Origin of the sequence: Chryseobacterium sp. Chry.R1, from assembly GCF_039645525.1 — a bacterium.
GTDB classification, from domain to species: domain Bacteria; phylum Bacteroidota; class Bacteroidia; order Flavobacteriales; family Weeksellaceae; genus Chryseobacterium; species Chryseobacterium proteolyticum.
On sequence record NZ_CP151793.1, the window covers coordinates 2306862 to 2537547 of the forward strand.

198 protein-coding genes and 1 riboswitch (2 of these 199 only partly in view) are annotated in these 230686 nt (G+C 37.1%); of the genes, 115 read left to right on the top strand and 83 right to left on the bottom strand.

The features are described from left to right. Nucleotides 1-511, bottom strand: partial view of a YpdA family putative bacillithiol disulfide reductase gene (locus AAEU33_RS10610; protein ID WP_345992572.1) — the 5' portion only. 461 nt of this gene lie to the left of the window's left edge; only the first 511 of its 972 coding nucleotides appear in the window; it begins with the start codon at nt 509-511; its stop codon lies beyond the left edge, outside the window. A gap of 65 nt (nt 512-576) precedes the next feature. Here AAEU33_RS10610 and AAEU33_RS10615 point away from each other — a divergent pair, with 65 nt between their 5' ends. Beyond that, nucleotides 577-1221: a hypothetical protein gene (locus AAEU33_RS10615; protein ID WP_345992574.1), complete on the top strand. Its 645-nt coding sequence runs from the start codon at nt 577-579 to the stop codon at nt 1219-1221. On the opposite strand, the gene AAEU33_RS10620 is transcribed toward AAEU33_RS10615, so the two are convergent. The 7 genes from AAEU33_RS10620 to AAEU33_RS10650 form a co-directional block, all read right to left on the bottom strand. Next, nucleotides 1206-2543: a glycosyl transferase family 1 gene (locus tag AAEU33_RS10620; RefSeq protein WP_345992576.1), complete on the bottom strand. Its 1338-nt coding sequence runs from the start codon at nt 2541-2543 to the stop codon at nt 1206-1208. The two genes, AAEU33_RS10615 and AAEU33_RS10620, sit on opposite strands and share 16 nt — an antisense overlap. An 84-nt stretch (nt 2544-2627) precedes the next feature. Then, complete coding sequence (locus AAEU33_RS10625; protein WP_345992578.1) at nt 2628-5171, bottom strand: YfhO family protein; 2544 nt, start codon at nt 5169-5171, stop codon at nt 2628-2630. 32 nt (nt 5172-5203) lie between these two features. Continuing rightward, nucleotides 5204-5425, bottom strand: coding sequence for a hypothetical protein (locus AAEU33_RS10630; RefSeq protein WP_172279565.1), 222 nt, complete (start codon nt 5423-5425; stop codon nt 5204-5206). A 24-nt stretch (nt 5426-5449) separates the two neighbouring features. Further along, nucleotides 5450-6496, bottom strand: coding sequence for a DUF6263 family protein (locus AAEU33_RS10635; RefSeq protein WP_345992581.1), 1047 nt, complete (start codon nt 6494-6496; stop codon nt 5450-5452). 281 nt (nt 6497-6777) lie between these two features. Next, nucleotides 6778-7536, bottom strand: a complete 759-nt coding sequence (gene rlmB, locus AAEU33_RS10640; RefSeq protein WP_172279559.1) for a 23S rRNA (guanosine(2251)-2'-O)-methyltransferase RlmB — start codon at nt 7534-7536, stop codon at nt 6778-6780. Nucleotide 7537: 1 nt separating this feature from the next. Then, on the bottom strand, nt 7538-8008 hold the full coding sequence (locus tag AAEU33_RS10645; RefSeq protein WP_172279557.1) for a DinB family protein: 471 nt from the start codon (nt 8006-8008) through the stop codon (nt 7538-7540). A gap of 196 nt (nt 8009-8204) precedes the next feature. Further along, complete coding sequence (locus AAEU33_RS10650) at nt 8205-9542, bottom strand: peptide-N-glycosidase F-related protein (RefSeq protein ID WP_345992583.1); 1338 nt, start codon at nt 9540-9542, stop codon at nt 8205-8207. 116 nt (nt 9543-9658) lie between these two features. On the opposite strand from AAEU33_RS10650, the gene AAEU33_RS10655 reads away from it, so the two are divergent. The 11 genes from AAEU33_RS10655 to AAEU33_RS10705 all read left to right on the top strand — a co-directional run bounded on the left by AAEU33_RS10655 (nt 9659) and on the right by AAEU33_RS10705 (nt 19965). Beyond that, nucleotides 9659-10954, top strand: a complete 1296-nt coding sequence (locus tag AAEU33_RS10655; RefSeq protein ID WP_345992585.1) for a hypothetical protein — start codon at nt 9659-9661, stop codon at nt 10952-10954. A 236-nt stretch (nt 10955-11190) separates the two neighbouring features. Then, complete coding sequence (locus AAEU33_RS10660) at nt 11191-12195, top strand: MoxR family ATPase (protein ID WP_172279551.1); 1005 nt, start codon at nt 11191-11193, stop codon at nt 12193-12195. A gap of 5 nt (nt 12196-12200) precedes the next feature. Then, nucleotides 12201-12692: a GNAT family N-acetyltransferase gene (locus tag AAEU33_RS10665; RefSeq protein ID WP_345992588.1), complete on the top strand. Its 492-nt coding sequence runs from the start codon at nt 12201-12203 to the stop codon at nt 12690-12692. 57 nt (nt 12693-12749) lie between these two features. After that, nucleotides 12750-13613, top strand: coding sequence for a DUF58 domain-containing protein (locus AAEU33_RS10670; RefSeq protein WP_273648649.1), 864 nt, complete (start codon nt 12750-12752; stop codon nt 13611-13613). 32 nt (nt 13614-13645) lie between these two features. Then, entirely contained in the window at nt 13646-14548 is a 903-nt protein-coding gene (locus AAEU33_RS10675) for a hypothetical protein (RefSeq protein ID WP_172279545.1), read from the top strand. Next, entirely contained in the window at nt 14541-15533 is a 993-nt protein-coding gene (locus tag AAEU33_RS10680) for a VWA domain-containing protein (RefSeq protein ID WP_172279543.1), read from the top strand. The genes AAEU33_RS10675 and AAEU33_RS10680 overlap by 8 nt, the downstream gene beginning before the upstream one ends. Further along, a complete protein-coding gene (locus AAEU33_RS10685; protein WP_345992590.1) occupies nt 15533-16540 on the top strand; it encodes a VWA domain-containing protein in 1008 nt (335 codons plus the stop codon). Before AAEU33_RS10680 ends, AAEU33_RS10685 begins: the two co-directional genes overlap by 1 nt. A gap of 96 nt (nt 16541-16636) precedes the next feature. Continuing rightward, a complete protein-coding gene (locus tag AAEU33_RS10690) occupies nt 16637-17386 on the top strand; it encodes a tetratricopeptide repeat protein (RefSeq protein ID WP_345992592.1) in 750 nt (249 codons plus the stop codon). 32 nt (nt 17387-17418) lie between these two features. Further along, nucleotides 17419-19119, top strand: a complete 1701-nt coding sequence (locus tag AAEU33_RS10695; protein WP_228456972.1) for a BatD family protein — start codon at nt 17419-17421, stop codon at nt 19117-19119. A gap of 43 nt (nt 19120-19162) precedes the next feature. Next, nucleotides 19163-19765 (top strand): MarC family protein, encoded by a 603-nt coding sequence (locus AAEU33_RS10700; protein WP_172279537.1) that lies wholly within the window; start codon nt 19163-19165, stop codon nt 19763-19765. A 5-nt stretch (nt 19766-19770) separates the two neighbouring features. Continuing rightward, nucleotides 19771-19965: a hypothetical protein gene (locus tag AAEU33_RS10705; protein WP_172279535.1), complete on the top strand. Its 195-nt coding sequence runs from the start codon at nt 19771-19773 to the stop codon at nt 19963-19965. Nucleotides 19966-20078: 113 nt separating this feature from the next. On the opposite strand, the gene AAEU33_RS10710 is transcribed toward AAEU33_RS10705, so the two are convergent. The 5 genes from AAEU33_RS10710 to AAEU33_RS10730 all read right to left on the bottom strand — a co-directional run bounded on the left by AAEU33_RS10710 (nt 20079) and on the right by AAEU33_RS10730 (nt 24646). After that, on the bottom strand, nt 20079-21053 hold the full coding sequence (locus AAEU33_RS10710) for a chorismate-binding protein (protein ID WP_345992595.1): 975 nt from the start codon (nt 21051-21053) through the stop codon (nt 20079-20081). A gap of 185 nt (nt 21054-21238) precedes the next feature. Next, nucleotides 21239-21667, bottom strand: coding sequence for a hotdog fold thioesterase (locus tag AAEU33_RS10715; protein ID WP_172279531.1), 429 nt, complete (start codon nt 21665-21667; stop codon nt 21239-21241). A gap of 15 nt (nt 21668-21682) precedes the next feature. Next, complete coding sequence (locus AAEU33_RS10720) at nt 21683-22279, bottom strand: 1-acyl-sn-glycerol-3-phosphate acyltransferase (protein ID WP_306613777.1); 597 nt, start codon at nt 22277-22279, stop codon at nt 21683-21685. Between the two features lie 310 nt (nt 22280-22589). Further along, the gene (locus AAEU33_RS10725) at nt 22590-24305 is read right to left on the bottom strand and encodes a PspC domain-containing protein (RefSeq protein ID WP_345992597.1); all 1716 of its coding nucleotides are present in this window, start codon (nt 24303-24305) and stop codon (nt 22590-22592) included. An 11-nt stretch (nt 24306-24316) separates the two neighbouring features. Next, nucleotides 24317-24646, bottom strand: coding sequence for a PadR family transcriptional regulator (locus tag AAEU33_RS10730; RefSeq protein WP_089027279.1), 330 nt, complete (start codon nt 24644-24646; stop codon nt 24317-24319). 293 nt (nt 24647-24939) lie between these two features. On the opposite strand from AAEU33_RS10730, the gene AAEU33_RS10735 reads away from it, so the two are divergent. Beyond that, nucleotides 24940-25626, top strand: a complete 687-nt coding sequence (locus AAEU33_RS10735) for an FG-GAP repeat protein (RefSeq protein WP_345992600.1) — start codon at nt 24940-24942, stop codon at nt 25624-25626. Between the two features lie 5 nt (nt 25627-25631). Next, on the top strand, nt 25632-26222 hold the full coding sequence (locus tag AAEU33_RS10740) for an HD domain-containing protein (protein WP_345992602.1): 591 nt from the start codon (nt 25632-25634) through the stop codon (nt 26220-26222). A gap of 36 nt (nt 26223-26258) precedes the next feature. Here AAEU33_RS10740 and AAEU33_RS10745 read toward each other — a convergent pair whose 3' ends face one another. From AAEU33_RS10745 to AAEU33_RS10755, 3 genes are all read right to left on the bottom strand, one after another. Continuing rightward, nucleotides 26259-26642: an acyl-CoA thioesterase gene (locus AAEU33_RS10745; RefSeq protein ID WP_089027276.1), complete on the bottom strand. Its 384-nt coding sequence runs from the start codon at nt 26640-26642 to the stop codon at nt 26259-26261. A gap of 112 nt (nt 26643-26754) precedes the next feature. Further along, nucleotides 26755-26933, bottom strand: a riboswitch (cobalamin riboswitch). A gap of 55 nt (nt 26934-26988) precedes the next feature. Continuing rightward, nucleotides 26989-27789 (bottom strand): hypothetical protein, encoded by an 801-nt coding sequence (locus AAEU33_RS10750; RefSeq protein ID WP_273648638.1) that lies wholly within the window; start codon nt 27787-27789, stop codon nt 26989-26991. A gap of 242 nt (nt 27790-28031) precedes the next feature. Then, nucleotides 28032-30179: a DNA mismatch repair protein MutS gene (locus tag AAEU33_RS10755; protein ID WP_345992604.1), complete on the bottom strand. Its 2148-nt coding sequence runs from the start codon at nt 30177-30179 to the stop codon at nt 28032-28034. A gap of 116 nt (nt 30180-30295) precedes the next feature. Here AAEU33_RS10755 and AAEU33_RS10760 point away from each other — a divergent pair, with 116 nt between their 5' ends. After that, nucleotides 30296-30799, top strand: coding sequence for a GNAT family N-acetyltransferase (locus AAEU33_RS10760; RefSeq protein ID WP_273648635.1), 504 nt, complete (start codon nt 30296-30298; stop codon nt 30797-30799). 78 nt (nt 30800-30877) lie between these two features. Next, nucleotides 30878-31519: a uracil-DNA glycosylase gene (locus AAEU33_RS10765; RefSeq protein ID WP_172279513.1), complete on the top strand. Its 642-nt coding sequence runs from the start codon at nt 30878-30880 to the stop codon at nt 31517-31519. On the opposite strand, the gene AAEU33_RS10770 is transcribed toward AAEU33_RS10765, so the two are convergent. The 3 genes from AAEU33_RS10770 to AAEU33_RS10780 all read right to left on the bottom strand — a co-directional run bounded on the left by AAEU33_RS10770 (nt 31506) and on the right by AAEU33_RS10780 (nt 33756). Further along, a complete protein-coding gene (locus tag AAEU33_RS10770; protein WP_172279511.1) occupies nt 31506-31991 on the bottom strand; it encodes a hypothetical protein in 486 nt (161 codons plus the stop codon). The genes AAEU33_RS10765 and AAEU33_RS10770 overlap by 14 nt on opposite strands. Before the next feature lie 12 nt (nt 31992-32003). Further along, nucleotides 32004-32495 carry a DUF456 domain-containing protein gene (locus AAEU33_RS10775; protein ID WP_172279509.1) on the bottom strand — a complete coding sequence of 164 codons (492 nt, stop codon included), beginning with the start codon at nt 32493-32495 and terminating at the stop codon, nt 32004-32006. Nucleotides 32496-32568: 73 nt separating this feature from the next. Beyond that, a complete protein-coding gene (locus AAEU33_RS10780; protein ID WP_345992607.1) occupies nt 32569-33756 on the bottom strand; it encodes a carboxypeptidase-like regulatory domain-containing protein in 1188 nt (395 codons plus the stop codon). Between the two features lie 298 nt (nt 33757-34054). On the opposite strand from AAEU33_RS10780, the gene AAEU33_RS10785 reads away from it, so the two are divergent. The 11 genes from AAEU33_RS10785 to AAEU33_RS10835 all read left to right on the top strand — a co-directional run bounded on the left by AAEU33_RS10785 (nt 34055) and on the right by AAEU33_RS10835 (nt 44311). Continuing rightward, nucleotides 34055-34384 (top strand): hypothetical protein, encoded by a 330-nt coding sequence (locus AAEU33_RS10785; protein ID WP_345992609.1) that lies wholly within the window; start codon nt 34055-34057, stop codon nt 34382-34384. 284 nt (nt 34385-34668) lie between these two features. Continuing rightward, nucleotides 34669-35712 (top strand): mechanosensitive ion channel domain-containing protein, encoded by a 1044-nt coding sequence (locus AAEU33_RS10790; protein ID WP_345992611.1) that lies wholly within the window; start codon nt 34669-34671, stop codon nt 35710-35712. Between the two features lie 87 nt (nt 35713-35799). Continuing rightward, entirely contained in the window at nt 35800-36519 is a 720-nt protein-coding gene (locus AAEU33_RS10795) for a pyridoxine 5'-phosphate synthase (protein WP_172279506.1), read from the top strand. Nucleotides 36520-36598: 79 nt separating this feature from the next. After that, nucleotides 36599-37378, top strand: a complete 780-nt coding sequence (locus AAEU33_RS10800) for an alpha/beta fold hydrolase (RefSeq protein WP_345992614.1) — start codon at nt 36599-36601, stop codon at nt 37376-37378. 113 nt (nt 37379-37491) lie between these two features. After that, the gene (locus AAEU33_RS10805) at nt 37492-37743 is read left to right on the top strand and encodes a microviridin/marinostatin family tricyclic proteinase inhibitor (RefSeq protein ID WP_172279504.1); all 252 of its coding nucleotides are present in this window, start codon (nt 37492-37494) and stop codon (nt 37741-37743) included. 75 nt (nt 37744-37818) lie between these two features. Then, a complete protein-coding gene (locus tag AAEU33_RS10810; protein ID WP_273648630.1) occupies nt 37819-38022 on the top strand; it encodes a microviridin/marinostatin family tricyclic proteinase inhibitor in 204 nt (67 codons plus the stop codon). 89 nt (nt 38023-38111) lie between these two features. Then, nucleotides 38112-39068 (top strand): MvdC/MvdD family ATP grasp protein, encoded by a 957-nt coding sequence (locus AAEU33_RS10815; RefSeq protein ID WP_345992616.1) that lies wholly within the window; start codon nt 38112-38114, stop codon nt 39066-39068. After that, entirely contained in the window at nt 39061-40068 is a 1008-nt protein-coding gene (locus AAEU33_RS10820) for an MvdC/MvdD family ATP grasp protein (protein ID WP_172279501.1), read from the top strand. Before AAEU33_RS10815 ends, AAEU33_RS10820 begins: the two co-directional genes overlap by 8 nt. 313 nt (nt 40069-40381) lie before the next feature. Further along, on the top strand, nt 40382-41395 hold the full coding sequence (locus AAEU33_RS10825) for an NAD-dependent epimerase/dehydratase family protein (protein WP_345992619.1): 1014 nt from the start codon (nt 40382-40384) through the stop codon (nt 41393-41395). Beyond that, nucleotides 41396-43159 (top strand): long-chain fatty acid--CoA ligase, encoded by a 1764-nt coding sequence (locus AAEU33_RS10830; RefSeq protein ID WP_345992621.1) that lies wholly within the window; start codon nt 41396-41398, stop codon nt 43157-43159. It abuts the gene before it with no gap. 93 nt (nt 43160-43252) lie between these two features. Beyond that, nucleotides 43253-44311, top strand: coding sequence for a diphosphomevalonate decarboxylase (locus AAEU33_RS10835; RefSeq protein ID WP_345992623.1), 1059 nt, complete (start codon nt 43253-43255; stop codon nt 44309-44311). A gap of 73 nt (nt 44312-44384) precedes the next feature. Here the strand turns inward: AAEU33_RS10835 and pruA are convergent, their stop codons facing one another. Further along, entirely contained in the window at nt 44385-46010 is a 1626-nt protein-coding gene (gene pruA / locus AAEU33_RS10840; protein WP_172279497.1) for an L-glutamate gamma-semialdehyde dehydrogenase, read from the bottom strand. 343 nt (nt 46011-46353) lie between these two features. On the opposite strand from pruA, the gene AAEU33_RS10845 reads away from it, so the two are divergent. Beyond that, the gene (locus AAEU33_RS10845) at nt 46354-46839 is read left to right on the top strand and encodes a hypothetical protein (RefSeq protein WP_345992625.1); all 486 of its coding nucleotides are present in this window, start codon (nt 46354-46356) and stop codon (nt 46837-46839) included. Between the two features lie 4 nt (nt 46840-46843). On the opposite strand, the gene AAEU33_RS10850 is transcribed toward AAEU33_RS10845, so the two are convergent. After that, complete coding sequence (locus AAEU33_RS10850) at nt 46844-47947, bottom strand: DNA topoisomerase IB (protein WP_172279495.1); 1104 nt, start codon at nt 47945-47947, stop codon at nt 46844-46846. Nucleotides 47948-48149: 202 nt separating this feature from the next. Next, nucleotides 48150-48587: a DUF6526 family protein gene (locus AAEU33_RS10855; RefSeq protein WP_345992627.1), complete on the bottom strand. Its 438-nt coding sequence runs from the start codon at nt 48585-48587 to the stop codon at nt 48150-48152. 328 nt (nt 48588-48915) lie between these two features. Here AAEU33_RS10855 and AAEU33_RS10860 point away from each other — a divergent pair, with 328 nt between their 5' ends. From AAEU33_RS10860 to mnmE, 6 genes are all read left to right on the top strand, one after another. Further along, complete coding sequence (locus AAEU33_RS10860) at nt 48916-50685, top strand: aminopeptidase P family protein (RefSeq protein WP_172279494.1); 1770 nt, start codon at nt 48916-48918, stop codon at nt 50683-50685. A gap of 640 nt (nt 50686-51325) precedes the next feature. Next, on the top strand, nt 51326-51892 hold the full coding sequence (locus AAEU33_RS10865) for a Crp/Fnr family transcriptional regulator (protein ID WP_345992629.1): 567 nt from the start codon (nt 51326-51328) through the stop codon (nt 51890-51892). A 57-nt stretch (nt 51893-51949) separates the two neighbouring features. Next, nucleotides 51950-52969 carry a saccharopine dehydrogenase gene (locus AAEU33_RS10870; protein WP_345992631.1) on the top strand — a complete coding sequence of 340 codons (1020 nt, stop codon included), beginning with the start codon at nt 51950-51952 and terminating at the stop codon, nt 52967-52969. Further along, nucleotides 52966-53544 carry an NAD(P)H-dependent oxidoreductase gene (locus AAEU33_RS10875; RefSeq protein ID WP_345992633.1) on the top strand — a complete coding sequence of 193 codons (579 nt, stop codon included), beginning with the start codon at nt 52966-52968 and terminating at the stop codon, nt 53542-53544. Before AAEU33_RS10870 ends, AAEU33_RS10875 begins: the two co-directional genes overlap by 4 nt. Nucleotides 53545-53677: 133 nt before the next feature. Then, entirely contained in the window at nt 53678-54604 is a 927-nt protein-coding gene (locus AAEU33_RS10880) for a DUF4421 family protein (RefSeq protein ID WP_345992635.1), read from the top strand. 100 nt (nt 54605-54704) lie between these two features. Beyond that, nucleotides 54705-56090, top strand: a complete 1386-nt coding sequence (gene mnmE / locus AAEU33_RS10885; protein WP_345992637.1) for a tRNA uridine-5-carboxymethylaminomethyl(34) synthesis GTPase MnmE — start codon at nt 54705-54707, stop codon at nt 56088-56090. A gap of 529 nt (nt 56091-56619) precedes the next feature. Here mnmE and AAEU33_RS10890 read toward each other — a convergent pair. Further along, on the bottom strand, nt 56620-57117 hold the full coding sequence (locus AAEU33_RS10890) for a cupin domain-containing protein (RefSeq protein ID WP_345992639.1): 498 nt from the start codon (nt 57115-57117) through the stop codon (nt 56620-56622). Between the two features lie 92 nt (nt 57118-57209). On the opposite strand from AAEU33_RS10890, the gene AAEU33_RS10895 reads away from it, so the two are divergent. The 4 genes from AAEU33_RS10895 to AAEU33_RS10910 are packed head-to-tail and all read left to right on the top strand — an operon-like array spanning nt 57210 to nt 60906. Next, a complete protein-coding gene (locus tag AAEU33_RS10895; protein ID WP_345992641.1) occupies nt 57210-59357 on the top strand; it encodes a TonB-dependent receptor in 2148 nt (715 codons plus the stop codon). A gap of 18 nt (nt 59358-59375) precedes the next feature. Continuing rightward, the gene (locus tag AAEU33_RS10900; protein ID WP_345992643.1) at nt 59376-60020 is read left to right on the top strand and encodes a hypothetical protein; all 645 of its coding nucleotides are present in this window, start codon (nt 59376-59378) and stop codon (nt 60018-60020) included. A gap of 3 nt (nt 60021-60023) precedes the next feature. Then, nucleotides 60024-60617, top strand: a complete 594-nt coding sequence (locus AAEU33_RS10905) for a hypothetical protein (protein WP_345992645.1) — start codon at nt 60024-60026, stop codon at nt 60615-60617. Then, nucleotides 60610-60906 carry a transcriptional regulator gene (locus AAEU33_RS10910; RefSeq protein WP_345992647.1) on the top strand — a complete coding sequence of 99 codons (297 nt, stop codon included), beginning with the start codon at nt 60610-60612 and terminating at the stop codon, nt 60904-60906. The genes AAEU33_RS10905 and AAEU33_RS10910 overlap by 8 nt, the downstream gene beginning before the upstream one ends. A 978-nt stretch (nt 60907-61884) precedes the next feature. Here the strand turns inward: AAEU33_RS10910 and AAEU33_RS10915 are convergent. Next, complete coding sequence (locus AAEU33_RS10915; protein ID WP_345992649.1) at nt 61885-63195, bottom strand: hypothetical protein; 1311 nt, start codon at nt 63193-63195, stop codon at nt 61885-61887. Between the two features lie 301 nt (nt 63196-63496). Between AAEU33_RS10915 and panB the strand changes: the two genes are divergently transcribed. After that, nucleotides 63497-64315 carry a 3-methyl-2-oxobutanoate hydroxymethyltransferase gene (panB, locus tag AAEU33_RS10920; protein ID WP_345992651.1) on the top strand — a complete coding sequence of 273 codons (819 nt, stop codon included), beginning with the start codon at nt 63497-63499 and terminating at the stop codon, nt 64313-64315. A gap of 123 nt (nt 64316-64438) precedes the next feature. After that, complete coding sequence (locus AAEU33_RS10925) at nt 64439-64840, top strand: thioredoxin family protein (protein ID WP_345992653.1); 402 nt, start codon at nt 64439-64441, stop codon at nt 64838-64840. A gap of 345 nt (nt 64841-65185) precedes the next feature. Here the strand turns inward: AAEU33_RS10925 and AAEU33_RS10930 are convergent, their stop codons facing one another. After that, a complete protein-coding gene (locus tag AAEU33_RS10930) occupies nt 65186-66139 on the bottom strand; it encodes an AraC family transcriptional regulator (RefSeq protein ID WP_345992654.1) in 954 nt (317 codons plus the stop codon). 101 nt (nt 66140-66240) lie between these two features. On the opposite strand from AAEU33_RS10930, the gene AAEU33_RS10935 reads away from it, so the two are divergent. Then, nucleotides 66241-67359, top strand: a complete 1119-nt coding sequence (locus tag AAEU33_RS10935; RefSeq protein WP_345992657.1) for an FAD-dependent monooxygenase — start codon at nt 66241-66243, stop codon at nt 67357-67359. 126 nt (nt 67360-67485) lie between these two features. On the opposite strand, the gene AAEU33_RS10940 is transcribed toward AAEU33_RS10935, so the two are convergent. The 3 genes from AAEU33_RS10940 to AAEU33_RS10950 all read right to left on the bottom strand — a co-directional run bounded on the left by AAEU33_RS10940 (nt 67486) and on the right by AAEU33_RS10950 (nt 69349). After that, nucleotides 67486-67953, bottom strand: coding sequence for a cupin domain-containing protein (locus tag AAEU33_RS10940; protein WP_306614823.1), 468 nt, complete (start codon nt 67951-67953; stop codon nt 67486-67488). Between the two features lie 131 nt (nt 67954-68084). Then, a complete protein-coding gene (locus AAEU33_RS10945; RefSeq protein WP_345992659.1) occupies nt 68085-68783 on the bottom strand; it encodes a DUF1826 domain-containing protein in 699 nt (232 codons plus the stop codon). Nucleotides 68784-68932: 149 nt separating this feature from the next. Continuing rightward, nucleotides 68933-69349 carry a thioesterase family protein gene (locus AAEU33_RS10950; RefSeq protein ID WP_345992661.1) on the bottom strand — a complete coding sequence of 139 codons (417 nt, stop codon included), beginning with the start codon at nt 69347-69349 and terminating at the stop codon, nt 68933-68935. Between the two features lie 297 nt (nt 69350-69646). Between AAEU33_RS10950 and AAEU33_RS10955 the strand changes: the two genes are divergently transcribed. The 3 genes from AAEU33_RS10955 to AAEU33_RS10965 all read left to right on the top strand — a co-directional run bounded on the left by AAEU33_RS10955 (nt 69647) and on the right by AAEU33_RS10965 (nt 73912). Beyond that, nucleotides 69647-70264 (top strand): tyrosine-protein phosphatase, encoded by a 618-nt coding sequence (locus AAEU33_RS10955; protein ID WP_345992663.1) that lies wholly within the window; start codon nt 69647-69649, stop codon nt 70262-70264. A gap of 183 nt (nt 70265-70447) precedes the next feature. Beyond that, complete coding sequence (locus tag AAEU33_RS10960) at nt 70448-73321, top strand: glycosyl hydrolase (protein ID WP_345992665.1); 2874 nt, start codon at nt 70448-70450, stop codon at nt 73319-73321. A gap of 138 nt (nt 73322-73459) precedes the next feature. After that, nucleotides 73460-73912 (top strand): nuclear transport factor 2 family protein, encoded by a 453-nt coding sequence (locus tag AAEU33_RS10965; RefSeq protein WP_345992667.1) that lies wholly within the window; start codon nt 73460-73462, stop codon nt 73910-73912. 70 nt (nt 73913-73982) lie between these two features. Here the strand turns inward: AAEU33_RS10965 and AAEU33_RS10970 are convergent, their stop codons facing one another. Beyond that, the gene (locus tag AAEU33_RS10970; RefSeq protein ID WP_345992669.1) at nt 73983-75437 is read right to left on the bottom strand and encodes a sigma 54-interacting transcriptional regulator; all 1455 of its coding nucleotides are present in this window, start codon (nt 75435-75437) and stop codon (nt 73983-73985) included. Nucleotides 75438-75546: 109 nt separating this feature from the next. Beyond that, entirely contained in the window at nt 75547-76689 is a 1143-nt protein-coding gene (locus AAEU33_RS10975; protein ID WP_345992671.1) for a VWA domain-containing protein, read from the bottom strand. A 417-nt stretch (nt 76690-77106) separates the two neighbouring features. On the opposite strand from AAEU33_RS10975, the gene AAEU33_RS10980 reads away from it, so the two are divergent. The 11 genes from AAEU33_RS10980 (at nt 77107) to AAEU33_RS11030 (ending at nt 88705) form a co-directional block, all read left to right on the top strand. Continuing rightward, a complete protein-coding gene (locus AAEU33_RS10980) occupies nt 77107-77937 on the top strand; it encodes an AraC family transcriptional regulator (RefSeq protein ID WP_172279429.1) in 831 nt (276 codons plus the stop codon). A gap of 79 nt (nt 77938-78016) precedes the next feature. Next, nucleotides 78017-78436, top strand: coding sequence for a hypothetical protein (locus tag AAEU33_RS10985; RefSeq protein WP_172279427.1), 420 nt, complete (start codon nt 78017-78019; stop codon nt 78434-78436). Between the two features lie 307 nt (nt 78437-78743). After that, complete coding sequence (locus AAEU33_RS10990) at nt 78744-79268, top strand: hypothetical protein (RefSeq protein WP_172279425.1); 525 nt, start codon at nt 78744-78746, stop codon at nt 79266-79268. Between the two features lie 77 nt (nt 79269-79345). Beyond that, complete coding sequence (locus tag AAEU33_RS10995; protein ID WP_172279423.1) at nt 79346-80152, top strand: molecular chaperone; 807 nt, start codon at nt 79346-79348, stop codon at nt 80150-80152. After that, nucleotides 80142-81170: a hypothetical protein gene (locus tag AAEU33_RS11000; RefSeq protein WP_345992674.1), complete on the top strand. Its 1029-nt coding sequence runs from the start codon at nt 80142-80144 to the stop codon at nt 81168-81170. The genes AAEU33_RS10995 and AAEU33_RS11000 overlap by 11 nt, the downstream gene beginning before the upstream one ends. Nucleotides 81171-81172: 2 nt before the next feature. Further along, nucleotides 81173-83968, top strand: coding sequence for a hypothetical protein (locus tag AAEU33_RS11005; RefSeq protein WP_345992676.1), 2796 nt, complete (start codon nt 81173-81175; stop codon nt 83966-83968). Between the two features lie 148 nt (nt 83969-84116). Then, nucleotides 84117-85010 carry an AraC family transcriptional regulator gene (locus AAEU33_RS11010; protein ID WP_345992678.1) on the top strand — a complete coding sequence of 298 codons (894 nt, stop codon included), beginning with the start codon at nt 84117-84119 and terminating at the stop codon, nt 85008-85010. A 63-nt stretch (nt 85011-85073) separates the two neighbouring features. Then, entirely contained in the window at nt 85074-85904 is an 831-nt protein-coding gene (locus AAEU33_RS11015; RefSeq protein WP_345992680.1) for an ester cyclase, read from the top strand. 138 nt (nt 85905-86042) lie between these two features. Beyond that, on the top strand, nt 86043-86588 hold the full coding sequence (locus AAEU33_RS11020) for a hypothetical protein (RefSeq protein ID WP_172279417.1): 546 nt from the start codon (nt 86043-86045) through the stop codon (nt 86586-86588). A 13-nt stretch (nt 86589-86601) separates the two neighbouring features. Further along, on the top strand, nt 86602-87615 hold the full coding sequence (glsA, locus tag AAEU33_RS11025) for a glutaminase A (RefSeq protein WP_345992682.1): 1014 nt from the start codon (nt 86602-86604) through the stop codon (nt 87613-87615). A gap of 187 nt (nt 87616-87802) precedes the next feature. After that, nucleotides 87803-88705, top strand: a complete 903-nt coding sequence (locus AAEU33_RS11030; RefSeq protein WP_345992684.1) for a type II CAAX endopeptidase family protein — start codon at nt 87803-87805, stop codon at nt 88703-88705. 84 nt (nt 88706-88789) lie between these two features. Here AAEU33_RS11030 and AAEU33_RS11035 read toward each other — a convergent pair whose 3' ends face one another. The 7 genes from AAEU33_RS11035 to AAEU33_RS11065 form a co-directional block, all read right to left on the bottom strand. Then, nucleotides 88790-89812, bottom strand: a complete 1023-nt coding sequence (locus AAEU33_RS11035; protein WP_273648584.1) for a hypothetical protein — start codon at nt 89810-89812, stop codon at nt 88790-88792. A 100-nt stretch (nt 89813-89912) separates the two neighbouring features. Further along, nucleotides 89913-91190 (bottom strand): hypothetical protein, encoded by a 1278-nt coding sequence (locus AAEU33_RS11040; protein WP_345992687.1) that lies wholly within the window; start codon nt 91188-91190, stop codon nt 89913-89915. A gap of 1036 nt (nt 91191-92226) precedes the next feature. Further along, nucleotides 92227-92625, bottom strand: a complete 399-nt coding sequence (locus AAEU33_RS11045) for a hypothetical protein (protein WP_345992689.1) — start codon at nt 92623-92625, stop codon at nt 92227-92229. Nucleotides 92626-93007: 382 nt separating this feature from the next. Then, nucleotides 93008-93847, bottom strand: coding sequence for a helix-turn-helix domain-containing protein (locus tag AAEU33_RS11050; protein ID WP_345992691.1), 840 nt, complete (start codon nt 93845-93847; stop codon nt 93008-93010). Nucleotides 93848-93910: 63 nt separating this feature from the next. Beyond that, on the bottom strand, nt 93911-94372 hold the full coding sequence (locus AAEU33_RS11055) for a thioredoxin fold domain-containing protein (RefSeq protein ID WP_345992693.1): 462 nt from the start codon (nt 94370-94372) through the stop codon (nt 93911-93913). A gap of 2 nt (nt 94373-94374) precedes the next feature. After that, complete coding sequence (locus tag AAEU33_RS11060) at nt 94375-95061, bottom strand: peroxiredoxin-like family protein (protein WP_345992695.1); 687 nt, start codon at nt 95059-95061, stop codon at nt 94375-94377. Nucleotides 95062-95145: 84 nt separating this feature from the next. Then, the gene (locus tag AAEU33_RS11065; protein ID WP_345992697.1) at nt 95146-96450 is read right to left on the bottom strand and encodes a spondin domain-containing protein; all 1305 of its coding nucleotides are present in this window, start codon (nt 96448-96450) and stop codon (nt 95146-95148) included. Nucleotides 96451-97000: 550 nt separating this feature from the next. On the opposite strand from AAEU33_RS11065, the gene AAEU33_RS11070 reads away from it, so the two are divergent. From AAEU33_RS11070 to AAEU33_RS11125, 12 genes are all read left to right on the top strand, one after another. After that, entirely contained in the window at nt 97001-97216 is a 216-nt protein-coding gene (locus tag AAEU33_RS11070; protein WP_034684366.1) for a RebB family R body protein, read from the top strand. A gap of 17 nt (nt 97217-97233) precedes the next feature. Beyond that, nucleotides 97234-97761, top strand: coding sequence for a hypothetical protein (locus AAEU33_RS11075; protein WP_345992699.1), 528 nt, complete (start codon nt 97234-97236; stop codon nt 97759-97761). Nucleotides 97762-97802: 41 nt separating this feature from the next. Next, on the top strand, nt 97803-98006 hold the full coding sequence (locus AAEU33_RS11080; protein ID WP_172279393.1) for a hypothetical protein: 204 nt from the start codon (nt 97803-97805) through the stop codon (nt 98004-98006). Continuing rightward, entirely contained in the window at nt 97990-98799 is an 810-nt protein-coding gene (locus AAEU33_RS11085) for a hypothetical protein (RefSeq protein ID WP_273648573.1), read from the top strand. The genes AAEU33_RS11080 and AAEU33_RS11085 overlap by 17 nt, the downstream gene beginning before the upstream one ends. A 54-nt stretch (nt 98800-98853) precedes the next feature. Next, the gene (locus AAEU33_RS11090; protein WP_345992702.1) at nt 98854-99285 is read left to right on the top strand and encodes a hypothetical protein; all 432 of its coding nucleotides are present in this window, start codon (nt 98854-98856) and stop codon (nt 99283-99285) included. 24 nt (nt 99286-99309) lie between these two features. Next, nucleotides 99310-99552: a RebB family R body protein gene (locus AAEU33_RS11095; RefSeq protein WP_172279387.1), complete on the top strand. Its 243-nt coding sequence runs from the start codon at nt 99310-99312 to the stop codon at nt 99550-99552. Between the two features lie 614 nt (nt 99553-100166). After that, the gene (locus tag AAEU33_RS11100) at nt 100167-100436 is read left to right on the top strand and encodes a RebB family R body protein (protein ID WP_034684380.1); all 270 of its coding nucleotides are present in this window, start codon (nt 100167-100169) and stop codon (nt 100434-100436) included. Between the two features lie 83 nt (nt 100437-100519). Then, complete coding sequence (locus AAEU33_RS11105) at nt 100520-100786, top strand: RebB family R body protein (RefSeq protein ID WP_172279385.1); 267 nt, start codon at nt 100520-100522, stop codon at nt 100784-100786. Between the two features lie 86 nt (nt 100787-100872). After that, entirely contained in the window at nt 100873-101142 is a 270-nt protein-coding gene (locus AAEU33_RS11110) for a RebB family R body protein (protein WP_172279382.1), read from the top strand. 63 nt (nt 101143-101205) lie between these two features. Continuing rightward, on the top strand, nt 101206-101475 hold the full coding sequence (locus tag AAEU33_RS11115; protein WP_089027138.1) for a RebB family R body protein: 270 nt from the start codon (nt 101206-101208) through the stop codon (nt 101473-101475). Nucleotides 101476-101558: 83 nt separating this feature from the next. After that, nucleotides 101559-101825 (top strand): RebB family R body protein, encoded by a 267-nt coding sequence (locus tag AAEU33_RS11120; protein ID WP_034684388.1) that lies wholly within the window; start codon nt 101559-101561, stop codon nt 101823-101825. Between the two features lie 104 nt (nt 101826-101929). After that, nucleotides 101930-102616, top strand: a complete 687-nt coding sequence (locus tag AAEU33_RS11125) for a hypothetical protein (RefSeq protein WP_345992705.1) — start codon at nt 101930-101932, stop codon at nt 102614-102616. Nucleotides 102617-102815: 199 nt separating this feature from the next. On the opposite strand, the gene AAEU33_RS11130 is transcribed toward AAEU33_RS11125, so the two are convergent. From AAEU33_RS11130 to AAEU33_RS11160, 7 genes are all read right to left on the bottom strand, one after another. Continuing rightward, nucleotides 102816-103496 (bottom strand): response regulator transcription factor, encoded by a 681-nt coding sequence (locus AAEU33_RS11130; protein WP_172279378.1) that lies wholly within the window; start codon nt 103494-103496, stop codon nt 102816-102818. Between the two features lie 227 nt (nt 103497-103723). Next, complete coding sequence (locus AAEU33_RS11135; protein ID WP_345992707.1) at nt 103724-104473, bottom strand: ATP-binding protein; 750 nt, start codon at nt 104471-104473, stop codon at nt 103724-103726. Further along, nucleotides 104443-105087, bottom strand: coding sequence for a hypothetical protein (locus AAEU33_RS11140; protein ID WP_345992709.1), 645 nt, complete (start codon nt 105085-105087; stop codon nt 104443-104445). The genes AAEU33_RS11135 and AAEU33_RS11140 overlap by 31 nt, the downstream gene beginning before the upstream one ends. Continuing rightward, entirely contained in the window at nt 105074-105778 is a 705-nt protein-coding gene (locus AAEU33_RS11145) for a hypothetical protein (RefSeq protein ID WP_345992711.1), read from the bottom strand. Before AAEU33_RS11145 ends, AAEU33_RS11140 begins: the two co-directional genes overlap by 14 nt. A 660-nt stretch (nt 105779-106438) precedes the next feature. Beyond that, entirely contained in the window at nt 106439-109462 is a 3024-nt protein-coding gene (locus AAEU33_RS11150) for a DEAD/DEAH box helicase family protein (RefSeq protein WP_345992713.1), read from the bottom strand. 36 nt (nt 109463-109498) lie between these two features. After that, entirely contained in the window at nt 109499-110803 is a 1305-nt protein-coding gene (locus AAEU33_RS11155; RefSeq protein WP_345992715.1) for a restriction endonuclease subunit S, read from the bottom strand. A 3-nt stretch (nt 110804-110806) separates the two neighbouring features. After that, nucleotides 110807-113155, bottom strand: a complete 2349-nt coding sequence (locus AAEU33_RS11160) for an N-6 DNA methylase (RefSeq protein WP_345992717.1) — start codon at nt 113153-113155, stop codon at nt 110807-110809. A gap of 172 nt (nt 113156-113327) precedes the next feature. On the opposite strand from AAEU33_RS11160, the gene AAEU33_RS11165 reads away from it, so the two are divergent. From AAEU33_RS11165 to AAEU33_RS11190, 6 genes are all read left to right on the top strand, one after another. Further along, nucleotides 113328-113699: a helix-turn-helix transcriptional regulator gene (locus AAEU33_RS11165; RefSeq protein WP_172279364.1), complete on the top strand. Its 372-nt coding sequence runs from the start codon at nt 113328-113330 to the stop codon at nt 113697-113699. Between the two features lie 96 nt (nt 113700-113795). Next, nucleotides 113796-114116: a hypothetical protein gene (locus AAEU33_RS11170; RefSeq protein ID WP_345987495.1), complete on the top strand. Its 321-nt coding sequence runs from the start codon at nt 113796-113798 to the stop codon at nt 114114-114116. A gap of 75 nt (nt 114117-114191) precedes the next feature. Next, nucleotides 114192-115046 carry a helix-turn-helix domain-containing protein gene (locus AAEU33_RS11175; RefSeq protein WP_345987497.1) on the top strand — a complete coding sequence of 285 codons (855 nt, stop codon included), beginning with the start codon at nt 114192-114194 and terminating at the stop codon, nt 115044-115046. A gap of 67 nt (nt 115047-115113) precedes the next feature. Then, nucleotides 115114-116337, top strand: a complete 1224-nt coding sequence (locus AAEU33_RS11180; protein WP_345987499.1) for an NAD(P)/FAD-dependent oxidoreductase — start codon at nt 115114-115116, stop codon at nt 116335-116337. A 137-nt stretch (nt 116338-116474) separates the two neighbouring features. Next, nucleotides 116475-116909, top strand: coding sequence for a MarR family transcriptional regulator (locus AAEU33_RS11185; protein ID WP_345987501.1), 435 nt, complete (start codon nt 116475-116477; stop codon nt 116907-116909). Between the two features lie 44 nt (nt 116910-116953). Beyond that, nucleotides 116954-119167 (top strand): DPP IV N-terminal domain-containing protein, encoded by a 2214-nt coding sequence (locus tag AAEU33_RS11190; RefSeq protein ID WP_345987503.1) that lies wholly within the window; start codon nt 116954-116956, stop codon nt 119165-119167. 63 nt (nt 119168-119230) lie between these two features. Here AAEU33_RS11190 and AAEU33_RS11195 read toward each other — a convergent pair whose 3' ends face one another. The 5 genes from AAEU33_RS11195 to AAEU33_RS11215 form a co-directional block, all read right to left on the bottom strand. Then, complete coding sequence (locus tag AAEU33_RS11195) at nt 119231-120403, bottom strand: T9SS type A sorting domain-containing protein (RefSeq protein ID WP_345987505.1); 1173 nt, start codon at nt 120401-120403, stop codon at nt 119231-119233. Nucleotides 120404-120694: 291 nt separating this feature from the next. Then, nucleotides 120695-121036 (bottom strand): hypothetical protein, encoded by a 342-nt coding sequence (locus tag AAEU33_RS11200; protein ID WP_273648555.1) that lies wholly within the window; start codon nt 121034-121036, stop codon nt 120695-120697. A 237-nt stretch (nt 121037-121273) separates the two neighbouring features. Next, nucleotides 121274-121747, bottom strand: coding sequence for a GNAT family N-acetyltransferase (locus AAEU33_RS11205; RefSeq protein ID WP_273648554.1), 474 nt, complete (start codon nt 121745-121747; stop codon nt 121274-121276). Then, the gene (locus AAEU33_RS11210; protein WP_345987508.1) at nt 121731-122498 is read right to left on the bottom strand and encodes a methyltransferase domain-containing protein; all 768 of its coding nucleotides are present in this window, start codon (nt 122496-122498) and stop codon (nt 121731-121733) included. The genes AAEU33_RS11205 and AAEU33_RS11210 overlap by 17 nt, the downstream gene beginning before the upstream one ends. Nucleotides 122499-122776: 278 nt before the next feature. Next, nucleotides 122777-123247: an Lrp/AsnC family transcriptional regulator gene (locus AAEU33_RS11215; protein ID WP_172279344.1), complete on the bottom strand. Its 471-nt coding sequence runs from the start codon at nt 123245-123247 to the stop codon at nt 122777-122779. Between the two features lie 142 nt (nt 123248-123389). On the opposite strand from AAEU33_RS11215, the gene AAEU33_RS11220 reads away from it, so the two are divergent. Next, nucleotides 123390-124778, top strand: a complete 1389-nt coding sequence (locus AAEU33_RS11220) for an MFS transporter (protein WP_345987510.1) — start codon at nt 123390-123392, stop codon at nt 124776-124778. Between the two features lie 41 nt (nt 124779-124819). Further along, the gene (locus tag AAEU33_RS11225) at nt 124820-125404 is read left to right on the top strand and encodes a TIGR00730 family Rossman fold protein (protein WP_345987512.1); all 585 of its coding nucleotides are present in this window, start codon (nt 124820-124822) and stop codon (nt 125402-125404) included. On the opposite strand, the gene AAEU33_RS11230 is transcribed toward AAEU33_RS11225, so the two are convergent. Beyond that, complete coding sequence (locus AAEU33_RS11230) at nt 125405-126154, bottom strand: AraC family transcriptional regulator (protein ID WP_345987514.1); 750 nt, start codon at nt 126152-126154, stop codon at nt 125405-125407. Nucleotides 126155-126268: 114 nt separating this feature from the next. Between AAEU33_RS11230 and AAEU33_RS11235 the strand changes: the two genes are divergently transcribed. Then, nucleotides 126269-127471 (top strand): MFS transporter, encoded by a 1203-nt coding sequence (locus AAEU33_RS11235; protein ID WP_345987516.1) that lies wholly within the window; start codon nt 126269-126271, stop codon nt 127469-127471. Between the two features lie 60 nt (nt 127472-127531). On the opposite strand, the gene AAEU33_RS11240 is transcribed toward AAEU33_RS11235, so the two are convergent. After that, nucleotides 127532-128167, bottom strand: a complete 636-nt coding sequence (locus tag AAEU33_RS11240) for an alpha/beta hydrolase (protein ID WP_345987518.1) — start codon at nt 128165-128167, stop codon at nt 127532-127534. A gap of 95 nt (nt 128168-128262) precedes the next feature. Between AAEU33_RS11240 and AAEU33_RS11245 the strand changes: the two genes are divergently transcribed. Together AAEU33_RS11245 and AAEU33_RS11250 are read left to right on the top strand one after the other, a co-directional pair. Next, nucleotides 128263-129009: a metallophosphoesterase gene (locus AAEU33_RS11245; protein WP_345987520.1), complete on the top strand. Its 747-nt coding sequence runs from the start codon at nt 128263-128265 to the stop codon at nt 129007-129009. A 203-nt stretch (nt 129010-129212) separates the two neighbouring features. After that, nucleotides 129213-129773, top strand: a complete 561-nt coding sequence (locus AAEU33_RS11250; protein ID WP_345987522.1) for a DUF2652 domain-containing protein — start codon at nt 129213-129215, stop codon at nt 129771-129773. A 177-nt stretch (nt 129774-129950) separates the two neighbouring features. Here AAEU33_RS11250 and AAEU33_RS11255 read toward each other — a convergent pair whose 3' ends face one another. The 5 genes from AAEU33_RS11255 to AAEU33_RS11275 all read right to left on the bottom strand — a co-directional run bounded on the left by AAEU33_RS11255 (nt 129951) and on the right by AAEU33_RS11275 (nt 136228). After that, complete coding sequence (locus AAEU33_RS11255) at nt 129951-132212, bottom strand: glycoside hydrolase family 3 C-terminal domain-containing protein (RefSeq protein WP_345987524.1); 2262 nt, start codon at nt 132210-132212, stop codon at nt 129951-129953. Nucleotides 132213-132495: 283 nt separating this feature from the next. Beyond that, nucleotides 132496-133305, bottom strand: a complete 810-nt coding sequence (gene metQ / locus AAEU33_RS11260) for a methionine ABC transporter substrate-binding lipoprotein MetQ (RefSeq protein WP_345987526.1) — start codon at nt 133303-133305, stop codon at nt 132496-132498. 217 nt (nt 133306-133522) lie between these two features. Beyond that, nucleotides 133523-134179, bottom strand: coding sequence for a methionine ABC transporter permease MetI (gene metI / locus AAEU33_RS11265; RefSeq protein WP_345987528.1), 657 nt, complete (start codon nt 134177-134179; stop codon nt 133523-133525). After that, complete coding sequence (locus AAEU33_RS11270; RefSeq protein ID WP_345987530.1) at nt 134172-135200, bottom strand: ATP-binding cassette domain-containing protein; 1029 nt, start codon at nt 135198-135200, stop codon at nt 134172-134174. Before AAEU33_RS11270 ends, metI begins: the two co-directional genes overlap by 8 nt. A gap of 23 nt (nt 135201-135223) precedes the next feature. Beyond that, entirely contained in the window at nt 135224-136228 is a 1005-nt protein-coding gene (locus AAEU33_RS11275; protein WP_345987532.1) for an EamA family transporter, read from the bottom strand. 512 nt (nt 136229-136740) lie between these two features. Here AAEU33_RS11275 and AAEU33_RS11280 point away from each other — a divergent pair. From AAEU33_RS11280 to AAEU33_RS11340, 13 genes are all read left to right on the top strand, one after another. Continuing rightward, entirely contained in the window at nt 136741-138135 is a 1395-nt protein-coding gene (locus AAEU33_RS11280; protein ID WP_345987534.1) for a hypothetical protein, read from the top strand. 299 nt (nt 138136-138434) lie between these two features. Next, a complete protein-coding gene (locus AAEU33_RS11285; RefSeq protein ID WP_345987536.1) occupies nt 138435-138941 on the top strand; it encodes a M15 family metallopeptidase in 507 nt (168 codons plus the stop codon). 316 nt (nt 138942-139257) lie between these two features. Further along, nucleotides 139258-141447 (top strand): hypothetical protein, encoded by a 2190-nt coding sequence (locus AAEU33_RS11290; RefSeq protein WP_345987538.1) that lies wholly within the window; start codon nt 139258-139260, stop codon nt 141445-141447. Between the two features lie 3 nt (nt 141448-141450). Further along, nucleotides 141451-144489, top strand: coding sequence for a hypothetical protein (locus AAEU33_RS11295; RefSeq protein ID WP_345987540.1), 3039 nt, complete (start codon nt 141451-141453; stop codon nt 144487-144489). An 11-nt stretch (nt 144490-144500) separates the two neighbouring features. Beyond that, nucleotides 144501-144875, top strand: a complete 375-nt coding sequence (locus tag AAEU33_RS11300) for a hypothetical protein (protein WP_345987542.1) — start codon at nt 144501-144503, stop codon at nt 144873-144875. A 212-nt stretch (nt 144876-145087) separates the two neighbouring features. After that, a complete protein-coding gene (locus AAEU33_RS11305) occupies nt 145088-151969 on the top strand; it encodes a hypothetical protein (protein ID WP_345987544.1) in 6882 nt (2293 codons plus the stop codon). A gap of 11 nt (nt 151970-151980) precedes the next feature. Continuing rightward, nucleotides 151981-158163 carry a hypothetical protein gene (locus AAEU33_RS11310; protein WP_345987546.1) on the top strand — a complete coding sequence of 2061 codons (6183 nt, stop codon included), beginning with the start codon at nt 151981-151983 and terminating at the stop codon, nt 158161-158163. Nucleotides 158164-158250: 87 nt separating this feature from the next. Beyond that, nucleotides 158251-159711 carry a hypothetical protein gene (locus AAEU33_RS11315; RefSeq protein WP_345987548.1) on the top strand — a complete coding sequence of 487 codons (1461 nt, stop codon included), beginning with the start codon at nt 158251-158253 and terminating at the stop codon, nt 159709-159711. 2 nt (nt 159712-159713) lie between these two features. Further along, nucleotides 159714-161162: a hypothetical protein gene (locus AAEU33_RS11320; RefSeq protein WP_345987550.1), complete on the top strand. Its 1449-nt coding sequence runs from the start codon at nt 159714-159716 to the stop codon at nt 161160-161162. 2 nt (nt 161163-161164) lie between these two features. Further along, nucleotides 161165-162727, top strand: coding sequence for a hypothetical protein (locus AAEU33_RS11325; protein WP_172279287.1), 1563 nt, complete (start codon nt 161165-161167; stop codon nt 162725-162727). A gap of 268 nt (nt 162728-162995) precedes the next feature. After that, entirely contained in the window at nt 162996-163289 is a 294-nt protein-coding gene (locus AAEU33_RS11330) for a GNAT family N-acetyltransferase (RefSeq protein ID WP_172279285.1), read from the top strand. Between the two features lie 158 nt (nt 163290-163447). Then, nucleotides 163448-165568: a DNA topoisomerase 3 gene (locus tag AAEU33_RS11335; protein WP_345987553.1), complete on the top strand. Its 2121-nt coding sequence runs from the start codon at nt 163448-163450 to the stop codon at nt 165566-165568. A gap of 165 nt (nt 165569-165733) precedes the next feature. Next, nucleotides 165734-166156: a PaaI family thioesterase gene (locus AAEU33_RS11340; protein ID WP_172279721.1), complete on the top strand. Its 423-nt coding sequence runs from the start codon at nt 165734-165736 to the stop codon at nt 166154-166156. A 3-nt stretch (nt 166157-166159) separates the two neighbouring features. Here the strand turns inward: AAEU33_RS11340 and AAEU33_RS11345 are convergent, their stop codons facing one another. From AAEU33_RS11345 to AAEU33_RS11355, 3 genes are all read right to left on the bottom strand, one after another. Beyond that, nucleotides 166160-166894: a hypothetical protein gene (locus AAEU33_RS11345; RefSeq protein WP_345987555.1), complete on the bottom strand. Its 735-nt coding sequence runs from the start codon at nt 166892-166894 to the stop codon at nt 166160-166162. A gap of 83 nt (nt 166895-166977) precedes the next feature. Further along, complete coding sequence (locus tag AAEU33_RS11350) at nt 166978-168324, bottom strand: MFS transporter (RefSeq protein WP_345987557.1); 1347 nt, start codon at nt 168322-168324, stop codon at nt 166978-166980. Nucleotides 168325-168330: 6 nt separating this feature from the next. Then, nucleotides 168331-169767: a mannitol dehydrogenase family protein gene (locus AAEU33_RS11355; protein WP_345987559.1), complete on the bottom strand. Its 1437-nt coding sequence runs from the start codon at nt 169765-169767 to the stop codon at nt 168331-168333. Between the two features lie 164 nt (nt 169768-169931). Between AAEU33_RS11355 and AAEU33_RS11360 the strand changes: the two genes are divergently transcribed. Next, on the top strand, nt 169932-170942 hold the full coding sequence (locus tag AAEU33_RS11360) for a LacI family DNA-binding transcriptional regulator (RefSeq protein WP_345987562.1): 1011 nt from the start codon (nt 169932-169934) through the stop codon (nt 170940-170942). 285 nt (nt 170943-171227) lie between these two features. Here AAEU33_RS11360 and AAEU33_RS11365 read toward each other — a convergent pair whose 3' ends face one another. After that, nucleotides 171228-171479, bottom strand: coding sequence for a hypothetical protein (locus AAEU33_RS11365; protein ID WP_345987564.1), 252 nt, complete (start codon nt 171477-171479; stop codon nt 171228-171230). Between the two features lie 224 nt (nt 171480-171703). On the opposite strand from AAEU33_RS11365, the gene AAEU33_RS11370 reads away from it, so the two are divergent. From AAEU33_RS11370 to AAEU33_RS11380, 3 genes are all read left to right on the top strand, one after another. Next, the gene (locus AAEU33_RS11370) at nt 171704-172048 is read left to right on the top strand and encodes a phage holin family protein (RefSeq protein WP_172279273.1); all 345 of its coding nucleotides are present in this window, start codon (nt 171704-171706) and stop codon (nt 172046-172048) included. Between the two features lie 238 nt (nt 172049-172286). Beyond that, the gene (locus AAEU33_RS11375; RefSeq protein WP_345987566.1) at nt 172287-174281 is read left to right on the top strand and encodes a S9 family peptidase; all 1995 of its coding nucleotides are present in this window, start codon (nt 172287-172289) and stop codon (nt 174279-174281) included. A 53-nt stretch (nt 174282-174334) separates the two neighbouring features. Continuing rightward, on the top strand, nt 174335-174826 hold the full coding sequence (locus AAEU33_RS11380) for a DNA-deoxyinosine glycosylase (protein WP_345987568.1): 492 nt from the start codon (nt 174335-174337) through the stop codon (nt 174824-174826). A gap of 53 nt (nt 174827-174879) precedes the next feature. Here AAEU33_RS11380 and AAEU33_RS11385 read toward each other — a convergent pair whose 3' ends face one another. The 6 genes from AAEU33_RS11385 to AAEU33_RS11410 form a co-directional block, all read right to left on the bottom strand. Next, on the bottom strand, nt 174880-175914 hold the full coding sequence (locus AAEU33_RS11385) for an aminoglycoside phosphotransferase family protein (RefSeq protein ID WP_273648519.1): 1035 nt from the start codon (nt 175912-175914) through the stop codon (nt 174880-174882). Continuing rightward, the gene (locus tag AAEU33_RS11390) at nt 175905-176816 is read right to left on the bottom strand and encodes a sugar phosphate nucleotidyltransferase (protein WP_273648518.1); all 912 of its coding nucleotides are present in this window, start codon (nt 176814-176816) and stop codon (nt 175905-175907) included. Before AAEU33_RS11390 ends, AAEU33_RS11385 begins: the two co-directional genes overlap by 10 nt. Next, on the bottom strand, nt 176806-178197 hold the full coding sequence (locus tag AAEU33_RS11395; protein WP_172279263.1) for a Gfo/Idh/MocA family oxidoreductase: 1392 nt from the start codon (nt 178195-178197) through the stop codon (nt 176806-176808). The genes AAEU33_RS11390 and AAEU33_RS11395 overlap by 11 nt, the downstream gene beginning before the upstream one ends. A 99-nt stretch (nt 178198-178296) precedes the next feature. Further along, nucleotides 178297-179370 (bottom strand): serine hydrolase domain-containing protein, encoded by a 1074-nt coding sequence (locus AAEU33_RS11400; protein WP_345987570.1) that lies wholly within the window; start codon nt 179368-179370, stop codon nt 178297-178299. Between the two features lie 91 nt (nt 179371-179461). Beyond that, nucleotides 179462-180997, bottom strand: a complete 1536-nt coding sequence (locus AAEU33_RS11405) for a hypothetical protein (protein WP_345987572.1) — start codon at nt 180995-180997, stop codon at nt 179462-179464. A 69-nt stretch (nt 180998-181066) separates the two neighbouring features. Next, a complete protein-coding gene (locus AAEU33_RS11410) occupies nt 181067-181759 on the bottom strand; it encodes an AIM24 family protein (RefSeq protein WP_172279256.1) in 693 nt (230 codons plus the stop codon). 178 nt (nt 181760-181937) lie between these two features. Here AAEU33_RS11410 and queA point away from each other — a divergent pair, with 178 nt between their 5' ends. The 5 genes from queA (at nt 181938) to AAEU33_RS11435 (ending at nt 187185) form a co-directional block, all read left to right on the top strand. Then, nucleotides 181938-182987, top strand: a complete 1050-nt coding sequence (queA, locus tag AAEU33_RS11415; RefSeq protein WP_172279254.1) for a tRNA preQ1(34) S-adenosylmethionine ribosyltransferase-isomerase QueA — start codon at nt 181938-181940, stop codon at nt 182985-182987. 100 nt (nt 182988-183087) lie between these two features. Continuing rightward, a complete protein-coding gene (gene rlmN / locus AAEU33_RS11420) occupies nt 183088-184122 on the top strand; it encodes a 23S rRNA (adenine(2503)-C(2))-methyltransferase RlmN (protein ID WP_172279252.1) in 1035 nt (344 codons plus the stop codon). Between the two features lie 75 nt (nt 184123-184197). Then, complete coding sequence (locus tag AAEU33_RS11425) at nt 184198-185124, top strand: sterol desaturase family protein (protein ID WP_172279250.1); 927 nt, start codon at nt 184198-184200, stop codon at nt 185122-185124. Between the two features lie 130 nt (nt 185125-185254). Continuing rightward, nucleotides 185255-186133 carry a hypothetical protein gene (locus AAEU33_RS11430; protein ID WP_345987575.1) on the top strand — a complete coding sequence of 293 codons (879 nt, stop codon included), beginning with the start codon at nt 185255-185257 and terminating at the stop codon, nt 186131-186133. A 74-nt stretch (nt 186134-186207) separates the two neighbouring features. Continuing rightward, nucleotides 186208-187185, top strand: coding sequence for a polyprenyl synthetase family protein (locus AAEU33_RS11435; protein ID WP_172279246.1), 978 nt, complete (start codon nt 186208-186210; stop codon nt 187183-187185). Nucleotides 187186-187397: 212 nt separating this feature from the next. On the opposite strand, the gene AAEU33_RS11440 is transcribed toward AAEU33_RS11435, so the two are convergent. After that, the gene (locus AAEU33_RS11440; protein WP_172279244.1) at nt 187398-187691 is read right to left on the bottom strand and encodes a hypothetical protein; all 294 of its coding nucleotides are present in this window, start codon (nt 187689-187691) and stop codon (nt 187398-187400) included. Nucleotides 187692-187828: 137 nt separating this feature from the next. Here AAEU33_RS11440 and AAEU33_RS11445 point away from each other — a divergent pair, with 137 nt between their 5' ends. Beyond that, nucleotides 187829-190261, top strand: a complete 2433-nt coding sequence (locus AAEU33_RS11445; protein ID WP_273648512.1) for a thiamine pyrophosphate-dependent enzyme — start codon at nt 187829-187831, stop codon at nt 190259-190261. 138 nt (nt 190262-190399) lie between these two features. Here the strand turns inward: AAEU33_RS11445 and AAEU33_RS11450 are convergent, their stop codons facing one another. Next, nucleotides 190400-190561 carry a hypothetical protein gene (locus AAEU33_RS11450; RefSeq protein ID WP_172279240.1) on the bottom strand — a complete coding sequence of 54 codons (162 nt, stop codon included), beginning with the start codon at nt 190559-190561 and terminating at the stop codon, nt 190400-190402. Between the two features lie 179 nt (nt 190562-190740). Next, the gene (locus tag AAEU33_RS11455; protein ID WP_273648510.1) at nt 190741-191943 is read right to left on the bottom strand and encodes a C1 family peptidase; all 1203 of its coding nucleotides are present in this window, start codon (nt 191941-191943) and stop codon (nt 190741-190743) included. A gap of 210 nt (nt 191944-192153) precedes the next feature. On the opposite strand from AAEU33_RS11455, the gene AAEU33_RS11460 reads away from it, so the two are divergent. The 8 genes from AAEU33_RS11460 (at nt 192154) to AAEU33_RS11495 (ending at nt 200338) form a co-directional block, all read left to right on the top strand. Beyond that, entirely contained in the window at nt 192154-192657 is a 504-nt protein-coding gene (locus AAEU33_RS11460; protein ID WP_172279236.1) for a helix-turn-helix domain-containing protein, read from the top strand. A gap of 142 nt (nt 192658-192799) precedes the next feature. Continuing rightward, entirely contained in the window at nt 192800-193612 is an 813-nt protein-coding gene (locus tag AAEU33_RS11465; protein WP_345987579.1) for a DCC1-like thiol-disulfide oxidoreductase family protein, read from the top strand. Next, nucleotides 193605-194054, top strand: a complete 450-nt coding sequence (locus AAEU33_RS11470) for an SRPBCC family protein (RefSeq protein ID WP_345987581.1) — start codon at nt 193605-193607, stop codon at nt 194052-194054. The genes AAEU33_RS11465 and AAEU33_RS11470 overlap by 8 nt, the downstream gene beginning before the upstream one ends. Further along, entirely contained in the window at nt 194051-194755 is a 705-nt protein-coding gene (locus tag AAEU33_RS11475; protein ID WP_345987583.1) for a DUF2071 domain-containing protein, read from the top strand. The genes AAEU33_RS11470 and AAEU33_RS11475 overlap by 4 nt, the downstream gene beginning before the upstream one ends. A 41-nt stretch (nt 194756-194796) precedes the next feature. Continuing rightward, nucleotides 194797-195690: a TIGR01777 family oxidoreductase gene (locus AAEU33_RS11480; RefSeq protein ID WP_345987585.1), complete on the top strand. Its 894-nt coding sequence runs from the start codon at nt 194797-194799 to the stop codon at nt 195688-195690. 84 nt (nt 195691-195774) lie between these two features. Then, a complete protein-coding gene (locus AAEU33_RS11485; RefSeq protein ID WP_345987587.1) occupies nt 195775-197316 on the top strand; it encodes an alpha-L-fucosidase in 1542 nt (513 codons plus the stop codon). After that, nucleotides 197316-199976 (top strand): glycoside hydrolase family 3 N-terminal domain-containing protein, encoded by a 2661-nt coding sequence (locus AAEU33_RS11490; protein WP_345987589.1) that lies wholly within the window; start codon nt 197316-197318, stop codon nt 199974-199976. The genes AAEU33_RS11485 and AAEU33_RS11490 overlap by 1 nt, the downstream gene beginning before the upstream one ends. Nucleotides 199977-200077: 101 nt before the next feature. Continuing rightward, on the top strand, nt 200078-200338 hold the full coding sequence (locus tag AAEU33_RS11495; RefSeq protein WP_345987591.1) for a hypothetical protein: 261 nt from the start codon (nt 200078-200080) through the stop codon (nt 200336-200338). A gap of 94 nt (nt 200339-200432) precedes the next feature. Here AAEU33_RS11495 and AAEU33_RS11500 read toward each other — a convergent pair whose 3' ends face one another. Continuing rightward, entirely contained in the window at nt 200433-200804 is a 372-nt protein-coding gene (locus AAEU33_RS11500; RefSeq protein ID WP_345987593.1) for a hypothetical protein, read from the bottom strand. A gap of 411 nt (nt 200805-201215) precedes the next feature. On the opposite strand from AAEU33_RS11500, the gene lpdA reads away from it, so the two are divergent. Then, nucleotides 201216-202604, top strand: coding sequence for a dihydrolipoyl dehydrogenase (lpdA, locus tag AAEU33_RS11505; protein ID WP_345987595.1), 1389 nt, complete (start codon nt 201216-201218; stop codon nt 202602-202604). Nucleotides 202605-202752: 148 nt separating this feature from the next. Then, the gene (locus tag AAEU33_RS11510) at nt 202753-203553 is read left to right on the top strand and encodes a patatin-like phospholipase family protein (protein ID WP_172279220.1); all 801 of its coding nucleotides are present in this window, start codon (nt 202753-202755) and stop codon (nt 203551-203553) included. Nucleotides 203554-203590: 37 nt separating this feature from the next. Here the strand turns inward: AAEU33_RS11510 and AAEU33_RS11515 are convergent, their stop codons facing one another. The 12 genes from AAEU33_RS11515 to AAEU33_RS11570 all read right to left on the bottom strand — a co-directional run bounded on the left by AAEU33_RS11515 (nt 203591) and on the right by AAEU33_RS11570 (nt 225230). Then, nucleotides 203591-204031, bottom strand: coding sequence for a hypothetical protein (locus tag AAEU33_RS11515; protein WP_273648505.1), 441 nt, complete (start codon nt 204029-204031; stop codon nt 203591-203593). 76 nt (nt 204032-204107) lie between these two features. Beyond that, a complete protein-coding gene (locus AAEU33_RS11520; RefSeq protein ID WP_345987597.1) occupies nt 204108-204803 on the bottom strand; it encodes an ATP-binding cassette domain-containing protein in 696 nt (231 codons plus the stop codon). A gap of 82 nt (nt 204804-204885) precedes the next feature. Then, on the bottom strand, nt 204886-205440 hold the full coding sequence (locus AAEU33_RS11525; protein ID WP_172279214.1) for a hypothetical protein: 555 nt from the start codon (nt 205438-205440) through the stop codon (nt 204886-204888). A gap of 457 nt (nt 205441-205897) precedes the next feature. Further along, nucleotides 205898-206431 (bottom strand): hypothetical protein, encoded by a 534-nt coding sequence (locus AAEU33_RS11530; RefSeq protein WP_345987599.1) that lies wholly within the window; start codon nt 206429-206431, stop codon nt 205898-205900. 2 nt (nt 206432-206433) lie between these two features. Further along, the gene (locus AAEU33_RS11535; protein WP_345987601.1) at nt 206434-207693 is read right to left on the bottom strand and encodes a condensation domain-containing protein; all 1260 of its coding nucleotides are present in this window, start codon (nt 207691-207693) and stop codon (nt 206434-206436) included. Next, the gene (locus AAEU33_RS11540) at nt 207690-208961 is read right to left on the bottom strand and encodes a condensation domain-containing protein (protein ID WP_345987603.1); all 1272 of its coding nucleotides are present in this window, start codon (nt 208959-208961) and stop codon (nt 207690-207692) included. Before AAEU33_RS11540 ends, AAEU33_RS11535 begins: the two co-directional genes overlap by 4 nt. 207 nt (nt 208962-209168) lie before the next feature. Next, nucleotides 209169-210440, bottom strand: a complete 1272-nt coding sequence (locus tag AAEU33_RS11545; RefSeq protein WP_345987605.1) for a condensation domain-containing protein — start codon at nt 210438-210440, stop codon at nt 209169-209171. A 3-nt stretch (nt 210441-210443) separates the two neighbouring features. Continuing rightward, nucleotides 210444-212849 carry a nucleotide disphospho-sugar-binding domain-containing protein gene (locus AAEU33_RS11550; RefSeq protein WP_345987607.1) on the bottom strand — a complete coding sequence of 802 codons (2406 nt, stop codon included), beginning with the start codon at nt 212847-212849 and terminating at the stop codon, nt 210444-210446. Beyond that, a complete protein-coding gene (locus tag AAEU33_RS11555; RefSeq protein WP_345987609.1) occupies nt 212842-213642 on the bottom strand; it encodes an alpha/beta hydrolase in 801 nt (266 codons plus the stop codon). The genes AAEU33_RS11550 and AAEU33_RS11555 overlap by 8 nt, the downstream gene beginning before the upstream one ends. Beyond that, nucleotides 213633-213905, bottom strand: coding sequence for a phosphopantetheine-binding protein (locus AAEU33_RS11560; RefSeq protein ID WP_228456966.1), 273 nt, complete (start codon nt 213903-213905; stop codon nt 213633-213635). Before AAEU33_RS11560 ends, AAEU33_RS11555 begins: the two co-directional genes overlap by 10 nt. A 14-nt stretch (nt 213906-213919) precedes the next feature. Then, nucleotides 213920-218158 carry a beta-ketoacyl synthase N-terminal-like domain-containing protein gene (locus tag AAEU33_RS11565; RefSeq protein WP_345987611.1) on the bottom strand — a complete coding sequence of 1413 codons (4239 nt, stop codon included), beginning with the start codon at nt 218156-218158 and terminating at the stop codon, nt 213920-213922. A 19-nt stretch (nt 218159-218177) separates the two neighbouring features. Then, nucleotides 218178-225230, bottom strand: a complete 7053-nt coding sequence (locus tag AAEU33_RS11570) for an SDR family NAD(P)-dependent oxidoreductase (RefSeq protein WP_345987613.1) — start codon at nt 225228-225230, stop codon at nt 218178-218180. Nucleotides 225231-226386: 1156 nt separating this feature from the next. Between AAEU33_RS11570 and AAEU33_RS11575 the strand changes: the two genes are divergently transcribed. The 3 genes from AAEU33_RS11575 (at nt 226387) to AAEU33_RS11585 (ending at nt 228956) form a co-directional block, all read left to right on the top strand. Next, nucleotides 226387-227724: a retropepsin-like aspartic protease gene (locus tag AAEU33_RS11575; RefSeq protein WP_345987615.1), complete on the top strand. Its 1338-nt coding sequence runs from the start codon at nt 226387-226389 to the stop codon at nt 227722-227724. Between the two features lie 124 nt (nt 227725-227848). Further along, nucleotides 227849-228349, top strand: coding sequence for an RNA polymerase sigma factor (locus AAEU33_RS11580; protein WP_345987617.1), 501 nt, complete (start codon nt 227849-227851; stop codon nt 228347-228349). Nucleotide 228350: 1 nt separating this feature from the next. Next, nucleotides 228351-228956 (top strand): hypothetical protein, encoded by a 606-nt coding sequence (locus AAEU33_RS11585; RefSeq protein WP_345987619.1) that lies wholly within the window; start codon nt 228351-228353, stop codon nt 228954-228956. A 126-nt stretch (nt 228957-229082) separates the two neighbouring features. On the opposite strand, the gene AAEU33_RS11590 is transcribed toward AAEU33_RS11585, so the two are convergent. Continuing rightward, on the bottom strand, nt 229083-229724 hold the full coding sequence (locus tag AAEU33_RS11590; protein WP_345987621.1) for a FadR/GntR family transcriptional regulator: 642 nt from the start codon (nt 229722-229724) through the stop codon (nt 229083-229085). Between the two features lie 236 nt (nt 229725-229960). Between AAEU33_RS11590 and AAEU33_RS11595 the strand changes: the two genes are divergently transcribed. Further along, nucleotides 229961-230686, top strand: the 5' portion of a protein-coding gene (locus tag AAEU33_RS11595; protein WP_345987623.1) for a cupin domain-containing protein. It continues 441 nt past the right edge of the window; only the first 726 of its 1167 coding nucleotides appear in the window; its start codon is at nt 229961-229963; its stop codon lies off the right edge, out of view.

Genomic DNA, 230686 nt, shown 5'->3' on the forward strand with positions numbered 1-230686 from the left:
CATCTACAGCTGAATTGCTTGAACCTACAACAACAATCTTTTGCTTGGCATACGGATAAGGTTCGGAATAGTAATGTCTGACTTTCTGTAAGTCTTCCCCGGGAATATTCATCAGGTTAGGGATGTCGTAAAATCCGGTTGAAATGATCACATTCCTCGCATAGTATATGGATTTGGAAGATTCAATCTCAAAAATCTCATTTTTTTTAGAAACTCTGATTACTTTTTCATAAAGACGAATGTTGAGGTTCTTTTGTCTTGTGATTCCCTGGTAATATTCCAGAGCTTCCTGCCTGCCTGGTTTAGGGGCTGCTGATATAAACGGAATTTCGGCAATTTCCAGTTTTTCAGCTGTAGAAAAAAAACGCATATACAAAGGATAATTGTACAGGGAGTTGACAATTGTCCCTTTTTCGATAATAATGTAAGAGAGATTATTTTTTTGCGCCTCTAAGGCACAATTCAATCCGATAGGTCCTCCTCCGATAATGAGGATATCTAAAACTTCCATATAACAAATTTACTTATTTTTCTGGCATTAGTTTTGGTGATTTTCTGTAATTAACATTAAAAAAGATGAAGAAGTTATTCATTCCACTATTATTGATCATAAGCCTTGTAGCTTGTAAAAAGAATACAGTAAATCCTACCATAAATACAACAGACTCTGCTGGCCACGTGAAAACTGACACTGTTGCTGTTCCGAAAATGAGTGAGGCAGAAAAGAAAGATATCATAAAGAAAACAAATGATGAAATTCTGCAAGCCTTAAAAAACAAGGATTATCAGAAATTTTCAGAGTTCATCCATCCCCAGAAAGGGATTCGTTTTTCTATGTATGCTTTTGTAGATCTCAAAGATGATAAACATTTTTCCAAAGCCGACTTTGAAAAGTATGTTCAAACGAAAACGCAGTTTACCTGGGGATCTCATGATGGATCAGGAGAACTGTATAAAGAAACTATAAAGGATTACCTTGAAAAATGGGTTTTCTCAAAAGATTTTACACATTCCACTTATTCTTTTAATGAATTTCAGGGTGGAGGAAATTCTCTTAATAATTTAAAAGAAATTTACCCCGGTCATGATTTCACAGAGAATTATATTAAAGGAACAGAAAAATACGGGGAAATGGACTGGAAGACTCTTCGTTTTGTATATGAAGAGTTTGAAGGAAAATATTATATAATAGCTGTAATTAATGATCAGTGGACTGTCTGATCCAATATTTCAGATAAATTTTTAGCAAGATTTCTTCTTGAGAACTGTTCAATATTTTGAGTGTTTTCGAGAAGATTTCCTTTTTTCCACAACTTGTATTTTTCAAGTATAAAGTCCTTTATGTTGTCCAAATCCTGATAACTGAAGTGCTTTCCTGCATTTGTATCATCCAATATTTTTGATACATCAGCATCGGCAGGACCAAACGAAATGATCTGTTTGCCGGTAGCCAGGTATTCAAATATTTTTCCGGGAATAATTCCTTTGGAAGATTCGTTAGGAAAATTTGTGATTAAAAGCATGTCTGAAGATTTCATTTCTTCAATGGCTTTTTCATGAGAAAGGTATCCCAAATCATGAATGTGTTTTTTTAAACTGGAATTGTTTAAGGTTTCAAGAATCCTGTCATCGATTCTTCCTGCGAATTTTAATATAAAATGTTGGGCAAATGATGAATCTGTTTCTATAAGATGATCCAGGACCGTCCATAAATTTTCAGGGTTGCGAAGCTGTTCCAGAACACCAATGTAGCTCAAGGTGAAATGTGTTTGATTATCCTCGGTCTTAGTATTCTGTGATTGTGGAATTTCGAGATTTTGTTCAACAGATACAGCATCACTTTCATCGAATCCATTTGTAATGCAAACTGCATTAGCACCCTTTTTTCGGAAATTTTCAGCATCTGTATAACTGGTTGCAAGGGTAATGTCTGCATTTCTGAAAACTTCACTTTCCAGTTTTCTGTGTTTCTGATCAGATCTTTTGGTAAGTTTGAGATGCTTATAATAGGAGATTTCTGTCCATGGATCCCTGAAATCTGCAATCCATTTTAGTGTGGAAAGTTTCTTTTTAAGTTGTAAGCCTATAAGATGTAAAGAGTGGGGAGGACCTGAAGTTACAATGAAATCAATTTTGTTTTCTTTTATATAATGTTCCAGGAATTTAACCGATGGTTTTACCCAAAAAACTCTTGCATCAGGAATGAAAAAGTTTCCCCTTACCCAAATGGAAAGCTTAGATTTCCAGCTTTGGTTTTTGCCTACATCAAATTGGCCGGCCTTAAACTTCTTATTACTTTTATTTAGTTTTTCAGCAAGCTGGTAAGGTTCCCAGATTGTTGTTTTTACAATTTTCAGGTCTCTTGGAACTTCTTTCAGCAAGCTTTCATCCAATAAAGGGTAACTCGGATTTTCCGGAGTGTAAATAATAGGTTTCCACCCAAAATCAGGTAAATATTTTGCGAACTTCAGCCACCTCTGAACACCAGGACCTCCTGCGGGAGGCCAGTAATAAGTAATAATAAGGACTTTCTTCTCTTCCATGGATGGAAATATTGCAGAGATAAATGCCGGTCATCTTAATATGTTTTTTAACCAGCGATTAAGATGACCGGGTATAAGAATAATTTAAACTTTTTCCTCGGTTAGGGCTTCCTTCTTCTTTTTATTCATCCAGAAAATCCCAAAGGCACTTAATGCGATAAATAATCCGAAGCAAAATAAAGAAATCCATTTTCCTTTTTCGATCACTTCAGGTTCAAAGACCATTCTGATATGATGTTCCCCTGCGGGAACCTGAACCGCACGAAGAAGATAATCTGCCTTGATATAAGGGACTTCTTTTTCGTCGATAAACATTTTCCATCCGTGAGGATAGTAAATTTCTGAGAATACCGCCAATTGTGGTGTTTTAGATTTAGATTTAAACTCTAATTCGTTAGGCTGATATTTGGTTAGATTAATAAATGCTGTAGAATCGGGTAGGATAAATTTATCTCTTTCTAAAAAAGGTTTACCGTCTTCTTTTCCTACAATTGCAATTTTTTTAGTGTCAACCTCTCCGATCAGCTTTAGTTCTTCGTTCGGAGTATTGGCCACTTTAACTTCTGATACGAACCATGCATTTCCATTAGCTTTTGTATTAGGAATGACCTGAGGTTTTTCCGGTCCCCCTACAACCCAGTATTTTGCATTTAAAAGGTTGAGCATATTAGGAACTTTTACAGAATCCATAATCTGGAAATATTCATTGATCACATCATCGTATCTTCTTAGTTTTACCGCATGATAACCACCAATTGAAGATTTGAAATAAGAAGTATTCGTTTCACTGAAAGTTCCAAGAATATTATTGAAAATCCTGTAGTGTGTTTTGTCTTTTTCAGCAATGGTTTCCAATGTTTTGTTGACATTCACATTGGCCAGAATAGAACCAAGATTTGGATTTGCCTGTACTTTTTCAGCAAGAAGATCCGAGCTTTCCGTCTGAAAAGGATTTTCTGCAAATACTTTATCTACATAATTGTCGTCATTCAGATAGCGTTTGTTTACAGTCCATAGATCAAATAAGCTTACAACACCTATAATGACCAATGCGATATTCTGATTTAGCTTTTTCTTCATCGTGAGGAATAAAGCCACAGCAGCTATTGCTACATAGATAAATGCTTTTAATGCATCAACTTTAAATAATTTGAATCTTTCATCTACCAGATAGTCTAATAGGAAAGGAGGGAAATACAATTTTTCATTGTCCGTAGCAAAGCCAAGAATGCTCTTTCCAAAAATTAAAAGAATTAATAGCAAACCTAATGTCCCGCCACTCACATAAAAAAGAATTTTCTTTTTATATTCTTCTGTCAATTTTTCATCTGTAAAGAATTTATACAAACCAATAATTGCAATTAACGGGAATAAGAGCTCAACAATAACAAGAATGGAAGAGGGTGCTCTGAATTTATTGTAAAACGGAACGTAGTCTATAAAGAAGTCCGACAATGGCATAAAGTTGCTTCCCCATACCAGCAGAATAGTCAGTATAGAAGCCCCTAAAATCCAGTAGCGGTATTTTTTTCCGGCAAAAAAGAATCCTAAAATAGCTAAAAAACAAACAATAGCTCCCTGATAGGCAGGTCCCGAAGTTCCCGGCTGGTCACCCCAGTAGGTAACACTTGCAAATCCTTTGGAAATCCTGTCCATTTCTGCCTGAGAAGAAACATTTTCCTGAATCATCTCCTGAATGTGGTTCATTATCTCTTTAGCTTCAGGTTCCTGGCTTCCTCCACCCATTAGTCTTGGAATAAAAAGGTTTAGTGTTTCCAGTCTTCCGTAGCTCCACATTAGCATACTTTCTTTATCCATTCCGGATTTTCCGGCAGTATGACTTTCTGTATTTAAGATTTGTTTGCCGCGTACAGTTTCTTTAATATACTCGGAATTGGCCATGATCCTTTGCGAATTCATTCCCACACCAATGATACATGAAACTGCTATAATAGCCGAGGAAACGATAAAGTGCTTCATCGGGGTTTTCTTTTTGATAACCCGTACCAATTCAGATATAAAGAGGAATCCTAATGCAAGGAACAGATAGTAGGTCATCTGCGGATGGTTGGCAGCAATCTGAAGTCCCATAAACAGGGTGGTTACGATAAATCCAGTAATATACTTTTTTCTGATGTACACCAGTAATATACCTGCTAAAAGAGGCGCAAAATACTCAATCGTATTTACTTTACCATTATGTCCTGCTGCAATGATAATATAAAAATAAGTTGAGAGACCAAAAAAAGTAGCCCCCAGCAGAGCGTACTTCCAGTTTCTCACCACCACCATTCCCAAAAGGAAAAATCCTGCAAAAAGTAAAAAAAGATAATTAACAGGTCTTGGCAGGAAATTCAGATTACTGTCTATTTTTTTTATGATATCCCCCTTAAACTGGCTACCCATCTGGTAGGTAGGCATTCCCCCAAACATGGAATCACTCCAGTAAGTTTCTTTATCATTATTAGCTCTGTAATCAAGAAGTTCTTTTGCTCCTCCCCGGTACTGAACAATGTCATGCTGGAAAAGTTGCTTTCCCGTAAAAACAGGAGTGGAATATAAAAATGCTAAAACTATAAATACAACTAATGAAATTGCAATATAAATTAAGTTTTTATTTTTCGCCATGCTGGTTATTATCTTTTATTTTCTTGGAATTTTTACCTTTTATCCTTCGTTTCTTTTACTTCCTCGTAGTCCACAGTTTCTGCGTCCCAATTGATCTTTGCATTCTTTTTTGAGTTTTGTATATCCTGCTGCTGTTTATTATTGTTATTGTTGAAACGGTAACTGTAAAAAGTCTTAAAAAAAAGCCTTCTAAGGATATTCCAGACAAAGAAAAGAATAATAGCTGTAAGTACTAGCTCAAGAATCCACTTCATATTTTTTTATTTTATAAGCCTCAATTATTTAGCAGATGGATTTACCATTACAGAAGAATTGGAAACGCTTTTCATGGATTGAGATTGTTTTCCATCCGAAATGGTTTCTATCTGCGTTGTTTTTACTGTAATATTCTGGTTGTTGATCCATCCTGTATTTTCATCAAACTTTATAGTACCGTTCTGTACCAGCTCACTGCTGATGCTGTGAGTCATTGCTCCCTGGGCCTGTTTATCGGTCTTTTTAGGAATTCCACCTGTTACGCCAATCTCAGCAACCCCATTTCCAACACTTTTTAATACATAATTTGAAGTCACTTTAATCTTACCGTTAGGATCAGCATTTTCAGTATTGGTCCATTTTTCACCTATTTTAACACCCTTTTTAGGTATAATTGTAAGGTTTTTGCTGAACTGGTCTTTCAATACTTTTTCGTTAAAACTTTCCTTCAGACTTGCTACAACACTGGCTTTCTGATTGGCATCCTTTACGATAGTACCTACTGCATTGGAAACTTTTGTATAAACTGGTTCAAAACCGGTAATGGAAATTACATTTCCTTTTGTATCCATTTTCATGTTCAGTTTATTGCTTGTCAATGCCCTGTTGATGTTCCAGATCATTTTAAGGTCGTCTTCTTTAGGAATAGGCTGTTTAGTATCTACTACAATAGTTTTTCCTTCTGCAGTCTGAGAATTTCTTTTGGAAATAAGATTAAGTGTAATGTCGTAAATATTGTTTTTAACGTCATTTACAGTAAAACTCATCTCATCTGTGGATTCACTTGTTCCGTTCAATGTTTTCCCCTGAGGATCTGTCATTGTTTTTACATCCCTCTGATATGTTGTTAAAGGATAGGTTTTTCCTTTTTCAAGTTTAAAAGTCTGGGTATAAATTCCTGCAGAATCTTTAATTGCAGCATTTTCTGCAACTTTTGCAAGTGAATCAGCCGGAACTTCCACTGTAACGGTCTTTCCTGTTTTGGGATCTACTTTTGTAATTTTTGTTGTTTCCTTTTTACACGAAACCAATGCTATGGATATTAGCGCTATTGCTGCTATGTTTTTCATTTAATTTATTTTAATTTTTACTACTGTTTTTATTTATTTTGTCTGCAATATCCTTACAGTTACTCCTGGTATAGATATTATCATCCATTTTTCGTTATAGCCGGTTAATAAGTCAGCAGAGTTCGTGCCAACTATCGATTGCTTTATATTTAACGGACCGGTAATATATTCTGAAAAAAGATTTTCATAGTTTTTACGGTAAATCTTTTCGAATATTGCCGACAAATTGTTTCCCTCGCATTAGATTATCTGTACGCTGTTTCCGGAATTGTTTTCATGGATTAAAGATTTGGAGAGACAGCCATTTTCTGTCTTACCGCTTCATATAAAATCGCACCACAGGCAACAGAAACATTTAAAGATTGGGTTTTTCCTTCTATAGGTAATTTTATTTTTTCATCGGAATGGTGTAATACTTCCTTGGAAATTCCAGTTTCCTCGTTCCCCATTACAATAGCACAAGGCTCTGTAAAGCTTACATCATAGATAAGCTTTTGTGCCTTTTCTGTTGCTGAATATACAGCAATTCCGCTTTGCTGAAGAAAGTCTACAGTATGAGCAAGATTGGCCTCTTTACAAATTTTCACATTATAAATAGCACCTGCTGAAGTTTTAATGGCATCAGAATTAATAGGGGATGCACCTTTTTCCGGAATGATCACAGCGTCAATTCCTACGCATTCTGCTGTTCTGCATATAGCACCAAAATTTCTTACATCAGTTAATCGATCCAGGATTAACAGAAAAGGAGTTTTTCCCTCTTCAAATAATTGGGGTACTATGTCTTCTACTTTATGGAACGGAACATCTGAAATAAAAGCGACAACACCCTGGTGGTTTTTTCTTGTAAAGCGGTTAAGCTTTTCAATCGGAACGTAATTGGGACGTATTTTATTTTGAGCTAAAATTGTTTTCAGTTCAGCATAAATAGGGCCTTGCAATGCATTCTGCAAAAAGATTTTGTCAATAGTTTTTCCCGCTTCAATAGCTTCAATTACCGGACGCAGTCCGAAAATAAAATCGTCTTTCTTATCTGTCATTTTAATATTTTTCTCCTAAAATTGCTCTTTTTTGTGCCAAAAGGTAACCATAATGCAGGCTTTCATGCATATTATTAAAAATAATTGCATCCTGAATGCTCTTCAGATCCATTCCAAAACTTGTGGTATAAGGTGTATAGTCCGAAAAGAAATCACTGTCATAATCCTTCATTAAAATCTTTGAAGTTTCAGTTAATAGAAACTCTAAATCTTCAACTTCCGACTTTTGAACGTTCAGGTTAGGCAGCGTTCCTTTTTTATATGTTTCAATCCAGTATTTATCAATCCTGAAAGGGTTGCCACTCAGATAATAATGCAAAAGCTGCTGGGTAGCAACGGTATGTGCAATATTCCAATACATATTATTGTTGAAACCGTCCGGAATCAGCAAAAGATCTTCATGAGAGGTGTTTTGCAGTATATCCAAAAGGTTTCTCCTTACCTGTCTGTGAGCCTGAAAATGATAATTCATTTTACAAAAATTTTAATCTCCAAAAATAGTTTAATAAACTGGAAATGACAATTTTTTGGTCGGAGGATTAAAGCAAAAGTTTTTAAAACCTATTGAATATGGAGTTTATTATTTTCTACTTTAGAAAAAATCCTCCTTTAAAATGAATAAAGGAGGATTTTATTTTTTATTTTTATCTTTTTATCTTTTTATCTTTTTATCTTTTGACAATCTTATGGGTAAAGGCTGTTCCATCTTTCAAAGTGATATGTAAGAAATAAGCGCCGGATATAAGCCCGGAGAGATTGATCTTATTTTCTTCGTAAGCTTCTGATACCTTTTCACCATCAATACTGAAAACTTTTACTGAACTCACTCCAGATACTGATTTTATAATAACGAAATCAGCTGTAGGGTTTGGGTAAATGGTTACGTCTGTTGTTTTTACATCATTAATGTTTAAAGTGGTGTTGCTTTTTCCCTGAACGTACACGGAAAGATACACATCTCCTTGCTGCTGATTGAAAACGGCTGTGGGAATGCTATGTTTAAGCGTATGATTTCCTGCAGTTATATTTGGAACTGTAAACCCTCTTACAGGAACTGAATTGCCCGGACACCAGTTGTTCCAAGAAGTCCAGTCGGCAAAAGTTTTAGGAGTAGATCCATAGATTCCGTTGCCTTGTGTATTATATACTCTGTAAGGTTCACATGAAATTCCCCCCGGAGTGTAAGTGAGCATTTGTACATTATCCAGATAGGTATAATTTTGCCTTCTTACATATTCCTCGCCACCGCTATTGGCTCCATGAGGTGTAGAAATTATAAAGAACCGTGCATCACTAATTGGAGCTGGCAGATTAAAATTGACCAACCTAACCGTTTCACCAACCACATCGGTGCTGTTGTAGTTATTAAGTCTGCTATATGTCAATAGTGGTACCAGACTATTGTAATCAGAAGGAGTAGCTCCTGTATTTGTTGAGAAAAAAGTCAATGTGCCTGAGAAAACATCAATTCTACCTGCGCACCCTGCAACCTGGGTTTGAGCTGCATAAGGAACTCCAAATACATCCAGTTCCATATACATATCGTACATGTTGCGCAGAGAATCGTCATGAAATACACTGTACATATTACTTAAATCGTAAGTGTAAGGAACTTCCAGAGGAGAACGGTTTTTATTCATGAACGGAGTAATATATCTGCCCACTTCAATTCTTTTTACGTTGGTGTCATTTACCGTATAGGTCGGCTGATTTTTAGGAACCATGGCTAAATAAACACTTCCCAAACGATCATAGTTGTCGCATAAAGCACCTATGGTTACGCGCATTGCAATTTTGGCCTTAAAAGAATTAAGCTCGGTATCCGTAAGCTTTCTAGCGTATCGGGTATTGGATAATCTTATAAGTCCGGTAGGTACGGGATTGGATACAGGTGCAGCATAACCATCATAATAAACGGCCTGTGAAATCACATTGGTTACCGTTGTTGTTTGTGATTTAAGAAGACCCGCAAAAAGTAGGCTTAAAAAAAATAGTTTTTTGTGCATATGATTGGTGTTTACTACAAATATATTAAGATGTAAGGTTAAATAATCACATTTATTGGAAAAATTAAAACTTTAATGTTAAATTAGCAATAAATACCAGATTAACTTTATTAAATATGAAGAAAACTTTACTTTTCCCTTTGTTATTGGCAGTGTTGCTGTTTAATGCTCAGATAAATTTAAATATAGGAAGTACCAATGTGGGAACTGCACCAATAAGTAGTTTTTTTTCTTATTCGTATGTGCAGCAGCTTTACCCCAAACAGGAAATAAATGCCAATTCTGCAGGTAACATCACAGGGCTTGCTTTTTATTTAGACTCGTCAGCAACTATTGGAGATTCTTCGAACTGGACAGTCTATCTTGGGCATACGACAAAATCTGCATTCATATCTGGTACGGATTGGATTCCTGCTTCACAGCTAACTCAGGTTTTCGCAGGTACTGTAACTAATAATAATGGTAAGGTTGAAATCTCTTTTACTACACCATTTGCTTATAATAATGTTGATAATTTAGTTATTGCTGCAAAAGAGAATTCTCAGAGTATTGACATTAATAATTTTGATGAAGTTTTTCATGTTTATGACCATATTCCAAACTCAACCCTTTATTATAAAGGGGACCAGATGGTTATAGACCCTGTATCTCCACAAGGAGGAATAAGAGCAAATTACAAATCGGCAATAACAATTTTAGGATTAACATCCAGTACTACGCCTGCTTGCCCTTTTGTTGTATATCCGATAAATAATGCCCAATCCATTCCTTTGTCTCCGGCTATTAAATGGTTTCCTGTTTCCGGAGCAGATTCTTATAGAGTGTCAATAGGGACTACTCCTGGAGGTGTGGATGTTATTAATCAACAAGTGGTAACGACTACTGATTTTTCTCCATCAATACCGCTTAATCCAGGTATAAATTATTATTTAAGAGTGACCTCTGTTTCGGCCGGTGTAAACTCATCTGCTTGTACTGATATAGCTTTTAAAACAGTTCCTCCGATACCAGTAAACGATGCCTGTTCTGGTGCTTTATTGGCTTCTTCTTTTCCTTATACCTATACACAGAATGACGCTGTATCTGCAACTAACAATGCCGGTAATATAAATGTATGTTCTGATGCAATGAATGATGGAACCTGGTTTAAGTTTATAGGAGATGGAAGTCAGTATACAATTAAGGCAACAATGCCTTCGGGTAGTACTTTCGACCCTCAGATTGGAGTTTATAATGGAAACCGCAATAATCTTGTTTGCGTAAATACAGTTGATAATGGAGGTGGTGGTACTGCAGAAACAATTACGATCCCCACAGTCGCAGGAACAGATTATTATATAAACATAGGATCTTATGAAGAAACGATAGATGCACCTGAAGATATTTTTACCATTACGATTACCAAACTTTAGCACATAAAGATATTCTTTGGCAATGAATTAGATCAGAATTTGTAAGCTTGTATTGATGATTATTTTTCGTTATTTGTTTTAATTCTTTTTATGTAAAGTAAACATAGTTTGCAATTATTCTGAATGTCCCGTTAAATCCCGAAAATATTTAACAAACTTTAACTCAAAAATGGCATTCATTATGTTGATTAATGCAAGTATTTATTAGAAATTTACCAACTATTTTAAATTAAGCTATGTCAGATACATACCAGGCAGAAGATATTCGCCAGCTCACGGAGAAAGTAAAGGAAAAGAATTATTTGTTTACGCTTCTGAGACAGGAAATCAATAAAGTTATTATTGGACAGGGATACATGATAGACCGGCTTTTGGTGGGTCTTTTAGGAAATGGGCATGTCTTGTTGGAAGGTGTTCCTGGATTGGCTAAAACTTTAGCGATAAAAACTTTGGCTGATGCCGTTCACGGTGATTTTTCAAGGATTCAGTTTACTCCGGATCTGCTTCCTGCGGATGTGGTAGGAACCATGATTTTTAATATCAAAGACAATGACTTTTCTATAAAAAAAGGTCCGGTATTCGCCAACTTTGTGCTTGCGGATGAGATCAACCGAGCTCCGGCCAAAGTGCAGTCTGCTCTTTTGGAGGTAATGCAGGAGAAACAGGTGACGATAGGAGATGAAACGATGAAGCTTCCGAAGCCGTTTTTGGTATTGGCTACCCAGAACCCTATTGACCAGGAGGGAACTTATTTATTACCTGAAGCACAGAGCGACCGTTTTATGCTGAAATGTAAAATTGATTATCCTGAATTTGAAGATGAAAGAAAGGTGATGAGAATGGTTTCCACCTCTCACCAACCATCTGTTCAGCCTGTCATTTCACTGCAGGATATCGTAGATGCTAAAGAACTGATCAACCAGATTTATCTGGATGAAAAAATCGAAAAATATATTCTTGATATGGTTTTTGCCACCCGTTATCCTGAAAATTACGGTCTTGCGGATCTTAAAAACTATATTAGCTTCGGAGCCTCTCCAAGGGCTTCCATTAACTTAGCAATTGCTTCCAGAGCATATGCTTTTCTGAAAGGAAGGGCTTTTGTGATTCCTGAAGATGTAAAAGAATTGGCCAAAGATGTTTTAAGACATAGAATTGGTTTAACATTCGAAGCAGAAGCAGAAGAGATATCATCGGAAGAAATTGTTAACAGGATTTTAGCAAAAATTCAGGCACCTTAATATTTATGAATGATGTTGTGATCAGAAAGGCTGTCCTTGAAGATTGTGTTCCTATGTTGGAGCTGATCAGGGAACTTGCCGAATATGAAAAGGCTTTGCATGAAGTTACGGTAACTCTGGAAGAATTTATTGATGCCGGATTTGGAGATACACCTGTTTGGGGAGCTTTTGTAGCAGAGGTAAATGCTGAAATTGTCGGAATATCCTTATACTATAATAGATATTCAACATGGAAGGGAAGAAGATTGTATCTGGAAGATCTTGTGGTTACAGAAAGGATGAGAGGTAAACAGATCGGTAAAAAATTATTTGATGCAACCGTGGAATTTGGAAAATCCAATAATTACAGTGGAATGATGTTTCAGGTATTGTATTGGAATGAGCCTGCCATTAATTTCTATAAAAAATACCATCCTAAATTTGATAATGAGTGGCTGAATGTCTCGATTGATTTCAAAGACGGAAGCTGGAATAAGGAACAGGAAGTTGAAAATTAAATGCTGAAAATTTTATATTTTCTTCCAGGCCTTGAACGTTAAATTTTCTAGTATTGTATGCAGATAAAAGATATTGTAAAAAAAGTAAAACAAATAGAGATCCGTACCCGAAAGAAGACGGAGGCTACTTTGATGGGACAATATCACAGTGCTTTTAAAGGGCAGGGGATGACCTTTTCGGAAGTCCGGCCTTATCAGTTTGGAGATGAGATCAGAAGAATTGACTGGAATAAAACAGCCCGTTTCCGTGAGCCTTTTGTAAAAGTGATGGAAGAGGAGCGGGAACTTACTATGATGATTTTGGTCGATATTTCAGCTTCCATGGATTATGGGACAAAAACCCAGTTAAAGAGAGAATATGTGGCGGAAATCGCTGCCAGTCTGGGTTTCTCAGCGGCCGGAAATAATGATAAGGTAGGCCTGATCCTGTTTGCTGATAAAGTATACAAAGTCATTCCGCCGCAAAAAGGAAGAAAGCATATCCTTTCTATTATCAGTAATATTTTAACCGCAGATTATGTTCCTGCAGTTTCGAAAATAGATAAAGCTCTGGAATATATGATGGGCATTTTCAAGAGGAAATCCTTAGTGTTTCTTTTTTCTGATTTTGAAGATGCTTATGATTCTAAAATGCTTAGGGTGACCTCTAAAAAACACCAGTTGTTAGGAATGAGGATTTATGATGAAAAAGATAACGAGATTCCGGATGTAGGCTATGCATTATTTTATGATTCTGAAACAGGGAAGCAGGTTTGGGCCAATACTTCAAATGCAAGATGGAGATATACTTTTGCTGAAGCCCAGAAACAGAAAGTAAGGGCCATAGAAGAGGATTTTGCCAATAGTTCTGCCAGTTTTATGAATGTAGCTGCAGGTGAGGATTATTCAAAACTATTGTATAATTATTTTCAGAAGAAATAATTGAATTAAAGGGGCTCACAGCCAAAATTGAATTGAAATTGAAAAAAATACTTTTTATATTATGTTCTCTCATCTGTGTTAATGCTTTTTCACAGATACTTTCTTCGCACCTCGAAAAACAGACACTGGCTTTGGGAGAGGTTAATCACTTTGTGATCAAAATTGATAATCTCAATAATCAGCCGGTAGGTGCAGCTCCTAAAAATGAGCTCCTGCCTTTTCATTTTGAAGAGGTGAAGGACAGCATCGGAACGAATGCAAATACTTATGAAAGAAAGATCGAATTTGCGGTTTTTGAAGAGGGAAAATTTACTATTCCGGTATTGGAATTTAAAGTGGGAGATAAAATCCTAAAGACCATTCCCTATGAAATAGATGTTATTAATACGGCTCAAAAAGGAGATCAGATTAATGATATCATGAAGAATAAGGAAGTAAAACTGGAAACCAGGGATTACTGGGAGCTCTATAAATGGTATATACTGGCTGCTTTGGCATTAATTGCATTGATTATTGCGATTATTATGTACCTTAAATGGGGCAGGAAGTCAAAAAGTGAGCCGGTTGTAGCAACAAACCAAACATTGAAAGAGCTGGATTCACTTAAAAAGAAAAAATATATCGAAGAAGGCAATTACCGTTCTTTTTATGTAGAACTTATTGATATTTCCAGGAAGTTTATTACCAAACAATATCATTTACCAGCTGATGTATTACTTACGGATGATCTGGTGAATCTTATGAAACAGAATAATACCATATCTCTGGAAAATGAAAAGATAGTGGAAGAGGTATTTTTCAGAGGAGATCTGGTGAAATTTGCTAAAACATTCCCCGATCAGAAAACCATGGAAAGGGATCTTGCAGATATCAGAGAATTTGTAAAAAGATCTTCCAAAGATCTTGAATTTGAAAACTTAAGAAAGGATGTTTAATTTCGAGTTTTATAGTCCGTGGTTTTTGCTGCTTTTCCTGTTGTTTATTCCCCTTTTATTCAGGGATGTGAGCAAACAGAAGAAAAAAGGTATAAAAGTACCTACTGTAAAAAATATGGATAACAGCGGTGGTATTCTTGCTGTGCTTTTTTTACTTAAGATTTCAAAATATATCATACTTTCGGCACTTATTATTGCGATGGCAAGGCCAAGGACCTTTACGATTTCACAGGATAGAGATGATACAAAGGGAATTGATATTATGATGTCCGTAGATGTGTCTTTAAGTATGCTTGCTAAAGATTTAACTCCCGACCGTCTAACGGCACTGAAAGATATTGCTGTAAAATTTGTTGAAAAAAGGCCTAATGACAGATTAGGGCTGGTTACCTATTCGGGAGAGGCATTTACTAAGGTTCCTGTAACTTCTGATCATCAGGTGGTCATCGATGAATTGAAAAATCTCAATCCATTGGAGCTTCAACCCGGAACTGCTATCGGTGAAGGGCTTTCCGTAGCGGTGAATCACTTAAAAAACAGTAAGGCAAAGAGTAAGATTATTATTCTTATGACAGATGGTGTGAATACGATCGAAAATGCTATGCCTACACAAGTTGGTGCTGAACTGGCTAAGAATAATAACATCAAAGTCTATTGTATAGGAATTGGAACGAATGGATATGCACTGATGCCTACCCAAACCGATATTTTCGGAGATCTTGTATTTACCGAAACTGAGGTGAAGATAGATGAACCTGTTTTAAGGGAAATTGCTCAGACTACGGGAGGAAAATATTTCAGGGCTACATCAAACAGCAGTCTTGAAGAAGTGTATGATGAAATCAACCAATTGGAAAAATCTGATGTAAAGGTTTCCAAGCTGTATAATTACCAGGAGTATTTTAAAATATTTCTTTGGATCGCTTTGGGAATGCTTGTTATGGATGCATTGTTAAGATGGGTGTTTTATAAATTTTTGAGCTGATGGATTGGTATTTAGGAAATTATTGGTTTTTGTTGTTGCTGTTGCTTTTGCCGCTGCTCGGATTTTTATTGGTTCGTTATCTTAAATGGAAGAATAAAAGGAAAATCATCTTTGCAGACAATAAGTTTCATGAGGAGCTTTTCGAAAAAAAATCAGGCTTTACAAAGATTTTCCCGACGCTGTACCTATTAGGAACATTATTTTTAATCTTTGCGATCATCGATTTATTAAATGGTTCTGAGGAAATCAAGACCAATCAGAAATTGAATAATGTCATTTTTGTTTTGGATGTTTCCAATTCGATGAATGCGGAAGACATTAATCCTAACCGCTTGACTGAAGCAAAAAACCTCATGATCAATACCATGCAAAAAATGAGAAGCGATAAAGTGGGGATTGTAATTTTTGCAGGCGAAGCTACTTCCATTATGCCTCTGACCACAGATTATACTTCTGCTGAAACCTATATTAACGCTATTGAAACGAGTTCTATGCAAATCCAGGGAACGGATTTCATGAAAGCTATGCAGGCAGCCGTGAATAAGTTTAAAAATGTAAGTAAGGGAGCCCGTAAGATTGTTTTACTAAGTGACGGTGAAGACAACGAAGGAAATGATAACGCTGCGATAAAGCTTGCCAATAAGGAAGGGATTATGGTAACATCCGTGGGGATCGGATCCGACGAAGGCGCTCCTGTTCCGGAATATGTTTTCGGACAATTGATGGGGTATAAATCCGACAGGACCGGAGAAACTGTTATTTCAAAAAGACAGACCGGCGCTTTGAAAAAAATGGCTGAATCTACCGGTGGATCATATATTGACGGAAATAACGTTAATGAAGCTCCGGACAGGATTATTGATGCGCTGAATAAAAAAATGTCATCATCAGAAACCCTTGTGAAATCGCAAAACGCCAATCACTACTATCAGTACTTTTTAGGGGTATCTATATTGTTTTTTTTCTTAATTTACATTTTTAATCCAAAGAGAGATTTTAATGTTTAATTTTCTCCATTTTTTCCAGTATTTTTAAAAGATACTTTAACCGAATTTTAACAAATAAAAGCCTGTTTATTAACATATAAAGGAATAATTTTGCATATGATGAATACTAAAATCATTTTTTTATCGTTTATAATTGCTTTTCTCACATCAAATTCTCTGTTTGCTCAGGAAAATTACAGAACATTGGTGTATGAGGGCAATCAGAAATTCAACGGTAAAAATTATGATGGAGCATCTTCTAAATACATGGAGGCTATAAAATCCAATGATAAAGATTTTACGGCCCATTATAATTTAGGCAATGCGTTGTATAAAAGTAAAAAATATGAAGAGGCAAGGGTTGAATTTGAAAAAGCACAAAAGCTCTCTCAAACCCTGCCGGATAAAGCAGCGGCTCTTTATAATTTAGGGAACACTTATATGCAGACAAACCAGCCGGATAAGGCAGCAGATTTGTATAAGCAATCCTTAAAACAGGACCCCTATAACGAAGCTACTCGAAAAAATTATGAAATTGCGAAGTTGAAGGAAAAAGAAAGCCAGGAAAAGAAGAATCAACAGAATAAATCTGGAAAAGGCGGTGGCGGCAAAGACCAACAACAAAATGATGATCAGAAAGGTAATCCAAAAGATCAAAAGCAAGACCAAGGTAAAGGCCAGCAAAATCAGGGAGAAAGCCAGCAGGGAAATAACCCTGACCAGAAGAAGAATAATGAAGGCAAAATGCCCAAAAATCTTGAAAACGCAATATTAAATAAAGTAAGCGAAAAAGAAAAAGAAACCGCCAGAAGAATTTTAAATAAAGATTCTTATTCGATGCCCGAAAGCAACGAGAAAGATTGGTGATGCAACATAAACTGATTTACATAATACTTCTATTGACTTCCGTAATTTCTTACGGACAGGTTAATATTTCCGTAACTCCTGATAAAACGGATTATAGCAGCAAGGATATTGTAAATCTCACCATCGTTCTTGAATTGAACGGGAGTGAATATAACCAGCAGACTCCACTGCGTTTACCCGACTTATCCAAATTCAATATGGTGGGGAGCGGATCTGTTAGCAGTGGCTATATGGATCCCGAAACCAATACGGTTATTACACAATACGTTACAAGGGTAGCTTTGGAGCCTAAACAAAAAGGGAAAGTAAAAATCGGTTCCGTACTGGTTACCATCAACAATAAAATCTATAAAACCGAACCGTTCGATATTTTTGTAAGGGATGTTGAGAAAAAGTCCGTAGCCAGCGCTTCAAATGACGTATATCTTAATATGGAAATTGAAGACAGGGAAGTATATCAGGATCAGCCCACCATTGCTGTATTAAAGGTTTATTCCAGAAATATTGATAATTTCAGAAGGGTAAAAAATATTCGTCTTCCCAACCAGGGAAACATCAATGTTCACGCAATTAATTTCAACAGATCTGAAATTGATCCTTCTGACTATGGAAATATGGCTTCACAGGTTTTAGCCATGTTTATGATATTCCCTAATGAAGCAGGATATGTGGAAGTTCCTTCTGTTTCAGCCTCATTAAGCAGCTATGCCAATAAAAATAAAATACTTTCCAATAAAGTAAAACTTAATGTAAAAAGATTACCTGAAGGCTCACCGGAATGCTTTAAAAATGCAGTAGGAAACTTTAACGTGAGTGTTTTTAATGCAACTAAAGAAAAAGTTGAAGTTAAAAAACCGTTGAATGTGATCATAAAGGTTTCAGGAGAAGGGAATTTAACGGATATGAGTTTACCTACGATTGCAGAATCTCCGGACTATGAAGTTTTTAAGCCTAAGATTACAACTAAGGTAGTTCCCGGATTAGCAGGGATTAAAGGTGAAATTCTGGCAAATTATGTTGTTATTCCTAAGAAAGCAGGACCCATTTCAATTAAAACGGAACAGTTTGCATTCTTTAATCCAACAAGTAAAGAATATGTAGACCTGGGACAGGAAACATTATCGGTAAACGCTTTCTCCCATGACCAGATCATGGAAGCCCGATCTACGGTTGAAAGAGTAAATGAGTACACAAACAGTCTTTTAGAAACGGTAAATACACCAGTTCTTAAGACGACAACGTTTAAAGTTAAAGAAAAGAATAAGTTTCACTGGAACATTCTTTTAACGAACATTGCTATTCTTCTTACTTTGTTTGTTCTATATCTGTTATTCAAGACTTGGCAAAAAAAGCGTAAATTGATTAAAGAAACTGTAGCTGTAAAACCTCTGGGATCTGTAGCGGAAACAGAAAAGGAGATACGGCAAAGGCTTAAAACTGATGTTAATGATTATTTCAGTTATCTGGAAAATCTTAAAGACAGTGAAGACTACCAGAAATTCTTTCAGACGGTTGATGAACTGGATGCAGAAGTAAGGAAAGAGTATTTCCAGGGCTCTTCAAAAGATTTTGTAAGTTTCCTTGAAAGCTATAAAGGGGTGGCTGTTGCTGAAGAATACAGAACTTTATCACAAAAGATTCAGATAGAAAAGTTCTCTCCTGTGAAATCATCAGAAGGAATGGATGAGCTGTTGATCGCTATTGTTAATTTGTATTCAAAGATTAGCAAATAGTTATTTATTTTTCATATTTTTGCGAAATTATTAAATACGAAAGATGGAAATTTTTGATCAGTTTTCTTTGAAAGAAGTTCTAACCTGTTTTATGGTTCTTTTTGCTGTTATTGATATTATCGGGTCTGTTCCTATTGTTGTAAGTCTTCAACAGAAATTCGGACAGATTGAAGCGGGAAGGGCATCAATTACAGCAGGGATTATCATGATGGTTTTTTTATTTGTAGGAAATAAAATCCTCAAATTCATTGGAGTGGATGTTAACTCCTTTGCCATTGCCGGGGCATTTGTCATTTTCATTATTGCTATAGAAATGATCCTGGGAATTGAAATCAATAAAACAACGGAGGCCAAGTCAGCATCTATTGTTCCTATCGCTTTTCCTCTTGTTGCAGGAGCAGGAACATTAACGACGACTTTATCCTTGAGAGCTGAATTTCATGATATTAATATTATCTGTGGAATTATTCTCAATACAATTTTCGTATATTTGGTGCTGAAATCAGCTAAGTGGCTGGAGAAGAAAATGGGAGAAGCTACATTAGCTGTTCTACAGAAAGTTTTCGGTATTATCCTTTTAGCTATTTCAATTAAATTATTTACCGCTAACTTTGCCCAATTGGTGCAAAACTATTTTAATTTTTAAGAATTATGCAGAAGTTTTATAAAGTATTTTTAATACTATTTATCGTTTTCATCGCAATTAATCTTTACGCGTTGGACTGGCAGTCAGAAGTTTTATCTGAAGATAACCTGAAGTTTGTTTTTTCAATTGCTTCCGCGGTGATCGGACTCATTTTACTTTTCGTATTGAATACCTGGAGTAAGATAGGAGTAAAGAAATAATCTTTATCATTACAAAAAATATAAACCTCTTGGATTTCTGAAGAGGTTTTTTTATTGCTGTAAATGGAGTTCAATCAGGATTATATTTTTCTTTAAAAACACCGGGTTATCTATTAAGAGAAGACCAGGTTTTTAAGTACTGCCTCAGACTTTAGTTCCGTTTCCTGCCATTCTTTTTCAGGATTGCTTTGTGCCGTAATTCCACCCCCTACAAATAAATGCACTGAGTTACTATAAAGTTTCGCACATCTTAAATTCACAAAATACTGTATGGTTTCTTCAGTCTCGATTTTGATATACCCGGCATAAAATTCACGGGGGAATTTTTCATATTCTTCGATCTTTTCCCTGCAGAAGTCTTTAGGGATTCCACAAACGGCAGGAGTAGGATGCAGCTCTTTAATGATATGGTCTACATCTTCAGGTTTGATCTTTGCTTTAAAATCCGTTCTGAGATGTTTAATATTTCCTGAAATATGATCATATGTTGCAGATCTTTCTATATGACCCAATATAGCATACTTCTCAAAAATATCCTGAATATAGTTTGAAACCGGTTTTTGTTCCTCAATTTCTTTTTCGGACCAGCTTTCAGACACCGGTAGTGTGCCTGCCAGGCTCATGGTTTCAAAAGTATGGGTAGTTTTATCAAACTTTCCTAATATCTCTGAAAAAGCTCCCATCCAGGAAGTCTCTCCATTCACAAAAACATATCTGAAAGCATTGGGATAAGCATTGCATAGATTTTTAAAACTTTCCTTTACATTGATTTCAGAAAAGTTTTTAATAATTTTTCTTCTCGAAAGAACAATTTTTGGGAGATTGTTTTCTCTGATTACTTTAATGACTTTGTCCAGTTTATCCAGATACTCATCTTTAGTTTCGCCGGTATAACCATCGGGATCGCGGGGTAAAGAAAATTCTGTTATTCTACGATTATGAAAATCTTCTGCTTTGACTTCGATGATATCACCTATAAAACGGAGATGGCCTAAGTTATGAAATGGATAAACGGTTACTGAATTCTTTAAAGATTCTTTATTGGTGGTATATAGCTTTTCGTTGAAAGGAAATTTGAAGTAAATCATGAGTCTGCTGCTTTTAGAAAAATGCCTAGGAAAAATAAAAACGCTAAGCCGCTTTTCCTTTATGCAAAGGTATTGTTAGTCTGAGAAACGTCAAAATCAATTGGATTGTTTTTTGAAATTCTTGCGCTATATCATAAAAAAGACTCAAATATACTTGAGCCTTTGTATTTTTATTGGTAATGAAATTACCGGTTGATGATGTTATTGGTCATTGTGGTGTGGTTGATCAGTTGTCCTTTTTCGTCACGGATCTCAATTTCAGAAACATGCATTGTTTTTCCTTTTCTTATGAAACGTGCCGTGCCGGTAATAATTCCATCTTTTTTGCTTCTTAAGTGGTTGGAGTTGATGTTGGTACCGACACCATAGTATTTCTCACCATCGATAAAAATATTGGACAGGCTTGAACCCAACGTTTCCGCTAATACACAACTTGCTCCGCCGTGGAGAATTCCAAATGGCTGATGTACTCTGGGTAAAACCGGCATTGTTGCCGTAAGGACTTCGTTTTCCTGATCAATATCGATAAATTTTATTTCAAGTGCTTTTGCTAAGGTTTCTTCACCCCAGTTGTTAAGAAAGTTCAATAACTCCTCTTTGGTCATATCTTTCATATAGCGGTAATTATTTTATGATTGTGCTCCATTTTCTGTTCCCATGATATTGGGATTCCAGTTGGCAGGAACTTTCGGGACAATATCATTTTTTATATAATAATTCTGGATCTCATCCATAATTTCTGAAAAAGGAGCCGAAGCAATTCTTTCATAAGGGATCGTATATCCGAGATAAATAATCTTCCTTTTAAAATCCCCGGCAGCCAGAACAATAGGAACTTTTGCAGCTAAAGCCATATGGTAAAAACCTTTTCTCCATTTCGGAACCCAACTTCTGGTTCCCTCGGGAGTAATAACCAAACTGAAATCTTCCTTTGCAAATTGCTTGGCAACAAAATTAACAAGATCATTTTTCTGACTTCTGTCGATACCAATTCCTCCCAGACCTTTCACGATTCCGCCATACCATCCTTTGGTATGAGCATCTTTAATGATTATCTTCAATGGCTTTTCCAAAGACCAATAAGCAAAATTCCCTAAAATGTATTCCATGTTATGGGTATGAGGTGCTACTACAAGAATACACCTGTTAAGGCTGTTGACGTCGCCCTGAAGCACGACTTTCCAACCCATCAGTTTCAACATTATTTTGCCAATTAGTTTTTTCATAGATTTCGTATTAAAACAGAAAAAGTATAACCAAAAGGTTATACTTTACAAATATATTGAAATATTATCGCTCTTAAAATAAACCGCTGATTAAATCTACGATTTTCATTATAATTTCTAATGCTACTTGTACCATGGTTGAGGTTTTTTTAATTGATTTGGTTATGAATTAAATAACTATACGAAGGTATGACAATTTTTTAACATAAAGAACTAATAAATAATATTTTTTGTCACTTTTGAGAGAAGAAGAGTGTGAATTTCAAACTGTTGTCTTCCATTCACACCTTCTGCCACTCTCTGCAGTTTATTATTTGGTTTTTATGGAAATTTCGTCTTTTCCATCCTTGATCTGGATGTCTACTTTACCTTTTTTCTTGATGTCAGATTTTACGGAATCCATTATCTTTTCTGCTTTTGAGTTTGGAACTTTTTTTCCGTTGATAATGATGCTATCCTTATCATTGGAGTTGTACTCTATAGTAGAACCATTAACGGAGATCTTATTTTTCTCGATTCTGATATTTGCCTGATCATCATCAGAATTTTCATCATCGTCATCTATTCCGTCACCGTTCAGGTCCCCGTCGAAATTAATTCCGTCTTTTTTGATTGGAAGTACCACTACATTCTGTGGAACCACAAGTTCATAATCTACATTATAATCTCTGAAACGATGTTCGTATGGATATTTAATATAATTAGGCAGTATTACCTTATTATTTATTACTTCTACAGGAACACTCACATTTAATGGAATATTATATCCCTTTGCTTCTTTTTTAATGATTAAATAAGGTGTTTTTATATCCGCTTTTCTTGTTACGTCAACGTGGATCCAGTCTTTTTGGAAAACGTTTACTTTATCTGAATAAAGGTCATCATCATATCCCAGGAAGTTTTGTGGAATAACGATTTGCTTCATATCTACATAAACACTGTCTGATGTTGTATTGATAGATACCTCTTCTGTGTCTTCTTTGTGGCCTTTTAGAAACATGTCTTTTCTTGCCATGCTCACTCCGAAATAAGTAGATAATGCGATCAATCCAAGGAATAATGCTCCCAAAACCCAACCCGTATTTCTTAATTTTGTTTTAGGCGAAATTAATTTGATACTTAATAAGGCAAATAACAGGGCAGGAATTAAACTTCCTAAAATGATCATGGCCATAATGGTATATTTCATTCCGTCATTATCGAAATAGAAATTCATTTCGTTAATAGGAGGGAAATCATTAGTTCCCATAAATCCGAAGACTACAAATACTCCGATCAGACAAGAAAAAGAGATCAGTGCGAAGATTCCTCCGAGAACATATCTCACTACGTTCCATATCCCGCTTCCTGCATTATTAATGTAAGGTTTGTTTTCGATGTATATTTCTCCGACTCTTTGAGTAGATTCGTTGGCAAATTGTACCAGCTTATTCGATTCATTTTTAAGATTGTCGAAGTTCATAGGCTTTCCCTTCATTTTCAAAAAATCTGCAGCAGTTTCTGCTTTGGGAAGTACGATCCACAGAATAATATAAAGTAGTGCAATAAGTGAAGAGGATATAGCAGCTGTAAATATACCCAGGATAAATACTCCAAGCCAGATTGCTCTCATGGCAGTAATATCCATTCCTACATAATGGGCCAGACCTGCACACACACCGGCGATCTTTTGTCTTTCAGGATCACGGAATAATTGTCTTTTGTCTGAATATTCTGCGCCTGAGTGGCCTGTTCTTTTAGAGTTTTTCTCTGAATAATATGCTTCTTCCTGTTCTTCGATTTTTTCTGGTGTTCCGATTTGTGCAATTACTCCTTCTACATCAGTATCGTTGATAACTTCTCTTTTTCCTAATGAATCTCTGAAGATTTCAACCATTCTTATTTCTATGTCATGCATTACCTCATCTGCTTCTGAAGCATCCAGAGAGCTTCTTAGGGCATTAAGGTAATCGCTTAGCTTTATGTATGCGTGTTCCTCTATTGTAAAAGAAAAACCTGCGAGTCCTATTGAGAGTGTCTTGTTCATAGCTTTGTTTTTTAATTTTTTTGAGTGATTTGGTTTACTGAATCTGTTAATTCGTTCCAGGTATTGAGAAGTTCACCTAAAAACAACTTTCCTTTTTCTGTAATCTGGTAGTATTTTCTCGGTGGGCCTCCTGTTGATTCTTCCCATCTGTAAGAGAGAAACTCACCATTTTTTAATCTTGTTAAAAGAGGGTAGAGTGTGCCTTCTACTACATCCAGTTTTCCTTTTTTTAGTTCATCTATAAGGTCGGAAACATACATTTCACGATGATTGATAAGACTTAAAATACAGAATTCCAGAATCCCTTTTCGCATTTGCGCTTTGGTATTTTCAGTATTCATCTTAATAAGGTTTTAATTAGTTATATTTAGAATCCGGTTCCTAGCTAGTTGAACCTATTCTTATTTTACATTACAAAGATATGTAATTAAAATGGTATTATGCAATACAAAGTAGTGAAATTTTTATTTATTTTTATTTAATTAACTGATTTTCAATCAAATAAATTTCATCTATTTTTTTAAGAAAATCAAAATCAATTAAAATAGAAGATAAATGATGGTCATTCTGAACGCTATTCTTATTTTTGTTATGGAAATTTCAGTCACCTGTATACTGAGCAAAAAAGTTAATTTTGAATAGTTCTGTAATCTTGATCATCTTTATTGTTTTAGGATCTTTTTGCTCCGGTCAGCAGCATTTTGAAATTAAAGATGGATCCTTATTGTATAATGCAGAAATCACTGTTCAGGATTGCGATGCTGATAAATGTAGTGGAAATGGTACAATTGTACTGAAAGATAAAAGGACCTCGCGGACTTTACAGGAGTTCACGTCTGATGATCTTTATTTTTACCTTGGTAAGAATCAACAACCTAGTGTTAATGTTATTCAGCTTTATGATGAACAGAGCCCGCTGATATTTAGAGATTTTAATTTTGACGGTTTTGAAGATATTGCTATCCGAAATGGTAATGAAAGCAGCTATGGTGGTCCTTCCTATGATGTATATGTCTATAATACGACAAGAAAGCAATTCGTGATCAATGAGGAATTAACTGATCTTGCCCGCGAAAATCTGGGAATGTTTCAGACAGATCCAAAAAGGAAAAGACTCATAACATTTTCTAAATCCGGTTGTTGCTGGCATTTAACCACAGAATACAGGGTGCTGCCCGGAAAAGGGCTTGATAAGATCTTTGAACTGGAAGAAGATGCCATGAATGGTGAATCTGTAAAAGTAACCCGACGCGAAAAGATTAAAAATAAATGGATCATAAAAACAAAGAGATATCCAATCAAAGAATATTATAAAGAATAGGAAACATGAAAATACAAAAGGAAATTGATTTTATTCTTGCTGTAGATGCATTAAAAAATGTACAGAGAAGGAATTATAATGCGGATGATTCAAGAAGAGAAAATACTGCTGAACACTCATGGCAGATCATTATTTTAGCACAGGTACTTTTCCCCTATGCTAAAAACAGGGCTGATATCGATCTGTTAAGGGTGATACGGATGCTTTCTATCCACGATCTGGTAGAAATAGAAGCTGGAGATACATTTTTATTTGACGAAAAAGCCATGGCGGGCAAATTTGAAAGAGAAAAATTGTCTGCCCAGAAGATTTTCGGGATTCTGGATGAACCTTTGCGTTCGGAATTCTTTAATTTATGGCTGGAATTTGAAGAAGAACAGACCCCTGATGCTATTTTTGCCTGTGCAATAGACAGGATCATGCCGTTTATCCTGAATTCGCATACTTCAGGAAAAAGCTGGACAGAAGCTAAGGTAACAGAAAGCCAGATCAGGAATATGCTGGAAAATGCCATCAGCCGGGCTTCTGATGAAATGGGAGAAGCATTCCAGCTTTTACTAAGTAAAAGTCTAGAAACAGAAAAAGTTTTAAGATAAATAAAAACGCAAGCCGAAGGCTTGCGTTTTTTCTGATTATAGTATCTGTACAGGCTTTTTAAATTCGTCTATAGCTACGAAAGTGAAATCTCCTACAATAGCTCTTTCTCTTTCATACGAATACATCTGTTCTGTATAAATTTCTACGTTTACCTTCATACTGGTAGTCCCGACATGGGAAACTGTTCCTATCAATTCTACAATAGTTCCTGCAGGAATAGGCTTTTTAAAATCAATTTTGTCGCTGCTTACGGTTACCACTCGTTTTCTTGCAAAGCGGGTAGCGGTAATAAATGCCACTTCATCCATCAATTGCATCGCTGTACCACCAAAAAGGGTATCGTAATGATTGGTTGTGTTGGGGAAAACCGCTTTAAAGATTCTGGTTTCAGATGCTTGAATTCTTTCTTCTGTAGTCATATTTCATTATTAAATTAAAGCGGGATGAAATTATTGAAATAAACAGAATAATCCAGGAATTAGTATATTCCTGAAAACATCCATCAGATCAATAAACTTCAGGCCGCGAAAGTTTCTTGTTCGAAGAAAAGGCAGGTCTCCTGACTTGTAACATCTTTAATCCCTTCCCATGCATGGCACAGTGGATCCTACATAAAGACTTTTGTTACTTACAGTTGCGCGACAGCTCGTGATTTTCACACGATTCCCTTTTAATCTGCGTTAGGCAGAACCCATTCCTGTGATGAATAAGTGGTAAGACTTTTTCAGGTGCAAAAATAAGGATAATACAGAGAAGTAAGGTGAATTATTCCGGATTTTTAAAAATAATCTGATGAGCCACCCGGCCCTGTTTGATTGTCCAGAGTGTGGTATACCTGTTTTCACCTGATCCGTTCACCATATAAAGGAAAATATTATCATTATCAATAGCAGCTACACTGATGTTATTGAAATCCATAGTAGGCTGGAACATATTTTTGATGGCTTCTCTCACAAAAACAGAGCCACGCCCCACCTGCTGTACCCGGATCGATTTGATTTCGGTCATCCCTTCCGGAAGTTCTTTGCTTATTCCCCAGGGTTTAACTTTATCAATGGTTAATATCGTTCCATCCGTATCTTTTTCCTGTTTACGGTAGCTGGCATTAGAAGGATAAATATCGATGATTACTTTACTCCTTTGAGCGGTAGGTATTTTGGGGTTGTTATTATCTGTGAAAATGAGTGATCTTCCGTTTTTGGATTTGGAAGGTGTGTATTGAGGCAACTGATCAATAAAGGCTACACGGTCTTTATTCACCATACCTTCCTTATCAAGATTTTCATATCTCACAAAAGGCTTTTCAGTATCCTGCTTATCGGGATATTTGATCCATAGCCATTCTGTTTCTCCGGGAGCCGGTTTTACATAAAGAAAAACATCCCCTTTACGCATTCTGATTTTGTCTACAATTTTTCTGTAATTATCCTTTGCCACCCGTACATTGGCATAGCCTTCTTCTGCTTTTACAACTCCAAAAGGAATTTTTTGCTGCCCTTTTAGGAAGGCTAATGAAAATAAACTGAAGGCAGATAAATAGAATGCTTTGTTTACAGAAATCATCATGAAAAATTTTTGATACTTCAAATATATAAATTAAAAGTATTTCGGAACATAATTATAGCTTCCTAAAATCTTCTTTATTTGCTAAAGAAAGTTTTTACAAAAGAAATTTATTCTATTAGGTTGGAGGGGATAGAAATTCGGTAAGGCGAAATTTTTTGGGAAGAAGGAAAGGGCAAGAGTAAAGAATAAAGAATAAAGAATAAGAGAGTGCTTTTAGCACTCTCCTTTATTATTATTAATTTTTAAATTCTTTCAAGCTCATCGGCATCAATGGTTGTTTTAAAGGTTCCATAATTGACAATCACTTTATTTCTTGAAATTTTTTCAATCGTGCCGACACTGGTACTTCCTGTAATACGCACCCGTTGTCCCACTTTCATCCAGATCTCACGATCGGTTTTGCGTTTTTCCTCTATTTTTTCGTTGGTTTCTGCGATTTTTTCAATAACCTCTTCTTTTTTCAGCTGCTGGGTGATCTTTCTTTTTACAATCTGAAGACGTTTGGTTTCATCTTTATCAGCACCTATTTTTCTGAATTTTTCCTGTTCTAAAATCTTCACGAAATCTTTTACCACATCCTTCCTGGATTTTCCCTTAACGTAGCTTTCGATAAAAGATTCTATTTTGTTCCCGAACTGAAGCTTCCGATGTTCTTCTTCATAGAGCTTTTGAAAATTGAATAATTTTTGCTGAAGTTGTTCATTCAGCTTTTGAAGGTTATCCCGTTTATCTTCTACCGATTCCTTTCTTTCAGCCAGATCTGTTTTAAGCTTTTCAACTTCAAATTTTTCCTGCTGTAGCTTAACAATGGTTTTATCAAGGTTTACAATATCGTGTTCTACCTTTTTCTTTGCAGAATGGATAATGAATCTCGGAATTTTATTCTTTTCGGCAACTTCAAAAGTAAAGGAACTTCCTGCCTGGCCTACTTCCAGCTTGTACATCGGTTCCAGAGTTTCTTCATTGAATAGCATCGCCGCATTTTCAGCATTAGGGAGTTGTTCTATCACCAGTTTGATATTGGTATAGTGTGTGGTGATAATCGCGAAACTTTTTTTGTCGTAGAAAAATTCAAGGAAACTTTCTGCCAGGGCACCTCCCAGTTCCGGATCGGAACCTGTTCCAAACTCATCAATTAACAGGAGCGTATTGGCGTCTGATTCCCTGATGATTCCAGACATTTTCTTTAATCTCGAAGAATATGTCGAAAGATGGTTTTCTATAGACTGATTGTCTCCAATATCAGTCATGATTTTGTCAAAGAAAAACATTTCGGATTTCGGGTGAGTGGGAACAAGGATTCCACTTTGGATCATCAGCTGTAGTAATCCTACCGTTTTTAAGGTTATTGATTTTCCCCCTGCATTGGGACCGGAGATACAGATGATCCTGTTATGTTCCGTCAGACTCAATGTTTGTGGGTGGATCGTTTTGTTCTCTGCTTTATTCCTTAGCCATAACAATGGATGAAAAGCTTCTCTTAATCTCAGGGTTTTATGGCGGTTGATTTTAGGCAGTACTCCATGGATTAATTCTGCAAATTTGGCTTTTGCCCTCGTTAAATCAAGATCAAAAATGTATTTTTGATACCTCCAGAGCTGAGGTTGAAATTCGGCTAATTCAGCTGTAAGTTTCCTCAGGATCTTATCAATTTCTTTCTTTTCCTCCTCTTCAGCTTCCTTCAATTTAAAATAGTGGCTGACTACGCTGTTCGGCTGTATATAGGTAATGGATCCGGTTTTTGAAAGTCCCAAGACTCTTCCGGAAACCCTTTTTTTATACGCAGATTTTACTGCTAAAACTCTTTGGTCCTCTATAATACTCTCACGGATGTCATCCAGAAAATCACTTTGCCCATAATTGAACAAGGCCCGGTTGAAATTTTCCTGAATTGCTTTTTTGGCATGCTGAATTTCTGTCCGTAATGTTTTTAGAACGGGTGAAGCTTCGCTTTTTACCTCTCCAAAACGGTTGAAGACTTTATCAACCTTATCAATGATCTCTTTTTTAAATTCAAGAACTGAAACATTTTCCAGAAGATTGGGAAAAGTATCCGGCATGGTGGGAAAGAACTTTTGTAGCTTTCCGATTTGTTCCGTGAGTGTTTTTATCTTGATGAATGCGCTGTTTTCCAGTCGATAGTTCTCAATCAGCATTAATTTCAGTTCCGCTTCAATATCTTCATATTCATCAAATGGGATAGCATTTGAACTTTCAAAACTTGAAAGATATTCCGAAGTTTTTTTCAAAGAAAGCTCTGCTTCGTCGATTTCCATAGGACGAAGTTGAAGAATTTTTTCTCTCGTTTTCGGAGAATACGCAAAAGGAGAAATTTCCGCGAGCAATTGCGGAAATTCTAATTCGTCTAAATCTTCTTTATTTATATACACAATGCAAATTTAGTGAGAAATTGTGAATTTGATGAGATGATAATTTGAAAATGAGATATTTTGAAAATTTTATGGTCCTGATCTTTTTTAAATGAATGTTTTAGTACATTTGAAATATGAGAATAGAAACCAATCGTTTGATTTTAAGAAATATTGAAGAAACCGATGTTGAAGACATTCTTAGGATCCGTAGCAATGAAGAAATCAACAGATACATCTTGCGTAATTCACCAAAAACGAATTATGATGCACTGGATTTTATTTTAACGATAAAAAGAAATACCCAAAATAACGAAACTGTATATTTGGGTATTTCATATAAAGATCAACCCAACCTTATCGGAACGATATGTTTGTGGAATTTTTCTGAAGACAGAAAGATAGCAGAAGTAGGCTATGAGCTCTTGCCGGACTATCACAGACAGGGAATTATGTCTGAAGCATTGGATGCTGTTTTACATTTTGGTTTTAATGAATTAAATTTGCAGGAGATTATAGCTACTACCCATCAAGATAATAATAGTTCAAAAACCCTGCTTTTAAAATATAATTTTGTTTTAGAACAGGATAAAAAAGATGAAGATTTTCCTGAGGGAATTATTTTTAGCTTAAAGAAATAATTGACCTGTAGCGGAGTAATTAGCCAATAGGCATCTAATCAATAAATTAACCCATTTTCAAATTATTGAATTGAAACAATGACCTGGACAGAAGTTTTAGCACCTATAAAAAGTACTGAATATTTTAAAAACCTTTGGGAGAAGGTAAAACAAGAATATGCAACCACTAAAGTATTTCCCCCAAAAAATCAAATTTTCAGAGCACTGGAAATTACACCTTTTGATGATATTGAAGTGGTGATTATCGGGCAGGACCCTTATCATAATGATTACCAGGCTAACGGATTGTGCTTTTCTGTTTCAGAGCAGGTGGCAGCTCCACCTTCTCTAAAGAACATTTTTATTGAATTGAAAGATGATCTTGGAGTAGTAAGGACTTCTAAAGAGCTGGATGATTGGGGAAAACAGGGAGTACTGTTGCTAAATGCAACATTAACAGTACGTGCTCATTCTCCCAACTCCCATAAAGATTTGGGATGGGAAAAATTTACAGACTTTATCATTAAGGAGATTTCAGATAAAAAAGAAAATGTAGTCTTTGTGCTTTGGGGAGCTTTTGCACAAAAAAAAGCCGAACTTATTGATCCGGCCAAGCACTTTATTTTGAAATCTGCGCATCCTTCACCTTTTTCCGTATACAGGGGTTTTTTTGGAAGCAAGCCTTTCTCAAAAATTAATGAATATCTTATCTCAAAAGGGAAGAAACCTATTTCGTGGTAGTTTTTTCGCCTGTTTTTTTGATGGTAATTCCAATTTTGTATTTTCCCGGAAGTCCTTTTGTTCCTTCCTGTGCAGTCGGGTAGGGGGTAACATCTTTTAATGAGATGGTATATCCATTAAATTCTGCAGATTGTACATAGTTTCTTCCCGGATTATCCATTGTGGCTAATGTTAAGGTTACAGGTCTCGTTGTAGTCCCCATAACCAGTACATTGGCCACCGCGACACCTGCCCAAATGCAATTAACGCCTTCCGGACAACGGCTGTCTTCGGAAATATTGGTAAAAGTAACATTCATCTGATATTCTTTGAGGAATCTGTTTTCTCCCTCATTGAAGTAAATAATGTCTCCTTCCTTATTCATTGTTTTTTCTTTTGTGTTGGTTGCTGCGGATGGTTTAGACCCCTTTTGTGCATTACAATTGGTAAGCACAAGCATTCCTAAACTGAGTACAATGGTTTTGTATATCATGGTATTTCTTTTTTAAATATAATCAAGCATATTCAATATTACTACCAAAAACATTGCCACACCTACCACAAAACTGAATCCCGTACCGTATATGAATCCAATAAAGGCTCCTTTTGTGGATTTCAGGGCCTTATCCATGTCCTTACTGTCGTGAAGAAGTTCTCCAATAAATACTCCTGCAAACATACCGATCAGAAATCCTAAAGGGATGGGAATAAACATACCTGCAATAGTTCCGACTACTGAACCGATGCTTCCCCATTTTGTGCCGCCATATTTTTTATTGGTTCTGGCCGGGATCACATAATTTAGAACAGCAGAAGCTGCGGTAAGAATCCCGAAAACCCAGATATACAACATCGGTAGATCCGCATCTGTACCGAATTTGTAAATCAACAATCCGCAAAGGCTGAGTAGCAGTCCAGGCAGCACCGGGAGAAAGGTGCCCAGTATACCCAGGACAAGTAAAATAAGACAAAGAATATTAATTAATGTAGTATCCATTCTTTAAAAATATAATGCAATATAAAAAAAGTGGCCTTAAAAAAGCCACCTTTTCATATAAGTTGAGAATTTTCTATAAGTTTAAGATTACATATTGCAGAATCACACCTGCGTTGCCGATGTTTCCTGAAGCATGATTATGGAAAGTGGTATAATAAATATACCCGCTGGTTGAAGACCCCGAGCAAGGCCCTACTGTGGCCCCTAACGCTACCAAATAAGGAACCAGTACCTGAGGAACTGAAATACTGATCTGAATGTTGCCTGGTAAAGTAATACAAACCGTTACAAATGTTGAATTGGGAGCGTTTCCTATTGGCGTGGTAGGAATACCTGTTGCGGAGAAATGATTGGTTCTGATCATCAGGGCATCGTTTGATGAGGTTTCTTTAACCAACACTTCCCAGTAAGCCGGATCGTAATTAATTATTTTTTGCCATGACCCTAAATCATAGTTGATGTTAAGTGTATTAAATCCTAAAGCCGTTGTAAGTCCGGCATTGTTTACCGTAGCATCCAGGGTACCTGTGCTTCCGATGTTTTTAGAACATAACTTGGTATCAGGAACAAACCCTCCGGTCATTGAACAGTTACTCGTATTGCTTGTTCCACCTACCAGATAGGAAACATCCCAATCCGAAGCATAGATACTCCCACCATTAGCAACAAAAGTGGCTAGATTAGCATCAATTACAGTATAGAGTCCAGGATTTGAAGAGTAATTATTTCTTGAACCACAGTTGAGAAATATAATGTCATATTGTGCAATAGCAGTTAAGTTGGCAAGATCGGCATTGGTAATTTCGGTGGCATTATAGCCTAAAGTCTGAATGATATCCTCAATTTTATCATACGCTCCCTTTACATAAGCTATTTTTGCAACCTGATTGAGCTTGGTTTGGCTGACATCGAGATTTAAGGTTTCATGATCTTTTACAGTTGCAGCAATTTCCGTACGGAAATTACTACCATTACCCGTCTGAATATGGATAGTCCGATTTCCAGCCGGAGCATCCAATGTAAAGTTACCGTTGGCATCTGAAGTGGTATGATAAATTTTATACTGATCGTCAAATGTAAAAACTGAAGCACCTCCAATAGGTTTAGTGCCATTTTGTGACATCACTTTACCGGTAAGTTTTCCTGTCTTTATAGCAGTTGGGCCAACGTTTTCGGAAGGTGTTGCAGAATCATCTCCTCCGGAGCAGTTGATAAACAGTGTGAATACACACAATAAAATAAATAAGTAGTGTTTTCTCATATCTGATTGATTTTTATGGGGTTAGTTTGAATCAAATTTAATAAATAATTAAATATAAAATAATGTAATATGATAAATTTTGAGTATTATTTTTATTATAAATATTATTTTATATTTATTTTTTTAATTATTTGTATTTATTTTATAGTAATTAATAAATGTTACAATGTTTATAATTTATTAAAAATAAAAAAGCAGAATTTAGATTTGTTTTTTTGTAGTCAATCTTTAACTTTGATGAACAAATCTAAAATATTATACTATAAAAAATTTGTTATTAAGCCTAATGGCTTTTACTATGATGTCATCTTTTATTTATGCTAATACAGGGTATGGCAAAAATAAAATTGAAAATTCCGGAAAAAAAGAAATTAAAAAAGAACCGAGAGTAGATAGCTTTAAAATCGTAGGAGAAAATTTTGATGATGTAAATAAAGAATGTAGTATTACTGTTAATTACTATAGTCTAGGACAATATGTTGGACAACAAACTTATTCTGGAAATACAGCAGCTCTATGTGGAGTTAAAACATGTGGACAATGGCGCGATACAATGATAAGCGCAATAAATTCATGGGTAAATACTAATGAAGCCATGTATCCCAGCTGTAATGATTGTGCCTGTTAATATTCAAAATATCTCAAAAATGCAGTTTATATTTAAACTGCATTTTTGTATTTTTGCTTTCAATGAAAAATGAAATACAGGATACTAAAAGTTTTTTACAAGAGATAAGTGAGCAACTATATATCTACATTAGTCGCATATCTCCCCCTGGGCTTGATTGGGTACTCCATATTATTGTAAAGCTGGCTTTATTAATTGCTATTTTCTTAGTAATTGATTTCATTTTAAAATTTGTAATTAATTATAGCTTTCGTATTTTTCATAATCAGGAAAAATATCCTATTATGAATTCTATTAAGAATTCAAAGATTACAAATTCTCTTGCACATTTTGTTGCGTTGACTATTGTGGGAGGACTACATGAGTCCATATTTGCAGGTGCTTTGCCACAAACCACAATTTTTATTATCAGGTCTGTTAATTTGGGACTGGTATTAATTTTAGCCGGAATGTTTTATAGATCCCTAACTGCATTCAGAAATTATTTTGTTATCAAACAGGATTTTTATAATATAATGGCACTTAATGCGATCTCTGAAACGGTTAAGATTCTGGGAATTTTTATTTTTTCAGTCGTGGGAATTTGTGTTATTTTTGGCATCAAAGGAACAACAATTGTTGGAAGCTTAGGAGCAATAACTGCTGTTTTAGTCCTTGTTTTTAGAGATACTATTTTAGGATTTGTAACCGGCATTCACGTAGCAACTTCTAAAAGTCTGAAAGTGGGAGACTGGGTGAGTATTCCTAAATACAGTATCGAAGGTAATATAGCAGATATCAGTCTTCTAACCACAAAAATCAACAATTTTGATAAAACGGTTTCTACGATTCCTACTTACGATCTGCTGACTACCGAGATCAAGAATCTTCAGATCATGTCCGAATCGAATACCCGAAGGATAAAAAAATCAATTTATTTTAATATCAATTCTTTTAAGTTTTTAAACGATGAAGAAATCAATCGTCTAAAGGATATCAATCTCATCTCCGAATACCTGGAAGGAAAAAGTATAGAAATCAGAAAGGAAAAAGAATCATTGGCTCATAATGATAAAATTGTGAACGGACGACAATTGACCAATATCGGAGTCTTCAGGTATTACGCCCAAAAATATATAGAAAATGACCCGGATATTGATCAAAAAGGAGTGGTAATGGTTCGTCAGCTGGATATTACTCCGCATGGGCTGCCCTTGGAAATATACTGCTTTGCCAACGACTCCAAATGGGAGCGTTTTGAGCAAATCCAGGCAGATATTTTTGACCATCTGTTGGTTGCTTCAAAAGAATTTGACCTGCAGGTAATGCAGGTTGCAGTGAAAGTTTAATAAATAAGAGATTAGACCTTACATGTTGGATATTCAATGGATTTTATCTGACATACAGGATCTAAGCTCTAATATCTACTTATAAAAATGACAAAACTAAGTGTAAACATTAATAAAATTGCAACTTTAAGAAATGCAAGAGGAGGCGAATTGCCAAGTGTAACAGAAGCTGCAATTAAAATTCAGGAATTCGGAGGACAGGGGATTACCATCCATCCTCGACCTGATGAAAGACACATTACCAGAAAAGATGTTTATGATCTGAAACCTTTGGTAACTACGGAGTTCAATATTGAAGGGAATCCACACCGTGCCTTCATCGATATGGTCCTTGAAGTGAAACCCGAGCAGGTAACATTGGTTCCTGACGCAGATGATGCCATTACTTCTAATGCCGGCTGGGATACAAAAAAACACTTAGATTTTCTTACTGATGTTATTGCCGAATTTAAAAATGCAGGAATCCGTACTTCAATCTTTCTTGATCCTAATCCTGGATTAGTAGAATACGCTGCAAAAACCGGAACTGACAGGATAGAATTGTATACGGAAGCTTATGCAAAAGATTATGTTGCGAATAAAGAACAGGCAATAAAGCCATATCTTGAAACGGCTTTAGCTGCCGGCGAATTCGGCCTGGGAGTTAACGCGGGGCATGATCTTAGTCTTGATAATTTAAAATACTTTGCGGATACGATACCAAATTTGCTGGAAGTTTCCATAGGACATGCATTAGTTTCGGAAGCTTTGTATATGGGTATGGAAAATACGATTCAGGCTTATTTGAAGAGATTGGCTAAGTGGTAAGATTTCCTGTGTTTTGGGAATTAATAGAATATTCATCATTTCACATTGCAATTACCACCTAATATCTAATATAAAAATTATGGAAATTTTACATTCAAAAATATTTGGCGAGGATAAATCGTCTACTCCTTTATTGGTCTTTCACGGATTGTTCGGAATGCTTGACAACTGGGGAAGCTTTGGAAAAGATTTAGGGGAATATCTTCCTGTTCATTTACTGGACCTCAGAAATCATGGAAGAAGTTTTCATTCGGAGAGTATGTCACATGATGATCTGGCTGATGATATTGCGCATTATATGGATCATTACGGAATAGAGAAAGCTCATGTTCTGGGACATTCTTTAGGCGGAAAAGCAGTAATGCAATTTGCGATAAGGTATCCGGAAAAGGTAGAAAAGCTTATTGTAGTTGACATTTCTCCAAAAGCATATCCTCCGCACCATCAGGGAATTATTAAAGCATTGGAAACGGTGGATTTCAATAATGTAGGCTCGAGAAATGAGGTGGAAGCAGTTCTTAGTCAGTATATTCCTGAGAAATCGACCATTCAGTTTTTAACAAAGAACTTATATTGGGACGATAACAAAAAACTAAACTGGAGGTTTAACCTTAAGACTTTATCCGAAAAATATAATGAGTTTGTATCCAATGCAATAAAATTTGGAGTGTTTGAGGGTGAAACTTTATTTATTTCCGGGGAAAAATCCAATTATATTCTCCGACAGGATGAATTTGCCATTAAACAACAGTTTCCTAAGGCTAAAATTGTCGTTGTTAAAAATGCAGCTCATTGGGTACAGGCTGACAACCCTACAGAGTTTAGTCATGTAGTGAAGAATTTTTTGGGTTTGGATTGATTTGATTCTCTGTTTGTTGTATTGTTAAAATTTTCTTAAAAGAGTGATATATTTTTTTGCATAAGGGAAATTTTGTACTTTAGATTTATCAAAAAAGTTAAAAATATTTACTTATGAAACCAAAAAAACTAAAAAAACCATTCTTTGCTTCTTTTTTGGAGAAGCAAATTCAAGAGCCTGAGAAAGTAACCGGAGGTGGGGAAGTTATTACTTCACCCAATTCAGACAATATTACGATTCCTTCCAAGGATAATATCACTTCCGTTTTGGTTGACAATGTTACCACAGTAAGAAATGATAATGTAACCTTGAAATATCCTTCTGATAGTGATGAAGGTGGACCTTTAGATCATATAGAATTATAGATCAGATCCATTTATATCAATCGATCATTTTTAATAATTTCAACAAAATACTAAGTTAAACCAAATTAAAACATTATGAAAAACAAGAGTTCAAAGAAAAAACCATTTTTCGCAGCATTCCTTGAAAAACAACTGAAAGATCCTCAATCTGTAACAGGAGGTGGACCAGATATCACAATTCCTGAAAGAGATGTTGTTACTAAGCCAACTTTGGATATGGCTCATACATTGAAATATCCATCAGATGGAGATGATGATTCACCAACAGTGCCATTATAGTGAATTGTTTTAAAGAAAAATAAAACATACTAAAATCATAAGAAAGGAAACTTACACTCTAAGTTTCCTTTTTTAATAAAAAGCAAAAAATGATTCTTTGTATCACGCACTCCAATGACTTTTATACTATAGATATTTTCTTTGAATATCTTACTTCTAAAAATATTCCCTACTTCAGGTTAAATTCAGACCACCTGAATTACCTTCAGAAAATTAGTATTACTGACCATTCGTTTGAATTGACTGACGAGTTTGGAAATACGTTCCGTTCCAGCGATATCAAGGCAGTGTGGCATAGAAAAGGATGGCGTATCAGTATTCCTGAAGAGCTTGATGATGACTATGTGAAAATTTTCATCAATGAATATGGAAATCTTCGTTATAATCTCTACACGGCTCTTGAAGATGTTCCCTGGATCAATCCTTTTGAAGCTGAAAAGAAAACGGATGGAAACAAATTATATCAACTGAAAATTGCTAAAAAAAATAAATTAACGATACCGAAAACACTTTTCTCAAACGATGAAGAAGAGATTACAGCCTTCTTTCATACATATTGTAATGGAAAAGCTGTGGCAAAGCTGCATGGAGTTATTGCCAAATCTATGGGAGGTGAAAATATGCTCTCCACAACGATTATAAGAGAAGATAATTTAGAATCACTGGCAGATATTGCATATTGTCCTATGATTTTTCAGCCGTATATAGAAAAAGAATATGAACTAAGGATCATGTATGTTGATGGTGAGTTTTTTACGGGTAAAATTAATAATAGTGAACATGCCGACTGGCGTGTTAATCAGGGAAATTATACATGGTCAGCTTACGAATTGCCGGAATATATTAAGTCTTCTCTTACATTAATGATGAAAGAAATGGGGCTCTATATGGGAGCGATCGATATGATCAAAGGAAGAGATGAAAATTACTATTTTCTTGAAGTTAATCCACAAGGAGAGTGGGGAATGTTACAAAAAGAACTTAACTTTCCCATTGCGGAAAGAATTGCCGATAACCTTATCAAAAGAATGAAAACCAATGAATAACAAAATTTTAATCATCACCCATACCGGGGACAATTTTTCAATACAAAAAGTAACGGAGTATATTATTAAAAATAATTTTGAGGTCATCCGCTTTGATGTCGATTTATATCCCTTACAAAATAAACTGTCGACTACTTTCCAAGATGGAAAATGGATCAGTATTCTCGAAACTCCGGATGCTAAACATCGTTTAGATGATATTGCTGCGGTGTGGTACAGAAGAGCTTACAATATGGGAGATGGACTAAAGGAAGAGTTAGATGCCAAATTCTATGGTGCTGCGATGGGTGAAATACGAACAACCCTTTTTGGATTTTTAGAATCCATAGATGTGTATGCTCTGGGTAAGCCAAGTGTTTACAGAAGATTAGACAGTAAAGAGGAGCAGTTAAAAATTGCGGATAAGATAGGATTTAAAATTCCGGAAACCTGTATTACCAATAATCCTGAAGAAGCCAGAAATTTTATCCTGAAACATCAGAATGTTATCGGAAAGATGCAATCGGGTTTTGCTATTTATGAAGATGGGGTAGAAAGTGTTGTATTTACCAACGTGATTAAAGAGGACAAGCTGGATGATCTGGATTCGCTGTTGTATTGCCCTATGCAATTCCAAAAGAAAATTGAAAAGAAAAGAGAGTTAAGAGTAACCGCAGTAGGGCAGGATGTATATGCGTTCGAAATTGATTCGCAACAGTTTGAAGATGCAAAAGTAGACTGGAGAAAGGATGGTGTAAACCTGATCGATAAATGGGTAAGAACAGATCTTCCCAAAGATATTGAAGCTAAAGTTTTAGAGCTTCTGGATGTATATAATGTTGATTACGGAGCAATGGATATCATTGTTTCTCCTGAAGATGAATATTATTTTATTGAAATTAATGGTGCCGGAGAATTTTTCTGGCTGGATAATCTTACGGAAGAAAATCTTATTTCGAAGAGCATTGCTGATGTTTTATGTGATAAAGCACCACGAAGAAATAATATGGTCTTAGCTTAGAATATGTGATTACTAATGTAATCACTATTTATCAATTTGTCATCACATGTTAATTCATTATATAAAAAACGGGCTAAAGCCCGTTTTTATCATTTTAATCAAACAATTGGCTTTATCCAAAACCTGAAAAAGAGTATTTTTCAATAACCTTATTATGTTTGAGTGTAATTAAATAACAAACTAAAGTAAAATTGTCCTTTAAAAATCGCAAATTTGCATTATATGATTTTACATGATTTTTCAATACATTGAAGAATTGCTGAATCAAAAATATTATTATAATTTAGTCAACAACCAAGTAGGAATATAATTGATGGTTTTTGTAACGGGAGCAACCGGAATTTTGGGTCGTGTAATTATTTTGGAACTTTTAAAAAAAGGAAAAAAAGTACGCGCTGCCAAAAGGAGAACAAGTAATTTAAACGAAGTAAAGCATTCATATCAGTTTTATACAGAAAACTCTGATGATTTTTTTAATAAAATTGAATGGGTAGATGTAGATTTTGATGATATGAATTCTTTAGAAGATGCCCTGAAAGGCGTAGAAGAAGTGTATCATTGTGCTGCAAAAGTAAGCTTTCATCCACAAGATGAGAAAGAAATGTACCATACGAATATCAAGGGTACAGAAAATCTTTTATTTGCTTGTGAAGGTTCGTCTGTTACTAAATTTCTTCATGTGAGTTCTGTGGCTGTTTTAGACGGTTATAATGAAAAAGGGGAACTTGACGAAGAATCTGATTTTAATCCGAAGATTGACCATCCTGCGTATGCCATTTCAAAACATTTATCTGAAATGGAAGTATGGAGAGCTTCAGCCGAGGGCCTGAAAACCATTATCATCAATCCTGCAATTATCATAGGAAGTGGAAACTGGAACCAAAGCAGTGGTGAACTTTTTTCGACTTTTGAAAAAAATAATTTTACCTTTTCCGGGGGATCGTCTTACGTGGATGTCCGGGATGTTGCCCGGATTTCTGTAGAGCTGATGGAAAATAATATTTTTGGAGAACGCTTTATTCTGGTCTCGGAGAATAAACGATATGCCGAAACAGGGAATTATATTCGTAAAAAACTGGGATTGAAAAATGCCAGAATATTGTCTAAAGCAGAACTTAATGCCGGAAGAATAGCCAATATCCTTTTCGGGTGGCTGATTCCACAATTAAAGCTGGTTACAAAATCTAATATTGAATCCATCACATCCTTTAATACCATTTCCAACGAAAAAATTAAGCAAAAGCTGAATTATCACTTCATTCCTATTGAGGAAAGTATTGATTTTCATCTCAATAATTATATTAACGACAAAAAGGGGAATAAATAAATGAATCTTGCAGAGGCTATTATCAGTAAAAATATAGAAAAACACCCGTTAAAGTCAGCGATTGGTTTTAAAACGAAAGAGGTTTGGAAAGAGTTGAGCTGGAAGAAATTCAGTGAGATGATCTTTAAAACAGCAAATGCACTCAAAGAGGCGGGAATTCAGGAGGGTGACAGGGTCGCTATTTATTCCGATAATTCTGCAGAATGGATGGTCTTTGATCTTGCCTCCCTGTCGATCGGAGCTATTACTGTTCCTATTTATTCTACCAATAATGCTGAGCAGGCAGAATACATCATCAATGATTCTCATTCTAAAATTGTTTTAGTAGGGAATCAGGCTCAATATGATGCATGTTTTGAACTTCTAAACAAAGAGGGCAGTAGCCTTCAGGGTATTGTGGTTTCTAAAAAGTCAGTGTGGATTAAAAAAGAAGATGCTTCTTATCTGGAAGATTTTATTGCGAAAGCTGCTGCAAAGCCGGAGTTCTGTAAAAAAGAATATGAAGATGTTGCCACACTGATCTACACTTCGGGAACAACGGGAACGCCCAAAGGAGTTATGCTTACCCATGGGAATTTTATAAAAGCTTTTGATGCCCATTTTGAGTTTTTCAGGTTTAAAAACTTTGAAGAGGAATTGTCATTAGCCTTTTTGCCGTTGAGTCATGTTTTTGAAAGAAGCTGGAGCTTACTCTCATTATATGGTGGCGCCAGAGTATATTTTCTGGAGGATCCGAAAAATATAGCAAAAGCCTTGATTGAAGTAAAGCCGACTATGATGTGTGCGGTCCCAAGGTTTTTTCAGAAGATCTATGCGGGAGTGAATGATATGGTTACAGAAAGCTCTTCACTAAAGAAAAAGATCTTTAACTGGGCTTTGGAAACCGGTAAGCAGACTGCCGAATTAAGGAGAAATGATCAGCCTGCACCATTAGGACTTAAAATAAAAGAATCTATTGCCAATATGCTTGTTTTTAGTAAAATCAAAGAGAAGATGGGTGGCAGATTATGGTTTTTACCTTGTGGAGGAGCCTCGCTTTCTCCGGAAGTAACACGCTTTTTTGAGTCTGTAGGAATTCATGTAACGGTTGGTTACGGGCTTACTGAAACGACTGCTACTCTGACGCTGTTTCCTTTAACGCATTTTGAGCACGCAACAAGCGGAAGACCTTTACCGGGTGTTCAGATCCGCATTGGGGAAAATGATGAGATCCAGGCAACAGGAAACGGAATTATGAAAGGGTATTACAATAAACCGGATGAAACCAGAGCTGTATTTACATCAGATGGATGGTTCAAAACAGGAGATGCCGGAAAGATTGACGATAAAGGGAATCTGATCATTACCGACAGAATCAAGGATCTGATGAAAACCTCAAACGGAAAATATATTGCCCCGCAGCAAATTGAAAATCTTCTGACCAATAACAATTATATCCAGCAGATTATATTAATTGCTGAGGGAAGACAGTTTGTCTCCGCTTTGATTGTTCCAAACTTCGAATTTTTGGAAGATTATATCAAGAAAAACAATATTCCTTTTACCAGCTGGGAGGACATTGTAAAAAGAGAAGAAATTATCAGTCTCTATAAAGATAAAATTAAAGAATTACAGGAGCCGCTTGCGGACTTTGAGAAAGTGAAAAAGTTTACTTTAATGCCGTCTGAATTCGATATCAATACCGGTGAAATTACTCCGACATTGAAAATTAAAAGGAATGTGGTTTTAAAGAAATACGAGGATATTATTGAAAAAATGTACTAGATGAAATTTGATCCTATGAAGTTTTAATACTCAAATTGATCTTAGAACTTTTTCGTAGGGAATAAATCAGGCTTCATCATTTTGAATTAAATTATGACAACACAGGAATTTCTAGGAAAAGAAAATTATACAGTTACTTCACAAACGGTTTCGGAAAGCTGTCCGTCAAATATTGCTTTGATTAAATATTGGGGGAAATATGCAGATCAGATTCCAGCCAACCCAAGTATCAGCTATACCCTTAACCATTGTAAAACAAATACAATATTAGAGTTCTTAGCGGATCAGCCCTTTTCAGTTCAAACTTTTCTGTCAGGAAATGAAGAGGTAAAATTCGGAGAAAAAATAGAAAAGTATTTTAAAAATATAGAACAATACTTACCTTGGATTTTAAGAGGAAAGTATATTATTAAAACAGAAAATACTTTTCCACACAGTTCAGGGATTGCAAGCTCGGCTTCGGGTTTTGGAGCCATTGCAAAATGTCTTATGGCGCTCGATGAACTTTTTTCAGGGAAAGGATCGGAAGAAGAATCTTTAAGGAAAGCGTCATTTCTGGCCAGACTGGGAAGTGGAAGTGCATGCAGAAGTCTGTATAACGGATTGGTCGTATGGGGAAGTTCTGATGTGGTTGAGGGAAGTTCCGATTTGTTTGCAGTCCGATACACTGATGAAGATATTCATGCTATTTTCAAAGATTTTAATGACTGGGTCCTGCTGATTCATGAAGGACAGAAAAGTGTTTCTTCTACAGTAGGTCATGGTTTGATGAATACAAATCCTTATGCAGAAAGAAGATTTCAGGAAGCAAGAGAAAACTTTATTCCGATGAGAGAGATTCTTAAAAACGGGGATATGGAAAGGTTTATTACATTGGTTGAACATGAGGCCCTTACCCTTCATGCAATGATGATGATGAGCGATCCTGCATTTATCTTGATGAAAACAGGAACTCTGGAAGTCATCAATAAAATATGGGATTTCAGAAAGGAGACGGGGTTACCTTTATTTTTTACTTTGGACGCAGGAGCAAATGTTCATCTGTTATTTCCGAATAATGGTGCTGAAGAAAAGATCAAGACCTTTATTGAATCTGAACTATTGCCACATACCCAAAAGAACGGAGTGGTAAAAGATGTGATGAAGTTTTAAAATATATCATACAAAAAATGCCCGGAAGTAAAACTTCCGGGCATTTTTTATATATTAATGATTACTCATTTTTTTATCCTAAATATGGATATTTGTAATCTTTAGGAGAAACAAAAGTTTCTTTGATACTTCTTACGGAAGTCCATCTCAGAAGATTCATTTTAGAACCTGCTTTATCATTGGTTCCTGAAGCTCTACCTCCTCCGAAAGGCTGTTGTCCTACTACAGCTCCTGTTGGTTTATCATTGATGTAGAAGTTACCTGAAGCATTTTCTAAAGCTTTGAAAGCTTCATTTACCGCATAACGGTCTTGAGCAAAAACAGAACCTGTTAATGAATATGGAGATGAAGAATCCACCAGCTGTAAAGTTTCTTTCCAGTCTTTATCTTCGTAAACATAGATACTTAAGATAGGGCCAAAGATTTCTTCAACCATACTTTCGTATTGAGGATTTGTAGTTTCAATAACGGTTGGATTTACAAACCATCCTTTTGAATCATCACATTTTCCTCCGATCACTACATTAGCTTCATTAGAGTTTTGAGCTCTCTCGATATATCCTTTACATTTTTCGAAAGAATTTTTATCGATAACAGCATTGACAAAGTTTGAAGGATCTTCCGGAGAACCGATCTTAATTGTACTCATCTGAGCTTCCATTACTTTTTTTACATCTGCCCAAAGAGATTTTGGAATATATGCTCTTGAAGCCGCAGAACATTTCTGTCCCTGATATTCGAAAGCTCCTCTTACTAAAGCTGTAGCTACTGCTTCAACGTTAGCAGATGGGTGAGCGATAACAAAGTCTTTACCTCCAGTTTCTCCAACGATTCTTGGATAGGTTCTGTAGTTATGGATATTATCTCCGATCATTTTCCACATTCCCTGGAAAACTTTTGTAGAACCTGTAAAATGAAGTCCTGCAAAATCACGGTGTGCCAATACTTTCTCAGCAGTTTCTTTACCGTCTGTAAAGATCATGTTGATTACCCCTGCAGGAAGACCTGCCTCCGTTAATACATCCATGATTACTTTTGCAGAATACACCTGCTTATCTGAAGGTTTCCAAACCACTACGTTTCCAAGCATAGCCATACAAGTAGGAAGGTTTCCTGAGATTGCAGTAAAGTTGAACGGAGTTACTGCAAAGCAGAATCCTTCTAATGGTCTGTACTCTACACGGTTCCAGATCCCACTGTCAGAGATAGGCTGCTCAGAATACATTTCCGTCATAAATTCAACATTGAATCTTAAGAAATCTATGAATTCACAAGCTGAGTCAATTTCAGCCTGGTGTACATTTTTAGATTGTCCGATCATGGTTGCTGCATTGATCACGTCTCTGTATGGTCCTGCCAACAGATCAGCAGCCTTTAAGAAGATTGCAGCACGCTGCTCCCATCCAAGCTCGTTCCATTCTTTTTTTGCAGCTAATGCAGCATTGATCGCATCATCCACATGTTGCATTGTTCCTTTGTAGTAAAATCCAAAATCGTGAGCATGATCCTGTGGAGACTGAAGCTGAACCTTCTCGTCGGTTTTTACTTCCTTTCCATTGATGACCATTGGGATTTCTATCTTTTCAGCCCACATTTTTTTGTATGTGGCAATAAGGCTTTTTACTTCAGCTGAACCTGGTACATAAGAGTTTACAGGCTCATTTACTGCAAGTGGAACTTGCGAAATTGCTTTTGACATATATTTTAATTGTTTTAATTAAGTCTGTACTACAAATTTACGATAATTCAGACAAAGAAAAAATAAACCATAGTTTTTATAAATTATCCTTTACATTCATATACTCTATAATAAATGCGGTATTTTACCAGCGAAAATAAATCGTTTTGTGGTGTTTTTGTTTCGATTTTATAATGAGTGAAGGATCTGTATCTCATTTGAATATTAATTAATATTGCCCGGATACAGCTTATACCAGTTTGAAATAATGCAGAATCCTATGATTGAATTCAGTTTTTACAAAAAGATAAACCCGTATAAGAGAAAGAATAAGTATATTTAATGTGTTTTAAGGCAGTAACTTATGAAAATAATATTCTTTATCGTTTTATGCTTTTCCCAGGTTGTTTTTGCTCAGCAAATCAAGAAAAATGTAAAACAGTCTGGCACTTCATCTTCAACAGACGAACTTCTGAATAATGTTCTTAAAAAGTCAAAATGGAATTTTGATTTAAAGGATCTTGATAATTCTCACATCCTGTTGGATCAAGATAAGATGAAGCCTGATGTTTTATACTTTGTTGATGCTAAGAATTTCCAAATGAATATCAATCAGAAAGACTGTAAAAGTATCGTAAAAGGGACTTATCAGATTCTCAGGAAAACTGAAGAGATAGCAGTCACCTTTGGTCATCGTCCGTTTGTAGTAAATTCCCAAACAAATCAGAAATGCATGGAAAGCCTGATCACCTTCCTAGAAAGTAATCTGGATGTTCTATATGATGAAAAAGAGTCTGTTATTGAAATTAAAGAGTATGATTACCCGCCGAGTACTTCTGTTTCTCAATAGCGGATTACATTTTTTCGTTCTCAAGAATTTTCAGCACTAATTTTTCTTCTTGTGTTAAATCCGCCTTGCCATCATTTACTTCAATGTCTTCCAGCTCGTCAAGGTATTTTTTAATCGTATTATTTTCGTAAAGGTTGATCACCAGTGGATGAACATAGTATTTTCTGCACACCGTGCTGGTGTTGCCCAGGTGTGAAGCTACAATATCCAATGCCTCCTTTACTTTTCTTTTGTATTCCGTATTGCTTTCCGCATAGCCTATTTCTTTGAATGCGATTAAAGCACTGACGGTCCCTGACCAGGTTCTGAAGTCCTTAGCCGTAAAATCTTCGCCGCTGATCTCTTTAATATAATCATTCACCATTCCGGAATCAATGGAATGTCTGTTGCCCTCATCATCATAATACTGGAAAAGTTCTTTCCCCGGAATATCTTTACATTTCTGAACAAGTCTTGCCAGCCTTTTACTTTTCAGATCGACATTGTGCATTACCCCTTTTTTTCCTTTGAAAGAAAAGGTCATTTTCTGCCCGTTGATCTTTACGTGTTTATCTTTTAAGGTGGTTAAGCCGAATGATCCATATAGTTTCTCATATGCATTATTACCAATCCTGATATTTGTACGTTGCATAAGGCTTACGATCAGAGCCAGGATTTTTCTTTTTTCAAAATTTCTCAGTGCCAGATCTTTTTCCACATGCAGGCGGATTTCAGGTAAGGCATATCCAAACTGAAGCATCCTGTAAAATTTGGTGTGGTTCCTTAAGGCACTCCATAAAGAATGGTATTTATACTGTTTTCGTTTCTTAATATCAAATCCTGTAGCCTGCAGATGTCCATTGTCCAGGGCACAGATCCAAACATTTTCCCACGCAGGAGGAATTACCAGTTTATTGATCCTGGTGATCTCATCTTTGTCTTTAATGCGTTCACCGTCTTTAAAGTACGAATACTTTTTTCCCCTTCTTTTACGAATAATTCCGGCGGTTTCTGTATCGGAGGTGTAAATAAGATTTACTGCCTTTGCAGAAGCCACCGGATCTTTCATGATCTTAACAATCTTAGAAGGTTTAAGGTGGGAGATCAATTCAAAGTCGTCATTATCCATAATAAAGCATGGTTAAGAGTTTTTACCCTTCGAAAAAATTAATAATAGAATAACGACAACCGCTACAACGAGCAAAATTCCCCACCACATTCCAGCCTTAAAGATAGTCTCGACGGCTTCACAACTTGTTAGTAACAATAAACTGAATATTGCAATACTGTATAAGGGTAATTTTTTCATATTGATTTTTTTAGTGTTTGATTTAAATTCTATGGTGATCAGGTCTCCAGTTTTTGATAGACTTCTTGATCTGATCTCCGGAAATATTTTCATTCAGAGCCTTATACAAAAGCTCTTTAAATTCATCGTCATCAGCGAACCTCAAAGCGGCGATCTGGTCGAAACTTAATTTTTCATAAGCCTCATCGGATCTTTTATTAAAAATTTCAAAGTACCGTTGTCTGAATTCAAGTCTTACAATACGGTTTTGATTGCCGAGTGCATAGTGCTGCCGCAGCATAACGGCTAAATAGAGAATCAGAAAAATGACTATAGAAAATAGGATCCAGGTAAGTTTGTTCTCACCATCATTCCAGATATTATAAATTCCTACGCATTCCAATATAAACAGCAGAGGAAGATAAATGAAGTGATGTGGAGGATAAAATTTTCTGTGGTTTTTATAATTCTGCTTTCCCATAGGATATGATGTAGCAAGAATCTTTCCAAAATAGAATATTTTTAATAATAATTGTTGTTTTCATGCTTTAAAGTATTTGTTTTTGGCTTAAATGATTTATTTTTTATGTATTCATTAAATTCTTTTTTTTCTTACATAAATTTTTTTAGCAGTGAATCATTCAGATGTAGACGGGACATTGAAATTTTTATGTCTAGCGAATGAGAATCTCTCAGTTTTATGATCAGTGAAAAAATAAAAAATAACCTTTAATTCGGGAAAAAACGGTTAATAATTTGAATCCGGAAGCTCAAATTTTTTGTAACTTTCGGTTTTAAAAAATTAAAAAATGACTTCAAGGGAAAAAGTAGCTGCGCTTCGTGAAGAAATGCAGAAAAATAATGTTGATGCATTTATAGTATATTCTGCAGATCCGCATATGAGTGAATATTTACCGGAAGAATGGCAGGAGAGAGCATGGCTCTCAGGATTTCTCGGGTCAGCAGGTTTTGTGGTGGTTACCCAAAACAAAGCCGGACTTTGGACGGACGGACGGTATTTTACCCAGGCTGCAATAGAACTTCAGGACTCGGGGATTGATCTTTTTAAAGATGGAATTGAAGGGACGCCTAACTATATCGACTGGATTATTTCCGAAATTCCTGCGGGCGGGAAAGTAGCTGTTAATGCAGTAGCCACATCCAACGCCAATTGGGAACTCCTTTCTCAAAAATTAAAAAATAAAAATATCGTTCTTGCAGACGCTCCTTTACTGAAGGAAGTATGGAAGGACAGGGGAACACCTTCAAAAAATCCGATTTATACTCAACCGGTAGAAAGATCGGGAAAATCCGTGACTGATAAGCTTTCCGCCATCCGTCAGAAAATGGAAGAACAGGAAGTTACCTATCATATTATTTCCAGCCTTGATGACGTAGCATGGACGCTTAATCTGAGAGGAAGTGATGTACAAAGCAATCCGGTATTTTTAGGCTATATCATCATTACAAAAAATGATGCGATCCTGTTTACCGATCTTGAAAAATTGGAGGTAGAAGCGAGAAAACAACTGGACGATTCTTTCGTAAAAATGATGCCTTATGAAGAGTTTTATAACTACCTTACAACAGTTAAGAACGAAAAAATCCTGGTATCTCCAAACAGCAACCAGTCTATTTTTGAAACACTAAAAGCAGATAATCAGTTTGTAAAAGCTCCTGTTCCTGGTAATTTAATGAAGGCTCAGAAAAATGAAACCGAACTGGAAGGTTTCAGAAAGGTGATGGTAAGAGATGGAGTCGCAATGGTGAAATTCCTTTACTGGCTCACTCATAACGCAGGAAAAGAAGCAATGACAGAATATTCTATCGGTGAAAAACTCCTAGGGTTCCGTGCAGAAGGAGAAAATTTTGTCGGAGAAAGTTTCGGAAGCATTGTCGGGTACAAAGATAATGGAGCCATCATGCACTATTCTGCAAAAAGTGAAGGAAGTAAAGAAGTAACGAATGATGCCAGTATCCTGGTTGATTCCGGAGGTCAGTACCTTGAAGGAACAACTGATATTACAAGAACTTTTGCCTTAGGAAATGTTTCTGAGGAATTTAAGAGAAATTCAACTTTAGTACTACAGGGAATGATCCGTTTATCCATGGTAAAGTTTCCAAAGGGAACTAAAGGCGTACAGCTGGATGCCATTGCAAGACTTCCGCTATGGATGGAGGGAAAAGATTTTAATCATGGAACCGGACATGGGGTTGGAAGTTTTATGAATGTACACGAAGGACCGCAAAATATCAGAAAGGACCTTAATCCGCAGGAACTTCTTCCGGGGATGGTTTGCTCTAATGAACCGGGATATTATCTGGAAGGAGAGTACGGAATCCGTCATGAAAACCTTATTGCAGTAAAAGAAGCTGAAAAGACGGGATCAGGAACTTTCTATGATTTTGAAACCCTTACATTCTGTCCTTTCTTCAAAGATACGATCGTAAAAGAAATTCTTTCTGAAAAAGAGATTGAATGGCTTAATCAATATCACAGCACATGTGAACAAAAACTGTCTCCTTATTTAGAAGGTGACGTTAAAGAGTGGTTTTTACAATTGGTAAGCCCGCTTTAAAAATTGTTAGATCAACTGAAAAGCCCTGTGAATATTATTTACGGGGCTTTTTTATAATTATTTATCCCGGTCTTATTACCTCCCGTTGTAAATCCTGTCAGTAATCTCAAAAAGCTTCTCCGTATTTTTACGGGTGCATTTCTAGGGATTACCCTGAAAATTAGAAATGCCATCCCGTCTATTTTTGTATCAATTAAAACAGACACCACTTCATTTTATATATTTTCAGAACACAAACAGTTGAATCATCTCGTTCCTGAGATGATTTTTTTATGACCGTTGAGATTTAAAAACCCTTCCGCCAACAGCAATCGTAGCCAAATAACCCGTCAATGGCCGGATATTTACCATGTATCAATTTTGCTTTTCAAGGATTTTCCGGAAATATAAAATAATATCTGAATTACACCACCGTATTTTTACGGATATATTTCTAGGGATTCCCCTGATGATTTTCGAAATGATGAAAACTATCTTTGAAATAACAAAAAGAGACACCATTTTCATATCTTCATATATACATTTAATAAATTTAAACGGTAAATCATCTCAGTCATGAGATGATTTTTTTTGTTGAGTATAGGAATAATCAGGTTTTCATTACCTTTGAGCTGTAATTGTAATGACCAGATAATCAAAAATGATACAGGAATATTTTCGAAGCTTTAATTTATTTACCGAGCTTGAAATTGAAGGCATTTTGCAGCTTTTTGAAGTGAGAAGGCTCAATAAAAATGATTATTTTGTTTATGAGGGAGATCAATGCAAGGAAATAGCTTTTATAGAATCCGGTATTTTCAGGTCTTATTATACTTCAAGTGAGGGAAAAGACAATACATACTGCTTCAGGTTTCCTAATGTGTGGATCGCTTCTTATTCTTCATTTATTTCGGGAAATCCGGGCGTTGAAAGTATGCAGGCTATTTCAGAGGCTCATCTTTTAGTTTTGAAAAAAGAGAAGATAGAAAAATTAGTTAACGGGAATCCGAAATGGGTCTTATTCCTAAAAATGATTGCTGAACAGGAATACCTGGAGCTGGAAAAACGTTTTTTCGAACTGCAAAGGGATAATGCTAAACAAAGGTATCTTTCTCTGCTGAAGAACCATCCTAATTATATCCAGGATATTCCTCTTCAATATTTATCTTCTTATCTTGGAATTACACAAAGGCATTTAAGCCGTATCCGAAAAGAAATTTCTTTTTAGACATTTGTCCTGTTAAATGATCCTCCAGCTCTCTAGTTTTGTCAAAAAAAATCAGAGATGCAGTCAAATATTTTAATTATCGGCGGGAATGGAACAGTAGGGAAAACCATTGCCCGTATTTTCAAATCCAGAAATCCTCACCATCAAGTTTTTATAGGAGGCCGAAGAACAGGAAAATCCGCAAATGATTTATTGGTGGATGTTACCAAGCCCGATACTTTTCAAACGATTCTGGATCATCAGATCCATTTGATCATTCTTTCCGTGAATGACCAGGAGGATTATATTCTCCGGTTTGCTATAGAAAATAAAATTGATTACCTGGATATTACCAAACCTACACCGGACCTTATGAATGCCTATGAACTGGCGAAAAAACAAAAGATCAACAGTCGGATCGTTTTTAGTTCAGGCTGGATGGGAGGTATAGTCAGTGGATTAACCAATACATTTTCAGGTCAGATAAACAAGGTGCAGCTTTTCGTTTATTACTCTATAAAAGATCTTGCCGGAGAGAGTTCAGCCCATTTTATGGCTGAAAATGTGGCTAAACCCTTTTTTATGTATAAAAATAACCAACCTTTTTCTGTCAAACATTTTTTAAACTCCGAATTGTTTGAGTATTCTTTTGGAATAGGGAAAAGAACTGCCTACAATTTTGACGTGCCGGATTTGTATATTTTAAATAAAATTGAGAAAATACCGGATGTAACGGTTAAAATGACCTATAACTCAAAGTTTGTTACCTGGCTGTTGGGTGCTTTTCAATCTATGAGGATCTTCAGTATTTTATCGTTGAAAGAACGCAGGATGATCTTTGGATCAAGCGGAAAGGGAGATCAATCTGTTTTCGATATCGTAATCTCAGGCCATACGGGTAATAAAATAATCAGCCTGAAAAGCACAAACGGCCAGGCAGAATTAACGGCATTATCTGCGGTTCTCCATGCTGAAAAATTGCTAGGAAGTGAAAAACATGATAACAGGATTTACTTTAGTCACCAGCTGCATGAACCCCATGATTTAATGAACTCATTAAATGCTTACGAAAGTATCCATATACAAACAATCGGATGAAAAAAATAGTAATTATCAACGGGCATCCTCACATGAGTTCATTTTGTTTTGCACTTTCAAGTGCTTATAAAAAAGGAGCTGTTAATTCAGGAGCCGCAATTAAAGAAATTGTTATTTCAGATCTGGAGTTTAATCCTAATCTTACATTCGGTTATCAGAAAAGAATGGAACTGGAACCGGATCTGCTGAAAGCATGGGAGGCGATACAATGGGCGGATCATCTGGTTTGGATTCATCCCGTCTGGTGGGGAGGTCTGCCAGCTATTACAAAAGGGTTCATTGATCGGCTTTTTCTTCCGGGTATGGCTTTTAAATACAGAGAAAATTCGCTGTGGTGGGATCAGCTTTTGAAAGGAAAGACGGCACACATTATTACCACTTTAGATCAACCGGGCTGGTATTACCGGTTGATGTATGGTCGTCCCAGTGTGAATCAGCTCAGAAAATCAACATTGAAGTTTTGTGGAATAAAACCTGTTAGAGTGAGCTATGTCGGAATCATCAAGACCTCTGATGAAAAGCAGCGTGCCCAATGGCTGAAAAAAATACAAAAGGCAGGACAAAGGCAAAAGTAGCATGTATATTAAATATTTATAATAAAGCTTAAATGATTCTGATAGGTTAAAAACTGAAAATTATACTTAAATTGCTGTCCGTTAAAGAAAAATGATAGCAAAAACAGTAGAATATAATGGAATCATTTAATGTATGCGTCTTAAGAAGTTTTTAACCGGATTAACAGCTGTTTTTTCCGTTTCATATATCCATGCCCAGGAGATCGATTCATCGTACATCAAGTCCTATCCACAGAAATACAGGATATCCGGATATCTTTCTACCAGTTCTTTAGAAGTAGACGATACGGATAGGCATTATACTCCTAATTATCCATTGAATACAGGCATCGGTTTCGCGATTAAAAATACGATCGTAGGAATTCAGCTGGGATATGGTTTTATTCCTTTAACGGATAAAAAGAAATACGGAAAAACGAAAACGCGTGATTTCCAGATCCATCACTATGGCAGGAAGATGATATTCGATATATTCTTCCAGGACTACAGGGGATTTTATGTGGAGAAAGACAAAGACGAGAATCCCGATATCTATCAGCAAATGTCCGTAAAGCAGATCGGTATGGAAGCGACCTACCTTTTTAATGGGAAACGCTTCTCATCCAAGGCTGCTTTTGACCTGGACGAAATACAGCGGCATTCTGCCGGAAGCTGGCTGGTAGGAGGCGGTGGTTATTATTATCAGTTGAAAGGAATGGAAAGAAGCGGCTCTGAAGGAACGTACGGATTAGAAAATTTTCAATTGGGAATTAATGGAGGATATGCTTATTCCTGGGTCATGAGTGAGAGTTGGATGATGACAGGAACTATTCAGGCAGGGGCTAATTTTGGGAATGCCCTTAAATCATTGAAAAAAGGCAGGGTTGAAGTGTATCCTACTGCATTTGCCCGGATTGCCAGAAATTATCATAAAAATAACTGGGGTATTTCTTTTGCGATCCTCATTAACAATAAAACCGTCTATCCCGTAAAAAAAGAAGAGCTAAGCCTTACTGCCATTACCATGCAGCTTTCCTATGTTAAACATCTGGATCATATTTTTAAATCCAAAAACAAATAAAATCTTTGCTGTTTATGGCCGTGGTTTCAAATCGTTATTATAGACAATCCGTATAAGCATTTAGCATAAAGATTTCCATTAAAAAACGTAAATTTGCAGCATGAATAACGATACCATTTGTGCGTTGGCTACGGCCAATGGAGTAGGAGCTTTAGGCATTATCAGAGTTTCGGGTAACGATGCTTTATCTGTGGTACAGAAGTCTTTTCCCGGGAAAAATCTTGGGAAGCAAAAATCGCATACCATTCATTACGGATATTTTATGGATGGGGAAGAGGCTATTGATGAGGTGATGTTATCTATTTTCCTGGCACCCAAAAGTTTTACAACTGAAAACTCTGTGGAAATAGCATTTCACGGATCTCCGCATATTGGAAAACGTATTCTTGAAACCCTTACCAAAAACGGAGCAAGAATGGCAAAAGCTGGAGAATTTACACTTCGTGCTTTTATCAACGGAAGAATCGATCTTTCCCAGGCAGAAGCTATTGCAGATGTTATTGCTTCTGAGAACGAAGCATCCCGGAAAGTGGCCATCAACCAGCTGAAAGGAGGAATTACCAACGAGATATCAATTCTGAGAACTGATTTGCTGAATTTCGTTTCGTTGATCGAGCTGGAATTGGATTTCGCAGAAGAAGATGTGGAATTTGCAGACCGGTCAGCCCTCAATCAGCTCTTAAGCAAAATTGAATTAAAATTAAACTCCCTCATCGAAAGCTTTCAGTACGGAAATGCTATTAAAAACGGGACTGCTGTTGCCATCATTGGTAAGCCGAATGCAGGTAAATCCACATTATTGAATGCCCTCCTGAAAGAAGAAAGAGCGATCGTCAGCAGTATTGCAGGGACCACCAGAGATACAATCGAGGAGGTTTTACATATTAAGGGACATGCATTCCGTCTGATCGATACCGCAGGATTACGTGAAACCGCGGACGAAATTGAAGCAATAGGCGTTAAAAAAGCCAAAGAGAAAGTTGAAAATGCCAATATTCTCGTTTATCTTGCAGATGCCGCTACAGAAGATTTTACAGAAGATATTGAAATGATCCGTTCTTTGATAAGAGAAGATTTAAAGTTGATTATTTGTGCCACTAAAATTGATGAGGTTATTCCTACAAAATATGAAAATGTGGAAAATGTTTTCAGAAAGGAAATCAACCATGAATTTGATTTCATCAAAATCTCAGCAGTAGAGAATCAGAATATCCAGGACCTGAAAAATGAATTGTCATCCTATGTTGAACAATTGAAATCCCTCGAAAATAATGTGGTGATCACCAACCAGCGTCACTTCGAATCGTTACACAAATCTTTAAGTGCAGTACACAAAGTAAATGAAGCAATCACTTTCCGGATTTCCACAGAGCTATTGGCGTATGAACTTCGTAATGCATTGGAACATTTAGGAGAGATCTCCGGAGAGGTTACCAATGATGAAGTGCTGGGGAATATTTTTTCTAAGTTTTGTATTGGAAAGTAAATTCATTTTCTTTTAATTCCGTCCCTTGTCTTTTATTTGATTTTCAGTAATTTACGTAAAATGTATTTTCTCTTTTTGGAGTTTGTTATTATATTGGTACATCTGATGTACGCCTCAATATAAATTATGAAATAACTTTAAAACAGAAAAACTTAGCTGATGGAAGGATTAGTCTTTTCATCTAATATCACAAAGGTTCCTCCACTAATAATCAAAAGAAAAGAATACATCCGCGAGATTTTGAATATCTAAAAGTGTATTTACATCCAGAGCCGAACTCTGCTAAAGAAGTTAATTGCATAATCATTAAAATGAGAAAGCTGAAATACATTGATATTTATTATGTGGTTTAAAGGATTGTTTAGTATATTGTTAAAGAGATCTCCCATAAAAGATGAGAGTTTGATTGCTATTTGGTTATTTTTTGCTCCCTGTCTAAGAGAAAATACACTTTAGGAATAAAGAGCTAAGCCCCCCTGTTTTCTAAATTGAATAATAGCTATTTCTGAGCTTGGGACGCTCTTAACGTTTATTCCAAAAAATTTTCTTTGTAAATTTTCTGCCCATATTTTTTACTTACAAACTCTATTCTTTTCTGATATTCGGAATTGCTCTCTTCTATGGAAATAAACTCACCTTCATTAACAGGAGTTCCTATTTCTTTAAAAAATTCTTCAAAACCAGCGGGAAAAACTGTACAAATTACGTGTGCGTTACATTCAGACATATTTTTAAAGCAATGGATTGCTCCCCCTGTTGGTACCTCTACAAAATCACCAGCAGTTACAATTACTTTTCCTGATTCTGTTTTATATAGGAGCTCACCGCTTATAATAAAAAATGTTTCTGTAAATTTTGGATGAGAATGTGGCATTGGTCCTCCACCCGGAGGAATTATCATATCAATAACTGCATATTTTCCTTCTGTCTCTTTACCTGATATTACGACACGATAATTATCGCCTGCTAATGCGAAATATTCTTTAGAAGCATTTTGTTTCTTTATATTGATATTTTTTTTATTCATATTTTATAATTTGTTTCAATATGACTTATCTCATTTTTTACAAATATAAGCACTTTTACAAATAAAAGTATTTATATTTGTAAAAAAAAACAATGAAATTTTTGTTTCGAATAATCATTATTATTATAAGTTTTATGATTTCCTCTAATATTTGTGCCCAAACTTTAATTAAAGGGAGAGTATTAGATGAAAGTGGAAAGAGACTTGAGGGAGTTAATATATTTGTGAAGGGTACAGTTGATGGGACATTTACTAATAGTAATGGCGATTTTGTAATTAACACCACATCTAAAGATATAATTACTATTGTATTGAAACATGAATTAATGGATGAACTACAACAGGAAGTCAATATTGATACTAACTCAGGTTTCCTTCAGTTAATAATGAAGAAAAAGGATAAAGAAATAGAGGAGGTCGTTATAATGGCTGGAAATTTTGGAGTGGGAGATAAAAATAAATCCTCTGTTCTTAGTTCAATGGATGTTGAAACCACGGCAGGTACTGATGGTGATATTACAGGTTCTTTACGTACACTTCCTGGTACACAGCAAATTGGTGAAAGCGGAGCGTTGTTTGTAAGAGGAGGAAGTGGTGATGAGACCAAGGTAATGATTGATGAACTAAATATCTTTAATCCTTTTTTAGCAGGTGTGCCAGATATAGCACAAAGAAACAGATTTAGTCCACATCTTTTTAAAGGTATAATTTTTAACACAGGAGGTTATTCATCTAAGTATGGAGATGCTCTTTCCTCGGTATTAACTTTGGAAACAAAAAGTCATCCTCTGAAGTCATCTTCAGTTATAGCACTTTTACCATATGGTGGTCAGCTGGGACATAACTTTTTAAATAAAAAAAAGGATATGTCTGTAAATATTGATTTAGGGTATTCAAATTTCAATTCTTACTATAAAATGATTCCTCAAAAAGTTGAATGGTTAAAAGCACCGGAAAGCGGTACTTTAAATGTTAATTTTCGTAAGAGTACAAAAGGAAATGGTATGATCAAATGGTATGGCTATGGAAATTGGATTGACCAGTCAATAAATTATACGGATATAGAAAATCCGGAAAATAAATTTCCTTATCAAGCTAAAAATATTAATACTATATCTTTATTAACCTACACCAGAGACATTACAGATAAATGGAAAGTTTATATGGGGTATGGGCTTAATTTTGATAATAGTCAGATTACTGAACAAAATTTACGGCTCAAAACTAAAACGGTTCAGCATCAACTTAGATTTTCGCTAATTGGCAATCCAAATAAATGGATGAAACTCTACTTAGGAGCAGAAGGCTTTAATACTAATATTGATACTGATACTCTAAAAAATAAAAAACAACTAAGATTCAGAGATCAGGAGATTGCTTTATGGTTGGAATTAGATATTAAGTTTAGTAATAATTTTATAATTAGACCAGGTCTCAGAACTGAATATAATGAGTTCCTTAAAAGATCAGTATACTTACCAAGATTATCCTTGGCTTATAAAACAAGCCAATATACTCAATTGAATGTATCTGTAGGGGAGTATGCTCAAAAACCACAGAGTCAACTTTTAATCAATAATTCCGACTTAAATTTTATGAGATCAACTCATTATATTATTGATTTCCAGTATATGAAGGCTAAACAAATTTTCAGATTAGAAAGTTATTATAAAAATTATGATAAACTCCTAATAACATCTCCGAAAACTGAAAATAGTGGAAAGGGGTATGCTACGGGAATAGATATTTTTTGGCGAGATAGTAAAACAATAAAAGGACTTGATTATTGGATATCATATTCGTGGCTTAATACAAAAAGATATTTTATGGATTATCCAATATCAACGAGACCTACATTTGCGTCACCTCATACAGCACATATTGTTACAAAGTATTTTTTAGAAAATATAGGACTTTTCATAGGAGGGACTTATTCTGTCGCTGCGGGAAGAACTTATTACAATCCTAATAACCCTGTCTTTTTAGGAGATAAAACTCCTTCTTATCATAACCTTAATTTTAATATAGCTTTATTACGTAAATGGGGGTTAACATTTAACACATTTGTCCTTGCTGTTAATAATGTTCTGGGTAATAATCAGATTTTTAACTATCGTTTTTCTCGAAATGGAAAATATAATCAAGCGATAGAGTTGCCCTATAAAAGAAGTTTTATGATCGGATGGTTTATTAGTATTGGCGAAAATCGGTCAAAAGAAGTATTAGAACAGCTACCTTAAACTCAAAAAAAATATATTATGATACTAGTTAGAAAAGTTTTTTTTTCGTTTATTTTACTTGGTAACGTAACGACATTTTATTCTCAAACTAAAAACGATACTCTTATTATTGCAAGCATTACTAAATTAAATGAATGTGATACAAAGCAAGATTTTAAAACAATTGCTGGTGATTTTGAACGAATTATTTATATTGACGAAAAAAATTGGTTGCCATATTACTATACAGCATACTCCAAGGTAAAGCTTGCATATTTGTCTAAAGGAGAAGATATTGACAGATATTGTGATGAAGCGGCAAATTATCTGAAAATGGCAGAAAAAATAAATCCACAAAATTCCGAGATTTATGCACTTTATGCATACCTTTACAGTGTAAAAGTTAATGTTGATCCCAGAATAAGAGGAGAGGTTATGGGTAGAAAGAGTGCTGATTATATCAATTTATCTATAAAAGCTGATCCTACAAATCCACGGCCATATTTAATACGTGCAGTGGGAATTTATTACACACCTAAAGTATTTGGTGGCGGTGAAGAAAAAGCACTGCCATATTTGCAAAAAGCTCTTGAAAAATTTAATACATTTGTACCTCGGTATGAAGCGATGCCTAGTTGGGGTAAAATACAGGCGGAGCAGTTATTAAATAATTATAAGAAATAAATAATGAATAAACTTCGCGAGAAAATAGAGTGTGAAGGAAAGATAGATTATATATATCACACATTAAAACATATTGGTCAAATTGAGAAAAATAGTGGATTCCACTATATGGTTTGGGGAACAGCAATTGCCTTAGCTATGATAGTACATTTTATACTTCTTTTAAATTCTGTACCAGATATTGCCATTTATGGCTGGATAAGTATAACTATTGTAGCATCTATTATGTCTGTTATTTATTTTTTGAGTGAACGAAAGAAAAATAAAATAAGAAGTTACGAAACAGACCATAGCCGCTCAATTTCTCTTGTATTTCATCTCTTTCTTTTTTTACTTTTATTTTTTATAGGCCAAGACAAAGAATATTCTATACCTATCATATATATGGTATACGGTGCATGGCTTTTAATAACTGGAAGTATAATGAAATTCAGGCCTTTTGTTTTAGGTGGAATTCTTAACTGGATATTGGCATTAATTTTTATTTATGCTTCTTTGTCGTTATCAAATCAATTATTATTAGGAGCTATAGTATGCTTATTAAGCTATACCTTACCAGGATATCTTTTAAATAAGAGAACTATTGAAAATGCTTAAAGAATTGGACCCATTGTTACATAATTCCCAATTACGGTTAGGAATTATGTCAATACTTGTTGTTGCTAAGCAAGCTGAATTTTCTTTTATTTGTAAGCAGACCAATGCAAGTGATGGAAATTTAAGTATTCAATTAAAAAAATTAAAGGAAGCAGGTTATATCGAAATTATTAAAGGTTATAAAGGTAATTTTCCGCTTACAACATGTAAAATAACACAAGTTGGTATTGAAAAGTTTGGACTTTATATAGAAGCTCTAAAAAGTTACATTAATTTTGGAAATAATTAGAATTTAATAAATTTGTAATCTATTCAATGGTCAGATATAGTTATTTGATTGGTTTTTCTTTTTTTAACAGCAGTACTAAATCCTATTTTTTATACAAAAATGAGTAATGAATTTGTGCAAAAATTCAGAACAATTGTCTGCTCTTATATTTTTGAACGTCCATATGATTATCCACAACATGGAGTAAAATAGTTCATTTACTGATGAATTTACTTCACAAATATAATTTTAAGTGACCCTTGGTAACTCTAAATCCATCACATTAGTCAAAATATAGTTTCATAAATCAATCTAAAAGATTTCTTTTTGTTAGAGATTATGATCTTTAATTAATCCCTGAAGAAATGTTGAGTTTGCGTTTTATTCTTAACTTTAATTAATATTCAAAATGGACTCAAAATACCTTTTTATGTTTAAGAAAAGATTAATTAGATCTTTTATAAATTTTTAATACTAATTTTTGCTTAAAAATAGGGTTTGTTGGTGGATAGTGTGAAAAGATAGAATTTTATGTACCGTATTGAAGATAGGTATGGAAAAGTAATGACTCAATTATTTTGAGACCGAATGTGTGCCGAATGAAGAGGTTGTGAAGTAGAAAAAAACTGATTCAATATTTGAGAAATTTACATAATTGATACTAAGTATAAATTTTCAGTGAAAGTCAATATGATTAAAGAACTCGGGCTAGCAATTCAGTGCGTAGTAACATAATTATCCTATATTTTTTAGATCAATTTTTTTTTACACTGTGTGGCTATACTCACATTACTCTGATAAACCATACAAATTGTATTTACTTAATTTTTCTTTTTCATATAATCCGATTTGTAATTCAATTAAAAATAATATCTTTTTGCAATTTATATTTGAATAAAATAAATATTGCTAAGTAATTGAATTTTTTTTGTTCATAATTGACTAAATAAAAATGCCGGAATTTTAAATTCCAGCATTTTTAAAATACAAAAGTGATTTCTATAGCAAACGCGTTTTATATATTACCAATTCCTTATCAAGCAATGGATAGCTTCCTTCGTATCTTAGAGGAGAAATACCAAATCCGTAGAACATATCTGCTTGAAGTTTTGCTTTTAACTCAAATGGTATACTTCTATTAGGTATCAACTCTAATTTAAGAGATGGCATCGCGGAAACACGTCCTCTAAGACCAGAATTAGCTATTGAAGCTGTTAAAAATTGTAAGCCAACAGCTCCTTTTATCTCAAAGCCTGCTTCTGTAAATACATCACCTTCTATTTTAGTGATTTGTGGACCTTTAATCAATTGAAAATCTAAATTTAAATCAGGCTTCAAACCTACCTTGAAGTTTGCTTTTCCAGTAATTGCAAATAAATTTATTTGTGCTATTCCTGTAGAGCTTGCTGCGACAAAAGGGCCAGCAGCTACTGATGGACTTATAATAAGTCCTGTTGGTCCCAATACAATCGGTACTATTGGAATGTTAAGATAATCGGTTACACTTAGTGTGTATCCAAGTTTTCCTTGAACATTTGCAAGTGTTTGTAAGCTTATATCATCCATAATAAAATCAATATAATAACTAGATAAATGTCCAAAAGAAAATGAAATATTGTATTTAATTTTTGGAGTAAATCCACCCTTTAAATTAAAAGAAGCTGCTGCTGTAACCGGACCAACTTGTTGTGAAGGTAAATTAATGGTCTTATCAAAGCTAAAATGGCTGAAGCTAATAGTGTTAGTCGCTTTTTTTCTTGTAATTTCTAAATTATTTATTTTTGTATTAGTTGCCTGAGAAATAAATCCTTTGATAGGTATATAGCTTGCAGTTCTACCATTCACCTGAAATGAAGATTCTTTAGTGGGATCATATATCCCACTAATATTCCCACTAAAAATAACTTCTTCTAGCTTTGCACTTTCTGTTTTGTAGACAATATGATTATTCATTTTAGATACTGCGACAACCTTTGCTAGTATATTTCTGATTTTTTCATTTTCTACTTTAGTTCCTACTATAACAGTTCCTTCTTTTATACTATCAATTTGAGGTGTTACAGAATTGAATGTTATTTGCTGGTTATCTTCCTTAATAAATTGTATAGATTCATCATTCAGGATAATTACATTTTTCTGTAAAAGTAAATCACCTGCCATTTTATAACTGCTGTTATTTGTTGTGTTTTCAGGAAGGTCATTTTCCGCTAAATCATCTTTCGAGCAAGAGGTTAATGCAAATGATAGGAATAAAGAAAACAATACAAACTTGTATGATTTTCTAATAATTAAAAACTGTTTTTTTTTCATAGATTATAATTTAGTTGACAATTTACTATCTGCAAGACATAAACGTCTGCTCTTAAAATTTTTTAAATAAATTAACTTTTACAAATATAAATAAAAATATAAATCAAAATTAATTTAACTGTAAAAAATATTATATATATAAAAATACTTATATTTGTAAAAGTAAATTGAAAAGTAATATTATGATTCATTTTATTGATGTCAGTCAAAAAAGAGAATTGAAAACATTATATACTCATCAACGGATCGATGACATTTTTTGGATTCTTAGCAGTTAATAATTTTAATAACTTATAATAAAATGTCGGTACACAAGGAAATCAAAAAGAAAGTGACCACTCTTCAACTAAAAAAAATGAAAAAAAGTGGGGAAAAAATAAGTGCACTAACTGCTTATGATTTTACGATGGCGAAAATAATAGATGAAGCTGGAATAGATATGATAATTGTTGGTGATTCTGCTTCAAATACAATGATTGGGAATCAAACGACATTATCAATTTCTTTACAGCAAATGATGAATTTTGCACGTGCAGTAGTTAATGGTGTAAAAAGGGCATTGGTTGTAGCTGATATGCCTTTTGGCACGGTGTCAGGTAATCCATTCAATTCTTTGGATGCTGCAATTGTTATGATGCGAGAAACAGGCGTTGATGCAATTAAAATTGAAGGAGGTGCTGAAATTGTGGATGATGTTAAGAAAATAATTGATGCAGGAATTCCTGTTATGGTACATTTGGGCTTAATGCCACAATCCATTAATAAGTATGGCAGTTATGGAGTTCGCGGAAAGGAGGAAGAGGAAGCTAATAAATTAATCTTGGACTGTAAGTTAATGGAAAAAATAGGAGCGTTCGCTTTAGTGCTTGAAAAAATTCCTTCTGAACTAACAGCAAAAATTTCAAAGGAGGTTTCAATTCCTATCATTGGTATTGGAGCTGGTGTCGAAGCAGATGGTCAAGTATTGGTTATTCAGGATGCTATGGGTATGAATAAAGATTTTTCGCCAAAATTCTTACGACGATATGCTGATTTATATGCTATAATGACCAATGCCACAAAAAATTATATCAATGATGTAAAACTGTTAAAGTTTCCTAATGAATCTGAATCATATTGATATATTCAGATTCTAAGATCTGTTATCGGTCAATTTTAATAGTTTATTAAGGTTAATTTAAAAGATAGATAATAAAACTGAGTCATTAACAAAATGACTGTTTCTAATCCTAATAGAAAAATTATGAAAGATGTTCAAATATATGATATCTATGCTGATGCAGAAAAAGATATTGAAGGACTTATTGCTCAAGCAAAGGTTGAGAAAAAAAACATTATGATACAAGCTGGTGGTAATTGGTGTATTTGGTGTATACGTTTTACAGAGTTTTTAAATAATTCAATGGAATTGAAAGAAATAATTGACAAAAACTATATTTACTATCACCTTAACTTTTCGCCTGAAAATGAAAAAATTTTTTCACGGTATGATAATCCTGATTATTTTGGATTTCCTGTAATTATTATTCTAAATGAAAATGGTGAAAAAATTCATATTCAACGGACAGATGTCTTAGAGCAGAACGATGGATACAATAGGGAGATGGTTATGAAATTTTTAATGTCTTGGATTAAATATAGTTAACAAGGAAATATTATAACCTTTTTTGGTAGGGATTTAAAATGTTAAAAAGCCAATACGAACACTAGCAAGAAATGCTTTATTAATGCTGTTATAAGAGGACGAAGATTGTGGAATCTTTCTGAAAAGATGTTGCAGTTTTTTAAGACTGTACTATTTTTGTCCATCTTGACCTATGCCAAACCTAATTAATAAGGACTTGTTTAGATTCTGTATCGGGAAGTAAAAGTTTATAACATACTTGATTATTCTAATAATGGATTTAGGTTGCTTGATTTATGTTTTTAACCACACGAACGAATTAATACACTAGCAAGCGCACAAGTATTAAACTACTAATATCTTCCTCTATTTCATATCATGACTATATTTTTTCGGTTTTTTACCCATATGCTTTTCAAATACCCTTGAAAAGTGACTTAGGTTTTCAAACCCCATTTGATAGCCTGTTTCTGATACCGACAGTTTTTCATCCCGCAAAAGCCGGGCAGCTTCTTTCATACGTAGGTGCTGATAGTAATCGTAAATTCCCATACCAAAGACCTGCTTGAATATCCGGCGGAGCTTAAGCTCGTTCATTCCGGCCATTTGTTTCAGTTCTGCAATACTGGTTGGCCGGCTTAATGAGGAAACAATTTTGTCGCGTACCTGATAAATAGATTGTATTTCCTTCCGACTTAGTTTTTGGTGGGTAGAATTTTCCCGCTTTCGTAAACTCTCAAATAAATAAAACAGTAGCTCCATAGCCTTGATTTTATAGTAATAGCTTCTCATTGTGGCCGGAGTTTCTTTTTTTACAATATCATTTACGGTGCGCAAAATGTCATCGGTCATCAATTCTTCAACCAGAAAGCTGTTGGTATTATCGAAAAGAAACTGAAAATATTCGGATTCTTCTTTTAAAAAACTCTTCAAATACTCGGCACTGATGCTAATTGAAACATAGGTAGCCTGTGTATTTTCTGTGAAATGAATTTTTTGCGGTATCGTAAATGGGAATATACGTACAAATGTAGTATCTGAAGGCGGTTTGATTGTACCGGACGTATTTTGATTATGATCTTCAAAGATGTTGTAAAATAAAAAACCGATACTGTCTTTAATCACGGATGTTGCAGTTTGTCGTGTAAAATTCTTTTTAGCGATTAGTGAACCAAAATGCAGCGCCATATCGGGTAAAAAAATAAAGGCTTTAAATAGTTTGACCTCGAAATGCTGTAGCTCATCTTTTGTCGTCAGTCCTACCTTGCTTGCATACTCAAGAATTCTGCTGTCTATAGCTTTATGACCTTCGTCTTTCATATTTTTACGACTATTTTTAGTAGTTATTGAGGTATTTTAATCGTAAAGTTACCGGTAATTTTGATATAACAAATGTTACAGAACAATTAAATTCTTAAGTTATGAAAAAACAAGTTTTGATATCAGGTGCAAGTTTCGCCGGATTAACTTTGGCTTATTGGTTAAATAAATATGGTTATGAGGTAACTGTCGTAGAAATAGGTAAAGGTCTTCGGAAAGGAGGTTCACCTATCGATGTCCGGGGTAAAGCACTGGATGTGGTAAAAAAAATGGGAATATTACAAAAAATTAAAGACCGTGAATTTATCCATACTGACGAGATTGTAGATGCGAAAGGGCAAACATTGAGTCGTTTTTCAATAAATGCAATGGAAGAATATCTTGGTGATATTGAAATCCACCGCAGTGACCTGATAGAAATTATTTTTGATATTGTCCCTAAGAAGGAGGTAGAATTTATTTTCGGAAACAGCATAAAGACATTAGTCCAAAATGAAGATCGTGTTGAGGTATCCTTTGAAAAGGGGGAGAACAGAAGTTTTGATTTTGTATTTGGGGCAGATGGCACCCACTCAATAGTAAGAAAACTGGTATTTGGTGCTGAAGAAAATTTCAAAAAGTTTTTCGGTGTTTACTTTGCTTTTACCAAAGCAGATCATATACAAACAGGCAGGTCAGGAAATACGGGAATCGTATATCGTGAGCTGGGCAAGCAGGCTGTAATATACCATTTCAAAGATGGAGCTAATGCAATACTGATGTTCAGAGCTCCGGAATTGGATTGGAATTACAGAAATACAGAACAACAAAAACAAATTCTGAAAGAATATTTTGGGAATAATACGAATTGGAAAATTCCTGAAATTTTAGATTCCATGCTTTATTCCGACGATTTATATTTTGATGAGGCGAACCAGATCCATATGCCGACCTGGATTAAAGGACGTGTAGCCCTGGTTGGTGATGCTGCGCACGCGCCAAGTTTTTTTACGGGAATGGGGACAAGCCTCGCATTGCAAGGCGCAACTTTGTTAGCAAAGGAGCTTGATGCAAATGATGATTATAAAACTGCTTTCAAAAAATACAATGAAACCTTCAAACCTTTTGCGGAAAGCATTCAGTCTCGCATTACACGGGGTTTAAAAGTTCAGTTACCTGAAACAGAAGAAGAATTACAGGCATCTTTCATGGCGTTTAGTAATGATAAAAAAACACCATAATGGTTATGGTTGAATGTGTTCAAATATGGTCTTTAGGCCAATCCCAAGAGAAAGATTTTTTCTTTTTCGTGGGTATTTGTCCGTTTTCATGATAAGTCATAATTCCGGGAAAATACAGTTTCGTAGTTATGGATTGTTGGTTGTAATAACAAACATGATCAAAGGTTCATCGCCTGTGTTTTCGATGGAATGATAACCTATTGAACTGATGGCTGTAATATCACCTTTCTGAAGTGTTTTTTTACGCTCGGGTCCGTGAGTTCCTGTTCTTTCCCGGTATTCTCCTGTTCCATGAACAACGACATAGAGTTCTTCTTCATTTCTTGCATGGTGGGTATGATATCCGGATTCATCTCCTTTGTTCAGCAAGACCATATAAGCAGCCAGGCGATTATTGGCCAGCTCTTTATCGCCGAACATTTGTAACATATAAACGGTTCCTTTTCCGCCATACATACCTTCACGTTTATCAACGCGGGTAATGGTTCTTTCATCTTTTTGGAATGCCATTACATACAGGTGGATATACTTTGAAACTTCTTGTATAACGTGGTCAAATTCTGCTCCTTCAGATAGTATTACGGTATCGGCCATTGTGAGGTCATGATTAATGGATAAAATAGGATTTCAAGGTACCAAAAATTAAGCAGCATTGCAAGCAATTCAGTATGTATCATTATATGTTCCGGATCATAAAAAGAGATTCGTCAATATCAATAACGTTCTCAGCAAATAAGAAGTAAGCGGTATTCGCCATCTTTTTCAATGGGAGCCCTGTGAACACAAGGAAGAACTTTTTGTTCCGGATGATCTACTGCCAGTCGCCAAAGATGTCCTGATCCAAGACTTACGGGTTCTGCATTAAGCTTTGGCTGATAGTGCAGGTCGAAGAAGTATTCTTTCAGGAACTCTTCAAATTCTGCTTCCGGACCGTCATGTAATTTTCTAAGCTTTTCCCTGATTTCGGGGATCATAATTTTTTGCTCCACCTGGTCATTGGGTATAATTTCACTGGGAGCACCGTGATAAGTACACAAAAAAGTATCGGTACCAATGGGGGAACGGTCTACGTGATATGAATACACATCGGTTGAGATAAAATCCAGCTCCTCGTCCCGATCATAATTTTTAAGCAGATTGAGGGAAGGCAATGCCCCGAAGTCTTCCAATAAACGTAAATCATTGAGAATCGTTTCCCTCGCACTAATTCCTTTTTCTGAAAGTGGTAATGCCAAAAGATCGTCAGTGGAAACTTCCGTAATATGATCTTTTAAATGAAGCTTAGAGACAATTTCTTTAAAGTCTCCGGTTAAATTCCTGTGCCAGCAGATTGCATTCATAGTTCCGTAAAAATCGGTATCGATGAGTTCTGAAAAGGAAGATACCACTTCAATTTGTTTGCTGCTGGAAAATATAGGATTCATGTGATGGAATAAACTATTAAGCCGTTTAATACTTTACAAAAGTAAGGAATTGAAGATAACTCTAAATTGACTTTTCTTCAACAGGGCTGGATATGAAAATTGAAAAGCAGGTTTTTATACCTGCTTTTTATAATGTGATGGAAAAGACACTAGTCTTCCAAAACAGGTGCCTCTTCAATAAGTGCTTTTAAAGATTCAGGAAGAAAAGGCCTGCCACCGGTTGCAGGCACGCAAGTTCCGGTAAAAGTTGCTTTTGTCGTTACCTTACCATTCAGGATAATGGATTGCTTAAAATGAATCTTAGGAGCATCACCTTTATCCCTGAACAGTTCACAGGTTACCGTAAAGGTATCTCCTTTTTTGAGAGACCTGAGAAAACTGATCGTGTATCCTGATAAAACCATATTAACCCCATTTTTTGCTTCATTTTCAAGGTTAAACCCCAAAACCTCATCAATATACTGGTGTCTGCAATATTCCATATAAAACGGATAATATAAACCGTCCATAATTCCCTGTACATCAATGTGCTCTTCTTTAGTCACATATTCTTTTGAATATTTCATAATGATAATTCTATATTTAATACATAAAGCTAATTATAATTGGCGCCAAATCAAAATTGAACGAAGAGATCTTAACCAACACAAAGAAAATTTAATAATATTTTAATGTGTTATATTTCTCTATGTATTGATATATTGTGATTTATTTATACTTTTGTTTCCATTATTTCATCCTGATTGTACCCGCTTATTTCCTGAAATAGATGACAGATCGTTGAAGATTCCTTTACCATTGGAATTCCGGTCACGTCATGATGGTAGCCAATAAACAGATCATTTTAATAATAAAAATAAAACATGAAAAAAGCAATTTTTATCCTGCTGGCATTAAGTACACTGGCTTGTGCTCCTGAAAATTCTGATGATGCACTGGTAAAATCGGGCAATGTTTTCCAAAGTTCCGACTTGTCCGTCACATCCAAAACCTCAAGGCCCCAGACCTGGGCTCAAAAAGTTTCAGGTTCTCCTTTTGATAATCTGTATAAAGTAAATAATGATGTATATAGAAGTGAGCAGCCTGACAATGCGGGCTTTAATTTTCTTGAGCAAAAACATATTGCTTCGATACTTAACCTGAGGGAAGGTCATACAGATCATGTGGGAGGAACTAACTATGCTGGTAACCTGTATAATGTTCCCATGAATGCTTCATCGGTATCAGATGTTGAGATCATTAAAGCTTTGCGGATAATAAGAACCGCCCCGAAACCTATTGATGTGCATTGTGCTCATGGTAGTGACAGAACCGGTGTTACGATGGCGATGTACCGTATTATTTTCCAGAACTGGAGTAAAGAGGATGCCACTGAAGAAATGACAGAAGGGGGCTACCATTTCCATTCCCAATATACCAATCTTATCGATTATATCAGGGATGTGAATGTTGATTACATCAAAGGACAGGTATTTAATTAATATCGATCTATAAAATATAAGGTCCGGTATCGTAAGATAACCGGACCTTATCGTTATGATACTATTTTTCTTCGGAATTGTAATGGTAACAGGAAATCCATTAAATTTGACTATCCTGCTATGATAAACAGGACATAACCAATGTAGTCATTACACCGGCGTAATTTTAATATAAAACGATCCATGGAAAGAAGAGAATTTTTGAAACAGTGTTCAGTTGCTGCATCCGGCTTGGTTCTTGCAAATATACTACCATCCTACGCCAGTGCCATGTTGCGGGAAGAACATTTACGGTCAGGTAAATCACTGTTTGAAGTTTTCAGTAATCCGGAAAATCGGTACCGCCCATTTGTACGTTGGTGGTGGAATGGCAATAAGATTGAAAGATCAGAACTTGCCAGGGAGCTCAGGATTTTAAAGGATGCGGGAATAGGAGGGGTTGAGATCAATCCGATATCATTTCCTTCGCGTACGGATGACATGGGGAAGCAAAGTATTGATTGGCTAAGTGACGAATGGATAGACTTATTGAAATTTACGCTGGAAGAAGCTAAATCTCTGGAGATGACCTGTGATATATTGGTGGGTACGGGTTTTCCCATGGGTGGCGATTTTTTAGAAAAAGAAGAGTGCTCACAAATAGTGGTAATCGCCGTAAAAAAATTAAAGGGTCCTCTCACCACAGAATTTTCTCTTTTTGATCTTTATAAAGAAGCCGATCCGGCGATTACCAGCCCATACAGCGGAAGGACAATGGAAATGCTGGACGTAAAACTTGTGCCGGATCCGCTCAATACGATAGACGAAGTGATCGATCTTTCGAACCAGATTAAAAGCGGAATGATAAAGGTTTCTATACCCAAAGGTGATTATGCGGTTTATGGATTGGTGAAAATAGAACGCTTTATGCGGGTGATCCAAGGAGCCCCAGGTGGGATGGGACCTGTTCTGAATCATTATAATTCTGCTGCCGTGAAAAAATACCTATACAGGATGACTGATACCATTCAGCGGAAAACAGGACCTCTTGCAGGCTATGTCCGCTCTTTCTTTGTGGATAGTCTGGAAATAGAGGGGGCCAACTGGAGTGAGGATATGATGACTGAGTTTAAAAGAAGGAGAGGATACGATATTTATCCTTATTTGCCCTTTGTATTGTTTAAAATTGGAGCAATGGGAAATACCACCGGGCAGAATATCCTATATCCCGTAAAGATGGGCGAGGCGTTCAAAAAAATGACAGACCGTATGCGGTATGATTTTGAGCTTACCAAAGCAGAACTTTTTGAAGAAAGGTTTGTTACTCCCTATGTACACTGGTGCAAAGAGAATAAAATACAATCGAGAGCGCAGGCCTATGGAAGAGGCTATTTTCCATTGGAAGGAAGTTTTGAAATTGATATTCCAGAATGTGAAACCTGGCTGAAATACGGTATCGGGGAAGATATCAGTGAAGAGAAATTCACACAATATCCCTGGCATCTTGGCAGGGGAAACACGATGATCAATAAGTTGGTTTCTTCTGCAGCCCATCTAAAGGGTAAAAAACTGATCAGTTCCGAAGAGCTAACCAATACTGATATGGTGTTCAATGAGTCTCTGGAAATTTTCAAAATAGCGGGGGATCAGAGTACGATATCGGGAGTTACACATCCCGTTTTTCATGGATTTAATTATTCTCCGCCGGAAGCAGCTTTTCCGGGTTGGATTACCTATGGTGGATATTTTAATGAAAAGAACACGATGTGGCCTTATTTTAAACATTACACAGATTATCGTGCCAGGTTATCGGCGGTATTGCAGCAGGCTACCATGTTTGCCGACATTGGGCTGTTAGCTCCCTTTGCTGATCAGTGGTCGGAATACAGTGCCCAGATGGAACCTTTTCCGGTTATCGTATCGCCGGCATATCAGTCTTTGATCTGGGAATCCATTCATCAGAATGGTAACGCTTGTGATTATGTTTCTGAACGCGTGATCCAAGACTCGGAAGTGAAAAAAGGATTCCTTACGTATGGAAGCAGAAAATACCATACTCTTTTTTTAATTGAAGTGCATAGTTTGGATACAGCCACAGCAAGCAAACTGTATGATTTTATAAGGGACGGTGGAAGAGTCTTTTGCATTGAAGCAGTTCCCGAAAGATCAACGGGTTGGAATAATTACGAGAAAAGAGATCAGGAGGTGAAGGAATGGGTGAAAAAGATGGAGGCTTATCCTGACCGTTTCATTGTATTGCATAAACCGACGGCTGACTTTTCAGGGTGGTATAAAACCGTACAGGAGAAATACAGCCTAAAGCCCTATATGAAAATCCGGAAACCTGAGTCCTTTATAACTCAAGTGCGTTATCAGACAACAGATGCAGAGCTGTTCTTACTGACCAATTCGAGCAGCAGGCATAGTGCTTCACTGGATATTCAATTTGATCAGGAGATCATTAAGCGTAAACAGGCGTGGTTATGGGATGCGACAACAGGCAGGAGAAGTAAGCTGGCAGTAGAAGAGGGACTTTTTCATATAAATTTAGGTCCTGCAGACTCAAAACTGATTGTTTTTGATCATCATAGAAAAGGAACCATGTGGAAAGCTCATCCGTTAACAGGAACTCAAGTAAAAGAACTGAGCACTGCATGGGATGTGGAGTTCAGGCATTATGACGGGACCGTCAACAAAGAAAAGCTGGATCGTCTTACTGATCTTAAAGAGCTGCCTTCTTACAGTCATTTTGCCGGAACTGTAGTCTACCGTACTACATTCCAACTTGGAGATCATGATACCAAGGATTTCCTGAATCTTGGAAGTGTATATGGAATCTGTGAAGTAAAGGTGAATGGAACAGAAGCCGGAACCCAATGGTTCGGCCGAAGGGTGTATGCTCTCGATGGCTTGCTCCATATCGGTGAAAATGAAATCGAAATTAAGGTCATTACCGTTATGGTAAACTATATGAAAACGCTTAAAGATAATGAAGTGGCTCAGTACTGGACCAACCAGAAAAAGAAAGACCAGCCCCTGCAATCTTTGGGGCTGGCAGGACCTGTAACGATTTACTGAGACCTAAGGTAAAATAAGTCTGTTCCTTACATTATTGTTAGTATCTTACATTTAGCCTTTCTTATTCATGATCCCGAATCTCTGTTTTACCTTTGTCTGTGATGAGTCAGGAATATCCTGATCTAAAGTAATATAGGCATGAAAATAGTATTTATAACATTATTGATGATGGGATCAACTGATTTTTTATCTGCTGTCCGGTCACCTTATTATTTATCAGAGCATCATTTTAAAAGTAATTTGAATATGGACAATAAAACAGTACTTGAAAAGGCAAATCTAGCTATCGCTAAAGGAGATTATGAAGGTTTTCTTTCCTACTGTACCGATGATACACAGTGGACATTTGTAGGTGAACAGGTTTTGAAAGGAAAGGAAGAAGTGCGAAAATATATGGCAGTTGCTTATACAGAACCACCTGAATTTAAAGTAGAAAAATTAGTAGCCGAAAATGATTATGTGGTGGCTATAGGAACAATAAGCATGAAGAATAAAGAAGGGAGAGCTGTTGATTATTCTTATTGTGATGTTTGGCGATTCCGTGATGGAAAGATGGCAGAATTGAAAGCATTTGTTATCGAAAAGACCTGATCATAAAAAATCCTCCGTTTCGGAGGATTTATTATTGATACGCTTACCTTAAGATGAATAAGCGAAAGCTTTAGTTACGGAAAAAAGGGCTTACCCCTGAAGAATCAAAAGTAAAGGCAGTCTGATTTTCAGATTTGTCCAGTTTTTTGTTAATGGTAAGCGCCCATAAAACAAGCTCCTTACAGAAGTTCTGATCTTCTTCACTTAATTCGGAGGCGTTTTCCTCAACCACCTGCACCAGAGGAGCAATACTGTTAAGCTTGGAATAGAACTCTTCATCCGTATCCGTGTAGTTCAGTTCCAGCTGATTTTTGTTGAACCATTTGATCAGGTCCGTATAAGGAGTTTTGATGCCCTCTTTCTCCAGCTTGGAAATGCGTGGGAAAATCGTTTCAAACTGTACCATCACGGCTCTGTCGATTAATATTTTCGCTACATAATCTGCTCCTTCCTGCTCCCCTTCATACACAAGTTCGATTTTCCCTGTGATCGATGGAATGATGGACATAAAATCAAGCAGGCGAACCGTTGTTTTTTCTGCATCGGTTTCTATTAAGCGCAGTTTTGCGGCAGCCACAAGGTTTTCCATTGCACTGATGGTCAATCGGGCACTTACCCCGCTTTTTTCATCCACATATTCACTGTCACGTGCTGCAAAGGCAACACCTTCCAACAGATCTTTTGCAAGACCCGGAACCTGTATCCTTGATTTGTCTTCAGGTGATATAAGAGCTTCCTGCTCCGTAATTTGACGGGCAAGATCAATGGTTCGGGGATAATGGGTGAAGATCTGCGAACCGATCCTGTCTTTAAGAGGAGTTACAATGCTTCCTCTGTTGGTATAGTCTTCAGGGTTTGCAGTAAATACAAACTGAATATCAAGAGGCATTCTCAACTGAAAACCTCTGATCTGAATATCTCCTTCCTGTAAGATATTAAATAACGAAACCTGGATGCGGGCCTGTAAATCAGGAAGTTCATTGAGAACAAATATCGAACGGTTGGCACGCGGAATCATTCCGTAATGCAGCACGCGTTCGTCAGAATATGGAAGCTTCAGGGTGGCCGCTTTAATGGGATCGATGTCTCCGATTAAGTCGGCAACATTTACATCCGGTGTGGCCAGTTTTTCAAAAAAACGGTCTGAGCGGTGTACCCACGAAATAGGGGTGTCGTCTCGCAACTCATCAATAAGGTCTCTGGCAAATTTCGAGATCGGATGAAATGGACTATCATTAATTTCAGATCCTTTTACAACAGGCATGTATTCATCCAGAAGGTCTACCATGCTTCTCGCAATTCTTGTTTTTGCCTGTCCGCGTAAGCCCAGTAAGTTAATATGATGCCCTGCTAGAATGGCTTTCTTCAATTGAGGGATTACGGTGTCTTCGTAACCCAGTAACCCTTTAAATGCGGGTTCTTTAGCTTTAATCCTGGCAATAAGGTTCGCCTGAATCTCCTGACTAATCGTTTTATGGGTATATCCGGAATCTTTTAACTCTTTGAATGTAATATCGTTTTTCATTGTTTTTTTTAAATAAATAATCTATGTACTGTATAAAAGAATGAGAATCTATATATCTAACCTCTAACCTCTAAATTCTAAGATCTAAAATCTAAAATCTAGCATCAAACTATATTCTCCTTATCCTGTTTTTTTCATAATCTTCAAAAATCATCTGCCCCAAACCAGACAAGCCTGTAAGAAACGCCTTCCCTTTATTCTGTGCTGTAAATACTTCCACAAATTTACGGAGATAGGGATCCTGGGCAATCATAAAGGTTGTAATGGGAATTTTCAGCTTTCGGGCCTGGGCCGCTTTATGCAGGCATTGTGTAACTATTTTTTCGTCAAGACCAACACTATTCATATAGAACTCACCGCTAGGCAGCTGAATGCAGCTCGGTTTTCCGTCGGTGATCATAAAAATCTGTTTATTGGTATTTCTTTTTCTGCGGAGAATATCCATCGCAAGCTCTAGACCTGCCACCGTATTGGTATGATACGGTCCCACTTTTAAATAAGGAAGATCTTTGATCTTAATGGGCCAGGCTTCATTGCCAAACACGATAATGTCAATGGAATCCTTAGGGTATTTTCTATTGATCAGCTCAACTAATGCCATGGCTACTTTTTTGGCAGGAGTGATGCGGTCTTCACCGTATAGAACCATGGAATGGCTGATGTCAATCATCAATACGGTGCTCATTTGAGCTTTATGTTTTGTTTCCTCTACGATGAGGTCATCTTCCGTCATGCGTAAATCAGAAATGCCATTATTGATCTGTGCATTTTTTAAGCTCTCCGTCATATTAACCAAAGATAGTTCGTCTCCATATTGGTAAGATCGGTTCTCACCATCTTTTTCATCACCGATTCCCGTTTTTGAAGTGCGGTGATTTCCGATTCCCGTTTTCTTCAGTTTACCGAAAATCTGGTCCAGTGCATATTCTCTTAATGCAGACTCTAATTTGGCGGTTAATATATTTTTCCCTTTACCGGATCCTGTATTGCCGTCTTTCGGATCATCTTCCTCTTTGATGTACCCGCGCTTTTTCAGATCTTCCTCAAAGTCCTGAAGCGTATATTCATTATTGAAAATGTCATACTCCTTATCGAGAAGATCAAGCCAGTGAAAGGCTTCCTCGATATCTCCGGAAGTGTGGGTGAGCAGATCCTTAAAAACATCAAAGACCCGGTCAAAATCTGATGTTTCTTCCGGAATATGTTTACTGAAAATAAAACCTTTTTGAAAATTTAAATATTTGTTTGTCATAAGACACTGCGGTTTTTCGGTTAACTGCTTTTTTCTGTTTAGTAAAATTGTAATGTAATAAAGGAACCAAGTGATTGTTTCAGTCCTGAATCAAAGCGAAATGTATTTGCAATATTCCTTAATTTTTTATTGAATTTAAAAAACTACAAGTTATGAAAATATCATTTCAACATACCTGTTGGAAAATAGAAAATACTAATGGCTTTGATAAGCAATGAAAATATAATCGGTACAGATATTTTCGTGCTTCCCTTTTGATTTGCAGAAAGTTTTTAATGGATATTGTAATGATATACTAAATTATAATAAATTATTTTTAATAATTTTTCCTTTTATAAAGCCATTTTGGCAAAATTTTTATATCTATATATTCGTTTTATTTAAAAGGAATTTTTCGTTTACAGAATTGGGAGGAATATGTATATAATAACGGATCAGTTAAAAGATAATGGGTTTAGTATCAACCGGTTGGATTATATCATAAAAAGAAATAACAACAAAAGGGAGATGAACACGCTGGAATACTTTTGTATCTATATTGTTTTAGAAGATATTACATTAACGGTGGAAGATGTTGCGTACGGCATTAAAGCCGGTAATATTGCATTTGTAGGTCCCCAGAAGAAAATCGTTTTTGGCAAGACAAAAAGATCCGATGTCTTCGCGATCGTGTTTTCTTCAACCTTTTATGAAAGATCGACAAAAGACAGCCTGTTTATCAATTCCCAGCTTTTCTTTAACTATAATTCAGATGTTTTTGTTGCTCCTTTTATCAATATAGAACAGATGCGTGTGGTATTCATGGAAAGAATGGAAAGCTTTCAGCGTAAAGATAAAAGCTTATATATTTCCGCCGCCCATAATGCCATTGAAAGGCTTATACTGGATGCCTTCTTACATATTCCTACCGAAGAAATAAAAAATGATTTTAAATTCGATTATATGTATTATGTCAATCGGTTTAAAGTGATTTTGCAAAGGGATTATAAAACGGCAAAAAAGGTTTCTTACTATGCCAATGAACTCAGTATATCTTCAAGGAGATTGACGGAGATGACTGAATACATGCTGGGAAAAACTGCAAAACAGGTGATCATTGAAAAACTGGTGAACGAATGTATAAAAGCCCTGAAGTTTTCCAATTGTACGATTTCCGAAGTTTCTTATGAGCTGGGTTTCAGCGATGAAGGGAATTTCAGCAACTTTATCAAAAAACATACCGGTAAAAATCCCTCCGAAATGAAATAATTATCGAATTTATTGTAGGTGGGTATAGAATTTATTGTATATTTACCTATGTAACCGATTGGTGAAAAATCCAGGCAATATGCTTTTTAAATGGTTTTTATTAATTGTTTTATTTTTTGCTTGTGCAAAATCTTTTGCTCAGAACTCTGATGCTTTGAGATTAAATGTACGGTTGTACCCGGCACAGATATTTTCTATCAATAATGATGAAGAAGATTCCGGAGCAACAACGTCTCGATTACCGGAATTTAAATCCGTGACCGTATCGAGTCCCTCAGGTTTTGAAGTAAAAGTACATCATGAGACCTTTAATGAGGATAGTGCAAATCTTAAAAACAATGATAACTGTTACAAAGAACATAATCTGATTGATCGTCAAAAGGGAGTAATTCAGAAAGTTTATAAAATACATGAAAAATTAGAAGCTGTACTAAAAAAATCAGGTTGTGACTCGGGTTTTAAAGCTGATCACGTCGTGCTTACGCTAATTTCTCAGTAAAATTTTAATAAGACTTGTGAAAATTACTACACAATACGTGGTATTTTTTTAAAATACCTTTTTTACCGATATATACGTAAAAGTGAATTATTTGAGATTAAAATAATAGCGCTTTTACGGAATAACGGTTCTATCGTTTTATGATTTGACGCTTTTTATGATTTTTTCATAAAAGGCTATTTCTTTTTGTGAATAATTCACTACATAAAATTACAAGTTATAAGTGTTTTTTCACAAGAATGCAGGCTTTCTTTCTCTATACATTTGCAGCGAATTTTAAAAATTAATACAAACATCATTTTAAACTATGAAGAAATGTGTCTTAGCTTGTTTTGCTTTAGTAGGATTTGCAACATTGAAAGCTCAACAGAATGTAACCCTAAACGTAAGACTGAAGCCTATTCAGACCCTTGTTGTGAATAATGCACAGAAGGTTGTTAACCTAGACTATGTAACCAAAGACGATTATGTAAACGGAGTTTCTTCTGTGAATGCAGATCACCTGAGCATCTACAGCACCGGTGGATTTCAGGTAAAAGTAAAAAGTGCCAATGCTGCTTTACAGAATGCGGGTAAAAATATCCAGGCCAATACCATTCAGATCAAAGCAAGTGCCGGTTCTGAGGCAGTAAACGGAGCTCAATATGCACAAAATGTGCAGCTATCAGCGAATGAAACAACATTGGTAACATCTTCTAACGGAGGAGTGGATAAGAAAATCAATATTGAATACAAAGGTGCCGGAGCTAACGCATATCTTGATAATTATATCGCGGGTCAGGATCCTACAGTATACACTACAGAGCTAACGTATACTATTATTTCCCAATAAGATAATGTAAATACGATTACAGGATAAAGTGCTGCAGGTCTATTGCTGCACTTTATTCTTAATATGAAGTATCTGTAATGAAAAAATTTTCTTTCTTCTTTTGCTCCTTGTTCTGTGGCTTGTTTTCTACAATTTTTGCACAAACAGGAGTCTCTGTATCTCCACCACGACTGTATTTCGAATCTGACCCGGGACATAGCAATACTCAAAAAGTAACTGTAACGAATGTAAGCGCAAAGAACTCTCTGGATCTGGCCATAAGCCTAGGTGACTGGGAGTATGATGAAAAAGGGGAAAATATGACCTATGGAGCCAATACAAGACCTGCATCCTGTGCAAGCTGGGTGTCTGTGAAAAAAGAAGAAAATTATTTTACGCTCGCTCCCGGCGAAAAAAAAGACATTGATGTTACCATTACTGCTCCCACCACCTTATCGGATAATTTAAAAGCTCATACTGCAGTGTTGTATGTCAGTCAAATGAATCCTGTGGATGATGTAGATAGTAAGGGGGCTCATATAAAGGTCAGCATACGATCCGGAATCAAGCTTTTTCATAAGCTGCCATTACCGGGGACTAAAAAAATTGAAATTCAGAATCTTGTCTACGGGAAATTGAGCAACAAGCTGGATCTGTTTTTTGAAAACCAGGGAGATGTGTGGATTGACGGAAAAGTATATACGGATCTTGTGAATGTGGAAAACGGTAAGAAAACGGCACTTGATCCTGTTATCTTTTATACAATGCCGGGAAATAAGAGGGAAATGAATATTTCTTTGCCTTCCACCCTTGAAAAAGGAAAATACACTGCTTCTGTAATGATCGATTATGGAGACAGTAACAATCTTGAACTGGGAGAGCTAAGCTTCACTTATGAAAAGTAAAAAGCTCGTCCTCTTCTTTGTGCTGATTTCTGTGGGTTGTTTTTCGCAAGTAACATATACTTCATGGATAAACAGCTATTTACAGATCAATTCTTATGGTGGTAATACCAACCCGGATGCCTATACTTTTACTTTGGCAGGGAATGGTCAATTCAATATTCCTCATTGGAGGGTATCCATGAGACTAAAGCAACCTATTACTTCCAATGACGGAAAATATGTAATGCCTGCCAATAAAATTTCTTTTCAGCCGGTATCTTCCTCAGGTCAGGCCTATCCCGGACCCGTTCCCACGATTCCCCAGATCGGAATGCCTTTACATGTTTTTCTTCAGGAAGGACAGGAGGTTTTTATAATCCCCCAGTCCAATGCACCATTGAATAATCAGCCTGTACAGCCTAACGGATATTATAATCTTCAGGTGAAATACAGCCTGAATGTAGCGGGAGGATCTTACCTTGGAAATTACCCTTCATGGATCACTTTTACGGCACCTGTACAGTTCACGGCCTATGATCAATACAATAATATCATAGGGAAAATGGATCATAATTTCCAGTTTCAGATCGGTGTTCTTTCAGGAACCCCAACGGAAGTTCCGGAACTTTCACTAAAATTTTCTGCGAATGCAACCAATGGATCGCTGGAGTTTAAAAGTATGGAAGATTACATAAAAGGCGTGAGTGTATTGTATACCAATGCTTTGATTGTAAGCAGTAATACGAATTATCAGATCAGGATGAAGTCTCTTCAGGGGCAGTTTAATTCTCCAACGGGGAATACGATTCCTCTGGCGACCGTTAAAATGGGTCTTACGCCTGTTGCAGATAATAAAGGAAATGTATATCCGGTTACTTTAAGTGCTACACCTCAACTGATCGCAACGGGAGGTTCTACAAAAGGCTCTAATGTTTATTACGATATCAGATATTCCACGAATGCTAATGATGAACGGTTGATTAATGCCAGATCGGAAGAATATACCACCACAATTCAATACGAGATAATTCCTCAATAACCATGCTATATAATCTTTTCAAAAGGACATTTTCTGTTTTTTTGATACTTATTGCTGTTTTGATTCCCGCACAGAATAATGCAGGGGTTATTTTGGAGATCCGTAATGAATCCAGGGCGGATAAAGGGAATATAATAGATCTTATTGTAGTGGTAAAAAATACCGGAAACGATCCATTCAGCGGAAAGGTTGAAATCACCACGCCTTCAGGGTTCAGGAACATCTCACCTGGCAAAACGGAAGTACATATGAAGCCGGGTGAAAATTTATATCTGCCGGTAAAGATCCTGGTGAATAATAATGTTGTTGCCGGAGAATCTCATATTGTATGTAAACTTACGGATGGACAAAATTTTGTGATCGCAAAGCAGGAGATACCCTACGTGGTATCCGAAAATAATATGATGCGGATCACTCCTGAAAACCCGGTTGTTTATATGAATAATGTAAATGATTCTGTAGAAGTGAAAGCAAGGGTTTCTAATCTTGGTAATAAAAGGCAAAACGTCACGCTGGTATTTAAAATTCCGGAAGTTTCCCAGGGAAGTATTTTTATCGAAAAAAGCGGTACCATTGAAGTACAGAAAGATTCAGTATTTGTGTTTCGTTTTTTCCCTTCTAAAGTGTTGATGCGGAGCTCACAATTTACAGTCCAGATTGCAGGCTTCAGAGAGCCGGATAAGGAAATATTCGGAAATACTTCTGTTTCGGTTCAGAATATATCTTCCACCCAACGTTATGAAGACAGGGAAACCGATATTTTCTCAAATTTCAGTAAGAACAGTATTACAGCCAGTTACAGGCGTGTGGGTGAAAACCTGGATATGTACCAGATGATCGGGTCGGGAGGCTTTAATCTTCCGTCGGGATATCTCTACATAAGAGGGAATATCTATGCAATGAACAATCATAGTGATCCCGTTGTGAATAATACTTATATATCGTACCACCGGGAAAATAATGAATTTACCCTGGGTAACATGAGCAAATTACTTGAACTCTCCCTCTTTGGAAGAGGAGCAGAGTATGCATTTACATCTTCTGATAAAGATAAGAAAATAGAGGTAGGTTTTGTAGATCAAAGCTTTAGTCTGATTGAAAGGAATTCATTTTTAAAAAACGGCTATGGTTTTTATACCAGAGGAACCCTGGGAGCACAAAATGCATCGCGAAGCATATCGGGAACTTATATTTTCAGAAACGATCCTTATGACAAAGCAAGGCATCATCTTGCAGGTACAGATGTACAATATGCTTTCAATCAGGACTGGAAAATGAATGCTAAAATGTACAGTGGACTTAGCTTTTATGAAGATATCAATACCACTAAGCCTTCTTTAGCACTGGAATCTCAGTATTCAGGAAGGATAAAGAAGGTGAACCTGAACGGAAATTATTTTTACAGTACCGATTATTATCCTGGAAACAGGAGGGGAATGCTACAGATTCAGCAGAATTTTTCCACCTATATTTTTACCGATCATTATGTGTATGCTAATGTAACGGTGTCTGATTTTTCTCCAAAATTTTATTTTTATAATACAGCCATGCAGTCTGATAATATAAGAGTGGATACCGGAATCAATTTTCCTAAGAAAGGTAATTTTGGGTTAGGGGTAGGATATCAGTATCAGGAAGAAAAGTCCAATTCCTATAATAACTTTTTTAATGTTCCGGGTAACCAGGAATCAAAACAGCTGAAAGCACAGAGGCTTACTGAATACATAACGTGGTTAAGTCCGGATAAAAAGCATTCTTCCATTATTGGGATTGAGACCGGACTTGTTAATTATCCTAATGCAGATCACCTGGATTATCAGATGAAAATTAATGGGAACTACAATTATAAGTGGCTTAATGTAAATTGTACGTACCAATATGGAAGCTATTTTCTTTCAGAATATGCTTTTTCAAAAATGATGAATGTAAATATTCCCTATGAAAAGCTTTCTCTTTCTGCTTTTGTCAATAAAAATCTTTTCCGGGAAAAAGTAAATATAAGTTCAGGAGTATCTTATACCCATGATGTTTTATATGGAAGGTCGCCATCCGGTTTTGTCAACCTGAAATATTCTAAGGAACGCTACGGGCTGTATCTCAACTCTTCATGGTTTAACTATTCTTCTAACCATTTTACCAATAACCTTTTAACGATCGAAGCAGGTGTTACCATAAATTTTCAGACCAGTACACTAAATCCCGGAAAAAAAGGAGAAATAAAAGCATTTGTCTATTATGACCGTAATAATAACAATGTATATGATGGGGAAGATCAGGAGGCAAAGGATTATTTAATTATGCTGAATAATATTTCATTCAAAACAGATCAAGAAGGGAATATCAGGTATCAATCAATTCCTTTTGGAAAGTATGCTTTAAAACAGATTATCCAGCAAGGCTGGTACTATGATGAGGCATCATTTGAGGTGGATAAACACCATTATTCCCTGGAAATTCCCCTTCATCAGAATGGGACTTCGAAAGGAAAAGTTATCTATCAGTTTGATGCAAAAACAGCTTTAGAATTCAGTCCTAAAATCGGAGGGATTATTCTTAATATATTTCATAACGATCAGTTCCTGCAACGGGTAATGACTGATGATAACGGAGAATTTATTTCTTTTCTTGAATCAGGAAATTACAGGATCGAACTTAATGGGAATTCATTGCCCGCCAATACTTATTGTGAAAGCATGACCGCTGATTTTACAGTGGAAGCAGGAAAGATCGTTAGTCTGGAACCGTTCATTATTAAGGTGAAAGAAAAAAACATCAGGGTTAAAAAGTTTGGGAATTAAATTTGTGATCAACTACCCATTGTACGGTTTTCTTCTTTAATTTTAAGCTTATAAAATATTTCCTGAGCAGGAGCTGTGAAAACATTTTGATAATGGGTGCCAATACGCTTGTGGAAATTTTGTAAGACATTAATAATTCGGCAGAAGAATGGAAAAGAAATATACCGATATTACTTTTAAGACCTTTACCCAAACCTTTATCAGGAACTTTTCTGACGGATTTCAGTATCAGGAAACACCTGTTCAGGTTTACACCCTGGAGGAACTGTATTCCAAAAATATCGCAACACCATTACCATTGTTGAAAGCTGATTTTCATTATATTGTTATCCTTAATAATGGCAATTTTGAACAGCAGGTAGGTCTGGAAATAAAAAAAGTGGCTGCAGGACAGGCTCTGTTGGTTGTTCAGGGGGAAGTTTCTGCCCTCTTAAGAAAATCGCAGGATGTACAGGGCTTCTATATAATATTTGAAGACCGTGTTCTGCAACAATTTAAAGAAAACACCTATTTTTTGAAGCTATTTACCACTTCACCGTCCATTCAGCTTGGTCAAAATGAAAAGATGATGGTGAATGATATCAGCAGGCTGATTATACAGGAATTTAAAACAGGAAAAGCCAATGCATCAATTGTTCTGCTTCTTTTGCAATCCTTATTATTGAAACTCCTTCAGTCTTCTGAATCTAAAAAAGGTTTGTCGCGCCAGTTTGATATTGCTGTTTCGTTCAGAACATTAGTGCTGAGGCATCATGGGGAGGAATTAAGTATAGAAGATTATGCAAAGCTGATGAATATTTCGTCCAATTATTTAAACAGATGTGTTAAAGCAGTTTGGGATAAATCAGCAAAGTTTCTTACCCAGGAGATTATTATTATCCAATCTCAGAATCTGCTCGCTGATTTTTCCAAATCCATCTCCGACGTAGCCTATCAGATGAACTTTAATGACCCTTCTTATTATGGAAGGTTATTTAAGAAAATTATTGGTATTAGTCCCCAGGTTTACCGGACCAGGATCATGCACGATTCGTCCGGATGATAGAACCGTCTGTCCGGTTGTTTCTCTTTAAAAGCTGCCAAATTTGTATAAAGTAAAAGTGACATGAAAAATATATTCAACTTTAAAAACAATTTGGCAATGGCTGTCATCATTTCTATGATACTTCCTTTCCTTGTATCTGCACAAAGCATAAATAAATTACAGAATACTATGAAAACAGCTTCATTAAAAAAAACAATCTCAGACATGTATGAAACAGTTCTTAATAAAAAACAATCTGATCAGGCAGGAAAATTTATTGATGAACGGTATATAGTAGAATTCAATAACCAGAATAAACCTTTATTCGATGCATTTCCAGATATACACTTCACTCTAAAAGATATTTTTGAAGAAGGAAATAAAGTGATCACTGTGTATGAGTGGAAAGGAATCCATCTTCATCAATACAAAAATATCGCTGCTACACAAAAAACGGTAACCATTGAAGGGGTAAGTGTTTATGAATTCAGGGATGGAAAAATCGTTAGCAGCACAGCAAGTCCAGATAAACTGTCATTTTATCAGCAATTGGGAGTAGTTCCGGATCTGCTGGTAACGAAGGAGGTGAGCCGGAAAAATGCAATTTACTTTGTTGATGAATTCCAGATTCCTTCCGGAGTATATGATGAATTTAAGAAAAGGCTGGATTACAACAGGAACTATATCAGAAATCTAAAGGGTTTTTTAGGTGATGAGATCATGCAAAATAAAGATTTACAGTCAGGTATTTTTACCATTATTACAATAGCCGTATGGAAAGACCGCGAAAGCCTGAATAACGCAAAAGAATCTGTCCATAAAGAGTATGAAAAAATTGGATTTGATCCTGCTGAGTTTAGCCGAAGACTTAATATAAAAATGAAAAGGGCAGAATATTACCAGGCTGAGTAACATCATGTTTTGATCATAATCCATACTAAAATCCGAAGGTTTTTAAACCTTCGGATTTTTATGTTATATCCTCTTATGAATTTTCCCGGAGGTCTTTTTTCTAAAAATACTATCTTTGTGAACAATAAAAATAGCATGATGAAAAAAGTAATATTTCTGGCTTCAGCGGTTCTTGTACTCAATTCTTGTGTCGTTTCTACTGCGGCAAAAGTGGTGAAGGGAGCTGTAAATGTAAGCTACAAAGCGGTCAAAGGAACAGTAAACGGAATCAGCTGGGCAGTGAGCAAAGCAAAAGGAAAGATTGATGAAGACCGTTTGGATGGTACCTGGAAAGTAGTAGGGGTTTACAAAGGTTCTTTTGAAGACTTTTCAAAAGATCAGAATCCTGAAAGCTCATTTACATCAGAATGTACAGATGGTTTTGATCAGATCATTTTCAAGGCTAAAAAATCTAAGTTTCAGCCGGTACACTGCAGCTCTGAGAAGGAAGACTGGGTGAAGTATTCAATGGAATTCGGGAAAAATCCTGTAACTAAGGAAAAAGAAAATTATATAGAATATAATTCCAATAATTATATCTCAGTTATTGACGTGAATAATAAAACAATGGTTCTGGAAGGAAACCTGATGCCTAAACTGGCATTTACCGGAGCTAAACTATATCTTTTGGAAAAAGTAAAATAAGGTTTTTCAGGATATGAAAATAAATAGTTCTTTAATTCCCGGAAAGGGAATTTTTCTTGCCCTTTTCTTTTCTTTACACATCGGTGTAAATGCCCAGAAAACGGAAGATATTTCCACCATTTCAGAAAAAGATCTCACCCATATTTTAGAAAAGAACAGATCGTTTTATACACAGGGAAAAGTAGCAAACTACATTCCCGAATTGGGAAAAATGGATGCGCAGTCTATTGCTTTATCCATCGTCGGAAAAAACGGAAAAGTATTGAATGTAGGAGATGCAGGCAAGAAATTTACGATGCAGAGTATCTCTAAAATCATAGCATTAATGATTGCAGTTAGTGAAAAGGGAGAAGCTCATGTTTTTGATAAGATGGGATATTTCGGGACAAGTCAGCCCTTTAATTCTTTTTCCAATCTGGAAACATCCGGAAAACCTCTTAATCCTATGATGAATGCAGGAGCCATTCTTACGACTTCTTTAATTTCAGGGGATGGAGAGAAACCTTTTCTTAAGATTTTAGACATGGTTCGGTACATTACCAGAAATCAGACACTGGACTATAACAAATCCGTGTATGAATCGGAAAGATCTACCGGTCACCGTAACCGGGGAATGTTCTATCTGATGAAAAATAACGGGTTGATTTCAGGAAATGAAGATCAGCTTGATAATTACTTCAAACAATGCTCCATCGAACTCACAGCAGAAGATCTTGCCAAAATAGGATATTTCTTTGCGAACGGATGTGTTCGTTTTGATGGTGATTCTCAATATAAAAATGCAGAGATAGCCCAGTTGATAGAATCCCAAATGCTTATTGCAGGGATGTATGAATTCAGTGGGGAATATGCAAGAACCGTAGGTTTGCCAAGTAAATCAGGAGTTGGGGGAGGTATCGCGATAAGTGTTCCCGGAAAAATGGGTATCGGGGTTTTCAGTCCTGCCTTGGATCAGCATGGTAACTCATTGGCGGGTTATCATATGATTTTGGATCTGGTGAGGCAATATCATCTCAGTATATTTTAAAAAAATATTTTATCATGTATTGGATGGACCTTTCATCAATACGTTGATTTGTATTCAACTCTGATTGTATTTATATCAAAAAATATTCATTGGAATATAGAAAATAGGTGTAATTTTATCTAAGTGATTCATCATGAGTATGGTCTATGGTGTGGGAGTCATTTTTTAACCTATTCCCAATTTGTTTATGAAAAATACTTTCACCACCACGTCCTCCATCAAGAAAAACATCCTTACTTATCTTGGATTTACCCTTCTATTCTGTTTGCCGGTTTATTATATGTGCATCCGTACAGGTAAATTAGGCGGAGGAATCATATCTTATGCTACCATTGTTATGTGGTGTCCGGCTATCGCTGCCTTACTTACATGTCGTTTACGTGGTATTCCCATTTCATCACTGGGCTGGAAATGGGGGCTTACAAAATACCAGTTACTGGCGTACGGAGTTCCGTTTTTATATTCGTTTGTGCCCTACGTGATCATCTGGATCAGCGGGGCAGGAGGTTTTTATAATCATCAGTTTATAGAGGAAACAGGAAAAGGGATGGGCTGGGACCTGCCCGATGGAGCGGTTCTCGTCTTGTATATCCTGTTGATGAGCAGTTTTGGGATGGTGCGATCTGTCGGTTCTGCTTTAGGTGAAGAGATCGGATGGAGGGGATTTCTCACTCCTCAGCTGGCAAAAATCAATTCCTATACCGCTACTTCACTCTGGATGGGACTGATCTGGTCATTCTATCACTATCCATTGTTGCTCTTTTCAAACTACAATACGGGAGGGCCTAAATGGTTGGCACTTGTCTGTTTTACCGTTATGATATTTGCAAGCTGCTTTATTTTTACATGGATCCGGTTGAAGTCGGGAAGCCTCTGGACGGCAGCCATTATGCATGCCAGCCATAATCTTTTTATACAATCGATTTTCACACCTCTTACAGTGGATAACGGGAACACCAATTATTATATCGATGAATTTGGTATTGCGGTACCGATTGCGACAGTGGTGGTGGCTTATTTCTTCTGGAGGAAGCGGAACGAGCTGCCAAATCAGGGAAAGGAGAAAATCATTTCATCTGAGATTTCCTGATCATTCCGGGTGAAATTATCAATAGAATAAACAATGCCCTGAAAATAATCAGGGCAAAGTTATTTTTTAATTTAATTTGTTTTGTTAAAAGCTTAAGTCCTGCCATTTACTTAGAATAGCATCTGCAGCAGATGCATAAGTTGGGCTGCCGCTGAGAGTTGCTCCTCCCAGTATGCCAACCAGTTGAGGACTATCTCCTGTAGTAAAAATAGCAGATCCTGAATCTCCCGGTCTTGAAAAGAGTCCTGAATTTCCCTGAATCATCACCAGGTTATTGGCAATCACCTGATCTCCGTTAAAGTCTGTTAGTCTAAGAGAGGTTGTAATACTCGTGACGTTTCCGGTGGTGATATCACTGGTGATCCCACTTTTACGAACTTCCGCTCCTATAAGAAATGCGTCAATCTGTGCAAATCCGCTAATGATTTCCTCTGCTCCAAATACTTTTCCTATCGTGGCATTTCTATCTTTTCCTTTTCTGGCAATGGCACCATCTAACCAAACATTGATCGTTTTGAAGTCTCCGCGTGGTACCAGAACATTTTCATAATAATAATCCTTGAGAGTTGCACAGTTGTGGCAGTAATTTAAAGCGGTTCTCCATTTAGACTGTTGACAAACATCAGAATCCAATTCGGTGCCGACACCCGCAAGAACATGGGCGCATGTCAGCATATATGGATGTTCGTCGGGTCCCTTTTTTACCATTACCCCCAATGTACCACTGCCTGCCATTTTTTTACCGTTTTGTCTGAGTGTCCCATTGGCTGAGATACTGATTCCGCCTATCAGGGGATCGGTTTTTTCATTTCGGGTGGTTACTTCGGTTACTTCATAAGATAAAGGTTCCGGATCTACTTCCAGTTCAATAACATCTGTAGGGCACCCAAAGATGGTCAGGGGAATAGCCTGTGAAACCTCTGACAAAGGGAGTTTATTTTTCACTCCAAAGGTATAGCTCAGTGTTTTGGTAAGGCTGTCGTTAACGGTTTTCAGAGAAACCCCAACCGAGGTTATTTCAGGTCTCTGGAAATATTCTTCAATAAGTTCGGGTAATTTTTCGGCCATTTTATCGTGTAAGGCCACTTCTTCGTTGCTTAATTTCATGATATAGTTATTTAGGTTGTTATATAAATGCTGACGTAAAGTCACCAGGAGGTATACGTATGTGTAATTAATAAATTTACAATCTGGCTTATCTCATTTTCTAGAGTCTTGCGTAGCCATGGCTGCTTGATTTTTGAAGATAATCCTTCAGGTCTTCATAGGAAAATGGCTGACTGTATATTCCCGGTGCGTAATCTTCTGCAGGATCCATGACTTCATGATAGGTATGAATCGGGGTAAGACTTTTAGGATAACCACCATATTCGTTTGGTGCGTTCCAATAAGCGAATATTCCATAGGCTATTGCCTGTATTCTCCTTTTGAAAAGTTTATGTTCTTCTATTGAAGCGTTTGATGCAGGTTTTAAAAGAGAAACCATTTCAAAGAGTCTTGCAGCCGTATGGGAACGGCCTGTTTCAATAGGCATTCTTGCTCTTCTTGCCATTATGGTGTCCGGTGAAGCTTCGTTCCTTGTTCCTGCTCCTAATCTTCCCTGATCCCATTTGATTTCTCCTTTGTGTTTTTTAGGGTCTTTTGAAAAAGGAGTAAGATTCTTTTGGAGTACTGCTACGCGTTCGTAATCAAAATCCTCATTTAATTCCCATCTCATGGGTCTGGGCGGGCTGTTTTTACCCTGGTAAGGATGTGGGATTAAGACAGGATGTGCCGTAGGTAGCGCTCTGCTGTTTCCCCGGGGGCTAAACAGTTCTTTAATATCATGAAGGATAGCAATATTTTCACTCACGGTAAAATCCTTTTCTGAAAAAGCCAGACTGATCCTGTCTGTTTTTATGAACATCATTTCTAATAGTGGTTGTATGCTTCCAATATCATCTATGGTAGGCTCGGTCCGTAATCTTGGATAGGAATTGGCAAGGTTGTAGCTGCCGCCCATATTCGGGAACAGGTTGGCAATAGGGTTTGTGGTCAGGTAATAACTTAGCTTTCCACTAATACTTTCTTTTTTCCATAATTCAGCTGCTATGGCCCTTCGTAATTCATTGAGAACGGCAGCAATTTTCTCATTACTTAAAATTTTTATGGCGAGCTCAGTTTCCTTTTGCTTATTTTTCCGCAAAGAAGGATGTGAATCGTAAATGAGCTGCCTGTAAAAAGATGGCTTGTCCGGAAATGATTTCCAGTAAGCTTTTGGCTGGTCGTCTTCTAATCCGATCGAGGGTTTTACGGAGCCCAGCATGATTCCTGAAGGCAGTTGCCATGGCTCAGACCGTATCCATTCATTAAACGTTTCCTGAAGATAGGTTATATTTAAATCTCTGGGCAGAAGATGCATTACTTTTATCCCATACTCATAAGCCTTTAAAGGTAATATCTCTTTTTTCTCGCCCGGTTCTAATAGTTTCTGGTAATTTAACATTTTGTATAATTTGGTGATGATCTATGATCTTATTTACATCACAAAGTTCGAAGGAATAGTGAGCCTGTAAAAGAGAGTAAATACCCATTTTTAGAAATTGGGGGTATACCCTGATTGATTATATGGATGCATATAATAATGTGTTTAAAACAAAAAAGATGAGCTGTGAAGCTCACCTTACGGGTATAAATGATATGATTGAAAAGGGTATTGATGAAAGAGCATACATGCATAAGAGGAGCATGTATGGATTCTTACCATTTTTGTCTTATTCCGGATGAACAGCTCAAAGTAACAAACAAAAAGAGATGAATTTTAGAGTAGAAATAACCAAATATGACTTTCCGTACAAATACTTACCCCATACTTTGCATGCGATTTACAGAATAGGTAATCTTACCCAATCGATTGGGTATAATAGTACATGAAAAAGCAGGCTTTTTAAAACCTGCCTTTATGTTTGTTAGCTTATTAATGGGATGTTATACTAAGTATATAATTGCTTGAAATATTTCACATGTAAATAAAACGGAATCAGTGATTTGATGGACGCTACATGAATGTTTTTTTCTTTTAAACGTGCAATATCAACGACAGGTCTGTAAATCATGACGTAAACGAAGAGGTAAATTACAAAATAGACAGAATTTAAGCTGTTGATAAAAAGAAGTCCTAACAGAGGCATCAATATAACAATATAATAAACTAATGCATTTTTCATAGTGAACAATTTTTGATGGCACAAGCCGCGGTAACTGCAACAGAGTTCTGTGGAGTTAAGGTTGTTTCAACCCATAACCTTACACTCAGTCAGTCCGTATTCACGCAGGTATCTGCAATACAATGTGTAAGTATTTTTGAATTTTATTAAGGATTGTAATACAAGATTATAGGTATTAGTAATTTTTCTGGATTATTGTGAAGAAATTAAAAGTGTAGTTTTATGCCATATATTGTAGGGTTAAATGCGTTAAAAGATGTATTTGTTATGTTTTTCACATCTCTATTTGTGCAAATTGATAGTCGTTTGGGATATTTATGCAAATGATTTGATCATACGGTGATAATCCTTGTCGCTGATATTGGATGCTTTCACTTTAATGCGAACCGGAGATTCTTTCTGCTGGCTGTTGACTTCGATTACAATCTTTTTTGCCATTAAGGATTCTTCAATTTTAAATGCACGAAGACGGTTGACCGGATAATCAACACTAGGGAATATGACTCCTTTTTTCAGCGGATGATAATATTTAATTGAAAAGACAGCTCCGGTGTTTTCAAAATGAAAGACTCTTAACCTGATGATACTGGTTAATGTCAGCACGAATACAACAAGAGAAGCAGACAGTATTGTCCATAAAATACTTTCTTCTATAAATGATTTTAGGATGTAGCTGCCAATGGCTAAGAATACATCAATTATCAATAAAGCCATCAGAATTCTCATCTTGAAAATGACTTTTTTTCGATTAGTTACGACCATGTTTGTTTTTATTAATTAATCTTAAAAATTTGTTTATTTTGTAAAAATAATAAGATTATTTTATTTACAATATGTTAAATTGTAAAACTTTAATGGAAAATATTTTTTATATGGCGGGCGGTTCGTAACTCTATGTTTTTCAGGTTAAAATAGGCATTATTTTATTTTTAATTCTCTATTTTGTGATATTTTAAAATGAGGATTTTTCCAGTGGGAAAATGATATTCATCCAAAGCATAAAAGTACCGACAAAACTGAATGGCTAGAGATATAAATGATGATTGCCCTGATAGAAGGCATTTCGGGAGATTTGAGAAGAAGAAAAGAATATTTCTTAAGAATTTCTGAACTCGGAAGCATTTTTTCCGGAGTACATTTTAAAAAACCGGCTGAAATGAGCTGAACTTTCAAATCCGAGTTCGTAAGCTATTTCTTTTACGGATTTATCTGAATAATGAAGATAACGTTTAGCTTCCAGGATAATTCTGCTCTGTATAATCTTTGACGGTGCGGGTTGTTTCAGGATAGCAAAGATGTTGCTTAGTGTTTTGGGAGATTTGTGAAGGGCTGCTGCATAAAAATTGACACCATGTTCCTGTTTGAAGTGCGCTTCAAGAACCAGCATGAATTTCCTTACCAAATCCATTTTTTCATCGGGAAACAACTGATAACTTTCAGATTGCTGTTTTGCAATCCGGGTTGTTTTAATAATAAGCTGTTTGAGGAGTGTTCGCAACATTTCCCCCTGGAAGTTATCTGTAGATTCCCATTCTTCCTGAAATAGTTTTTCGAGCTGAAGCATCGCTCTTTTTTCGGAAGAATTCAGCCGGATAAACATCGGATGTTGTATTCCATAAAAAAGAAACCCTACGCAGCCCACCTCAGCATCGTGATCTACAATGCAGTAAAATTCACGGTTGAACTGCCACGCAACGAGCTGATCCGGACGTTCGAAAACAAAATGTAAACTGGCAACCAATGGTAAAATACAACCTTCCGGCAGCGTATATTCTATTTCATCTATGGTCACAGTTTGTGCCTCGCCTTTGTTGTAAACAAATGTGTTGATAGGAACTGGTGAGCCATTTCGCAATCCGATCCCTTTTAATTCCTCATTATTGATATGCATAATAAAACGGGCGAGGGTAGATTTGTCTTCGTATTTCCGGATCATTTTATCTTTACATTATGATGTCAGTATTCTGTTTATATAGGTAATCCTGGTTACTAAAATTAATTATTTTTTTTCTAATGCTTCCTTTCCTAATTCTATAAGGCCTTTACCATCTACATATCCTATTTGCCACAGCACAAGCTTGCCATTAGGATCGAAAAACAGTAATGAAGGATAAGAGTTTACTTTCCAGTCCTTTGCCAGTTCAATACCTTCTCCTTTTTCCATATCAATCGTATAATTGATGAAATTTCTGTTAAAATAGCCGGCTGCCATCTTATCTTTGAAAGTCTTTGATTTTAATAGCTTACAGGGGCCACACCAGCTTGTGTAAGCATCTACAAAAATGGTTTTACCACTTTTCTTTGCTTCGGCACTGACTTCTTTCCAGCTGATGTTTCTGAAATTGATTTCTTCCGGAGAAATGTTGGCTTTGGCTGTTTTTTGTTGAGCCGTACAAAAGTTTACCGTGAATAAGAAGGCCAGAAGGCTGTAGAGTAATTGATATTTTTTATGGATAATCATGTCTATAAATCGTTTATAAGGTGATGGGCTGCTGATCTTAATAGTTCGGGATTAAGCCGCTGTTTAAAGTCGGGATTTATATATTCAAAATGAATAGTTCCTTTTCTGTCTAAAATAAACACGGATGGCACGGGAAGTAGCAGTTCGGTATTCTTTCCACCTGTCGTTTTCGGAAGCATTTCCCAATACCCTTTCGGTGCCTTAAAAGCAATCCCGAACTGTTTGGAAAGCTTCAGGTCTGCATCTGATAATAGGGTATAGCTTAATTTTTCCTTAGTGGCAGACTGCATAAGTCCTTCAGGCTGGTCCGTACTGATCGCTATGATCTGGTATCCGGTTTTTTCAAGATCGGGTGCAATTTCCTGTAATCCTGAAAGCTGCTTGGAGCAATAAGGGCACCAGCCTCCTCTGTAAAATATCAGGACAGTCGGTTTTTGGGATACTGCAGCATTGAGATCGAAACGCTTTCCGTTTGCGTCCGGTAAAGTGGCCACAGGAATTTTTTCTCCATTAAGTAGGGGACTGATATCTTCAGGTTTTTGAGGAATGGTGTAAGAGGATGATTGCATTTCGCTTTCCGTCATTTCCATGTGATTCTGTTGTTTCTGTGCATGGAATGATGAAGGGATAAGAAAGAACAATGAGCCTAATGTTCCTGATATGATCGTGCGCTGTATTAAATTTTTCACGTTGAATTATTTTTTTAATTGGGAAAATTGGACACCTGTAAGTGTCCAATTTTTATTGATTTTTATTTCTTCTAAGAGCTCAATCTATTGCAGGGTTACCTTAATGATATTGGAAATCGATGGTAAGGTTGTAAATGCATTCGGATTAGGTACTTCCTGTATTGGTTTACTTTCCGTAAGTGGAGTACCTGCCAGGTTGAATTGCGTTATACCTGCACCCGGAAACTGGTTGAGGGCTGTTCCATTATCATACAGAGCTATTGAAGATGAAATATCACCTTTTTGCGTAGCATCCACACCACTTCCTTTGGTCGCAAAGAACCAGTCATTAGAGAAGCCGTACATGGTAGCGACTGCAATTTTATCGCCTGGTGATACATTCAGCTGCTGGGAAACTTTCCCGCCTGCTTGTCCACCTATTTTAGGCAATAATACGGTTGAACCGGCTGCTGCTAAAACATAGACTTGTTTAACGCCGGGCACGTTTTTCAGATATCCTGCCAAAATACTTGCATCTCCTTTTTGTGCCAGTTCTTTTAATCCCTGTCCTCTGTCATTTTCTCCGTTTTTGTAGATCGGATTGTCTATACCATTGTAAACGACTACAAGAATAGGGGAAAGAGGAGTGAAAATTCCGGTTTGCCCATTGATGTAATTTCCGAGATCAGTAGGATCACCGGCTTCTGCGATTTTGGTTAGCCCGTTAACGGATGGCATTCCTTTTTTATAAAGGGGCTCCGGATTCAGAAGATTCCCTCCTGCAATGTAAGAGATGGCCCAAACGCCGGGACTGAATGGAGTAGGATTGGTGGTATTTCCGGATGTATTGGCAATTGTTACCGTGAACGTTGAGTTTCCATCGTAATGTAAAGATACTTTCATTAAAGAAGAAGCCGGTGCATAGGTGTGTCCCTGGGCATCTGTTCCTGCTACTTCCGTGATATTTTTGGCGGTCGTCTCTGCCTTTCCCGGATGCATTAGAGTTGCTCCCGGTGTCTGGTTGATTCTTGTTCCGTTATCCCATAATTTGATCTGGGCCGAAACATCCCCTTCTATAGGAGTGCCGTTATCCTGATATAATTTGATTCCTGGATTTTCCGGTGCGAAAAAAAGGTCGTTGGACCAGCCGTACATCGTAGCAAAGCTTAAAGCTTGTCCTTTAGCAGCAGAAAACTGGAAAGAGATAGATTCTCCGGGCATAATAACCGGTGAGGCTCCATTGTTTTTAAACGTTCCGGATTCCACCAAGGGTCTTGAGTCCAGAACATTTTCAACTGTGATCGTTGATGGCATTCCATTTTCCATAGGGCTGTCATCATTGTCATTGCACGAAAGCAGGACCAAAGGTATTGCAGCTAACGTCAGCCAACTGGATTTTAATTTATTCATTTTCATTTGCTTAAGTATTTTTAATTACAAAGCAAAGATATTGGGACATCCGTTCAGAAGTGGTACCTGCATTTCCCGCGGTGTTGACGATATTTCCCGAAGTGTATCTGGTGTCGGTTATTACACATGGAGAACAGGAGGTAAAAAATACAGATGCGTAATTAAGAATCTTCATCCTGAATACCGGTTAATAAATCCTGAAGAAAGAAATTAAATGGATTTTACTATTAAAATTGAAATTTTTTTAATGTTTCCAAAGAACTTTATAATCCTAAAACAGTATCAAAAGGCTTATAGGAAGGGCTTTTTATGCAATGTATTCTGCTTTTAATTTCACCTTTAGGAGAATACCCTCATTTTTAAAAATCAGTTTTTTCCCTGAACGATGACTTCTTTTAGTTTATGAAATTTGTATCAGACAAAAGAGAGAAAGTAACGAAGTACTTACCATTTCAGTCGCAATATAAAACAAAAGACTGAATGGAGATGAGAGAAATCTTATAGAATGTCAAAAAAAACTAAAACTAAAATAACCATTTAAACGAAAAATATGGCAGATACAGTAAACAACCAGACTACAGATGCAGTTACGCAGACGAATGTTACCGTGCTTGGTGAGTCTCCGGCACAGGCCATGAGTATGCTTTATCAGATGGCCACACACGCCAGCGGGATTTCTATCCAGAACTCGGTATCCAATCAGCAGAACCTGAATCAATTAAACCCTGCGATTGTTGCGGATGCCATAAAGATTTTAAAAGGATAACCTAAAACCTTATAACCATGGCTGAGAATGATAAAGATGCAACAAAAAAAGCTGCAAAAGCTGATCCCACCACTCCGGAGGAGAAAGCAGTAGTGTTTGTGAACACAGAAGTTTTATCGCCGCCACCTACCGACCCGATGTTAGGCGCTGCGAAAATAATGATTGATCAGTCGACCGGGATGATGGTGCAGGATTTACAGTCATTTTTAAAAGGATTTGAACAGGTGGGTCTGGTAGCTCTGAGTAAACTGGCTTTCAATTATTTAACTTATGGGAATTACTATCCCGGCGGGAAAAAAAAGAGTCCAAAGGAAGAAGATGATGAAGATATGGAAGTACCGGAATATGATCCGGCAGGAGGAAACGGAAATGCAATGATGAAGGACCTTTTCAAAATAGTAAGTGATTATGCAGAAGCCAAGACAAAGCTCTCCGGGACCATTTACAACAGCAACATTACTCCTTTTTCAAACGGAAACACAGACCTTCCCCCTTTGGCAGATGTAACCGTGGAAAGTGAGGATTCCGAAAAAAAAAACGGGTAACGCTGCCGGCAGCGGAAGAAACCCCGATACCGGAAGATCCTATGAAAAAGAACTTTACCGTGGCTGACGAGCAGGGAGGGGGAGTTGTGCTGAAATCTATAAAATTAACGGAGCCATTAGTAAAACCGGAAATCAAAGAAGCGGTAGTTCCTGTTGAACAACACATCAGTGAACACACCAAAAAAACTATACTAACAAAACTAATCGAAAAACTTAAAAAAATAAGAGATGAATTATTCAATTGAACCAAAACCAGCGAAGGTTTTAAACCTGCGTACCCTCAGGGAGCTGAATGAAAGCCTTTATCTTACCAGAACGGATGACAATGCCTATTTCAGCGTAAAGAAGCCGGAAAATAACAGCGATCGTGATATATTCGGTCTGCAAACCTCCAATGTCACCATTCAGCCTACGGTAAGGCCGGTCATTAGTATGAAAGGCAAAAGAACCAACAACTATCAATCGTTTGTTATCGAACCTAAAGACAAAGCGACCGGAATTGTAGTGGTGATGATTAAACTGGAAGAAAATCAGACTTTTTTCTGTAATATAAGGATCCTTCCTCTGAGCACCCTGGCAGATATTACCGAACCGGAAGTAGATTCCAGGCTTCTTACCATTAATCTTGAAAAATCGAAATGTGTTCTCAAGACCGATATTACGATCACCGCATCCAATACAGGTGAAGCCCTTTATTCAGTGCATGATGTAGATGTGAACGCAATTGCTAACCTGGTGACTCCGGAGGAAATTATAGAATTAAAAAGGGAGCTGGAATTCCAGGGATCAAAACTGATGGCTCATTATTTCCAGGAAATCCTTGATATTATCCTTAATGAAGCTGTTCCCGTGCATGGCAAGCCGCCGGTAATTCCGGACGACTATATCCTGAGCCTTCCCAACGACCAGATCAAAGAAATGATGACAGCGTGTGCGATCACGGGATGTATTGCCCTGGAAATTATCGGAGCCAATGTGATTCTGGACCTTAACAGGGACTGGACGACTGCAGGCGCTTTTCTCGGCTATTTGCTGTAGGAGATCATTCCTGCGCGGCTGTCTCTTTTCATTCACCATCAAAAAATAATACCTATGCGAAGAAGAATCAATCACAGGTCTTCCAAACCTGCGCGTACCCCTGATCCTGCCCCGATTCCGATAGAAACTGAACCTGTAGAAATCATCGAATCTATACAGACCATTGAGCCGGAAATTGTGGAAGAAGACTTAATGCCTTTCGTGATCACGAACGAGGATGAGATCATTAATTACATCAAGGAGAAAGCAACCAAGGAAACGTTGAAATCTTTAGCTCCTTTGCTGGAAAAGCTTGAGGAAGCAGTTAAACAGCAGCAGGCTTATCAGGCTGCAGCGCCGGCCACAGGAAATCCGGTTGCGATGACCTATGAAGAACAGCTGAAAAAACTTCAGGAGGCTTCCACAGGAAAATTAAAAGAGAAAGAACTGAAGATCGCCGAAAGGATGACCAAGCTGCAGGCAAGATTTGCCAATATCCGTAAATAATCAAATAACCAAAAATTAATAGTTATGATACACAATCAAAATGAAATCAATTTGGAAGTTGTAGGAATGGCTCCCACTGTACCTACGGCGATATCTATGCAGGTGAATGCGCACTCTACAGGATTGATGTACGAGCAATCTGTATCGCACCAACAAAGGGATGCCCTGATCGGTTTAAGCAATTCAGTTATGGGAATTAAAAAAATCGGCTCCCGGAAATTAAAAAAAGAGCTGCTGAATTTCAGAAAAGGACGTTTTAATTTCTGATCAGTCTGAATACTCAGATTACGGATGCGGTTTTCTTCCCTGCAGAAATAAAAGCTGGTGACCTCAACATATATATTAGTCAAAATTTTTCATCCTCCCACCCGCTTTTAGAATGTTGCCGATGCCCCCAAAGAGCAAATATCATGTGGAAATGCAATCTCTCGCTCAAAATGTAAACACTGTACAACAGCCTGCAGGAGAAGAATGGTTTCTTTCATATAGAGGTAAGAACCAAAGAAGGGACCGCATCCTTTTTTTAAATAACAATGTATATATACTATCTGCCCCGTCCGCAAGATCCGCGGAAAAAAATAAAAGTAATATAAAAAACACATCAGGTCGTGATAGTTAGTACCCACGTGTTTATCAAACCAACACAGAATTTTAATTTCTGCCGGTTTCGCGGATAATGCAGATAAGATTCATCAAAAATGGTGATTGTAAAGTTCTTGTTGATTCAGCAGGTATAGCAGATAATCAAAAGATCTGCTCCATCTGTCTGATCGGTGAGATATGAAAAAAAGATCGCAAAGATCAAAAGAAACAGAAAACTAGTTTAACAATCAAATAATTATTAACCGGGATTTAAATCTCAAAAAAAACAAATTACAATTATGGCAACAACAGTTAATTCACAAATCACAGATGCGGTTACTCAATCGAATGTAAAAGTAGTAGGAGAAGCTCCTGCAATGGCTTTGGGTAATGTTTATCAGACTGCGGCTCACTCTACGGGAATCATGTTTGAAAATGCGGTGAACACGCAAAACCAACAGAATATTTTAGGACAGGCAGCAACTACTCAGGGAGTAATGCAGATCTATAGCCTGGATACCGTAGCAGATGCGATCTCTATTGCAAGAATGTTGAATCCTAATTCTTAATAACCTGTTTCTGCTTTAGTAGAAAAACGATAACCATAACCGGAATATCAGGTTAAAGAAAACTCTAATCAACAACAATCATTATGGCAACAGTAGTTAATGAACAAATTACGGATGCCGTTACCCAGGCGAATGTGAAAGTAGTGGCGGAATCTCCGGCTATGGCTTTGGGTAATGTGTATCAGACTGCCGCTCACTCGACGGGAATTATGTTTGAAAATGCGGTGAATACGCAAAATCAGCAAAATATTTTAGGACAGGCGGCTAATACGCAGGGCGTAATGAGGATCTATAGCATAGATACCATTGCAGATGCTCTTTCTATTGCAAAGATGCTGAATCCGGCATAAAAGCTCCCACGCGTAAAAGTAAAATATAACCTTGTAACAACCGGATCATCCGGTTGTTATTCAAAATCAAATTAAAAATTAATAATATGGCAACAGTAGTTAACGAACAAATCACGGACGCGGTAACGCAAACGAACGTAAAAGTAGTGGCAGAAGCTCCGGCAATCGCTTTAGGGAATGTATACCAGACAGCGGCGCATTCAACAGGAATCATGTTTGAGAATGCAGTAAATAATCAAAATCAGCAAAATATTTTAGGACAGGCGGCTACTACACAAGGTGTAATGCAGATCTATAGCCTGGATACCGTAGCGGACGCAATCTCTATTGCAAGAATGCTTAATCCGAACTCTTAAAAATCAATAACCATGATCGGATCGACTGATCATTTTTTAAAACTCTAATCAACATCAATCATTATGGCAACAGTAGTTAATGAACAAATTACAGACGCAGTAACCCAGTCCAACGTAAAGGTGGTAGCAGAAGCTCCGGCAATCGCTTTAGGAAATGTATACCAAACGGCGGCGCATTCAACCGGGATCATGTTCGAAAATGCGGTAAATAACCAAAACCAGCAAAATATTTTAGGACAGGCTGCAACAACACAAGGGGTGATGCAGATCTACAGCATGGATACCGTAGCAGATGCAATTTCTATTGCTCAAATGCTTAATGCAGGATCTTAATACTCATTTCTGCAATAGCGGGAAACACAATACAACCACGGCCGGAGAGTCCGGCCGTATAAAATCTAATAACAATTATCATTATGGCAACAGTAGTTAATGAACAAATCACAGATGCTGTAACGCAGTCCAACGTAAAAGTAGTGGCAGAAGCTCCGGCTATCGCTTTAGGGAATGTGTATCAGACAGCAGCGCACTCTACCGGGATCATGTTTGAAAATGCGGTAAATACGCAAAATCAACAGAACATCCTAGGTCAGGCAGCGACTACACAAGGCGTGATGCAGATCTATAGCGTGGATACCGTAGCAGATGCTATTTCTATCGCTAAGATGCTGAATCCATCTTAATCAGAGCGTGTTTTTAGAATTATATTGTTCAGGGAGAATGCTTTATTGATTCTCCCTGATTTTTTTAATAGGATAAAACCTTAATAACCTAAAATAAAATTAATATGGGATTTTTAAAAGATGGAGTGGTGCTGGTAACAAGAGCTATGCGCGTCCGTTGGGATAATGCAACACCGGTTTACAGACACATCTTGCGTTTGTCGCAATTTGCCCCTCAACTTCGTTTTGTTGATCAGATCGTATCACCCGCAGGAAGAATAGGATCACCGTTCATGGAACCTTTCCGTATTCTGGGGAGAGCCCTGAGCTGGAAGATCTGTTACGACGAACATAAATTTAAATTTAAAATACTGGCAGGACCTACGGATTACGATTTGAATGCGCGCTTGCTTTTTGAACATTCAAAGAATTTTGTAGGGCAAACAGTACCAGGTGCGATGAGAGGGGAAGGAGGGGTCTTCATGGGAAGAAGAGGTCAGAACGTAGTCACAACGGCTATGTTCGGCGGACAGGTGAGAATGACTCATGATGATGAAAACATGACCATGAGAAACTATGCTGAACCGGGACACGTTTTCAGTGAAGGGTATTTGGATCTGGCATTTGTAGATGAGAATGACGGGAATACATATGTTATCCTTGAAGGAGGTGGATACAATAATTTTTCTACGATAAATCAAGGTTTTGGAAGCTGGGTATTTCCGAATATGGGAAGAGCCAATATAGAAGCATACAGAGAATACCGTAACCTTCCCCGTATAAAGCATACGGTTGAAGAAATCAGTAATTAGTGCTCCTGCAATATAATTTCAGGGCAAATTTCAAAAATGATCTTTCAAAACAGATAATACTGAAAAAGAATACAAATTGTATAACCGGTAAACATAACCATCACAAATTTGTATTCTATTCAGTATCAATCATCACTCATCAATCATCACTCATCAATTATCACTTATCAACTCTCAACTCTCAACCACCGTTTTCCAGCTATTTATCCAGCAGTACGATCTCATGAGCATTCACAAAATTATTCTGTACCGCATAGATCACCAGCCCGGCCATATTCTTCACACTGGTTTTGATCATCAGGTTGGTTTTGTGGGTCTCCACTGTTTTGGGAGAGATGAATAAATGATCTGCAATTTCTTTGGTGCTGAGCTGCTGGCAAACCAATCGCAACACATCAATTTCCCTTTCCGTAAGATCGTCTTTAGAGTAGGCATGAAACTCAGGAAGTTTGTTGGACAACTGTCCGCGCATCACATCCACCTGTTCATCGGAAAAATAATGACCATGATGATGCACTGCATCAATCACCTTTAAAAGCTCATCAAGCTCAATTTCCTTGGATAAAAAAGCATGGGCTCCCATTTTCAGCATTTGTCCCATAAATGACCGGCGGTAAAAGCTGGAAAGGACAATGATTTTTACCTCCGCTTCCTTTTGTGGCAGGGCGGACATGACTTCAATACCGTCCCCGTTAGCCATTCTGAGGTCCAGTAAAAGGACGTCCGGCAGATCAATGTTCGTTTCATTCAGAAAATGATGACCGCTTGTTGAGGTCATTACCACTTCGTAACGATCATCCTGATCGATATAGTTTTTTAAAAGTTGTACAAACAACAGGTCATCATCTACGATGCCAATTTTAATTTTTAAGTTTTTCATTTTTTCATTTTTATTTAGGAAAATGGCAAATAGGCGAATTTACTTTTTCGTCTTTCATCCATTTTACAATTTTACGATTTCACGTTTCCGCATTTTAGCCCTTCAGCAATTCTGCATTTTCAAAGTTTTCCACTTTCGATTTTCCACTTTTCCTCACTCTCTCACCCGCCCATCTCCAAAACCCTCAAACCCCCAAACTCTCAAACCCTCCAACCTTAGAACTCTCATCACTCTATCACCACACACGCTATAAACTTTGTCCCTTTTTCCGGTTTCGACTTCAGCTTATACGCTGCGCTGATCTTTTGTGCCCTGGACTGGATATTTCTGAGGCCGATCCCGTTGTAATTGTTTTCCTGGCGGAATCCGTTTCCGTTATCTTCAATGGTCAGCATCAGGTATTCCAGTGATATCCTTAGTGATACATCAATCCTGGTGGCATTGGCATGTTTTAAAGTATTGGTGACCAGCTCCTGGACGATCCTGAACATATTTAATTTTACCGGACTGCTGATCGATGCATCGGTAACCCTGTGACGGTAATCGATCTCTATGGTTTTACTGATCTGGTCCAGGTAATCGGCGATCAGATCCGTTAACGTAATCTCCCCCAGATCCGGAGGCGTCAGGTTGTGGGATAATTCCCGGATCAGCTGCATCGATTGTTTCAGATCCAGGTTCAGTTCGTCCCTGTTTTTATGATTGATGTTCAGGCGGATCAGGTTCAGGTTGGAGATTATGTTATCATGAAGTTCTTCTGCAAGACGTTCCCGGTCCTTTTCCTGGATGTGCAGGGTGTTTTCCCAGCATTCCGTCTGAGTATTGCGGACGAGCTGCATTACTTTCTGCCTGTTTTTCCTGATGCTTTTCAGGTAGTTCACCACCAATACGGTGATCAGTATTGTTGTTAAAAGGAATAAACCAATGCCAATCCATATCCATTCAACTACCAGGCCCGGATTTTCCCACTGCAACATCCCAGATTAATAAGAGCAAGATAAAAACACCATAACAGGATCCCTCTGAAAAGCCAGATCGGAGCCACCCATTCCAGGTGATTGCTGATCAGGAAATCAAAAGTAGTGGAGATCAGGCATTCAACAGAAAAAAAAAGAAAAACAGAGATGTTGAGGATCAACACGCTTTTTTCTACGCTTCCTCTTTTCAATACCTTCAGAAAATACGCTGCCGCAAAACTACAGATGATAATACTGCTGATGATGTTGGAATAAAAGGTAGCGGGTGTATGGTCCCGGACATTCACGATATTGATGACCAGGAATACCGCAGCATAGAGGTAGATCACCCACCTGAGCGGTTGGGGAAGCTTGATACAGTATTTGCTGTAGATCTCGGTGAGCATTATAAGGCCAAAAGACTGGCTCAATGCATAGTTGTAGGTGTTCAGTGTGTTTAATTTCAGCAGGCGGTCCACGAGGTCCGTCAGTTCCAGGGCCAGTTCACCCAGCAGGAATAGCAGGATCGCTTCCTTGAAGGTTATCCCCCTTCTTACCAATAGGATCAGCCCGGTGAATAGGGTGAGGTTGATCAGTACCTGTAAACAGAGGGATAGGTCATTATAAGAAAGCACCGCTTTTTTTCAAAAGTTGGTAATTGTCAACAGGGTCAGCAGCAGTAAACGGAGGTCGCGGAGTAGAGTAGTTCTCTGCGGTTTTACTCATTTCGCTGATCGTAAGGTCTTTTACGGTAATGATCTCAACATGATAGGCGAAGACAGAGGCATTCTCAGGATCATCCGTAAGTCCGAAGAAACAGGTGCCGGATTGATCATCATCCAGTCCCAGGCGGTCAAAATCTGCAAACGGAATTGCTACTATCTGGACGAAGTCCTGAACTTTCTGGGCCTTCAGCCAGGTCGTACAATACATATTCCATCTGAAATTGCGGTTGATCGCTGATTCCGAAGTGATCGGCGGATCGATTTCGAGATTGGTGGTGTTTTGTACGGTGACATTGGGGGAATCGCGGGTGAATTCCCTGATGACAATATCATTGAAATCTGCGGTCTTATCGCTTTCGGAATCGATCAGGAAGAACTTAAGCCGGTCCTCTTCAATACCCAGGTACGCATGGATCTTTGGGTCTTCTGAATTTTCAAGATTAATTTTCCATTGGTCAATCTCCTTTCCGGAAACCGAAAAGTGGGTACCCTGGTTAAGATAGCCCAGGATTTCCGCCTCGCTTCCGTCAATTCCGCTCTTGTAAGCGTCAATTAAAGTTTTCCATTTTTTAATGGATTGGTAAATACTTTCAGTTGTCATGGTATTAGTTATTTGTAAATAATAATAAATTATTTTTGAAATTTACAAAAAAAATGGTTTTTAAATCACGCGGGTAAGAAATAGGAGAAATTGTGGCGCAGGATTGTGAATTATCGGTCGAATGAGGTAGCTTTGAGAACGGTGTTGTGTTGATTAATGTGTTGATATGTAGTTGTTTATAAATATTGAGAATTCCAGCTCTAATGTGAATTATTTTTGCTTTTTTAATCGTTTTTCGGCTAAAGAGGTTGTTTTCTTTCTGAAAAAATCAGTTTTTCTACGGATTGCTGTTCCTGTTTTGTTGAGTACATTTGTTGGGAATACCCTGGAGTGAACTGTTGGGGAGTGAAAGTTTGTTGGAAATAAAGCGAGTTTTCATCAATAAAGTTTTCTCAAAACTAAATAAATACCAAAATATAATATGGATAACGAATGTCATTCTCAATCCGGTAAGATCAAAGACATGAGTTCTTTGGAGAAGTTAAAGAGTTATTATTTTTAAGAAAGCAAAAAGATACTTCCTAATATAAGAATGATCTAAATAACAACCATCATTTTGACAAATGCTATATACTGTTTGTCAAAATGTAATTATAGTTCACATTAAAGTTCATTAAAATATTTTCAATTACAAATCTTGTTATTATATATTTCACAATATTAAATACTAACTGCTTGTTTGATCATATTATAAAAAGCCTGATAAAAAGAGGAATCTTGAGCATATAATTTGTAAAGCTCTAGTTCCTGTTTTCTTTGTTGAGACATTACTTCATCAAGAATTTTTTTCAATGCCAGATCTCTATTTTGTTCATCTGTATTTTGGGCAACTTTCATAGTAAAATCAGGATGTGCCTGAACTGATTTACTTAAAGAAATAAATTTGACTCTTTGATCTTCAGGAGTAGCTTCCCAACCCTGAAACCACTTTTCATTGAAGCCATTAATAATACTTTCTAATTCATCTTTCTCAGCTTCCCCATGTGCACCTCTAACGTTTGGATTCTGAGGAGTTAACTCTGTTTCAGAATCGTCCAGAGATATAGAAGTATTCAGTTTTACCCTTTCCAAACCATACGTTGATAAGTCGACAGATTCTAAAAGCTGATCTAGAGCATCCTGCTCCTTATCTTCAATTTTTAATTTTGGAATAAGAAACTTTAAAAACCAAAAAAGTTTTTCCCAAGCAACCATTTCATAAGGAAGAATAGCTGCAATTTGTCCGTAAATCTTTACAAACTGTTTAGCTTTTATTTTATAATCTGCTTTTTGGTTATCATCCAATTCCAGATCTGAAATAAATCTTTGAGCCGCCACATCTATAATAGGACTTAAAAACTGTGCATCAACTTTATTAAAATATTTTTCATTGAAATCCTCTACTTCTGCTTGTTCATAGATTCCCGAATCATCTAAACTGTCTTTTAATTCGTGTAATACATTAATATCAGTTGCACTGTTTAATGTAGTAGAAGTATAAAAAGGATCAAAAGAAGTTTTAATATCTTCTACAGAATTAAAGAAATCCAATACAAAAAGATCTTCTGTTCGCTTATCTAATTTATTGGCAGAGCGATTCAATCTTGATAAAGTTTGAACAGCTAAAACACCTTGCAGTTTTTTGTCTACATACATAGCAGAAAGTTTAGGCTGGTCAAATCCTGTAAGATATTTATTAGCAACCACTAATATTCTATATTCATCTTCATCAAACTTATCTTTAGTTTCGCTTTCTGCAAAACCATTCATTTGAGCTTCGGTATATTCTATACCATCTACTGTTTTAGTTCCAGAAAATGCTATCACAATTTTAAAAGGATTCCCTTTCTTCATTAGCAGTTCAGTTAGCGACTTATAATATCGAATAGCAGATTCTATACTTTGTGTCACTACCATTGCTTTTGCCTTTCCCTTCAGCTTTTTTGTATTTACCACTGAGCTTGTAAAATGATCAAGCATTATTTCTGCTTTCGTACCAATAGTTTGCTTATGTTTTTCTACATAAGCTTTTAATTTTTTTTGAGCTTTTGAAGTATCAAACAACGGATTGTCTTCTATAGATTTTTCTAATTCATAATAACTTTTGTAAGTTGTATAATTAGCTAAGACATCTAAAATAAATCCTTCTTCAATAGCCTGTTTCATTGAGTACAAATGAAAAGGCTTAAAGGATCCATCCTCCTGTTTCTTTCCAAATTTTTCTAAAGTATTGTTTTTAGGTGTTGCCGTAAAAGCAAAATAAGAGGCATTTTTAGTCATTTTCCTGGCTTGCATCGCCTGAAGTATTTTGTCCTGATAGTCTTCATAGTCCTGATCCTCTCCTTTATTTCCAATAGCTTCATTCAATTTATCAGCAGAACTTCCAGATTGCGAACTATGTGCTTCGTCAATTATAACTGCAAATTGTTTATTGCTCATATCAGAAATATCTTTTACGATAACAGGAAATTTCTGTATAGTTGTAACTATAATTCTTTTGCCATTTTCCAATGCAGTTTTTAGGTCAGCAGAACTATACGCAGCCGCTACAATATTCTTAACTTCAGAGAATTCTTTAATATTATCTCTCAACTGCTTATCTAACAAGCGTCTGTCTGTTACTACAATCACAGAATCAAAAATCGGCTGATTGGTTGATTTATTTCCTGCAACCACATCATTCTCAGGATAAGCTTCTATAAGTTGGTATGCCAGCCAAGTAATAGAGTTTGATTTACCTGAACCTGCACTATGCTGAATAAGATAAGTTTCTCCAGCTCCTTTTTGAATAGTATCCTTCATTAATCTTCTAACTACATCCAGTTGATGGTATCTTGGAAAAAATAAGGTCTTTTTGTTTAAAGCATCGTTTTCATTGCCGTCAAATCTGACAAAATGCTGGATAATATTAGCAATACTTTCTCTGCATAAAACATCCTGCCAAAAATAGGAAGTTTTATGACCAAAAGGATTGGGTGGATTTCCTTTCCCAAAATTATTACCTAGATTGAAAGGAAGAAAAAGGGTTTTAGCACCATCTAGTTTGGTGGTCATATACATTTCATCAGTATCTACAGCAAAGTGAACAATGCACCTTCCAAAATTGAGCAAAGGCTGTGTCGTATCACGCTTGTATTTATACTGATCAACCCCGTGCACCTTAGCGTTCTGGCCTGTCCACTGGTTTTTAAGTTCTATTGTAGAAATAGGAATACCATTGATGAAAATCACCATATCTATTTCTTCGAGAGGATTGGCAACTGAGTATCTCAATTGTCGGGTAACACTAAACTGATTACTCTCAAAATTGTCTTTGATGCTTTGACTGCTATTTTGTAAAGGTGCCACATAAAACAGCGTAAACTGTGCATCATCAACTGCCAAACCTTTGCGAAGCAGTCTCAAAATGCCATATTTTTTGACCAACTTATCAAAACGATCAAGAATCTTAATTTTCCAATCCGACTGGCGTTTTAGTTTTTCCAGTTCTTCTTTTTGTGTGGTTTCAAGAAAATCCCAAAAGCGAACTTGATCCAAAGCATACTTTGCATTGAAATCACTTGGATTTCCAATATGGTAACCATTACCATTGTAAGGAGCATTTGAATCTGCTACAATTCCATTTTTTATATCTTCTGTTGAAATACCACAGAGCGCTTTTTCTATAGCAGTTTCGAGTGCTAGTTCGTTAGTTTGTGATGGCATAATTTAAATTATTTTCGGTTATTAGCTTTTCTTTTTTCAACTTACCCGCAACCTCCCCATCACCACATTATTTATAAGTATCATTTTGTATTCTTTCAACTTTTCTATTTCTTGCTGCTTAAGCAAGATGACTTTGGCTATTTTCTCTTCCATTTCTTCTAAATATAATCCAATTTCAATTTGTTCCTTTATTGGTGGCAAAATGACATTTAGCGATTTTAAAAGTTCTTGGCTCAATGAAGCTCTTGTAACAATATTCATTTCTTGTGTAAAAAAAGAGCCAACTAAATCTGTTCTGAAAAAGAATTTTGAATAACTTTTTGCCAATTGATTTTTGTGAGGTCTAAATCTTATCAAAAATCCCGCAAATGTTGCATTTTCAACATCTTGATAACATACTGAAGAAACACCTATATCATCTTTAGTTTCAGATGTTCGGGTAAAAAAAACATCTCCTTCTTTCACAGAATATTGTTTAATTTCATCAATTGTAGACTCCACTAAACCATTTAGTTTTTGTGGGATTTGTGAGTTTTTGTAAACATCTCCATAACTCAAAAAAGGATTTCCTCTTCCGAAAAAATCTCCACCTTTACTTATACCATTTTGAGTTTGTCCTAAATAACGTAACTTTCTTACCTCCCAATGCTCCGGAATCTCACCAATCCATTCCACCTTGCTGTCTTTCATTTTTACAGTATCATCCAAACCTTTGGTAACGGCTTTTTGGATGAGAATTTGGCGGCGTTCTTTAAGGAGCTCTATTTCTTTTTGTTTGATGGCAATAGTTTGGTTAATTTTTGAAGTTTTGTCATTCAAAAAGTTAACTATTTTCGTTTGTATATTAAAACTTGGCAATGGTAAGAGAATTTTTTTAAATTCATCTTTATTTAATGATTCTCGTAATTCCATTATCCCTGTACAATATTTTATTAAAGATTTATAAAATGTTGAATTTGAAAATATATATGAGTAAAAGTTAATATTAATATTTGATGTTTTTGGCTTGTAGACGAGATATACTTGACTGAAAGCTCCAAAATATTTAGACATACCTAAGGAGCCAATAACAACATTCATTTTATTAATAACGAAATCTCCTTTATAAACAACTTTATATCTTTCAATATCATCAGATTTATTATTTCCAATAGCTCCTTTTTCATCATAAGGTATAACACCTCGGTCTTTAGTAACAGATAAAATAAAATCCGTTTTTGGACCAATATTTTTTTCATTTCTTTCATCAAATATAGCCCTGATTGGCAGCATATTCCAGTCCTCTGGAATCTCTTCAATCCAGTCTACACCACTATCTTTATATTTTCCGTATCGCTTCATTGCTTAAAAATTTAAGATTTCAGCCAATAATCCATCACCTTCCTGTTCTAATGCCAGAATATCTTTCGTTACTTCCTCCAAACTTCGTAATGGTACAGGTTGATAAAAATATTTATTGAAGCTCAGTTCATAGCCGATCTTTACAGAGTCCAGCGCAATCCAGCTTTCTTCTGCATAAGGTTTCACTTCTCTCAGAAAATAATCCTGTATATTATCTTTTAAAGGAATGCTTTCACTGTCACGTAGGTCGCTTTCAGTTTCGTAAATTGTATATTCTCCTTTCTTAGTTGTTTGGAAATAGCCATAATAAGGTAGGTCTTTTTCGGTACAACCTAAATAGTCAAGTAAATCAGACAGTTTTTGACTGTTAAATTTTTCTATTTTTTTAATGACTTTATCAGCTTCTTCATCATACCAGCTTACAGTATCAAGAATCTGTTTTTTTTCAGAAGCAGAAAGTTTGGTTTTATCCAGCTTCAGAACTTCATCTACTTTGGTGACAAATTCATTAAAATTGGTATATACTTCTGTTCCTAATACTTCCATCAAACGATTTGCTGTTTGGTAAAGTTGCTCCTGTTTGTTCCAACTTTCTTTTTTTAGATAAACAGTCAGCTGCTTAGCATTGATATTGAGGTCGTGCTTTTCTATGTAGTTTTCGATTTCTTTTTTATATTTCTCTAAACCTTCATAAACTTCCATCGCATATTTATCATAAAGCTCTTTTGAGAATGCCGGTTGGGATTTGTCCCATTTCAATGCTTCAATTTTCTCTGAAGTAAATTGAGATTTCAGTCTTTTTGGTCTTTCTATATTGACTTTATAATATCCAAAGTCAGCATTTTCAAAAACTTTACTGGCTATATTTCCAGTTTCTTTTTTATCAAGTTCTTCTAATTTAAGATAACATTTGACAATTTCCTGAATATACTGTTTAGTGAGTTCACAGTTTTTGTTACCCAGGTTTTTTCTCAATTTCTGATACATTTCACTCGCATCAATCAACTGAACTTTACCTTTACGTTGAGAAGGCTTGTTGTTGCTGAGAACCCAGATATAAGTGGTAATTCCCGTATTGTAAAAAATATTATTGGGAAGCTGAATAATCACATCCAGCAAATCATTTTCAATAATGTATCTACGAATATTGCTTTCTCCACCACCTGCATCTCCTGTAAACAGACTCGATCCATTATGAACAGAAGCAATACGGCTGCCTATATTATTTTTTGAAGTAACGGTTTTCATTTTATCTACCATTTCCATAAGGAAAAGCAATTGTCCATCGCTGCTTCTTGGTACAGCATCAACAACTTCTTCTTCACCCCAGTAATTTTTTAGCTTGATAAGAAAACGGTTGTCTATGACGTCTTTTCCGTCTTTAATATATTTTTGCTCACTGGCCCAGCTTTTTCCATATGGAGGATTAGACAGCATGAAATCGAATTTCGTTCCGGCAAACTCATCTGTAGACAAGGTAGAACCCACTTTGATATATTCAGGATTTTTACCCTTAATCATCATGTCCGATTTGCAGATGGCATAGGTCTCATCATTTACCTCCTTTCCAAAAAGATACACCGAAGTATTAGTAGCTTTAATTTCGCCCTCTCCATCTGTGATAAAGAGTTCAGATTCTGTTAGCATTCCACCCGTTCCGCAGGCTGGGTCGTAAATGGTAATCACTGATGGTATTTTATCCTTAATTGGTTCAAAAACCAAATGCGTCATCAGATCAATGACTTCTCTTGGGGTATAATGTTCTCCGGCTTCTTCATTGTTCTCTTCATTAAATCTTCTGATTAATTCTTCAAAAACATAGCCCATGCCAAGATTGGTCAAAGCAGGTAGTTTTCTTCCCGAAGAATCCAGTTTTTCAAAAGGCGTAAGATTGATGTCTGGTGACGTGAACTTCTCCAACACATCCAGCAACACATCCTTGTTTGCCATATGCTTGATTTGCGCCCGAAGTTTGAACATCTCAATAATTTCCTGCACATTGGCACTGAAACCATTCAGATAATCTTCGAAATTTCCAAGCAGGATCTGCTGGCTGTTAGTTGCTGAAGCATAAAGGCTTTGCAAAGTCCATTCGCTGGTGTTATAAAAAACATATTTAGAAGCGGCAGTCAAGCCTTTATCATCAAAGCCTGAATAATCATTTTCTTTTTGATATTGAGCCTCCTCAAGTACATCAAGTTTAGTTGGCTCCAGCAATGCGTCTAATCTTCTTAAGACTACCATCGGCAAGATAACATCCCTATATTTCCCTCTTACATAAACGTCTCTTAAACAGTCATCTGCAATACTCCAGATAAAAGAGACCAGCTTGTTGTGTACAGCGTGATTCATTCAAAAATTTTAAAAAGCACAATTTACAACTTTTGTGGCTACTGCTAAGTAAGGAAAATCATAAAAAGATAAATATTAAAATTGTTTAAATAGAAGTGCTCTTTTGTTCTTTTTAATGCCAATTGTAAAACCAAATTTTCTCTATATTTGTACAAAGCACAACACAACCACTATGGAAAAGCTAAGAAGTCTAAGAAAGAAAAGAGGATACACACAGGAATATATGTCTAACATCCTATCAACGGATGTTTCCAATTATTGCAGAAAGGAAAGTGGAGATGTAAGAATATTTGACGATGAATGGGAAAAGCTGGCCAAAGCTTTAGATGTTCCAGTGGAAGATATTAAAGAAGAGCGAAAGTCTGGCGGAGTTCATAATGAAAATTTTACTCTTAGCGATAGTGCTACTGCTGGGAACTATTATGAACAATATTATAACATTCCAAATCAAGTAATGGACAACCTACAGGATTACATTAAACTCCTGAAGGAGCAAGTTGAAGCTTTGAAACAGGAGATTGAGAAATTAAAATCAGAAAAGTAATCTTCCTTATGTAAGTATAATAGATCATAAAAGAATAAATACTGCTTCAATGAAGTGGTATTTTTTATGATAAGAAGAATGAATTAAAGAAACCACATGAATCTACAAGAATTAATCAACTACTTCCGCAAGGGAGGATCCTATAAAGACTTTTGTCAGGAACAATCATTGGATCAGACTTCCGAAGCGATCGAAGTCTATATGGAACAACCTTTAGAGCTGAACAATAACCTGGCATTTTTCGAGATTGAGACCACAGAAGGAAGTCTGGAGTTTGTAAAAGATGGGATAAGATATTACAGCTTATTTGGGTTTCCTTATTTTTTGAATGTGCTTAAGGAAATCAGGGATCATCAGGAGCTGAGTGATAAAGAGGTTGCGGAGCTTTTGTTTGATCATGTGATCAGCAAAGAATGATCTGTTGTATTTTCCGTTCATAAAAAACCGGACCTATACGAATAATTACTATCTTTAGTTTCACAACCCGATCCTTTGGAAAAGTACTCCAACATATCGCTTCATCACCGCCAGCTGCAGGATTTTGGAATAAAGCTGATGCCTTTATCGGTTTTATCTGAAAAGGAAACCGGAATTCACCGGGACGATCATTATATGTTTATCCTTCAGCAAAAAGGAGATTTTACGCTTGAAGTAGATTTCAACACCGTAGAATTGAAGGGGGCTTTCCTGTGTTTTGTAGCTCCGGGACAGATTCACCGGTATGTACATCAGCAGGATACGGAAGGTTGGTTTTTGTTTGTTGACATAGGAGCCATTACTCAGCATTACCGGGAAGTTCTGGAAACCTATCAATGGATCCGCCAATCGGTGGAGGTTAATGAAAGGGATGTCGTCTTTGATATTCCGGGAATACTTGAAAAGATTGATGAAACAGATAGCTTGCATACGGTTTCCGTGAAACAGTCTTTGGTGGAATCGGTTATTGGAATGATGGTTTCCCAGATCATGAAATTTCAGGTTTCGGAGCAGACCAGTACCGGACAGAAGTATACCATTACCCGGCAGTTCAAAAAACTGGTGAAAGAAAATTTTAAAAAGATCAAGCAGGTACAGCAATATGCACAATTCCTTGTCATTACGCCTCTTTATCTGAACGAAGCGATCAAAGAAGTAACCGGCTATCCTGCCAGCTACTGGATCCAGCAGGAGGTGTTGCTGGAAGCCCGCCGGCTTTTGTTTTATACGAAAATGAGCGTTAAGCAGATCGCGGTTGAATTAGGCTATGATGATCCTGTTTATTTTTCAAGGTTTTTCAAAAAAGGAACAGGGATGACTGCCCTTCAGTTCAGGTCCCATCACAAAGATTTGTCTCATAAAGACCATTAATCCGCTATAGGAATCCCCTTTATTACCCGATAATTTTGTATCCGTCAATCATCAAAAAACGAGAACGATGAATCATGGATATAGAATGAATACAATACCGGCACAGAAGCAAATACGAATTGCTATTGCAGGTGCAGGATTGGGAGGTTTATGCCTTGCCCAGGGACTGAAAAAGAAAGGAATCCAATGTGTCCTTTTTGAAAAGGACGGAGCAATGGGCACACGCACCCAGGGATACCGGATCAGGATCAATGAGCAGGGCAGGCAGGCACTGGAGGATTGTCTTCCGGAACCGCTGTATCAGCTTTTTATGGAAACTTGTGCTGCCCGTACCAAAGGCCTGAAAGTTTTTACTCCCCATCTTGAAAAAACAGGAAAAGAGCTGGTCGATTCCTGGAGTGACGGCATCCGGGAAGTTCCCGACCTGAAACCCAACCGGCTGACTTTACGGGAAATATTGGTACAGGGTCTGGAAGAGAAGATCCATTTTGGAAAAGCGGTAACAGATTATCGCAGGCTGGAAAGCGGGGAAGTATTGCTTTCTTTTGCTGACGGAAGCTCTTATACTGCTGATCTCGTTATTGCGGCAGATGGCGTAAATTCCCGGATCGGCACTGAATGTTGCAGAGACCAAAAAGTAAATACCGGAAATATAACCATCTACGGAAGGACGTTCCTAACGGATGAAAACCGCGAAGCAATTGCTGCCGAATTGCGGACCGGGACTTCTGTGATTCTTGGAGATCAGTTTTCATTAATTGCCGATGCGATGCAGTTTGATTTTTTGAAATACAATAGCTCATGGGATGCATTAAGTCCGTTGCAGGATTATTTCTATTGGGCCTTTATCGGAAAGCCGGCTGCTTTTGGATGGCCTTTGCAGGATTTTTATACGCTTTCTTCACAGGAGATTTTTAATCATATTCGAAGGGTTACCGATAATTGGCACCCCCAATTAAAAGCCCTCCTGAACTTCGGGGATCAGCAGTCTTTAGTCATGGGCCCGATCAGATCTTCATTGCCTAAAGAAAAATGGGTGTCCGGGAATGTTACGGCTTTAGGGGATGCCGTGCATGCGATGAGCCCCGCCGGCGGAGTAGGAGCCAATACAGCATTCAGGGATGCCGCATTATTGACAACTAATATCAGTGAAGCCGTTTTCGGCAATACAGAGCTTGCTTTAGCGATTGAAAACTATGAAGATGCAATGAGAATATACAGCAACGAAGCCATTATCATGTCTCTTGAGGGTGGAGAAGTATTGTATGGAAACCCGGTGAATGGAGAATAGCTCCGAAAAGGATAATAATAAACCCAGTGTAAAGCCTGCTACTGCAGGCTTTTAAATTTTTATATATTTTTTTACCTGGTATTCATTTTATTTATATATTTGATATATCAATTATATTTATATCAATTAAATAATTAATGATGGCTCAATCGGAACATACTATTTTTTACAGCATAGAGGAATCGATCAAATCTTATCGTCAGTTTGCCCAGAAGCAGATCAATGACAGGGGATTTGACATTACGATCGATCAGGGATTAGTCCTGAGTATAATTAATGAAAATCCAGGAATTGCCCAGAAAGATATTGCGAGGCGGGCTTTTAAGGATCATGCTTCGGTAACCCGGATCATCGAGCTATTAGTGAAAAGGAATTTTTTGAAAAGAGATTCTTTTGAAGAAGACAGACGCCGGTTTAACCTCATCCTTACCGGGGAGGGAAAAGATATTTTAAATGATATTCAGCCCATCGTGAACGCAAACAGGAAAAAAGCAGTTGAAGGCATTTCTCCGGAGGAGATTGAACTGCTGAGAAAGCTTGTTAATAAGATTACAGCTAATTGCAGAAGCTGAAACAGTACAGATGAGTTGTAAGGTTCCACATAAAAATCCATTCCATGAAAATTTCGTGTAAATATGCTATCCTGAAGGTGGGTCTTATGATCGTTTTTCTGGTTTCCTTTGCTCATGCACAGGTGAGTGATACCATAACGAGCAAAGGCCGTTACCGGAATTATCTGAAGTTCCATTCCCTGATCCGGGATACCTACATTATTCCGCATTGGTACAAGGATGGAAGCCGCTTCTGGTTTGCGGTGGGAACTCCTGAAAATACGATGGTGTATGAAGTGGATCCGGAACACAATACAAAGCGTCCTTTTTTTGATCAGGACCGTTTAAGGAAATCACTCACTCCATGGTTAGATAAGGAACCGGAAAATAAGGGGTTACCGTTCAGTGATTTTGTTTTTGTAGAGGATGATAATGCTGCGGAATTTTTTGTTGAACATAAAAAGTTTAGGCTGTACCTGAACGATTACAAGATCTTAAAAATTGACGGAAAGGAAGAAGTAAGACAGCCATTGGCAGGCATTATGTCGCCTGATGGGCAACAATCTGTTATTATGAAAGATCACACTATATGGCTGATTAGCCATTCCGGCCCAAAAGAGCAACAGCTTACTACCGGCGGAACGGATGATTATCCCTGGACCGTCGAGAATGGGTGCTGGTCAAAAGACGGTAAAAGGCTGCTGTTGAAGAGGTCTGATGGAAGGAAGGTTCATCACTTGCCTGTCATAGATTATTCGGAACCTGAGGAATCTGTAACATACACTGTCTATGCAAAGACAGGCGGGGCTATTGAAATTCCAGAACTGTATGTACTGAACATTGATTCCGGAAACAGCATTACCATAAAAGAAGGTTCCGGCACTCCCCAATATGTATTTCCGGTAGGATGGACACAGGAGGGTTCAGAAATTCTTTTTATGCGCCTGGACCGTCTTGGGAAAAAGCTGGAGTTTCTGGCCACGAATCCTGACACCGGAGCAGGCAGGACAATTCTGAGCGAAGAGGCTAAAACCTTTGTATCCGGGTTGAATTTCCTGACCGGCAACTGGAAACGTCAGGTCACCCTTTTGAAGGAGCGCCCTTCTTTTATATGGATGTCGGAACGTGACGGATGGAGACATCTTTACCTGTATAGTATGGATGGAAAACTGGTCCGCCAGCTGACATCAGGAAATTTTCCGGTCACCGGTGTGATCAGAACGAATGAAAAATCAGGACTGATTTACTTTACGGCGAATGCCGAAAAAGAAGTGTATTCTACCAATGTATATCGCGTCGGTCTTAACGGAAAAAATGGTAAAAGATTAACGCCCGCTCCCGGAATCCATACCTATTCCCAGTTTTCACCTTCCGGGAAATATTTCCTGGATACCCATTCCTCTCCGGATACAGCTCCCGCCGTTGAGCTCAGGACAACGGATGGAAAGTGGTTGCAACAGGTTCATCAGGCTGATATCACCAAGCTGCAGAAAATAGGATTCAGGGCTCCTGAAATTTTTAAAGCTAAGGCAGCTGACGGAATTACGGATCTTTATGGAATCATGTACAAGCCTTATGATTTCGATCCATCTAAAAAATATCCTGTCGTAGAAATGGTGTATGCCGGCCCTTTTATCAATATTGTACCGCATCGGTTCGGGCCTACAACATCACTTTCGGTTCAGGCACAGGCATTGGCTCAGCTGGGATATATCACAGTAATGATGGACACAAGAGGAACGGTTGAAAGAAGCAAAGCTTTCCAGGATGCTGTTTACAGGAATATCGGAAGATATGAAATTGCAGATCGTGTGGCTGTTTTCAGGCAGCTTGGGGAAAAATATTCCTATATGGACATGAAGCGTGTTGGTATTTGCGGCCATTCATGGGGTGGCTATTTTGCCATCCGGGCTATGCTGATGGCGCCTGACCTATACAAGGTCGGCATTGCTTCGGCACCGGGTGAACTGACAGAAGGCGCAGAAATTAATGAACCTTATATGGGACTGCCGGAAGATAATAAAGAAGGATACGAATGGGGAACGAATACCCATCATGCCGCAAACCTTAAAGGTAAATTGCTTCTTATACATGGAACAAGCGATATAAATGCCCCGCTTTCAACAACCATCCGGATGATTGATGCGCTAACGAAAGCCGGAAAAAGGTATGACCTCATCCTGGTTCCCGGAAAAGGACATGATATAGAAAATGAAGACTACGTAAATGATGCAATCCGACGGTATTTCGAAGAAAATCTGAAAAACACAGAGAAATAAAAAAACGGTCGTTGAAGGCATGACCTCAGCGACCGCTTTTTTGAAAAAAAATATATCAAGAATTTAATCCTGTATGATAAGCTTTTTGGCATCAGTTACTTTGCCGTCTGCTGTCATTTTATACACATAAATGCCGGACTGAAGTTCTGATCCGGAAAGTCGTATCGTTCCGTTTCCTTTCTCACGAAGAGGAACAGATTTAATAAGCTGTCCGGAAATATTGTAGATGTCCAGTGAAGCGATTTTTATATGGTGAGGTAAAAAATACCGGATACTTGTTTCATTCTTTGCCGGGTTAGGGACATTTTGCCCCAGGAAAGGGGTATCCGAAAGGGAAATATCAGTGATGGTATTTTTGCTTACAAGAAGTTGCTTGAGTTCTTCAACAGTATTTTCAAGGGTTTTGATACGGTCTTCAAGCTTTTGAACAGTTTCATCAGAAGGGGCCGTTCTGGAGAGAATTGAGTTGGATACCATGACGTTACCGTTAGAATCCACAACCAATGCACGTCCGCTTCCTACGGGCAGATCCTGAAGCCTTACGGTTCCTACGGTATGGAAATTAGCTGTAGGGGCGTTGGTCCGTATTCCAACACTCTGATCTTTGATCAGCATTGTTGAATTACCGGACATTCCCAGCATAATAGAATAGGGGATGGTATTGGTAAGCTTGGCTCCGCCGGTTCCTGCTCCGATAACGAATGAACGGTTACCTGTGGCTGCAAGATCGATTCCAAATCCTCCGGAATACTCTTCGGTAAGATCGATTCCCACTCCTAGTGCAAATTCATTATGGTTCCTGATGATGTTCTTCCAACCCAGTGCAACCGATTTGCTGGCATTGTTCAAAACAGCATTATCCTGTCCGCCTACGATATTAGCTCCTCCCGCATTACTAAGGTTATTGGTCCATCCACCAACAATGCTGCTGCCGGCCTGGCCTCCCAAAGTATTGGATATTCCCGCAATAATGCTTCCTTTGGCTTTTGAGGCATTGGTATTATTCGTTGTTTCTACGATAAACGAACCGAATTCATTCAGAAGTGCCTGATTGGGATTTGAAGTGGCGCCGTTTGTTCTCAGATACAGAATTCTGCTGTCTACGGTGCCTACGTAATTGTTGGGTGCAATTCCGCTGTTTCCATTGACCAGCCATTGTTGGGCGCCAGCCATACCCGTTAGAAATACCATAGCCGCTGCTATGCTATTTTTCACGCATAATAGTGATGTTCTCATAAATTTGAGTTTTGATGGTTATTAGTTGTCACTAATTTAGGAAATATTATGGTGTAAATAATATTTTAGTCACTTTTGTGGGATGTATTTTAGAGCTGTAAGTGTTTGGAATATAGTACTGAAAGGGTTGTGTTGGATTATGGTTAATATCTATTCTATTTATTTATGCCATCTAATTATCTGTATATTTACGATGCAGAGCTTATTGGCCTGGATCTGATCATCAAAAAATATCCTTCAAATTTTTTTTGAAGGATATCATGATAGAGAATTATTAAAAAAATGGTTGCTTTATTGTTTAAGCTGTTCAGCCTTGATATATACTTTGCCCTGATCATCTTTCCAGGAAGGGCCTTTTACATAGATCGAATCACCTACTTCATAACGTTTGTAGGTACTGCCGCTTTTCTGAAGGTTCACAATACTGATCGTTGCCACGTATTCTTTCCCGTCAGCATCCTGAATGGTGGCCATATAGCCGTCTTTTCCATTTTCAATTTTCGTGATCTTTCCTTTTGCTTCGATCGTCATATCTTTTTCCTGATCTCCTGACTGTGCGGATGGCTTTGCCGTACAACTGTTCATGTTGAATATTCCTAATGTTAAAATCGCTAATGCTAGTATTTTTTTCATTGTATGATAGCTTTTTGTTGTTATTTTAAGTTTTTAACCTTGTTTTATTATATTGTTTTCTTGTTCAAAGCCCATACCAAAGCAGGTTTCGAAGTAACATCAGTTGGTTTATATCTTAAATCCGGTAATCCGAAAATCTTGCATCTGTTTTAAAATATTTTTGTCTTTTGATTTAATTTATTTTTTAATACGGTGTCCCATAAGCATATACGATAATTATAAAGTTTCGGATTTATTTTAAATTTTCATTTTAAAGCCTTCATGGGAAGCGGTGAACCCAAGCTTTTTATAAAACCTGAGTGCCTCAGTTCTTGTTTTATCCGACATCAGCTGTACGACATCAGCTCCGTTTTCTTTAGCCCGTTGAATCACCAGGTGAAACATTTTTTCACCCAAACCCTTTCCCCGCATCGACGAATGGATACGGACAGATTCGATTAATGCACGTTTACTTCCTTTGTGGTTGAGGTATTGAAGGTACGTGACCTGCAGGGTTCCCAGGATCTCATCATCCCGATTGACCAGAACCAGTAAATCCTGATAAGGGTTTTGTTCGATGCTTCTGAAGGCTGAGATATATTGTTCGTTCAGGGGATCCGAAACTTCTTCTCTGTTTTTTCCCAGTACATCATCAGCCAGCATTTCTATAACCGTCTTTAAATCGCCGAAGGTTACTTTGCGCAGATGAAGCTCTTTATTTTTTTCTTCCATAGAGTAAGATTCTTTTAAATGCATAAATGGCAGGAAGCTTGGGGAAACTTGTAGCAATGCGGGCTTTAAACTCGTGGATAAATTCTTTTTGTTGTTCTTCATCCAGCCTTTCCAGATAGGGTATTAAAGCTGAACCGGAAATAAAATTGAACAAAGTATCATGATCTTCAGCAATGATAGGATACACTTTTTGAAAAAGATTTAATTCTTCAATTCCGTTCTCGAATAAGATCTGAGCATATTCATCTATCGTGAGCACTGCAGAAGGCCGGTTCCATCCCTGTAAATAGCTTTTAAAAGGTTCTTCTCCGGCAAGAGCAGTTAAGATCTTATTCAGGGTGTTTCCCGGTTGGTAAGGCATCTGGATGGCGAGCTGTCCGTTTGTTTTAAGTTTTGAGATCAGCTTGGGGAATAACTGAGGGTGATCATCAGACCATTGAAGGGCTGCATTGCTGAAAATAAGGTCCCAGGTTTCATTACCCGTGAGCATCTCTTCCGTGGTGGACATTCTGAAATGAAGCCGGTCATTTTCCAGGGTTTTGGATTTTTCAAGCATTTCCGGAGAGGAGTCGATTCCGATAAACTCGGCTTGGGGAAATTTTTCTGTGAGAATAGCCGTTTGTTCTCCCGTCCCACAGCCTAAATCTATGGCCTTCATCGGCGTTTCCCCGGTAATGAGTTCCGCAAGGTCGAAAAAAGGTTTGAAACGGATATTTTTAAATTGATTGTAAACGTCAGGATTCCAAGGCATAACAAATGTTTTTAATTGATCACCTGAATTTAGCTATTCCTGATTAAATGGGAGGATAAATTTGATTAAAACTTTCTTAAATTAAAATGGAAAGCGTTGATTATAGTATTTTTTAAAATAGAATTTTTATGTGTAGGTTTTAAAGGTGGTGAAAGATGGCTTTAATTGCGATCTGTATTTTATACAAAAATATTTTTTTCTTTACATGTACCGGTGATTGGAATCTTGTAATTTAAAACCTGACCTTCAAAAAAGAATGTCTTTGGGCTTACAAAACTTTAAATGATCTGAGTGCTTTCTTTAATACTGTTCATCACAAAAATACTTTTTGTCTGCCCGATCCCTTCAATCTCCGAAAGTTTATTCACAAAAAACTCATGAAACTCATCCATATTGGGAGCCAGGATCTTTAGCATAAAATCAAAATCACCACTGATGTTATAAAACTCAACAACTTCTTTTAATTTGCAGACCTCTTCGATGAATTTTGTAGCCATCTTTTTATTATGGGCGTTCAAAGCGATCATACATATGACCATCATCCCTTTATTGACTTTTTTCCGGTCTAAAACAGTAGTGTATTCCTTAATAATTCCTGATTTTTCCATGCGCTTAATCCGTTCATGGGTGGGTGTCGGACTAAGATTGATGCGTGTGGAAATATCCCTTACACTTAGTTTGGCATCTTTTTGCAGTAAACGCAGGATAGAGAGGTCTTTTTCGTCGAGGGTATATTTTTCGGGTTGCATTTGTTCTGTTTTTTTATGGTAATATTATCTTAAAAGAACATTTGTTCTTTTATTTGTCTTGTATAAATATTTTGTTCCAAATTTAAAACTAAATTTTTACATACGTTCTAATAATTTTAATTTTGCAGGAAATTTGAATAGTATGGGAACAAGAAGAAATTTAATATTAATACTCGCATCGATCGGAACGTTCGTGGAGGCTTTGGATATTGCTATCATTAATCTTACCATTCCTGCTATTCAGAAACAGTTCAATATCGGGGCAGAAACTGTTCAGTGGCTTCAGACCTTGTATGTTTTATTTTTCGGAGGCTTTCTGATTATCGGAGGGAAACTGTCTGATCAGATCGGACGTAAAAAAATGTTCTTACTGGGAGCGTTAATTTTTATGCTGACATCATTGGGAGCAGGACTTTCCACTCATTTCGAAATGCTGGCTATATTCAGGGCTTTACAGGGACTTGGAGCGGCATTTATCATGCCGTCAGCATTATCTATCGTTACTCATACTTTTACGGAAAATCAGGAAAGGAATAAAGCATTGGGTGTTTTCAGCTCTTTTGCTGCGATCGGATCTGGAAGCGGCTTGTCAATAGGAGGGATCATCAGTACTTACCTAAGCTGGCATTGGGTATTCCTGATCAATGTACCTATCCTTTTGCTGACGCTTATTTTTGCTTACCAATATCTTCCGGCAGATGAAAAATCGGAAGGTACGCAGAAAACAGATGCCGTTTCAGGAATATTGCTGGTTTTAGGCCTTTTAAGCCTTACCTATGGAACACACGAGCTTATTCTGATTATGGAACAGCCTTTTTTAGTCATCGGATCAATTGTGGTTGCGGTTATACTTTTAGGTTCTGTAATCTACCGTCTCAGAACCATCAAACAGCCGTTGATTGATCTCAAATTATTCCAACACAGATCACTCATGGCTTCTAATATTGCCTTTTTTACACTGGGTGCATTTTTCATTGGATTTTTATTCCTGATCTCTTTGATGCTTCAGAAAGATATGGAATACAGTGCCGCCTCCGCAGGATTGATGTTGGTTCCTTTCAGCGTTATGTCTGCGTTAGTGGCTAAATTTGTATTACCTGCGATTTCCAAAAAGCTGAATCCTGCACAAATGGGAATTTTCGGATGGTCTTTTATGCTGGCAGGAGCTTTATCTTTGTTGGGAGCTATTTATTGGGGACATCCATTAACGATCGTATTATTGGGTGCCGCATGCATATCCGGAATAGGAATGACCTTTTGCTTTACAAGTTTATCCATTCTGGGAATCCGGGATGTGGAGGCATCGCATTATGGGATTGCTTCAAGCTTAACGAGCACCAACTATTTTCTGGGAGCTGGAATCGGTCTGTCATTTATGACTTTAATGGGACAGTTGTTCCCGTCAGATCTGGCAGTTGGCAGTTTAAGTATCATTATTTTATCAGCTTATGCAGTATGTGCACTTGGAATTCTGGTATATTTGATCATCAGGGAGCATAAAGTGAAAAGAGAGCAGGTTGCCGTTTTATAAGAAGTGTTTGTACAGATAATAATTATTAAAAAAGAGAAATCATGATAAAGAGACTAACCGTATTTTGTGGATCAAGTTTTGGAAACGAATCGGTTTATGAAGAACAAGCTTATGCGCTTGGAAAGAAACTTGCGGAAGAGCATATAGGTTTGGTATATGGCGGTGCGATCAGCGGATTGATGGGAACAGTAGCTAACGGGGTTATGGAAAACAAAGGGGAAGCAATAGGGATACTTCCTCATTTTCTGCAGGGGAAAGAAATTGCCCACCTGGGATTAAGTGAACTCATTCTGGTAGAAACGATGCACGAACGTAAAACGAAAATGAACGAATTATCCGATGGGGTTATTGCTCTGCCGGGCGGTTATGGAACACTGGAAGAACTTTTTGAAATGATGACCTGGGCACAGCTTGGGCTGCATCAAAAGCCAATTGCTGTTCTGAATGTCAATGGGTTCTATAATGACCTGTTACAGATGTCTCAGAATATGGTTGATAAAGGTTTTTTAAAAGAAACCAATCAAAAGATGCTGATCGTAGATGACAATATTGATACCCTTTTAATGAAAATGAAGAATTACGAGGCTCCAAATGTTGAAAAATGGATCTCTAAGGATGAGGTCTGATCATAAGTTTTTTATAAAATCACTGGGCCTGTATTGCATGACCGACTGAAAACTGTTGGTGTAGGCTTGCAGGCTTTTATATCCGACCTGAAAAGCGATTTCAGAAATGGTCCATTCATTGGCACTTAGTAATTCCATACTTTTGATGATGCGAAGCATCTGCTGATACTTGATCAGCGTAAGTCCTGTTTCTTTTTTAAAAATTCTTTCCAGGGACCTGAGTGACAATGAAGCAATATCGCTCAGATCTTCCATTTTAAGATCTTCGGTATAATGGGTATTCAGGTAATTGATCGCCTGTGTTAATCTTTTATCCTGAGGAAGGCTGATGTGAAGCTGAATAGAATCGGCCACAAAGTTACGAAGCTCGTTATACAGTGCTTTTAGGAAAATATTTTCATCGTTATTTTCGGTAGTATTCATCGACCATTTTTCAGCGTACCTGATCATTTCTCTCAACACTGCTGGTACTGAAAATACATGAACCTGATGGTAAAAAGGATCTTCTGTATCAACATCAAAAAACATAATCATCAGCCGGATACTTTCAGAATGAGAATTGGTTTTATGCAAAGCCTTCGGTGGAATCCAGGCCGCATGGTTTTGGGGTAAAAGATACATTTTCCCTTCTACTGTAAGATATTGAAATCCGCTTTCCACATAGACAAGCTGTCCTTTTTTCTCATGAATATGAAGAACATCATCATGCCTCCAGTTATCTTCAAACCAGACAAAATATGGTTTTTGCATTTCATCGACATTCAATAAGGGTTTGGAAGAGGTCATGTCGTTTTAGATTAATATTATGGCAAATGTATGCAAATTAACATGATTAATTTTGCTGTAATAATTTTAATCCCCATTATGAAAAACGAAACAAGAAAAGAAGCTTCCTATATTCTGTTGTTAATCAATGTTTTGGTTGTTGTCTTGGTGTCGAGTAACCTAAGGTCACCCATTACTTCTGTAGGACCGGTACTGAACCAGATCAGCCAGTCTTTGCATCTTGATAATTTTCAAAGCAGCCTGCTTACTTCGATACCTTTACTGATGTTTGCCGGTTGTTCTGTTCTGGTAAGCAGGTTTTCACATCGGCTTAGTATCAACAGGTTTCTATTGTACGCGTTGGTTATTCTGAGTTTTGGATTATTCCTGAGGGTTTTCGGATCGGTCTGGACCTTATTTACAGGATCCGTATTGATTGGTTTAGGAATCTGTGTAGGAAATGTGATTACACCCGGCTATATTAAAAATAATTTTCCAAAACAGATCGGGTTAATGACCGGTATCTTTGCTGTAGCCATGAATCTTACTGCCGCTTTGGCTTCGGGATACAGCGTGAGCCTTGGAGAATGGACGGGATATGGATGGCGTGGTTCCCTCGGAATATGGCTGGTGATCGCCCTTTTGGCCTTATTGGTCGTTCTTTTGGAGTTATTATTAAATAAAAACAGCGTACGCCAGGCTGGTAATTCAACGGCGAAGTCGGATTTTAATATGTTTAGATCGGCTCAGGCCTGGAATATCAGTATTTTTATGGGGTTACAGTCTTTGGTATACTATTCTTTAATTTCCTGGTTGCCTGCTGTCCTTAATGATTACGGAATGAATGGGAATGCTCCCGGTTGGGTGTTGTTTGTGATTCAGATTTCTATGATTCCGATTACTTTTGTGGGACCCATCATTGCCAACAAGATGAAAGATCAGCGAATCATGATCATTTTCCTTTGTATCCTTATGTTTGCAAGTATTGTCATGTTTGCCTTACTGAAATCACAATGGATCTATGCGACCGCAATTTTATTAGGTCTGTCGAACGGATTATCATTTAGCTTATCGATCTTATTTTTCTCTTTACGGACAAAATCAAGCGCCAATGCCATTAAAATTTCAGGAATGGCCCAGTCAGTAGGTTATCTGATTGCAGCTTTCGGGCCTGCTGTTTTTGGAAAGCTGCACGATTGGGACGCGTCGTGGCAATACTCATTTGCTTTCCTTGGAATTTCAGTCATTCTGATGTTTTTCTTCGGAATGAGAGCGGCGCAGAGAAAATTTGTTGAAGGTTGAGAGCTGTAAGTTTTTGTTTGTTACCGGATATGACGTAATCTTGTTATCTGGCAACCCGAATCAGAAATTCTTATAAATCCATTCTTTAGTCGGATCAAGCCAGACATCCAAGGCCTTAAATAAAAAGCCATGCTTCATTCCAGTGTTGAGCTCTATTTCTCTAAATGCCCCTAATTTTGAGTTTTGATATCTTTTTTCGGAAGATAAAGGGACATGGCCTTCATCAGATTTTTCCGTGATGGAAAGTATTTTCCCGTACAGTTTGAAACCAGCAATTTTATTTAACGAATCATCCTTGAAGCTCGAGCCGATAATTACAAATTTCAGATCCTGATTTTTAGCGTAATAAGAAACATATTGGGCAATATAGCCACCCTGTGAGGTACCAACTATACTGATATTACGGGAAGAAACTCCTTTTCTCTGCAGGCTGTCAATCTGGGCAATAACCTTTCGGGCATAGACTTCCGGATCGGTCTGATCGGCTCTTTTTTCTGAGATCACTACAGTGTTTTTGCTTTTCAGCTTATTCAGGATCGGAGTATATTCGGCAATACCATATTGCGGGTGCTTTTCGGTCAATGAATGGCCTTCTAGAAACTTGTTATGGAGAAAGAAAATATACTGTTTTTGTTGAGCCTTTAAAAAATTTGCTGTGAGAAGAAAAGCAAAAAGAATGGTTGTAACTGTTTTCATAGAATTCCCTTCATTAAAAGGATAAAGGTAATTATAGTTTTTGATATTGTCGTATTTTTGTTAATCGGAAAATTATTCTATCTCAACTTAAAGGTTTGAAAATACAAATTATCAGCGATCTGCACCAGGAGTTTGGTTCTACTGAATTATCATTTGATAGAGCAGATATTGTTGTATTGGCTGGTGATATTAATTTAGGGACTAAAGGTATTGAATGGATTAAGGGTAAGATTCCTGATAAACCTGTTATTTATGTACTTGGTAACCATGAATATTATAAAGGTTCTTATCCAAAAACATTGAATAAGATAAAACAGGCAGCAGAGGATTCTACAGTTTTTGTGCTTGAAGATTCTTTTGTAGACTTTGAAGGAGTCAGGTTTCATGGATGCACATTGTGGACAGATTTTTCGATCTTTGGAAATCCGGTAAAGTATGGAATGCTTTGTCAGCCAAGAATGAATGATTACCTTAAAATCCGCAGGGATCCTTCCTATTCAAAGTTGAGAACAATTGATACTTTTAAAATTCATCAGCTCTCGAAAATAACATTAAAGGCGAATCTGGAAAATTCAAAGGGATTAAAAAATATTATAGTAACTCATCACGCCCCAAGTATTCAATCAGTTCCTGAAGAATATAAGAATGATCCTTTAACCTCAGCGTATGCTTCCGATCTGGAAGATATGATTAAAGAATATGAACCACTTTATTGGATTCATGGCCATATTCACACGCCTTGCAGATATGTGTTTCAAAAAACTGAAATTATTTGTAATCCGCATGGATATATTGACGAGAAATATAACGGGTATGAAAAAGAGCTGATTATTGAGGTGTAATATTGTAAATGTTGATGTAATACTTAAATAATTTGATAATTTATTTGGAGTTGATTTCACACGAGTAGATAAATTTCAGGTGGAATTGAACCTTGCTTTCTGGTTGTTGCCATTGCCTCACCCCGATCATTATATGGCGGGTGAATAAAGTAAAATGAAACTTGTTACGTCTTTAGATACAACAGGTTTTTAAACTCAACATCATGGATGCAAATATACAAGAGGGTATTATACTGATTCCGGATTTCAATGGATTTACCGAATTTGTATTGAACACGAAATTATACACGGGAGAGTATATTGTACGACAATTATTATCTATTCTGATCGATGTTAATAACAGGTATTTTGAAATTTCTGAAATTGAAGGGGATGCCATTTTATTTTTCAGATATGATAAAAACCCATCTTTTAAAAAAATCTCCAATATGCTTCAGAATATGCAGAATGCATTTAGCAGAAAAGTAGCTGAGCTCAATGAAGCATTAAGCATTTCCATCGATCTATCGTTAAAATTTATTGTTCATTACGGAAAGTTTTCCCAATATAAAATTGGAAATTTCAGAAAGTTGTATGGAGCACCTGTGGTAGAAGCTCATAAGCTGTTGAAAAATGATTTTGCAAAACAACCTTCTTATGCCTTATTCAGCAATTCTTTCCTTGAAAGTACAGAGAGCAGCAGTAATTTTTATACTGATGAGGAACAAAACCTGCCTGATGTTGGAGTGATCCATTATTTTGAAGGAATAGAACAGCATATTTAATTTTTTCCTTGTAAATGCTATAGGTGTGCCCGGATTAGTCTGCGCATTTTATTTTAATATTGATTGTAATAAGTTGATGGTTTTGGAGGGTTTTATTATACAAAATCTTGATTTTATATAAAAAGAAAACCTCCCTTTCGGGAGGTCAAAAAACACAAATGATGAAAAAAAAATTATCTACTTTAGAGTGAATTTCACTTTAGTTTTAATGGCATCTGAAGAATTTCCAATCAGGGCTTCAAAATCTCCCGGTTCAGCTACCCAGTCATGTTTATCGGCATCGAAATAGCTTAGTGCTGTTTTGTCAATGCTAATGCTTACTTCTTTCTGCTCTCCGGGATTTAAAAATACTTTTTCAAAACCTTTGAGCTCTTTTGCCGGACGTGGAACAGAGGATTTAAGGTCACTGATGTACAATTGAACGACCTCAGCACCTGCTTTCTTCCCTGTATTTTTTACCGGTACGGTAAATGTAATTGTATCATCCTGGGATATCGTTGTTTTATCCGCCTTAGCTTTTCCAAACTCGAAAGTCGTGTAGCTTAGTCCGTGTCCGAAGCTGAATAAAGGTTTGATGTTTTTTGTATCATGCCAACGGTATCCTACGAAAATTCCTTCATTATAAGTAATGTTGATCGGATTCTTTTGATCTTTTCCTTTTCCTGCTGCCAGTTGATCTTTTTGGCCCGGATATTCCCCTAATTGGTGCGCAGAATTGTCTTCCAGCCTAACCGGAAAAGTAAATGGCAATTTTCCTGAAGGATTTGCGTCGCCTGCTAAGATAGAAGCGATGGAATTTCCTGCTTCAGAACCCAGATACCAGGATTGAACAATGGTAGGTACTTCTTTAATCCAAGGCATCGCTACTGCATTTCCGGAAACTAAAACAACCGCAAGATTTTTATTGGCTTTTGCCAACGCAGAGATCAGATGATCCTGGTTGTATGGAAGTCCATAGCTTTTACGGTCATTTCCTTCGCTGTCCTGGAAATCACTTTTATTTAATCCTCCAATGAAGATAACAACATCAGATTTTTTAGCCAGCTCTACAGCTTCATTAATTAATTCGGTTTCAGAACGGGTATCTTTCAGGTCCTGTCCGGATTTTACCCCGTTGTATTCTCCGCCGATATCTCCAACATATCCTCTTGCATACTGCACATCAACCTGCTTTCCGAATCTTTTTTTGATTCCGTCTAAGGGTAATGTTTCATATTTTACTTTTAATGATGAAGAACCACCACCAACAGTCATGATCTTAATCGCATTTTCACCGATTACTGCTATTTTTTTAGTTTTGGTGAGATCGATTGGTAATACGTTCCCCTGGTTTTTTAATAAAACAATTCCTTCTTCACCGATTTCCTTGGCTACAGCCTGATGTTCAGCGGAAGCAATATTTCCGAAAGGTTTGTTTCGGTTCATTGTTGTTTTATAAGCCAGGTTTAAAAGTCTGCTCACTTTGTCATCCAGTTCTTTAGTTCCCACTTTTCCGGATTTAATAAGGTCCAGATAAGGTTTAGCTAAATAATAGTTATCGTATGCATTTTTTGTTCCTGCCGATAAACCGTTGGTCCAGCTTCCGAATTCAAGATCCAGTCCGTTATGAATCGCCTGTTCGGTATTGTTTACCGCACCCCAGTCTGAAACGACCACTCCTTTATACTTCCATTCTCCTTTCAGGATATCATTTAAAAGGTATTGGTTCTGGCTGGCATACTGGTTTTTATACATATCATAAGCGCCCATGATCGTCCATGAATCCCCTTCGGTTACTGCTGCTTTAAAAGCCGGTAAATAAATTTCATACAGGGCTCTGTCGTCCACGGTAACATTGCTGGTATGGCGGAACATTTCCTGGTTATTTAAGGCAAAATGTTTTACACTCGTTGCTACTCCGTTCGATTGCACTCCCTGGATATAAGGAACTACCATCTTGGAAGTCAGGTAAGGGTCTTCCCCCATATATTCAAAGTTTCTTCCGTTGAGTGGAGTTCTGTAAATATTAACTCCGGGTCCGAGAAGGATATCTTTTTTTCTGTATCGGGCTTCTTCTCCTAATGCTTTACCGTAATTCCATGACATTTTTTTATTCCATGTAGCGGATAAAGCAGTTAATGCCGGATAAGCAATAATTGAATCATTGGTCCAGCCTGCCTGATTCCATTCATCCCACATAACTTCCGGACGTACCCCATGAGGTCCGTCTGTTGTCCAGAATTCAGGAATTCCCAATCTTGGAACACCTGGTGAACTGAATTTTGATTGTGCGTGAAGCATGGCTACTTTTTCCTCCAGTGTCATTCTGGAAAGAGCATCCTTAACACGTTGTTCAACCGGTTTCGATTCATCTAAATAGATCGGGAGGGTAGTATTCTGAGCCATTGAAGAAATTGAAATAAGAGTGAATAAACTTACTATGGCAGTTTTCTTAAACATAAAACCTTTTTTTGATTCGTAACAAAAATAGGAAATTTATTTATTATCTCAAATTGAGATAATGAAAATTTTTAAGAAATAATCAATTATATCAGGTTCTTATCCAAACGAACAAATCACAAAGCTCCCTGTTGTAAGGGTTTTTGCTACTGAAAAAAGATACATGATTTTTTTTCACCCGGAAAGGATAAAAGCTAAAAATTGTAATGCCATAGTAGCAATTGAAAAATTAGGATGCTATATCATCGTTGCATTGTTCAATTGCTATACTATTAAATCAAAATTACCATCCTTTCACAGCACCCCCTTTAAAGATCTCTGCTGCTTTTTTCACCACTTCATCAGACTGGTAAGCTTTTAAAAAGTTTTTTACCTTTTCCTCATCTTTATTGTCATGTCTTGCAACCACTACATTTACATAAGGTGAATCTTTATCTTCTTTAAAAATTCCGGATTTTGTTTCGTCCAATCCTGCCTGTGCCGCAAAATTATTGTTGATGATTGCGATCACCACTTCTTTATCATCCAGCACTCTTGGTAATTGTGGTGCTTCAATTTCCAGGATTTTCAGCTGCTTTGGATTTTCTGTAATATCAGTGACTTTAGGAAGAAGTCCCACACCTTCTTTTAGTTTTAATAAACCATTTTTCTGTAATAATAGTAATGAACGCCCTCCGTTCGTTGGGTCATTGGGAATTACAATAGTACTTCCATTCTGTAGCTGACTGATATTTCTAATCTTTTTTGAATAGGCAACAATAGGATAGACAAATGTATTTCCTACAACGGCCAGTTTATAGCCTCTTTGTTTGGACTGTTCATTCAGGTATGGAACATGCTGAAAGGCATTGGCATCAATATCACCATTGTTCAAAGCTTCATTTGGAACTACATAGTCATTAAAAGCAACCAGCTCAACTTCAAGGTTGTATTTTTCTTTAGCTACTTTTTTCGCTGTTTCAGCGATCAGTTGCTCTGGTCCTGAGGTAATTCCTACTTTGATGTAATTAGGATCATCTTTTTTAGCTGAATTACATGCATTAAATACCAGCAAACCTGCTGTAAGAAGTCCTAAGATTTTTAATTTCTTCATTATATACTATTTTTTATTTAAAGGCAGAATCGCGAATTGCGGAACTGCAAAATTGTTTAATTGTGGGAGTGGAGTTGTTAGTCGCATTAAATTCCAACACATATTCTCTCCAACTCTTCAGTAAATTTTTAAAGCAAAACTGTTTAATTGTGGGAGTGGAGTTAATGTTGGTCCCATTGAACCCATATACGCTCCAACACAAACACGCTCCAACTCTTTACCGGTGATCAAATCTCTTTGCCAGCTTATCTCCAGAAAACTGAATGATAAAAACCAAAGTGACCAAAAGCCCCAAAACAAGGTTCATGATCACAGCATCATAGCCGATGTATCCATACTGATAACCAATTTGTCCCAATCCACCGGCACCAACAGCTCCTCCCATGGCAGAATAGCCTACTAAAGTGATCAGCGTGATGGTTGCATTGTTGATCAGTGAAGGAAGCGCTTCCGGCAGCAGTACTTTTTTGATGATCTGAAGTGGAGTAGCTCCTAAAGCTCTTGCTGTTTCAATAAGCCCGTAAGGGATTTCGAGAAGACTGTTTTCAACCAATCTGGCAATAAACGGTGCCGCTCCTATGCTCAACGGAACCAATGCAGCATTAACTCCAATAGAGGTTCCCACCAAAGCTCTTGTGAAAGGAATCATCCATACGATCAAAATTATGAATGGAATGGATCTAAAAATATTAACCAGTATGGATAAAATTCTATTATAGATCTTATTTTCAAGGAGCTGTCCTTTCCTCGTAAGAAACAAAAGAATCCCTACCGGAAGACCTAAAACAAAACCAAAAAAACCGGAAACAAATGTCATATATACTGTTTCCCAAATGCCCTTTGATAAAAGGGAAATTACCGAATCACTAAGCATAGCCCTTTACTGTATTTTGAATTTTATTTTGATTAAAATAATAGATCGCCTTTTGATTTTCTTCGGATTCTCCCTGAAGCTGCAGAAGAAGCTTCCCAAAATTGGAATCTCCCAAATATTCTACATCAGCTTTCAACAGCTTATATGGAATTTTATATTCATCATAGATCTTTGAAAGCAGTTTTTCCACTGTAATATGTTCATTAAGCTCTATTTCCACAAGCGGAAACAGACCGTCTTTTGGCTCTTTTTGCAGCTTTTTGTTAAGCTCCTGAGGTATAGTCATGATGCCTGGGTTTATAAATTGTTTAATAACCGGATGTTCTTTATCCGAAATAATTTCCTGCAGGGTTCCTTTGGTAAGGAGTTTTCCTTTATCAATAACAGCGACGTGGTTACAAATCGACTTGATTACATCCATTTCGTGAGTGATCAATAAAATAGTAATTCCTAATCGTTGATTGATATCGCGTAATAATTGTAAGATCGACTGGGTTGTAGCGGGATCTAATGCACTTGTTGCCTCATCACAAAGCAGAAGGTACGGATCATTAGCTAATGCCCTCGCAATGGCTACTCTTTGTTTTTGTCCTCCGGAAAGGCTTTTAGGATACTCATTGGCTTTTTCTTCAAGCCCTACAATTTTCAAAAGTTCGTTGACCTTACTTTGAATTTCTGACCGGTTCACATGATCCAGTTCCAGTGGCAATGCTACATTTTCAAAAACAGTCCTTGAAGAAAGCAGATTGAAATGCTGAAATATCATTCCTATTTTCTTCCGCTCTTTAGCCAGTTCTTTAGATTTTAGCTGAACGAAATCTTTTCCATTGATAATAATCTGTCCCTGGTCGGGCCTTTCCAACAGATTAACAGTTCGTATTAATGTACTTTTTCCGGCTCCTGAAAATCCGATGATTCCGACAATGTCTCCCTGCTCAATACTGAGACTGACATCATCCAGTGCCTTAAAGGCCTGTTTCTTCTTGTGAAAGGTTTTTGAAATGTTCTTGATCTCTATCATTATAGTTTAATTACGTTGAAATTTTATATGGGCTGATACGGCCTGTTGTTCCTTTTTGTAAACCGTAACACCCTTCTGATCTTTACTTTTGATCGTTTTGAAAGCTTGAAATACTTGGTGATATTGGTAAGCAGGACGCCGGCTAATATAATGGTCAGTCCAAACAGCTGGTTTCCATTGATGGTCTGATTAGCGATAATCCATCCGGCCAATACCGTTACAATTGGGTTAATATAAGTATGCGTACTTACCAGAGCCGCAGGTTTTACAGATAATAACCAGATATAGGAAAGATAAGCGATGATTGATCCGAAGAAAATCAGAAATAAAACTCCCAACCAAGCCGATAAAGGAATTGTTGTTAAGGAAAAATTATTCCATTCATTTCTGAAAAATGCAATAACAAAGGAAGCTACTCCTGCGATAATAAGCTGCTGGGCAATATTCATAAAAGTAGACTGACTGGCAGGATTCTTTTTTGAATATAACGATCCTAGAACCCATGCAACCGAACTTAATGCAAGTACAACAAATGCCGTAACCCGAACAGAATCACTGACGGCAGCATGATGAACATTAGCGCTAACGCTTCCTTTTAAAAATAAAATCAGTCCGATGAAGCCTATAATAAGTCCAATAGGTATAAACTTATCTGAGAAATAATATTTCCAGTTCTTTTTATCAATAGCAATAAACCAAAACGGTCCCGTTGCTATCGTGATGGCTGCTTCAGAAGCCGTCACATATTGTTCGCCCCAGGCCACAAGCCCTGTTCCACCGGTAAGGATGAGAATTCCGGTAATGCCGTTTTTTTTCCAGTTACCCAAAGAATTGGCTTTTTCTCCTTTGGCCGACAAATAGCCCAGCATAAGTATTCCGGCAACCAAAAATCTGAAACCTGAAAGGATAAAGGGAGGAAACCCCTGTAATCCGAAAGAAATAGCCAAAAATGTAATCCCCCAGATTACATAAATATTGGTAAACGCTATTGGGATCAACCAATTATTTTTAGAGCTAGTTGTACTCATTGTATGTTTTTTTAATGTTGTTCATGTAAATAAAAAAGGCCTTACAATGTGGTAAGGCCTTATAAAATATGTCATAATAAAAGTAAGGTCAACCACGGCAATGTCGGAACATAGGCATACTGCACTGCATCATTACAGAAGTGATGGCTTGTTTATTTAGCGAATAGGTATGTTTAAATTCCGGTTTCATTTTTTTATTTCCTGAATACGTTTGCAAATATAGAACATAAATTTTTAAAAGTCTACTAAAAAAGTAGACTTTTTGTGAAAAATAATTTTATGCTAATTTTATCTTGTTGATTTATAGAGCTTTATTGTTTGTTGTAGATGGTTTTTATGATGATTATCATCTTGTCTTATCGATAATCTCTTGACGGATTGGCTCAATTGCAGTATTGATGAAAAAATTGTACTTTACGCTGTTTAAACAAAATTAATACCCATATCTTATGAAAACATTTTTATGTTTTATTCTGTTATTTCCCTGTTTTATTTTTTCACAAAAGATTCAGTTGAAGAAAGATAAACTACTGTTTAATGAAAAAGAAGTTGGATTTCTGAAATCTCCTTACAGGGACCACTTTGAATTTTATAGTCTCAATAATGAAAAAGTCTTTGATACAGATTTAAAAGGAGTTGCACTCGCTAAAGATGAGTTTCTTTATTATTTAGATATGAAGTCCACAGATGGAAAAACTACCCAGATACCTTATGAAGTATTGATTACATCGTTTAAACCGGATAGAATTGTTGCCTATCAGTTAGCTGTAAAGTACAATCTTTTCAATGAAAATGGCTTTAATAAACCTGAAATAGAGAAATTCTTTGACACGCCCAGAGAAAATCTGGCAGATAAATATCTTAAGGCTAAAACCAATAGTATAGCTGAAAATAATGAAAAAAAAAGCCAGCTAGACAATATTCGCAGTCTTTATAATCCAAGAATGGGTTCTAATGGAGAGATTCTTATCAATAACGGAAATCATTCTGCAAAAATAATTGGTTATGTCAGAAGCTTTAATTGTATCGGTTTCAACAACAGTGGACCATGTCTTGAGGTAAGTGACCTTGATGGGATCAAAGTGGCATCTATGTTTCAGGCACAGGGTATTAAAACTTATGGTGTAAAGACTTTTGATCATAATGAATTTACCTTTACAGCAACCAGGACTTATGCTCAATCTGATTATGCTTTTGTGAATGAACTGGTCGCTAATCTTTTTGTTCAGGGATATACCCTGGAGCATCAGGCATATTATAAGAACCGGGAATTACAGCAGGCAAAAGTAAATGATGCTATCAACCGTAGTATTAATTTATATGATGTACCGGGATATCTGGTTGAAAAATCAGGAAAGAAAACAGAAGGAATGATAACCATCTGGTTTGAAATGCTGGATACAGAAAGAACCGGCCGGAAACTTCCTGAAGGAGGCGTGGACTTCTTTGGTCAGCGTGTTATCCTTAAAAAACAATTGCCGGGAATGAACAGTATGGCAACCAAAATCTATGATGCAGATTCCGGTGTTCATTTCTGTGTTTCTCTCAATGGAAGTGAAGACTGTTACTATGGATTGGATGTAAAAGGAGAGTTCATGAAAAAATTGCAGAACTATGGAAGCATGCACGGCAATAATTCTTATTTCTACAGGCTTATTGCTAAAGAAAATAAGATTATGCTGCTTCAGGATCCTGTGGAATTACAGAAATATGTTGTCAAAACAGACCTTCAGCCTAAAGGGCAGATGCTTGATAACAGATCAAACGATAAACTTTCAGAAAAGCTGGCTGATTATCTTAAAGATTGTAAAAGCCTTTCTGATCAGCTGAGAAAAGAAAGTCTGAATCTTAAAAACCAGGAAAATCTGATTCAAATTATTTCTGATTACAGTAAATGTAAAAAGTAATTGATAGAAATCTATCAGGGTAAATCCGGCAATAGCTTACGCTGTTGCCGGATTTATTTTATAGGGATTAAATTATTTAAAAAAGAAATTAAAACGTCAAGTTTTGACGTCTTGGACATTTACTTTTGTTTCAGAATAAGAGAGCAAGCTATAATTATGAAGAGAAAGATTACCCATATGAATTTCAAAAATCTTTTACCTTTTTTTCATAATTAATATGACACGTCGGGTTTTGGCGTTATATACCAATAGCTTTGTCCTACAATTAAACACTCAACCACAAAATATTAAGATCAACCATGGACACACCAAGTCAGAATAAAATAAAAAAGCTCCATCCATTGGTAAGGGAAGAAGTCACACAAATCGTAAAAGATTGTGATGAAGCCCTTACCGGGAGAGCAAAAGTAAGAATTACCCAAGGGCTTAGAACCTTCAAAGAACAAGATGTATTATATGCGCAGGGAAGAACAAAAGCCGGAAAAAAAGTCACCAATGCCAAAGCCGGACAGAGTATTCACAATTACGGATTAGCGGTAGATATCTGCCTGATTATCGACGGAAAAGTAGCAAGCTGGGACACTGCGAAAGACTGGGATAATGATGGCGTAGCCGACTGGTACGAATGTGTAAAGATCTTTGCCAAACACGGCTGGAACTGGGGCGGAAACTGGAAAACCTTTAAAGACCTATCACACTTTGAGCGCAGATCTATCTGGAAAGGAGCGCGTAAGATCAACGCCACTTGGAGAAACTTACAAAATTTACCAAAAGATAAAGACGGATATGTAGTTTTCACCAAATAATCCCGGAATTATTTCAGTGTGAAAATCAATAATATGATTATCGAAGATAATCGTACAGGAAGAGGTATGGCTTTACCGGAAAAAACAGACCTATCCTTATTGAAAAGACGTTAAAATCTGAAAATTTGAATGAAAAAGCTATTGAAGCTCCCAAGATACAGGAAGAGAAAATAATACGATTATAAGAAAATGTTCTTTCAAAATTACAAGGCTTACTATTCTTATGGGCTATTAATCCTCATCATTCAGCATCCAGATTTTATTACAGTTACTATTATCACCGTCTTGTCTTTATCTAACACCAAAAATTACAAAAATGCCACAAACTATTCCATCGGGAAGTTTATCAACATCTCCCGACAGCAAAGGGCTTAACGTAAGGCCGGACCTGTTACCGGAATCTTTTTTCTTTGCAGAGAAAAGTGCGGTTCTCAATCAGGAAATGTCCGGAAAATTTGGAGCCAATGGGACTGTATTCAGGACCACCTCTAAAGTAAGCTTTACCGGCAAAATATATACTATTTGCCAGGGACAGGTATTTTTACAACCTTGTGGTACAGATGCCACTAAAGTAAATGCGATCCTGAAGCCTTTTAGTCAGCCGATTAAAGGATTAGCGATCAAATATATTGTATACAGAGGTCTGAACATATCAGATTTCTTTCAAGGTGATTTGATCACATCAGGAACACCAACAGGCTTTGTAGACGTTATCAAAAAAGAGTTTACAGGTCTTTATAATATGCTGGGAATTAGTGTACCTCCGTTTACCGCTCAGCATATCGGGTTTCCGGTAGGGAATTCCCAATTAGAAACGGATCTTATTGATGATTATTTCCTTAAGATTTCTAAAGTTCAAACTACTGGAACAACCACCACTGAAACGGAACCTAAAAAAGCTTTTGAATTGCCAATGATTCCAAGAGGAACTCATCTTGGAAATATTTCGGGAAGCGTGGGTATTGATATTGTATTGAACGAAGGAGACTATACAGTAGCCAATGACCCGAATCCATTTCAGTTGAACCTGGCTTTTGCCCGTAGTGCAGACCATGTTTTAGACCAAGCGATAGGTAATACAGCTTTTAAAAAGAAACTGATTAGAGAAACAGCCACCCAGTTCCTTGATATTGCAGCCTTTTATGGCTTACACACGCAGGGAAAAGGAAAAATTCATATGAGTGACAATTCTGTCCTGCAAACGGTAGAAGAAATTGCCAGTCAGATTTCAGGTTTTAAAACTGCTGAAACAACTTATTTGTATATCCAGGGAAGCAGGCAGAGGTCATATAATTTTTACGGAAATCAAAATCTGGAAGGAAGCACTAATAACATTAGAATTGGAACTACCGTTAACAATATGTCCACAGGGCAATTTGAAGAAGGTTGGCCAGTAAGAGAATTCAATGGGTATCCATCGCTGGTGATCCAGCCGACCACTGATAATAATGACGCCGCTGCTATGTACGTAAAACAAGGTGTTTTACATGCAGATACCCGAAATGAGGATTATTTTATCAGAGGGAAAAACTTACTTCAGGAGGAAGGAAACGGAGCAGATACCAATTTCACAAAACCTATTACTTTCAAATTAGATAAAACAAGTGCCGGTAAAACGGTTGCTTCTTTTATACAGTTGATTTATGAAGGGAAAACAGTGAAAATTACTTCTGAAACTCCTGGTCCGAATCCAGGTGATCCTGTTGTAAGCACAACGTATGATCTGAAAGACATTGATGACATCTTCGGATTAATTAATGTGACTCCGAAAATTCAGTCTAAAGGAGGAAATGAGCTTGTTTATGTAATTGATCAGAATTTATTATTGATCGATTTTGAAAATAAAGCAGGAGGAAAAGATATTGCAACGGTAACTACCAAAAAGGTGGAAGATCTGATCATGAAGAATGATACGGAAAGTTTGAAAAGGGTTACTTATGAGACGTTGTTGAATAATATCCGACAGAATGTAGGTGGTTTTTTTGAAAGTAGAGCTGCTTACCAGGATAATTCTAATAGTGGAACAATTTCCTATAGTGATAAAAGGAATAATTTTTATCAGCCTGAAGAACCCTATTATTTTAAAACGGAACAATATAGTACTCCTGATGGAGTATCTATAATGGCCCTATCATTAGGTTTAAAACAAGGTGAATTATCAAGTAAAAAATTACTTGGAATTACCGATGATGAGAATAAAGAATTGATTAAGGTGATAAAAGACAATCAATTAAACAATCCTAAATTTTATTTTAAAAATGAGCTAGGTGATGAGGCTAATTATTTTGTCTCAACTGAAAATATAGAATACAAAAAATATAATTTGTGCGTGATTGGTGAAGATCAAGAGGGAAAATTAGCAATAAAGTTTCCTTTGATTAATGTTAATGTGACTTCTATTGATAATATGGTATATGTTTCTGACAGCTATGCCAGATGGTTACCTGATTTATCTATGTCTAAAGTATTTGAAATTAACGAAACGTATAAAAAATTAACAGTATAAAATATGAGCAATATAGTAGTTTTAACTCCTCATCTTCCAAGACCTGTCAGAATTAAAACAAATACATATGAGTTAACAGATCAGGTATTTGATATTAATGGTCAATTAAATGGATTTAAGGTAAATAACGTAAAATACATTTTTATTGATAAAACAAAATATTTGAGTGTTGATCAGGTTCCTGGTAATGATGATACTATTGTAACTGGATTTGTAAAATACGATTCATATATCAATTATATGAACGATCCTAATAAAGGGGTATATAATTATACATATATTATTGATCCTGTTCATTGGTTTGATTTAATATTGGAATCATCCCAAAGAGGGGATTTATTTAAAATTAGCAAGCTTGAAACATCTTCTGATAGCAATAAAACAGATAATTATACTAAATATTTTATTTTCTATAATTGTGAATTTAAAATAACAAATCCCAATTTGGTTTTTTCTGATTCAGCAAATTATCCTCCTATCCAATTAAATGATACTCTACCGACTTACTGTAAAATAGACTGGGATGATAGATCGTCCTCTGTTGTAGATAGTAGTAATAGGAATTTTTTTAAAAAGAATTTAGGAAGTAAGGTAGCAACATTTCCAACAACATTTACAAGCCAGGACAAAGAAAAGTTGTATATTGGTATGGTTAAGATTTGTTGGAGAATCAAAAATCTTTTTGAAGATGTATTGGATATGCTGGCAATCAAGAAATTAAGTGAAATTTTAAATATTGTACAAACAGCTAATCCACCTGCTGGTACTGATATTAGATCATATATTTATAATAGCACACCTACTTTATCTGAGATTGATAAGGCGATTGCTATTTTATTAATTGATTGGGGATATAGAAACTATAACGATACATTAGAAATATTTCCTTTGAATTCCTTTGAATATAGTGATTTTGAAAATGATTATTATATGCCTTTTCAAAATTATTACAATACTCTTGTTAATATTTATGTTAATATTGCCTATTCAAAAGAGGAATATTTATTTGGAGTAACCTCTGATCCATCAGGATGGTCACAAGAATTTACGAAAGCACAGAGTAACTTGCGTTTAGAGATGCTGGTAAGTATAATTCCCGATGGTGCTGTAAATTTTCTAACTTTAGATGCAAAAATTAAAATTTTAAGAAAATTTGCTGAGAATAGTATATATGAATCAAGAGAAGATTCTGTAGTAAAGATTGTAAAATCAATACAGGTAAATGATGCGCTTGCATTCTTAAGTAGGTTAGAAACCGAAAAAATATTAATTAACGGTAATCAAAAGACACTTTTCGAGTGTTTATACCAGAGAATTAATGATAGAATAGTTTTCTTTGGGAAGAATAATAGAAGAGAATACATGAACCGTCTCTATTCTCTATGGTATGTTTCCATGTTAAATCCTTATCAATCTTTAGCTATTGGACTGGGGGGAATTGATTACAATACCAGTCAATATTATTTTGAGCAATTTTATAAAAATAAACCAATCATTTTAAATTATAATTCAAAAAAGAATTTTTTAGGTTTTTTTGTCGATAACATGGATTTTGAATTTAATGGAGAGTTTATTACTGTAAAAGAGGAAAAAGTAACAGGTTATACTATTTCTGGGGGAGAACCTATTCCCGATACAAATAAAGTAAAAGTAGGTGATTATGGTTTTTACACTGCTATTTCTTTAATGCATTATGACGAAAAAGATGTAGCCGTAAAATTACCTTCCATAGCCTTGCAACCTAGCGGTAGTGATTTAAGTTACGTGATTCCGTTATTTTATTTAAAGTATTTAGATGATTTTGGAGATAGTGAGGATGTTTGGACAGCCGTAGATTTGACAGCAGACGTAGCTCTTAGTTTTACTGGTATTGGTAATATATCAAAGCTTAGACATTTTAGACATCTATCAAAATTGGGAAGAATTGCTTTAGGTGCTTCAATTACTACTGGTGAACGAATTTTAGCTTTAGAAGCTTTATCAGGTGCAGGAGCATTAATTGAGCTTACTTCAGATGTAGCAAAATCAATTTTGAATTATTATTCTAATGGATGTGAAGTATATATAGATAAAGTTAAGGCAAATATTAATGACTCTACTCCAGATGGAAATATTCCTGATAATCCGGGAGGTAATACTATCCCTAATTATGATTGGTGTAAGAACTTAGATAATTTTTTATTCTGGACCCAAATGGTTTCAAGTGGAGGTGGTTTTGCAGCTGAATATATGATGAGAGATGCAGCCGTAAAACTGATGGCTGTAAACAACAATAATTTTCCTAATGGGTTTCCACAAGCTGCTGCGGATTTTATTAGAGATATTGCAGATTTGGATGCAGCATTAAATAATTTTTATGCTAAAATACAGCCTACTTGTCCAACAGTTGTAAATAAAGTAAAAAGCTTTGTTCATAAAGAAGATAGATATGCGTTTATGCTTGAGTTTAGAGATCATGGGATTCCATATATTCAACAATTACAAAATGAACCAGATTTGATAGATGTTTGGATAAAAATTACGACAAGTGTGAAAAAGCATAGATATAGTATCAATTTATTAAAAGCGAGGAAGTTTTTAAATACTCCTTTAAATACTCCCCGTATGGATCATGTTTTTCATGGTGAGGTTGATACTAGTTTTACACCTCCTAAAGCAAGTGGTTTTCATCATATCTATGGAGTAGGTGTGAACGCTAATGCTTATGGGAAGATTGTGAGGACATTAGCTAAAAATCAAGGATATGCATTAACTAATGTTGAAGTATTTCACAGTGGAACATTTTATCCTAAACAAGCTTGGAATAATGCTGCAGGCACCTACCTTCCTACTCTAAACGATATGTTTAGGCAAGATTGGGATAGGGAGGAAATAATAGATAATATTGCTCTTGCTTATACTACCTTAACTTATTTATCCGGAAATAAATTTGTAGGAGCTATGAGTGATAATAAACATATTATAATTTGCATCCGAGGAGGAAATGACGGACTTGTTGGATTTTTAACTAAAGGTGTGATGACTAGTTGGCCATCTAGATAAATAGAAAAGATATGAGCATTTTAAAAGATTATAAAGTAAACTTTCTTGTAAAAAGAATTAAGAACTCAGATTATAAACTAATGAAATCAATAAGCCCATCATTAGATGAATTATTTTTCGAATTTAGGTATGTAGAAGAGTGTGATATGTTATTGGGGATTATAGATCAACAGCTTAGTAATCTACAGTCAGGAGAGTATTTTTTCCCAACTCAAGGATTACAGCTTATAAAGGTCACTCATTCCATGACCAGTATTTATAATGATGTTTATGAATATAAAGCAAATCCTAATATGACACCAAATTATAAACTTCCAACAGCAGATTTAAAGGAAATTACAATATCTTGGAAAAAATTTGTAAATGGAAATAATTTGCTATTATAGATCTGAGGTCAATAATAACTTTTATATTTCCGTAACAGATTTAAAAACAAATCTATTGATATGCAGATTAAATATTAGTAGTATATAAGAATATCTTAATATTTAAAAACATTGCGTCACCACGAGAAATTAAGTTAAGTAAACCCTACTTAATAAGGCTTTTGTTTGCCTAAACGAAAGCCTTCCACTCACCCAAACACAAAATTATTTTTATGTCAAATCAAACACCGGTAACACACAGGTATTACCCGAGGTTATCCTCTGTGGTTACAAAAGACGACATCCCGGACCTTCTGGGATTCTTAAAACCGGGGATTACGAACCTCCTCGATAAAATCTATTATAAAGATTTACAGTATAGTAAAGGACCGAAAGGGGATTCGGCTTTTTACAGCTTATCTGTCGTTTCCAAGAGAATCGATATTGAAATTCCGGGAACGGGGATTTCATTGGTTCTGAACGGAACAGATGACTCCGCTATCTCCGCATTTCCCATTACCGTTGAATACCAATGGAAGATCCTGGCGTATTTACGCTATTTCAGTTTAGGAAATTTTTCCTTTGAGCCTCAGCAGATCTTCGAGGTGGCATTGAGAGTGCTCAACGTAACGGAAGAACAGGCCATTGCACACTTTGTGAATACATTTGTCACTCCAGCTAATCAGAATACCACACCTCTGATGCAGTTTGCGACTGATATTAATGCTAAGCATAATTTAGGACTGGTAGTAAACGAAGCAACTACAATAACAAAAATTGTAGAAGATATCTACCAGAACTCAAATCAAAAATACGCATCCCTTGTTGCTTTTGCAACTTATTTACTTTCAAACGATCTTCAGGATACCGCAGAAAAGGTCAAAACTTTCTTCAAAGCATTAATGCCGCAGGATATTGATGAGTTCATCAAAGAGGTGGCCATTCCGAAATTTAAGGCAACCTTAATGTTGTCGGCAGCGATTGAGTTTCCGAGAAGTATTTTAAAACCGGTAAACCCATTAAAACACCCTACTGCTCCCTTAGAGGTCATTGAAGATGAAACTAAAAAAGTAACCCTCAGCTTTGGGGAAGCTTTATTCTATGCGGATACTGAAAAAGGTTTCGGATACAATATGGATCTGGTCCTGAATATGAGTAATCCTGCTCAGATTGGAAACACAGGTTTTATCATCGATATTCACAATCTGAAAATAGACCTGAGCAAAACGGAAAATATTGCTGAAGCCGACGCAGACGGAAGACCTAAGGAATTTATGGGAGTCTACATGGAATACACCGAAATTTTCCTTCCTAAAAAATGGTTTAAAAAGAAAAATCCTGAAGGAAATACCCAACAAACCATAGGTATTTCAGCCAATCATATGCTGATCGGAACCGGAGGACTCTCGGGAAATATTGCCATTAGACCTACTTACGCCGTAAAAACAGTAGGAACAGAAACAAAAGTCGTTGATTATTTCAGCAAGTTTTTTACGCTGGATTATAATAATCTGAAAGTGAAATCCATGAGCAGTTCTAATGAAACAGATATTCATAGCATGGATGAACTGATGACTTTCATGAACGGTTTGGCATCCCCTTCTGAACTTAAGTTCGTTTATCCAATGGGATTAAGAACCGTTGCAGGAGATTACAGGGAATTCCAGAAAGAAGAGGACTATTATAAGTTTCTGGCAAGTCTGTCTGTGGATAGTCTTGATGATGCTAACCGTACCCTATGGTTTAATCTTGGGAAAGATACCGAGAAATCATGGGAATTAGGATTCAGCAAATTTGATATTGATTTCCACCAGGGACAGGTAGTGCATTCCTCATTACATGCCGGACTGAAAATCAAAAAATTCAAAGATTATAACGGCCTGGATATGGTCATTGACGTTGTAGGAGAATGGGAAAGTAAAGAAAATTTCAAACTTTCTGCTGCCATTCTGCCTTTTGGTCTGAAAATGAATCTTTTTAACATCCTTACCTTTTATTTGCAAAGAATAGAAATCGGGAAGAAAAATGATAACTTCTATGTAGAAGCGGATACTAAGATCACCTTCCCTGAAGATTCATTTGGAGAAAGATTGTTAGGAAAAGAAGGAATTGATCTGCCGGCTATCCGTTATTATGCTAACGGTAAATTTGAAATTGCAGGCGGAAGTTCTATCATTCCAACCAATCTTCACCTGAATTTAGGTCCGGTCCGTATGGCGGTTACAGCCATCCATATGGGAACCATACAGCGAATGTATAAAGGGAATATGCGGACCTATAATTATATCGGATTTGATGGTGGGATCAATATCAATCCACTAGGTCTTGATGTAAGAGGTAATGGGGTAAAATACTATTATACTGCTGATAACGATGAGTTCGGTGGAACTAAAGATGATTACTTCCATATTTCAACCTTAGAAGTAGACCTGGTAATTCCGGGAACAGCAAGTGCAAGTGCCGCCGTAGCCATTATCAAAGGGGCTCTTACCATTCCGGAGCCGGGAAAATCCACAGAATACAGAGGAAAAGTTTCTCTTCAGTTACCGAAAATGAATATTTCCGGTTCTGCAGAAATGGCTTTTGATCCTAAATATCCGGGATTCCTGGTAGATGCAAGTGTTGAACTGCCGTTCGTGATCCCATTAGGTTCATTTGGTATTTTCGGATTCCGTGGACTCATCGGATACCGATATGTAGCTGAAAAAGAGGCGATCGGAATGACGGAAAATGACACTTGGTACGATTATTATGTGCATCCGCAGCGAGGAATCAATACAGATAAATTTATCGGGCCTCAGTTTACTCAAAAGTATAGTGCACCGTTCTCCTTTGGAGCAGGAGCTTCCCTGGCCACCTTAGATGGGCGTCTTGCCTCATTACGAGCAATGGTATTGCTTTCAGTACCAAGTATGTTTGCGATTGATGCCGGATTAACGATTATCAGTGAACGTCTTGGATTAACAGAAGATGACCCTAAAGTTCCGCCATTCTACGCATTTGTAATTGTAGGTGATAATTCACTGGAAATTGGAGCAGGAGGTAACTTCCAGCTCAACAAAAATAACGGATCATTCATTGATATTAAGGCCGAAGTTCAGATGGGCTTCTTCTTTAAAAACCAAAGACCATGGTATGTTAATTTCGGAACAAGGGATAAACCGATCAGGGCCAGTCTGTTTAAAGATTCGGTGAATATTAAGGCAGAATCTTATCTGATGATTGCCGCTAAGGGAATTGAAGCCGGAGCAAGAGTAGATTTCAACCTGAACCTGATCATTGTAAAAGTGTATGCCGCTATTGAAGTGGGAGCGCATATCAGTTTTGAAAGGCCACAGGTAGGAGGATATATTTATGTGGAAGGAGGAGCAGAGATCAATCTTTTCATTGTAAGTGTTGCTTTGTTTATCTCTATCTATTTCAGAGTAGAGCTTGTATTTCCGTTCCTGATTCTTGCGGAATTTAAATTCGAGCTCAAGATCAAACTGGCCATTTTTAAAATTAAACTTAAAGTACACTTAAGCATCAAATGGGAGAAAAACGATAAGGTAGATACAAGTGCTGTACCGCCTCTTACTTACGAATCAGACCCACCAGAGATTGATTATCCGAAAGAAGAAAGGTTGAAAAATGCGGTGAAAGGAGTTCATATGTTGACCAGTGAGACCTTCGATCTTCCAGTTGTACAGGTTGGCGATGTTCCGTTACCGGCAATTAAAGATCACGAAAAACTGCCTACCATTCCATTGGATACCTATATCGATATCAAAATTGAAAAAGGACTTATTCCAACTTCTACTGCAGGCGAGAAAATCGGAGGACATACCAACGGAGCAAGTGAATTTACAGATCTTATTCCGCCTCAGAAAACCCAGCCTGGAGGTCACGTCCTTCGCCAGGTGAAACACCAGTATTCCATTGAAGATGTTGAGATTAAAATTCTTAATAAGCAGGGAACTGCATGGAATAAATACAATCCTTACAGAGCCGTGCTGACTCAGAATGAAGCAAACAGCATTGCTAATCTGGATAAATTTAAATTAGGATTCTGGCAGAAGACAAATGATAAGTATGATACCATCAGGATTTTGGCATCTACGCCATTTTCATTCTTAGACTCTGCACAACCGGGATGGTTTATTCCTGAGCAATATGGAATTACACCTTCATCATTATTCTGTACCGAATCTGAAGTTGTATGGCATGAGTCTAATGTAAAAGATAAAGCAGTAGGAACTGTATATTATTCACCTGCAGGAGCACCCTATAACTTAATTAATGGAGCGTACTACAATCTTTTAGGAACAGTATCAGATGCTACTGATTACCTTATGGTTTCCAATGCATCCAATCCACATAACTATCCGAGATCATTAAAGATGACCAATGGAAATACGATGGTCGTTTTACTTCCTGAAGCATCAGCAAGGCTACGATTATTACTTTCTACGATGGCAAGCTCGGTGAAGATCAGATATTATAAAGATGTATTCTCGACTGCTATTTATCAGAGTTATGCTTTGATCGATGAAGTCACAAAGACAAAAGCAGAACTGGGAACAGAGCTGATTTATGAAGCGGCTGATTATGCCGGACAATATGTAAGTAAGATAGAAATTATTCCATATAACGCCAATCAACAGGATATTGACAATATCAATGCACAGATTGATCAGATCTGGGCTAATGCGACTGCAAATACAACCGGTGAGGTAATCAGTATAGTTTTATCGCCTGCAGAACAGGCTGAATACGATGCGCTTGTTGAACAGTTGAAAGAACTGAAAAATGGAGGATGTACTACTTCTCAATGCAACGAACTTGATTTCAATGTGATGCATGTAGAAAATGGATACAACGGAATGTTTGGGGTTCTGAATTTTGATATGTCTAATGTGGCGAATGACTGGACAGATTATGATGTACAATATAGAACGATCACAGGAGAAACGACCGTACCATATGTTGATTTTAATACACATTCTGTAATATTCCTGTACCTTCCTCACGGTCCGTTAAGTCAATTCATTAAGCACAATTCTGTGATTACTAAAATCTCAGATAAAGGAACTGGAGTAGATGTTTGTTATTCAAGTGATTATCCTAAGGAGACAATCAATAAAGCAGTTATTATTAAGATTAACAAAATCAATCAAAAGCCTGTTAGTCTGAAATTTACACCGGATTGTGGCTGTAATTCAGAACCGGAACCATGTGATAAAGATACCAGACTTTGTAATTTTCTTACCGAACTGATGTATAATCTTAATCAGTGTATTGTTTATCAGGGAGTTGATGGGGTCACACAGCTAAGATACAGCAGAAAATGCTTTATTACCTTCATGGATACGATCTTTAGTTTTGATAAAGACTTCCCGGAATATAATCTTATTCAGGGGATTGGATATGTAAAAGATCTTATCGGAAAACTGGAAGCCTATCTGAATATGGAGGGAGCTACCATATTCGGTGCATTACAATTAACAAAAGAAATCCATGATGTTATTTTTAATCTTGGAAATTGCGGATGTAATAATGATGGTGATGGAGGCGCAGTGTCGAATTGCTATACATTGTTCCACAAAGTGAATTGGATCACGGCGGAAGAATATGAATATCAGCAGACCATCCCATCACAGGATGCTGTAACAGAAGATATGAAGCTGATGCAGGAGGCAATGAGCAAAGTGGTACAGCCGGTTTGGAGACCAAACAGTGTATACTATATCAATCTTAAATTGAAAGATAATGTAAATGGAGATACGCCCCATATCATTAACTATTACTTCGCATTTAAAACAGCAGGCCCTATCGGACACTTTGAAAAGAAAAAGGAAAGCTATATTGAAAATCTTAAAGATGAACATGGAAATCCAATTCCTAATAAGAAGAAAAATATAGATGAATACCCGATTACTTCCCTGAAATCATATATCGATATGAAAAAATCATATCCTAATGTAGACGGAGACCTTCTGATGGCAAAACCATTATTCTATGGTAATGAGCAGAGTAAAATAGTACTTTCATTTACTAAACCTTACATCTACAATATGCTTAAAACATGGGCTGCTCATAATGTAAATGGCATGGACGTAGGTGAGATCAAAGGAAGTGTTAATATCGTGATTAAAGATCCTGTAACGGGTATCAGTGTTCCGTATCCTTTACCTCAAAACTGGACAAAACATGAAACAATACCGGTAACTAAAGAAAGCTGGGAAGAAGACGATCCGAATTTACCATTGGGAATTCAGCAGATGCTTAACTATGTGAATCACGTTAACCAGGGCAATACAGGCATGGCTTGTACTGTTAATCTGGGACAACCTGTACCACCAAAAGCATATAAATATTCAGTTAAATTGGAGGATCTGACTCCGGAAAAACTGTATACAGCCATTATTTATAATGCTTTTGATGATGACGGGGACGGAAATTATAATCCACAGCCCACACCAACACCGGAAGATCCTTACAAAGTGTATGAAGAAAACCAGAAAATTCATGAGTTCGTATTTAGAACTTCAAGATACAGGGATTTCAAAGAGCAGGTAGAAAGTTATAAGCTGAAAGAATATAATGATAAAAATGAAGTAATAGGACAAAAGGATGCTATTTATGAGATAAAAGCAGATCTTAAACAACAGCAGCTTAATGACCTCTATATTTTAGCTTCGGAAGGCATTGAAAATCCAAACTTAAAAGGGCTTGCCAATACCTATTCAGAGGTATTTGACCGCGCTTTTGAAGGAGTAATGGGATTAAAACCATTAAATCCGCCAACTAATACGGAATTTGTTAAAATAGTCAACTCCAATAATGACGTAGTTGCCTTACTCATAAGGAACCCGGAACCGTTCAATGATCCTAGAATTCCATTGGAAGAGGTGAAAAAATGTCTTGTAATTCCTAATGCCTTAGGAAACCATATTGAAGATTTTCAACTCATTTATGCTAAAGACTATTCTCAGATTTTAGTGGTACATAAGAGCAATAAAATCAAAGATCTGAAATTAAAACTACAGTTTAAGTATAAATCCTGGGATGGATCAGCTTATACTGAATTTCCGGGAAGTGGAGTGACAATCAACGAATTACAAATAAACAATTAATTAAATCTAAAATGAGTTTTTTTAAATATCATAATTATAATACTTCGAACGCTAAAATCAACTTTACCCATAGAGATAATGGTAATGTTTTTCATGCAGGAGATTTAGAAAAGGCGGGAGTAGTTACTGTTCTTAAAGAAAACGGAAAACTTCTGTGGAGTAAAAGTTATTCTAATCCCGACAGAGAAGTAAGCTTTAAAAAAATCATTTCAGTCTCAGGTAACTATGTTATCCTGGGGCTGGAAGATCAAGTGACCCCTTTTCTTTTATGTATCAACATCAAAGGTGATGTGATCTGGTATAGGAACTTTCCTGCAAATCCTACCCAGGAAGATGCCTTATTTGCAGAAGCATACGGAGATCTCACTTATCTTGCTTTTTTTGATCTTAAATATCAGAATAATTATATTATCGCAATAAATGCGACCGGAGATATTGTAATCAGCAGAAATATTGTTGATACTATAGGAGGTGCAAATATTCAGATTTCAGGTCTAGCAATTTATAATGGTAAAATTTATATCTGTGGTAATGAAAATGGACTGGGAACTGTTATTAGTACAAATCCGGACTTTACCACAACTACATCAAGGTATACCTATCATTCGAACGGGGCAACAGTTTCCTTGGACGGAATATACTTTCAGAATAACAAGATCTATGCATCAGGGGTATGGAATAATGGTCCTGCTCTTGTTCTTCCGGACCAAAATATTGGATATTTCTACAAACCTAATACAGGCCTGAAAACGCGTTTTTCATTTGGACAAAATAACTTCTATATATGCAATGAAAAGAGCCAGATTGCATGTTCCAACTATAATCATTCAATTGAATTTATCAAGCAACTGAGTGTAACCACCTCTGTAATAGACAAAGTGGATGGAGACACCCTATTAATTCATGGAAATGCAGATTCACACGAGTATTCAGGTTTTATTCAGGGTGATATTACAAACTGTAAATCATTCCCCATACAATTGTGGCAGCCCGATCTTTACAATATGAATATGAAAGGAGCCAGCTATGGTTTCAAGAATATCTACCTGAGTATGGATACCAGTGACTTGAAAGTTAATACCACCTCCTATACGAATATGAGCATTTGTGATGACGATGGAAGCGGAATTAATTTTGATGAATTTTCAGGACTTCAGACTCCTAATTTTTATCTCCAGGCAGCCGGATCTAAAGGAGATGATAGTACAAAAGGGATTCACCTGAGATGGGGGTTTGGCGGTAAGCTAGGTGAAAATCACCTTCCTAAGGGGAATTTGGCATCATCAGATTACAATTTCAATAAACCTGAAGATTTTGTGAAAATTTATAGGACAGCCTATAAAAAAGCAGTTTTTACATTAGACTTTAATACTCCTCCCCAGCTTGTTGACGATAACCAGAAGATGTGGGTGTATAAATTCAATAACAACAAAAGGATTTTTTATGTCTATTTTAAGAATAAAACAAGATACAATCAGGTAAGACAGTCGGTTGATCCATTGGCAGATCCGCTTAAATTTATAAGTGTATATGGATATGAGCTGATAGAAATTCTTTGTAAAACTGATATTTTCTTTGCTGCAGAGCTTGAGGTAAATAATCAACAGCAAGATTCTGTTATTGATATGGAAGCACTTTCTGTAGCTGAACAAAATAATCCTTCCCAACAGCACCTTTCGTATAGAATTAATTTATATGGAAGTGAAGTTTCTACATCGTATTTTAATGCAGAAAATGCAAAAACACTGAGGTTTAGAGCTGACAAATGTCTTGTTTCCTTGATTAAATTTGAATTTTATTCGGACTTTATTATCAGCAGAAATCAAGCGAATGCCTGGACAGAATTAGGACAGTTTTCCCTGACATCAGAACCGGATGAAGCATTTTCCAGATTAGATCCTCTTCCTCAGGATAACCCGGTTCACGGCGCATGGTTACGATACAACGATGGAGCTTATGTAAATACGGAAAATTACAAAAGAAAATGGGAACATCCGTCTCAAGGACCACTAGACAGGGACATTCAGACTGTTATTAAGAGATACGTAGAGCTTAGCGATAATCAGCCGAATCCAAAAGCGAATGAAACGATTTCGATTAACCTTTCACCTACAGATTCTCAACAGGTTGTTGATATAAGTACCAATCTTCCGGAACAAGGCGATATGGAGGTTTCCAACCTTGATATTCTGAATATTGCAGCCCTTGATTATCATGTGGCCAGAATGCTGGGATTAGGTCATCTTGATATCAATAGTGATGTTTTCGGAAACGAGTATATCTATATTGCAGAATATTATACCAATCAAAATCTGGATATTAATACGTCTGACAAGACCTATCAGTTGCTTTCCATGTCTCTTCCTGTCTCTACAGAAATCGAAAGGCTTTCATTGCCTGTAAAACTACTGAAGCTTAATAAAGGAATGGACTCTGATAATCCGCAATCTGCTGGCTTATATGATAGTGAAGGCTATTCTCATAATGGAAAATATCGTTATGTCAGTATTTATAATATACAGATTCCTGATCTTGAAGTAAACCCGACATTCTTTGGATCCTCTCAAAGATTTGATGCCTCTTCATTCACGTTTCCAGTGTATGCAGGTCTGGAATACCGTTTGGTAGAACCTGAGAAAACAGATGATTTTATCTGGTTCAAACCAGAGTTGTGCCATGATACCAAGTACTCAAACATCGATACGACGGTAAATTCTTTTGAAACGTTGCCGATCCAGATTCCGGACACTTATACTCCATTGTACATGCATAAGCAGGACAAAAGCGGAACTTATTTTTATAAAGGGTATGGGATCAATTGGTTCTCCAGGGCACAAACAGGAGGAGAAGAACTATCAATTGATACCAACATCAAGCCTAACAACAGGCTATTACCTCCAACGGCAACAACAGCTTTCCTTATCCAGAAAGAATATCCTGTGACATTAACTTCTCAGAGTGAGCAGGATCGTAGACAGGCTATTACAGATTCTGATAAAACATTGGTAAGATTGGGCTTTGACCATCATATTTATCAGGACGAAATTGTATACCCTATTTCATTTGATTCCACATTGCCGGATGATTATTATCTGAATCCGGATACCATATTTCCAGATAATAAAGAAGTTATGGCAGATGAAGTAGAGATTTTCTATAGAAATTATACAATGAGAGAGATTTCTGCGAAAGTATCCGGTATCAGTCATCATCCGAATAATCAGCTTTTAGCAGAAATTAAAACGGTAGATTATATCCTTCCAAGTTCAGGAGGAACTATTGCTCCGGGATCAAGTATGCCTGCTCAACCTTCAATTCCTTTACATATTTTAAAATCGGAAATCCCGGCAGGAACAACCATTAATGATTTTATCGGAGGAATTTTCTTGCTGGACGGTGAAAGCTATATCATTAACGGAATCGAGGTGGAATCTTCAGGATTAAAGTTTACAGTATTTAAAAAAGCACCAAGTGCGGCTATTATAGCGGGTACTTCACCGGTAATCGATCAGAGCAGTCTTGTACTTCCTACATTCAGTCCCGGAACTGAAGGATTGTTCAGTGCTACCGAAAATATGCAGAATACACCAACATGGGGACCAAAAAATCCTAACTCATTAAAAGTGAAGATTGGGACTAATGACTGGGGAATCCACAGAGAAGTAATCAGCACACATCAGTCGGATGGATCTGTACAAAGATTTTTAGAAAAGAGCAGAGGTTTTTGGAAAAATGCTCAGGTTCATAGACATTATGAGAAAATTGCAAAATATCAAAACAGTATGGGTGTCGTTACTGACGATCCTGCTCAGGGTAAAGAAGTACATCGCGGCGTTTATAAAATTACCTTCCCTGGTTTTAAACTTGCACAGCATTCACAGTTTTCTGCAACTTCCGACTCTGTAGAGTGGTTCAACGGAATTGTCAGAATGTTTACTTATGAACATTTTGGTGCGGCACCAAGCGATTCACGTTCTATATTCAAAGTTGTACGTACGGAAAATATAGGAACCAATAAAGATCTGGTACTGTATGTTTATGATGAAAATTTTGAAATAAAAGAAGATAGCCAGCATAAGCCAGTATTCGTATTTAACGATGGAAACGACTTTCCAATGAAGTTGTCTGATCCTTTAATGGGGAATGATGTTGAAATTAATTATTATCCTTCTTACAGAATATATTTATATAAGAATGAGGCCAATAATTTGAAAGAAGAAGTTATTCTTCCGCCTGAAGGAGAAGATGTGAGATATTCTATGTTCGGGTTTAAGAGTGTTGACAATGACAATGTGGACATGCAAGGCGCTAAGTACAAATCCAAATTCAGCGTACCGGCTATAATGTTTGCCAATAGAATTGTAGATCCTAAACCACCAAGGAAGCCAAAAGGTTCTATGTATGCAACCAGACCGGATAAATTCGGAAAATCAACCTACAGCTTTATTACGGAGTATGAGCATAAACCATATTCAGTACAGTTCTTCAGAGCGAATAATGCAGTATTGTTAGCTTCTTTATATGAATCGTTAAAAATTGAGGAAATAAAAAATAACCTTAATGCTCTTGGAGGTAATGATGAAGAGTTTTTTACTGATAGGTGGATGAATTTTGTGGATTTTGAAATGCTTCTTAATACAACAAAAACAGAATTTGAAGCATTCCCTCCCGATAGCCCTTTGAAATATGCTCTGCCACTTCCGAACAGTACCGTATTATTTGATGCAATTAATTATTTTATTGTGAATCATAACAAACATTTTGGGCTACAAACAGGACAAAGCGGATATGCTAACTTATTAGATGAAACCAAATGGAAAAATGGTCAATATCCAATTAATTATCGTGTGATTGAGGCTATTCCTGGCCAATCAGATGAATTACGTTTAGGGCACTTTATTAAAGAAGCGATGATTAACTGCTTCCTGCCCCTTACAGAAGTACCGATTATTTATCAGCAGATTCATAATTTTAATTTCAATGATATAACAGGTCACAGACCTAAAAATAAAAAACAGAATATCAGGGATGCTTCAGGATATTTATTGCCTACCAGTCATGCGGATTTTGATATGGCTCCTATGGCAGCTATATACAACCAAGGTCAGGGAGGAGCTGCCCATTCAACTCTGTTTACCGATTTTACGATTGATGGTGCCTCCGATAACTTCTACTTCTATGGAGTAAGAGAATTAGGAAACCAATTGCAGATGGGAGAGTTCAGTAAATTCCAGGGACCTATTAAACTGGTTAATACTAATCCTGCTGAACCACCAAAGATCTTAAGCTTATTACCAATAGTAGATAATGCTACATTAGGAATTCCTGCAAAAGTAAGGATTGAAGTGAACTCTTATACTGATGTACACAAGATCAATGAAATTTCTATTTACAGGGCAACCAATAAGCTGGATGCAGATTCCATATTGAGTATGAAACACATCAAATCTGTAGAAATTGCTGATGTGGAAGTGAATCCTGAAAATGGTTCATGGACGGTGTATGACGAGTTTGAAGATCTGGATGAAAAACCTTACGGTGATCCACTTTTCTATCGTGTAGTTGCTTCCAGAAAAGTAGAGTACAACACAATAGATTATAACGTATCACCACCTGCTAATAAACTGGTACAGGAGCAGGCACCATCATTACCTTCAAAGACAACGGTAACCATGTTAGTGGAAAATTATAATCCACCGGCACCTGTACTGAGATATCATTCTGAACCAGTAGATTCTGATATGATCAACTGGGTGATCTTATCCTGGGATCAGATTTGCTATAAAGGAAAATACCATCTTTATAAAATGAGTCCTCTGGGTAACTGGAAGGAAATTGCAAGAATAGATACGGATGAAAAAGATACTACAAAAGCAAATCTATACGTCTTTGGCAATAATCCGGCAACTAATACTGAAGAATGGTTCTTTAAAGAAACATTCGATATGACCGGAAATGAGTTTTTCCTTCCTGTAGAAAAATTAGGACTAGATCCTATGAAGATTAAAGATGCAGAAGGAAGGGTACTTTATCATCACTTCAAAATGGTGTCTCAGAATACATCGAATATGTTCAGTACCGAAGAAAAAATTCTGACAATCTATAAAGAAGAGACCTGGATGGATATCAGTGGAATTTCTCACGACGGAACAGACGGAATGATCTTACAGGGAACTTTCATTGTGAGACCGTAATTAATCCTTCAATTAATAAAGATTCAACAGTTTCTCCTTACCCGGTAAGATAGGAAAGGGGAAACTGTTTATCAAAAAATAAAAAATATGGCAAAAAAAACAATAGCAGCTTTAAAAGAATATTTTAAAGCAGGAAAGCGGCCGACAGAAAACCAATTCGGGGATTTACTGGATAGCTTTGCCAACTTAGACGATAAAACTATTTTCCCTGATAATTATAAACATAAAGATTTATACTTCGAATTTCCTCATCAGCAAGGTGATATGGCTGTGGATGTTCTTTTAGGAAATAATTATCTGAATGGAAGTATTGAAGTTGAAATTACAGGTACATTTTCACATCAGACAAGTGTTGGTATTATAAAAAAACAATTTGAGGTAGGGCTTAATCCTGATGGAAATGTTTGGTATCCTACTACGGCCAGAGTTACAGAAGCAGCAGGAACTATTTTAGAAAGTATTTACATTGGAGATATTGTATGGGACTCCGCAAGAAATGAATATAAATTCACCATTTATCATACAAGTCCCAATCAAAATCCATATGCTGTAAGAATCAAACAGTTTTCTTATGATAAGGCATTTGTAGATCAGGCAAGGCTTTCTGATATATATGTTAAACCATTAGTTGAGCAAAAAAAGCATTCAGTATATTATAATGGAAACATTGGAATAGGAACTGATAACCCAAAATCTAAACTGGATGTATGGGGTAATGTTCAGGCTGGTAGAAGTGATGCTACAGAAGGGATCAATGCATTTTCCATCCGTTATGAAAATGGATCTGTAAACAATTGGGGATCATTAAGAAGTGGCGCAGAAACTTACATGGGTTATGGCGTTAAAGCTGATAATCAGACGGCTTATGGCTGGCTATCAGGTAATGGATCTTACGCTGGTTATAAGACAGCGGTGACGGTTGGTGGTGAAGGAATTAAATTTTTATCTTCTAACTATGTGCAAGCTGCCCAGGATTCTCCCGTTGCGATGTCAGAACTTATGAGGATAGTCCCGAATGGAAATATAGGAGTTGGCACAGATAACCCACAACAAAAATTAGATGTACGCGGAATTATGGTATCCCAGGTTAGTAGTAATGAAGGCGGTGCTCTTCTCTTACAAAACCCATCCAAAACAGCATCCGGTACAGCTCACCAATGGGCAATTTATAATATGACAGGGGGCTATGGTAATGGATTACAATTCTGGAGCTATTCTACGGATGGATCCTATGGACCAAGGTTGTTCTTATCAGATGCGGGTAATATGGCCTTATATGGTAAAATTGAAGCAAAGGATGTGGTCATTACTGCGACACCCACTGCGGACCATGTATTTGCATCGGATTACCATTTAAGAGAGATCGGTGATCTTGAAAAATTCATCTCCGAAAAAAGTCATCTTCCGGAAATCCCTTCTGCAAAAGAGATGACAGATAATGGACTGTCAGTAGGAGACTTCCAGATCAAATTGCTTCAGAAAATAGAAGAATTAACATTATACATGATCTCAATGAAAAAAGAGATCGATGTTTTAAAAACAAATTAATCATGGCGAAAAAAACAATTACAGAATTAAAAAATTATTTTAAAGCTGGAAAAAGACCTACGGAAGCGCAATTTGGTGACGTCATGGATAGCTTTGCCAACCTGGAAGACCCACAACTGTTTCCTAAGAATTACATTAAAAAAAGGCTGGATCTCAATTTTCCTCATGATGTATCGGATCAGGCTGTGGATATTCTTTTGGGCAACAGGGGCATGTCAGGAGCTCTTGAAATAGAAATTGTAGGAACATGGATGTATGTCAATAGTGTCGGAAATATCAAAAAATTGTTTCAGGTGGGTTTCAATCCGGATAACTCGGTGTGGTATACGCCCACCTCAAGAATCGTGGAGGCGGGAGGTCCTATTATTAATCACATTTATATTGGGGATGTAGTATGGGATGCAAATATTAATCAATATAAAGTAACTATTTATCACACCCATTATGCCGGAAATATATATGATATCAGAATTACTTATCATTGCCCTTTTGATACGCAGGATTTTAGTGAGGTAAAGCTGTCTGATATCTACACTAATCCTCTTGCAGGGCAAAGAATACATTATACCCATTATAATGACAATTTTGGGGTAGGTGTTTCACTACCGGAAGCAAAACTTCACGTAAAGACCCTTCCTGGTCAAGGAGATACTAATTATACTTCAGGCCTGTTTGATCGAAACGATGCTGCAGGAGGAAGCAATAAATTATCCATCAGATATCATTCGACTGCTGATCTTGAAGTTAATTCAGGTTTTACCGGCTCGGGCTTCAGGTTTGGTACATACAGTGACTTTAATATTGTAAATAACGGTTTAAGTGATACATACGGAGCGATTAATTTTGTAACAAATGCAGCTGTAAGGCTATCTGTACAGCCTAATGGAAATGTAGGAATAGGAACCTCAGCTCCACAGGCCAAACTGAATATTGTATCATCTCCAAAGAACCCTGATCAAGAAGGTACTTTGATATTAGGAGATGTTTCTCAGGTGAATATGAGGTTCGGAAGTAATGAGCAGTACAACTGGATACAAAGTCATGCATCATCACCACTATATATTAACCCTCTTGGGAATAATTTGATTCTGAACAGAGACGCCGGTAATGTGGGAATTGGAACCCAGAATCCGGATCAAAAGCTAACTGTAAAAGGAAAAATACATGCAGAAGATGTAATTGTAGATACCAATGTTCCTGCCGACTATGTATTTCAAAAGTATTTTGATGATACTTCTTCCATCAGACCGGATTACCAAATGCTTTCTTTAAACGAACTGGAATCCTTTGTAAAAGAAAATAAACATCTTCCGGAAATTCCATCCGGGGATAATATTCTGAAAGAGGGAGTTACGGTCGGAGACTTCCAAATGAAATTGCTTCAGAAAATTGAAGAACTTACTCTTTATATAATCTCTCTGAAAAAAGAGATTGATTCAAAACTTAATTAATTATGGCAAAAAGAACAATAGCACAATTAAAAAATTATTTTAAAGCAGGAAAAAGACCTACAGAAATCCAATTTAGCGATCTTATGGATAGTTATGCACATTTGGATGACCCTGCAATATTTCCAAATAGCTTTAAATATAAAGACTTCTCTGTTAGATTTCCTAATCAGGAAAGTAATTTGGCGGTAGATATATTATTGGGAACCACCATCAACGGGAATGTAGAAATACATATCGTTGGTGCATGGAATAGTGAAAATACCGTAGGTATTATTAAAAAACAAATTATTGTTGGTGCAAATCCTAGTGGTGGTATCTGGTACCAGCCTGTATCGAGAATCATAGAAGCTTCAGGCCCCATTACAGATCATATTTATCTTAGTGATATTGTATGGGACAGTTCTATAGGGCAATATAAAGTAACGGTATATCATACACGCCAATCAGGAAACGTATATGCGATAAGACTTATCCAGCATTGTAATTCAACGGCTTTAATTGATAAGGCTGTATTGTCCGATATTTATACCAATACACTGACGGGACAAAATAAACATTATGTCAATTATAATGATTATGTGGGAATAGGAACCAAAAAACCACTTGCTCCACTGGATGTTCAGGGGCGGGTTCTATTAAATGCCGGATCCGCTGTCGTAAGTGGTGTAGGAATTGTTGGGTATACGACCCAATGGTCAAGGGGATATCATTTTGTGTCACCTGATAATACACAGCATTTGGGAGGTTTTGGAGCTTTAGGCACCAATAATCAGATTGATCATTATTATATAGGAAAGTATGGAAGCAGTATTGCGAAATTTTCCGTTGGTGATGATCGCGTTTTCCTTAGAGGGAATGTAGGAATCGGAACAGAAGCGCCTGCAACAAAACTGGATGTCGTAGGAGAAATTCAGGCCGGAGCAAAATCTGCCACAGAAGGAGTAAATGCTTTTGCGATAAGATATGAGAACGGATCTTTTAATAACTGGGGGTCATTAAGAAGTGGTGCTGAAACCTATATGAGTTACGGAGCAAAAGCATCACCTACCACAGCTTATGGCTGGGTATCCAGCAATGGTAGTTTTTCAAACTATAAAACGGCTATTACTCTCGGAAACGAGGGAATGAAATTCCTGGGAAGTGCCAGTGCGCAAAGCAGCCTTAATTCACCTGTTGTTATGAATGAATTCATGAGGATCAGCACTAGCGGAAATGTAGGAATAGGAACAAAGAATCCTGATCAAAAGCTAACCGTAAAAGGAAAAATTCATGCTGAAGATGTGATCGTAGATACCAATGTTCCTGCAGACTATGTTTTTCAGAAGTATTTTGATAATAAGTCTTCTATCAGACCAGATTATCAAATGCCTACGATCAATGAGCTGGAATCCTTTGTAAGAGAAAACAAGCACCTTCCTGAAATTCCATCGGGGGATAACATAATAAAAGATGGAGTGAAAATCGGAGATTTCCAGATGAAATTACTTCAAAAAATCGAAGAACTTACGCTCTATATGATTTCCCAGAACAAAGAAATTGAAAATTTAAAAAACATGATCAATTAGTTAATTTTCAAAGAAGTCAATTTGAAGATTTTTTGAATAGATAATTGATGTGAAGTAATTTATTAAACTATAACCTTAATTCTAAATTCTATTAGAAGATAAACCTAATCCCTTTTAAACTTCGGTTTAAAGGGATTTTTGATTTTGTAAACCCATTTGGAATACAATAAATATAAAATACAGAGAAGTTATCATAGGATATGACGTAGTACAAACAATCATTCTATCTTTACTTTATTAAATAGTAAAACAGATAAAAAATATAGAAATGGAAAGAACAGAAGTAATTATTAATACACACAACAGGGGAGAAGTTCAGTTATTTTCTGATGATCAGAAGATAGGAAAAATGGATATCTCAGTTATTGGACAAAAATTAACCGTTTATCATACAGAGGTAGATCCTGAACATGAAGGAAAAGGTTTTGCTAAAATACTATTGGAGAAACTTGTTTCTTATGCCAGGGAAAATAATTTGAAAATAGTTCCTCTATGTCCTTATGTTTTTGCGCAGTTCAAAAGACATCCGGAAGAATATAATGATGTCTGGTTGAAAGAATAAATATAATAATTGATTAAGCTTCCTGTGGGAGCTTTTTTTGTACTTTATAATGATCAGTTACCAATGTTTAATCTTTTCCCGGTATTGATTAGCTATAAGTTTTTTAAAGTCAAAAAAAATCCCGATTTTTGCAACCCTTTCAATAATCCCGAACATTCATGAAACTTTGTATTGCCGAGAAACCCAGTGTTGCCAGAGATATCGCCAAAGTTTTAGGTGCTACTACACCTAAACAGGGCTATATGGAAGGAAACGGCTATTGTGTAACCTGGACATTCGGACATTTATGTACGCTGAAAGAACCGCATGATTATGGTCCGCAGTACAAATCCTGGAATCTGTTTTTATTACCGATCATTCCCAATAACTTTGGAATAAAACTGATTCCGAATAAAGGAGTTGAAAATCAGTTTAAAGTAATTGAAAAACTGGTGGAAGAATGTGATGAGGTCATTAACTGCGGGGATGCCGGACAGGAAGGAGAATTGATCCAGCGTTGGGTATTGCAGAAGGCAAAGTGCAATAAGCCGATTCAACGATTATGGATTTCGTCCCTAACCGAAGATGCGATTAAAGAAGGATTTGCTAACCTGAAACCTGCGGAAGATTACAAAAATCTGTACCTGGCTGGAAATGCCAGAGCTATCGGAGACTGGTTGCTGGGTATTAATGCAACACGCTTATTTACGAAAAAATTCGGAGGGAATAAAGCCGTTCTTTCTATCGGCCGGGTACAAACTCCAACCCTGGCAATGTTGGTTCAGCGTCAGAAAGAAATTGACGCTTTTACCACAGAAGAGTATTGGGAACTTAAAACGAAATACCGCGATGTTATTTTCAATGCTGCGATTGATCGTTTAAAGACACTGGACCGGGCTGAAAAAGGATTGGGATATCTTAAAGTAAATCCCTTTGAAATCGTTTCATTTGAGATCAAAGAAGGAAAAGAAAAGAACCTGAGGCTTTTTGACCTTACGGGACTTCAGGTGGAAGCGAATAAAAAATACGGATATTCAGCCGAAAATACGCTTAATTATATTCAAAGCCTTTATGAAAAAAAGCACGTGACTTATCCGCGTGTGGATACTACGTATCTATCTGAAAATTTATATCCTAAAATAGAAGGAATCCTTCGGAAAATGTACTTTTATCAGGATTTAATTGCTCCGCTATTGGGAGCTCCTATACCGAAATCCAAAGCTGTTTTTGATGATTCGAAGGTAACGGATCACCATGCAATTATTCCCACTGAAGTTCCACCATCCCAGAACCTGAGCAGGGAGGAAAAGCTTATTTATGATCTGATCGCCAAGCGTTTCATCTCTGTTTTTTATCCCGAATGTAAAATTTCCAATACATTGGTAGAAGGAAAAGTGGGAACTATTCCTTTTAAAACAAGCGGAAGACAGGTTTTAGAGCCGGGATGGAGAGCTGTATATGCCAAAGAACCGAAAGAAGAGTCTTCAGATAAGGATAAAGAAAAAGAAGAAGAGCAAACCATTCCTGAATTTACAGTAGGAGAAACGGGGCCGCATGATCCAATAATCCATCAGGGAAAGACATCCCCTCCAAAACCATATACCGAAGCAACGTTGTTAAGGGCAATGGAAACTGCCGGAAAGCAGGTTGATGATGAAGAGCTGCGTGAAATGTTGAAAAACAACGGGATCGGAAGACCTTCTACCCGGGCCAATATCATAGAAACTCTTTTCAAACGAAAATATATTGAGAAGAAAAGAAAAAATCTTATTGCGACGCACACCGGAATTCAACTGATCGATACTATTGAAGATGAATTGTTGAAAAGCCCTGAACTTACGGGAGAGTGGGAGTTAAAGCTTAGGAAAATAGAAAGTGGTGAATATGAAGCCAATCAGTTTAAAGAAGAACTGATCCAGATGGTCTCTGAACTTACAAGAAAAGTAGTGGACGGGAAAGGAAAAGTGATCACTTTACAGGAAGAAGAGAAAGTGGTTGAAAAGAAAAAACGAGAACCTGCTCCTAAAAAGGAACTTCAGTCTTTTGAGGAAACAAAATGTCCGAAATGCAAAGAACACAATCTGATTAAGGGGAAAACCGCAGTTGGATGTTCAGATTTTAAAAATTGTGGTTTTAAAATACCGTTTGAGCTCTTTGGAAAAAAGTTATCAGAAAAACAACTTCTGGATCTTATTCTTAAAGCAAAAACATCTAAATTAAAAGGTTTCAGTACGCATCCGGATGCCCTTACGGAAGGTGTCCTGTCATTATCTGATGATTTTACGGTGCAACTAGGTTAACTCAAATTATCATTGTGAACTAAAGATTGTTGATTAATCACAAGAGGACAAGGTCTTTCTGATCTTTGATTTTTGTGATTTGATATTTTATATGCGTTTACCTTAAAAAGTGCTGATGGGATTTTCAATCCTTTTATTACATTTGTAAGAATCATATTTCAATCCATGACACCTGAGAAAAAACAACTGATCATAGACAGTTTCAACCGCTCCGAAACCTTAAAATTCTACAAAGCGGAGCTTCTTGAAGTAGAAACCGATTTCATATCCATTAAAATCCCAAAGATGGAAATGATGACCCGTAAGGCAGGAATGTTTAATGGGGCAATGATCGCTTCTTTGGTTGATGTTTCTTCGGGATATGCTGCGGTAAGCAATTATAAAGATGATTGTTACGTAGTAACCATAGAACTTAAGGTTAATTATTTAAGGCCTGCAATGGGAGATGCTTTGATTTCAAAATCATACGTAGTAAAAGGAGGTGGGAAGATCAGCGTGATCAGAACTGAAATTTATACAGTGGACGAAAACGGATCATCCGAAACCCATGTTGCTACATCACTGGTGACGATGATGAGACTTAAATAAGATTTAAAAAGAATAAGCCTGAACAGAAAACTGCAGGTAAGCATTATTTCCTACAGGGTTAAACATTCCCCAGATTCCAACCGGAAGCTGATAACCCGCAATGGAAAATGTTTTGGTAATGATCAGACTTATCTCATTAAAACCTGCTTCTTTAGCAAAAAAGTTTCCTTTTTCACCTGTGGGATTATGTAAGGCAAATGAATATCCGATCCTCCCTCGTACCGAGAGGCTTTCTTTTGTATAGAAAGGATATTCTGTTGAAACAAAAGAAGAATATTTATTGTGTGTATTGTCCCTATCCCGGTCCCGGCCAAAGACTACAGTATTCCAGCTTAAGACTAAGGGAAGTTTCTCACTTATTGTATAATATGACCTGAAATCCCAGAAGCGCCCTGTTTCACTTGCATTGTAATTAAAAAATTCTTTGTTGTTATAAGTGGCACCAGGTGAAAAATTATAAATATCCCAGAGTTCCACCATAAGGTGCTTATTTTTGTATCCAATATAATTGTCAAACTCTTTATAGGAGCCATTTGCATTTCCTCCGGCCCAGAATCCTCCGTAAAAATTCTTACCATCTAAATGAACATCACCGGTATAGATGAAACCTGAGGAAACTTCCTGACCTCGCCACAAATGACTGTTTCTGAGCTGCAATGCAGAATGCAGTTTCTGGCCATAAACCAATGAATTTCCAATGATGATGGAAATAATCATCAACTTTTTAATTTTAATCATAATGCTGAGTGTCTTTTTGATTACAACATTCCTGTCCGGTAAATGAATACCGGAAAAAAGGAATGTATAAAAGAAATGAATGGTTAGTTAATAATATCTTTCTCCCGGATCTTAGATCCGAAGAGTGCATAAGAAAGCATAAGCAGTTCACAGATGACCGTTAATATCCAGGTCCATCTCCATGAGCCGAAAAGATCAGCCAGTCCTCCTTGAAGTAAAGTAAATACCGCACCGCCAAATACAGCAGAAATGAATACACCGGATGCTTTTGAGGTATATTTATTAAGACCCTTTATAGAAAGTGTATAAATACAGCTCCACATAGAAGAATGCAAAAGACCGATGGCAACAAGGAACCAAAGGTTCTGGGTGATCATTGAAGTAATCGCCAGGATGGTAGCAAGAACTGTTGTCGTTGCAAGCTGTGTTCTCGCTGAGATCTTACTGAAAAAACTGGAAATAGATCTTCCAACAAGGAAGCCTCCCCAATATAAAGTAGATAATAAGGCATGAATTCCAAGGTCCATTCCGCCGATAATAATATCCGTTTTTCCGAAGAAAGTGATCGGCTTTCCCGATTCCATAAGCTCAAAAGCATTCAGGTTGATATTGGCTCCGATGGCAACTTCGGTTCCTACATAAAAGAAAATGGCAACTACACCCAGGGCAAAATGGCGGAATGACCAGATGCTTCTTTCCAGTTTTTCTCCTGCAACGGCTCTCGTATTTTCAATATCAGGAAGATGCAGTCTCTTGGTGATAGCCATCACCGTAACAATACAGATGATCAGTACAGAAAGAGGTAGTAGCAGCTGTTTTATTTCAATATTTTCAATGGAGATACCACTGAACATCACGATGGTCACAAAGAAAGGTGCTGAGGTCGTACCAATAGAATTGATGGCTGTTAAAATATTCAGTCGTTGTACGGGCTGTGTCCCCTTTAAAGGATAAGAGGCAGCATAAGGATTTACCACCACCTGAATAATTGCTGCAGAAGTTCCCATTAAATAAGATCCGGCTACAAAAATGATAAACCCAAAGGGAATAACGGCATCACCGATCCTGAAATCCACCGAAGGAAACTGATAACCCACCCACGAAGAACATAAATACATCATCAATCCGGAGATCATAAAAAATAAACCTCTTAGGATCGTATTTTTATATCCAAAGGCATTGACCCATTTGCTTCCTAAAGTGCCGTTTAACAAATATCCTAAAAAGAAAAAGAAAGAGATGAGCGTAGTGAAGGTATTTTTCAGACCTCCCGCATGAGCCAGAAAAGTAAATTTTAAAGGAGCCTGCAACTGTTCATTAACAGTTGTCAGAAAACCAACAATAAAATAAATGAAAGTAATAATAGCAAATGGAAGGATACTGCTGTCAGACTTTATTTTCAAAGCTTTTATTTCGGAATTTGTTTGCATAATACTTTAGTTTACAATAGTTTCTAAAACAGGTGCGATCCCCTGATTTTTAATATCATCAACAAAATGTAAGTACAGACCGGTAAATGCATTTACCTCTCTCAAATCGATGCTTTTAAAGGCAGAAAGATTTAAAAAATCAATGGGGTTATCACTTTGGATTAAAATTTCATCTTCCGAAGTCAGCCATGGCTCGCCAATTTCATATGTAAAACCTTTATCGTCTGTTTTGTATTTCAAATAATGCCTGTAAGAAGCTATAAGAAATGCCGGACGCATAAGATCTTTTCCATCACTGATTATTTTTGCGAGATTGGGCATAATATATACCGGAAATTTAGAAACACCGTCAAAGCATAATCTGCTCACCTGGTCACTTACGCTATGATTGGAAAACCTTTCTATCAGTGTACGTTTGTAAAGATCTAAATCAGTATCGGCAGGTGCCGGAACATATGGTGTAATATCTATATTCATAAAATCCCTGATTAGCTTTACAATACTTTGATCCTGCATGGCCTCATCTACCTTGCGGTAGCCTTTTAAGAAAGAAGGGTAGGATAATAGGGTGTGCGAAGCATTCAGGAGACTGAGTTTCATGTTTTCAAAAGCAGTGACGTCATTCGTGAATTCTACGCCGGCTTTTTCCCATTCGGGTCTTCCTGCGATAAATTGATCTTCTATCACCCATTGGATGAAATCTTCACAATAAACGGGGGCTTTATCATTCCAGCCGCTTTTTTCACTAAGCCTTTCAATATCTTTGGCTGTGGTAGCAGGTGTAATTCTGTCCACCATACTGTTCGGAAATGTAACGTGGGATTTGATCCAGTTTCCAAGATCTTTATCCTGAGCTTCTATAAAACTGGTGAATGCCCTTTTAGCGGTATTGCCATTATGCTGAAGATTATCACAAGAAAGGATCGTGATACTTCCGGCTCCATTTTTTTTACGCAATCGCAGACCTTCTGCTATAAATCCAAAAACCGTTTCAGGAGTACCCGGATTCAGTAAATCGTTTTGTACGTGGCTGTCATTCAGATTAAACTCATTCGTTTCTTTATTGAGATTATATCCTCCTTCCGTAATGGTAAGACTGATGATCTTTATCGCCGGATCAGCGATTTTAGCAATTACTGCCTGGGGATCTTCCACTCCCCATATCAACTCTGTGAGTGAACCTATGGTATAGATTTCATCTTTTCCATCCCTTCCACAAACCGTAAGGGTATAGTCCAGATTTTGGGATCTTAAATCACGTACTATTTTTTCATCAGAAGAAAGTAAGGCAATTCCGCAGATTCCCCATTGCTGTTGATTTTTGTCTCCCAGCAGAAGGTGGGTGTAATACTGCTGATGGGCCCTGTGGAAATTTCCAACACCAATATGTACAATGCCGGTTTTAATATTTTCACGGTGATAGGGATAAGAATTGGGAGTCATATATTATAGTTTTTAATTGAATGTTAATCGTTTGCTAAACTTATATTAATAAATCTATTGCCCGGTATTTTTTGTTATGAAATTGATAATGGGAACGTTCCCAGAATTTGGGAACGTTCCCATTTGCTTATTTTTTTGTTATTTTTGATAAAAAAGAGTCCCTGATGAAGCGTGTAACCATTAAAGATTTGTCGAAATTTTTGTCATTATCTACCTCTACCATCTCAAGAGCACTGCTTAATGATAAAAATATCAACCCGGAAACTCAGAAGAGGGTATTGGAAGCAGCAACGAAATTGGGCTATAAACCCAATGCAACAGCTTTGAATTTAAAGTATGGAAAATCCAAAAATATTGGATTGGTGGTACCGGAAATGATCACACCGTTTTCTTCAAAAGTTCTGAAGGGGATTCAGAATATTTTGGATCCGTTAGGGTATCGTGTTATCATAACACAATCGGATGAAAATCCATTGATAGAAAGAGAGAATCTTAAGCTTTTAGAAGAATTCAATGTGGACGGGATCATTATTAATCTTTGTCATGAAAGTCTTAATGAAGAAGTTTACAAAAAGCTGATCAATAATGATATTCCCATGGTATTTTTTGACAGGATACCCGGGAAATCAATACAGGCTTCGCGGGTGATCGTAGATGATCAGATCAAAGCATCATTAGTAGTGGAGCATCTGATTAATACGGGACGAAAAAGGATCGCACACATTATGGGGCCTTTAACGATAAGGAACGTAACTGAAAGAGTGAACGGATACAAACGTATTATGGAGAAATATAGTCTTACTGATCCTGATCTGATTGTTTCTACAGAGGGAATGACTTTTGAAGATGGCAGAAAGGCAGTACAGGAACTATTAAACAGAAACATCCATTTCGACAGTATTTTTGCCTTTTCCGATACATTAGCTATTGGTGCAATGAATTATCTTCATGAGCAGAATATAAAAATTCCTGAAGAAATAGCGATTGCAAGTTTTTCAGGAACAGAACTCGCAACTATTGTGCATCCACAGCTGACAACTGTACAGCAACCATTAGAAAAAATGGGAGAAACCGCTGCCCGTCTCGTGCTGGAAAAAATACAAAATGCGTCATCACCTGATCAGACGGTTATTATGGAAACCGAATTGATTTATAGGGCATCCACCGTTATTTAAATCTACTCGCTTTGGTCAAGCACAAGAATAAGAGATAAAATAAAAACCACGGAAAGAGCACTAATGACCAACAGATTAACCTGCACTATCATTGATATGATTAATAGTAGGATAGAAGCAAGCATAATATATCTGAAATAATGGGTGTATTCTTTTTTCATATAAGATTATTAGCTGTTATAAAATTAAAAAAAAGACACGTAACTTTTACTTCAGCCGTCTTACTTGCCAAAAAAACAAATGCCTAAGGATACCTTAGGCAATTTGTCCATTTAAAAAAATTGATTAATCATAATTCTCTTCAATCCATCTAAGGCATTCCTGGTAATAGCGGTTTTGCTCATCAGATTGTAGATAAGGCGCATTAATAAATGCGTTGTCTGCAATTTTTTGCATAATTTTTTCAAGGCTCCGTCCATTAAAGTCCACTCTTGTTTTTTGAATATTGGAATACTTCAGGTGATCCTTGTGAATGTGCCAGGATGAATCTTTTCCTGCATTAACTCTGGTGAGATTGGTTGTGTGTGTTGCGTCCATGATCATAATTTTTAAGGGGTTTGCAGACTTAAAATTCAGGAATAAAAAGATCATAACGCAAAGGGAAAATACCCATTTTTGAAAAATCAGTGTTTTCCCTTATTGTATTGAAAATATAAACTTTAGCAATTCGTGATGGATAAAGACTTTTATTAATCATTCAAACCGAGATCCGATGGAATGAGTTTTGATACTTGTATACAAACTATTAAAAATATTAACATATGAACTTAATTATCCGTTTACTGATTACTGCGCTTGTTGCGTTTCTTTTAACGAAAATTTTACCTGGAGTACATTTTGAAGGCTTTTCATCTGCGATTATTTTCGCGATTGTTTTGGGACTTTTAAATTTAATTGTAAAACCTGTTTTAAGTCTTTTGGGACTTCCTTTAACGATCATCACCCTAGGATTATTTGCTTTAGTAATTAATGCATTGATCATCCTTCTGGCAGATTATTTCATAGACAGTATGGTTGTAGATGGATTCTGGTGGGCATTCATTTTCAGTATCGCCTTATCATTGATCACTTCATTGGCCAACTCTATGTTCTCAGATGGGGACTAAGCTCACAGAAGTATAGCATAACAATATAAATCCGTCAGTTGAGCTGGCGGATTTTTTATTGGGTCCATCAAAAAGGATATAAATAACATAAATAGCAACTGTACAAGCGTCTTATCATCAAATGTATCACAGGTAAATCAATTCATCACTTTAACAAAAAACAAGATAATTGTTAATTCCTTCGCATATTTTTATTTTAAGTACTAAATTTGGCAATCTTTGAATTAAAAAGCAATTTATGAAACTTAAGTACAGCCTGCTGGCTTTAGCAGCCCCACTTTTAATGAATGCACAACAGTTAATGACGCCTGAAATTCTTTGGACTTTGAAAAAAGTGGGAGTACAGGCAGTTTCACCTGATCAGTCTTCACTTATTTATAAAGTAGGACAAGTAGATCTGAAAACAGAGAAAACGAAAAACGAAAACTATTTCCTTAATGTTATCAATAATCAGTCTTCAAAATTAGACTTAGGTAAAAAAGCTCTTATTCAGTGGGATAAGAATGGAATTTACGCACAGGAAGGAGATAAGATATTCCTTTCTAAAGATAACGGAAAAACCTGGACGGAGTTTTATACCATCGGTGAGGTTGATAATATTGTAATTTCCCCTGATGGAAAGAAAATCGCTTTCAGCAAGCAGGTTTTAGTGGAGAAAGTAATGGGGAAAGATAAATACAGCGATACTCCTAAAACAACAGCACAGGTGTATACTGACTTGAACCACAGACACTGGGATTATTTCAATGAAGGAAAATACAATCATGTTTTTGTAGTAAATACTTCAGATAAAGTGGAATCATCAAAAGACTTACTGGAAGGAAAGACATGGGATTCTCCGCAGAGGCCGTTCGGTGGAGCTGAGGATTTCATCTGGAGTCCTGATTCTTCTCAGCTTTTGTATGTTACCAAGCCTAAAAGCGGGAAAGAGTATGCTACAAGTACAAATACGGATATTTTTGCTTATGATCTGACTTCCGGTGCTACAAAGAACCTTACAGAATCAAATAAAGGTTATGACGTAAATCCAAAGTTCAGTCCGGACGGAAAATCACTGGTATGGCAGAGCATGGAAAGAGATGGCTATGAAGCGGATAAAAATGATGTGAAAATCATGGACTGGAAGTCCGGAAAAACAGAGAACCTAACAAAAGGTTGGGACGAAAGTGTTTCCGGTGATGTTTTCTGGAGTGGTGATTCCAAAACCATCTATTTTACGGCAGCATTCAGAGGAACAAAACAATTGTTTTCCTTAGATCCTAAAAATGCAAAGGTTCAACAGATCACAAAAGGAGATTTTGATGTAAATGAAATCTTTGCTGATAATAAAAACACCTTATTGGTAGGCAGAACCGATGTCAACCATGCTACAGATTTATTTTCTGTAAACATTAAAAACGGTGAAATGAAACAGGTTACGGAAGCCAATAAAGATACTTATTCCAAACTGGCTCAAGGGAAATCTGAACTAAAAATGGTGAAAACATCGGATGGAAAAGAAATGGGAGTATGGTTCCATTATCCGCCGAATTTTGATCCGAATAAAAAATATCCTACTTTGGTATATTGCCAGGGTGGGCCTCAATCTGCATTGACTCAGTTTTTCAGTGTACGATGGAATTTTGCTCTTATGACGGCTAACGGATACATTGTAGTTGCGCCGAACCGTAGAGGAATGCCGGGCTGGGGAACAAAGTGGAATGAAGAAATCTCTAAAGACTGGGGTGGACAACCTATGAGGGATTATCTTGCCGCTACAGATTATGCTAAGACATTACCTTATGTGGACGGACAAAGAGTAGCTGCAGTAGGAGCAAGTTATGGAGGATACAGTGTATTTATGCTTGCGGGGATTCACGATAACAGATTCAAGACCTTTATTGCTCACGACGGGCTATTTGATATGAAATCATGGTATCTGACCACTGAAGAGCTCTGGTTTGCCAACTGGGATTTAGGGTCTCCATGGGAGAAGCCGCTTCCAAAAGCTTATACAGAATTTAACCCTAGCAATTTTGTTGAAAAATGGAATAAGCCGATCATGATTGTCCAAGGAGGAATAGATTACCGTGTGCCTTATGAGCAAGGACAAGAGGCTTTCCAGGCAGCAAAATTAAGAGGCCTTAAAACAAAATTAGTGTATTTCCCGAACGAAAACCACTGGGTGCTTCACCCGCAAAATGGTTTGGTATGGCAAAGAGAATTCTTTGACTGGTTAAAAGAAACTTTATAACAAACAATAAAAACGAAAACGGGCTTTTGGCCCGTTTTTTTTATATTTGAATTATGCAAAACCGTATTTCTTCATTTCCTCCTATTATTGATGTCCATTCCAGAATTTTAATTTTAGGTTCTATTCCCGGGGTCAAATCATTGGAAAAACAACAATATTATGCACATCCTCAAAATAAATTCTGGAAGATTATTTTTGAGCTGCTTCATGAAAAATTTACGGAAGATTATACAGTAAGGATTGAAACATTGAAGAAACACCACATCGCACTTTGGGATGTGATTGATTCCTGTGAGCGAAAAGGAAGTCTTGATTCGGAGATCAGAAATGAAGAAGCCAATCAGATTGAAGAACTTTTAGAACAATATCCGAATATCACTGCCATATTTTGTAATGGAGGAAAATCTTATAAAAACCTACAGAAAGTTTTAGGAAAAAAATATCGGCTTCCTGTGATTCTGCTGCCTTCGACAAGCCCGCTGCATACCATTTCGTTGGAAAAGAAATTAGAAGGATGGTCAAAGATCATGGAATTTCTAAAATAACCTCCTTCCTTATTTCCTTTATGCTCCAGCAACATCATCATAAGATGTGCACTTTAATCTACTTTTAAATAACTGCGTAAACCCCTGAGAAGCTCCAGCTGGTTCTTCGTACGGTCGAGATTATGCTCCGGATAGGTTGTAGAATAATAAGTGCTTCCATTTAAATAATCTGTAAGAAAACGAAGCCCCTGAATGTAGATAGCCACCTGTGCGGAATAATCAAGATTTTCAAACTCGTCTGGAGTCAATAGATCCTTAAGATGAAATAGAAAGCCCTCTTTTACCGATTCGAAAATTTCTGAATTGAAATTATTTTGAGCTGTTCCATCATCTTCATTAGTGGTATTGGTGTATGATTGGATCATGGTTCCAAAATCATAGAGAATAGTAGAAGTCATGATTGTGTCCAGGTCAATTATAGCCATCGGGTCATGGTTCTGATCAAAAAGAATATTACTGATTTTCGCATCTGCATGAACAATTCTTTTAGGAAGTTGGCCATTATTTTGCATTTTGATCCATTGATCAGGTAACCACAACAATTGGTTCATCATTTCTATTTCAGCTTTTGCATTTTCTTTTAAAGAAGATGATCCGCTTTCTAATGAAATTTTATAGTCGGTAAGTCTCTTTTCAAAATTGAGAAAATCGGGTAGTGGATCTTCAATGATGGGAAGACTTTGCGTGTTAATGATGCTAAGAAAATAACCCACAGCTCTTGCTGCCTTGGAAGCTGTTTCTGCTGAAGGAACAGTAAGAAAGGTAATGCTGTTATCAATGAAGCTGGTCATTCGCCATGAATCTCCATTTCCATCCCTGATTAAAAACTCCTCTGAAGACGAAGCAATCGGTTGTGTCATTTTGAAATGATATTGACCCTCTTTAAGAATCTTATTTATTTTCAAATGATTGTTGATAACCTGCTCCGGCCTTTTAAAGACTTGTGTATTAATCTTCTGTAAAATATACTTTTCCCGGTTTTGATTATTTTCTACACAATAGGTAGTATTGATCAAACCGTTATTGATCTGAGTAACTGTACAGTTGTCAGTGCCTATAAATTTTGAGATAATATTCTTCAGCTCCATAGATCTTCAGGGTATCGCTGGTTTTGGATTTCTTTTTCAAGGTAACTTTTTAGAATAATTTTATCATCGGGATAGGTCATTCCCAACCAATGAGATGGCGAGGTTCTGACTGCAATTTTGATTGTATTCTCCTCGTTCATTTTCTGCAGAGCAGTAGGAATATAAAATTCTTCTTTGGGTTGTGGATTGGATGTAATAAAATCCTTAAAATAGATTTCTAATGAATCGAATATAATGGGATGGAAAATAAAATAATTCATAGAAACCAAAGTATCTGGTGCTACTTCTATGTCTTTCCCGTTTTCATCGGTATAGACAATAGTATTATTTTCTTTTCGGATGGAAGTCTGCTCTTCTACTTTTAGCAAAAAATGATCATCATCCACCGTGCAAATACCTCTGGCTACCGTACCATTGTTACTTAACGTGGTAGAAAGCGGATAGGCAATGAGTTCAAATTGGGAATCAGAAACATTTTGATTGTCGATTTCACTCGATGCTAACTGATAAACTTCTTTACCGTAAAAATCGTCTGCATTGATCATTACAAAAGGTTCACTAATATATTCTTTTGCACAAAGTACGGCATGGCCTGTTCCCCAAGGTTTTTCCCGGGACGAATAATCATACCCTGAAGGAATGTATTTATCCATATCCTGATAGACCCATTGCAACTCAAAGTTGTTGGTTTTGGAAATGTTTTCCAGCCTTTCTATATAGCTTTCAGGGATGAAACGATTAATAATAATCACAATTTTATTGAAGCCGACCATTAGAGCATCATAAATAGAATATTCCAGAATAGGAGAGCCATTGCCCAATATTCCATCTACTTGTTTAAGGCCTTTATAGCGGGTGCCTAAGCCTCCGGCTACTATGAGAAGTGTTTTTTTAGAATTCATCTGTCATTCCGAATATAGGTTTACGATTTTTCCATTGTCCTTTTGTGAAATCAGGGATCTCAACAACCTGTCCTCCTTTAGCAATTGATTTTTCGCTGAGCGGTGTGATTGCATACCAGGTGGCAAGATCATATACATCCATAGGGAATTCTATATTACGTTTTATACATTCAATAAAGGTGTTCATAACGAAAAAGTCCATTCCACCATGTCCTGCGCCAGTTGCTTTGCTTTCAAATTTCTTCCACATCGGATGGTCGTAATCTTTGATCCATTTCTCGGTATTATCCCATTTATGGGTGTGATTCATTATCTTTTCAAAATAAATATGTCCCTGATCTGCGCCTCCTGATCCGAAGTCCTGCCAGATTCCGTCAGTTCCCTGCACTCTGAATCCAAGATCATAAGGTCTCTGTAAGCTGGTATCGTGTGTCAGAAGAATAGTTTCTCCGTTAGCACAAGCTATTTGTGTCGTAACGATGTCTCCCTGGTTAAACTTCACTTTGGCATTAGGATGGTTGGGACCTCCTTTCGGATGTTCCACAATATACTGATGCAAGCCGAGGGATTTTGAAGAAAATGAAGATAAGCGTGTTAATCGGTTTCCACGATTAATATCCATCATAACGGAAACCGGACCTAGGCCGTGCGTAGGATAAAGTTCTCCATTTCTTTTTACATAATGTTCCGTTCTCCATTTTGCTTCGCTAAAACCCTTTTCCCCGAATTCGGCTCCGGAATTGTAAGGCGTAACACCGTCATTAAATAAAACCCCGCGAAGATCATGCTGATAGCCTCCTCTTCCGTGGACCAATTCTCCAAACATTCCTTTACGGACCATATTCAGGATAGCCATGATATCTCTACGGTAACATACGTTCTCCATCATAAAAATGGGAACTTTTGTTTCCTCATAAGTTTTTACGAATTCCCAGCAGTCATCCAGTTTAATGGCACCGGATACTTCCATTCCAACAATTTTCTTAGCCTTCATCGCTTCAACTCCCTGTGTAAGGTGCCATTCCCACGGAGTAGCGATAACAACCGCATCGATGTTGCCAAGTTTCAGGAGATTTCTGTAATCATATTCACCATTTGAAAATTCACGGGCCTCCGGTTTACCATTGCTTTTTAAGATTTTCTGGCTGGCAGATAACATAATTGGACTAGGGTCTGCAAAAGCAACGATCTCAACATCGTCCCTTTTAGCCAATAGCTTCACATGCTCCTGTCCCCGTAATCCGACTCCTATAAAACCAACTCTTACTTTTTTATCAGATACAAACCCTTTTGAATAGGCAAATAAAGAATGAGGTAAAACAAGTGCTCCGAATGAAGCTAATGCAGTTGTTTTGATGAAGTCTCTACGTGAATTATCCATAAATGATATTTTTGATTAAATATGTTATTTAAATTTAAAGATATTAAAATATCAATAACCAGTGAATCATTTTACTCTTAAAATTGATTTTATTTTTATTTATTGTCCGTAATATGCACTTATTAGCCTCTCTCTCATTTTGTTGAGGTAGTTGATGTTTTTGGTATTGGACAGAATAATCACCGTCAGGTTTTTTTCAGGTAAATGCACCCAGTTCGCACTATGTCCATAACCTTCACCCTGACGTTCTACAAAAAGGGTGCTCATATTTCCGAATTTTTTAGGATAAACCCAAAAGCTAAAAGCAGTATCCCCAAGCTCCTTATAAGGAGTAAGCATAGTGTCTACAGTTGATTTTTTTAATAAAACATGATTGAAAACGGCCTGGTCAAAGGTTAAAAGATCTTTGGGAGTGGAGTACATGCCCCCGGCCGTATAAAAATTGTCGATATAGGTGTTGGTTGGGGTATGAAGAGCAAACGGGTCCGAATCTGTTTCCGAATATCCGTCATCTATACTCTGGATAATATCATTGTGGTGCAAAAGACCTGTATTATTCATTTTAAGAGGAACCAGGATCTGCTCTTTCAGAACTTCTTCAAAAGATTTACCATATATATTTTCAATAATTTTTCCAAGCAGGATATAATCACCATTGTTATAGCTGAATTTTGTTCCGGGTTTATCGATTAGTTTTTCAGAGAGAAAGGTTTTGATAAAATCATCCAGGTTCCAAATTGTATTGTCATATGCCTCGTGAATGAGTTCCGGAGAACTGATGTCCTTATTAAATCTACCACTGCTATAGGTTAGAAGGTTTCTTACGCTTGCTTTTTTAGCGGCTTCCCCTTTGTAATCCGGAAGATAAGTTGCAATGGGAGCGTCCAGGTTGATTTTACCTCTTTCATATAGCTGCATGATCAGGACGGCAGTAAATGACTTGGTGAGAGAAAATATATGAAATCTGGTTTCGTCCGAAAAGCTGATGTTATAATGTCTGTTGGATAATCCTTTATACGAGAGTAATTCGGTCCTGCCATTTTGGGCAATCAGAACTGCTCCGTTGAAATTATCATTTTTCACACTGGTATCAATTACTTTTTCCACATTTGAAATTTGAGAATAGACCACATTTATTGCTAATAAAAGAAATGTGGTAAAGGTTTTTTTCATAGTAAACAGTTTTAATAAAGAACAATTTTTGAAACTCAATATTTTTAATCCATGAGGAAAAGTATTTTCGGTGAGTTTACCTATATACAGTTTATTGGCCGATCCAGGCTTTTCTTAATGCGATTTGCTTCGGATCAGGATGAGTTAAGGCGGTAATTTTTCCCGTAGTTTCATCATAGGCGAAACCGGCTTTGGTAAGGTATTCTTTTAAGGGAAGTGGTTTTGTTCCTTCTACATAATCCCTGAAAAAATCCCGGATTTCCGGAAAAGTCATTTTTGTAATTTCATCAAATAAATCATTGTCATTGAAATAGCGATCCTCTCCATATTTTTGCATAAGGCGTTGCATCAGATCCTGGGTTCCCGTTTTTCCACCCGAAAGCTCACGCAATCTTATGTCCAGGCATAACCCGATTAATGGGCCTTTCTGATAAACGTTCATGTACTGGTCCTGTTTTTCCATAGCGTTTTTACTCAGATCGGTAAAGGACAAATGAGGATCAAACTCCTTCATACCGGCTATCTTTTCTTCCAGCTTTTTTTCGAATTCAGGAATACCGATCATCTTTTGCTTTATGGGCATGTGTATCGTTGCGTATTCCGTCATACCTTCATACAGCCAGAGATGTTTCGACATCGAAGGATTTAAGAAATCATAATGCTGGATTTCCCCTGAATGAATATGAAGCGGAGTGATAATGTGGAAAAACTCATGAGAGGCAACCCTGTCCAATGCGTCCGGCAGATAGCCTATATTCCCGGAAAGATAAAGACATACGGTCGACCTGGAGTGTTCGAGGCCATCTCCCATAAACCCATTTTTATCTGAAGATTCGTAATAAATCAGAAAAGCATACTTTTCAACAGGCAATTTTCCACCCAGGTAGGCCTGTTGATTTTCTAAAATCGTCTTTATATGATCTGCTATTTTTTTGGAATAATGCCGTTCCTTTTTATTGTAAAATGATACAAGCACCTCAGTGGTACCTATTTTTAACCAGGTCGTATCAGGAACGCAATACAGTACAGGAGAATCTACGAGGCTTCTGTAATTTTTTGCCCTAACGATGTCTGTACTGTCATTTTTTCTTTCATAATCCAACGCAGAAGAAGCATAAAAATCTTTATTTTTCTTAATGCTGATTTCATATGGTTTATCCTTTATTTCCTCAAAGTAACCTACCAATGAATTATAATTGATCACAAAAACACTATCTTTTTTAAAAGTACTTCCTGCTGACTTTGCTCCTTCTGTATGCTCCTTTAGGGAATCCCAGCCATCGGCAACACGATAGGATATCTTTTTTACATACCTGAGATCGTGGATTAACCAGCTGTTGGTATCTAAGCGTTCCGTAACCACTTTTTTCCCTTTTTTATCGATTGCTGTAACATCGGAAACATATTGCCCGAAATTCAGGGGCTGATAAAATCCGGGAACGAGTTTGGGTATAATAAACTTACCTTTTTCCAGCTTATTTTTGGGTGGAGTAAAAGAAACCGTCACCTGGTCATTATCTGTATGAATGAGATCGATATTGTATTGATAGTTTTTCTTTGACGATTGGGCAGTTGCCAAATTGGGAAGAAGAATCAGTGCAAAAAATATTTTTAAAAGTTTTTTCATTTTATTTTCGGCGTTAAAGCTTAATAAAAATATGAAGTTAATTTTGGTTATAGCCGATTGTGGACATTATTATTTTTCGATCGCATATACTTCTTCATAGGGCTGGATAAGAACCCATCCGTTTCCTGAAAACTTCATCTGAAATTCTTCACCACTTCCTCTACCCATCAGGCTTTTAAAAGAAACATTTGTTTTAAGTTCAGGAGTTAAATTCCCGGACCATGCAACTGTGGCATTAGGATCTGTGAAAACAGGGTTTTCAGGAGTTACCATAAGCGTTAAAGGTTCTCCGTGGGTTGTAATAGCCACATGTCCCGTTCCGGAAAGTTTTACCTGAAATAATCCGCCCGACAGCATTCCTGCAATACTTTTAAGCATGGTAATATCACTTTTTATACTTTGTTCATGGGCCAGGACATCGTTGCCGTTCACACACAATGCTTCATTATTCAGGTAAAGGATACGTACTTTTTTTCCTGAATCAGCTACATACAGTTTTCCTGTGCCTTCTGCTTTCATTAATCTCGTACCTTCACCACTGATTGCTTTTTTCAGAAGATTTCCGATACCTCCCGCAAGCATGCCTTGCCTTTCAAAATTTATATTTCCGATGTAGCCCACCATACTTCCCCTTTTAGTCCAAACCGATTGATTGGTAAGGTTTATCTCTAAAAGCTGAGGTTTTTCAAGTTCAAAATAGTCCCGTTCTTCAGGATTCTCTTTGGTTTCTTTAATGAATGATTCTAACGAATATTTGCTCATAATTAATCAATTTTGTGCGACCAAATTACATCTTTTTCAGACCAAAATACATAGTGATTATTAACCATTTGACAGCTTTATCAAATAAAGCTTGACAAAGGGGGGTTCAATGTCGTATATTTGCACACCGAAAATTACACCAGTAATTTCAATAATTTTTAAACCGTAATTTAAAAAAATGAAAACATCCGATTTTAATTTTGACCTTCCTGATGAACTATTGGCAGAACACCCGTCCGAGCATAGAGATGATGCCAGACTTATGGTTCTTAACAGAAAAACCGAAACTATAGAACACAAGTTGTTTAAAGATGTAGTGGATTATTTCGATGAGAAGGACTTGTTTATTTTCAATAATACTAAAGTTTTCCCTGCGCGTCTTTATGGAAATAAAGAAAAGACAGGTGCTAAGATTGAGGTATTCCTTTTAAGAGAGCTTGATAAAGAAACACGTGTTTGGGACGTATTGGTAGATCCTGCAAGAAAAATCAGAATTGGAAACAAATTGTTCTTTACAGAAGATGAATCTTTGGTAGCTGAGGTTATCGATAATACCACTTCAAGAGGAAGAACTTTAAGATTCTTATTCGATGGTTCTTATGAAGAGTTCAGAACAAAATTAAAAGAATTAGGAGAAACTCCGCTTCCAAAATATATCAAAAGAGCTGTAGAGCCTGAAGATGCTGAAAGATACCAGACGATCTATGCAAAAGTAGAAGGAGCAGTAGCAGCACCGACTGCAGGATTACACTTCTCCAAACATCTGATGAAGAGATTGGAGATCAAAGGAATCGATTTTGCAGAAGTAACTCTTCACGTAGGCCTGGGAACATTTAACCCGATCGAGGTTGAAGATCTTTCCAAACACAAAATGGAATCTGAAGAAATCATCATTGATGAGAAAAATGCTGCAATCATCAACAGAGCAGTAGAAGGACACAGAAGAGTATGTGCTGTAGGAACTACAACAATGAGAGCATTGGAAACTTCTGTTTCTTCCAACAAAAAAATCTCTGCGTTCAACGGTTGGACAAATAAATTCATCTATCCGCCTCATGAATTCGGAGTAGCCAACTCAATGATTACAAACTTCCACACTCCAAAATCTACATTAATTATGATGATTGCGGCATTTGCTGGAAGAGATTTTGTAATGCATGCATATGAAGAAGCCGTAAAAGAAAAGTATAAGTTCTATTCTTACGGGGACGCAATGCTTATTTTATAATAATTTTAAATGATAGATTATAAATTTTAGATTAAGCCCTAACTTCGTTTGGGGATTTTAATCTAAAATTTATAATTTAAAATCTATACTCAACTCTATTTTGAAAGATATTCGAACTTTATCACTGGACCAGCTTAAAGACTACTTTTTGACTTTAGGAGAAAAACCATTTCGCGCGAAACAGGTTTATGACTGGTTGTGGAGTAAAAACCTCCATTCTATTGATGAGATGACCAATCTTTCAAAACAGCTTCGTGACAGAATTTCAGCAGAATATACCATCAATCCGGTATCTGTGGACCTGCTTCAGAAAAGTAAGGATGGAACCATTAAAAATGGGGTAAAACTTCACGATGGTCTTATGGTAGAATCTGTTCTGATTCCTACAGAAACAAGAACTACCGCTTGTGTTTCCTCACAGGTAGGATGTTCGTTAAACTGTGAATTCTGTGCTACTGCAAGACTAAAAAGAATGCGAAATCTTGAAGTTGCCGAGATCGTAGATCAGGTTGCACTTATTGACAGTCAAAGCAAAATGTATTTCGACCGCCCTCTTACCAATATCGTTTTTATGGGAATGGGAGAGCCAATGATGAATTACAAAAATGTGGTAGAAGCGATCCGGAAAATTACCCAGCCTGAAGGTCTGGGGATGTCTCCAAGGAGAATTACGGTTTCTACTTCCGGGATTCCAAAGATGATCAAGATGCTTGCCGATGATGACCTTAGGGTAAAACTGGCATTATCGCTTCACTCTGCAATAGAATCCAAGAGAAACGAAATCATGCCTTTTTCAGATAAGTTTCCTTTAACTGATATTATGGAGGCTCTTCAATACTGGTACAAAAAGACCGGTAACGTGATCACTTTTGAATATTGTGTGTGGAAAGGCATTAATGATGGTGATGAAGATATCAAAGCGCTGATCAAATATTGCAAGCAGGTTCCTTCCAAAGTTAATCTTATCCAGTACAATCCGATCGGTGATGGTAAATATGACCAGTGCAATAAACAGGCAGAAGAAAATTATGTTCGTCAGCTTGAAAATGCGGGTATCACAGTAATGATCAGAAAAAGCAGAGGTGGAGATATTGATGCCGCATGCGGACAATTGGCCAATAAGACGACCGATTAAAATTTCCTTAAAAAATTATCCAAAATGGGACTCTGATTTTCAGAATGTCCTACCTTTGTACAAAAATTAGTAACGATGAATTACTTTTTGGGTGAAGATGGACTAGAAAATGTCTATGCCTGGGCGATTCCCTTTCATGCCACCGTAATTTTAGCTGAAATGATTTATAGCCACGTTTCCGAGGCTAAACTATATAATAAAAAAGATGTAGCAACAAGCGTTTTTTTAGCTCTTCTGAATTTTGGTTTGGATCTGGTAATGAAGGTTTTTGCAATGGGAGTGATGTTTTTCTTTTACAATCACCGTCTTTTCTCTTGGGATTTCACCATCTGGTACTGGCTGATCTGCTTTGTTATCACGGATTTTGCATATTATGTGCTTCATTATGTAGATCATCATTCCAGGGCTTTCTGGGCAGTTCATATTACCCACCACAATTCCGAATACTTTAACCTGACAACTGGATTCAGAAGTCCTGTTTTACAACCGCTGTACCGGTACCTCTATTTTTCTCCGCTTGCCTTTTTAGGATTCAATCCATGGCATATTATGGTAGTGTACGCTATCGGACAGGTATATGGAACATGGGTTCATACGCAAACGGTAAAAAAGATGGGTTTCCTGGAACATATTCTGGTGACTCCATCCCATCACCGTGTACATCATGCATGCAACATCAAATATCTCGATAGAAATATGGGAATGTGCCTGATCATCTGGGATAAAATGTTCGGGACTTTTGAAAAAGAGGATCCGAATATTCCTGTGAAATACGGGATATACCCTAAAATGCCCGATGACAGACCTGATACGGTACTGTTCTATGAATGGCGAAAAATATGGAAAGATATCAAACAACCGGGATTGAAATTCTCAGACCGGATCAATTATATTTTCAATTCTCCCGGCTGGAGACATGACGGTACAGGAAAGACGGTAAGGCAATATCAGAAAGATTACTTTGCAAGGAAAATCCGCAAACAACATAAAAAGTCAGCATAAATTTTTTCAAACAACTTTTTTAATCAGTAAAACGGGCCCAAAAGCCCGTTTTATTTTAGCAATATGATAAGTGCACCGTTTACAGCATCAATTTTGCTATGCTAAACCGGTAAATTAGTATTTTTATTCAATGAAAAAGGTTATCCTCATCTTTGTATTTCTGTTTTTTCAGACTTCATTTTCCCAACAGACAGATTTTCTTAAAATAAAAAGGTACAGGACAGCCTTTTTGGAAGATGGGGTTAAAGAAACATCCGGATTGGATTTCTTTAATGGTCAACTTTATACTTTTAATGATAGTGGTAATAGCCCGGAGCTTTTTGAAATAGACAAGGACTCAGGAAAGGTGTTGAATATCCTGAAAATTAAAGCTAAAAATAAAGATTGGGAAGCGCTTACTCATGATGACTCTCATTTCTATATCGGAGATTTTGGAAATAATACAGGAACAAGAAAAGACCTTGAAATTTACAAAGTCCCTTTTTCTAATGGCAGGATGGAAAACGACTCTATTAGAACCCTTTCTTTTTATTATCCTGAACAAAAAGAATTTGTCCCCAAAAACACCAATAATGATTTCGATGCGGAAGCGATGATTTATTTGAATGGTAAACTGCATATTTTTACCAAAGAATGGTCCGCAAAAGCAACCTCACATTATACCATCGATCCTGAGGCGGATGAACAGCAGAAAGCTGAAAAAATAGAAACTTATAAAACAGGTTTTGTAGTAACGGATGCTGCTTATTTTGATCATAAACTCTATTTGGTTGGATACACCAAAAAAACAGAAGTTTTCCTTGATATTTTTAATGAAACTGAGCCGGGAATCTTTTTTAAAGAGAGATTAAAGCACTATTATCTGGGAAGTGCTACCTCAATCGGGCAGATCGAAGGAATTGCCGTAGATGAAAAAGGCGTCTATATTTCCGGGGAGAAATTCCGTTATCCACTCGGAACTGTAAAGCAGAGTCTGTATTTTATTCCAAAAGAAGAATTCAAAGATTGAATTTTCTACTAAAATTGCCTGAAAAAAATTATCTTTGTGAATATTAATTATTATTTACCCATCACTCACAGATTGTGGCAAACATCGTAGAAGAAATCAAGCAACCGATCAATGAAGAAATGAAACTTTTCGAACAAAAGTTTTATGAATCTATGCAAAGTAAAGTTCCTTTACTGGATAAAGTGACACGTTTCATTGTTACGACCAAGGGGAAGCAGATGCGTCCTATGTTTGTATTTCTTTGCGCAAAACTGGTAGGTGAAGTTACAGAAAAGACCTATCGCGGAGCCTCGATGATAGAGTTGATCCATACCGCAACATTGGTCCATGATGATGTAGTGGATGAAAGTTTTAAAAGAAGAAATTTTTTCTCTATTAATGCTTTATGGAAGAATAAAATTGCAGTATTGGTTGGGGATTATCTCTTATCGAAATCAGTTCTGTTGTCTACCGACCATAAAGATTATGATTTACTTTCTGTTATTTCAAGGACCATCAGGGAAATGTCTGAAGGAGAGCTTCTTCAATTGGAAAAAGCCAGAAAGCTTGATATTACTGAAGATGTTTATTATGAAATTATCCGTCAGAAAACAGCAACCCTGATTGCCGCCTGTTGTGAAATAGGTGTTTTGTCAAATAACGCTGATGAAAAGCTCGCAAAAAGAATGCAGGACTTTGGAACTTATACCGGAATGGCTTTTCAGATTAAAGATGACCTGTTCGATTATCTAAGTTCAAATGTTATCGGCAAACCCGTGGGGATTGATATTAAGGAACAGAAAATGACACTTCCTTTGATCCATACCCTTACAATAGCAAGTGAAAAAGACAGAAAATACTATCTCAATACGATCAAACGCTATAATAATGATCAGAAGCGTGTAAAAGAGCTTATCGCTTTTGTTAAAAGCTCGGGTGGTCTGGATTATGCTATCAGTGTAATGAAAGATTTCCAGCAAAAAGCGAAAGACCTGCTTAATGAATTCCCCGATTCAGATGCTAAAAGATCACTCCACAGCATGCTGGATTATGTGATCGAAAGAAAATTCTAAAAGGGTCGGTACTTTTTTATCTCCCGTAAATAATTAATCCTTAAAGCGGTTTTTTCCTGTTATTGTTCTCTGTAATTGCCATCCGTTGGGAAATTCTATAAATGCTTTTATAATCAGATTATCTTAAAATAAAGTGAATTTGATTATATGGCCTAAATATTCATTTATATTCAACTCTACTTAATGTTTATCTTTCAATTCGGGATAAATGATTACATTATTCTTATGGTTACGATAATAACTGCCAGGACTATGCAGAATAAAGCGATTAAAAATAAATAATCCGCAATGTTCTCAAACTTGGTTTCTCTTTTTTCATTCTTCGTTCTGATGGCCAGAAATGAAAAAAAACAACTGCAGGCAAAAAGTATACAAGCAACACCTGCAAATTCGTCCAGATACGTACTACCACTGATTTTAGTGATTTTCAATGAAGTGATTATAATCAGAGAAAATCCTAAAAGATTGCTAGATGCATTTAATATATGAGGTGATTTTTTTTCCATTTATACAAATTTATTTAAAATAAAACACAATTTGCCTTATTATCAAATTTTTAAAAAAGATTATTAAAAATTAAAATTAATTTAAAAAGTGTATATTAGCAAAATACTTCTAGAACTAAAAATTTTTATATTTGGCTATGCAAACAACCTATATTGAAACACAGAAGATTTCCTTTCAAGATTTTAAAAATCAAATACTTGAAGACTATAAATTAGGGAGAATCTCTCGTGAAATGTCTTACCTGGGGAGAAGAGAAGTTCTTACAGGAAAAGCTAAATTCGGGATCTTCGGTGACGGTAAAGAATTACCACAGCTGGCAATGGCGAAAGTTTTCAGAAATGGCGACTTCCGTTCAGGATATTACAGGGATCAGACCTTTGCTTTGTCCGTCAATGCGTTAACGGTTGAAAGCTTTTTTGCACAGCTATATGCAGATACCAGCGTAGAAAGAGAGCCGGCATCAGCAGGAAGACAGATGAACGGGCATTTCGCAACGAGAAGCTTACATGAAGATGGAAGCTGGAAAAACCTTATGGCTCAAAAGAATATTTCTTCTGATATTTCTCCTACAGCAGGACAAATGCCTAGATTATTAGGGTTAGCTCAGGCTTCTAAAATATATAAATCAGTACAATTTGAAGGTTCTGAAAAGTTTTCAAACAATGGAAATGAAATAGCTTTCGGAACAATTGGCGATGCTTCCACAGCAGAAGGCCATTTTTGGGAAACTCTGAATGCGGCTTGTGCGCTTCAGGTACCGATGATCGTTTCGATCTGGGATGATGGGTACGGGATTTCTGTTCCTACTAAAAACCAGAGAGCAAAGGCGGATATCTCTGAAATGCTAAGTGGTTTCCAGAGAAAAGAAGGAGAAAACCAGGGATGCGAGATCATTCAGGTAAAAGCATGGGATTATCCTGCATTATTGGATGCCTATGCAAGAGCTGAACATTTTGCAAGAACTGAAAGTGTTCCTGTAGTTGTTCACGTCATTGAAGTTACGCAACCACAAGGGCACTCTACTTCAGGATCTCACGAAAGATATAAGAATGAAGAACGTCTTTCATGGGAAGCAGATTTTGACGGGTTGGTCAAGTTCAGAGAGTGGATTCTCAACTATTCCATTGAAATTGAAGGTAAAGAAGAGGTGATTGCAACCGCAGAAGAACTGGATGCCATCGATGACGAGGCTAAAAAGACAGTAAAAGCCGGACAGAAACTGGCTTGGGAAAACTATCAGAAAACCATTTCAGACCTGTCAAAAGCAGTTTTACCTTTGGTGGAAAATCTTAAAGGTCAAAATGCAGAAATAGAAAATTACATCACTCATTTTAATAAATTAGTCTCAAAAGCTAAAAAAGATATTTTCCACTTGGTAAGAATGTCTTTACTGGCAACAAGAGGAACCAATACTCCTGAAAGAAACCAGTTAATACAGAAGTACAATGAGATCCTGGAAGTAGAAAAAGACAACTATTCTTCTCATCTGTATTCTCAGTCTCAGTGGAAGGCCGAAAACGTTAAAGAGATCAAGCCTGTATATTCAGACAGCTCAGAAGATGTGGACGGAAGAGTAGTGGTAAGAAACAACTTTGATAAAATTTTTGAAAAATATCCTGAAACCCTTGTATTTGGAGAAGATGCCGGAAACATCGGTGATGTAAACCAGGGACTTGAAGGCATGCAGGAGAAATATGGTGAAGTTCGTGTTGCAGATACGGGAATCCGTGAAGCGACTATTTTAGGCCAGGGAATCGGTATGGCAATGAGAGGTCTGAGACCGATTGCCGAGATCCAGTATTTAGACTATATCCTATACTGCCTGCAGGGAATGAGTGATGATCTGGCAACAGTTCAGTACAGAACAAAAGGAGGGCAGAAAGCACCCGTAATTATCAGAACAAGAGGGCACAGATTAGAAGGGGTATGGCATTCAGGTTCTCCGATGGCAGGAATTCTTAATCTTTCAAAAGGGATTCTGGTACTAGTACCAAGAAACCTTACAAAAGCTGCAGGATTCTATAATACAATGCTTCAGAGTGATGATCCGGCAGTAATTGTTGAGTGTCTGAACGGATACCGTTTAAAAGAGAAGCAGCCTGATAACCTGGGAGAGTTTACTGTTCCTGTCGGGAAGATTGAAGTAACGAAAGAAGGAAAGGATGTAACGTTAGTAACCTATGGGTCTACATGGAGAATTGTAATGGAGGCAGCAGAAGAGCTGGAGAAATTAGGAATTTCTTCAGAGGTTATTGATGTTCAGTCTTTAATTCCTTTTGATTTAACAAACGAAATTGCTGAGAGTGTGAAGAAAACCAACAGATTGGTGGTGATCGATGAAGATGTGGAAGGAGGAACTTCAGCATTTATTCTACAGCAGATTTTGGAGAAGCAAAAAGCTTTCAGATATCTTGATTCTGATCCTTTAACAATTGCCGCAAATGACCACCGTCCTGCTTATGCAAGTGATGGAGATTATTTCAGCAAACCTTCTGCAGATGATATGGTAGAAAAGATCTATGCGATGTTTAATGAAACCAATCCTCAAAAATATCCGGCGATATTCTAAGGACAAAAAAAATATACAAAAAAGCTTCCGGGTTACCCGGAAGCTTTTTTTTGCATTATTGATTTCATTTAATTTTAATTCAGAATTTATTATATAAAAAATCCCCGGAAAATTTGGGGATTTTAGCTGTAGAATCAATTAATCTTCAGGACAACTGCTTGATCCTGCATTACATGTCCAGTAACCCGGAAATCCGTTTTTGGGACGATGATAACAAGCTATTCCTTCTGTGCAGTCCGGTGGATTTCCACCACTAATTCTTTTTAATTCAGATTTGGATAATTTTTTTGAATTTTTCATATTGCTTTAATTTGTTGATTAGATTACAAATATAACAGTTTTGGTTTCACTCTTATTGGATTTATGACTAATCAAATAATTATTATACATAAAATAAAACAGCTTCTGTAAACCAGAAGCTGTTTTTTAACCGAGTAAATATTTAAAATTGTCATCAAATGACAAAGTGATTTTGTTAATTATAAACCGATGTTTTTGGTAGGTTTTAATTGTCTTAAAATATTTTTTGGAATGGCATTCTTATGTACAAGAATAGCAGTTGACTTATATTCAACGTATGGTCTTGTTACATAGATATATCCTTCAAAATCATTGGTAACACCCCATGAGTTCTTTACCATATAATATTCTTTTCCGCTTTGATCTTTTGCTAAACCTACGATATGCATACCATGGTCATCCGTGGTTGAAAGGTTGTTAAGAGCTTTCTGACGCATATCTTCTGTGATCGCTTTGTCTTTTTTAGGCTCTGTAAACAATTCTTTTTTTACTTCAGGAGTGATCTGGTCAAGATCTACATCCGGAACATAGGCCACTCCGTTTTTATATGAAAAATAAGGTTCAGATACATCTGTTGCCCAGCCTACAGAATATCCTTTTGAAATTGCATTGTCAACAATTGCAGTCATATCTGTCATCGGAATATTCCAGTCAGAATCATGGCTCCAGTTATCAGGAATTGGGTTTACAAATTTCTGGAAATAAGGATAATCTTTGTAAGAAGATAATTCTACATAATCTTCAGGATTGATTCCTACGACCTCCTTAGCAAATGTTTTCGGAGTGTAGGATTTCCCCTCATATGTAAAGTTAGTCGGAACTTTTCCAAGGTACTCATCCAGAATAACATCCACAGAAGACATCCAGTTGTCGGAAAGTTTTCCTTTAGATGAAGCCTGAACCAAACTATCTAATACAGTCTTTAATTTACCCTGCATTTCCTTGAAGTTGTTGGTCGTTTGTCCGGCTTTCAATCCTGTATACACTTCCTGAGGAACTGCACCGTACTTTTTGTACATATTGATTACATCGTGCAATTCACCTCCGTCTCCCCAACTGATAGCTCCGTTATTTAAAACATATAATTTTGCTTTGTCATGGTAAGAGTTTCTTGCGGTAAAGATTTCTGCCAGGTCTACAGGTTTTTTACCCATACGCTGCATTTCAGACTCAAGAAAAGAGTTCCCCGAGTAGCTCCAGCACGTTCCTGAAGATCCCTGGTTTTTTACTGAAGTAGCACCAACATCTTTAAGAGTCGTAAATTTAAAGTTAGCATTTTGGGATTGATTGTTTTTCAACTTGTTGATCAAGTCATCCTGTGCGAACATCATACTTCCTGCAGACAAAACAAAAAGTAATGAGGCAATTTTGTTATATTTCATTACTAAAAAGATTATTATTGAATAGTCGTTGTAATACAAGATTTGTTACAAAGGAAAAGGTTAAATTTTAAATTGGAGTTATTTGGGTGAAAAAGCAGGAATTCTATGTTACCATAATCAAGATAAAAACTTTAAATTTAATTTTCAAAAATTATTGAAAGTTCGAAAATTATTATTACATTTGTAATAGAAATTCAAAAAGAGATCAATATGCAACTTTCAGAGGCGAAGGAAAAATATATTCAGACATGGGGAACATTTGCTACCAATTGGGGGATTAACCGGACAATGGCGCAGGTTCATGCATTGCTTTTGGCAAGTGGAAAGCCATTATCAACAGATGAGGTAATGGAGCAGCTTGAAATTTCAAGAGGAAATGCCAATATGAATTTACGGGCTCTCATGGACTGGGGAATTGTAAAAAAGGAATTTGTAAAAGGAGACCGGAAAGAGTATTTCATTGCTGAAAAAGATGTGTGGTTTCTGTTTAAGCAAATCACAAAAGAAAGAAGAAAAAGGGAAATCGAACCGGTAATTTCTTTTTTAGAAGAATTAAAGAATATTGAAGACCGTGATTCTGATGAAGCCAAAGAGTTTATTAAGTTGATGGAAGATTTTAGTTCGGTTACGGGAAAGATTAATAATATCATGGATCTCGCGATAAAAAGTGATGATCATTGGTTGGTAGGAAAGATCACGAATCTATTAAAATAAGGCTAAAAAGGACAGTGTTCCTTTTTTATTTCAAATAAACTTTCAAAAATTATTGAAAATATAATAATTATGAAAAATTTAATCATTCATTTGTTTTTGATTTTGTACTTCTCGAAAAGAAAATCATTTTAAAATTAAGGATATGAAAACTCTAAAGAACCAGACCCTCATCTACGACAATGAATGTCCTATGTGTAATATTTACTCTAAAGGTTTTATACAATGTGGAATGCTTGATGAAAATGGGAGAGAGGCTTTTAGTGAATTGAGTGTTAAGAGCAGATCGGTTATTGATTATAAGCGGGCAAAAAATGAAATTGCGTTGATTGATCATAGCACAAATGAAGTGATATACGGTCTGGACAGCCTGCTTGCTATTATTGGAAACTCATTTCCGGTATTGGAGAAGATAGCGAGAATACAACCTTTTTACTGGTTTTTCAGAAAGTTATATTCTTTTGTGTCATATAACAGAAAGCAGATTATTCCATCATCTAAACCTTATACAGAAGAGTCATGTGTTCCCGATTTTAACATGAAGTACAGGATCGGATACATCCTGTTTGTGGTGATTTTTTCCTCCTGTATTTTAAGTGTATTTGTTACAAAAACGGGATTTGGTTTTAGCCGGAATTTTTTAAGGGAATTGGCCATTTGTTTAGGGCAGATCGCTTGGCAAACTGTTTTTTTAAAGGCCTACCTGAAAGATAAAATATGGGATTATATCGGAAATATGATGACTGTTTCCCTGATCGGGACTCTGCTTTTATTGCCTGTTCTCTTTACAGAATTCAATTCTCTATTTTATATTTTTTACTTTGGAATTGTGGTTTTCATGATGCTTCTAGAGCACATAAGACGTTGCAAAATATTGGAATTGAATTTTATTCCGTCCATAAGTTGGATTATTTACAGAACTATTGTCTTGATCACTTTATTGTATTACTATGTCTAGAATTTATTTAAAAACAATCATTAAGGCAGACATCTGTAAAGTTTTTGATCTATCAAGGGATATTGATATGCATCAGCAATCAACATCCAGTACAGAGGAAAAATCTATTGCCGGACGTATGCACGGACTTATTGAACTGAATGAAACGGTAACATGGCGTGCAAAGCATCTGGGAATATATCAGACGCACACTTCAAAAATAATCAGTATGGAAAAGCCTCTGGAGTTTACTGATGTTATGCTGAAAGGAACTTTTAAATCATTAAAGCATCAACACCTTTTCAAACAGGAAGGAAATTACACGATCATGACCGATATTTTCGAATTTCAATCTCCTTTGGGAATGATCGGTATGCTGTTCAATTATTTTTTTCTTAAAAATTACCTCAAAGATTTTTTAGTAAAAAGAAATGAAATCATCAAAAAAAATGCAGAATTATGAACTTTTTAAAGGCTGAATGGCGCAAACTGGCGATCATCAATTATGAAATAGATCCTGAAATACTCATAAAATACCTTCCTGAAGGTACGGAACTTGATTTCTATAAAGGGAAATGCTACATAAGTCTTGTCGGATTTATGTTTTTAAATACCAGATTACTCGGTTTACGCATCCCTTTTCACCGCAACTTTGAGGAAGTTAACCTTAGGTTTTATGTGAAAAAAAGAGAAAATAATGCATGGAAAAGAGGAGTGGTCTTTATTAAAGAGATTGTTCCGAAACCGGCCTTAAGCTTTATTGCAAATGCTATCTATAATGAAAATTATAAAACGCTGCCGATGAAAAACGCAATAGCAAAAAAGGAACACGAAATGTTGGTTACATATTCATGGAAAGATAAAACATGGCATTCTATGGAAATTACTGCAGATCTTCAGGCACTTCCTATGGAATCTGATTCTGAATTTGAGTTCATTACCGAACACTATTACGGATTTACAAAAAATGATAATAAGACTTCCGAATATGAGGTTTGCCATCCTCAATGGAAATATTATCTGGTAAAAGATCATCAGTTGAAGATAGATTTTGAAAGAATCTACGGAAAAGATTTTAAATTTTTGAACATTCAGGATCCTCTGTCTGTAATGCTTGCAGAAGGTTCCGAGATTAAAGTGAAAATAAAAGAATATATTGTCTGAAACGAAGTTCAGAATAATTAACCCTCTAAAAACCTAAATTTATGAAAATCATTATTGCAGGCGGTACAGGATTTCTTGGTGAAAACCTGAAAGAGTATTTCCGTACGAAAGGAAATCAGGTCTATATTTTAACCAGAAAGCCTAAACATGAACACGAAATATATTGGGATGCAACCCATATCGGCGAGTGGTCACATAAGCTTGAGAGCTGTGATGTCCTGATCAATCTTACGGGGAAATCTGTTGACTGCAGGTATAATGATAAAAACAAAAAAGAAATTTATTCCTCAAGAATTGAAAGTACAAGAGTTCTTCATAAAGCGGTAGACCAATGCATTGACAAACCGAAAATATGGCTGAATGCAAGTTCGGCAACCATTTATGTGCACTCTGAAAAGAATCTGAATACAGAAGAAAACGGAGTTATAGGAGATGATTTTTCGATGAATATCTGTAAAAGCTGGGAAAAGGAATTCTTTGCCGTGCATCATGATGAGATAAGGAAAGTGGCGTTACGTACTTCTATAGTAATGGGGAAAAACGGAGGAGCTTTCCCAAAACTTTGCCAGGTTACAAAACTAGGGTTAGGAGGAAGACAGGGAAGAGGGAATCAGCATGTTAGCTGGATTCATATTGAAGATTTTTGTCGTGCCATTGAATGGACCATACATCATGAATACATTTCAGGTTGTGTTAATGTGACCGCTCCTCAGCCTTTAACTAATGAAGAATTAATGAAAAAACTACGGAAACGTTTACGAATTCCGTTTGGAATTAATTCCCCTGTGTGGCAACTGGAACTGGCGTCTGTATTTCTCAATACAGAAACAGAATTATTACTTAAAAGCAGAAATGTATATCCGGAAATACTGATGAAAAATGGCTTTCAATTCCTCTATCCTGATATTGATTCTGCTTTACAGAAACTTATCTAGGTTTGAAACCCCATAAAGTATTAGTTTTAATAAGCTAAAAACAGAAATTTCATCCGCGGGGAGAAAATATTTTTAAAACCCTGAATGTTTAAAAGCTCTGGAGTTACTCATCAGGACTCATACAGGGAAGTAATTTTTGCGAGTTTACAGCAGGATGATTACATTAGCAAAAAGTATTTTTTTATGCTGATTCCACAAAAAACTAAAACCTTTTTTCTTTCATCACTTTTCATATCGGCAACCTTTCTTTCACAGGCCCATAATGTTTCAAAAGGCTATGAGAAGCCAACGGACCCTTTGGTTGTGAAAAACCTGGAAGAATGGCAGGATCTTAAATTCGGACTGTTTATGCATTGGGGAACCTACAGCCAATGGGGAATTGTAGAAAGCTGGAGTCTATGCCCGGAAGACGAATCGTGGACTCAGCGTAAGCCCGAACACGGAGAAACATATAATGAATATGTGAAGAATTATGAAAATCTTCAGACAACATTCAATCCAATTCAGTTTAATCCCCGGAAGTGGGCTGATGCAGCTAAAAAAGCGGGAATGAAATATGTAGTTTTTACAACGAAGCACCATGATGGATTTTCCATGTTTGATACGAAAGAATCTGATTACAAAATAACATCTGCTAAAACTCCTTTTTCTAAAAATCCCAAAGCAGATGTTGTACAAGAAATTTTTACCACATTCCGTAAAGAAGGATTTAAGATCGGAGCTTATTTTTCTAAACCGGACTGGCATTCCGATGATTATTGGTGGCCTTACTTTCCTCCAAAAGACCGGAATGTAAATTATGATCCTAAAAAATATCCGGAAAGATGGGAACGCTTTAAGAAGTTTACCTGGAATCAGCTCAATGAGATTACTTCAAATTATGGTAAAATAGATATACTGTGGCTGGATGGTGGCTGGGTGCGTCCCTTTAAAACAATTGATCCTGCTGTAGAATGGCAAAGAACCATTAAGGTGGAACAGGATATCGATATGGATAAGATTGGTAATATGGCCCGGAAAAACCAGCCGGGAATCATAATCGTAGACCGTACGGTTCCCGGAAAATGGGAAAATTATGTAACTCCGGAACAGGCAGTGCCCGATCAGCCTCTTTCAATTCCCTGGGAAAGCTGTATTACCATGGGAGATTCTTTTTCTTACGTACCTGATGATCATTATAAGTCTTCCCAAAAGATCATTGAAACCCTCATTAAAATCATTTCAAGAGGAGGAAACTATCTGATGAATATTGCTCCTGGTCCTAATGGGGATTATGATGCTGTGGTATATGAAAGGCTGAAAGAAATATCCGGTTGGATGGATAAGAATGGGGCAGCTGTTTTTGCAACAAGAACCTTGGCTCCTTATCATGAAGGGGACTTTTACTATACCACGAGTAAAGACGAAAAAACGGTGAATGTATTCCATACCGATGAAAAAACAAGTTATGCAGCTCCTTCTGACCTGAGTTTTTCAGTCCCTGAAAACTTTACCCCTAAATCCCTGAAAATTCTGGGTATTGATTCGAAGGTACAATGGAAGCAGAAAGGAAACAGGATTGAGGTACACCTGCCTTCAGAACGTAAACAGCTTATGTATTCAACTGTAATTCAACTACAGAAATAATGAAGTTCCGTTTTCAATTTCCAGGAATCGCTTTGCTGTTAAGTCTAAGCTTTGTTTCCGCTCAAAAACCACTGTATAAAGATTCAAAACAACCTGTTGAGCTAAGGGTTCAGGATCTGCTCAAAAGAATGACGCCTGAAGAAAAGTTCTGGCAGTGTTTTATGATTCCCGGAGACCTGGATCATGTTTCCAAAGATCAGTACCGGCATGGAATTTTTGGATTACAGGTGAGTGCCACCAATCAAGGGGATGGTGCAGCCGGACAAATGCTAAAATATAATGCAGATGAAGATGCAGAGAGACTGGCGAGAAAAATCAATAGTATTCAGAAATATTTTATTGAAGAATCAAGATTGGGAATTCCGATTATTCCATTTGATGAAGCTTTACACGGTTTAATGAGAGAAGGCGCTACGGCCTTTCCACAAGCCATTGCTTTATCTTCATCTTTTAATCCAGGGCTGATGAAGGAAGTCTCCATGGCGATTGCAAAAGAATCGAAACTGAGGGGAATACGTCAGATCTTAACTCCTGTAGTTAATTTGGCCAGTGATGTGAGATGGGGCAGAACAGAGGAGACATATGGAGAGGACCCGTTTTTGACCTCCGTGATGGGAACCGGTTTTGTAAGCTCATTCGAAAATACAGGAATCATTACAACGCCTAAACATTTTCTTGCGAACGTGGGGGAGGGAGGAAGAGATTCTTATCCTATCCACTGGAGCAAAAGATATCTGGAAGAAACCCACCTTATTCCGTTTTTTAAAGCATTTACAGAGGGAAAAAGCAGATCTGTAATGACTTCTTATAATTTGCTGGATGGAAGACCTGCCACGGCAAACCACTGGTTGTTATCAGAAAAATTGAAAAAAGAATGGAATTTTAAAGGATTTGTAATCAGTGATGCAAGTGCAGTTGGTGGTGCCAATGTATTGCATTTTACGGCAAAAGATTATGAGGATGCCTCAGCTCAGGCAATTAATGCGGGTCTGGACGTAATTTTTCAGACGGATTACGAGCATTACCGATTATTTATTCCACCATTCCTGGACGGAAGAATATCTCAGGAGAGAATAGATGATGCTGTTTCGCGGGTACTGAGGGCTAAATTCGAACTCGGACTATTTGACGATCCATACATATCCGATAAAGATATTGAGGGCTTAAAAAAGCTTAATTATGCAAGTCTTGCAGAAAAAGCTGCAATAGAGTCTTTTGTCTTGCTTCAGAACAAAAACAACACACTCCCTGTTTCCGCAAATGCAAAAAGAATCCTTTTAGTAGGTGCTGATGCGACGGAAGCCAGATTAGGCGGGTATTCAGGACCGGGAAATCATAAGGTGAGTATATTGGAAGGCATTAAGAACTTTTGCTCAAAGAAAGGGATTGAGGTAGTATATGCTAAAGGAATTGAGCGGAATGTGAAAGATGTACTGACTGTTCCTGCTGAATTTTTATCTTTTGGAAATCAAAAGGGCTTGAAAGGATTTTATTTTTCAAATAGTGAATTCAAAGGAAATCCTGCATTTGAAAGACAAGATGAACAGATTAATTTTCAATGGACTTTGTATTCTCCTGATGTGGAAAAGCTTCAGCCGGATAATTACAGTGTGCGTTGGATCGGGCAATTAAAAGCTCCGGATTCAGGCAAGTATCGATTGGGCCTTCGTGGAAATGATGGTTTCAGGTTATATCTGGACGGCAAACTGGTTGTAGATCAGTGGGAAAAGCTAAGCTATTCCACTCAAACCACAGAAATAGATTTTGTTAAATATAAAAGTTATGATCTTCAGATCGAATTTAAAGAAAACAGGGGCGAAGCTCATATAGAACTGATATGGAATTATGGTGTAGAAGATCAGAAAAAGAATTTTAATGAAGCCTTGGAACTGGCAAAAACGGCAGATCATATTATTGTCGCCGCAGGAATTCATGAAGGCGAGTTTCAGGATCGCTCATCTTTAGCCCTTCCCGGAAATCAAGAAGACTTTATTCATCAGGTGTCAAAGTTAAGTAAACCGACTACCGTGGTCTTAGTCGGAGGTTCAGCAATAAAAACAACAAAGTGGAAACATGAGGTTGGAGCTATTTTAGATGTATGGTATCCTGGAGAGCAAGGGGGAAATGCAATCGCAAAAGTTCTTTTTGGGGACGAAAACCCATCCGGAAAACTGCCGGTTACGTTTCCACAGGAAGAAGGGCAGCTTCCGTTAACGTATAACCATCATCCTACCGGCAGGGGAAATGATTATTATGACCTGAGTGGCGAGCCATTGTATCCCTTTGGATATGGATTGAGCTATACGACTTTTGAGATTTCGGATTTACAATTGAATAAGCCCCAATATCACACAAACGATACCATTATTGCGAAGGTTACTATTAAAAATACCGGAAAGGTGAGTGGAAGCGAAGTTGTCCAACTCTATGTAAGAGATAAATTGGCTTCAGTTTCCAGACCTGTTCTTGAATTAAAAGGATTTCAGAAAGTATATCTGAAACCGGGAGAATTAAAGAAGGTATCTATAGAAGTTCCCGTAAAAGATTTAAAGTTTTTGGATGAGAAAAAGAACTGGACCGTAGAAAAGGGGACTTACCGTATTATGATTGGGAACTCTTCCAAAAATCTGACTTTAAAGCAGGATGTTGAAGTTCAGTAATTTAAGATTGTGGTATGATATATGTAATATTTACTCCAAACCTGAATGAAGTTAATTAATTATATTTTTTTTTATTAAAATCATTCACAAAAATAAAGGTCATGAACAAGTTTTTTATAACAACAGTAGTATTAATGGGTTTATCGATGAATGTCCAGGCTCAGAGGCGTCCGGCGCCTCCGCCACATCCTTCGAGAACTGAACTGATAGAAAAGAAATCGCAAGAGCTGGAAAGAAAATACAATCGGGAAAGGAAACTTATTTTGAACCATCCGCTGGCTACCAAAAAGATGAAAAGAGACCAGTTAAAGGCTTTGGATGAAAAATACAGGATTGAAAAAAAATTATTGAAAAAACTATAGTACTCCGGAATTTATATACGACTCAAAAGAGCAGGAAATACCTGCTCTTTTTTATTATGTTATTTTAAAACTCAGTATATCGGATCGTTATTAATTAAACCAATCGGCACGGAACTTCCAAATCTTCCGTAAGATAGTAACTGCAGCAAAGGCGATGATAGCCATCTGCGATGATCAGTTCATTTTGGCCTCTGACAAGTAAAATTGGCGAGAGCTTCTTATTCTTTAGCACTTTTTTCAGATTCTCTTTGACATGGATGTTGCTTTCAGGAAGAAGAGGAAGTTTACTTGCTCTTAGAATATCTTTGGATTTTTTAGTGATGGTAGGTGCTTTTTTAAGTTTATCTACTGTTTTTTTAGCGAGCTCCGGTTCGAAAAGAAGTTCCAGATAGTCCTGGGCTGCTGGGAAATCATGTTCTTCCGGTTCTTTGATCCAGATATTGTCTCGGCTTAAGCTTTTTTTCATAAAAGTATGTTTTAATAGTATGATCCGGGATTTGAGATCATAGATGATACGATATTATTACTACATAAAGTTACCAAAAGATCGCATATAGTGCACGCATTTTTATTGCCTGTTTCCTATAAACCAGCTAATCACGAATTAGCTGAGACTATGAAAGTACCGGTGATTATTTAAAAGCTGAAATAACAGGGATTTTTTAGGATTATTAAAATTGAAATTGTTTCGGGAGAAGATTTTGTATTGTGAAATTTTTTGTATAATATAATATTTGTTATGAATATTTTGTTGTGTTATGTTTTTTATTAATTATAATCAAATGAAATTTTCTATATGATTCATTATTGGATGAATTTGCATAAACGTGAATCATCCCATATTTTTTCCTTAAATTCGCATAAAAATTTTAAGCTAATGAATTACGATATTATTGTCATCGGAAGTGGTCCTGGTGGATATGTTACAGCGATTAGAGCGGCACAGTTGGGTTTCAAAACTGCAATTATCGAAAAAGAGAATTTAGGTGGAATTTGCCTTAACTGGGGATGTATACCAACTAAAGCTTTATTGAAATCTGCTCAGGTTTTTCATTATATTAATCATGCTGAAGATTATGGTTTAAATAAAGTAGAGCCAAGTTTTGAATTTCCAAACGTAATTCAAAGAAGCCGTGGTGTTGCCAACAAAATGAGCAAAGGAATCGAGTTCTTAATGAAAAAAAATAAGATCGATGTTATCCTTGGTACGGCTAAAGTTTTAAAAGATAAAAAAGTATCTGTTACAGATAAAGACGGTAAGGTTACTGAGTATACAGGAACTCATATTATCATTGCAACAGGTGCACGTTCAAGAGAATTACCAAATTTACCACAGGATGGTAAAAAAGTAATCGGATACAGACAGGCATTATCTCTTCCTGAACAGCCAAAATCTATGATTGTTGTAGGTTCAGGTGCAATCGGAGTAGAGTTTGCCGATTTCTATAACACGATGGGAACAAAAGTGACTATTGTTGAGTTTATGCCGAACATTGTTCCTGTAGAAGATGAAGAGATCTCTAAACATCTTGAGAAATCTTTGAAAAAATCAGGAATCGAGATTATGACCAATGCTTCTGTAGAAAGCGTGGATACCAGCGGAGAAGGTGTAAAAGCAAATGTAAAAACTGCTAATGGAAACATTACCCTGGAAGCTGATATTTTACTTTCAGCGGTTGGTATTGCTGCCAATATCGAAAATATAGGATTGGAAGAAGTAGGAATCCAGACAGATAAAGGAAGAGTTTTGGTTAATGAGTGGTATGAAACTTCAGTTCCCGGATACTATGCCATTGGTGACCTTATCCCGACTCAGGCCTTAGCACACGTAGCTTCTGCAGAAGGAATTACATGTGTTGAAAAGATCAAAGGATTGCACGTAGAGAAAATTGATTATGGCAATATTCCTGGATGTACTTACTGTCACCCTGAAGTTGCTTCTGTAGGTCTTACAGAAAAGCAGGCTAAGGAAAAAGGATATGAAATCAAAGTAGGTAAATTCCCTCTTTCTGCAAGTGGTAAAGCAACTGCAAACGGAAATACAGATGGTTTCATCAAAGTTATTTTCGATGCTAAATATGGAGAGTGGTTAGGATGTCATATGATCGGTGACGGAGTAACTGATATGGTTGCCGAAGCTGTTGTTGCAAGAAAATTAGAGACAACAGGGCACGAGATCATTAAGTCTATCCACCCGCACCCAACTGTTTCTGAAGCAATCATGGAAGCAGCTGCGGCAGCTTATGGAGAAGTGATCCACATTTAATCTATAATACAGAAATATTTAAAAGCCCAGATTATTCTGGGCTTTTTCAATATAGTTTATGCAGGAATATTTATTAAAATAATTTTAAAATTAGAATATTTCAAAAAAATAATCAGATTTTCTCGACCTGTTTTCTTAATTTTATTCTATGAATCTTGAGAAAGTAGGGCTTGTTTTATCAGGTGGCGGTACCAAGGGTATTGCACATGCCGGAGTTTTAAAATTCCTGATTGAGAAGAATATTGATATTGATGTATTGTCTTGTTGCAGTGCAGGTTCTATCGTAGGATGCCTGTATGCAGTCGGTAAAACACCTGAAGAAATTCTGGAATTCTTCAATTCGGTTTATTTTTTTAACTGGAAGCATTTTACATTCAACCAGCCCGGGCTGGTTTCCTCCATTATTTTTACCAACTATTTAAGACCCATTTTTCAGGATATGAAACTGAAAGATCTGGATAAAGAGGTTAAGATCGTAGCTACAGAACTGGTGTCCGGGACGCAGAAAATTTTTGATGAAAATTTTAAAGTTACAGATGCAATTATTGCCTCATGTTCTATTCCCGGGATTACAACGCCTTATATCATCGGCGAAGAGATGTATTGTGATGGAGGAGTATTAAATAACTTTCCTGCAGATATCATCAGGGAGGAATGTGATAAGCTGATCGGGGTTTTTGTATCTCCGCCCCATGAAATCGATATTAAAGATTTAAAATCCATTAAAGCTATTGTTTCACGCTCTTATGACCTTCTTTCGTACAGAATAGAGAAAGGAAAGTTCGATTATTGTGATTGGTTCATTACCTCACAGGATCTTTCCAATTACGGAACTTTTGAAAGGAAAAAGGATCGTCTTGAAGAGATTTTCAATATAGGCTATAATTCGGCAAAAGAAAGTTTTGCAGAGAGTAATTTTTATACCCAGATCAAACAATTAGGTACATAAAATAAAAATTCCCGCATTCAATGCGGGAATTTTTATTTTACTTTTTTACCACGATTCCATCCTGTTGTACCACAGTATTACCACTTTCATCACTTACAACGAGCGTATAGGGTGCTTTCGTTGCTGAATCGGTGAGGTAATTTCTCCAGACCTGGTAATGAAATCCTTTATTTACGAAATCATAATAATAATTACCTCCGGAACCATCTGGAACAAGCTCTCCGTCACTGATGATCATATTAGGTTTCGAGGTAAGTTTGGAATTGGCTCCCCATGCCTGATAAAGGTATTTTCCGTTAGGTTGAAGATCGATCCGTATTTTAAATTTCTTTGTTTTAATAATAACGGTTTTGGGAACCTGCTGGATATATTCTGAACTGTTTTCAGTTTTTATAACCGGATTTTCATTAGCAGCGTATGCATAAGCTGGAGAAGCTAATGCTATAATAAATGTGCCCATTAAGATTGTTCTGATCATGGCAATAGGTTTTAAAATTAGATTACCTGAATCTAATCAAATATAAAGCCATTAAACAATCAATACAATTTAAATCTTAGCTGGTATGGCTTGCAAAAGCTTCTTCCAGGCTGCCGAATTTTCCTTTGAATTCTTCAATCGGACAATCCTGAAGGATATTTCCTTTATGGATAAGAATTACCCGTGAGCATAATGCTTCAACCTCCTGCATAATATGGGTTGACAGCAGAACGGTTTTTTCTTTACCGATCTCTTTTACCACATTTCTTATTTCAATAATCTGATTAGGATCCAGACCGTTGGTAGGTTCGTCAAGAATGAGAAGATCAGGCTGATGTAGAATAGCCTGTGCCAGACCAACCCTCTGCTTATATCCCTTGGAAAGCTGGCTGATTTTTTTCGATTTTTCAGGAGTGATCCCTACAAGCTCTATTACTTCATTAATCCGTGTTTCAGGGATTTTATGGATATTAGCCACAAACTGCAAATATTCTTTAACATACATTTCCAGATACAGAGGATTATTTTCGGGAAGAAACCCAATATTCTTCTTAGCTTCTATCTCATATTCCGAAATATCTTTATCATTAAAGATGATTTGCCCTTCATCTATTTTTAAAGCTCCGACAATGGATTTCATTAAAGTAGATTTTCCTGCGCCGTTAGGTCCCAGAAGGCCAATGATTTCATTTTTATCAATGGAGATGTTAATCTGGTTAAGGGCGGTTTGGTCACCAAATTTTTTGGTTAAATTGATTATTTGAAGCGACATAGGGTGTAATGATCTTTTTGCAAAAATAAAATAAAAAAACTCATTCTTAGGAATGAGCTCTGCTATATTGTAAAAATAATTATTATTTTTTCGTTTTCTTATTTTTATTGCCGGAATTATAAGATGATGCTGAAGTGTCCGGCTTATTGGAATGAACATTGTTCATCATGGCAGTCCTCTCATACAGAGATGATTTCCCATTTGTTTTTCCGAAGATTTTATCGACCTGCTTCTTATTTAAGAATTGAGATTTTCCAACATATTTTCGGTTTTTATTAATGAACTGGATAAACTGAACGGTTGGCTGGCCATAGTTTTTCTCGTAATGGAGTTCAATGATATCGTTTGGAAGCTCCAAAGCGATGTTTCCTTCAGGAAGGGAAATAAACCCGTCCGTAATCAGTTTATATAGATCAGAGACATCTCCGTTCAGGTTTTGAAAAGAAAAAGATCTGAAAGTATTGAGGTTGCTGGTATTAAGATCCTGGTAATTGATAGTGAATTTATCCTCCTTTTTATATAAGCCAACAGAGTTATCTTTACCAATTTCCACTAGAGTCTCATTTTTTAACACTTTAATTTGTGCAAAAATTGAAATACCGAACAGACAAGTAAATAGTAAAATTATTTTCCTCATTGGATTGATTTTTAACATTTTATAATATGGCGTCCTTGCAATTCCGGGATGATATAGCATTAAAAACTTCGTCCCTAAAGCAAAAGTAACATTTTTTTTTGATATTTATTTTTGAAATATGCGCTATGTTATGCGCAACATCTAACTCTAACGCAAAAGAGTTTATTCCGAATCACGCTGAATTACCCGGCTGTTCACGAAAATGTAAAGAGTAATATGATTTTGGATAACAGAAAGTTGCGGGGAACAGATCACCCGGAATAGATATCCGGTAAGAAATGGGTAAAATAAATTTTTCATGTGTTTTAATTGTGTTACTAAGACAAATCTATGATATTAAATTTAATTAATTCAATTTATCCCAAAAGTTTGGAAAATTTTTGAACAGTGACCCTACAATGGCAGGTCTTTATGTTTTGAATAGACGAGTCTGATAAGCACGGAATTTACTATTCAATTATTCTGAAGTGTTTGCTGGAACAGGTTTATACAGGTATTTCCTTAGTTTATTAACGGGTAAATAGACGGAAAGTACAGACAGTATTCCTGCAAGTGCTCCTACGAGTATGGCCATTGCCATAGCATCGAGCTTGTAGTTTGTTGAAAATTTGTACTGAGCAAATACCAGAAGGGAAAGTACAAGAAGCCCACTGACAACACCATGTAATATACTGAATTTCGTCATGAACTTTTTTGTATTCAGCTTGTTATCTACCATGAATTCTATTGTCCCCTCTTCTGCAGCGGCAGTCACTCTTTTGGTGATATCGATCGTGAGGATAACCGGCAGGAAAATGGCCATTGGCAAGGTTAGCCGGGCCAGATTCTGGGTACCCGAGAAGAAATGAGTATAGCCCAGCTCGTGAAAGCTTGCATAGGCAATAATAAAATTAAGAAATGCATTCGGAAGAACATAGTAGATCGTCCGCGTTAATAAAAAGCGTTTGAGAGTGGTTTTCTTTTTTATTGTAGGGTATTTATCCGTTTTCATGTTTAGTTCTGTAAAGATACAGTAAGTAGTTCAAGGGCCTTATCTTTAATTTCTGTGGCTTTCTGTCTAGATAGGAAATCTTCATTCGACATAAGCGTAAAATCCATTTCCTGCTTGTAGGTAGTGGTAACCAGGGTGTTCGAATTGAGCCAAGGAAAAGCAACGGTGGGACTCATAATCGTTTCGAGCTCAAAACGCTGATATTGATCCGGAATATTAATTTTTCCCATGTTGGATAGGGTAATATCATGTCCGCCATGGGTTGATTTAAGCATGCTGATCATGCGTTCGACAAGCGGGTGCATCTGTTCACCCATCCAAAGAAGTTCCCGTGCTTCTATTTTTTCTAATTTCTCAAGAAGGTCTTTTTTGATGTGTCCTGCCTGATCAAATATCCCATGATTTCCTTTTTTCAATGATAGTTCTATGGTAGGAGCAAAAGCAAATACATGATCCTGCTTTATTTCCGGAATAAAATGGCGCACGTCCACGGGGCTGATCACTTTTCTTTTAGCCTCAGCTCCCCGGATTTCCTGAAACGCCTGCATGAATGAAGCACACAACAGCGAGTGTACAGAAACACCATGCGCTTTACACTTACTGGTGATCTGGTTCGTTATTTCCGGGTTCAGTTTCCAATGGATCACATAGTTTTTTCCAAGATTTCTTTTTTTACTTTTCTTTTGCATCAGAAAGAAGAGCCTGGCCATGAGCAGATATAATCTTGCTTTGCGTACTTTCTTTTTGGTATTAAAACCAGATGGCAGAAAGTCATCAACTGAGCTGAATGCCTGGTATGTATCCAGTTCCATAGTTGGATCATCCAGCAGGCAGAGAAGCTCCCGCATCAGGGTTACCTGGGAAGTTCCATCACAAATGCAGTGGGGAAGTACCCAGAGAATTTCGGAAACCTCATTTCCTTTAACCCATACCAGTTGAGCCAAAGGTTTCCGATGATCTTCAAACATGCGGAACCATTCTTTTTCAGACTCACGCAACCAATCTTCATCGGATTCCCGGTCTATGATCCGAAGGGGAATGGCTTCCATCTCTCTTTCTTCTATAAAAAAGGGATATTGTTCAGTATCGGTATCGATCCTGGATCTGAGCAAAGAATGTTTTTTCTGGATTTTTTCTAAAGCTGTTTTAAAATCTGCTTCATGAAGTGTTCCTTTGATCTTTGCTGTAAATACGCAATTGAGGGGTGTTCCGGAATCAACATACATGATTCTCTCCACCATCATTAGTTTTCTCTTGATCATGATACTGCTGAATATTCAAGTTTTAATTTTATAGTATCAAGGATGTCCTTACGAATGGCCTGTGCATCTGAGTAAGGTAGATATCCTTCACTACCGATAAAGCAAAAATCCATTTCTCCCTGAAAGGTTGAAACTACAAATCCGGTAGTCTGGCCCAGAGGGCCCAAAGCTGAAGGGCTGAAAACGGTATCTACAGTAAAGTTCCTATACTCATGGGATACCTGAATAAGGCCAAGATTAGAAAGCATACAATCATTGGTTGCTTTTCCATTTCTCAGGATTCTTGTGAAATTATCCAGGGCATAATGCCATGATTCAATGATCATCATCTTGGTATATGGATCCAGTTTTGAGGTCTTACGCTTCACGTGCTTCTGCATCTTCCGTACATTATCCAGAAAATTCAATTTTTCATTAATCGAAACTTCAACCATCAGCCCGAAGGCAAAAATATGATCATGTTTGATTTGTGTTGTTAGACGTCTGATATCCACAGGGCAGCAAATTTTATTCAATGCAGCTTTCCCCCTTATTTTTTTAAATGCCTGAAGAACAATTGCACAAAGAAAAGTATTCACGGTAAAACCATTGGATTTACAATAGGAAATTACTTGTTGAGTCACTTCCTTGTCAAACTTCCAATGGATCATATAATCGTTTTGCCTCTCTATTGGTTTTTTGTTTACAGGAGCATATTTAATGATGGTAGATGCCACTCTGCCGAGTACTTTTGCTTTAAGCTTATGTCTTCGGCTGTTTAATATGTTTGCAGGAACAATATCCTGGATTCCGAGGATAGGATTCTCTACACCAATATCGGCGGAAGGGTTGTCCAATACCTGTAAAAACTCATACAATAGTGTCATTGCGGAACCTCCATCGCATAAACAATGGTGAAATGAGAAAAACATGTCTGAAACTTCTTCTCCTTTGATCCATACAAACCTTATTAGGGGGAACTTTTCATGATCGAAAGGCATATACCATTCTTTCATGGATTCTTTCTGCCAGTCGTCTTCTCCCTGCCGGATCACAATTCTTATAGGAATGGGTACAACTTTCTGGGGCACTTCAAACCATGGAAGGTTTTCTTCGTCATGGGTTACATGTGCTTTTAACCAGGGATGTTTATTTTGAAGCAAAGCCAGAGCCCGCTGAATTTCTTCCAATTTGAACGTACCCCTTAATCTGAACGGGATAATGCCATTAAAAGCCTCTGTTCCATCTCCTAATATCATTCGTTCTCCAAATAGTAGTTTTCTTTTCATAGGTTATATCAAATTAATGTTTTCTTGTTTTTTATGCAAAAGCTTTCTGATCATTCCAACCTACATTCTTGCTGTCTGCTGCAAAGAGATCCAAAATGGATCTCTTTAGTTTTATATCATTTCGTTTACTTCACCTGCTTCCCGAATAATACCGGACAAGAAGTAACTTTATCAATCTTTTAGTTCATATCACTGATTTTTATCTGATCATAATACTTCGTCATATTCCAGTTTAAGTTGAATGGACTCAATCATCTCATCACGTATGGCTAAAGCTTCAGTGTATGGTAAATATCCCTCACTACCCATAAAAGAAAAATCCATTTCTCCCCTATAGGTAGATGTTACCATGGTCGTTGTATTGCCCAGAGGACCGATTACAGAAGGACTGAATATGGTTTCAACGGAAAATTCTTTATAGTTCTCAGGAATCTGGATCCTTCCCAGATTGGAGAACATACAATCATTGGTAGACCTTCCTTGTTTCAGAAGCCTGGTGAAGTTTTTCAGGGCATCGTGTCCGGACTCCATTACCATCATTACCATGTACGGGTTAAGCTTGGATGTTTTACGTTCCACATCTTCCTGCATAAGCGTCAGATTGTCTTCAAAGCTCACTTTTTCATTGGATGACAGGGTAATCATCAGCCCGAAAGCAAAGATATGATCCTCTTTTATCTGTGAGGCAAAACGCCTGATATCTACAGGACAGGAAACTTTATTGAAAGCCGCCGGACCTTTTACTTTCTTAAAAGCCTTAAGCAATGAAGCGCTCAAAAAAGTATTCACGGTAACCTTCATGGCTTTACAGTAAGAGATCAGTTGGCTGCTTGTCTCACGATCAAATTTCCAGTGGATGAAGTAGTCATTTTTCCGGTCAATGGCTTTTTTGTTCACGGGTATGTATTTTATCGCTGTGGCAGCGACTCTCCCGATAAATTTTGCTTTCAGCCGCTGTCTCCGGTTCAATAAAATAGCTGATGGAACCACATCCTCAATTCCCAATATCGGATTCTCTGTTCCAATATCTGCCAAAGGATTATCCAATACCTTTAAAAATTCATCTAAAAATGCCATTGCAGAACCACCGTCAGAAAGACAATGATGGAAAACAAAAAGCATATCTGATACTCCTTCTCCCTTGATCCATACAAACCGGATAAGAGGAAATTGGTCATACTTAAAAACGGTTTGCCATTCCTTTATGGATTCTTCCTGCCAATCGTTTTCCCCTTTTCTGACCACAGTCCTTACAGGAATAGGAACAATAGGATCCGGTACTTCAAACCACGGTACTTTCTTTTCATCATGTGTGATGAGTGCTCTCAGCCAAGGGTGCTTGACCTGGATCTGATATAAGGCATGCCGCACGTCTTCTTCCCTGAAATCTCCTTTTAACCGGAAGGGAATAATTGCATTGAAGGGTTCCGTTCCATCCCCCAGCAACATGCGCTCACCAAATAACAATCTTCTTTTCATGACTTAAACAGAAACTAATGTTGATTGTTCTTGTTGTACAAAATTCTCCAGTAGCTCTACAGCCTTATCATTACCTCCGGCAGTAAGGAATGTTGTCTGAACTTCTTTTGCTGCATTGCGGTAAGCAGGATTTTCCAGCAATTCAAAAACCGTTTCACGGAGCGAATCTATGCGTAATCTTTTATAGCGGATACTCTTGCCACAACCAGCCTGTTCGATGAGTTTTGCGATGTGGAAATGATCGTAGGCAATCGGTGTGATCAGCATTGGTAATCCATTACGGAATGTATCATTAACTGTATTAAAACCTCCGTGGCAAATTACCATATCCATATGAGGCATTAATGCCGATTGAGGTACAAAACTGTTTACAATGAAATTAGAAGGCCATTCTTCAAAAATATCCGGTGGCGTGGCCGCAACGATAGTTACCGGCTGATCCGCGAATGCCGCAATGATCTTTTCGAAAAAGGCTTTTCTGATGTCTACAAGGAGTGTTCCTAATGATACAAATATTTTAGGTGTAGTAGCCGCATGCAAACGATCCCAGTCAAAAGGAGCATCATTGGGACGTCCTTTCACAGGACCTACAAATTTCATATGGTCAGGTACTGTTTCAAAACCTGCGAAAGCCTGAGATGTAAATACAAGGTTTAATTTATGGGAATGGATGAAAATTCCATCATCATCAATCCCCACTTCTTTTTGGAGATCTTTGATGAGGTTTTGTTGCCATTCAAATATTTTTGGAGCACTTTTTTCTGTATCTCCCATAACATCCGGGGGTACAGGAGTAGTTGTTACACATGGAATATTGTGTTTATGAGCAAAAAGGGCACCTCCGAAAGTAATACAGTCATTAACGATAACATCAGGTTTCCAGTTTTCAGTAAGACGGCTTAATCCCGGCATCATCATTTTGGCAAAAGGAACATAAGTTTCCTCTAATGCCAGTTTCATAACTTCAGGCCCGGAACAGGCGGGTCCGTCATCCTGTCTTTTTAAAATACGTTTGATCTCATCCTGATAGGGAATAAGATCTTCTTCAGGGTAGAAATACGATCCTCCTTCCGGAATGTGTTCATCTCCTAGCGGGGTAATCCCGAACCATTTTACTTCGTGCCCTCTTGCGATAAGGCTTACACCGACGCTCAGAGTAGGACTGATATGTCCAAAAAAAGGAGGGATAACAAACAGGAATTTCGAACGGGATTTTATCTTTTGTGTGGCATCGGTAATAGCTTTTTCCAGTAAATTGGCAGCTGTTACCGTACCTCCGGCCTCAATAAAAGACTGACGGATGATTTCTGCTGCTTTACGATAATCAGGATTGTTAAGGATCTGCTGTACAGCCTCTTTTAAATGGTTTGATTTGAAGCGGTTAAAATTAAGACGCTCACCAGCTCCTGTACGTACTACACGTCCTGCTACATGGGACTGGTCATAGGCAATCGGAATAACAACCAACGGCAGTCCGTTTGAAAGCGTTTCGGATACCGTATTATGTCCCCCATGGCAAACGACACCATCAAGATGCGGCAAGAGATCCAATTGAGGAACCTGCTGATATACCATGAAATTTTCCGGCCAGCTGTCGAAAAGCTGAGGATCTGAAACAACTACAACCGTTAGGTCTTCATCTTTAAATGCATCAACTACTTTTTGGAAAAAAGCTTTTTTATGATCATGATCGAAAGTCGTACCGATGCTTACAAGAATTTTCTTTTGAGTGCTGCTGTTAAACCTTTCCCAGTCGAACTCACAGGATATCCGGCGTTCCGTAAGAACAGGACCTGTAAACTGGTAATTGGAAGGTAGTTCCATTTCACCAAAGAAATATCTGGACGTTAAAACCATTGTTAAGAGGTCTGAGGAAGCCAAAGAATGGTCTTCCATTATTCCCAGTTCCTTTTGCAGTTCAATGATTTTATTTACTTCCCACTCATGAACCTTTGGTAATTCATCCATGATTTTGATGGCAGCGGGTGCAGTAACAGTAGTACTGTAAGGAAGGTTTAGCTTTTTTGCAGCAATAGCAGCTGCAAATAGCTGATGATCACCGATTACAAGGTCAGGTTTATAAGAATCGAGTAAATGGACAATACCATTATAGCAATGCCTGTTCAGTGGGATAAGTACATCATCATAAAGAAATTTGATGCTGTCTATTCCGTATACTACTTTTTTGGAAATAATATCCAGGAACTGTTCGCTATCTCTTTTTTCTTCGTCAGTTTGATCGTATTGGATAAGCAGGAGCTCTCCTCCTGACGGAAGTTTGGTATTAAGATTTTTGTCAAGACTGATCCATGCCACTTCATGTCCTCTGTTCAATAATTCAGCCCCGATACTCAGGGTAGGGTTGACATGGCCCGTCAACGGTGGAACAACAAATACAAATTTAGCCATGATTTTGTGTTAAGGTGTTAGATTTAGATAATGATTTGGATAAAAAATGCACAATAGCCTCAGCGATCTGAGCGGGTTCCTGTATCGGGATATTATGATCTCCTGGAATGAGTTCAAGTTTTGCCTGGCCGAGTTCTTTCTCTAGCCATTCTCCCGTAGGACGACAATTGGACTGATCCCCATATAAAAGCAATACCGGAACATTTATCTTTGTAAGATCGGTTTCAGTAAAGAAATCTTTCTCTCTGATCATATCCGCTTTGATACTGGTCTCATAAAACAGGAATTCATACATTCTGTGATTTTTTTCCATTTGCCTTTTGCCCATCTGCACTTTTGTAGTGTCTGTAAAATTGGCTACATAATGTACCAGGAATTCCTTACTGTACTGATCGATAATCCCCCGGGTTTCTTCATCCCTGGGATCAGGAGCTTCCATAATTACAAGCTGATTTATGCGGTCTGCATATTTCAGTGCTGTTTTCAAAGCAATAAGTCCCCCGAAACTATAACCTACCAAATGAACTTTTTTCAGGTCAAGGAAATTAATAAGGCCAAGAAGATCGGAAGCCATATTTTCAAGATCGTATCCATCGAGTATACGTTCACTCATTCCATGGCTTTTTAAATCATACATGACTACGTGGTAATGCTGTGCCAGGATGGGTGCTATGTTAAAATAGTAAATGGACAGATTGCTGAACATCCCATGGATAAGCACAACCGTTTCCCGGGCACCTTTATTAAGTTCCTGAATATGAATTTTCCTGTTATCAACTGTAATTATTGGCATTCGTAAATATAATTGATGATCATACGGAGATCCAGGTTGATCAGCTGGTCGAGGTCCATAGAAGACAACCACCCTGTAAAATCAATCTGATCGCCAAAATGTGCTTTTATTTTTTCTGAGAAAGAGACAATTTCTATACTGTCCATTTCAAGATCTTTAGTAAACGAACTCTCCGGAGTGATATCCATCTCTTCAACAAATTCCTCTCCTATAACTTCAGTGATAAAACCTTTCAAAAGAGTGAATAATTCCTCGTGATTCATTTTTAATGTGTTGTTCATAGTGTCCATCCGATAATATAATTTTGATGTTTTATGGTTTTTATTTCAGTTTGGTTGATCCACAAATGATCATCCTTTATTAGTTGTACTTCATATGCTTTAGGATTGCCTTGCAGTCCTTTTCCCAGGAACTTTCCATAGGCTTCTTTGGCAACCCAGAATCGGGTCGTCCATTCCGCCTGATCCCTGTCCTTTAATAATTCCAGCTCTGAATCTGTGAATACCAGATCATAGAAACCGGAACTTCTTTCCTCGATCGTTTCCATATCAATTCCTACGGACTTTCCATGGCGTGCGATAGCTACAGCCTCTTTTCCCTTATGGGCAAGGGACACATGGATATCCTGTGTGAAATCGCTGATGAGGTAAGGCTTGCCCAGTTCATCTGAGCCTATTTCAAATGTAATAGGATAGCAGGCGTGATTCTTTTGTTCACGGAGTAAATTCCTTACGGCGTCTTTTACGGCAACGCGGCTCACCATCCAGTTTTTCTTCTTGTTGGGTAGTAGTTTTTGGTGGTATTGTTTTTCCGTCTGGTTGAAATATCGCTTCAGGATAAAGTCCCAGGAAGCCACTCTGGTATAAGCCTGATGGAAGAAAAATACCTGAGGTGCTATTTCTTCTGAAAGACGGTTGTGAAGAGGAGACATGGAAACATTCCATAATGCTTCATCGATTTCAAGTCTTCTGTTCTGCCAGCCTGTAATGGCACACCACACCTTTCCATCTCTTTTCAGTATAATGTTGGCGGTGGCAAATTCCTCATTTAAATCGGTAAGAATACATGTACATTCGAATAATCCGTCCTGGTCTTCCATGTTTCCGAAGAATTCAATATCCCTTATTTTTACCGGAAAAGCAATCCTGTCTTTAGTAAGGGTAAGCTGCAGCCACAAGCCAAACAGTTGTCCTGCATTATCCAACAGGGAACCTTTTCCGCCATTTCCTTTAATCGTTCCTATAATACCTTTACTTCCAACGGATAAAATTTCTGTAATTCCCTGATAAGCATCTCCATGGAACATATGTTTATCATAGATTTCCTCAGGAGTACGATGGATGGGTAGCAGATCTCCGATCGAAAGATCAAAAACCGGTACGGCAGGAGTTGAAGATCTTAATATGACTTCAGCATTGGCGAAATTTTCTATATCAAGATAAGCGTGGGTTGAAGAACGCCATTCTCCATTCACTGTTTTTTCAAATGGTTTGGCTACGTTCATCCATTGGAATACGCTAATGTTCATTATTTTATGGACCTGCATTTCCGGGATCTCAGCCTGGGCTATTTCTGCCAGTAATTCAAAGATCATGGTCATGGGAATCACAGGTTCCATATCCGTTACATCAGGCCAGCCTGCAGGTTGTCTAAGCAGACTATGGTCGATGAGGTATGGATGGGTATCAAGATTCACATGCAGGGATTTTGAAAAATTCTTGCTTACAGGTGCTTTAGGTTGAGTAATTACCGGACTTTGAGTTGTCGTCTTTGGTCCGTGCTGGAATAGCGTTAAAACTTCTTCCTGCATACGGATCATATCCGCAATATTTTCCTGGAAAGCCTGCACAAGAGGATGCCCGCTTTTCGTTGCGATGGCGGAAGTTCCGTTTTGTGCTGGTACATCAAAAGATTTAGCCAGTGTTTTGGCTTCTTTAAAATTACGGATGATAGGTGATCCCAATTCCAGTTTAATACCTTTACCTGATGATTTTTTAGAAGCGTGATGTATTTCTAAAAAGTCGAGTGAAATATCTTTACCCTCCACAAATAATGCGGCAACGACACGTTGCAGCTGGGCAAGAGAAGATCGGGTAGCGACACTTGATGCTAATGTACTGAATGGTCTTCCTTTCAAGGTATCATCTATAAAGCCGATCAGTCCTCCGGTACCTATCTGGATAAAGAATCTGGCTCCTTCTTCATACAATTTCTCCGTCAGTTCCCTGAAGCGTACAGGCTGAACCAAATGTTCCGCACTTAGTTTTCTGATGGCCTCCTCGTCCGAAGGATAAGGCTCCAACGTCGTTGCAGACCATAACGGGATTTTCGTTTTCTGGAATTGTGCTTTTTCCATTCCCTGCAGGATTATATCCAGTTTATCTGCGATAAAAGGTGAATGGAATCCTGATTGGAAGGGAAGTATCTGATGAAATATCTGCTGGGCTTTTAATAAAGGGACCAGTTCTTCCAGTGCAGCATTACTGCCACAAAGGATTACCTGATTCGGGCAGTTATCATTGGAAATATAGATATTCGGAATTGTTTCAATAATGGGGGTGATGATATCAATACCTGCCCCGATCGCAATAAACTTAGAATCTTTTAGTTCAAATGTTTCAGGATTCAGAACATCGATCAGTGCTTTTACAGAATTCACTTCTGCCAGCTCAGAGGAGTAGCCGGCCAGCCATTCTCCCAAACTGTGTCCTGCATTCATATCCGGTATTATGCCTAGTTTTTTCAATGAATTATCCAGGATGCTGCAGTTGTTGAATATATTTAATGCGTCCGTAAGTAAACCTTCGCCCTCTGTTTGTATTGGTTCTGTTAATCCGAAATAACGGCTTACACTTTCTACTTCGCCTTTTGCCAGTCCATCCAGTCCAGGGAATACAAAAGCAACTTTTCCTCCATCATGAAGCAACGGAGTATTGGTGTACCAGATATCCTGTTTATTACGCCAAGGTTTGTCCTTGGATACAATTTTAATAAGTTTTTCTATTCTTTCAGGAGTAGGATCAAACATGGCCACTCTGTAGTTCCCTTCTCCGGTTGTACTTTCGTTATTCTGTAAAGCTGAAAGTAACTCCTGATGTGTTTTTCTGGCCAGTAGCAATACGCGATCTTTTTTAGGCATATCGTATCCTTCAAGAACCACATGGGCATTGATTCCTCCAAACCCAAATGCATTAACAGCGGCTACCTTCGGTAAGCCGGTTTTGGACCAGCTTGTAGGTTCCTGTACCGGTGCGAATCTGGTTTGCTGCATATCGGCAATAGGATTTTCGCAATATAATGTTGGGGGAAGGATATCATGATGCAGGGCCAGACACGTTTTTATTAAACCTGCAATACCGGCTGCCGGCATGGCATGTCCGATATTGGATTTAACGGATCCGATACCTGCCGTAAGAGCAGATTCTTCTTTTCCAAAAAACTGAGCGAGCGTCTGAAGTTCTGTTTTATCTCCAAGCGGTGTCCCTGTGCCATGGGCTTCAAGATAACCGATTTTCTTTTCATCAAGGTCTGCATTGATCCATGCCTGTTGTAGTGCCTTCAGCTGGCCTTTTGCAGATGGGCTCATAACACTGGTGCCACTGCCGTCACTGCTTACACCAACTCCTTTGATCACGGAATAGATCTTATCCTGATCCCTGATGGCATCTTCCAGACGTTTCAGGACAACAAATCCGCAGCCTTCTCCAATCAATAATCCATCGGCATCCATGCTGAAAGGTTTGATCTGCTGTTGGCGTGACATGGCGCCCAATTGGGCGAAAATACTCCAAAAAGCTGCATTTTGTCCGGTGTGTACGCCTCCGGCAATAACCATATCACAACGGCCCCTGTTAAGCTCCTGAACAGCGTGGTCTACTGCAATCAGGGAACTGGCACAAGCGGCATCTACTGTGAATGCGGCTCCTCCCAGATTGAACCGGTTGGCCACTAAAGAAGCAACAAGGTTAGGGATCAGTCCCATTGCAGTATCTGCAGCAAAGCGTCCTTTTCTTTCCTGGAAAGCATGTTTTACTTTTTCAATTTCTGCAGGAGATATTTGTGGAAGCAACTCCTGAAGCAATGAAGATATTTGTTCCCCGGTCCTTACGATTTCGATAGCACGGGTAGCTCCCGGGCCTGTATAATTTCCTTTACCAATGATGATTCCTGTTTTTTCGAGCGAAACCTGTTTTTTGAATACACCGGCATCGTCTAATGCTTTTTGCACCAGATCAAGGGTTAGCAAATGATCAGGTTCGGTGCCTTCTACAGCTAACGGTAAAATACCATAGGCGGTGGGGTCAAATTCATAATCGGGAATGAATCCGCCACGCTGACAATAAAAACGGTCAACCGAACCTGGTGTATCGCTGAAATGGATCGGATCAATACGATCCGCAGGTGCAGTTTGGGTAGAATCTACCTTATTAATGATATTTTGCCAAAAGGTGTTGGCATCCTGTGCTCCGGGGAAGACACAGGATAGGCCAATTACAGCAATATCTGTTTTTTTCATAGTTATCTGATACAGCGATTTACCAATTATTTCCTGACATGATCAGCACCTGGCTTTCCGTTCCGTACTTGATCTCATTAAGGAAGATCTCTTTTCCCTGATCCAACGGAATCAGAGAGATTCCACGACGTTCATATTCTGTTTCCAGGGTTGAGGAAACCATACCGGCACCTTTCCATGGTCCCCAGTTGATGGAGATCACTTTTCCTGTTAATTTTTTATCCAGAGCTTTGGCGTAATCATCCAATACACTATTGGCTGCTGCGTAGTCCGTCTGCCCTTTATTTCCATATACGGAAGCAATGCTTGAGAAGAGAACTACAAACTGGCATTCCGGACGAAGCTGTTCTGCTAATACACGTAACGGTTTTACTTTGGTATCAAATACACGTCCGAACGAACTGGTTGTTTTCTGTTTAAATAGTTTGTCTTCCAGAAGGCCTGCACCGTGGATCACGCCATCCAGCTGCCCATATTTATCATAAATAGTATTGATAAGATCGCATAATCCGTCTTCGTCACAAAGATCCAGGGAATGGTAAACTACCGTACTTCCAAGTTGTTCCATATCTCTGATAGTACGCAGGATCTGATTGTTCTTAAATACCCTAACCGTTTCTTTTTCTATTTCTGAAGGAGAAGTAAATTGTCCTGTTTTAATCAGGTAACTTCTGATTTCTTCTTTCGTTTTCAGGGTTTCCAATTCTTTAAGATCAGACGTTCCTTCTCGCGGATCTGCAGACCGGCCAACAAGGATATAGGTGCAAGGGTAGGCTTCGGACATGTGTTTAACAAGTTCAGCCGTGATGCCCTGTCCACCACCTAATACAAGCACTACAGATTCTTTGTTCAATTGGATGTGTGCTTCCTCCAGGCTGGTTGATAGAGGAGATGGTATAATATCTACCTTGTGACGTTGGTCATCTTTATAAATAACTTCGGATGGCTTGTCTGTCGTAAGTATTTCTTTTAAGGCAATATCTGCAATTTGATCAAGATCCTGAGGAGTACTCAGGTTGATCAGTCTGCATGATGTTTGCTCATACTCCCTGGCAAGGCTTTTAAAGAAGCCTGGATATCCCTGATAATGGCGTAATACTTTAATATCGGTCAGTTCCTGAAGATGTGCAGGAATATCGGATATCAGGTATACCCATTTTACTTTATCGAAGTCCAGCTTCTTTATAAGGTCAACATATTCAATGATGCCGTTTTTTACTTCAGAAGAGAAGATGTCAAGAATGATAAGCCCGTCAAAATCTTTAAGGTCCGTTTCCATATCGATCACTTCACCGATGGCTCCGCATTTTTCAAGTATATTTTTAATGGCTAATGTTTCTATAATCGTAGCAGGAGTAATGGCGAAACGCTTTCCTTTTATTGTTTCTGTATTTTGTATTGCAGAAACATCACTTGGTGTAAGGTCAAACCTTAGACGTGATAACATGGCCTGTTCCTGAGCTTCTCCTGATATCTGTTCAGTAATTTTAGCTTCTGCTTCATGGCTGGCTTCACTGCTTTTTCCATTAAGCTCACTGATCCATGATGCCAGTCCCCGAAGGGTTTTAATCGCTGCCAGTTTCTCCATGATGTCATCTGCCTGCTCTAAATCTTGTCCGAATCCTATCTTGGTTTTCAGGTCTCCGATAATTTCCATTCTTTTGATGGAATCGATGCTTAAATCTGCTTCAAGATCCAAGTCCAGACCCAGCATTTCTTTCGGATATCCTGTTTTTTCACTTACAATATCCAGGATTGCATTTTGAAGATCTTCCAGGGAAAAAGAAGGCTGATTTTTCGGTTCTGCAACTTCTACGGCCTCAGTTTTTGTATTCACTGCAGCAGGAGCTCCCATAAATTCCGTAAGCCAGGAAACCAGTCCGTTTAAAGTTTTGATAGAGGCAAGTTGCTCCATTACAGTGTCTTCATTAGAACTGTCCATAGATAAAGCACCCAGCTCACTTCGAAGTGTTCCTATGATCTCAACTCTTTTGATGGAATCAATACTAAGGTCCGCTTCAAGATCCATTTCCATACCCAGCATTTCATGCGGGTATCCGGTTTTTTCGCTTACGACCTGTAATAATAAAGTTTTAACGTCTTTTGTTGGGGCTTGTTTTGTCTGAGTAACAACTGCCGGTTTTTCTGTAACGATTTGCGAAGCTGGTATCGTAACCACGTTGTTAGCCCCGTTGGTTCCATTGGTTGCGTTTGTTACCGGTGCGTGATACACGGGAGCAGAAGTAATTTGAGGATTCTGACCCAGGAACGAAAGCATTACATCCCTTTGAGCCTGTATCATCATCTTCATACTATTTAAATATTCCTGCAGCATACGCTCGGCGGCTGGTAAATTCTCGGTTGCAGGTGCTTGATTATTAGTAAAGTTGTTCATTTGGATAGGGTTTAAAATGGGTAGTGCACCATTGGCAGGCAAATTACCTGTAGTAGGGTGTGCTGTTTGTCCGTTAACACGCCAGATGGCTGGGTTTTTCTTATAAAGATCAGGTTGGTCAATCTGAATAAATCGAGTATTGCGGCCATCGAAAAGCTTGCTGATGTCAAAGTTTCGACCCGTACCTAAGTACTGGGCAAGCATGCACAGAAGATGGCTGAATTTATTACGACTGTTGTCTTCCACAAACAAGGTCAACTGATCTTTACCTAAGGAAGATTGCGTTAATCCGGTAAGTACTTTTCCTGGTCCTACCTCGATGAATATTCTCGCTCCGTCTTCGTACATCGCCTGAATTTGCTCTACAAATCTCACCGGCTGTACAAGATGGTCTGTTAGTCTTTCCTTTATTTCTGAAGATCCTGTCGGATATACTGTTGCGGTAGTATTCGACCAGACAGGAATCTGCATTTCCTCAAATGGAATATCGTTGAGTACCGTTGTATACAGATCTTTGGATTTGGCAACAACAGGACTATGGAATGCACAGGCAACCTCCAGCTTTTTAGCAGAAATTCCTTCCTGTTTAAGGATTGTTATCAGGTTATTGATTGCATTGGTACTTCCTGCAACCACACACTGGGAAGGTGCATTATAGTTTACGGGATAGCAGCCTTCAGTTTTTTCAAGGATCGGTAATAAACGTTCTTTTGTTATGCTTACAGCTACCATGGTACCCGGATCTCCGCCTTCCACAGAGTCCAGAATAGCATGCGCCCTGCGTCTGCTAAGGTCTACAAGTTTTTCTTCTTTAAAAACACCGGCAAAACATAATGCAGGCAGTTCTCCGTAGCTGTGACCAGCGAGCATATCCGGAACAATTCCCAGGGATTGAAGGAATTTAGCCAGTGCAAGATCCACAATTCCTAAAAGAGGTTGTGCCAGGCGGGTATCTTTAATGGTTTCTTTTTGTTGCTTTAAAGTTTCCGGATCGAAAGACGTAGAAGGGAAAACTACTTTTTCGAGCTCAGGGTACTGGTCCAGAAGTTTACGCATTGCAGGGAATACGACAAACAGATCACGCGCCATATTGATACGCTGGCTGCCTTGTCCCGGGAATAAAAAGGCTACCTTACCGGCTTTCTTATTAACGGTAAAAGTGTCTTTGGTTTCGATGCCGGACAGGATCAGCTCGATCTTCATCATCAGATCTTCAGCTGTGTCCGCTACAATACTCAACTGGACAGGCTTTTCAGAACCTACGCTTAAGCTGTATGCTATATCTTTCAATGAGATATCATCATTGATTTCCAGTAAAGAAGTGATCTGGCTTAGCTGGCTTTTTGCTTCTTCATAAGTATCTCCACGGAATACAAATAATTCCGATGGCCATGATTGCATGGTCACAGGCTCTTCCTGTTTCAAATGATTGGCAATCACAGTATGGAAATTGGTTCCGCCAAATCCAAAAGCACTGATTCCCGCATAACGGTTTTCATCGCCCCACAATCCGCTTTCTGCATAGAATGCAAAAGGACTGGTTTGTGCATTATAATAAGCATTAGGCTGCTGAAGGTGAAGGGTAGGTGGTTTTACACCATGATACACTGCTAATGATGCTTTGATCAGCCCTGCTAATCCTGCCGCGCATTTGGTATGTCCGATCTGGGTTTTTACAGATCCCAGGTGAGTCTGGCCCGGTATCGCTCCAGAGCGGCTGAATAGATTGGTTAATGCATTAAGTTCGGTCTTATCTCCGACTACGGTTCCTGTACCGTGAGCTTCTATTAATCCTACAGCTGCAGGACTAATACCTGCTTGGGCATAAGCACGTTCCAGTGCTCTTACCTGGCCAATTTTTCGTGGAGCAGTAAGCCCTAAAGCCTTACCATCACTGGATCCTCCGACACCTTTGATCACCGAATAAATGCGGTCACCATCACGTAAGGCATCTTCATATCGTTTCAGGACAAGAATAGCAACCCCTTCTCCTAGGGCAATTCCGTCGGCTTCACTGTCAAAAGTTGCACATCTTCCTTTTCGGGAAAGTGCATGTGTGCTTGAAAACATAAGATAATCGTTGATCCCGTTGTGCAAATCTGCTCCACCGGCCAGCACCATATCCGATTTGCCTAATACAAGCTCCTGGCATGCTAGTTCTATTGCGGCCAGAGATGATGCGCAAGCGGCATCTACCGTGAAATTTCTTCCACCAAGGTCCAGACGGTTGGTGATTCTTCCGGCGATTACATTGGCTAAAATACCCGGGAATGAATCTTCTGTAGTATGTGGGAATGCTTCTTTTACTTCGTCATGAAGTTCCCCGAAAACCTGTTTGTAATACCCTCTGAAACTGTAGCTGTTCGCAAGGTCATTACCACCTTCAGCTCCTATGATTACAGAGATATTTTCTCTGTTGATATGTTTCTCACCATAACCTGCATCTTCCATGGCACGTTTGGCCACCAGTAATGTTAATAATTGTGTAGGTTCAATAGCGGCGAGAGATTGAGGAGGTATTCCGAAGGCAAGCGGATCAAAATCAATTTTCGGAATGAATCCACCCCATTTGGAATGGGATACATCCGGTCCATCTGAATCCGGATGATAATAGAGCTCTTTATTCCATCGTTCATCGGGTACTTCTGTTACACTGTCTTTTCCTAAAATGATATTACGCCAGTATTCTTCCAGATTTTTTGCACCCGGAAATATACATTCCATACCTATGATTGCTATGTCAAGCGGTTTTTCATGAGAAGATGGTTCTTCCGGTAAAGCGGCATCCTGTATATATTTAAAATTATCTACAGCAACATCTTCATGAAGGTCCGAAATCGAAATAACTCGGTCGTGCATGGTAGCGATCTGACCAATCATGTACATCCCAAGATCCAGCTGTTGATTTTTAGGAATATTAACGAGTTGGTCCCCCTGACGATCTACTCCTTTTGCTGCAATCCTCAGACGGCCTACGTTGAGCTTTTCAAGCTGTTCCCAAACCTGTTTTTTATCCATTCCGGCTGCCAGAAGTTTTGTTTTTTCAGCACTGAAATGTTGAGCAAATGCCGTGTTCAGGCAACGCGTTTCATGTCCCGGTGCGGTTTCCAATAAAACGGTGTCTTTTGCCTGCATGGCTTGTATCTGGAATTCTTCCTGGATAGCACCCGTAAGTACGGCTTCCTGGGTATAAAGATATGCTGTACCCATCAATACTCCAACCTTTACACCTCTTGCTGCAAGAGGTGCTGCCATGATAGAAACAAATGCCGTTGAAAATGCATTATGGATCCCACCTGCAAAAAAGACGCTGATATTTTCCGGGTGTTCTTCTTTTAATATACGTTCAATTTGTTTTTCCCAAAGAACAGTGCTTGAAAGCGGTCCTACGTGTCCGCCACATTCGCGTCCTTCAAATATGAAATTTCGGGCTCCTTCTTTTAAGAAAATGTCCAGCAAAGCCGGTGAAGGAACATGAAGAAAGGTCGTTATTCCCGCTTTTTCAAATATTTTTGCCTGGGCAGGTCTTCCTCCGGCAATTAAAACTACAGGAGGTTTTGCCTCCAATATATAAGAGGTTTGCTCATCTCGTAATTCCTGGGGAGCAAATCCTAAAATTCCTACACCCCAAGTTTTTTCTCCCGCAAGCTTTTTAGTATCCATAACCAAATCTTTAGCCTGGTTTCCTTTAAGTAAAGAAAGGGCAACGAAAGGCAAGGCGCCTGCATCAGCTACAGCGTTAGCGAACGAAGGAACATCACTGACACGGGTCATTGGGCCCTGAGCAATAGGGTAACGAAGGTTTAGCTCTTTCGCTAAAGCATTTTCCTCGTCAATTACCTGTAGGGCTTTTGCCTGTTTAAGGTGTCCATACATGGCTTCTTTAAATCCAAAAACCATTTTCTTCAGGTTTTTGAAGTCTTCAAAGAGGTCTGTTGCTAATGAAATATCTTGTCCCATTGGGATATAGCTGTTAGCCGGGTCAAGATCTGTGAAAAATTCTTTAAGGTCTTCTTCGGTGGCATTTTCCGGTAAAGAAGGTGAGTTGGGTCTTACCAAAACACGATGGTTAGCAATGATTTTTGTTTCGGTTCCGTTAAGCTTTGAGCAGAGATCTTTTAGATCCTGTGGAACAGAGCTTTCCGGAAACAGCGAAAGCTGGCTGTCCAGTACAACACCGGTTGCTCCCAGTGCTTTTGCAGCGGCAGCGGTATGAAGTCCCACGCCTCCCTGGATCCATACCGGGATAGAGGTTACTTCTTTTATGATTCGCTGAAATAAAACGAATGTTGACTCATATCCTACAAGTCCACCGGCTTCATTTCCTTTAATAATAATACCTGCAGCTTCCATACGCTCAGCTTCTTTGGCTTCTTCCAGACTGCTTACCTGATAAACAATCGGTAAATTCGGGAAGAGATTGGCGGAAGTGCCAAATGGAAGGATCACAAATTCTACTTTTTCAGAGATTTGAAGGGATTCGAATTTATCATCGGAGGAATAAATACCGTAAGAAGGTATATCGGTCTGGTCTAATTGATGAAGTGCTGCCTGGGCGATTGCTGACTCATGTCCCAAACTTAAAACAGCAAATGCACCTGCCTGGTGTAGTTTTAATATAAGATGGGCATCCGGCTTCTCGAAAGGAGTAAGCCCAATAATAGTTATGTTTTTCATGGCGTTTTTATATTGAGTGATCAGGATTCCTATAACCAATCGGTAAAACGTTTAATGTTATATCCGGTTGTTTTGTTATGGAGGAATAAAAATAGTAAAATTATATTATATATTCAATAATAAATAGTATTTAATGATTATTCTTTAATTTTAAAAGAATTGGTTTTCCAAAATGCTATTGAGCGGTGCTTATAAGGCATGCATTCTACATTGCTCTTTTCATGGGGCTTTAAGTCGATGGTGATTAGATTTTTCATTACATTTATAATTTTGAGATAAACGGCGGGAAATGTCATAGCAGGATGCTGAACGTCCGATATATAGAACGATCGTCTGTTATGATGGAATAAAAATAATTAATTCTGTGATATGTTTAATAATAAAGGCGATTTGGTAATGATTTTTTAACAATGACTCTTTTTAGCCTTCAAATATCATTAAACACCTGAAACTTATATTTTTATTCTTATGAAAAAACTGGTACAATCTATGTGATAATAATTATAAATATTTATAATTATTTAGCAATATTAAGCAAATATATGAATAAAAATGTGATATTTCAATAGGTGGAGATTTGTTTTTTTAATATTACAAAAAGATAACATACAAATAGGGGTATATTTGGAAAAAATGAGCAGACTGAATTGGTAGAAAATTCAGTTGATTTTGTATAAAGATGGTCACATCCATATCATAAAATCCGTACTCCAAATAATGCTAATTATCTGTTTCTTAAATTTTTATTCCGGTCATTAAACGGGTACAATCTGTGTTACTTCAATTGTAAAATGTTTACAATTATCCGATAACGTCACGCAAATGTACAAATAAAAATTAAATATTTCAACGGGTAGGGATTTGTTTTTTGTATTACAAAAATATAATATTAAAAACGTTGTCTTTTTTACAAAACGAATGAGAATCAATTCGATGAATTGCTTCAATAATTTTGTACCAAGCTGGTCAGTTTAAGTGCTGATAATTGAACAGGGTTGCAGCAACAATATGACAAGATTATTGATAATAGGGATGATCAGGGAAAATGGATTGATGGTAAGTGTTTAAAATTTTAAGTAATTTATATGTGTAGCGTTGCTGTATTTAATAAATTAGCGGACTAAATATTTAAATTATTAATGAAAAGTTTGGTAGTATGAAAAATTATAAAATTAAGTTTAAAAGATTTAGGAAAAACTTAGAAAGGGGAAAGTTGTTTCATAAGAATAAGATTATTGGTCAAATTATGGTAACGACCTTCCTGTTCGTTTGTAGCTTTAGTTTTAGCCAGACCCATAATTCTGAATTTAATAGTTTGTATGCGCAAATACAGACAAAAAACTTCTTCAGTGCACGTGAAATTTTTGCAACAGCCGTGAAAAAATTGCCGGTAGAATACCAATACTTTACGGAAGCGATTCTTAACAATGCATTCAATAAGCCCCGGGAGTCCGACCTGAAAATTTTGAAACTGGAAGAGTTGAAAACAATAACGCTACCAGATTCACTACTGTTGAAAATATCTCATCTCAAAGAGGATAACAGTATGAAGCAATATGATTATGCGGGAGCAAAAACTGCGGTACAGAATACCCTGAAAAAATATGATCAGATATTGACAGAAGAAGAGAGGAGTGATCTGAAGAATAACCTGAAAATCTGGACAGCACTTGAAAAGGAGCCTCGTCAGAAAGTTACGATGAAAGGGAGTACAAACATGAAAATGGAAAAAGATGTGGCTAATTTAAAAAATCTCAAAGTGCAGATTGGTGACGATTTTATGAATTTTATTTTCGATACGGGAGCTAATATATCTACTATTTCAGAATCTGCGGCTAAGCGTTTGAAAATGAGGATTATTCCCGCAGGCATAGATGTGGATGCAATTACCGGTATATCCGTAAAGGCTGACCTGGCGGTTTGTGAAAAGTTTAAGCTAGGGAATGTCATCATAGAAAATGCTGTTTTTTTGGTGTTTGCTGATACTGCGCTTAGCTTTCCGCAAATTAAATACCAGATCAATGGCATTCTTGGATTTCCTGTTATTGAAGCACTTCGTGAAGTGCAGCTGACACAGGATGACTATTTTATTGTACCGGAGGCTGAAACCAAAATAAGTAGTCCTTCCAATATGGCGATCGACGGTCTTTCACCTCTTATTTTTATAGATGGAAAACACTATAGTTTTGATACGGGAGCAGATCAGACGATGTTATATGCTCCCTTTTACCAGGAGAATAAAAAAGAAATCGATGAGCATTATAAAGTAAGTAAGATCGACATGGGAGGAGCTGGTGGAAAAGCCGAATACGATGGATTTAAAATAAATCATACTTTCCATATCCTTGGAAAAGAAATCGAATTAAGGGATATCCGTTTACTAAAAGATAAGATCAATAAAGAAACCGTGTATGGAAATATAGGGCAGGATGTTATCCGAAAATTTAATAAAATGACGATGAATTTCGATCAGATGTTCATTAAGTTTGATTAATATAAATTAGAAAAAGATTTAGAAAATAATCCCTCCGGAAAACATCAGGAGGGATTATTTTTTTAGATCAATTATTTCGTAACATTTTGTTACAACGGGTAACAAATAGCTAAAATCTAAAGATTTGAAAAAGACAGATTTAGAATTAGAGTTTGAGCTCAGGCTAAAAGAATATAAACTTTTAATCTATAAGGTTTGCAGGATGTATAGCAATGATCCCAATACTATTCAGGAGATGTATCAGGATATTATTATTCAGTTGTGGAAATCTTATCCGAAATTCAGAGGTGAGTCAAAATTCAGTACCTGGCTCTACAGGATTGCTATTAATACGGTTCTGATGAGTCTTTCCAAACCGAAACGTTCTATTCAGATCATTGATATTGAACTGCAGTACGTTCAGGTCTCCTATGAAGAAGATACGGGATTGAAAGAAGAACAGCATCAACAGTTGTATGTAGCGATACAACAACTGAATGATGTGGAAAAATCGGTTGTAATGTTGTACCTGGAAGATAAATCTTACGATGAAATGGAAGAGATTCTGGGGATCAGCAATGCAACGTTGAGAGTAAAGATGAACAGGATTAAAGACAAATTAAGAACCTTAACAAACAACAAATAAGATGGAATTAGATGTATTGAAAAACAACTGGAAAACAATTTCAGTCAATGTAGATCAGAACGAATTTGATATTATTTCTGCTACTAGAAGAGGGATAGCCTCTCCACTTGATGCCCTCAAAAAAAGAACAAAAAAGCAGCTGATGATTTTACCCGCTCTTTTCGTTTTTTTAATAATTGCAGGCATAAATGCAAATAAAACGGGAAACAGTTTTTTTATATGGGTGGCGGCCGCCATTCTGCCTGTAATGATCATTTATCATTTTTTCAATTTAAAACTGATCAATGGTTTGGAAACGTTTAATGGCCCGGTAAAGAAAGATATTGAAATAAAGATCAGGAAACTTATCAAAAGCAATGGTCGTTATCTTATAGCAACAAGGTTCCTTTTTTTATTGCTGATCATTTCTTCGGAAGTTTTACTCAGATATAATAGGGTGGATTGGATTCAGGGACTTGACCTGCTGGCTAAAATTGATTTTCCTCTCAGATTATGTATATATGTGGCGATATTCGGATTCCATTATCTGATCAGTGAATACACATTTAATAAATATTTTGGACAATACCTTAAAAAACTGAAGGATGTATTAGCTGAAATGCAATAAGGGTAGCCCTTCTGAAATACAGAAGGGCTATTGTTTTCTTTAAGAGTGAGACTGTCCAATAATTATTAGCTGTAGCTATTGTTGTAAACAAGATCCACAAATAACGGCTGGTGTATATCAAAAATCTTAATAGTTATTGTCCAGAATTCTTTGAAGAACTAATTGGGCTTGGTTGGTTTTTTTGTTCTTAATCGCTTTAAATAATTGTTCATGCAAATGATGATTCATTGCAAAACGGCTGATTCCTTGCTTTTCTCTTGCAAGAAAAAAATTACGCATGATTAAGGTGAAACTGTAATATAAATCAGATAATACTGGGTTTGAGGAAGCCTTGGCAATCGCTATATGAAAAGCAATATCTGTATCGGCACAAAGCTGAGCGTCTTCAGCATGAATAGCCAGTCTGCGATTTTCTAAATATTGTTCGATCTCCTGAAGTTGTTCCTCAGTACGATTTTGTGCGGCCAATTTTACAATTTCCTTCTCCAGAAGTCTCCTTACTGCATTGACGTCATCAAAATCTGCACGTCTTAAGCGCTGCTCAATGCTGACCTCCTGGAAGCTGTTATTAACAAAAGTCCCGGATCCCTGCTGTACTTTCAGAATCCCTGAAATGGCCATGGTTTTAATCGCTTCTCTGATCGTGGAACGACCTACGCCATATAACTTCATCAGTTCAGGTTCGGAAGGTATCTTTTCCCCCGCTTTGTATTTCCCTTGAGAAATATCTTTCTTTATCAGACTAATTACCTTTTCGTAAAGTTTCATGATTCGCTAACTCCTTTGCAGCAAACATACGACATTTCTGGTAAACATCATATAATTCCTTAGAATTCTGAGGTAGTTGGACTCGTTGAAAATGTTATTTTACCAGCAAACGCCTTTCAATACAGTTATATAAGTATAAAAATTAAACATATGATGTTTTTTAAAAACATATGATGTTTTGCTTTGAGATGTCATATTTAAATTTTACATTTGTTTTAATATTAATATAAAAAGATATGGCAACAACAAGACGTGGATTTCTTTCCGCAGTATCTTTATCAAGCTTTGGTTTGGTAACAGCATCAACAGGCCTAGATTTATTAATTCCAAAAAAGGCCGAAACTTCAGTAAAAAATGGGTCAAACGATCCCAAGGTAGAAGAATTGGAAGATTTTGTATACGACATTGAAAATGGTAGTAAGGGCTGGGTAGGTCCCGGTGGTACAGCCAAAGAAGCGACTGTAGAAGAATTTCCGGTATCGCAAAGTATTGCAGGAGTAATTATGCGGTTAAACCCGGGTAGCTTCCGTGAATTACACTGGCATTCAATCGCAGCAGAATGGGCTTATGTGTTAGAAGGAAGTGTACGCACAACTGTTGTTGCTCCGGATGGAACTACGGCAACAGATGATTTCGAGAAAGGTGATATCTGGTATTTCCCGAAGGGCCACGGACATTGCCTGCAGTGTATTGGTGATCAATCATGCCTGTTTTTATTAGTCTTTGACAATGGTCACTTTTCTGAATTTGGAACTTTCAGTTCCACAGACTGGATCAACCATCTCTCTCCTGAGATACTGGCACGCAATTCCGGATTACCGGCAAATGCATTTGCATCCTCTCCTCATAAAGAGCTTTATATTGGTACGGGGAAAATAGCCACAGCCAAAAAACCACAAAACATAGATCCCAATATACCTCCAAGTTATGCGGCCCATAAATTTCGCATGGAGACCGATGGT

Bases quoted from the DNA above. Each gene is read 5' to 3' on its own strand.
- AAEU33_RS10630 (WP_172279565.1), bottom strand. From the start codon at position 5,425: ATGAAGTGGATTCTTGAGCTAGTACTTACAGCTATTATTCTTTTCTTT.
- AAEU33_RS11315 (WP_345987548.1), top strand. From the start codon at position 158,251: ATGGCAAAAAAAACAATAGCAGCTTTAAAAGAATATTTTAAAGCAGGA.
- AAEU33_RS11190 (WP_345987503.1), top strand. From the start codon at position 116,954: ATGAAAATTTCGTGTAAATATGCTATCCTGAAGGTGGGTCTTATGATC.
- AAEU33_RS10935 (WP_345992657.1), top strand. From the start codon at position 66,241: ATGAAAAAACAAGTTTTGATATCAGGTGCAAGTTTCGCCGGATTAACT.
- AAEU33_RS10995 (WP_172279423.1), top strand. From the start codon at position 79,346: ATGAAAAAATTTTCTTTCTTCTTTTGCTCCTTGTTCTGTGGCTTGTTT.
- AAEU33_RS10860 (WP_172279494.1), top strand. From the start codon at position 48,916: ATGACTTCAAGGGAAAAAGTAGCTGCGCTTCGTGAAGAAATGCAGAAA.
- AAEU33_RS10825 (WP_345992619.1), top strand. From the start codon at position 40,382: ATGGTTTTTGTAACGGGAGCAACCGGAATTTTGGGTCGTGTAATTATT.
- AAEU33_RS11130 (WP_172279378.1), bottom strand. From the start codon at position 103,496: ATGAAAAACTTAAAAATTAAAATTGGCATCGTAGATGATGACCTGTTG.
- AAEU33_RS11290 (WP_345987538.1), top strand. From the start codon at position 139,258: ATGCCACAAACTATTCCATCGGGAAGTTTATCAACATCTCCCGACAGC.
- AAEU33_RS11430 (WP_345987575.1), top strand. From the start codon at position 185,255: ATGAAAAAGGTTATCCTCATCTTTGTATTTCTGTTTTTTCAGACTTCA.
- AAEU33_RS11105 (WP_172279385.1), top strand. From the start codon at position 100,520: ATGGCAACAGTAGTTAATGAACAAATTACGGATGCCGTTACCCAGGCG.
- AAEU33_RS11050 (WP_345992691.1), bottom strand. From the start codon at position 93,847: ATGATCCGGAAATACGAAGACAAATCTACCCTCGCCCGTTTTATTATG.
- AAEU33_RS10805 (WP_172279504.1), top strand. From the start codon at position 37,492: ATGAAACCAAAAAAACTAAAAAAACCATTCTTTGCTTCTTTTTTGGAG.
- AAEU33_RS11210 (WP_345987508.1), bottom strand. From the start codon at position 122,498: ATGCCTTGGAATCCTGACGTTTACAATCAATTTAAAAATATCCGTTTC.
- AAEU33_RS11075 (WP_345992699.1), top strand. From the start codon at position 97,234: ATGGCTGAGAATGATAAAGATGCAACAAAAAAAGCTGCAAAAGCTGAT.
- AAEU33_RS10925 (WP_345992653.1), top strand. From the start codon at position 64,439: ATGAAAGATGTTCAAATATATGATATCTATGCTGATGCAGAAAAAGAT.
- AAEU33_RS10745 (WP_089027276.1), bottom strand. From the start codon at position 26,642: ATGACTACAGAAGAAAGAATTCAAGCATCTGAAACCAGAATCTTTAAA.
- AAEU33_RS10830 (WP_345992621.1), top strand. From the start codon at position 41,396: ATGAATCTTGCAGAGGCTATTATCAGTAAAAATATAGAAAAACACCCG.
- AAEU33_RS10740 (WP_345992602.1), top strand. From the start codon at position 25,632: ATGAAAATACAAAAGGAAATTGATTTTATTCTTGCTGTAGATGCATTA.
- queA (WP_172279254.1), top strand. From the start codon at position 181,938: ATGAAAACATCCGATTTTAATTTTGACCTTCCTGATGAACTATTGGCA.
- AAEU33_RS11510 (WP_172279220.1), top strand. From the start codon at position 202,753: ATGAATCTTGAGAAAGTAGGGCTTGTTTTATCAGGTGGCGGTACCAAG.
- pruA (WP_172279497.1), bottom strand. From the start codon at position 46,010: ATGTCAAAAGCAATTTCGCAAGTTCCACTTGCAGTAAATGAGCCTGTA.
- AAEU33_RS10710 (WP_345992595.1), bottom strand. From the start codon at position 21,053: ATGATTTACTTCAAATTTCCTTTCAACGAAAAGCTATATACCACCAAT.
- AAEU33_RS11330 (WP_172279285.1), top strand. From the start codon at position 162,996: ATGGAAAGAACAGAAGTAATTATTAATACACACAACAGGGGAGAAGTT.
- AAEU33_RS10615 (WP_345992574.1), top strand. From the start codon at position 577: ATGAAGAAGTTATTCATTCCACTATTATTGATCATAAGCCTTGTAGCT.
- AAEU33_RS11375 (WP_345987566.1), top strand. From the start codon at position 172,287: ATGAAACTTAAGTACAGCCTGCTGGCTTTAGCAGCCCCACTTTTAATG.
- AAEU33_RS11425 (WP_172279250.1), top strand. From the start codon at position 184,198: ATGAATTACTTTTTGGGTGAAGATGGACTAGAAAATGTCTATGCCTGG.
- lpdA (WP_345987595.1), top strand. From the start codon at position 201,216: ATGAATTACGATATTATTGTCATCGGAAGTGGTCCTGGTGGATATGTT.
- AAEU33_RS11545 (WP_345987605.1), bottom strand. From the start codon at position 210,440: ATGAAAAGAAGATTGTTATTTGGTGAGCGCATGTTGCTGGGGGATGGA.
- AAEU33_RS11310 (WP_345987546.1), top strand. From the start codon at position 151,981: ATGAGTTTTTTTAAATATCATAATTATAATACTTCGAACGCTAAAATC.
- AAEU33_RS11530 (WP_345987599.1), bottom strand. From the start codon at position 206,431: ATGAAAACGGATAAATACCCTACAATAAAAAAGAAAACCACTCTCAAA.
- AAEU33_RS11360 (WP_345987562.1), top strand. From the start codon at position 169,932: ATGAAGCGTGTAACCATTAAAGATTTGTCGAAATTTTTGTCATTATCT.
- AAEU33_RS10950 (WP_345992661.1), bottom strand. From the start codon at position 69,349: ATGAAATATTCAAAAGAATATGTGACTAAAGAAGAGCACATTGATGTA.
- AAEU33_RS11005 (WP_345992676.1), top strand. From the start codon at position 81,173: ATGCTATATAATCTTTTCAAAAGGACATTTTCTGTTTTTTTGATACTT.
- AAEU33_RS10815 (WP_345992616.1), top strand. From the start codon at position 38,112: ATGATTCTTTGTATCACGCACTCCAATGACTTTTATACTATAGATATT.
- AAEU33_RS11380 (WP_345987568.1), top strand. From the start codon at position 174,335: ATGCAAAACCGTATTTCTTCATTTCCTCCTATTATTGATGTCCATTCC.
- AAEU33_RS10660 (WP_172279551.1), top strand. From the start codon at position 11,191: ATGTCAGATACATACCAGGCAGAAGATATTCGCCAGCTCACGGAGAAA.
- AAEU33_RS11085 (WP_273648573.1), top strand. From the start codon at position 97,990: ATGAATTATTCAATTGAACCAAAACCAGCGAAGGTTTTAAACCTGCGT.
- AAEU33_RS10790 (WP_345992611.1), top strand. From the start codon at position 34,669: ATGAATTCTATTAAGAATTCAAAGATTACAAATTCTCTTGCACATTTT.
- AAEU33_RS11185 (WP_345987501.1), top strand. From the start codon at position 116,475: ATGATGGCTCAATCGGAACATACTATTTTTTACAGCATAGAGGAATCG.
- AAEU33_RS10690 (WP_345992592.1), top strand. From the start codon at position 16,637: ATGATGAATACTAAAATCATTTTTTTATCGTTTATAATTGCTTTTCTC.
- metI (WP_345987528.1), bottom strand. From the start codon at position 134,179: ATGCTTAGTGATTCGGTAATTTCCCTTTTATCAAAGGGCATTTGGGAA.
- AAEU33_RS11575 (WP_345987615.1), top strand. From the start codon at position 226,387: ATGAAAAATTATAAAATTAAGTTTAAAAGATTTAGGAAAAACTTAGAA.
- AAEU33_RS11110 (WP_172279382.1), top strand. From the start codon at position 100,873: ATGGCAACAGTAGTTAACGAACAAATCACGGACGCGGTAACGCAAACG.
- AAEU33_RS11270 (WP_345987530.1), bottom strand. From the start codon at position 135,200: ATGATAGAGATCAAGAACATTTCAAAAACCTTTCACAAGAAGAAACAG.
- AAEU33_RS11345 (WP_345987555.1), bottom strand. From the start codon at position 166,894: ATGATTAAAATTAAAAAGTTGATGATTATTTCCATCATCATTGGAAAT.
- AAEU33_RS11120 (WP_034684388.1), top strand. From the start codon at position 101,559: ATGGCAACAGTAGTTAATGAACAAATCACAGATGCTGTAACGCAGTCC.
- AAEU33_RS11195 (WP_345987505.1), bottom strand. From the start codon at position 120,403: ATGAGAACATCACTATTATGCGTGAAAAATAGCATAGCAGCGGCTATG.
- AAEU33_RS10720 (WP_306613777.1), bottom strand. From the start codon at position 22,279: ATGAAAAAACTAATTGGCAAAATAATGTTGAAACTGATGGGTTGGAAA.
- AAEU33_RS10770 (WP_172279511.1), bottom strand. From the start codon at position 31,991: ATGATATACAAAACCATTGTACTCAGTTTAGGAATGCTTGTGCTTACC.
- AAEU33_RS11275 (WP_345987532.1), bottom strand. From the start codon at position 136,228: ATGAGTACAACTAGCTCTAAAAATAATTGGTTGATCCCAATAGCGTTT.
- AAEU33_RS10775 (WP_172279509.1), bottom strand. From the start codon at position 32,495: ATGGATACTACATTAATTAATATTCTTTGTCTTATTTTACTTGTCCTG.
- AAEU33_RS11465 (WP_345987579.1), top strand. From the start codon at position 192,800: ATGAAAACTCTAAAGAACCAGACCCTCATCTACGACAATGAATGTCCT.
- AAEU33_RS10880 (WP_345992635.1), top strand. From the start codon at position 53,678: ATGCGTCTTAAGAAGTTTTTAACCGGATTAACAGCTGTTTTTTCCGTT.
- AAEU33_RS10945 (WP_345992659.1), bottom strand. From the start codon at position 68,783: ATGAATCCTATATTTTCCAGCAGCAAACAAATTGAAGTGGTATCTTCC.
- AAEU33_RS10725 (WP_345992597.1), bottom strand. From the start codon at position 24,305: ATGAACAAGACACTCTCAATAGGACTCGCAGGTTTTTCTTTTACAATA.
- AAEU33_RS10795 (WP_172279506.1), top strand. From the start codon at position 35,800: ATGACAAAACTAAGTGTAAACATTAATAAAATTGCAACTTTAAGAAAT.
- AAEU33_RS10785 (WP_345992609.1), top strand. From the start codon at position 34,055: ATGATGTCATCTTTTATTTATGCTAATACAGGGTATGGCAAAAATAAA.
- AAEU33_RS10700 (WP_172279537.1), top strand. From the start codon at position 19,163: ATGGAAATTTTTGATCAGTTTTCTTTGAAAGAAGTTCTAACCTGTTTT.
- AAEU33_RS11540 (WP_345987603.1), bottom strand. From the start codon at position 208,961: ATGAAAAGAAAACTACTATTTGGAGAACGAATGATATTAGGAGATGGA.
- AAEU33_RS10665 (WP_345992588.1), top strand. From the start codon at position 12,201: ATGAATGATGTTGTGATCAGAAAGGCTGTCCTTGAAGATTGTGTTCCT.
- AAEU33_RS11135 (WP_345992707.1), bottom strand. From the start codon at position 104,473: ATGTTGCAGTGGGAAAATCCGGGCCTGGTAGTTGAATGGATATGGATT.
- AAEU33_RS10940 (WP_306614823.1), bottom strand. From the start codon at position 67,953: ATGGCCGATACCGTAATACTATCTGAAGGAGCAGAATTTGACCACGTT.
- AAEU33_RS11475 (WP_345987583.1), top strand. From the start codon at position 194,051: ATGAACTTTTTAAAGGCTGAATGGCGCAAACTGGCGATCATCAATTAT.
- AAEU33_RS11205 (WP_273648554.1), bottom strand. From the start codon at position 121,747: ATGGAAGAAAAAAATAAAGAGCTTCATCTGCGCAAAGTAACCTTCGGC.
- AAEU33_RS10890 (WP_345992639.1), bottom strand. From the start codon at position 57,117: ATGAATAAAAAAAATATCAATATAAAGAAACAAAATGCTTCTAAAGAA.
- AAEU33_RS11405 (WP_345987572.1), bottom strand. From the start codon at position 180,997: ATGAAAAAACTTTTAAAAATATTTTTTGCACTGATTCTTCTTCCCAAT.
- AAEU33_RS11095 (WP_172279387.1), top strand. From the start codon at position 99,310: ATGATACACAATCAAAATGAAATCAATTTGGAAGTTGTAGGAATGGCT.
- AAEU33_RS11240 (WP_345987518.1), bottom strand. From the start codon at position 128,167: ATGAAAACAGTTACAACCATTCTTTTTGCTTTTCTTCTCACAGCAAAT.
- AAEU33_RS10845 (WP_345992625.1), top strand. From the start codon at position 46,354: ATGAAAATAATATTCTTTATCGTTTTATGCTTTTCCCAGGTTGTTTTT.
- AAEU33_RS11150 (WP_345992713.1), bottom strand. From the start codon at position 109,462: ATGCCATCACAAACTAACGAACTAGCACTCGAAACTGCTATAGAAAAA.
- AAEU33_RS11285 (WP_345987536.1), top strand. From the start codon at position 138,435: ATGGACACACCAAGTCAGAATAAAATAAAAAAGCTCCATCCATTGGTA.
- AAEU33_RS11470 (WP_345987581.1), top strand. From the start codon at position 193,605: ATGTCTAGAATTTATTTAAAAACAATCATTAAGGCAGACATCTGTAAA.
- AAEU33_RS10975 (WP_345992671.1), bottom strand. From the start codon at position 76,689: ATGACAAACAAATATTTAAATTTTCAAAAAGGTTTTATTTTCAGTAAA.
- AAEU33_RS10810 (WP_273648630.1), top strand. From the start codon at position 37,819: ATGAAAAACAAGAGTTCAAAGAAAAAACCATTTTTCGCAGCATTCCTT.
- AAEU33_RS10835 (WP_345992623.1), top strand. From the start codon at position 43,253: ATGACAACACAGGAATTTCTAGGAAAAGAAAATTATACAGTTACTTCA.
- AAEU33_RS11480 (WP_345987585.1), top strand. From the start codon at position 194,797: ATGAAAATCATTATTGCAGGCGGTACAGGATTTCTTGGTGAAAACCTG.
- AAEU33_RS11320 (WP_345987550.1), top strand. From the start codon at position 159,714: ATGGCGAAAAAAACAATTACAGAATTAAAAAATTATTTTAAAGCTGGA.
- AAEU33_RS10730 (WP_089027279.1), bottom strand. From the start codon at position 24,646: ATGAATACTGAAAATACCAAAGCGCAAATGCGAAAAGGGATTCTGGAA.
- AAEU33_RS11520 (WP_345987597.1), bottom strand. From the start codon at position 204,803: ATGTCGCTTCAAATAATCAATTTAACCAAAAAATTTGGTGACCAAACC.
- AAEU33_RS10780 (WP_345992607.1), bottom strand. From the start codon at position 33,756: ATGAGAAAACACTACTTATTTATTTTATTGTGTGTATTCACACTGTTT.
- AAEU33_RS11055 (WP_345992693.1), bottom strand. From the start codon at position 94,372: ATGATTATCCATAAAAAATATCAATTACTCTACAGCCTTCTGGCCTTC.
- AAEU33_RS11165 (WP_172279364.1), top strand. From the start codon at position 113,328: ATGGAAAAGCTAAGAAGTCTAAGAAAGAAAAGAGGATACACACAGGAA.
- AAEU33_RS11450 (WP_172279240.1), bottom strand. From the start codon at position 190,561: ATGAAAAATTCAAAAAAATTATCCAAATCTGAATTAAAAAGAATTAGT.
- AAEU33_RS11160 (WP_345992717.1), bottom strand. From the start codon at position 113,155: ATGAATCACGCTGTACACAACAAGCTGGTCTCTTTTATCTGGAGTATT.
- AAEU33_RS11515 (WP_273648505.1), bottom strand. From the start codon at position 204,031: ATGATCAGAACAATCTTAATGGGCACATTTATTATAGCATTAGCTTCT.
- AAEU33_RS10915 (WP_345992649.1), bottom strand. From the start codon at position 63,195: ATGAAAAAAAAACAGTTTTTAATTATTAGAAAATCATACAAGTTTGTA.
- AAEU33_RS10910 (WP_345992647.1), top strand. From the start codon at position 60,610: ATGCTTAAAGAATTGGACCCATTGTTACATAATTCCCAATTACGGTTA.
- AAEU33_RS11335 (WP_345987553.1), top strand. From the start codon at position 163,448: ATGAAACTTTGTATTGCCGAGAAACCCAGTGTTGCCAGAGATATCGCC.
- AAEU33_RS11395 (WP_172279263.1), bottom strand. From the start codon at position 178,197: ATGGATAATTCACGTAGAGACTTCATCAAAACAACTGCATTAGCTTCA.
- AAEU33_RS11550 (WP_345987607.1), bottom strand. From the start codon at position 212,849: ATGGCTAAATTTGTATTTGTTGTTCCACCGTTGACGGGCCATGTCAAC.
- AAEU33_RS11040 (WP_345992687.1), bottom strand. From the start codon at position 91,190: ATGTTAAATTACCAGAAACTATTAGAACCGGGCGAGAAAAAAGAGATA.
- AAEU33_RS10850 (WP_172279495.1), bottom strand. From the start codon at position 47,947: ATGGATAATGACGACTTTGAATTGATCTCCCACCTTAAACCTTCTAAG.
- AAEU33_RS10900 (WP_345992643.1), top strand. From the start codon at position 59,376: ATGATACTAGTTAGAAAAGTTTTTTTTTCGTTTATTTTACTTGGTAAC.
- AAEU33_RS10960 (WP_345992665.1), top strand. From the start codon at position 70,448: ATGGAAAGAAGAGAATTTTTGAAACAGTGTTCAGTTGCTGCATCCGGC.
- AAEU33_RS10685 (WP_345992590.1), top strand. From the start codon at position 15,533: ATGGATTGGTATTTAGGAAATTATTGGTTTTTGTTGTTGCTGTTGCTT.
- AAEU33_RS11065 (WP_345992697.1), bottom strand. From the start codon at position 96,450: ATGAATAAATTAAAATCCAGTTGGCTGACGTTAGCTGCAATACCTTTG.
- AAEU33_RS10680 (WP_172279543.1), top strand. From the start codon at position 14,541: ATGTTTAATTTCGAGTTTTATAGTCCGTGGTTTTTGCTGCTTTTCCTG.
- AAEU33_RS10895 (WP_345992641.1), top strand. From the start codon at position 57,210: ATGAAATTTTTGTTTCGAATAATCATTATTATTATAAGTTTTATGATT.
- AAEU33_RS11500 (WP_345987593.1), bottom strand. From the start codon at position 200,804: ATGAAAAAAAGCTTAAGCCGAGACAATATCTGGATCAAAGAACCGGAA.
- AAEU33_RS11560 (WP_228456966.1), bottom strand. From the start codon at position 213,905: ATGAATCACGAGGAATTATTCACTCTTTTGAAAGGTTTTATCACTGAA.
- AAEU33_RS11365 (WP_345987564.1), bottom strand. From the start codon at position 171,479: ATGGACGCAACACACACAACCAATCTCACCAGAGTTAATGCAGGAAAA.
- AAEU33_RS11125 (WP_345992705.1), top strand. From the start codon at position 101,930: ATGGGATTTTTAAAAGATGGAGTGGTGCTGGTAACAAGAGCTATGCGC.
- panB (WP_345992651.1), top strand. From the start codon at position 63,497: ATGTCGGTACACAAGGAAATCAAAAAGAAAGTGACCACTCTTCAACTA.
- glsA (WP_345992682.1), top strand. From the start codon at position 86,602: ATGAAAATAAATAGTTCTTTAATTCCCGGAAAGGGAATTTTTCTTGCC.
- AAEU33_RS11400 (WP_345987570.1), bottom strand. From the start codon at position 179,370: ATGAAAAAAACCTTTACCACATTTCTTTTATTAGCAATAAATGTGGTC.
- AAEU33_RS11585 (WP_345987619.1), top strand. From the start codon at position 228,351: ATGGAATTAGATGTATTGAAAAACAACTGGAAAACAATTTCAGTCAAT.
- AAEU33_RS11220 (WP_345987510.1), top strand. From the start codon at position 123,390: ATGGGAACAAGAAGAAATTTAATATTAATACTCGCATCGATCGGAACG.
- AAEU33_RS11235 (WP_345987516.1), top strand. From the start codon at position 126,269: ATGAAAAACGAAACAAGAAAAGAAGCTTCCTATATTCTGTTGTTAATC.
- AAEU33_RS11385 (WP_273648519.1), bottom strand. From the start codon at position 175,914: ATGGAGCTGAAGAATATTATCTCAAAATTTATAGGCACTGACAACTGT.
- AAEU33_RS11410 (WP_172279256.1), bottom strand. From the start codon at position 181,759: ATGAGCAAATATTCGTTAGAATCATTCATTAAAGAAACCAAAGAGAAT.
- AAEU33_RS11570 (WP_345987613.1), bottom strand. From the start codon at position 225,230: ATGAAAAACATAACTATTATTGGGCTTACTCCTTTCGAGAAGCCGGAT.
- AAEU33_RS11020 (WP_172279417.1), top strand. From the start codon at position 86,043: ATGAAAAAAGTAATATTTCTGGCTTCAGCGGTTCTTGTACTCAATTCT.
- mnmE (WP_345992637.1), top strand. From the start codon at position 54,705: ATGAATAACGATACCATTTGTGCGTTGGCTACGGCCAATGGAGTAGGA.
- AAEU33_RS10875 (WP_345992633.1), top strand. From the start codon at position 52,966: ATGAAAAAAATAGTAATTATCAACGGGCATCCTCACATGAGTTCATTT.
- AAEU33_RS10650 (WP_345992583.1), bottom strand. From the start codon at position 9,542: ATGCACAAAAAACTATTTTTTTTAAGCCTACTTTTTGCGGGTCTTCTT.
- AAEU33_RS11225 (WP_345987512.1), top strand. From the start codon at position 124,820: ATGATAAAGAGACTAACCGTATTTTGTGGATCAAGTTTTGGAAACGAA.
- AAEU33_RS10855 (WP_345992627.1), bottom strand. From the start codon at position 48,587: ATGGGAAAGCAGAATTATAAAAACCACAGAAAATTTTATCCTCCACAT.
- metQ (WP_345987526.1), bottom strand. From the start codon at position 133,305: ATGAAGAAATTAAAAATCTTAGGACTTCTTACAGCAGGTTTGCTGGTA.
- AAEU33_RS11445 (WP_273648512.1), top strand. From the start codon at position 187,829: ATGCAAACAACCTATATTGAAACACAGAAGATTTCCTTTCAAGATTTT.
- AAEU33_RS11155 (WP_345992715.1), bottom strand. From the start codon at position 110,803: ATGAAGCGATACGGAAAATATAAAGATAGTGGTGTAGACTGGATTGAA.
- AAEU33_RS10635 (WP_345992581.1), bottom strand. From the start codon at position 6,496: ATGAAAAACATAGCAGCAATAGCGCTAATATCCATAGCATTGGTTTCG.
- AAEU33_RS11000 (WP_345992674.1), top strand. From the start codon at position 80,142: ATGAAAAGTAAAAAGCTCGTCCTCTTCTTTGTGCTGATTTCTGTGGGT.
- AAEU33_RS10930 (WP_345992654.1), bottom strand. From the start codon at position 66,139: ATGAAAGACGAAGGTCATAAAGCTATAGACAGCAGAATTCTTGAGTAT.
- AAEU33_RS11340 (WP_172279721.1), top strand. From the start codon at position 165,734: ATGACACCTGAGAAAAAACAACTGATCATAGACAGTTTCAACCGCTCC.
- AAEU33_RS11170 (WP_345987495.1), top strand. From the start codon at position 113,796: ATGAATCTACAAGAATTAATCAACTACTTCCGCAAGGGAGGATCCTAT.
- AAEU33_RS11145 (WP_345992711.1), bottom strand. From the start codon at position 105,778: ATGACAACTGAAAGTATTTACCAATCCATTAAAAAATGGAAAACTTTA.
- AAEU33_RS11100 (WP_034684380.1), top strand. From the start codon at position 100,167: ATGGCAACAACAGTTAATTCACAAATCACAGATGCGGTTACTCAATCG.
- rlmB (WP_172279559.1), bottom strand. From the start codon at position 7,536: ATGACAGATAAGAAAGACGATTTTATTTTCGGACTGCGTCCGGTAATT.
- AAEU33_RS10965 (WP_345992667.1), top strand. From the start codon at position 73,460: ATGAAAATAGTATTTATAACATTATTGATGATGGGATCAACTGATTTT.
- AAEU33_RS11070 (WP_034684366.1), top strand. From the start codon at position 97,001: ATGGCAGATACAGTAAACAACCAGACTACAGATGCAGTTACGCAGACG.
- AAEU33_RS10750 (WP_273648638.1), bottom strand. From the start codon at position 27,789: ATGATGATTTCTGTAAACAAAGCATTCTATTTATCTGCCTTCAGTTTA.
- AAEU33_RS10765 (WP_172279513.1), top strand. From the start codon at position 30,878: ATGACCTGGACAGAAGTTTTAGCACCTATAAAAAGTACTGAATATTTT.
- AAEU33_RS11180 (WP_345987499.1), top strand. From the start codon at position 115,114: ATGAATCATGGATATAGAATGAATACAATACCGGCACAGAAGCAAATA.
- AAEU33_RS11555 (WP_345987609.1), bottom strand. From the start codon at position 213,642: ATGCCAATAATTACAGTTGATAACAGGAAAATTCATATTCAGGAACTT.
- AAEU33_RS11080 (WP_172279393.1), top strand. From the start codon at position 97,803: ATGAAAAAGAACTTTACCGTGGCTGACGAGCAGGGAGGGGGAGTTGTG.
- AAEU33_RS11525 (WP_172279214.1), bottom strand. From the start codon at position 205,440: ATGAGGAAAATAATTTTACTATTTACTTGTCTGTTCGGTATTTCAATT.
- AAEU33_RS11305 (WP_345987544.1), top strand. From the start codon at position 145,088: ATGTCAAATCAAACACCGGTAACACACAGGTATTACCCGAGGTTATCC.
- AAEU33_RS11295 (WP_345987540.1), top strand. From the start codon at position 141,451: ATGAGCAATATAGTAGTTTTAACTCCTCATCTTCCAAGACCTGTCAGA.
- AAEU33_RS11115 (WP_089027138.1), top strand. From the start codon at position 101,206: ATGGCAACAGTAGTTAATGAACAAATTACAGACGCAGTAACCCAGTCC.
- AAEU33_RS11325 (WP_172279287.1), top strand. From the start codon at position 161,165: ATGGCAAAAAGAACAATAGCACAATTAAAAAATTATTTTAAAGCAGGA.
- AAEU33_RS11495 (WP_345987591.1), top strand. From the start codon at position 200,078: ATGAACAAGTTTTTTATAACAACAGTAGTATTAATGGGTTTATCGATG.
- AAEU33_RS10645 (WP_172279557.1), bottom strand. From the start codon at position 8,008: ATGAATTATCATTTTCAGGCTCACAGACAGGTAAGGAGAAACCTTTTG.
- AAEU33_RS11300 (WP_345987542.1), top strand. From the start codon at position 144,501: ATGAGCATTTTAAAAGATTATAAAGTAAACTTTCTTGTAAAAAGAATT.
- AAEU33_RS10865 (WP_345992629.1), top strand. From the start codon at position 51,326: ATGATACAGGAATATTTTCGAAGCTTTAATTTATTTACCGAGCTTGAA.
- AAEU33_RS10905 (WP_345992645.1), top strand. From the start codon at position 60,024: ATGAATAAACTTCGCGAGAAAATAGAGTGTGAAGGAAAGATAGATTAT.
- AAEU33_RS11045 (WP_345992689.1), bottom strand. From the start codon at position 92,625: ATGGCTTTATTGATAATTGATGTATTCTTAGCCATTGGCAGCTACATC.
- AAEU33_RS11490 (WP_345987589.1), top strand. From the start codon at position 197,316: ATGAAGTTCCGTTTTCAATTTCCAGGAATCGCTTTGCTGTTAAGTCTA.
- AAEU33_RS10970 (WP_345992669.1), bottom strand. From the start codon at position 75,437: ATGAAAAACGATATTACATTCAAAGAGTTAAAAGATTCCGGATATACC.
- AAEU33_RS11255 (WP_345987524.1), bottom strand. From the start codon at position 132,212: ATGTTTAAGAAAACTGCCATAGTAAGTTTATTCACTCTTATTTCAATT.
- AAEU33_RS10820 (WP_172279501.1), top strand. From the start codon at position 39,061: ATGAATAACAAAATTTTAATCATCACCCATACCGGGGACAATTTTTCA.
- AAEU33_RS10760 (WP_273648635.1), top strand. From the start codon at position 30,296: ATGAGAATAGAAACCAATCGTTTGATTTTAAGAAATATTGAAGAAACC.
- AAEU33_RS11090 (WP_345992702.1), top strand. From the start codon at position 98,854: ATGCGAAGAAGAATCAATCACAGGTCTTCCAAACCTGCGCGTACCCCT.
- AAEU33_RS11030 (WP_345992684.1), top strand. From the start codon at position 87,803: ATGAAAAATACTTTCACCACCACGTCCTCCATCAAGAAAAACATCCTT.
- AAEU33_RS10620 (WP_345992576.1), bottom strand. From the start codon at position 2,543: ATGGAAGAGAAGAAAGTCCTTATTATTACTTATTACTGGCCTCCCGCA.
- AAEU33_RS11355 (WP_345987559.1), bottom strand. From the start codon at position 169,767: ATGACTCCCAATTCTTATCCCTATCACCGTGAAAATATTAAAACCGGC.
- AAEU33_RS10655 (WP_345992585.1), top strand. From the start codon at position 9,659: ATGAAGAAAACTTTACTTTTCCCTTTGTTATTGGCAGTGTTGCTGTTT.
- AAEU33_RS11015 (WP_345992680.1), top strand. From the start codon at position 85,074: ATGAAAAATATATTCAACTTTAAAAACAATTTGGCAATGGCTGTCATC.
- AAEU33_RS11440 (WP_172279244.1), bottom strand. From the start codon at position 187,691: ATGGAAAAAAAATCACCTCATATATTAAATGCATCTAGCAATCTTTTA.
- AAEU33_RS10705 (WP_172279535.1), top strand. From the start codon at position 19,771: ATGCAGAAGTTTTATAAAGTATTTTTAATACTATTTATCGTTTTCATC.
- AAEU33_RS11200 (WP_273648555.1), bottom strand. From the start codon at position 121,036: ATGAAAAAAATACTAGCATTAGCGATTTTAACATTAGGAATATTCAAC.
- AAEU33_RS10955 (WP_345992663.1), top strand. From the start codon at position 69,647: ATGAAAAAAGCAATTTTTATCCTGCTGGCATTAAGTACACTGGCTTGT.
- AAEU33_RS11565 (WP_345987611.1), bottom strand. From the start codon at position 218,158: ATGAAAAAAACAGATATTGCTGTAATTGGCCTATCCTGTGTCTTCCCC.
- AAEU33_RS11455 (WP_273648510.1), bottom strand. From the start codon at position 191,943: ATGAAATATAACAAAATTGCCTCATTACTTTTTGTTTTGTCTGCAGGA.
- AAEU33_RS10625 (WP_345992578.1), bottom strand. From the start codon at position 5,171: ATGGCGAAAAATAAAAACTTAATTTATATTGCAATTTCATTAGTTGTA.
- AAEU33_RS11250 (WP_345987522.1), top strand. From the start codon at position 129,213: ATGGATGCAAATATACAAGAGGGTATTATACTGATTCCGGATTTCAAT.
- AAEU33_RS11035 (WP_273648584.1), bottom strand. From the start codon at position 89,812: ATGAAATTAAGCAACGAAGAAGTGGCCTTACACGATAAAATGGCCGAA.
- AAEU33_RS11590 (WP_345987621.1), bottom strand. From the start codon at position 229,724: ATGAAACTTTACGAAAAGGTAATTAGTCTGATAAAGAAAGATATTTCT.
- AAEU33_RS10870 (WP_345992631.1), top strand. From the start codon at position 51,950: ATGCAGTCAAATATTTTAATTATCGGCGGGAATGGAACAGTAGGGAAA.
- AAEU33_RS10800 (WP_345992614.1), top strand. From the start codon at position 36,599: ATGGAAATTTTACATTCAAAAATATTTGGCGAGGATAAATCGTCTACT.
- AAEU33_RS11350 (WP_345987557.1), bottom strand. From the start codon at position 168,324: ATGCAAACAAATTCCGAAATAAAAGCTTTGAAAATAAAGTCTGACAGC.
- AAEU33_RS11010 (WP_345992678.1), top strand. From the start codon at position 84,117: ATGGAAAAGAAATATACCGATATTACTTTTAAGACCTTTACCCAAACC.
- AAEU33_RS10980 (WP_172279429.1), top strand. From the start codon at position 77,107: ATGTATATAATAACGGATCAGTTAAAAGATAATGGGTTTAGTATCAAC.
- AAEU33_RS11390 (WP_273648518.1), bottom strand. From the start codon at position 176,816: ATGAATTCTAAAAAAACACTTCTCATAGTAGCCGGAGGCTTAGGCACC.
- AAEU33_RS11370 (WP_172279273.1), top strand. From the start codon at position 171,704: ATGAACTTAATTATCCGTTTACTGATTACTGCGCTTGTTGCGTTTCTT.
- AAEU33_RS11485 (WP_345987587.1), top strand. From the start codon at position 195,775: ATGTTTAAAAGCTCTGGAGTTACTCATCAGGACTCATACAGGGAAGTA.
- AAEU33_RS10670 (WP_273648649.1), top strand. From the start codon at position 12,750: ATGCAGATAAAAGATATTGTAAAAAAAGTAAAACAAATAGAGATCCGT.
- AAEU33_RS11460 (WP_172279236.1), top strand. From the start codon at position 192,154: ATGCAACTTTCAGAGGCGAAGGAAAAATATATTCAGACATGGGGAACA.
- AAEU33_RS10985 (WP_172279427.1), top strand. From the start codon at position 78,017: ATGCTTTTTAAATGGTTTTTATTAATTGTTTTATTTTTTGCTTGTGCA.
- AAEU33_RS10990 (WP_172279425.1), top strand. From the start codon at position 78,744: ATGAAGAAATGTGTCTTAGCTTGTTTTGCTTTAGTAGGATTTGCAACA.
- AAEU33_RS11535 (WP_345987601.1), bottom strand. From the start codon at position 207,693: ATGATCAAGAGAAAACTAATGATGGTGGAGAGAATCATGTATGTTGAT.
- AAEU33_RS10715 (WP_172279531.1), bottom strand. From the start codon at position 21,667: ATGAAAGATATGACCAAAGAGGAGTTATTGAACTTTCTTAACAACTGG.
- AAEU33_RS11230 (WP_345987514.1), bottom strand. From the start codon at position 126,154: ATGCAAAAACCATATTTTGTCTGGTTTGAAGATAACTGGAGGCATGAT.
- AAEU33_RS11215 (WP_172279344.1), bottom strand. From the start codon at position 123,247: ATGCAACCCGAAAAATATACCCTCGACGAAAAAGACCTCTCTATCCTG.